The following is a 227,142-nucleotide window of genomic DNA, read 5'->3' on the forward strand; positions in this document are numbered from 1 at the left end:
GCGGATGGCGCCCACGGTGACGATGGAATCGCCCAGCGGTGACACCGTCACGCGCGGGGGAGTCGCGGTGAAACGGGGGAGCAGCGCCGTGATGCCGGGAAGCAGGGCCCCCGCGGACTCGGCGACCGCGCCGCCAAGCACCACCTGCTCGGGGTTGATCAGGCTCGCGATCGAGGCGATAACGCGGGCCATCCGCTCGGAAAGCCGGTCCAGGATCTGCAGCGCCGCAGGATCTCCCGCCGCCGCGTCCTCAAAGACCCGCCGCGCGCTGGCCCTGCCACCGGCGGACGGCCCGCCTGCTGCCGCGGACCACTGCCTGGCCAGGCTCGCGATGCCGTCGCTGGAGCCCACACCCTCGACCATGTCGAGGTAGCCCATTTCACCGGCAGCACCGCCGCGGCCGTGGAGCAGCCGGCCGGACTCCACCACGCCGGCGCCCAGGCGTTCACCAGCCAGGAGCACAACGAGGTCGTCCACGCCGACGCCGGACCCGCGCCAGCGTTCACCGAGCGCGGCAAGGTTGGCGTCATTTTCCAGCAGCACGGTCCAGCCGTGCAGGTCCCGGAGCGCGGAACGGAGCCCGACGTCGAACAGGCTCCAGAAGTGCTGGGCCACGAGGACATTGCCGTCGCGGTCCACGGGGGCTGCGATGCCGGCACCTACGGCGAGCACTTTGCCCGCGTGCGTCCCGGCGGCGGCCAGTGCGTGGCGGCACGCCCGGTCCACGACGCCGATCCGTTCTTCCGCGGGGATGTCCCGCGCGCGGAAGCTTTCGCTGGCGCGTCCGACGACGGTGCCGCGGAGGTCCGCCACGGCCGCCGTTGTGGTGGCCGCGCCGATGTCGATGCCCAGTACGACGCCAGCATCCCGGTTGAGCTCGAAACGGCGTGCCGGGCGGCCCTTCCTCGGGCTCGTGCCGCTGCCGGTGCCGCCGGCGGCGGGGCCGGGGCCGGTGCCGCCGGGACCCTGCGGCTCCCCGCGGGGGCTGTCCAGTTCACGGATCCAGCCGCGCCGCATCAGGTCCTCGCACACGGCTATTACGGACGCCCGTGTCAGTCCCGTCCGGGCCATCAGTTCCGTGCCGGTTGCGACGTCAGTGCTGCGGATATGGCCCAGCACTGCCTGGGCGTTGACCCGGCGCAACAGCTGGGGGGTTGCGGTGGCGGCCTGCGGCATCACGTCTTGACCTCGTTCCGGCTCCGGACACATAATTGTTCAAAGCAATATATTTAGCTTGTATCTAAAATACCAGAGATCCAGTCCCGAGCCCCGAAGGATTCCACCTTGTCCAACACCGCCACGCTGGCAACCCTGTCCGGTTCCGACCTCGCCGCCGACCCCAACTGGTGGCGCCAGGCGTCGGTTTACCAGATCTACCCGCGCAGCTTTTCCGACTCCAACGGTGACGGCCTCGGCGACATTAAGGGCATCACCGCCAAGGTCCCGTACTTGAAGGAACTTGGGATCGACGCCGTTTGGCTCAGCCCGTTCTACCCCTCGGCGCTGGCAGACGGGGGCTACGACGTCGACGACTACCGCGATGTCGACCCCAAGCTCGGCACCCTTGAGGACTTCGACGAAATGTCCGCCGCGCTGCACGCCGCCGGCATCAAGCTGATTGCGGACATCGTCCCGAACCACTCCTCCAACCGGCACGTCTGGTTCCAGGAAGCCCTGGCATCCCCCCGGGGCTCCGCGGCACGCGAGCGCTACATCTTCCGCGACGGCCTGGGCGAGAACGGCGAGATTCCGCCGTCCGACTGGGAGTCCGTCTTCGGCGGACCGGCCTGGGAACGCATCACCGAGCCTGACGGCACCCCCGGCCAGTGGTACATGCACATCTTCGCCAAGGAACAGCCCGACCTGAACTGGTCCAACCGCGAAATCCGCGACGATTTCCTCAGAACGCTCCGCTTCTGGTCCGACCGCGGCGTGGACGGCTTCCGCGTCGACGTCGCCCATGCCCTGACCAAGGACCTCACCGAGCCGCTGCTGTCCAAGCTGGAACTGACTGAGGCGAACACCGGCACGGACGGCTTCGCCGACGGCTCCCACCCGTTCTGGGACCGCGACGAAGTCCACGAGGTGTACGCCGAATGGCGCGAAGTGTTCAACGAATACAACCCGCCGCGCACCGCGGTCGCCGAAGCCTGGGTGCACGCGTCCCGCCGCGCCCGCTACGCCAGCCCGCAGGGCCTGGGCCAGGCCTTCAACTTCGACCTCCTGCAGGCCGATTTCGACGCCGACGAGTTCCGCGAAATCATCACCCGGAACCTCGCCGAGGCCACGGAATCCGGCGCGTCCTCCACCTGGGTCTTCTCCAACCACGACGTCGTCCGCCACGCCACGCGCTACGGCCTGCCCAAGGGCGGCGGCAAGCATGCCAAGGGCCAGGACGGGAAGGGCTGGCTGCTGGCCGGCGCCCCGGCCGAGGAACTGGATGCCGAACTGGGCCTGCGCCGGGCCCGCGCGGCCAGCCTGCTCATGCTCGCCCTGCCGGGCTCCGCGTACCTGTACCAGGGCGAAGAGCTGGGACTGCAGGAAGTCGCGGAGATCCCGGACGCCGAGCGCCAGGACCCCACCTTCTTCCGCAACAAGGGCGTCGAGATCGGCCGTGACGGCTGCCGCGTGCCCCTGCCCTGGACCGCGGAAGGCAGCTCCTTCGGCTTCGGCGACGGCGGCGCCCACCTGCCGCAGCCGGCCTGGTTCAGCCGCTACGCCGTGGAGGCGGAGGACGGCGTCGAGGGATCCACCCTGGAGCTGTACCGCAAAGCGCTGAAGCTGCGCCGCGAACTGCAGGGCCCGGAAGGGCTCGAATGGCACACCACGGAGAGCCCCGACGTGCTGCACTTCAGCCGACCGGGCGGCTGGCAGTCCGTGACCAACTTCGGTTCCGGGCCCGTCGAGCTCCCCGCGGGCGAAGTGCTCGTTAGCAGCGGCCCGCTGGACGGCGGCCTGCTGCCGGCCGACACCACCGTCTGGCTGCGGTGAGTCCGGTCCAGGAGCTCCTCCCTGTCCAGGAACTGATTTACGGCTGCATGGGCCTGGGCGGCAGCTGGTCGGAGGAACCGTACTCGTCCGCCCACGTGGACGAGGCGGCCGCCGCCATCGCCGCCGCCCTGGCGGCGGGCATCACGCTGTTCGACCACGCCGACATCTACCGCAGCGGCAAGGCCGAATCCGTGTTCGGCGAGGTGCTGGCGCAGACTCCCGGCCTGCGGGAGAAGATCCGGCTGCAGACCAAGTGCGGCATCCGGCTCAACGAACAGGGGCTGGAGGGCTACTACGACCTGAGCGGGGACGCCATCCTGGAGCGGGTGAATGAAAGCCTGGCACGCCTCCGCACGGACTACGTGGACGTGCTGATGCTGCACCGCCCTGATCCGCTGATGGACCCTGCCGAGGTGGCGTCCGCCGTCGGACAGCTCATGGCCGAAGGCAAGGTGCGGGCCTTGGGCGTGTCCAACATGTCCGGGCCGCAGATCGAGGCGCTGCAGGACCGCCTGGAGACCCCCGTGATCGCCAACCAGCTTGAAATGAGCCTGCTGAAGCGGGCCTGGCTGGAAAGCACCGTGCTGGTCAACCACGCCGACGGCACGGACCACAGCTTCCCGCACGGGACCGTGGAGCACTGCGTCCGGCAGGGGATTACGGTCCAGGCCTACGGCTCGCTGGCCCGCGGGCTGTACACGGGCGCACCTGCGGCCGAACCCACGCCTGCTGAGACCGCCACGGCGGCGCTCGTGGCGGCCATGGCAGAAGAGAAGGACACAACAGGGGAGGCGATTTTGCTCGGCTGGCTGATGAAGCATCCGGCCGGAATCGCCCCCGTGATCGGCACTGCCAACCCGGACCGCATCCGGGCCTGTGCCGGCGCCGCCGACGTCGCTGCAGCCATGACACGGCCGGAGTGGTATCGGCTCTGGGTTACGGCGCGGGGAAGCAACATCCCGTAGCCGCGGCCTGTTTCCCTGGGGCCGGACGTGATTTTGGTCGTATTGGTCGGCCCGGACGGCGGCAATACTTCGCTGGAGGCACCCCTGTGCCGATAGCGTAGATGCATGACGTCTACCACCACCGCCGGATCCGTCCGGCCCCAGCGCAACATCCCGGCCGAAATCGCCCGCTCATGGCTGCTGGTCAACGCAATGAAGCCCGAACTCTTCGACCAGTCAGCCGTGTCCCGCGCGGATGCCATCATCCTGGATATCGAGGACGCGGTGGACCCTTCCCAGAAGGACGCCGCACGCGAGAACGTCGTGAACTGGCTGACCGCCGGCGGCACCGCCTGGGTCCGGATCAACGACGCGACCAGCCCCTTCTGGGCCGACGACCTCTCGGGCCTCCGCGGCACCCCGGGCCTTCTGGGCGTCATGCTCGCGAAGACCGAATCCGCCGACCAGGTCACCGAAAGCTACCACCGCATGGACGGCAAGACGCCGGTCATCGCCCTTGTGGAGTCCGCCGTCGGCATCGAGGAAGCCAACAACATCGCCAGGGCCCAGGGCGCGTTCCGGCTGGCCTTCGGCTCCGGCGACTTCCGCCGCGATACCGGCATGGCCGCCACCCCCGAGGCAATGGCCTACCCGCGCGCCAAGCTGGTCGTCGCGAGCCGCGTCGGCAACCTGCCGGGCCCCATCGACGGACCCACCGTGGGAACGAACCACCCCATCCTGCGCGAACAGACCGGCATCACCGTCATGATGGGCATGACCGGCAAGCTCTGCCTCGCCATCGACCAGACCCACGTGATCAACGAGGTCATCAGCCCCACTCCGTCGGACGTCGCCTGGGCCACGGACTTCATGGCCGACTTCGAGGCCAGCGGCCGTGTGATCCGTGATGGCTCGGACCTGCCGCGCCTGGGCCGCGCCGAGAAGATCATGAAGCTCGCGGTCGCCTTCGGGGTGCAGCCGGCGCTGTAACCTGCGTTCCTTCCCGGTTGCCTGGCGGGCGGGCGGCTCCACGACCGGCAGAATCCCTGAATCCCGCGGCCGGCACGGGGGTGACCAGGGGCGGGTACGGATGCAACCGGGAAGGAACGCCGGCTGACGGCGGAAAACGCTGTCCTGACGCCGGAATTGCCCCGCGACGCGCAAAATACCCTACGCCCCCGGATTCCCGCGTCGTCAGGTATTTTGAGCGTCGCCAGGAATTTTGCGTCTCACGGCGTTGCCGGCACGCCCCGGTAGACTGGCCCAATGCTGACTGACTTCTGGGCCTCCGCGCCAACAGCCTACAAAGCGCTCGTTTTCAGCGCCATGGGCCTGATCGCCGTCGGCCTCATCCTCTCCGTGGTCGGCAACACGTCGCAGAACCAGGGCCTCGCCGTGGCGTCCCTGCCGGTGATCGGGCTGGGACTGATCCTGCACCTCGTCGGGATCGTTGTCCGCGGCCAGTCGATCCGGAAGAAGCTCAAGCGATAGCAGCCGCGTTCCGCCGGACATGGCTGCGGGCGTGCTCCACCGCGGCGGGCAGGGTCGTGAAGAGGTGCTTGTGATGGCGCAATGAACGGATCACCCCGACGTTCGTCACCAGCTCCAGATGCTGCGGTTGGACCCCTTTCAGCAGGACCGTGACGCCGCGCAGTTCCAGCGCCGAGATGACCTCCACCAGCGTATGGGCGCCCGTGGCGTCAAGCATCCGGACCTGGGACAGCCGGATGATGGCCACCTCGATGTTTTTGACCTGGCTGATCTCCTGCAGGACCCTCTCCGCGGCGCCGAAGAACATCGCCCCGTCCAGCCGGAAGATGGCAATGTGCTCATCGCCTTCCTCCGGCACCCCCGGAAGCGCCTCGCGCCGAACCCCGCTGAGTGAGGCGAACTTCCGCAGCGTGAACACCGCAGCGGCCGCGAGCCCGATCTGGATGGCCACGATGAGGTCGAAGGCCACCGTAATGAGGGCCGTCAGAACGAAGACGGCGGCATCAGCACGGGTGGAGCGCAGAACGGCAGTCACTGTGTGCCGGGAGACCATGCGCGTCGCGGTGACCATGAGGATACCGCCTAGCACTGCCAGCGGGATCCTGCCCACCAGCCCGGCCGCGAGGTAGATGATCGCCAGCAGGACCAGCGCATGCACGATCGCGGACAGCCTGGTCCGGGCACCGGAGCGGACGTTGACGGCGGTCCGCGCGATGGCGCCGGTCGCAGGCATGCCGCCGAAGAGCCCGGCCGCGATGGACGCCAGCCCCTGCCCGGTCAGCTCGCGGTCCGGGCTGTAGGCCCCGCTCGGCCTGCCGTCCGGCCCGATCATTCCGGCGGCCACCCGGGCCGAGAGCAGGGATTCGATCGCGGCGAGCGTCGCGATGGACACCGCGGGCATCAGCAACCCGCCCAGGCCGGCAGGATCAAGGGAAGGCAGCGACGGCGCGCGCAGGGAATGCGGCAGCTCCCCGATCCGGGGGATGTCCAGCCGGAGCAGTTCGGCGGCCACCGTGGCGAGCAGCACCGCGATCAGGCTCGCCGGAAGGGCCTTGTTCACTTTGGGGAGCAGGAGCATCACGGCGGCCACGCCCGCCACGACGGCGAGCGTCTGCAGCACGGTGGGAAAAGCCGCGCCGGAGGCGCTCTCAACGGCCGCCAGCACCGTGTTGTGGCCCGGGATTCCCTCGGTGCCCGTGGCCATGGGAACCTGCTGGAGGAAGATGATCGCGGCGATGCCAAGGGTGAACCCTTCCACCACCGGCCACGGGATGAAGGCCACGGCCCGGCCCAGCCCGCTGATGCCGAGTGCGCAGACCAGCAGGCCGGCCATGAGGGAAACCAGGGCGATGCTGCCGGCGCCGTGGGCCGCCACCACGGGGGCCAGGACCACCACCATGGCTCCGGTGGGGCCGGAGACCTGGACGTGTGAGCCGCCCATGACGGCGGCAACCATGCCGGCCACCACGGCCGTGACCAGGCCCGCCTCGGCGCCCACTCCGGAGCTGACGCCAAAGGCGAGGGCCAGCGGCAGCGCCACGATTCCCACCGTCATGCCGGAGAGCAGGTCCGTCTTCCAGGACGAGCGCAGTCCGTCGAAGTCGCGGCGGGAGGGCAGGAACCGGCCGAGGCGCCCCCGGAAGGCCCTCACGATTCGGACCCCGCAAGCTGCCCGCCCTCAAGGTGTTCGGCCGGAAGGTCCTGCGCCAGCCGCAACTGTTCGTTGGAACCGGCGAGGCTGTCCAGGAGGAAGATCCGGGCAATGGACAGCAGCTCCGAAATCTTTGGATGGGCCAGCCTGTACGTCACCGCGTTCGCTGACCGGACGGAGGTCACCACGCCGTGCCGGCGCAGTGTCGCCAGATGCTGGGAGAGGTGCGAAGCCTCAAGGCCCGTCTCGGCCAGGAGGTAGCTGACCGGTGCGGCGTTGTCCGGGGCCGCGGCCAGGAGCTCAAGCACCCGGATGCGGGCCGGGTGGGCGAGGGCCTTAAAGAGGTTTGCCTTGATCTCGTATAAGGGGGTCTGTGCCGCTGAAATCATGGGCCCGTGCTTTCTCGTCTCGGGAGCCGGGCCGTTGCCGCGACTTGATGAAATGATGTTTTCATCATACCGCTTGGAGTCAAGCACTGATGTCAAGCGCCGATGTCACGCGCGGCTGCGCTGTCATGAAGAAAGCGGTCCCGGGGCGTGGCGATAGGCTGGAAGCATGACTATCAATCCGGATCTGCAGGGCCGCAGCTACCCTGCCGCAGAGGTGTACGACGTCGGCCGCGAGAAGATCCGCGAGTTCGCCCGCGCCGTCAAAGCCACCCACCCCGCCCACTTCGAGGTGGACGCCGCCCAGGCGCTGGGCCACCGCGACCTCGTGGCACCGCCGACCTTCGCGATCATCGTCGCCCAGCGCGCCGACGCGCAGCTGATCGAGGATCCGGACTCCGGCATCGACTTCTCCCGCGTGGTCCACGCCGACCAGCGCTTCATCCACCACCGTCCCATCATTGCCGGAGACCGCCTGGCCGCCGAACTGCACGTCGACGGCGTCCGGGCAATGGGCGGCGGGGCCATGATCACCACCCGCTCGGAAATCTTCGCCCTCACGGCAGACGAATCCCGTGAGGCCGTCGCCACCACCACCTCGTCCATCCTGGTCCGCGGAGAGGGACAGTAGCCATGAGCATCACCATCGCAGAACTCACGATCGGCCAGGGCATCGGCAGCCGCAGCATCGCCGTCACCCGCACCGACCTCGTCAAGTACGCCGGCGCCTCCGGCGACTTCAACCCCATCCACTGGAACGAGGCCTTCGCCACGGGCGTCGGCCTGCCGGGAGTGATCGCGCACGGCATGTTCACCATGGGCGCCGCCGTCCAGCTGGTGACCGACTGGGCCGGCGACCCTGCCGCCGTCGTTGATTTCCAGACCCGGTTCACCAAGCCGGTGCCCGTCGCTGACACTACGGGAACGCCGGAGGCCGGCGCAGTGGTCGAGGTCAGCGGCGCCATCGGAGCGCTCGACGCCGAAGCCGGCACCGCCCGCGTGGACCTCACGGTTGTCTCCGCCGGACAGAAGGTGCTGGTGAAGGCCCAGGCCGTCGTCAGGCTGGCGTAACCCATGATGCTGCTGTGACCAGGGGTGTCTTCGTCCCGGCCGCCGAGATCACGCACTGGCGGAACGCGGTGGTGGTCGCCTACGCGGCCAGCGGCGTCGCGTTTTCCACATGGGTGTCCCGGCTGCCGGCCATCCGTGACGGCCTGGATCTGACTCCCGGCACCGTCGGGCTGCTCCTGCTCTGCATGACGGCGGGGTCGTTCCTGTCCGTGTCCGCCTCGGGCCTGATTGTCCTTCGGCTCGGCTCCAGGCGCACCATCCGGATCGGCAGCATCATGGTCGGGTTCGGGCTCATGCTCGCGGGCTTCGGTACCACCGTGCTCGCCAGCCCGGGCGCCGTCGCCGCGGGACTGGTCATCATCGGGCTGGGCACCCCCAGCTGGAACACCGCGTCCAATGTCGAAGGCGCGGCGGTGGAACGCGCCGTCCGGCGGCACATCATGCCCCGGCTGCACGGCTCCTTCAGCCTGGGCACGGTGGCCGGAGCCGGGCTGGGTGCCTGGGCTGCCGGTGCCGGGATCCCCGTCTTCTGGCACCTCGCCGCGGCGGGCGTGCTGGTGGCCGGCTCGGTGACCACCGCCGCGGCGTGGTTCCGCGCCGACTTCACGCCGCTGCAGGGGGAGGAGAGCTTCAATCCCCCCAGAACCGATAACTTCGAGGACCCGTCCACCGGCCCGATTCCTGTCGTCCGGATCGGCGCAGGCGCCGCGGAGGAGCCGCTGGACAACAAGCGCCAGATCGCCCAGGCCTGGCGGGACCGGCGCACGCTGCTGCTCGGCTTCCTGGTGCTGGGCCTGGCCCTGGCCGAAGGAGCGGCGGGCGACTGGGTGGCCCTGGCCCTCGCCGACGGCCATGGCCAATCCGATGCCGCCGGGGCCGCCGGCTATGGACTCTTTGTCACCTTCATGACCGTGGGCCGCTTCGCCGGAACGTTCGTGCTGGACCGCTTCGGCCGCGTCCCGGTCATGCGCTGGTGCGCCGCGATGGCGGTCCTGGGTCTGGGCTTGTTCGTCTTCGCCCCGGTGCCGTGGCTGGCGTACGTGGCCCTGGCGATCTGGGGCCTCGGCGCCTCCCTGGGCTTCCCGGTCGGCATGTCCGCCGCCGCCGACGACCCCCGCAAGGCGGCCGCACGGGTGTCCGTGGTCTCCACGATCGGCTACGGCGCGTTCCTCTGCGGGCCGCCGCTGCTCGGGCTGCTCGCGGAGCACGTGGGGATCCTCCACTCGCTGCTGGCCGTCATGGTGATGCTGGCGGCAAGCTTCCTGCTCTCCCCGGTGGCCCGGAAGATCACCGTGACTGGGCCGTCCGCTAAGGGGACAGTGTGATCCCGGCTAGGCTGGTCAGGTGACCCAGATTCTGCTTTCCGCCCTGACCACGGCCGCCGTCGGCGGGCCCGCCGGCACCTACGTCGAAGCGCGGGACGAGGCCGAAATCATCGATGCCGTCCGCTCCGCCGACGCCGCGGGGGAGCCGCTGCTGATCATCGGCGGCGGCTCCAACCTGCTGGTGTCCGACGACGGGTTCCCTGGCGCGGTGCTGAAGATCGCCTCGGAAGGGTTCACGGTCAATGCCGAGGACTCGTGCGGCGGGGTGTCCGTCGTGGTTCAGGCCGGCCACAACTGGGATGCCCTCGTAGAACACGCGGTACGGCACGCCTGGTCCGGCATCGAAGCGCTGTCCGGCATTCCGGGTGCCACCGGGGCCACCCCGGTGCAGAACGTGGGAGCCTACGGTGCCGACGTCTCCCAAACCATTGCCGCGGTGCGCACGTGGGACCGGGAACGCAATGCGGTGCAGACGTTTACCAACGCGGAGCTGAAGTTCGGTTACCGCGATTCCGTACTTAAACGGGCCACCGTCAACGGATCCCCGCGCTATGTGGTGCTCACCGTGGAATTCCAGCTTCCGCTGGGCCGCATGAGCGCGCCCGTCCGGTACGCCGAGCTGGCCCGGTCGCTGGGGGTCGAGCCGGGGCAGCGGGCCTACTCCAACGACGTCCGCCGCGAGGTGCTCCGGCTGCGGGCGTCCAAGGGCATGGTCCTGGACCCGGCAGACAGGGACACTTACTCCACCGGATCCTTCTTCACGAACCCGATCGTCCCCGCGGACGTGGCCGGCAGACTCCCCGACGAGGCTCCGCGATACCCCGGCGGGTCGGACGGGCTGGTCAAGCTCTCGGCGGCGTGGCTGATCGACCAGGCAGGCTTCGGAAAGGGCTTCGGGCTCGCCCCTGACAGCATCTCCGGCGGACGGGCCTCGCTGTCCACCAAGCACACGCTTGCCATCAGCAACCGGGGCGCCGCGAGCGCCGCGGACATGCTGGCGGTTGCGCGGGAGGTGCGCCGCGGCGTCGTCGAACGCTTCGGCATTGAGCTGCACCCGGAGCCCCTGCTCATCGGCATCGAACTCTAGGGAGATCGAGCGCCCGCGGGCTCAGCTGCTCCCGCGCGGCGGCGACACCTTGGTGAACAGCATGAAGGTGAAGCCGGACGCCGCCGCTCCGAGCAGGAAGACCTGGCAAAATGCGACGGACTGGGGGCTGGGCCCGCTCTGGAGCACCAGTCCGGCACAGGCGAAGGCGACGGCCCCGGCGAGCAGCGCCACCGAGCCCAGGAGGAAACTCTGCACGGTGGCCGGGAACTCGCCGCCTGTCTCGACCTGGAGGTCACGGCTCCGCGGCTCGGTGTCGTGCCGCGCATGGGCGCGGGGCTGGAGCGTGGCGGCGGTGACGAAGCTGCCGACGGACAGCACCATGCACACGCCGGCGACCAGCTGCAGAGTGCTCATCATGGGGGAGAGCCGTGTGCCGCTGGCGATGGCGACGGCGAGCCCGGCAGCCATGCCGGCGGCGCTGGAGGCCCAGCCCAGCAGGGCCAGCTTCCTGCACAGGGGCCGCAGCCGCGGCCACATCTCACTCATGGTCATGCAACAAGGGTAGAGAGGTCCGCTGGACGGCGGCTGGGAACACCCGGTGCGGCAGCCGGTGCGGACGGTGGCCGCGTCCGTGGCGAGTGTCGGTCCCCGGTCCTACGATGGGTGCATGGCAGCAGTGGTGCGCTCCCGGCTCAGCCGCGGAATCATGGGCAGGCTCCGTCTGGCCTCGCAGGGGTTGCTGGGGCCGGGCCTGGGCACCGCGCAGGACGCAGTGCGGTGGATGATGTCGATGCAGGCGCAGGATCTCCCGTCCGCCCTGTGGGCGGTCGGCCAGCGGGTCCCGGGCGCCCGCCTCGAGGACGTCCGCGCTGCCTTGGACCGGGGCGAGATCGTCCGCTCCTGGCCGATGCGGGGGACCCTGCACCTGATCGCTCCGGAAGACCTGCGGTGGGTCCTGGGCATTACCTCCGGGCGCATGGTCCGGGGCATGGCCGGACGCCACCGCGAGCTCGGCATCGCTGCTGAGGACATCCAGACAGCCCGGAAGGCGGCAGTGCAGTTGGTCTGCGGCGGGGGAGCCGCCACGCGGGACGAGCTGTTCCGGGCTTTTGAGGAGGCGGGACAGTCGACGGCGGGCCAGCGGGGCATCCACCTGCTGGGGGTCCTGTGCCAGCGGGCATGGCTTGTGCAGGGACCACTTGCGGGCAACCAGCAGCGCGTTGTCGCCTTCGATGAGTGGATCAGTTCGTCGCGGACGCTGGACCGGGCGGAAGGCATCGCGGAACTGCTGCTGCGATACATGCGCAGCCACGGCCCCGCCACGGAGCGCGACTTTGTCTGGTGGTCGGGCATACCGCTGACCGAGGTCCGACCGGCCCTGGCCGCCGTGCGCGACCGCCTGGTGGAGCTCGTGTTCGAGGACACGGGCTACTGGCTCTCGCCGGAGACTGCGGCGCTGCTCGAGGACGGCGTCCCCGGCCAGCGGTCCGTACTGGCACTCCCGGGGTTTGATGAGTTCCTGCTGGGGTATACAGACAGATCCCTTGTGCTGCCGTCCCGACACGCCGAGAAGATCGTTCCGGGCGGCAACGGCATTTTCAGGAAGACCATCGTGGCCGGCGGCGAAGTGGTCGGCACCTGGGGGAAGTCCGGGAACGGCCCCAGCACCGGCGTCGTACCCGAACCATTTGACGCGGTTAACGGACTGCGGCCTGCCGCCCGGAAGTCGTTCGGGGTGCAGGCCGCGAAGTACCGCAGGTTCCTTGGTGCGGGAACGCCCTAGAGGTTCCCGGTGGCGATGTTGAGCATGCGGCGCAACGGTTCGGCCGCGCCCCACAGGAGCTGGTCGCCTACCGTGAAGGCGCTGATGTAGCGCGGGCCCATCTCCATCTTGCGGATGCGGCCCACGGGGATGTCCAGGGTGCCGGACGCGGCCACCGGGGTCAGCCGGGCCATGGAGTCTTCCTTGGTGTTGGGAACCACGGTGGCCCACTCGTTGTCCGCGTCCAGGAGCTTCTCGATCTCGGCCACGGGGAGGTCCTCGCGGAGTTTGAGCGTCAGCGCCTGGGAGTGCGAGCGCATGGCTCCGATCCGGATGCACAGCCCGTCCATGACGATGTGCTCCTTGCCGGAGGTGCCCAGGATCTTGTTGGTCTCCACACCGGCCTTCCACTCTTCCTTGGACTGGCCGTTGCCAAGATCCGCGTCGATCCAGGGGATCAGCGAGCCGGCCAGCGGGACACCGAACTGGCTGGCGTCGATGTTGGTGCGCTGGTGGGCGAGGACCTTGCGGTCGATCTCCAGGATGGCCGACGCCGGATCGTCCAGTTCCGTGCTGACCTCGGCATTGAGGGTGCCGAACTGGCTCAGCAGTTCGCGCATGTGCCGGGCGCCGCCGCCTGATGCGGCCTGGTACGTCATCGAGGTGCCCCATTCGACGAGGCCGTTCTTGAACAGCCCGCCCAGGCCCATGAGCATGCAGGAGACGGTGCAGTTGCCGCCGATGTAGTCCTTCACGCCGCCGGAGAGGCCGGCGTCGATGACGTCCCGGTTGATCGGGTCCAGGACGATGATCGAGTCGTCGTTCATCCGCAGGGTGGAGGCGGCGTCGATCCAGAGACCGTCCCAGCCCCGGCTGCGCAGTTCGCCGTGGACCTGCTTGGTGTAGTCACCGCCCTGGGCGGTGACGATGATCGGCAGCTTCGCCAGGGTATCGACGTCGAACGCGTCCTCGAGCTTGCCGGCGGCGCCCGCCGCAGCACCCGCAACGGCCGGGGCGGCACCTCCGGCGTTCGAGGTGGAGAAAAAGACCGGGTTGATGGTGGCGAAGTCGCCCTCGTCCTGCATGCGCTGCATCAGGACGGAACCGACCATGCCGCGCCAGCCGACCAGGCCGACGGACGGAGTAGCTGCTGTAGTCATTGGGCCAGTTTAGACTTTGCGGCCGGCGCGGCGCAGTCGGTTACGTCACTGCTCCGTCCGCGTCCGCGGCGGCCCCACCCCGGACGGGCTTGTTCCCCGGCGCCTGCAAGAGTCCGTCATCGTCCAGAGGAGCCGTGGCTGGACCGGCATCATCACCCAGGGCGGTCGGGCAACACGTCCGCAGCCTGACCCCTCCATCCGGGCGGGCCGGGGACGGCATCGAGTTTGTCCCCGCGCCACAGCGCGGCGATGTCATCGCCGAATGCCCGGTCCAGTCCTGGACTGTTGAACAGCGGCGGCGCACGCCCCTAGTCGCCGCGCGGCTCTTCCAGCAGGGCCGCCTTGCGGCGACGCAGCGCAAAGACAGCGCCAAAGGTGAAGACCTGGGTCACCACAACCAGCACGACCGCGCCGAGGATCTTGTTGCCGCCCAGGATCATGGTCAGTCCCACGATCGCGGAGAGCAACGCCAGGAGGGGGAGGAGCATGTAGCCCAGGACGAACAGGGTTTCGGGTTTCTTCAGCATTCCTAGCCCTTGGTCCGGCGCCACTGGGTCATGCGGTAGCGGGTTCCGCCGGCGGACGTCAGCCACCCGTTGGCTGGCAGGCTGGCCCCGGTGGTCCAGTCGTAGCCGAGCTCCGGGGCGAAGGTGTCGCCCTCGGTGGCCGTGTCGATCGTAGTGATCACGGCGACGTCGGCGAGGTCCATCGACTGGGCGAAGATATCCCCGCCGCCGACGATCCAGACCATGTCGTGCCCGGGCGCGAACTGGGACTCCAGCAGGGCGTCATCCAGGGACCTCACAGCGGTGGCGCCCTCGGCCGCGGGCGTAGCACCCCAGCCTTCCTGACGGGTGATGACGATGTTGGTCCGGCCAGGGAGGGGCCGGTATTTGTCGGGGAAGGATTCCCACGTCTTGCGGCCCATGATGACCGGGTGTCCGGTGGTGAGCCGGGCGAAGTGCCTCATGTCCTCGGGCAGGTGCCACGGCATTCCGCCGTCCTTGCCGATGACACCCGTGTTGGTCTGTGCCCAGATCACGCCCAGGCCGGTGAGGGAAGCAGCCAGGTCCTCGGTGAAGGGCGTGGTCTGGGCGCCCTGCTGCGGGTTTTCGTTGTTGCTCATACGGCTATCGGCGCCTTAATCGTCGGGTGGTGCTGGTATCCGACCACTTCGAAGTCCTCGAAGGTGTAGTCGAAAATGGACTCCGGCTTGCGGGTGATCTTGAGCTGCGGGTAGTCGTAAGGTTCGCGGGCCAGCTGCTTGAGGACCTGGTCCATGTGGTTGTCGTAGATGTGGACGTCCCCGCCGGTCCAGACGAATTCGCCCGGTTCCAGGCCGGACTGCTGGGCCAGCATGCACGTCAGCAGCGCGTAGGACGCGATATTGAAGGGGACACCCAGGAAGGTGTCCGCCGAGCGCTGGTACAGCTGGCAGGAAAGCTTGCCGCCGGCGACGTAGAACTGGAAGAAGGCATGGCAGGGCGGGAGCGCCATGTTCTTGAGTTCGGCGACGTTCCAGGCCGAGACGATGTGCCGGCGCGAGTCCGGGTTGGTTTTGAGGTTCTCGACGAGTTCGGCGATCTGGTCGATATGGCCGCCGTCGGGGGTGGGCCAGCTGCGCCACTGCACGCCGTAGACGGGACCGAGTTCGCCGTCAGCGTCCGCCCATTCGTTCCAGATGGTGACGCCCTGGTCCTGCATCCACTTCACGTTGCTGTCCCCCCGCAGGAACCACAGGAGCTCCACGGCCACGGACTTGAAATGCACGCGCTTGGTGGTGATCAGCGGGAAGCTCTTGCCCAGGTCAAAGCGCAGCTGGCGGCCGAATACGCTGAGGGTACCCGTCCCGGTACGGTCCGATTTGTGCGTGCCGTGTTCCAGGACATCGCGCAGCAGGTCTTCATAGGGCGTTGGAATGCTCACGGTCCCAGTCTACTGAGGTCTCCAAAAGCGGAGTCCCTCTGTGACTGACGCCGGTCATCACCGGCCTCAGTCGTCGAACGGCCGGAACCTCTCCACGGCAACAACTTTGTTTTTGCTGCCGTGCGCCACATGGCACACGATCATCTCGCCCGGCGCCAGGAAAGGGTCCGAGGACGGCAGCAGGGCGCGCAGCCGGGAGCTCATGTGTTTGCCGAGTTGCGCGAAGACGGTCGGCAGGGCAGGGCGGTGGGTGCACAGGGCCACGGGACGCTGTTTGTCGAAGAGTGCCTCGACGACGGCGGCCGTCTTGTGCGGGCTGCGGGCGTGCCGGTGCTCGGTCAGGGAGTCATGGAGCTTCACCTTGGCGTCCGCGGCCTTGGCGTAGGGCGCGATCGTTGCGACGCACCGCAGCCACGGGCTCGTCACGACCCGCGCAGGCTGCCACGTGCGCAGGAGCCGCCCGACGGCTTGCGCCTGCCGCGTCCCTGTTGCCGCGAGCGGGCGGTCGCCCTCGGCCTTGGTCCAGGAGGAGCGCGGCTTGGCCTTGGCATGGCGGACGATCAGCAGCGGCCAGGTCTCCAGTTCCCCGCGGCTGTGCGCCGCGACGAGGTGCTCGAGCGGACCGACGTCACTGGGGTTGCTCAGCAGGCCGGCAGCCTTCTCCGGCGAACACCACAGGACGCTGTCCACTTCCTTGCCGTCGGGCAGCAGCGCTGCGCCGTCGACGTCGACGGCCCAGTAATGGACGACCTTAAGCCCGGCCGCCACGTGGTAGTGGATGGGCGGAAGCGGGATGCCCAGGGGGGCCTGGAGCCCGATTTCCTCCTGCACCTCCCGGATGGCGCACTCGGGGATGGTCTCGCCGGGGTCGATCTTGCCCTTGGGCCAGGACCAGTCGTCGTACCGCGGACGGTGGATCAGCAGGACCTCAAGCTCGTCCTTGTTGATCCGCCACGGTACGGCCCCCGCCGCCACGACGGCTATGGCTTCGCCGGTGTGGTCGCTCTGGTCGGCGACCAGCGAATCGCTCGTCAAATCGTAAGACACTGCCAGAGCCCCTAACGCAGGCTCGTCGAGCGTTGCCGCGAGCGTGAAGCGAGCAGCCAGGACTGGACGTCGTCGAGGTTCCGGCCGTCCTCCGCCAGGTGATGGCGGATCCAGTCCCCGGAGCTATCCAGATGCCAGCTGGCCGTCCCCGGGTCCATGTACCGGCGCAGCATGTCCAGGACATAGGTCGTGTCATCGCCGCTTGTGAGCTGAACGAGGGCCTCGACCCGGCGGTCCAGGTTACGGTGCATCATGTCGGCCGAACCGATGTAGACGACCGGGTCGCCCCCGTTGGCGAAGGCAAAGACGCGGGAGTGCTCCAGGAACCGGCCCAGGACGGAACGGACCGTGATGTTCTCGCTAAGGCCCGGGACCCCGGGGCGCAGGGAGCAGATGCCGCGGACGATCACGTCCACCGGCACCCCGGCCTGGGATGCGCGGTACAGGGAATCGATGATGGCTTCGTCCACCATCGAGTTGACCTTGATCTGGACGCGGGCGGCGATGCCGGCCCTGGCGTTCCGGATTTCGGTTTCAATCCGGTCGATCAGCCCGGACCGGACGGAGCGCGGCGCCACGAGCAGTCTCTTGAAGGTGGACTTCGGCGCATAGCCGGAAAGCTGGTTGAAGAGCTTCGAGAGGTCTTCGCCTACCTGCTCGTTGGCCGTCAGCAGGCCCAGGTCTTCGTAGTACCGGGCCGTGCGCGGGTGGTAGTTGCCGGTGCCGATGTGGCAGTAGCGGCGCAACCCGTCCACTTCCTGGCGTACGACGAGGGAGAGCTTGCAGTGGGTCTTGAGGCCCACGATGCCGTAGACCACGTGCACGCCGGCCTGCTCCAGTTTCCGGGCCCAGGAGATGTTGGCCTGCTCGTCAAAGCGGGCCTTGATCTCCACGAGCGCCAGGACCTGCTTGCCGGCCTCGGCGGCGTCGATCAGCGCATCGACGATCGGGGAGTCGCCGGAGGTGCGGTACAGGGTCTGCTTGATGGCCTGGACCTTCGGGTCCGCGGCGGCCTGTTCGAGGAAGGCCTGGACAGACGTGGAGAACGAATCGTACGGGTGGTGCAGGAGGATGTCCCGCCGCCGCATGGCGGCGAAGACGTTGGCGGCCTTGGACGTCTCGGACTCGTTGAGGTAGCGCGAGGTGTGCGGGACGTGCTTGGGGTAGTGCAGGTCCGCCCGGTCGATGCCGGCAATCACCGACAGCCCGCGCAGGTCCAGCGGGGCCGGGACGGAGTAGACCTCGGATTCCTCGACGCCGAGTTCGCGGATGAGCAGGGCCCTGATGTTCGGGTTGATGTCGTTGGTGACCTCGAGCCGGACGGGAGGGCCGAAGCGGCGGCGCAGCAGTTCCTTTTCCAGGGCCTGCAGCAGGTTCTCGGCGTCGTCCTCTTCCACTTCGACGTCCTCGTTGCGGGTGACGCGGAACGTATGGTGCTCCAGGACCTCCATGCCGGCGAAGAGCTGGTCCAGGTGGACGGCGATGACTTCCTCAAGGGCGATGAACCGCGCCACGCGCCCGGGGACGGAACCGGCACGGGGTCCGTCGATCGAAATCAGGCGCGGCAGCTGGTCCGGGACCTTGACGCGGGCGAAGAGCTCCTTGTCGCTGACCGGATTGCGGACCACCACGGCCAGGTTCAGGGACAGCCCGGAAATGTACGGGAAGGGGTGGGCCGGATCCACGGCGAGCGGCGTGAGGATCGGGAAGACCTTCTCGGCAAACATGGCGCTGAGCTGGTCTTTGGCCTGGGAGTCGAGCTCTTCCCAGTGCATGAGGTGGATGTGTTCGTAGGCCAGGGCGGGACGGATCTGTTCCGCGTAGACCCGGGCGTGGCGCTGCTGCAGTCGGTGGGCAGCCTCGCCGATCTGCTCGAGGACCTGCATGGGGCTCAGTCCGGCCGGGGAGGGCACGGCGAGGCCTGTGGCGATCCGGCGCTTGAGCCCGGCGACGCGGACCATGAAGAACTCGTCAAGGTTGGACGCGAAGATGGACAGGAAGCTGACCCGCTCCAGCAAGTAGAGGTTGGGGTCTTCGGCCAGCTCCAGGACCCGGGAATTGAACGCCAGCCAGCTCAGCTCCCGGTCCAGGAACCGGTCGGGGCTGATGTCGCCTTCCGGCTCCAGGTTGGGGGCGAACTCGGGGATGTCGATCCGGTCCTGGGTGGCACGTGAGGCCGGCACTTCGGAGGAGCCGAAACGGGCACGCACTGGACGCACCTTGTTGTTAGACGTGGCTGTCCGGGCAGATTCCCGTTGCATGGTCTCTCCTCATTGCTGGCGCGATTAGCTTCAACCTTACAAGCAATCGCCGCGGAGCGAGCCCAGATTTCGACCGCGTCGAAGGGCCCGCGCGCCGGGCGGATTACGGTCCGGCCAGGGGCGCATACATGACGTCGACATCCCAGCGGGTGAAGCCCAGGCGGCGGTACAGCGCTACCGCCGGGACATTGTCCGCGTCCACGTAGAGCATGACCGCGTGGAGTCCGAGGTCCTGCAGGTACTTGATGCCGGCAATTGTCAGGGCTTTGCCCAGTCCGGAGCCCTGTGCCGCGGGGGCAACGCCCACAACGTAGACCTCGCCCATCGCGGGGTGGTCGCCGTGGCGCTGGTGCACCTTCGTCCAGTGGAACCCCAGGATCCGGTCCGAGGAGTCCACTGCCAGCAGGAAGCCCGCAGGATCAAACCACGGCTCGGCCATCCGGGCCTCGAGGTCCGCACGCGTCATGCTGCCCTGCTCCGGGTGATGGGCGAAGGCTGCCTTGTTCGCGGCCAGCCAGGCGTCCTCATCCTGGCCAGGGACGAAGGCCCGGAGCCTCACGCCGTCGGGCACGGCCGCGCCGGGCAGTTGCGCCGCCGCAGTGGTGAGCCGCATCTTCCACAGTTCGCGGACAGGGCCGTAGCCGTAACGCGCGGCGAGGTCTGCCGCGGCTTCATGGTTTCCGTGGGACCACGCCTTCAGGCCGGCGAAGCCCCGGGTGTTCTTGAGTTCGCCAACCAGCCGGTCTGCCACGCCCTGGTTTCGGTAGCTCGGGTGGACGGCGATTTCCAGGACCCCGGTACCGTCAGGTTCGTCGACCACAACGGCGAAGCCGGCCAGGTCCCGCGCCGTTGCAGGATCGGATTTGTCGTCAGGGGAGTACAGCGCCAGTGTCAGCACCGAATGCGCACCCGCGTCGGCGGCGCGCAGCGTCACGAGGGTCTGCTCGGAGAGCGGAGGATTCCCGTCGGATTCCGCCGCGGCGCTCACAAGGGCGCGGACGTCGCTCAGCAGTTGTTCATCCGCGCTTCCCTTGACGGCAAGGACGGGCCAGTTTTCCGGGTGCGCAGGACTCATGACGCAAGGCTATCAGCGCCCGATTTGATCGTTCCCGGCAGGGGACGTATAGTCGATAACTCATCCGGCGTTGAGCCGGATGTGAGGGGGATCCACCACTGGGGTGGCCTCGATACGTTCGACCCGTATGTCCTCCACTGACAGCATGAACAGAAGGCCCCGGACTCTTGAGTCCGGGGCCTTCTGTTCAATGGATGGCAATCAGTGGATGGCGTTCAATAGCCGGTGATCATCAGGCGGTGTCCCCGGATTGGGTCCCCGGTCAGGCCTCCGTCAGTTCGTCTTCGGGCTGGCGGACGAGGGTCAGGCGGTAGCCGACGTTGCGGACCGTGCTGATCAGGTTCTCGTGGTCGGCGCCGAGCTTGGCCCGGAGCCGCCGGACGTGGACGTCCACGGTCCGGGTGCCGCCGTAGTAGTCGTAACCCCACACTTCGGTCAGGAGTTGCTGGCGGGTGAAGACACGGCCGGGGTGCTGGGCCAGGTACTTCAGCAGTTCGAATTCCTTGAAGGTCAGGTTCAGCGGCGCGCCGTTGACCCGCGCGGTGTAGCTGGCCTCGTCGATCACGACGCCGGCGGCGCGGATCTCTGACGGGGCGTCGTCCTGCTCGGGAACGGCACGGGCGACGCCGAGGCGGATCCGGGCTTCCACCTCTGCCGGGCCGGCAGACTCCAGCAGGATGTCATCCACGGCCCAGGCGGAGGACACAGCGGCCATGCCGCCCTCGGTCAGGATCAGCATCAACGGGGCGCTCAGGCCGGTGGCCTTGAGCAGTTGGGTCAGGGACCGCGCGCCGACGAGGTCCTTGCGGGCATCCAGCAGGACGATGTCGCAGGGATCGGTCTCGAGCAGGGCCGTGGGTTCGGCCGGAAGGATGTGCACGCGGTGGTTCAGCAGTTCCAAAGCAGGCAGGACGTCCACCGATGATCCGGTGCTGTTCGTCAGTAGCAGGATGTGCGACATGGTTCCTCCAAGGGGTGTCCGCGCATCGTTGGGCGTCTCTGAACCGGGCTTTCACCGGCCGGTACCGGCTCCCCGCCACGGTCCCGGGCACTGCAAGATACCTTGCAATACGGTGCCGCAGCGTGAAGCCTGGCTAAGTTATGAGTATACCCAAATGCCCCTTCCCGGCCATGGTCCCGTCACCTGCGGCCGGTCCTTTTGCGACATATATCGGTCACATAGGGCAGGATTGATCCGTCGGGGCCCGCCGCCCCGACAAAGTTGCGCCGAGTCGAATTGGGGTCTGCAGTGAGCGAAGGTACGGCCATGACGGATACGTCGACGGCGGGCGGACAGTGAAGTCCTGGAGCATGGCCGTCATCGGCCTTGCCGGACTCGCCGCCATCGTCGCCGGTGCCTATTCCTCGCCGGGCGTCCTGCTGGCCGTAGCGGCGCTCGCCGCCGTCGGGGTCGGCGTCGGCTGGCCCCACTTCCTCGGCATTCCCGCCAAGAAGACCCTGGCCGCCCTGATCGGCCTGCCCGGAGTCGGGTCCGCCGTGGCCGCCACCTACCTCCCGGCTCCCGGATTCCTTGACTGGACGCCGGCGTTCATGGCCGCCGGTGTCATGGCCGTCTTCGTCATGCAGTTGCTCCGCGGTACCGGGCAGGCCCAGCGCCTCGAATCCACCCTCGGCTCCTGTGCGGGCGTCATGCTGTCCTGCCTGGGGGCGGGCTGGATCGCCTGCGCACGGTTCAATGGCGGCCTGGAGATGTTCCTGGTGGCCGCTATCAGCGCCGCGGTGGCCTTGCTGTCGGGCCTCATTCGCTGGCCGGACCGCGTGGTGGCGCCACTGGGAATCATCGCAGCAGGGCTGGCGGGGCCGTTGGCAGGCCTCGTATTCTCTGACATCGCCGTCCTTCCGGCCGCCGTGGTCGGTGCAGTGGTGGGTGCCGTGCTCGTCAGTTTCCGCCGCCTGCTCATCCTCCGCGGCGACGAATTGAACTTCCTGGCCGTCCTCGGCATGGGATTGGGACCGGTGTCCGCAGTCGGTTCCCTGGCGTACTTCATAGACAAACTACTCATCTACTAAAGCGTTAGGATGGCATCATGTCCGTACTTGCATTTGAAATCTTCTTCCTTGTTCTTCTCGGCGTTGCCAGCCTTTCCATGGCCTGGTTTGCCGGTTTTGTGGTCTATCGCCTTTTCAAGGGCCAGAAGTAAACGCCTGAAGTTACATACCTGTCCAGACCCCGTAGTTTCCAGAGGTAGTTGCCGTGCCGATTGAAATTCCTACTGATCTGACGCCCGAAATCGTTCCGCTGTCCTGGCTCATTGGTGAGTGGGAGGGCAGCGGCCGGCTTGGGGCGGGGGAAGAGGACTCGGAGCACTTCCTGCAGAGGGTCTCCTTCACCCACAACGGCCTGCCGTACCTTCAGTACCGAGCCGAGAGCTGGCTGGCCGACGACGACGGCACGAAACTGCGTCCGCTGACGGTCGAGACCGGCTTCTGGGCCCTCGAACGCAAACAGCGCGACGAGGACGGCGGCCCGGGCCTGATCCCGGCGGACATCGTTCCGGTCCTGAAGAGCGCCGACGAAGTCGAAGCCCTGCGCAACAAGGACGGCGGCTTCGACATCTCAGTGTCGATCTCCCATCCGGGCGGAATCTCCGAGCTCTACTACGGCCAGATCAAGGGACCGCAGATCCAGCTCAGCACCGACATGGTGATGCGCGGCAGCCACTCCAAGGAGTACGCGGCAGCCACCCGGATCTTCGGACTCGTGGACGGGAACCTGCTGTGGCGCTGGGACGTGGCAGCCGGCAAGGGGTCGACGCCGGGCGGCGGCCTGGAGGCGCATGCCTCCGCCATCCTCAAGAAAGTAAGCTGAAGTCCGGTCTCACTGATTTTCCGTTGTCCCAGCGAGCAGGGAGAAACCCAGTGAATGACACAGCGAATGCCACGGCGAATACTGCCGGATACAGCGACCTCACGGCCGTGTATTTCAACGGCACACTCAAGAAGTCCCCGGAGAGATCCCACACCCAGGGCTTGATCGACGTGAGCCGCCGGATCATGGAGAGGCAGGGCGTCACCACCCGCGTGATCCGGACCGTGGACCACGACATCGCCAGCGGCGTATACCCGGACATGCGCGAGCACGGCTGGGCCAGCGATGAGTGGCCGGAGCTATACCCGGCCGTCCAGGCGGCGGATATCGTGATCGTCGCCGGACCGATCTGGCTGGGCGACAACTCCTCACAGACCAAGAAGCTGATCGAGCGCCTCTACGCCCACTCCGGGCAACTGAACTCCAAAGGGCAGTGGGCGTTCTACCCGAAGGTCGGCGGCTGCCTGATCACCGGCAACGAGGACGGCATCAAGCACTGCGCCATGAACGTCCTCTACAGCCTCCAGCACATCGGCTTCACCATACCGCCGCAGGCGGACGCCGGCTGGATCGGCGCCGTCGGGCCGGGTCCGAGCTACCTCGACGAAGGCTCCGGAGGTCCGGAAAGCGACTTCACGAACCGCAACACAACCTTCATGACCTGGAACCTGCTGCACCTGGCCCGGATACTCAAGGACGCCGGGGGGATCCCCGCCTACGGAAACCTCCCGGAGGCCTGGAAGTCCGGAACCCGGTTCGACTTCGACAACCCGGAATACCGCTGAGCCCGCCCGTCGGACGAAGCGCCGGTGCCCGGGCATGTCGGGACCGGAATACCCGCCGACCCAAGGACGTTCCCCCAGTATGACTACCAAGAGCCCCCTGTTGTCGCGCCCGGGCGCCGTCGAAGCCGCTGGCGCCGATGCCGGCGTCGCCTCCCACTACGGCGAACCGCTGCGGGAACAGCGCGCGCTGGCTGCCGGCTCCGCCGTCGTCGACCTCTCCTGCCGCGGCGTGGTGACGGTCAGCGGTCCGGACCGCCTCAGCTGGCTCAACACCCTTTCCTCCCAGCAGCTGACCAACCTGGCCCCGGGCCAGTCCACCGAACTGCTGCTGCTCAGCGTCCAGGGCCGGATCGAGTTCGACGCCCGGGTGGTCGACGACGGCGCAGCCACCTGGCTGATCGTCGAGGGAGCCGAGGCCGGCCCCCTCGCCGAATGGCTGAACAAGATGAAATTCATGCTCCGGGTCGAGATCGCCGATGTCTCGGCGGACTGGGCCGTGCTCGGCTCCACCCGGCGCATCCCGGAGTGGTCTGCGCTGCAGGTCTGGGTGGACCCGTGGCCGCATGTCGGCGTAGGCGGCTACTCCTACGCGGTCGTGGGCGAGGACTCCCACCCCGGCCTGGAGCGGCCGTGGTTCGAGTACCTGGTGCCGGCCGCGGAGCTGGACACCACGGTCGGTGACCGGCCGCTGGCCGGAGCGTTGGCAGCGGAGGCGCTGCGGATCGCGGCCTGGCGTCCCCGGTGGGGTGCGGAAACCGACGACAAGACCATTCCGCACGAACTTGATCTCCTGCGCACGGCCGTGCACCTGGCGAAGGGCTGCTACAAGGGACAGGAAACCGTCGCCCGCGTCCACAACCTGGGCCACCCGCCGCGCCGGCTGGTGTTCCTGCAGCTCGACGGCTCGCAGCACACGCTGCCGGCCGTCGGCAGCGAGGTCCGCGCGGGCGAACGGAAGGTCGGTACCGTGACCTCCGTCGCGCAGCATTACGAAATGGGACCGGTGGCCTTCGCTGTCATCAAACGGTCCGTGGCCCCGGAGGAGGTGCTGACCGTCCTCGACGGCGACGAGCCCTACACTGCGGCGCAGGAGCTCATCGTGGCGCCCGACGCCGGCCAGGTTGTGGGGCGCCAGACCGGATTTCTGAGGGGGACCCGGTGACCGCGGACAACGCTGCGGACGGCGCGCCCGATGACGAGACGCTGGCCCTGGCGCACGCACTCTTCCAGGCTGCGCGCGAGGGCAACACGGAACTGTTGGGCAGCTACCTGGCCGCGGGCGCCCCGGCGACCCTGACCAACGCCGCCGGCGACTCCCTGGTGATGCTGGCCGCCTACCATGGCCACCCGGACACGGTCCGGGTGATCCTGGACCACGGCGGCGACCCTAACGCGGCCAACGACAGGGGCCAGACGCCCCTGGCCGGGGCCGTCTTCAAGGGATACACCGACGTCGCCCGGGAGCTTCTCGATGCGGGCGCCGACCCCGACGGCGGCACTCCCTCCGCACGGGCAGCCGCGCATATGTTTGCCCGGACGGACATCCTCGCGCTCCTGGGCTGAGCGCCGACGGCCGGGCGTCCCGCCGGCCGGCCACGGACCCTCTGCTCCGGCTTGCAGCGCAATACTCCATGTGGAATAGTCGTGGTGGAGTAATCGATGCGAAGTACCGACCTTGAAATACACGCCCACGAAGGACACTGGACCATGGCCCGGGCCACATCCCTGACGCCGCTCGGCGTCGCCGCGCTCTCACTGCTGGTGGAAGAACCAATGCATCCCTACGAGATGTACCAGCTCCTCATGGCCAGGCATGAGGACCGCTTGGTCAAGGTGCGCCCCGGAACCCTGTACCACGCCGTCGGCCGCCTTGAAGAGCACGGCCTGGTCGACGCCACCGGAACGGACCGGGAAGGCAACCGCCCGGAACGCACCACGTACACCATCTCGGCCGCCGGCCGGGAAGCGCTCACGCAGCGGCTGCAGGACATGCTCGCCAATCCCGCGAACGAGTACCCATCCTTCCCGCTCGCCGTCGCCGAAGCCTATAACCTCCCGGCCGACGTCGTCGTCGAACTCCTGGACCGGCGGCTCCAGAGCCTGCAGGAACAGCTCGACTTCCTGGCCTCGGCGGAGGAGCTGGTCCGCGGGAAAGGCGTGGAACGGAAGTACTGGATCGACGTCCAGTACCAGCAGGCCATGCTGCGTTGCGAGATCGGCTGGATCCGCAGCCTCCAGGACCAGCTCGGGTCGGGCGAACTGCCGTGGTAGCCGCCGTTGAGCCGCAGGCAATGACAACGCCACCATCCCCTTGCACCCCATCAAGCACCCCATCAGCACCCTAAGGAACCCCATGGAAAACGTAGCCCGGCCGTGGCCGGCCCTCTGGTCCCTGGTGATCGGCTTCTTTATGATCCTGATCGACACCACCATCGTATCGGTGGCCAACCCGCGCATTATGGAAGGCCTGCACGCTGACATCAACTCGGTGATCTGGGTAACCAGCGCCTACCTTCTGGCCTACGCCGTCCCGCTGCTGATCACCGGCAGGCTCGGCGACCGCTTCGGCCCGAAGAAGCTCTACCTGTCCGGCCTGGTGGTCTTCACCGCGGCCTCGCTCTGGTGCGGGCTCTCCGGGGACGTCCAGACCCTCATCGAGGCCCGCGTGCTGCAGGGCCTCGGCGCGGCCATGATGACTCCGCAGACCATGGCTGTCATCACGCGCATCTTCCCGCCGGACCGCCGCGGAGCGGCCATGGGCATCTGGGGCGCCACGGCCGGCGTCGCCACGCTGGTGGGCCCGATCCTGGGCGGTGTCCTCGTGGACGGGCTCGGCTGGGAATGGATCTTCTTCATCAACATTCCCGTCGGCATCGCAGGCTTCATCCTGGCCCTGCGTTTCGTTCCGGCCCTGAGCACCCACCCGCACAAGTTCGACATCCCGGGGGTGCTGCTCAGCGCCGTCGGGCTGTTCCTCGTGGTGTTCGGCATCCAGGAGGGCGAAACGTACAACTGGGGGACCATCACCGGCCCCATCACGGTGTGGGGACTCATCATCGCCGGCATCGTGGTCCTGGTTGCGTTCGTCGTATGGCAGCGGGTCAACAAGGGCGAACCGCTCCTGCCGCTCTCGCTCTTCAAGGACCGCAACTTCTCCCTGGCCAACATCGGCATCACCACGGTCGGCTTCACGGTGACAGCCTTCAGCCTGCCGCTGATCTTCTACTACCAGATTGTCCGCGGCCTGACCCCCACCCAGTCAGCGCTCATGATGGTCCCGATGGCGTTGATCTCAGGAGGCCTGGCTCCGGTTGTCGGACGGATCATTGACCGGGTCAACCCGAAGTACATCACGGCGGCCGGCCTGGTCCTGATGTCGGTGGCGCTGTTCTGGAACTCCTCCCTCATGCACCCGGACACCCCGATCTGGCTGTTCCTCCTGCCCAGTGCCGTGCTGGGGTTCGCGAACGCAGGCATCTGGGCCCCGCTGAGCTCCACGGCCACCCGCAACCTGCCGCCGCGGCAGGCGGGCGCCGGCTCGGGTGTCTACAACACCACGCGGCAGATCGGCGCGGTCCTCGGCAGCGCGGCCATTGCCGTCCTCATCCAGTCGCGGCTCGCGGCGGAGCTTCCGGCGGCGCCGGGCGGGTCCGGCAAGGCCAGCCCCATGGCCTTCGGCGGCACACTGCCCGAGGCGCTGCACGAGGGGTTCTCGACGGCGATGGGCCAGTCCATCATGCTGCCCGCGGCGGTGATCCTGCTTGGCGCAGCCGTGGCGCTGTTCTTCGCCAAACCCAAGGCCCTTCAGGGCTGGGGAACCCCGGGCACGGTTCCGGCGGCTGCGGAACCCTCAAGCGCCGAGCGGGCCGCGGCAGAACCCAGCTAGAGGCCGGCCCCGGCCGGCATCCGGATCAGCCGAGCAGCACGCTGGTCTGGATGCCGCCGGCGGTGAAGCCCAGACTCCGGGCCAGGGCCAGCGATCCTTTGTTGCTGACGTCGGAGCGCCACTGCAGCGTCAGGCCCGAGGCCAGGGCCTCGTGGGCCGCTATGGAAGCCGCCAGCGTGCCGATGCCGAGGCGCCGCCACTCAGGAGCCACCAGTACCCCGAGCTGCGCCAGGATGCCCTCCCACTCGGTGTAGGCGCCGCAGGCCACCGGCGTCCGGCGCCCGTCTTCGATGTGCATGATGGTGAAGCGGTGCTCGAGGTCCGCGAGGCCGACCTCGTTGACATCGTCCGGCGGGCACAGCGCTTCGAGTTCGATCGCTTCCGGGTTGCCGTGCGAGACAGTCAGCTCCTCCGAGGGCTGCTGCAAGGGCAGCTCGTCGGCGAAGAACAGCGCGGCGGCGCCCAGCCCGTGGCCGCCGTGCCCGCGGGTGATAGTCAGCAGCGTGACGTGCTGCGCCAGCTCTTCGTCCGAGTACCCGGCGGCGCCGTCGATGGCCCACTGCGGCCCGACCAGGGCGGAGCTGCCAAACAGGCGGACGAACTGCAGGGAGCGGGCTGCTTCATCGGCCCGGGTGAGGCGGCGGCCCGCGGCGGCCGCGAAAGCGCCGTCGTCGAGTCCCAGCCGGCGTGCCCACGCGAGCTGGATGATTTCAGCGGAACCGGGCGCAAGAGTCATGCCTCAACCCTACCCAGCCGCGGCCGGTGGATGCCCAGCCGCCGGGGGACGCCTAGCCGAAGAGGACCGCGGCCTCGTCGTAGCGGCCCTGCGGCACGGACTTGATGTTCCCCAGTGCGGCGTCGAAGCCGACGTGGACGATGTCGGTGCCGTTCAGGGACACCATGGTGCCCCAGCGCTGTTCCACCACGGAATCGATTGCGGCCATGCCGAGGCGGGTGGCCAGGACCCTGTCGAAGGCCGTGGGCACACCGCCGCGCTGGATGTGCCCCAGCACCGTGGCCCGGGTCTCGATGCCGGTCCGGGCCTCGAGTTCGGGGGCCAGCAGTTCGGCGATGCCGCCCAGGCGCGGCCGGCCGAAAGTGTCCAGGCCGCGCTCGGAGTGCGGAGACTCCTGGCCTTCGGGGACGAAACCCTCCGCGACGACGACCAGAGGCGCGCGGCCGCGGTCACGGGCCGAGACGACCCACTCTGTGATCTGTTCCATCGAGGCTTTCTGCTCGGGGATCAGGATGGCGTGGGCGCCGGAGGCCATGCCGGCGTGCAGCGCGATCCAGCCGACGTGGCGGCCCATCACTTCGGCGATCATGGTCCGGTGGTGGGATTCCCCGGTGGTGCGCAGACGGTCGATTGCCTCGGTGGCGATCTCCACGGCGGTATCGAAGCCGAACGTGTAGTCGGTGGCGTCGAGGTCGTTGTCGACGGTCTTGGGGACGCCCACGATCTTCAGGCCGGCATCGGTCAGGCGCTTCGCGGCGGCGAGGGTGCCTTCGCCGCCGATGGCGATGATGGCGTCGATGCCGAGCCGGTCCATGTTTGCCTTGATGACCTCGGGGCCGCCGTTGTTCTCGAACGGGTTGGTCCGGGAGGTGCCGAGGATGGTCCCGCCCTGCTTAGCGATGCCGCGGACCAGGGCGCGCGGGATGTCGATGATGTCGCCCTCGACCACGCCGCGCCAGCCGTCCAGGAACCCCACGAATTCGTGGCCGTGCACGGCGATGCCCTTCAGGACGGCGCCGCGGATCACGGCGTTCAGTCCGGGGCAGTCTCCGCCGCTGGTGAGGATTCCAATTTTCATGTCTCGGCTCAAATCCTGGTTCGAAGGTATACAGGCAGAGCGCCACGCTGAGCTCACCTAGAGTCTAGTGGCGCATGTGGGCCGGGACACAAACGGTTACAGCGAAGGGGTGTCCCTGCCTGGACGGCAGGGACACCCCTTCACTTGGCGCCCGGCTCCTGTGGGGCCGCCCCGCACGGGGCGGCGTCAGGGTCGGCTGGAGCGCCTCTGGAGGAAGTTCTCGAGGACGATGGCGTTCCGCTGGTCCGGGAGGATCAGCCACGCCGCGAGATAGAAGACGAAAGCCGGGCCGGGAAGCAGGCTCAGGAGCAGGTAGGCGATGCGGACGTACGCCACGTCCACACTCAGTTTGGCGGCGATGCCGCCGCAGACGCCGCCCAGCCAGCGCTGCGGACCGCGTTTCAGGCCTAGGCCCCGGACGATGCTGAAGAACTTATCCATGGTTCAAGACTTCCCTGTGGTTGGTTTTTTGTCACGTCCGCGCGCTGACAGCAGCCCGCCGATCACGAGGGCGGCCCCGGCGCCGATCATCAGGCCGATGAGCACGTACGTGCCGTTAAGGGCGACGATGCCGAGCCGGGAAATGATGATCAGCGCGGCCAGGGCCAGCACGATCAGTCCCCAGACGACCGTGCCAACGCGGGCGCCGGGCCGTGGTCCGTCCGGCGCCTGGCGCTCCTGGACTTCAGGGTCATAGCTGGACATTTCAGTTGCCTTCCTTGATGGTCACGTTGCTGACGGTCCCGGAGATCCTGAGGACCAGCCGGGCCCCCGGCTTGGCCGTGTTGTAGTCGCTCTGCTGGTTCGTCATGCCGCCATGGTCCTGGCTGCCTTCGTGGAGGTTCCCCATGGTCATGTCCGCCTGGACCTGCACCGGGACGGTGTCGGGGATCACCACGGTTAGGTTGCTGGCCGTCGCGTCGATGGGAACGACGACGTCGGCGCCCAGCGGCGGGTTCAGCGCCAGCTTTGTCAGGTCGACAGTCCCCGTCCCGCCCGTGATATCGAAGCCGCTCCGGGCCTGTTCAATGCTGGCGGGTGTCCAGTCTGCGTTCTGGAGCCGGAACCGGTCCCCGTTCGGCACCACGTTGAAGATCCCGCCGATGATCAGTGCGACGACGGCGAAGAAGCCCAGGATGCCCGCGGTGCGGCCCCTTAGCCCGGCGGCCAGGATGCCGAGGCCAAGGACGGCCGCTCCGGCCGCCCAGACCAGGGCGTTGCCGGAGGTGCCAAGATCGATCACGTTGGCGGCGTTGAGGGCTTTGAGGCCGCCGCCCACGAGCAGGGCCGCGCCGACCGTCATGGCGACGGCGGGGGTGCCGGGTCCCGGATTGCGGCGCCTGGCCTGCGGTCCCGGAGTTCCGCCGGGCATCGGGCCGTAGCCGCCGGAAGGAGGAACGGGGCCGTAGGGCGGGACGGTACCGGACGGCGGGACGGGTCCGTAGGGCGGAGGCGGACCCCAGGCCGGACCGGGAGCCGGCACGCTGGACGCGCCCGGGAAGGGGGCTGCATCGCCGGTGTTTGCCGGGTTGAGCGGGGTTGCGGGGACGCCGGGCAGGTCGCTCGATGCCATGGAGGGGTTCCCGTGCCGGGCCTTGTTCCGCTGCGTCAGGTAGTAGACGAGGTAGGCGGCGGCGCCCACCCACACGGCGGTCCAGACAAAGGCGCCGAAGCCGTAACGGTCCCAGCCCCAGACGCCGTTGCCCAGGCTGGGGAAGCCGATGATCGTGGTGATCAGCGACCCGGTCATGCCCGCGGTCCACCGGCCTGCCGCGGCCTCCTGGACGTGGATGCGGCCATCGGGTTCCGGCAGGAAGGCCCAGGCGAGGCCGTAGAGGAGCACGCCGACGCCCGCGAAAATGGTCAGGACAATCAGGACGCCGCGGACGATCAGGGGATCGACGCCGAGCCGCTGGGCTACGCCGCTGGCGACGCCGCCGATCCACCGCTCCCTTCCGCGCGAGATTCCCTGGCTGCGGATCCAGTCGAAGAAGTGCTGCGGCTGGGCGCCTTCCTGCGGCGGCGTCGAGCCGTAGCCGTAGTAGGGCGGCGGAGGGGTGCCCGGGGTGCCTGGCGTGCCCGGGCCACCGGGCGGATTGAGCGGCGGGGGCTCCGGGGCGGACCCGCCGCCATCCGGCGCGCTCGCCGGTTCCGCCGAGGGGGAGGGGGATGGGGAGGTGGGGACCGACGCCGGGAAGGACGAGCCGTCCGGACGGCCGGGGACGCCGTTTGCGGAGCCTTGGCCTTCAGCTGGGTACGGGGTGGAATCGTTCATACCTCGATCCTTCCGTTTCCGGCTCTGCCGCTCTACTGGGGAACACCCTGACTCATCCCTGAACGGCCCCCGGTTGAGCCCGGAAACGCCGCCCGGGAACCCCGATCCGTGCTTGGATTGATGCATGACAACTGCCGCTGCCCGCCCGCCGCTGACCCGTGGCGGCGGCCGTGTGATTGCAGGCGTCTGTGCCGGCCTCGCCGACCACCTTCGCTGGCCGGTCAGCATGGTCAGGATCGGCATGGTGCTGGCCGCGCTTGCCGGCGGCGCCGGAGTGGCGTTCTACGCCTGGCTCTGGATCATGGTTCCCACGGCGGACGAAAGCGCGAAGAGAACCGGCCCGCGGCCGGCGTCGCCAATAGCCCCGGCGGTGAGCGTCCCCGGGGCACCCCCCTCAGGATTCATGTGGAGCCGGGGGCCGGCGGTCCCGTTCGGCAAGGAGATCCTGCTGGGCGCAGGACTCCTCCTGGCGGCCGGAATCCTCATCGCCCGGCTCCTGGGCTTTGACGTTCCGTTGGGCACCCTGATCCCGGCCGCAGCCATCCTGGGCGGCGCGGCGATCGCCTGGATGCAGCTGGACGAGACCCGCAGGGCCGGCCTCGTGGACAAGACCAAAGCCGACCAGGCAGGCGGCTGGGTCCGCCTCGCCGCGGGGCTGGCACTGGTGGTGGCTGGCGTGCTGCTGATGGTCTCAGGCTCCGGTTCCTGGGAACAGACCTGGCTGGCACTGCTCTCCTCGGTGGCCGTCCTCGGGGGCGTGGCCCTCGTGTTGCTTCCCTGGGGACTGAAGTTCTGGCGCGATCTTGAAACCGAGCGCGCCGGCCGGGTCCGTGCCACGGAGCGCGCCGAGATTGCCGCCCACCTCCACGATTCCGTGCTCCAGACGCTGGCCCTGATCCAGCGGCGGGCCGGCAACGAGCACGACGTCGTGCGGCTGGCCCGCGCGCAGGAGCGTGAGCTGCGGGGCTGGCTCTACCGGGACCCCGGCAAGGAAGCCGGCCAGCTGTCCGCCGGCATTAAGGCCGCAGCCGCTGAGGTCGAGGACGCCCAGGGGCAGGCTGTGGAAGTGGTCAGCGTCGGCGACTGCGCCATGACCGAACGCCACGAGGCGCTCGTCCAGGCGGCCCGTGAGGCCATGTTGAACGCTGCCCGGCACGGAGGCGGCGCCGTCTCCGTGTACCTGGAAGTAACCGACGGCGCCGCTGAGGTCTTCGTCAAGGACCGCGGCCCCGGCTTCGACCCGGAGACGGTCCCCGGCGACCGGCTCGGCGTGCGGGAATCGATTGCGGGGCGGATGAACCGCCACGGCGGCACCGCCACCATCAGCAGCAGCACGGACGGCACCGAAGTGCGGCTGCGGCTGCCCGCCTCCGCGGGACCGGCCGCAGCGGAGAACGGAGAGGGCAAAGCATGAACACCGCAGAAGCAACGCATCCAGCCGCAGGGATCCGCGTGGTCATCGTGGATGACCATGCCATCTTTCGGTCCGGGCTGAAAGCGGACCTGGATCCCGGCATCGTCGTCGCGGGCGAGGCCGGAACCGTCGAGGAGGCCATTGCCGTCATCGCTGCCGCGCGTCCCGACGTCGTGCTGCTGGACGTCCATCTGCCCGGCGGCCTCGGGGGAGGAGGACGCGAAGTGCTGGCAGGTTCGGCGCCGCTGCTGGGCGGCATCCGGTTCCTCGCGCTGAGTGTCTCCGACGCCGCGGAGGACGTGGTCTCGGTCATCCGGGCCGGCGCACGCGGGTACGTGACCAAGACAATTTCCGGCCCGGAGATCAGCGATGCCGTCCGCCGGGTCGCGGGCGGCGACGCCGTCTTCTCGCCCCGCCTTGCCGGCTTCGTCCTCGACGCCTTCGGCACAGCCCCCGCGGAGATCGCCGACGGGGAACTGGACCGGCTTTCCGCCAGGGAGCTGGAGGTGATGCGCCTGATCGCCCGCGGATACAGCTATAAGGAAGTGGCCAAGGAGTTGTTCATCTCGATCAAGACCGTCGAAACCCACGTCTCGGCTGTGTTGCGCAAGCTCCAGCTCTCCAACCGGCACGAACTGACCCGGTGGGCCGCCGAGCGACGACTCCTCTGAGCGTCAGCCCCGTGGCCCCTCGGGACATGCTCATTCTTTAACACCACCAGTGGGCAGAGTGGCATGCTGTGCACTGGTGGTCATTGGGGCTGGACATGTCCCGTGGTGCGTGGTGCGGGGGGGCTGGACATGTCCCGTGGCACGGTAGCTCCTCTGGGCATGCTCATTCTTTAACACAACGAGTGGGCAGAGTGGCATGCTGTCCACTGGTGGTCATTGGGGCTGGACATGTCCTGCGGTGCGTGGTGCGGGGGCTGGACATGTCCCGTGGCACGGTAGCTCCTCTGGACATGCTCATTCTTAAACACCACCAGTGGGCAGAGTGGCATTCTGTCCACTGGTGGTCATTGGGGCTGGACATGTCCTGCGGTGCGTGGTGCGGGGGCTGGACATGTCCCGTGGCACGGTAGCTCCTCTGGACATGCTCATTCTTAAACACAACGAGTGGGCAGAGTGGCATGCTGTCCACTGGTGGTCATTGGGGCTGGACATGTCCCGCGCGAAGGTCCTATTTGGCCTTGCCGAGGAAGTCCTGCAGCCGGGCGACGCCAGTGGCCAGATCGTCGTCGCCCAGGGCGTAGGAGAGGCGGAGGTAGCCGGAGGGTCCGAACGCTTCGCCGGGAACGACGGCAACCTCGACTTCGTCCAGGATAAGGGCCGCGAGTTCCGCCGACGTCGAGGGCCGGACCGGGCCGTTCGCCGACGGGAACTCCTTGCCCAGCAGTGCGCGGACGTCCGCGTAGACGTAGAAGGCGCCCTTCGGCGTCGGGCAGTCAACGCCCTCGATGGCGTTCAGGCCCGCCACGATCGCCTTGCGGCGGCGGTCAAAGGCGACTTTCATCGCGTCGACGGCGGTCAGCGGACCGGACACCGCGGCGAGGGCGGCAACCTGGGGGATGTTGGAGACGTTGGAGGTGGCGTGCGACTGCAGGTTGGTGGCGGCCTTGATGACGTCGGCCGGCCCGATCATCCAGCCCACGCGCCAGCCCGTCATGGCATAGGTCTTCGCGACTCCGTTGAGGATGACGACTTTGTCGCCGAGCTCGGGGACTGCGGTGGCAATGGAGGTGAACGGGACGCCGTCGTACGTCAGGTGCTCGTAGATCTCGTCGGTGACAACCCACAGGCCACTGGACGCTGCCCACTGGCCGATCTCCTTGACCTGTTCCGGCGAGTAGACAGCGCCGGTGGGATTGGACGGGGAAACGAAGAGCAGGATCTTGGTGCGGTCGGTGAGGGCTGCTTCCAGCTGCTCGACCGTGACCAGGTATCCCTGCTCGGGCCCGGCGAAAACCTCCACCGGGACGCCGCCGCCGAGCCGGATGGCCTCCGGGTAGGTGGTCCAGAACGGGGTGGGCACAATGACCTCGTCGCCCGGATCCAGCAGGGTCGCGAAGGTGTTGTAGACGGCCTGCTTGCCGCCGTTGGTTACGAGCACCTGGGACGCGTCGGCCTTGTAGCCGGAGTCCCGGAACGTCTTGTCCGCGATGGCCTGCTTCAGCTCGGGCAGCCCGCCGGCGGGGGAGTAGCGGTGGTACTTGGGCTGGCTGGCGGCCTCGATAGCGGCCTGCACGATGTAATCGGGCGTCGGGAAATCGGGCTCGCCGGCGCCAAAGCCGATGACCGGCCGGCCGGCTGCCTTCAACGCCTTCGCCTTGGCATCGACAGCCAGCGTGGCGGATTCGGCTATGGCGGAAATGCGCTGGGAAATGCGGGCGGCAGACATGGCAGGTCCATTCTTCGCTTACAGCTGGGTGGCTGAATGTGGGATTCGACGGAATCTACTCTATGCTGATCACCGGATCCTCCGGGGTGCCGGCCCGGAAATGTGACTGAAAGCTTTCAGTTGATTTCCGGCGGACACGCCGGGGTCCGCGGACAGCCGGTTCGACGTAGACGCAGTTGTTGCGTAGACTGGTTCTCCGGTGTTGAAAACACGATGATGGTCTGCGCCTCAGGGAAATCTGGGGGAAACGCCGGCTGGAACGGTTTTTCGCTCCATAGGGTAGTGGCGCAATTGGTAGCGCAGCGGTCTCCAAAACCGCAGGTTGCAGGTTCGAGTCCTGTCTGCCCTGCGCATGCTGTTCCGGAAAACGGAACCAGCGCAGCAACCATGGTTCAGTTCAGAACCGGGTATCCGACATTGCGAGGATGAGTGAGGACCAGGTGACCGAAACAGCTGCAAGCAGCTCCAAAGGCCGCCCCGCCAAGAACGCCGCCAAGGCTGGCTTCTTCGCTCGCATAGCACTCTTCGTCCGCCAGGTAATCGGCGAACTGAAGAAGGTCGTTGCACCGACCCGCAAGGAATTGATCAACTACACGCTCGTGGTGCTGGTGTTCGTGGTCATCATGATGCTCATCGTCACCCTGCTGGACCTGGCCTTCGGAACCGGAGTGAGCTGGGTCTTCGGCAGCCAGGGCGCCACGGACCGCTAAGGCGACCGGTCCGCAGACCGCGTGGATGCCCCGGGAAACCGGAGGTTCCGCGGGGTGTGCGGAATTGAGTCATTTAAATAGGCATGTTAGGCAATGAGGAAGCAGGAGACCAAGTGTCTGAGCAGGAGCTCGAGGTAACTGAGACTGAGCTGGATAAGAGCCAGGACGCCGCGGTGGATGCCGCGGAAGAGTCCGAGGCTGTGTCTGCTGCGCCCGAATCCGACGTCACTGACGAGGCCGCAGCGCTTGAAGCAGCGGACGAGGCAACCGAATCCGTAGATACTGCAGCCGAGTCCGACGAAGCTGCAGTTGGGTCCGAGGACGCGCTGGCGGCAGCTGCTGCCGCCGCCGAAGTTGACCCGGCAGATGAATTCAAGGCCAAGCTGCGCCGCCAGGAGGGTGACTGGTTCGTCATCCACTCCTACGCAGGCTATGAGAACCGCGTCAAGGCAAACCTTGAGACCCGCATCCAGACCCTGGACATGGAAGATTACATCTTCGAAATCCAGGTTCCGATGGAAGAAGTCGTTGAGATCAAGAACGCTCAGCGCAAGGTCATCAACCGCGTCCGGATCCCCGGCTATGTCCTGGTCCGCATGGACCTGACGGACGCCTCCTGGGGCGCCGTCCGCCACACCCCCGGTGTCACCGGCTTCGTGGGCAACGCCCACAACCCCGTGCCGCTGCGCCTGGATGAGGTCTTCTCCATGCTCGCCCCGGTCTTCGAAGAAGAACAGGCCGAGAAAGGCAAGCCGGTCAAGCACGCTGCCGCGCACGTCGACGTCGACTTCGAGGTCGGCGAATCGGTCATCGTCAAGGAAGGTCCGTTCGAGACGCTTCCGGCCACGATCTCCGAGATCAAGGTCGATTCCCAGACGCTTGTGGTGCTCGTCTCCATCTTTGAGCGCGAGACTCCCGTCACCCTGTCGTTCAACCAGGTCAGCAAGATCTAGCTTTCCCACAGAATTCGCCCCGGACTGCCCGCTTAGCAGCCACGGGGCGGCCGGCCGCCTCGCCATGGCGGCCACCAACCTGAGGCACGCTCCTGTGTCCCAGGACGTATTTGAGAGAAGGACCTACATTGGCTCCCAAGAAGAAGGTCACCGGCCTCATCAAGCTGCAGATCCAGGCAGGTGCCGCTAACCCGGCCCCGCCGATCGGTCCTGCGCTTGGCCAGCACGGTGTCAACATCATGGAATTCTGCAAGGCGTACAACGCTGCGACGGAAGCCCAGCGCGGCAACGTTATCCCGGTGGAAATCACGGTCTACGAGGACCGTTCATTCACGTTCATCACCAAGACCCCTCCGGCTGCGGAACTGATCAAGAAGGCTGCCGGCGTTGCCAAGGGTTCACCGACCCCGCACACCGTCAAGGTTGCCAAGCTGACCCAGGCCCAGGTCAACGAGATCGCCACTACCAAGATGGAAGACCTCAACGCCACAAGCCTTGAAGGCGCAGCGAAGATCATCGCCGGCACCGCCCGTTCCATGGGCATCACCGTCGAAGGTTAATTCCCCCACCGCTGATGCGGTGTCGGGTTCGGAATACCGACCGCGACGCCGGACAGCACCGCCGGGCGACCGGCACCACCTAATCATTGAAAAATCGGACTTCCGAAACGGATTAACCAGCCGGAATTCCGACTGTGGCAGGGCCCAGCGCGGTCCGCAGACCACAACTGCACAAGGAGAATAAGCAGCATGGCAAAGCGCAGCAAAGCATATGAGGCAGCCGCAGCCAAGATCGACGCGGAGAAGTTCTACGCGCCGTTCGAGGCAGTGACGCTGGCCAAGGACACCAACCCGTCCAAGTTCGACGCAACCGTTGAGGTCGCTTTCCGCTTGGGCGTTGACCCTCGCAAGGCCGACCAGATGGTCCGTGGCACCGTCAACCTGCCGCACGGCACCGGCAAGGTCGCCCGCGTCCTCGTCTTCGCAACGGGCGACAAGGCTGAAGCAGCAATCGCTGCCGGCGCCGACTTCGTTGGTTCCGATGACCTGATCGAAAAGATCGCTGCCGGCTGGACCGATTTCGACGCCGCCGTCGCCACCCCCGACCTCATGGGCAAGGTTGGCCGCCTCGGTAAGGTCCTGGGTCCGCGTAACCTGATGCCGAACCCGAAGACGGGCACCGTGACCGCTGACGTCGCCAAGGCCGTCAACGACATCAAGGGCGGCAAGATCGACTTCCGCGTCGACAAGCACTCGAACCTGCACTTCATCATCGGCAAGGTTTCCTTCGACGCCATCAAGCTGGCCGAGAACTACGCCGCCGCTCTGGAAGAGGTCCTCCGCCTCAAGCCGTCCGCTTCCAAGGGCCGCTACATCCAGAAGGCCACCGTCGCCACGACGTTCGGCCCGGGCATCTCGGTTGACCCCAACGTCACCAAGGTCCTGACCGAGGTCTAAGCCTCACCAGTACGAGCTGAGAGACCGTCCCGCAGTTGCGGGGCGGTCTTTCTGCTTTCCCGGGCGGTGGCCCGCCGGAGCATTCCGTGGCACGGAAACTCCTTGGAAGTGCCGGGGCCGCCGGTTAAGCTGACCCGGTGACGACAGCGCTGTACCTCATAGAACCCCTTAATCTCCCGGCAGCCCTCCACGCCCCGGACAACGGGGACTTCCTGGAGTTCACGAAACTCTGCGACGCCGTGGTGCTGCAGACCTGGGGCAGCCTGGACCGCGGCGCTTCCCCGGCGGCCCGGCTCCAGTACTGGCAGGACACCCCCTACACCCGGCTGCGGCAGTTCTTCGTGCGCCAGGACGGCCGCATGGTTGCCAGATCGTTCGTCCGGTTCTGGCTGCAGGAGAACCTGTGCGTCGCCCTCGTAAGGGTCGAGGTCCTCGATGGCTTCGCGGGCCGCGGGATCGGCACGGCCCTCCTCCGCCACATCGAGGAGCTGGCCACCTCGGAAGGCCGCACGATTCTTCAGGGCTACACGGAGCATCCCGCAGCCTTCGACCCCGATGAGCCCGGCGCGGGCGCCGCCCTGGTCAAGCCCGCGACCGGCTCGGGAGCACTGCCCGCCGGGGCGCCCGGAGTGCGCTTCGCGCTGACGGCAGGGTACCGGCTGGAGCAGGTGGAACGATTCAGCAGCCTTGAGCTGCCCGCGGCCGCGGCAGTCCTGGACGAACTGGAGGAGGACGCGCGGCGCAAAGCGGCGGAGTACGAGCTGCTGCACTGGACGGATGAGTGCCCTGACGAGTACCTCGACCAGCTCGCACTGCTGATGTCGCGCATGAGCACGGACGCGCCGAGCGGCGGTCTCAGCTATGAAGCAGAGACCTGGGATGCTGCCCGTGTCCGGCACGTCCAGGACACGTGGCGGCTGGCAGGGCTGACCTCCCTCGTGGCTGCGGCGCGCCACCGGACCACCGGGGAGCTGGCGGCGTACTCCGTCCTCCAGCTCACGGACGCCAAGCCGTGGCTTGCCAGCCAGGACGACACCCTTGTCGCCGGCGCCCACCGCGGCCACCGGCTCGGCATGATGGTGAAGATTCGCAATCTGCGCGTGCTCCTCGCCGGCTACCCGGCGGTGAGGCGTGTCACCACTTTCAACGCCGCCGAGAACGACCACATGCTGGCCATCAACATTGCGCTCGGGTTCCGGCCGGCAGGCTACGACGGCGAGTGGCAGCGCACCGCCGCCACGGAGGGTGCCGCCGCCCGTGAATGACCCCGGCGCGTCGGCCGACGGCGTCAGCCCGACGCCCGGCAGGGAGGAGCCCGAGGTCACCCATGGAATGCCGGAGTAAACCGGCATATGCTGACGGTTGAAAGCCCGGCCTGTGCCGGGCCTCCGGCACCGATGGTGGGCGGCAGAACGGCTGGGATGATGCCCTCAATGGCAAACGACGTACGGATTGAACAGCTCTGGATACCCGATTCCCTCGACGGGCCGGACGCCGCCGACTTTCTTGCCGCCGTCGAAGTCGGCCGCAAGGTGCGCATGCAGACCTGGGGCAGCGACGACCTCGCCTATGCCCCGCAGGAGAAGCTGCTTGAGATGGCGGACCCCTACGAGCGCCAGGTGATCCTCGTGGCAAAGATCCGGGGAGACATCGTCGGAACCGCGGACATCGCCCTGCCCCTCGTAGACAACCTTGATCTGGCCGAATTCACCCTCGACATCCTTCCGGAGTTCCGGCACCAAGGGGTGGGCCGGCAGCTGCTTGAAGCGGCGGAGCACTTTGCCCGCGATGAGGGGCGGCACACGATCCTGATCGACACCAACCATCCGGGCGCTTCGCTGACCGACGGCGACGCCGAGCAGCTGGTCCCCGGCAGCGGGCTCGGCTTCGTTCCGCTGGGCAGCCGCGAGGTCGAATTTGCCAGGCTCACCGGCTACACCCTGCAGCACATCGAGCAGTTCAGCTCCCGCGCCCTTCCACTGGACAGCAAGCTTGTCGCCGAGTTGGAGGCCGAGGCCAACGAAGCCAACGGCGGCCGCTACCGCCTGCACCACTGGACGGACAGGTGCCCGGACCAGTGGCTGGAGGCCGTCGCGGCCCTCGAAAACAGGGCCGGCGAGGACGGGGTCCCGGGCGTGGAGCCGGAAGACATGGTGTTCGACGGCGGCATCCTCCGAGAGGCGGAAGAGGTCGCCATCGCGCAGGGGCGCCGGACGGTGGTCACCGCCGTCGAGCACATTGCCAGCGCAACGCTTGTGGGCCTGACCACGATCAGCGTGCTGGCTCTCCGCCCGGATGTGGTGTTCCAGGACGACACGGTGGTGCTCCAAGAGCACCGGGGCAACAAGCTGGGCCTGCTGATCAAGGTCGCCAACATGGAACGGCTCACCGAACAGTTCCCGGACGCCCGGGTCCTCTACACCTGGAACGCGCCGGAGAACCGCTACCTGCTCAAGGTCAACCAGCAGCTCGGATTCACCACTGCGGGCGTGACCGGCATCTGGCAGAAGGAACTGCCGGACTTTGGCCCCACCGTCAGCTGAGTCGGGACGGCCATGCCCGATTTGGAGCAGACGCAACGTGTCCCGTAAGCTGGGAAAACCAAAGACCGTCGGTTGTTGGAAATCCACTCTCCCAAGCAAGGCTCACTTCTGCAGTCGCGCCGGGGAGGTGCAGTGGATCTCCAGACGAAGGACCCTGAACGTAGGGCGGCCGGCGCAGGTGAACGAAGCAAAGCTCCGCAGTCATTGACCGCGTCGAGACAAGCCCCGTGCATCTGCGCGGGGCGTTTTTTAGTTTTAGCTCATCTGAGCGGGGACCCGGAATCACCGGCACTATCCCCGGAAGGAGGGTTATGGCAACGCCTAGCAAGGTTTCAGCAGTAGCTGAGATCACTAACGATTTCAAGGAATCGAACGCCGCTGTCCTGACCGAATACCGTGGGCTCACCGTTGCACAGCTCAAGCAGCTGCGTGTTTCTCTCGGCCAGGAAACCAAATTCTCGGTCGTCAAGAACACCCTGACCGCAATTGCAGCCAAGGAAGCTGGTGTCGAAGCATTCGACGGCCAGCTCGCCGGCCCCACTGCAATCGCGTTCATCAAGGGTGACGCAGTTGCCGCTGCCAAGAGCCTGACGGATTTTGCCAAGGCCAACAAGCAGCTGGTCATCAAGACCGGTTACTTCGAGGGCAAGGCACTGAACGCCAGCGAAGTTGCTGCCCTGGCAGCACTCGAGTCCCGCGAGCTGCAGCTCGCCAAGGTTGCAGGCATCCTCAAGGCTCCTGCTGCCGCTGCTGTACGCATCATCGACGCGCTGCGCCTCAAGCTTGAAGAAGAGAACGGTGCTCCGGCTGAAGCCGAGGCGCCCGCCGCTGAAGAAGCTCCGGCCGAAGCCACCGCAGATGCAGCAGTAGAGGCTGAAGCTCCGGCTGAAGCCGCAGCCCCCGAAGAGAACTAACTCTCTTCTCACCAAGACTCCGGTGTGAAGGCAAGGCCCAGGCCGCCGATCACCACTATAGGAAGGACGCCACACCATGGCGAAGCTCACCAACGAAGAGCTCATTGAAGCTTTCAAGGAACTGACCATCATCGAGCTCTCTGAGTTCGTCAAGCTCTTCGAAGAGACCTTCGAAGTTACGGCCGCTGCCGTTGCTGTTGCTGGCCCCGCTGCCGGCGCTGCTGCAGAAGAAGAAGAGCAGACCGCATTCGACGTCATCCTCGAGCACCCGGGCGACAAGAAGATTGCAGTCATCAAGGAAGTTCGTGCAATCACGTCCCTGGGCCTCAAGGAAGCCAAGGACGTTGTCGACAGCGCCCCGAAGGCCATCCTCGAAGGTGTCACCAAGGAAGCTGCCGAGAAGGCTGTTGCTCAGCTCGAAGAGGCTGGCGCACGCGTTACCCTCAAGTAACTCGATCGGTCCGGGAACCCCGATCCGTTCGGGTTGCCGCTCTGCTCCGGGAAACCCCGTCCACCCAGGTGGGCGGGGTTTCCTGCGTTCGGGGCCGGATCGGGCCGGGCCGGAGCGGACGGAACCGAAAGCATTGCCAAAGAGATTGTGAACTCTCTGTTCTAGTGGGTGTGGGCGACCCTAGACTGTGGCTTTGTGCCGACCGGCCACCAACATTGAGGAGTTCACACACAATGACGGACCCGAACATTCCACTGTCCCGCCGCGCCATGCTCACCGCAGCCCTCGTGGGCGGGAGCGCCGCGGCCGCCACCCTGGCCGGCGCCGCCGCCGCCCACGCCGGACCCGCCGCCGGGTCCGACACCCGGGCCGGCGGCGGGAAGCAGTTCACGCTGACGGTGCTCGGCACCACCGATCTGCATAACAACGTCTTCAACTGGGACTACTTCAAGAACGTCCCCTACTCCGACTCCGCCAGCAACCGGATCGGGATCGCCCAGGCCGCCACGCTCATCAAAGCCATGCGGGCAGAGCGGGGCGCGGCCAACACCCTGACGATCGATGCCGGGGACACCATCCAGGGCACGCCACTGGCCTACTATTTCGCCAAGATCAACCCGATCTCCGCGACGGTCAAGCACCCCATGGCCCTGGCCATGAATTCGGTGGGCTACGACGCCGTCTGCCTGGGCAACCACGAGTTTAACTACGGCATACCGCTGCTGCGCACGTGGGAGGGGCAGCTGGACTTCCCCCTGCTCGGCGCCAACGTCCGCGACGCCGCGACGGGCAGCCGGGCGTTCACCCCGTATGTCCTCAAGCGCGTCAAGACCGGCAATGGCTGGGTGACCGTGGGGCTGGTCGGCTTCGTGACCCCCGGCTGTGCGCTGTGGGACCGCGACAACGTCCAAGGCCGGCTGGACTTCAACGGGATCGTGGAGGAGGCCAGGAAGGTCATCCCGGAAATGAAGGCCGCGGGTGCCGATGTGGTGATTGTCTCCAGCCATTCGGGCGCGACGCCGGGATCCTCGTACGGCGATGCCCTGCCGTTCCCCGAGAACGCCTCCACCCAGCTGGCCGAGGAGGTCCCCGGAATCGACGCGATCCTGGTGGGCCATGCCCACCTTGAGATTCCGGAGCGCTTCGTCACCAACAAGGACACCGGCAGGCAGGTGCTCCTGGCAGAGCCCCTGAAGTGGGGCATGCGCGTTTCCGTCATGGACCTTGAGCTGGCCAGGGAGAAGGGCCAGTGGACCGTGATCTCCGCGCACTCACACCTCCTGGACGCCAAGACGGTGGACGCGGATCCTGCTGTGGTCCGTGCCGTCCAGGCGGGGCATGACGCCACGGTGAAGTACGTGAACGCGGTGATCGGAACGTCCACTGCGCCCCTGAGCACGGCCACCGCCTGCTGGCAGGACTCGGCCGCGATTGACGCCATCAACTACGTCCAGGCCAGCACCATCAAGGCCGAACTCGCCGGCGGCCCGAACGCCGGACTCCCGGTCCTGTCCATTGCCGCCGCGTTCTCCCGCGAGGTGGACGTCAAAGCCGGTCCGCTGACGATCCGCGACGTGGCAGGGCTCTACATCTTTGACAACACGCTTCTGTCCATTAAGGTCACCGGGGCCCAGGTCAAGGCGTACCTGGAGTGGTCCGCGCAGTATTTCAGGCCTGTCAGCACTACCACGGCACGCGCTGCGGATGTGACGAACGCCGTGACGGCCACAGCCCCGAACGGCACTCCGGACTACAACTACGACGTCGTCTACGGCCTGGATGCCCCGCTGGACTACGAGATCGACCTCGCCCGGCCCGCGGGGGACCGCATTGTCGGGCTGGCCTACGGCGGCAAGGCGCTGGCCCCGGAGCAGGAATTCGCCATGGCCATCAACAACTACCGCCAGAGCGGCGGCGGCAATTTCCCGGGCGTGAAAACGGCCCCGGTGCTCTCCAACAGCCAGCAGGAAATCCGGCAGCGCATCATTGACTACGTCGTGGACCGCGGTACCCTGGACGTCGCCGTGTTCAGCCGGGACAACTGGCGCCTGACCGTGAACGGGCGGCCGCTCACCGTCACGCCCCAGACGTGACCCCGCGTCGGTCTTAACCCGCCTGGGCTAGTTGGGTTCGGTGATGTCCGCGACGACAGCGTCCAGGGCCGCCGTCAGGGCATCGGCGTCGACGAAGGCGCTGTAGCCGTGCTCCCCGGCACCCATGGAGATCCGGCGTCCGGTGAGGGTCAGGTCTGCGTAGACGGGCCAGGGCGAAGTGCTGCCGAGCGGTGTGATGGTGCCGCGCTCGTACCCGGTGGCCTCGAAGGCGGTCTCGGCCGTAGGGAGCGAGAGTTTGTTGACGCCGACCAGCTTGCGGAGCTTGGGCCAGGAAATCTGCCGGTCGCCCGGGACCAGGGCGAACAGGAAGCTGCCGTCCTTGTGTTTGACCACGAGGGATTTGACGATATCCGCGGGCTGGATGCCCAGGATCCGTGCCGCCTCATCAAGGCTGCTGGCCGCCAGCCGCTCCACGACCTGCACTTCCAAGCCCCGGGCCGCGGCGTCGGCCAGGAACCGGTCCCGGCCGGCGCCGCCCCGCATCTTCCCTGTCATCGGCCCGCCCGGTTCCGGAAGATCAGTCGCGGAAGAGCAGGAGGGCTTCGCCCTGGCCGCCGCCGCCGCAGAGGGACACGGCGGCCTTGCCCGCGCCGCGCCGCTTCAGTTCATGGGCCGCGTGCAGCGCCAGCCGGGCGCCCGACGCGCCGATCGGGTGTCCGAGGGCGATTGCACCGCCGTGGATGTTGCACTTCTCCAGCGGGTAGGCGAGGTCCTTCAGCGACTGCACCGCAACTGAGCCGAAGGCCTCGTTGATTTCGATGAAGTCGAGGTCCGCGGCAGACCATCCGGCCTTGTCGAGGGCGCTCTTGATGGCGTTGGACGGCTGCGAGTGCAGCGAGTTGTCCGGCCCGGCAACCTGGCCCGGTTTGCCGACCACGGCGAGATACTCCAGGCCGTTGTCCTCCGCGAACCTGCGGGACGTCAGTACGAGGGCGGCGGCGCCGTCGGACAGGGGAGAGGAGTTGCCTGCCGTGATGGTGCCGTCGGTGACGAACGCAGCGCGCAGGCCTGCCAGCGACTCGACCGTGGTGTCCGGCCGGATGCCCTCGTCCGACGTCAGGACGATCGGATCGCCCTTGCGCTGCTTGACGCTGACCGGCGCGATCTCGACGTCGAACACGCCGTCCTTGGCGGCCCGGGCAGCCCGCTGGTGCGACGCCGCGGCGACCGCGTCCTGGGAGGTCCGGTCGATGCCGAGGGTGAGGTTCTTGGTCTCCGTGGACAGGCCCATGGACTGCCCGTCGAACGCATCGGTCAGACCATCGTGGGCAGCGACGTCGAGCGCCTGCACAGTGCCGTACATCCAGCCCTGCCGGGAGCCCGGCAGGATGTGCGGGGCCCGGGTCATGGACTCCTGGCCGCCGGCGACGACGACGGTCGCGTCGCCGCTGCGGATCATCCGGGCGGCGTCAATCACGGCGGTGAGACCGGACAGGCAGACCTTGTTGATAGTGACCGTGGGCACATTCCAGCCGATGCCGGCTGCGATGGCACTCTGGCGGGCGGGGTTCTGGCCCGCGCCTGCCTGCAGGACCTGGCCCATGATGACGGCGTCCACCCGCTCGGCTTTCACTCCGCTGGCCGTGAGGGCAGCCCGGATGGCATGGGCGCCGAGTTCGACGGCCGTGAAGCTTGCCAGCTGCCCGTTGAGGCGGCCCTGGGGCGTGCGGGCGGCGGCGAGGATGACAACATCGTTGTTGTCCGCGGAGTTGCTCATGGTTTATCTCTTCCGATCATTGAGGGCTTACGCCTAGGTTATCGTGAGCCCCATCACCTAGCCATTCGACTGCGCGGGCCGCCTGCACGTGAGGCCGTGTCGCCGGCTGCGGCAGCCAGCTGGCGCCGGCCGCGTCCGGCCAGCCGGCGCCGCAAGTCGCGGCGGGTGACGTCGGAAGTCCCGGCGGCGGGTGACGCCGGGGTGGTGCTTGCAATCGGACCGGAAGTGGGGTAGACAAGTAGGTTGCTTTGCCGTATCGTAGATATTTGCGTCTTCCCTGTTTACCTTCAGCCTTCATATAGCGGTGGGCTTAGCCTGACAGCTGCTCCATCAATGTGCCGTCTACAACGTGCACCAGCATGGGCAGCACGGGTCCCGGGTCATATAGCGGAACCGGACTGGTAGCACTGCGGAGTCATTCTGCAGGTTGCATAACGGGGGAGATCTGAAAACGCCTGAAGGTCTGTGGAAGGATCCCTCTTGGTCGCCTCGAGCACCTCTAATGTAAACAACGCTGCAACCGCTATCAATGCCGACAGCACCGATGGTGCAACCCGCCGGCTCTCATTCGCAAAGATTCACGAACCTCTCGATGTTCCGAATCTGCTCGCCCTGCAAACGGACAGCTTCGACTGGCTGGTCGGAAACGAACGCTGGCAGGCCCGCGTGGCGAAGGCCGTCGAAGAAGGCGACCTCAGTGTCGCCACCTCCTCCGGCCTGTCCGACATCTTCGAAGAGATCTCCCCGATCGAGGATTTCCAGGGCACCATGTCCCTGAGCTTCTCCGAGCCGGAGTTCGCTGACCCGAAGTACACCATGGCCGAGTGCAAGGACCGGGACGCAACGTACTCGGCTCCGCTGTACGTCAAGGCCGAATTCATGAACAACAACACGGGCGAAATCAAGCAGCAGACCGTGTTCATGGGTGACTTCCCGCTGATGACCGAGAAGGGCACCTTCGTCGTCAACGGCACTGAGCGTGTCGTCGTCTCCCAGCTGGTCCGTTCCCCGGGTGCTTACTTCGAGCGCACCGCGGACAAGACCAGCGACAAGGACATCTTCACCGCGAAGATCATCCCGTCCCGCGGCGCCTGGTTCGAACTCGAAATCGACAAGCGCGACCAGGTCGGCGTTCGCCTCGACCGCAAGCGCAAGCAGTCCGTCACGGTGCTGCTCAAGGCGCTCGGCTGGACCGAGGGCCAGATCCTCGAGGAATTCGGCCAGTACGACTCCATGCGCGCGACGCTGGAGAAGGACGCCACCGAAACCCGCGAAGACGCCTTGCTGGACATCTACCGGAAGCTGCGGCCGGGCGAGCCGCCCACGGTCGAGGCTGCCCAGTCCCTGCTGGACAACCTGTACTTCAACTCCAAGCGCTACGATCTGGCCAAGGTTGGCCGTTACAAGATCAACCGCAAGCTTGGCATCGACCGCTCCCTTGGTGACAAGGAAGCCTCTGTCCTGCACGTTGAGGACATCGTCGCCATGATCAAGTTCCTCGTTGCACTGCACGCCGGTGAGAAGACCCTCATGGGCAAGCGCGACGGCCAGGAACACGAACTCCGCGTCGAGATCGATGACATCGACCACTTCGGCAACCGCCGCATCCGCGCCGTCGGCGAGCTCATCGAGAACCAGGTCCGCACCGGCCTGTCCCGCATGGAGCGCGTTGTCCGCGAGCGTATGACGACCCAGGACGTCGAGGCCATCACGCCGCAGACGCTGATCAACATCCGCCCCGTCGTGGCAGCCATCAAGGAGTTCTTCGGAACGTCCCAGCTCTCACAGTTCATGGACCAGAACAACCCGCTGTCGGGTCTGACCCACAAGCGACGCCTGTCCGCGCTGGGCCCCGGCGGTCTGTCCCGTGACCGTGCCGGCATGGAAGTCCGAGACGTCCACCCGTCCCACTACGGACGTATGTGCCCCATCGAAACCCCTGAAGGCCCGAACATCGGCCTGATCGGTTCGCTGGCTTCCTACGGGCGGATCAACCCGTTCGGCTTCATCGAGACCCCTTACCGTCTCGTGTCCGAGGGCGTTGTCTCCGATGAGGTCGAGTACCTCACGGCCGACGACGAAGCCGAGGTCCTGATTGCACAGGCCAACGCTCCGCTCGACGAGAACAAGAAGTTCGCCGAAGAGACTGTCCTGGTCCGTGCCCGCGGTGGTGGAGGCGAGCCCGTGCTGGTTCCCGCCGCCGACGTCGAGTTCATGGATGTCTCCCCGCGCCAGATGGTGTCCGTGGCGACCGCCCTGATCCCCTTCCTTGAGCATGACGACGCCAACCGCGCACTCATGGGTGCCAACATGCAGCGCCAGGCCGTGCCGCTGGTCCGTTCCGAGGCGCCGTTCGTCGGTACCGGCATGGAGCGCGCCGCTGCCGTCGACGCCGGTGACGTCACCATCGCGAAGAAGGCAGGTGTGGTTACCGAGGTCTCCGCTGAGCTGGTCATCATGCTCAACGACGACGGTACGGAAACCAACTACCGGATCAACAAGTTCGCCCGTTCCAACCAGGGCAACTGCTACAACAACCGTGTCCTGGTGAACGAAGGCCAGCGCCTGGAGGTCGGCGGCATCATCGCTGACGGCCCGGCAACGGACCAGGGCGAACTGGCCCTCGGTAAGAACCTGCTCGTGGCATTCATGTCATGGGAAGGCCACAACTTCGAGGATGCCATCATCCTGTCCCAGCGCATCGTGGCCGAGGACGTTCTCTCCTCCATCCACATCGAGGAGCACGAGATCGATGCCCGCGACACCAAGCTTGGTGCCGAGGAAATCACCCGTGACATCCCCAACGTGTCCGAGGAAGTCCTTGCAGGCCTGGACGAGCGTGGCATCATCCACATCGGTGCCGAGGTTGAAGCCGGCGACATCCTGGTCGGAAAGGTCACGCCCAAGGGCGAGACCGAGCTGACCCCGGAAGAGCGCCTGCTGCGCGCCATCTTCGGCGAGAAGTCCCGCGAAGTGCGCGACACCTCCCTGAAGGTTCCGCACGGCGAGTCCGGCACCGTCATCGGTGTCCGCGTCTTCGACCGCGACAACGACGACGAGCTGCCCCCGGGCGTCAACCAGCTGGTGCGCGTGTACGTGGCCGCCAAGCGCAAGATCACCGACGGCGACAAGCTCGCCGGCCGTCACGGCAACAAGGGTGTTATCTCCAAGATCCTCCCGATCGAGGACATGCCCTTCCTTGCCGACGGCACCCCCGTTGATATCGTCCTGAACCCGCTGGGTGTTCCGGGCCGTATGAACGTCGGCCAGGTGCTGGAAACGCACCTCGGCTGGGTTGCCAAGACCGGCTGGAAGATCGAAGGCGAGCCCGAGTGGGTCAAGCAGCTGCCGAACCTGCCGCGCGAGAGTGGCTCGACCACTGTTGCAACGCCGGTCTTCGACGGTGCGCGTGAAGAGGAAATTACTGGTCTCCTCGACTCCACCAACGTCACCCGCGACGGTGTCCGCCTGATCAACTCCTCAGGCAAGACCCGCCTGTTCGACGGCCGCTCCGGCGAGCCGTTCCCGGATCCGATCTCGGTCGGCTACATGTACATCCTGAAGCTCCACCACCTGGTGGACGACAAGATCCACGCCCGCTCCACCGGCCCGTACTCCATGATCACGCAGCAGCCGCTGGGTGGTAAGGCACAGTTCGGTGGCCAGCGCTTCGGTGAAATGGAAGTGTGGGCGCTCGAAGCTTACGGCGCCGCTTACACGCTCCAGGAACTCCTCACGATCAAGTCCGATGATATCCACGGTCGTGTGAAGGTCTACGAAGCCATCGTCAAGGGCGAGAACATCCCCGAGCCGGGCGTTCCTGAGTCCTTCAAGGTCTTGATCAAGGAAATGCAGTCGCTGTGCCTGAACGTGGAAGTGCTTTCCACGGACGGAACCACAATTGAAATGCGTGACTCTGATGACGCAGTCTTCACGGCTGCGGAAGAACTGGGCATCGATCTGTCTCGTGCAGAGCCCAGTTCCGTAGAAGAGGTTTAGCAGGTGACGTCCGGGGAAAAGCAAGCGGCCCCGCCGCGCTGCCTTTTCCCCGGGCATCACCTCCCTCTTCCCGTAACCCAAGACTTCAGAATTTAGAGAACAAGAGAGAACAGGGACCATATGTCCAGCGAATCCTCCTTCGGCCTCATGCAGATCGGCCTCGCCACCGCGGAAGACATCCGTGGCTGGTCTTACGGCGAGGTTAAGAAGCCGGAAACCATCAACTACCGCACGCTCAAGCCTGAGAAGGACGGCCTCTTCTGCGAGAAGATCTTCGGCCCGTCCCGCGACTGGGAGTGCTACTGCGGTAAGTACAAGCGCGTGCGCTTCAAGGGCATCATCTGCGAGCGGTGTGGCGTTGAGGTCACCCGTGCAAAGGTGCGCCGTGAGCGCATGGGCCACATCGAGCTGGCCGCCCCCGTCACGCACATCTGGTACTTCAAGGGTGTTCCGTCCCGCCTGGGCTACCTCCTTGACCTGGCGCCGAAGGACCTCGAAAAGGTCATCTACTTCGCTGCCTACATGATCACGAGCGTCGACGCCGACAGCCGCCACGAAGAACTGCCCAACCTCCAGGTTGAGCACGACATCGAGAAGAAGCAGCTGATCGACAACCGCGACTCCGACATCGCCACGATCGCCCGCGACCTTGAGAACGAGCTTGCCCGTCTCGAAGGCGAAGGCGCCAAGGCTGCCGACAAGAAGAAGGCTCGCGACTCCGCTGATCGCCAGATGGCGAACGTCCGCAAGCGTGCCGATGCTGAAATCGAGCGCCTCGAGCAGGTCTGGGACCGCTTCAAGAACCTCAAGGTCGCTGACCTTGAAGGTGACGAAGGCCTGTACCGCGAACTGCGCGACCGCTACGGCATGTACTTCGAAGGCTCCATGGGTGCCGAGGCCATCAAGAAGCGTCTTGAGAACTTCGACATGCAGGCCGAGTCGGACATGCTGCGCGACATCATTGCCAACGGCAAGGGCCAGCGCAAGACCCGCGCCCTGAAGCGGCTCAAGGTGGTCAACGCGTTCCTGACGACCAACAACAGCCCGCTCGGCATGGTGCTGGACGCCGTCCCGGTGATCCCGCCGGAACTGCGCCCGATGGTCCAGCTGGACGGCGGCCGCTTCGCGACCTCCGACCTCAACGACCTCTACCGCCGCGTGATCAACCGCAACAACCGCCTCAAGCGCCTGCTTGACCTCGGTGCCCCGGAGATCATCGTCAACAACGAGAAGCGCATGCTTCAGGAAGCTGTTGACAGCCTCTTCGACAACGGCCGCCGCGGCCGTCCGGTCACCGGACCGGGCAACCGTCCGCTGAAGTCCCTGAGCGACATGCTCAAGGGCAAGCAGGGCCGTTTCCGCCAGAACCTCCTCGGCAAGCGCGTTGACTACTCGGGCCGTTCGGTCATCGTCGTCGGCCCGCAGCTGAAGCTGCACCAGTGTGGCCTGCCGAAGCAGATGGCCCTGGAGCTCTTCAAGCCGTTCGTGATGAAGCGCCTGGTTGACCTCAACCACGCACAGAACATCAAGTCGGCCAAGCGGATGGTCGAGCGTTACCGCCCGCAGGTCTGGGATGTCCTCGAAGAGATCATCACCGAGCACCCCGTGCTGCTGAACCGTGCACCCACCCTGCACCGTCTCGGCATCCAGGCGTTCGAACCGCAGCTTGTTGAAGGTAAGGCAATCCAGCTTCACCCGCTGGTTTGTGGCGCCTTCAACGCTGACTTCGACGGCGACCAGATGGCAGTCCACCTGCCGCTGAGCCCCGAAGCGCAGGCTGAGGCACGCATCCTGATGCTGTCCTCGAACAACATCCTGAAGCCCTCTGACGGCCGTCCGGTGACCCTGCCGTCGCAGGATATGATCATCGGCCTCTACCACCTGACCACCAAGCGTGTCGGTTCAGCTGGCGAGGGCCGGATCTTCTCCTCGGTGTCGGAAGCCATCATGGCGTACGACCTGCACGAGCTGCACCTGAACTCCCAGGTCAAGATCCGGCTGAAGGGCTTTGTCCCTTACGCCGGCTGGGAAGCCCCGGAAGGCTACGAGCCGGGTCAGACCGTGCTCGTCCAGACCTCCCTGGGCCAGGTCCTCTTCAACGAGACCCTGCCCGCGGACTACCCCTGGGTTGAGAACGTTGCGGACAAGGGCGAACTGTCGACGATCGTCAACGACCTCGCCGAGCGCTACCCCAAGGTGATCACGGCGGCAACGCTGGACAACCTGAAGGATGCCGGTTTCTACTGGGCCACCCGGTCCGGCGTTACCGTCGCCATCTCGGACATCGAGGTGCCCAAGGACAAGCCGCGGATCCTCGCCGGCTACGAGACCATGGCCGCTAAGATCCAGGGCCAGTACGACAAGGGCCTGATCGACGACGACGAGCGTCGCCAGGAACTCATCGAGATCTGGAACAAGGCAACGAACGAGATCGCCCAGGCGATGCGTGACAGCCTGTCCCCGATGAACACGATCAACCGCATGGTGTCCTCCGGTGCCCGTGGTAACTGGATGCAGGTCCGTCAGATCGCGGGTATCCGTGGCCTGGTGGCCAACCCTAAGGGCGAGATCATCCCGCGTCCGATCAAGTCCTCTTACCGCGAGGGCCTGTCGGTGCTGGAATACTTCATCGCCACGCACGGTGCCCGTAAGGGTCTGGCCGACACTGCGCTGCGTACCGCCAACTCGGGTTACCTGACCCGTCGCCTGGTGGACGTGTCGCAGGACGTCATCGTCCGTGAAGAGGACTGCGGCACCGAGCGCGGCCTCATGACGGCGATCGCTGTGGCTGATGCTAACGGCGAGCTGGTCCTGGACGAGAACGTCGAGAACAGCGCGTACGCCCGTACCCTGGCCGTGGATGTCGTTGACTCCAAGGGCAAGGTCCTGGCAGCAGCCGGCACTGACTGCGGCGACGTTGTCATTGCCGAACTGTTCGCAGCGGGCATCACCGAGGTCAAGGTCCGCTCCGTACTCACCTGTGAGTCCAGCGTCGGCACCTGCGCCCTGTGCTATGGCCGTTCACTGGCCACGGGTAAGACCGTCGACATCGGAGAGGCCGTGGGCATCATCGCCGCACAGTCCATCGGTGAGCCGGGTACCCAGCTGACCATGCGTACGTTCCACACCGGTGGTGCTGTTTCCTCCAGCGGCGGCGACGACATCACCCAGGGTCTGCCCCGTATCCAGGAGCTCTTCGAAGCCCGTACTCCGAAGGGTGTTGCGCCGATTGCTGAAGCAGCCGGCCGCATCGCCATCGAAGAGTCCGAGCGCCAGATGCGCCTGGTCATCACCCCGGACGACGGATCCGAAGAGATCGCCTACCCGGTGCTGCGTCGTTCACGTCTCCTCATCGAAGACGGCGATCACGTCAGCGTCGGACAGAAGCTCATCAACGGTCCGGTCGACCCCAAGCAGGTTCTGCGCATCATGGGCCCCCGTGCCGCGCAGAAGTTCCTGGTGGACGAAGTCCAGGGCGTTTACCGCAGCCAGGGCATCGGTATCCACGACAAGCACGTCGAGGTTATCGTCCGCCAGATGCTGCGCCGCGTCACGGTCATCGAGTCCGGCGAATCGGATCTGCTGCCCGGCGAGCTCGCCGAGCGCAGCCGCTTCGAGGATGCCAACCGCCGTGTTGTATCCGAGGGCAAGACGCCGGCTTCCGGCCGTCCTGAGCTCATGGGTATCACCAAGGCGTCCCTGGCGACCGAGTCCTGGCTGTCCGCAGCTTCCTTCCAGGAGACGACCCGCGTCCTGACGCAGGCGGCCATGGAAGGCAAGAGCGATCCGCTGCTCGGCCTCAAGGAAAACGTCATCATCGGTAAGCTCATCCCGGCCGGCACGGGTCTCCCGCGCTACACCGAGGTCACCGTGGAGCCCACTGAGGAAGCAAAGGCCAACCTGTTCACCGGCCCCAGCGCATTCAGTGACTTCTCCTACGACAGCCTGGGCGGCGACGGGGCTCCCGAGTTCCACGCCATCCCGCTGGATGACTACGACCTGGGCAGCGACTTCCGCTAACGGGCAGGGCGGGTCCTTACGTGTGGCGTTCCGCGCCACGTAGGGACCCGGCCGCTCTGCCCTGGCAGTCACAGGCGCCGAAGGGATGGTCCCGCACCGCAAGGTGGGGGACCGTCCCCGTTTAACGCGTCGATTGCTCCCCGCCGGCCCCTCGCCTCGCAAGCTCGACCTGGGAACCCGTCGATTGCTCCGTTGTCGCCCTTTTGAGTCCCCACAACGGCGACAACGGAGCAACCGATGGGGGAGGAGAGCCCGATTAAGGGCTGGGGGCTGCCCGTGTTAGACTAGAGACTAATTGTTATTGTGGCAGTGGATGAGTGCGCCGGTGGAAGCTGAAAGGCTGAACCAGGACGACGTTTCCGGTTTGCAGGGTTCTTGTGCAACGTATGCCACATTTTCGCATGCCTAAGGGCAATTCGGGACGCAGGTCCTTGAGGACCTGGTGTGCGGCCCGACTATTAAGGCTTCGCCTCAGCTGCTCTGGAGAGATCTTCAAAGCTCGAGCGGCGGGGCGCAGCGACAAGAGAGCGGCTGCCAACGGCCGCTCCGGATAAAACGGAGAACACGAGAGTGCCTACGATTAACCAGCTGGTCCGCAAGGGCCGCACGCCTAAGGTCAAAAAGACCAAGGCTCCCGCGCTTAACGGCAGCCCGATGCGCCGCGGTGTTTGCACCCGCGTCTACACGACCACCCCGAAGAAGCCGAACTCGGCCCTGCGTAAGGTTGCACGTGTGCGCCTCAACGGCGGCGTTGAAGTCACCGCTTACATCCCCGGTGTAGGCCACAACCTTCAGGAGCACTCCATTGTGCTCGTACGTGGCGGCCGCGTGAAGGACCTTCCGGGTGTCCGTTACAAGATCGTCCGTGGCGCCCTCGATACCCAGGGTGTCAAGAACCGTAAGCAGGCCCGCAGCCGCTACGGCGCAAAGATGGAGAAGAAGTAATATGCCTCGCAAGGGTCCGGCCCCCAAGCGGCCGCTAGTTCTAGATCCCGTTTACGGCTCCCCGCTGGTCACCCAGCTGATCAACAAGGTGCTGGTTGACGGCAAGAAGTCCACCGCAGAGCGCATCGTTTACGGTGCCCTCGAAGGTGCTCGCGCCAAGTCCGGCGGCGACCCGGTTGCAGCCCTCAAGAAGGCCATGGAGAACGTCAAGCCTTCACTCGAGGTCCGCTCCCGCCGCGTCGGCGGCGCCACCTACCAGGTCCCGGTTGAGGTCAAGCCGGGCCGCTCCACGGCACTCGCCCTCCGCTGGCTGGTCGGCTACTCCAAGGCCCGCCGCGAGAAGACCATGACCGAACGCCTCCAGAACGAAATCCTGGATGCCTCGAACGGTCTCGGTGCCGCTGTGAAGCGTCGCGAAGACACCCACAAGATGGCCGAGTCCAACAAGGCCTTCGCACACTACCGCTGGTAAAACTTCCCGGACGCCGCCGGCTCTACCGAGCCGGCGGCGAACGTGCAGTCCATCCGAAAGGGAGACACCGTGGCACAGGACGTGCTTACCGACCTTAGCAAGGTCCGCAATATCGGCATCATGGCCCACATCGACGCCGGCAAGACCACTACTACCGAGCGCATCCTGTTCTACACAGGTGTGAACCACAAGATCGGCGAAACGCACGACGGCGCTTCGACGACTGACTGGATGGAACAGGAAAAGGAACGCGGCATCACCATCACGTCTGCCGCCGTGACCTGCTTCTGGGAAAACAACCAGATCAACATCATCGACACCCCCGGCCACGTTGACTTCACGGTTGAGGTTGAGCGCTCCCTGCGCGTCCTCGACGGTGCAGTTGCCGTGTTCGATGGCAAGGAAGGCGTGGAGCCGCAGTCCGAGACTGTCTGGCGCCAGGCTGACAAGTACAACGTCCCGCGCATCTGCTTCGTCAACAAGATGGACAAGCTCGGCGCTGACTTCTACTTCACCGTCGACACCATCATCAGCCGCCTCGGTGCCAAGCCGCTCGTCATGCAGCTGCCGATCGGCGCCGAGAACGACTTTATCGGCGTCGTCGACCTGCTTTACATGCGCGCACTGGTCTGGCCCGGCGACTCCAAGGGTGACGTCACCATGGGTGCCAAGTACGAGATCCAGGAGATCCCGGCTGACCTCAAGGAAAAGGCTGAAGAGTACCGCGCAACGCTCGTTGAGACCGTTGCTGAGTCCTCCGAAGAGCTCATGGAGAAGTACCTCGAAGGTGAAGAAATCACCACCGACGAGCTCAAGGCCGGCATCCGCAAGATGACGATCAACTCCGAGCTCTACCCGGTCTTCTGCGGCTCCGCATTCAAGAACCGCGGCGTCCAGCCGATGCTTGACGCTGTCGTGGACTACCTGCCGAACCCGCTCGACGTCCCGCCGATGATCGGTCACGATCCCCGCGACGAAGAAAAGGAACTGACGCGCAAGCCCTCCGCCGATGAGCCGTTCTCGGCTCTGGCGTTCAAGATTGCCACGCACCCGTTCTTCGGTCAGCTCACCTTCATCCGAGTGTACTCCGGTCACGTGGAAGCAGGCTCCCAGGTGGTCAACTCCACCAAGGGCAAGAAGGAGCGCATCGGCAAGCTGTTCCAGATGCACGCCAACAAGGAAATGCCCGTTGACGGCGCTACCGCCGGCCACATCTACGCAGCGATCGGTCTGAAGGACACCACCACGGGCGACACCCTGTGTGATCCGAGCAACCAGATCGTCCTCGAGTCCATGAGCTTCCCGGAGCCCGTGATCTCTGTTGCGATCGAGCCGAACACCAAGGGTGACCAGGAGAAGCTCTCCACGGCCATCCAGAAGCTCTCCGCTGAGGACCCGACCTTCCAGGTCTCCCTCAACGAGGACACCGGTCAGACCATCATCGCCGGCATGGGCGAGCTCCACCTGGACATCCTGGTGGACCGCATGCGCCGCGAATTCAAGGTCGAGGCAAACGTGGGCAAGCCCCAGGTTGCCTACCGCGAAACCATCAAGCGTGCTGTAGAGCGTCACGACTACACGCACAAGAAGCAGACCGGTGGGTCCGGCCAGTTCGCAAAGATCCAGATCGCGATCGAGCCGCTGGACACGTCCGAGGGCGAGCTGTACGAGTTCTCGAACAAGGTCACCGGTGGGCGTATACCGCGGGAATACATCCCCTCGGTTGACGCCGGTATCCAGGATGCGCTGAACGACGGCGTCCTCGCCGGCTACCCGGTTGTCGGCATCAAGGCCACGCTGATTGACGGCGCCTACCACGATGTCGACTCTTCGGAAATGGCGTTCAAGATCGCCGGGCGTATGGCTTTCAAGGAAGCCGCACGCAAGGCGAACCCCATCCTGCTCGAACCGCTGATGGATGTCGAGGTCCGCACCCCTGAGGAATACATGGGTGAAGTAATCGGTGACCTCAACTCCCGCCGTGGCCAGATGCAGTCCATGGAAGATGCCCAGGGCGTCAAGGTCATCCGCGCGCACGTCCCGCTGTCCGGCATGTTCGGCTACATCGGTGACCTGCGCTCGAAGACCCAGGGCCGCGCTGTGTACTCCATGACGTTCCACAGCTACGCCGAGGTCCCGAAGGCATTTGCCGACGAGATCATCCAGAAGAACCGCGGCGAGTAGTCCCTAGGGCTATCGCAGCAACAAACTCGGGTGCGTTTCCGATCCCGGAGATTCACCTGGTGTAGATGGCCGGCTTCCGGCCTGACCGAAATCCGGCCATCTGCGCGAACAGGCTCGAGGGACTAGTATTAGTTCCTGAATCTGCAATTTCACCAATCCAAAGCCCCCCAAGTAGACTTACTGAAGTTTCTGCCGCGACAAGCGCGGCCGGAGGGTAAGTCATTTGAAAACGTTCTAGGAGGAACCTGTGGCAAAGGCAAAGTTCGAGCGGACTAAGCCGCACGTTAACATCGGCACCATTGGTCACGTTGACCACGGTAAGACGACGTTGACGGCCGCGATTTCCAAGGTGCTGTACGACAAGTACCCGACACTCAACGAGCAGCGCGACTTCGCGTCCATTGACTCTGCTCCCGAAGAGCGTCAGCGCGGCATTACCATCAACATCTCCCACGTTGAGTACCAGACCGAGAAGCGCCACTACGCACACGTAGACGCCCCCGGTCACGCTGACTACATCAAGAACATGATCACCGGTGCTGCACAGATGGACGGTGCAATCCTCGTGGTTGCCGCCACTGACGGCCCGATGGCTCAGACCCGTGAGCACGTTCTGCTCGCCCGCCAGGTTGGTGTTCCCTACCTGCTGGTCGCACTGAACAAGTCGGACATGGTTGACGACGAAGAGCTCCTCGACCTCGTCGAAATGGAAGTCCGCGAGCTGCTTTCGGCTCAGGGCTTCGACGGCGACAACGCTCCGGTTGTGCGCGTTTCCGGTCTGAAGGCTCTCGAAGGCGACCCGGTTTGGGTCAAGTCCGTCGAGGACCTCATGGAAGCTGTCGACGAGTCTGTTCCGGACCCCGTACGTGACCGTGACAAGCCGTTCCTGATGCCGATCGAAGACGTCTTCACGATCACCGGCCGTGGCACCGTTGTAACGGGCCGCGCCGAGCGTGGAACCCTCGCCATCAACTCTGAGGTCGAGATCGTCGGCATCCGCCCGGTCCAGAAGACCACGGTTACCGGTATCGAGATGTTCCACAAGCAGCTCGACGAAGCATGGGCCGGCGAGAACTGTGGCCTCCTGCTCCGCGGTCTGAAGCGTGACGATGTTGAGCGTGGCCAGGTTGTCGTCAAGCCGGGTTCCATTACCCCGCACACCGACTTCGAAGCCAACGTCTACATCCTCTCCAAGGACGAAGGCGGACGTCACAACCCGTTCTACTCCAACTACCGCCCGCAGTTCTACTTCCGCACCACGGACGTAACCGGCGTTATCACCCTGCCGGAAGGCACGGAAATGGTTATGCCTGGCGACAACACTGAGATGACCGTTGCGCTCATCCAGCCGATCGCTATGGAAGAGGGCCTCGGCTTCGCTATCCGCGAAGGCGGCCGCACCGTTGGTTCGGGACGCGTTACCAAGATCCTCAAGTAATACTTGCTGATCTGTGTTTAGCTCTCTGACCGGGCCGGCCGTCTGACGGCCACCGTGAAGATTGGAACAGCCCCGCTGCACTGGCAGCGGGGCTGTTCGCTTTAACTTCCTGCTACCGTTACAGGCAACGAAGGGAGCTCACGATGGGCTGGTTGATTTTTCTGCTGGTGGCCGCCGTTGTGGTCGCCGGCGTGTTGTGGGCGAAGAAGCACTTCCGCCATGAGATCGAGCGTGCCAAACGCATCAACCGCGCGAACAGGAACCAGTAGCCTCCGGGATCTGCGGCCTCGAACCCTGCGGTGCCGAACCCTGTCTGGCCGCCTCTGCCCTGGCCGCGGCGGTCCTGCGCGTCAAGCCCTCCGCGCTCGGGCGAGCGCCTGGTACCAGTAGTAGGACTCCTTGGGCGTGCGCTTGAGGGTCTTGAAGTCCACGTGCACGAGGCCGAAGCGCTGCGAATAGCCGGCGGCCCACTCGAAGTTGTCCATGAGGGTCCAGACGTAATAGCCCAGGAGATCGACGTCCTCGGCTATGCCCCCGGGCGCGGTGGCCTCCAGTGCATGATGGAGGTGGGCCGCCAGGTAGCTGATCCGCTCCGCGTCCGGGATCGGCCCGGTCACGTGCTCGGGTTCCGGGAAGCTGGCACCGCTCTCGGTGATGTACAGCGGCGGCAACGACCCGGCATAGCGGTCCTTCAGCTCGCGGAGCAGGACACCGAGGTGGTCCGGCGCGACCGGCCAGCCGAATCCGGTGGTCCCGTACTCGGGGAAATCTGCCAGATGGAACGGCATCTTCAGCATGGCATCCGCGTTGCCGGCCGGGCTGGCGCCGGTGCCGCGCCCGGTGGCGACCTTCACGGGGTAGTAGTAGTTCACGCCGTAGAAGTCGAGCGGCTGGTGGATATCCACCAGGTCCGCATCGGAGATCCTGCCGAGTGAACGGAACCACGGCCTGGCGACGAGCGGGGGCTTCGGATAGCGTCCCAGGAGGATCGGGTCGGCGTAGATCCTGTTCAGCATGAGGTCGAAGACCCTTGCGAGGAGCCGGTCGGTGATGGACCGGGAAGCCGGCCGGACCGGCGCGTGCAGGTTCGTCACCCCCACGGTCCCCGTGACGCCCGCGGCGCGCAGCGCCTGCACGGCCAGGCCATGGCCCAGGAGCTGGTGGTGGACTGAGGGCAGCGCGTCGAACAAGAGGCCGTGGCCGGGTGCATGGACGCCCAGGGCGTAGCCGTTGAGGGTCACGGAGACCGGTTCGTTCAGGGTCACCCACTGCGCCACGCGGTCCCCGAAGCGTTTGCCGGCGGCCGCACAGTACTCGGCAAAGCGTTCCGCGGTGGAACGGTTCATCCAGCCGCCGCGGTGCTCGAGGGGGAGCGGTGTGTCCCAGTGGTACAAAGTGGCCATGGGGGAGATGCCGGCTTCGAGCAGTTGGTCGATCAGCCGGTCGTAGAAGTCCAGGCCCTCCTCGTTGAAGGGGCCCGTGCCGTCGGGCTGGATCCGCGGCCAGGAGAGGGAGAACCGGTAGGAGTCAACGCCGAGGGTCCGCATGAGTTCGATGTCTTCCGGAGCCCGGTTGTAGTGGTCGCAGGCCACGGCGGGGGAGTGCCCGTCCAGGATGCTGCCGGGTTTCTCGGAAAAAGCGTCCCAGCCGGACGGCCCGCGCCCACCCGCCGAGAGGGCCCCTTCAATCTGGAAAGCCGCCGAGGCCACGCCGAGGGTGAAGTTGGGGCTCAGGCGTGCGGCGAGGGCCTGAACTGCTACAGAATCCTGCACAGTCATGTCCCCATCATCCATTCGGGTGTTGCTCAGTGCAATGACCACAGGGCCCGCTGCCGTTGCTGATTCGCTTCTGCCCGTAAATTCCGGCATACTAGATGAGTTGTTCAAGCGCTCTTTCGCGTCCCGATCCGGATAATGCCGGATGTCAGGGTCCAAGTAAGAGACCAAACATAACCCACTCCCCATGGAACTGCGGACGAGTACGCGTGAAAAGCGCGACACGCCCGACCGCGGGGGTCGGTTACGCCGGCAGGTTGAGGAACCCGGATTCATCCGGATTCAGCTTGTGCGGCGGGTGGTAGTCACGACTTCAAATGCTTCGGCAGCCACACAACGTGTAAGTAAACAGGGCAGCCCCAAACAGGGGAAGCACAGACTGAAAGAGAGTCAGGCGACATGGCGGGACAAAAAATCCGCATCCGGCTGAAGTCATATGACCACGAGGTCATTGACTCTTCAGCACGGAAGATCGTTGAGACGGTCACGCGCGCAGGCGCCACGGTAGTTGGCCCCGTGCCGCTTCCGACGGAGAAGAACATCTACTGCGTCATCCGCTCTCCGCACAAGTACAAGGACAGCCGTGAGCACTTTGAAATGCGTACTCACAAGCGTCTGATCGACATTATCGACCCCACGCCCAAGGCTGTTGATTCGCTCATGCGTCTCGACCTGCCGGCCGACGTGAACATCGAAATCAAGCTGTAGGGAGGTGCTGAGAGACTATGACCGCAACCCGTAACGTAAAGGGCCTGCTGGGCACGAAGCTCGGCATGACCCAGGTCTGGGACGAGAACAACAAGCTCATCCCCGTCACTGTGGTCCAGGCTGACTCGAACGTCATCACGCAGCTGCGCAACGCAGAAACTGATGGCTATGTCGCCGTTCAGATCGGCTACGGCCAGATCGATTCCCGCAAGGTCACCAAGCCGCTGGCTGGTCACTTTGAAAAGGCAGGCGTCACGCCTCGCCGCCACGTCGTAGAACTGCGCACTGCAGATGCTGACTCTTACGAGCTGGGCCAGGAGCTCTCCGTGGAGCTCTTCGAAGCCGGCCAGAAGATCGACGTCGTTGGCACCACCAAGGGTAAGGGCTTCGCCGGTGTTATGAAGCGTCACGGCTTCCACGGCGTTGGAGCTTCCCACGGTGCACACAAGAACCACCGTAAGCCCGGTTCAATCGGTGGCGCATCCACCCCGAGCCGCGTCTTCAAGGGCATGAAAATGGCCGGCCGCATGGGCGCCGTTCGTCACACCACGCTGAACCTTACGGTCCACGCGGTTGACGTCGAGAAGTCGCTGCTCCTGATCAAGGGCGCCGTCCCCGGCGCCCGCGGCCAGGTCGTACTCGTACGCACCGCCGTGAAGGGAGCCTAGTTCAATGACTAGCACTGTCAAGGTTGACCTGCCTGCAGAGATCTTCGACGTACAGACCAACGTGCCGCTGCTGCACCAGGTCGTCGTTGCCCAGCTCGCTGCTGCTCGCCAGGGTACCCACAAGACCAAGACCCGCGCCGAAGTTTCCGGTGCTGGCCGCAAGCCGTTCAAGCAGAAGGGCACCGGCCGCGCCCGTCAGGGTTCAATCCGTGCTCCTCACATGACCGGTGGTGGCGTTGTCCACGGCCCCACGCCGCGTGACTACAGCCAGCGCACCCCCAAGAAGATGATTGCTGCTGCACTGCGCGGCGCTCTCTCTGACCGCGCCCGTAACGGACGCATCCACGTTGTTGCTGACCTGGTTGCCGGCTCCAAGCCGTCCTCCAAGGAAGCCCTGGCAACGCTGCGCGGAATCTCCGAGCGCAAGAACCTGCTCGTCGTCATTGACCGCGCCAACGATGTTGCAGCACTGTCCGTGCGCAACCTCGAGGATGTTCACGTTCTGTACGCAGACCAGCTGAACACCTACGACGTTCTCGTTTCCGACGACGTAGTCTTCACCAAGGCTGCCTACGAAGCATTCGTTGCTGACAAGGCTGCAAAGACCGAGGAGGATGCCAAGTGAGCGCAGCCACCATCAAAGACCCGCGCGACGTCGTGCTTGCACCCGTCGTCTCGGAAAAGAGCTACGGCCTGATCGACGAGGGCAAGTACACCTTCCTGGTGGACCCCCGCTCGAACAAGACCGAGATCAAGCTGGCCGTGGAGAAGATTTTCTCCGTCAAGGTCGAATCGATCAACACCATCAACCGTGCCGGTAAGCGCAAGCGCACCAAATTCGGATGGGGTACCCGCAAGAACACCAAGCGTGCAATTGTGAGCCTCAAAGAAGGCACTATCGACATCTTCGGCGGTCCGCTCTCGTAGCGGAGACCACTTTAACGAGGAAATAAATTATGGGAATCCGTAAATATAAGCCGACTACACCGGGCCGTCGCGGCTCGAGCGTAGCGGACTTCACTGAAATCACGCGGTCGACGCCGGAAAAGTCGTTGGTACGTCCGCTGCCCAAAAAGGGCGGCCGTAACAACTCCGGTAAGATCACGACCCGTCACAAGGGTGGTGGCCACAAGCGCCAGTACCGTCTGATCGACTTCCGTCGCCACGACAAGGACGGCGTCAACGCCCGCGTAGCCGAAATCGAGTACGACCCGAACCGTACGGCTCGCATCGCTCTCCTGCACTACGTTGATGGCACCAAGCGTTACATCATCGCCCCGAACAAGCTGTCCCAGGGCGACTTCGTAGAAGCCGGCGCCGACGCTGACATCAAGCCCGGCAATAACCTGCCGCTGCGAAACATCCCCGTCGGTACCGTAATCCACGCAGTCGAACTGCGTCCGGGTGGCGGCGCCAAGATGGGCCGCTCCGCAGGCGCCTCGATCCAGCTCGTTGCAAAGGAAGGCCGTTTCGCCCAGCTGCGACTGCCTTCCGGCGAAATCCGCAACGTCGACGTGCGCTGCCGTGCATCCATCGGCGAGGTCGGCAATGCCGAGCAGTCGAACATCAACTGGGGCAAGGCCGGCCGTATGCGGTGGAAGGGCGTTCGCCCGACCGTCCGTGGTGTAGCCATGAACCCGGTTGACCACCCGCACGGTGGTGGCGAGGGTAAGACGTCCGGTGGACGTCACCCCGTCAACCCGAACGGTAAGCGCGAAGGCCGCACCCGCCGTCCCAACAAAGAGAGCGACAAGCTTATTGTTCGTCGCCGTCGTACTGGCAAGAACAAGCGATAGGAGCCTGGACACATGCCACGCAGCCTGAAAAAAGGTCCTTTCGTTGACCAGCACCTCTTTGTAAAGGTAGCCAGGGAAAACGAAAAGGGCACCAAGAACGTCATCAAGACCTGGTCCCGCCGTTCGATGATCGTCCCCGACATGCTCGGACACACGATCGCCGTGCACGACGGACGCAAGCACATCCCGGTGTTTGTCACTGAGTCGATGGTCGGGCACAAGCTCGGCGAATTCGCTCCCACGCGGACATTCCGCGGCCATGTCAAGGACGACCGTAAGGGCAAGCGCCGCTAGGCGCCTGCACTTACGTCAAAGACGAGAGAAGGAAAGCAATGGAAGCCAAGGCAATTGCGCGTCACATCCGCGTAACGCCTATGAAGGCCCGGCGCGTCGTCAACCTTGTTCGTGGTAAGCAAGCGAATGAGGCTCTGGCAATTCTGAAGTTTGCCCCGCAGGCAGCTTCAGAGCCGGTATTCAAGGTAGTTCAGTCGGCAATCTCCAACGCCCGGGTCCTCGCGGACCGCGACGGCGTGGCGTTTGACGAAGGTGACCTCATCATCAGCGAAGCGTTTGTTGATGAAGGCCCGACCATGAAGCGGTTCCAGCCGCGTGCCCAGGGTCGTGCATTTCAGATCAAGAAGCGCACGAGCCACATCACCGTGGTAGTCGCTACCCCGGAGAAAGAGGAGGCTCGCTAAGTGGGACAGAAAGTTAACCCGCACGGGTTCCGACTCGGTATCACCACCGATCACGTTTCGCACTGGTTCGCCGACAGCACCAAGGCCGGCCAGCGGTACAAGGACTTCGTCCGCGAAGACATCCGTATCCGTCAGCTCATGTCCACAGGCATGGAGCGCGCCGGTATCGCCAAGGTCGAAATCGAGCGCACCCGTGACCGCGTCCGTGTGGATATCCACACGGCACGTCCGGGCATCGTCATCGGCCGCCGCGGTGCAGAAGCAGACCGCATCCGCGGCGAGCTCGAAAAGCTCACCGGCAAGCAGGTCCAGCTGAACATCCTCGAGGTCAAGAACCCCGAGATGGAAGCACAGCTTGTTGCCCAGGGCGTTGCAGAGCAGCTGACTTCCCGCGTGGCGTTCCGCCGTGCGATGAAGAAGGCCATGCAGTCCGCACAGCGTGCAGGTGCCAAGGGCATCCGTATCGCTTGCTCGGGTCGACTGGGCGGCGCAGAAATGTCCCGCTCGGAGTTCTACCGCGAAGGCCGTGTGCCCCTGCACACCCTGCGTGCGAACATCGACTACGGCTTCTACGAGGCCAAGACCACCTTCGGCCGCATCGGCGTGAAGGTCTGGATCTACAAGGGTGACGTCACCGCCAAGGAACTGGCTCAGCAGGCAGCTGCTGCTCCGTCCCGTGGCCGTGGTGCCAGCGACCGTCCGGGCCGCCCGGGCGGCGCTGACCGTGGTGACCGCCGTCGTCGTACTGACCGTCCGGCCGCCGAAGCAGCTCCTGCTGCAGAGGCTCCGGCCGCTGAAGCTGCTGCTCCTGCAGTAGAAGGAGGACAGGCTTAAATGCTTATCCCACGTCGAGTCAAGCACCGCAAGCAGCACCACCCGGGTCGTTCCGGCGCTGCTACGGGCGGCACCAAGGTCTCGTTCGGTGAGTGGGGTATCCAGGCTCTGAGCCCGGCATACGTCACGAACCGTCAGATCGAATCTGCCCGTATCGCGATGACCCGCCACATCAAGCGTGGCGGCAAGGTCTGGATCAACATCTACCCGGACCGTCCGCTGACGAAGAAGCCTGCCGAAACCCGCATGGGTTCCGGTAAGGGTTCTCCGGAATGGTGGGTCTCTAACGTCAAGCCGGGCCGGGTTCTCTTTGAGATCTCCGGTGTCGAAGAATCGGTTGCTCGCGAGGCACTGCGCCTGGCAATCCACAAGCTCCCGTTGAAAGCACGCATTCTGCGTCGCGAAGGTGGTGAATAGAAATGGCAGTAGGATCCAAGGAACTTGCATCCGCACAGCTGGACGGTTTCGACAACGAGCGACTCGTTGAAGAACTCCGTAAGGCCAAGGAAGAGCTGTTCAACCTGCGTTTCCAGTCCGCCACCGGTCAGCTGGAGAACCACGGTCGTCTGCGCGCGGTAAAGAAGGACATCGCCCGCATCTACACCGTTCTCCGTGAGCGCGAGCTGGGCATTCGTGCCGAGGTTGCCGCACCGGTTGTGGAAGCCAAGGAAGAAAAGAAGTCCAAGAAGTCTGCAGCGAAGAAGGCTGAAAAGCCGGTCGAGGCTGAGACTGAGGAGGACGCCAAGTGAGTGAAAAGGACGAGAACGTGACGGAAACTGTTTCCGGCGCAGCCAAGGCTGACGAGCGCGGTTACCGTAAGACGAAGCGCGGCTATGTCGTCTCGGACAAGATGGAAAAGACCATCGTTGTCCAGGTCGAAGACCGCGTGAAGCACGCCCTCTACGGCAAGGTCATCCGCCGCAACACGAAGATCAAGGCTCACGACGAAGAGAACAGCGCCGGCATCGGCGACCTCGTTCTCCTCGCCGAGACCCGCCCGCTGTCCGCTACCAAGCGGTGGCGCCTGGTGGAGATCCTCGAGAAGGCCAAGTAACACCTGCAGCGCCCCCGTTACGGGAGCTGTGCTGAAACCCCCGTTCCCCTTGTGGGAGCGGGGGTTTCCGCGTTCCGGAGTGTATCGGGCGACCGGTGCAGGCCCCCGCTCCAGACTTCCAGGCCGCTGACGACGGCGGCCGGCCGGGCTGGCGGGGGAGGGCGCCCGGCGGCGGCCCCGAACGGCTGCCGTGCGCGACGCCGTCGTCGGTGGTGGCCGCCGTGCGTGAGGCCGCTGTCTGTGGTACGGCCGATTCGTCCCTGAAGGCCCGGGCGTGCTAAGATTTTGAGTTTGTATGGCGCCTTTTGTGCGCCGTCGTCAACCTCGTAAACAATCGTGCCACGGCATAGTGCCCCCACGCGCCCCGATCCGTCGGAAACCGACTGGGAAGCAAATGTTTTTGGCACGGGCGTTTAGGCCTGGTCTGGCAAAATCCAGGCAGGTCAAGAGACACCCCGATCAACCGTTCCGCAAGGCTCATTCCGTAGGAAGATTTTCGGTCTGAGAACCAGCGCGACGCAAGGAGTAAATAGTGATTCAGCAGGAGTCGCGACTCAAGGTCGCCGACAACACGGGTGCTAAGGAAATCCTTACCATTCGCGTTCTCGGTGGATCTGGCCGTCGCTACGCAGGCATTGGCGACGTCATCGTCGCTACCGTCAAGGACGCAATTCCGGGCGGCAACGTAAAGAAGGGCGATGTCGTCAAGGCCGTCATCGTCCGTACCAAGAAGGAACGCCGCCGTGCGGATGGTTCCTATATCAAGTTTGACGAGAACGCAGCCGTCATCCTGAAGAACGACGGTGACCCCCGCGGTACCCGCATCTTCGGACCGGTTGGTCGTGAACTTCGCGACAAGAAGTTCATGAAGATCGTTTCTCTGGCTCCGGAGGTGCTCTAGTCCATGGCTAAGATCAAAAAGGGTGACCTCGTTCAGGTCATCACTGGCGCCAAGGCTGAGCGCGGCGGCGACAAAGGCAAGCAGGGCAAGGTTCTGCGCGTATTCCCGGACACCAACCGCGTGTTGGTTGAAGGCATTAACCGCGTAACCAAGCACACCAAGGTCGGTCAGTCGCAGCGCGGCACCAAGACCGGTGGCATCGAGGTCGTCGAGGCCACGATCCACATCTCCAACGTGGCTCTGGTTGACCCGTCCACCAAGAAGCCCACCCGCGTCGGTTTCCGCACCGAGACCGTTGAGCGCGATGGCGTGAAGCGTGAAGTGCGCGTCCGCGTGGCCAAGAGCTCAGGGAAGGACATCTAATGACTGAGACTCTCGAGACTCCGGCAAGCAAGATGGTTCCTCGTCTGAAGACCAAGTATGCCGATTCCATCAAGAACACGCTGACTGAGGAATTCAAGTACCAGAACGTCAACCAGGTTCCCCGCCTGGTCAAGGTCGTTGTGAACATGGGTGTTGGAGATGCCGCCAAGGACTCCAAGCTTATCGACGGCGCTGTCCGCGATCTGACCCTGATCACCGGCCAGAAGCCGCAGGTAACCAAGGCCCGCAAGTCGATCGCACAGTTCAAGCTGCGCGAAGGCATGCCGATCGGTGCACACGCAACTCTGCGTGGGGACCGCATGTGGGAATTCCTGGACCGTCTGGTCACGCTGGCACTGCCGCGTATCCGTGACTTCCGTGGCCTCAGCGGCAAGCAGTTCGATGGCAACGGCAACTACACCTTCGGTCTGACCGAGCAGGTTATGTTCCACGAGATCGACCAGGATTCCATCGACCGCGTTCGCGGCATGGACATCACCGTCGTGACCACTGCCAAGACCGACGACGAAGGCCGCGCGCTGCTCAAGGCGCTTGGCTTCCCGTTCAAGACCGAAGATTAATCTAGCTACGTAAAAGGTCCGTCCGCGCTGTTTGACGAATTCTGTTCGGAAAAACCAGCACGGCGGAAACCGTTATGAGGAAGGGCAAGAGCCCACATGACAATGACAGATCCCGTCGCAGACATGCTTACGCGTCTGCGCAACGCTAACTCGGCATACCACGACTCCGTGACCATGCCGTACAGCAAGCTCAAGGCACGCGTTGCCGACATCCTGAAGGCTGAAGGTTACATCGCCTCCTGGAAAGAAGAAGACGCGGAGGTTGGCAAGAAGCTGACCCTCGAGCTCAAGTTCGGTCCGAACCGCGAGCGTTCAATCGCTGGCGTTCGTCGTATTTCCAAGCCGGGACTGCGCGTTTACGCAAAGTCCACCAACCTGCCGCACGTGCTCGGTGGCCTGGGTGTCGCAATCCTGTCCACCTCTTCCGGCCTCTTGACTGACAAGCAGGCCGGCAAGAAGGGCGTGGGCGGCGAAGTCCTCGCTTACGTCTGGTAACGGGAAAGGAAGAGAATAATGTCACGTATTGGACGTCTCCCCATCACCGTTCCTGCCGGCGTTGAGGTCAAGGTTGACGGCTCTGTCGTCAGCGTCAAGGGTTCCAAAGGCGAGCTGAGCCACACTGTGCCCAGCCCGATCGAGGTTTCCCTGGAAGAAGGCACCCTGACTGTCGCCCGCCCGAACGACGAGCGCGCCTCACGTTCGCTGCACGGCCTGACCCGCACCCTGATCGCCAACATGATCCAGGGTGTTACCGCAGGCTACGAGAAGAAGCTTGAGATTGTCGGTACCGGTTACCGCGTCCAGGCCAAGGGAACTGATCTGGAGTTCGCTCTGGGCTACAGCCACCCGGTCAACGTCTCGGCACCGAACGGCATCACCTTTGCAGTAGAGACCCCGACCAAGCTCTCTGTTTCAGGTATCTCCAAGCAGCAGGTCGGCGAGGTTGCTGCCAACATTCGCAAGCTGCGGAAGCCGGACCCCTACAAGGGCAAGGGCATCCGTTACGCAGGCGAAGTCATCCGCCGCAAGGTCGGAAAGGCTGGTAAGTAACCATGGCGATCGCAATTAACAAGAAGCGTACGAACAAGAGCAAGTCTGCCCAGCGCAGCCGCCGCCAGCTTCGTATCCGCAAGCGCATCTCCGGAACGGCTGTACGTCCTCGTCTGGTCGTCAACCGCTCCGCACGCCACGTATTCGTCCAGGTTGTCGATGACACCAAGGGCCTGACCGTAGCGAGCGCCTCCACATTGGAAGCCGACCTTCGTGCATTCGATGGTGACAAGACCGCCAAGGCCAAGCGCGTTGGCGAACTGGTCGCCGAGCGCGCCAAGGCTGCCGGTATCGAAGCTGTTGTCTTCGACCGCGGTGGTAACAAGTACCACGGCCGGATCGCCGCCGTTGCTGACGGCGCCCGTGAAGGTGGGCTGTCACTGTGACCGAAAATAACGAAAAGGACATTCAGGTGACTGAAGCTGTAGCTGCTCCGGCAACTGAGACCGCTGCGCCTGCTACCACCGACGGCGCCCGTGGTGGCGCTGCTCGTCGTGGCGAGCGTGGCGACCGCGGCCAGGGCCGTGGCGACCGTGGTGGCCGTGGTGGCCGCGATGGTGGCCGCGAAGCCGAAAAGAGCCAGTTCGTAGAGCGCGTCGTAACCATCAACCGTGTTTCCAAGGTCGTCAAGGGTGGTCGTCGCTTCAGCTTCACCGCCCTCGTCGTCGTCGGTGACGGCAACGGTATGGTCGGCGTCGGCTACGGCAAGGCTAAGGAAGTTCCTGCCGCAATCGCGAAGGGCGTCGAAGAGGCCAAGAAGTCTTTCTTCCGCGTTCCCCGCATCGGCAGCACCATCCCGCACCGTGTTCAGGGTGAAGCCGCCGCAGGCGTCGTCATGCTGCGTCCGGCTTCTGCCGGTACCGGTGTTATCGCCGGCGGTCCGGTCCGTGCAGTACTGGAGTGCGTGGGCATCCACGACATCCTCTCCAAGTCGCTCGGTTCCTCGAACGCCATCAACATCGTTCACGCGACCGTTGACGCGCTGAAGCGCCTCGAAGAGCCGGCAGCAGTGGCAGCACGCCGCGGCCTCCCGCTCGACGAGATCGCCCCGCCGGCAATGGTGAAGGCGCTTTTGAACCAGAAGGCAGGTGTCTGAGTCATGGCTAAGAACGTGCTTGTCTCCGACGCTAAGTTGGAGATCACTCAGATCAAGTCCGCCATTGGCGGCAAGCAGAACCAGCGCGACACCCTTCGGTCCCTCGGCCTGAAGCGGATCGGACACACTGTTGTCCGCACCGCCGACGCCGTGACCGTCGGAATGCTCAACACGGTTCCGCACCTGGTAAAGGTAGAGGAGGCGAAGTAAATGGCAGAGAAGAACACCGCCGAAAAGGCACAGGGCGCCGCTGCTGAGAAGCAGAACGCACTGAAGGTTCACCACCTGCGTCCCGCCCCGGGTGCCAAGACCGCCAAGACCCGTGTTGGTCGTGGTGAAGGTTCCAAGGGTAAGACCGCCGGTCGCGGTACCAAGGGTACGAAGGCCCGCTACCAGATCAAGGCTGGCTTTGCCGGCGGCCAGCTGCCGCTGCACATGCGCCTGCCGAAGCTGCGCGGCTTCAAGAACCCGTTCCGGGTTGAGTACCAGGTCGTAAACCTGGACAAGCTCAACGAGCTGTTCCCGGAAGGTGGCGCAGTCACCGTGGAGAACCTGGTCGAAAAGGGTGCCGTTCGCAAGAACCAGCCCGTCAAGGTGCTTGGCACCGGCGACATCACCGTCAAGGTTGACGTCACTGTCCACGCATTTTCGGCCAGCGCCGCAGAAAAGATCGCCGCAGCAGGCGGCAGCACCACCGCCCTCTAACGAGGCGGCGGGGCGATTGCCCGCAGCTGTTACTCCCGGTACCAGGGGCCCACGGCCTCCGGTACCGGGAGTTTTTTCATTTTCCGGCCCTTCCGATTGTTCGCAGGGCGCATCCACCCGTTAGACTCGGTTGTTGGGTTTATTTGACCTGTCTCACACGACTATACTTATTACTCAGGAGGACGCTTGCTTAGCGCATTTGGCCGGGCCTTTCGCACGCCTGATCTGCGACGCAAGTTGTTGTTCACGCTGGGAATCATCACAATCTTCCGCTTGGGTGCCTTCATCCCCTCGCCCGGTGTGAGCTACCAGAATGTCCAGCAATGCTTGCAGAACGGTCAGACCTCGGGCGGGATCTACCAGCTCGTCAACCTGTTCAGCGGCGGTGCCTTGCTGCAGGTCTCCATCTTTGCCCTCGGCATCATGCCGTACATCACGGCCAGCATCATCGTCCAGCTCCTCCGGGTGGTCATTCCCCGTTTCCAGGAGCTCTACGATGAAGGCGCCTCGGGCCAGTCGAAGCTGACGCAGTACACCCGCTACCTCACGATCGCCCTCGGCCTGCTGAACGCCACGACGCTCGTGTCCCTGGCCCGGTCCGGCCAGCTGCTGCCGAACTGCCAGCTGCCGATCATCCCGGACGCCAGCATCATCACCACGATCCTGATTGTCATCACCTTGACGGCCGGCACCGGCCTGATCATGTGGATGGGCGAGCTCGTGACGGAAAAGGGCGTCGGCAACGGCATGTCCCTGCTCATCTTCACGTCCATCGCGGCAGGCTTCCCGGGCTCCCTTGGCGCCATCTGGAAGGCCCAGGGACCGGGCACCTTCTTCATGGTCCTGGTCATCGGCCTCCTCACAGTTGCCCTTGTGGTCTTCGTGGAGCAGTCCCAGCGCCGCATCCCGGTGCAGTACGCCAAGCGCATGATCGGACGCCGCACGGTCGGCGGCACCAGCACCTACATCCCCATCAAGGTGAACATGGCCGGCGTCGTGCCCGTCATCTTCGCTTCGTCCATGCTGTACCTGCCCGGGCTGATCGCGCAGTTCAACCAGCCCAAGGCCGGCGAGCAGATGCAGCCGTGGGTCGAGTGGATCAACAACAACATGACCAAGGGTGACCACCCGATCTATATGGCGCTGTATTTCGCCATGATTGTGTTCTTCACCTACTTCTATGTTGCGATTACCTTCAACCCCGAAGAGGTCTCGGACAACATGAAGAAGTACGGGGGCTTCATTCCGGGCATCCGCGCCGGCAAGCCGACCGCGGATTATCTTCAGTACGTCCTATCCCGGATCACCCTGCCCGGCGCCTTCTACTTGGGCTTCGTGGCACTGATCCCGCTGGTTGCACTGGTCCTGATCAACGCCAACCAGAACTTCCCGTTCGGCGGCACCTCGATCCTGATCATGGTGGGCGTCGGCCTGGAGACCGTGAAGCAGATTGATGCGCAGCTACAGCAACGTCACTACGAAGGGCTTTTGCGATGACGAGAATGTTGATTATCGGACCTCCCGGTTCAGGCAAGGGAACGCAGGCGGAACGCATTTCGGAGCGCCTCGGCGTCGTTGCGATCTCCACCGGTGACATCTTCCGTGCCAACGTCAAGGGTGAGACGCCCTTGGGCATCGAAGCCAAGAAGTACATGGACGCGGGCGACTTCGTTCCGGACAGCGTGACCAACAAGATGGTCCGCGACCGCCTCAGCGAGAACGACGTCGAAGCCGGCTTCCTTCTGGACGGATACCCGCGCACCACCGCGCAGGTGGACTACCTCGACGACATCCTTGCCGGCGGCAACCAGAAGCTCGACGTCGTCCTGCAGCTCACGGCCGATGACGAGGAACTCGTCGCCCGGCTGTTGGGCCGCGCCAAGGACACCGGACGCAGCGACGACAACGAGGCCGTCATCCGCCACCGGCTTGACCTGTACCACGGCCAGACGGAAGCGGTAGTGGCCAAGTACGCCGACCGTGGCATCCTGACCCGCGTTGATGGCATCGGCGCCATCGACGAGGTCACCGACCGCGTCATGCAGGCCATCAAAGAGGCCCAGGCCGCCTGATCCCGGCCCCCGACATTTGAGGCCCCTCCCGGACCACCGGGAGGGGCCTCAGCCATTTCGGCCGCGTACCTTCCCCCCGGGCAGGCGGCCCCACCGAAAGGAATCTGCAGATGGCATTCGGCCAGCCGCGCATCGAATACAAGACCAACGCCCAGATGCACACCATGCACGAGGCCGGGCTGGTCCTCAGCCGCGCCCTCGACGCCGCAGTCGCGGCGGCCGCACCCGGCAAGACCACCCGCGACCTCGACGCGGTGTTCGCCGCCGTGCTCAAGGAAGCGGGCGCCACGTCCAACTTCCTCGGCTACCACGACTTCCCGGCAACGATCTGCACCTCGGTCAATGAAGAAGTTGTGCACGGCATTCCCGGCGACCGCGTGCTGAAGGACGGCGACATCATTTCAATCGACGGCGGTGCGATCCTTGACGGCTGGCACTCCGATTCCGCACGCACCGTGATCGTGGGCACCGCCGATCCCGAAGACCAGCGGCTCTCCGAGGTAACCGAGGCGGCCATGTGGCACGGCATCGCAGCCCTCGCCACGGGCAAGTTCGTCGGTGATATCGGCAACGCGGTTGACGACTACGTCTCCTCCGTTCCCGGCAAGCCGCTCGGGATCCTGGAGGACTACGTGGGGCACGGCATTGGTTCGCAGATGCACATGGCGCCTGACGTCCTGAACTACCGCACCAGCCACCGCGGGCCGAAGATCCGTCCGGGACTGTGCCTGGCGATCGAACCCATGCTGGTGCGCGGAAGCATCGAGACGGCCGTCCTGGCGGACGACTGGACCGTGGTCACCACCGACGGCCAGCGGTCCTGCCAGTGGGAGCACTCCGTGGCGGTCCATGAGAAGGGCATCTGGGTGCTCTCAGCGCCCGACGGCGGCGCCGCCAAACTGGCTCCGCTCGGCGTCGTGCCGGTCCCGATTCCCTGACGCGGCACGGCGGCGATGCCCAGATCCGCCTCCGACGCAGAAAATCCCTGGCGCCACCGAATTCCGGTGTCGCCAGGGATTTTCCGTGTCCCCAGGATGCGGGTGGCGCGTCAGCTCTTGAGCTTCGGCTTCACGTCCTTGTTGTAGATGCCCTCAAGGGTCGCCTTGAGATCCGTCATGGTGGCCTTGACGTCGCCCTGCTGGGTGAGGATCTTGGCCGCAGCCTTCGCCATCTCCTGGTCCGCCCCGGGCAGGAACACGCGCGCGTTGTCCTGGACGTGGGTCACGGGAAGCTGGTCCATCGCCGTCTTGATCTGCGGGGTCTTCGCCAGCACCGCGCTCATGTCCGCCGACATACGGGTGGGCATGTAGCCGGTGGCCGCGGAAAACGCAGCCGTGTTTTCCGGTTCGGTCATGAACTTCAGGAACGTGGCAGCCGCGAGCTGCACTTCCTTGCTCACGCCGCTGGGAATGCCCAGCCCGGCGCCGCCGGTGGGGCAGACGTTGGTTTCCTGCTTCGGGCCGCCGGGCAGGAAGCCAACGCCCACATTAAACTTGGCTGACTTCAGGACGCCAAGCAGGGAACCCGTCGAAGAGATGGTCGTGGAGGTGATGCCGGCGGAGAAGTCGTCGGCCGCTTCCTTGGAGGAGACACCTGCCCAGCCGTCCTTGTAGATCGAGTCCTGGGCCCACTGCAGGGCCGCGACAGACTCGGCGGAGTCGCAGTTGATGGTCCACTCATTGGACCAGCTGCCACCCCAGCCCCATAGGTTGTTCTGCAGGGTCCAGCCGGCGTAGCCGGCCAGGGCCGGGTAGATGTACGCGTACTTGGCGCCGGAGCTGGCCTTGAGCTTCGGGGCCCACTCGCCAAACTCCTGCCAGGTCTTGGGGGCACGGTCCGGCAGCCCGGCGGCCTTGAAATGGTCCTTGTTGTAGTAGAACAGCGGGGTGGAACGGCCATAGGGGAGGGCCCACTGCTTGCCGGCGTACTGGTAGTCCGCAACGAGGGACTTCTGGAAGTCGTCCATCTTGACGTCGAGCTGCTTGATCAGGCCGTCAAGGGGGATGATGTTGCCGTTGGTGTAGTAGCGGAACCACCACACGTCGGAGAGCACCACGAGGCCCGGCAGGGCGGACTTCGCTGCCTGGGAGGTCTGGAACTTCTGGGCGATTTCCTCGTAGTTGGCGCCGGCGGTCACGAGGTTGACCTTGATGTCCGGGAACTTCGCCTGGAACTTGTCGATGATGGCCTTTTCGACGTCCTGGGACTGTCCCGGGTGGCTGGTCCAGAAGTCGATTGAGGCGGCCGGTTTGACGCCGGTGAAATCAATATCCGCGGCCTTCGTAGCGTCCGCGGAACCCCCGGTGGAGGGGCCGCCGCATGCCGCCAGGGCTGCCGCGCCCGCGGTGAGGCCGGCCATTCCCAGGAAATGCCTGCGGTCCAGATTCATAGCCATGTGGATCCTCTCAAGATGCTGACTCGTTTAATATCGGTGGAGATAAAACAGGGGGCTGGTCGTGCCGGACACGGCCGGCGGGACCGTCATCCGGTGACGCTGCCCTGGGTCAGGCCCGCCACGATATAGCGCTGCAGGGCGGCGAACACCAGGAGGATGGGGACGATCACGAGCATGGCGCCGGCCATGAGGATGCCCCAGCCGGACCCGTTGCCTTCCGAGTTCTGCAGCAGGGTAAGGCCCACCGGCAGCGTCATGGTCTCGGGGCGGTCTGTGATGATGAGCGGCCAGATGTAGTCGTTCCACTCACTCACTACGGTGACCAGGGCAACCGTCGCGATCGAGGGCACGGATACCGGTGCCACAACCTGCCAGAGACGCCGCCAATGCCCGGCGCCGTCAATCTCGGCAGCCTCAAGGATGGAGCCGGGCAGCGTCATGAAGTGCTGGCGCAGCAGGAAGGTGCCGAACGCGGTGCCCAACCCGGGCAGGATGATCCCCCACAGGGTGTTCTTCCCGCCCATGCCAGCGATCAGGATGTAGTTGGGCAGGATGGATACCTGCGGGGGCACCATGAGGGCCACAAGGATGACGACGAAGATGACGTTCTTGAACGGGAACCGCACGAACACCAGCGCGTAGGCCGTGAGGATGGCCAGGATTACCTTCACGGTGGCACCCACAGTGGTTACGATCAGGCTGTTGAGGAAGAACCTGGCGAACGGCACCGTGGTCATGGCGACGTGGTAGTTCTCCAGGTTCAGGCTTCCGGGCAGGATCTTCAGGTCCGTCGTGACGATCTCTCCGGGCTGCTTGAAAGAGCTCAGGAGCATCCACAGCAAGGGCAGGAAGACCACCAGCGTCGCCAGGATCAGGGGAATGTAGCCGCCGGCGATCGTCTGGACCAGGTTGGCGCGGGAGAACGGGCCGGTGCGCCGCGGCGCGCCGGGCCCGGCGTCGGGAGCGGAAGCCGGTCCGGCATTGGCAGCGGGATCCGGGCTGACCGGGGATAGCGTGCTCAAGAGTAGTGCACCTTCCGTTCGACGAACCGCAACTGGAGCACGGTGATGATGAGCAGGATGGCGAAGAGCACCACGGAGATGGACGCCGAGTAACCGGCACGGTTGAATGCGCCGAAGGCCTGGAGATAGGCCTCATAGATCAGCGTGCTGGTGCCGTTGCCCAGCGGGGTCATGATCCGGATCAGGTCGAAGGCCTGCAGGGAACTGATCATGGTGGTGATGAGCAGGAAGAATGTGGTGGGCGACAACAGCGGGACGGCCATGTTGACAAACCGGCGGAAGCCGCTGGCACCGTCGAGGGAAGCCGCTTCCATGACGTCCTGCGGCAGCGACTGCAGGCCGGCCAGGTACACGACCGCGCAGTAGCCCAGGTTCTTCCATACGTAGACGATGATCACCATGGCCAGCGACAGCTGGGGATCGTTGATCCACTGCGGACTTTGCTGTCCGATGCCGCGCAGCAGCCACGAGAGCACACCGTAGCCGGGGTCGAAGATGAAGAGCCAGACGAGGCCGACGCCGACGCCGCTGAGCACATACGGTGCAAAGACGGCTGACCGGGCAAAGGTGGTGCCGCGGACCTTGGAGTTCAGCGCCAGGGCAACCAGGAGGCCGAGCACCATCGAGCCGCCGACCGTGACTACCGTAAAGACCGCCGTCGTCCCGAGAACCTCGGGCGCATCGGAGCTCGTGAAGAACGTGATGTAGTTCTCGAATCCGACCACGGTGGCCGACGCGGAGCCCAGGGTCCAGTCCAGGGTGGAGTAGTAGATGTTGTTGATGAGCGGGAGGTAGGTGAAGACCGCTATCAGCGCAAGATTTGGCAGTGCCAGGGCCAGGAAGACGAAGAAGTCCCGGCGGGTCCTGACGGACCAGCGTGCCCGGCGCCGGATGGCCGCGGCAGCGTCCACCGTGGCCGGCGGACTGTCTGTAAGTTGTCGAGTCATTCGGGTCTCTAACGGGATCCGGGCCTGCCAGTGGCAGGCGGATGGGCGGGGGATCTACTTCACTTCACCACACACTCAGTGGGCGGAACCCCGCACAAGACCCGGTCGGGGCTTTGTTTTGTCAGGCTTCCCTGCCCGTTAACCAATTGTTCGTTGCAGTATTACACAACGTTTGCCTTTGATGTGGCTTTGGTGCTAGGGGCCGCACGCAATTCGCGCCGGAGGCATCTGCAACACCGGAAATGCAGGCATCAGCCGGGTCCGCGGCGCCGGCGGGCGCACAATGGAGCCATGACTGCGATTACGGATGTAGCCGGCCTTCGCGTGGGGCACGTTCACAAGTCCGACGGCGGGTGGCTGACCGGCGTGACCGTGGTGCTTCCGCCGCCGGGCACGATTGGCTCCGTCGACGTCCGGGGAGGCGGCCCGGGCACCCACGAGACCGATGCGCTGGATCCGACCACGCTGACTTCTGCCGTGGACGCCGTGGTCCTCACCGGCGGGAGCGCCTTCGGCCTGGCCGCGGCACACGGTGCCCAGCGCTGGTGCGAGGAGAACGGCCGGGGATTCGCCGTTCCCGGCGGCGTCGTTCCGATCGTTCCGGCCGCCGCGATCTTTGACCTGGGCCGCGGGGGCGATTTTTCCGCCCGCCCGGATGCGGCCATGGGCTATGCGGCCACGGCCGCGGCCGCCGCCCAGGCAGAAGGGCACGATGTCGGGCGCGGCAACGTCGGCGCCGGCACCGGAGCGGCGATCGGCCGGGGCCGGTTCAAGGGAGGAGTGGGCACAGCCTCCATTACATTAGACAACGGGGTGGTGGTCGGTGCCATCGCCGTGGTGAATGCGCTTGGATTGCCTTTTGGCACATCGCCGCAGCGGCCGGAACCCGGCAGCGTGCGTCTAAGCGAGGAACGAGCGAGCGCGCAGAGGGTTGCGGTTGTTGAGGCGAAAGCCGGGAACGGCGGCGTTAGCTCGACAGAGCCACCGGCACTGAACACCACCCTCGTCGTCGTCGCCACGAACGCGGTCCTGGACAAGGCCGAGTGCAAGCGGACGGCGTCGGCGGCCCATGCCGGACTGGCCCGGGCGCTTGATCCGAGCCATACCCTGGCGGACGGGGACACCGTCTTCACCCTGGCGACCTGCACCGTCGCGCTGGACCGCAGCACCGAAGCCGCGCGGCAACTGAGCCTGATCACCCTGCAAAGCGCGGCAGCCGACGTAGTCCGCCTGGCCATCCTGGACGGAATCGCCAGCGCCGAGGCCGTGGTCACGCCGGCGCTGGCCTTAGATGCGTACGGGGGCTGAGTGCGCTACGATTGCTGGATTTAACAATCGCGCCTGAATGGCGTAATGTTGTCTGTTGGTTGTCTGCCCTGTTGTGCCCTTTTGTGGCCGGGAGGCATCAGCCAATCAATCAAAAACGTCCGCAGTCATGACCGGTGCAAACCGGGAGGCGGCGGCAACAACAGTTAGCGGAGGGTATGGCCAAGAAGGACGGGGTCATTGAGATCGAGGGCGTTGTGACTGAGGCGCTGCCTAATGCGATGTTTCGCGTTGAGCTCACCAACAAGCACATCGTTCTGGCACACATCTCTGGAAAGATGCGCCAGCACTACATCAGGATTCTCCCTGAGGACCGGGTAGTGGTGGAGCTGAGCCCGTACGACCTGACACGTGGTCGTATCGTCTACCGCTACAAGTAAACACTGGGCGGCCAGAGCAACAGCCGAAGGCCGGTCCAGCTGACCAACTGCAACACGCAAAGGAACGCCATGAAGGTCAAGCCGAGCGTCAAGCAGATCTGCGAAAAGTGCAAAGTGATCCGCCGTAATGGCCGGGTCATGGTGATCTGCGAGAACCCGCGCCACAAGCAGCGCCAGGGCTAATTTCCCCTTCGGGAAATCCTGGGTTGCTAACCCACGCAAGTAAATAAAAGGCAGCACAAGCTGATTTGGGACACTGAGCTAGAACGAGTCCGGACAGCTAACCCCCGGTCGGAGGCTGGGGCCGCACGCAACGTGCGGGTGTACTGCCTACGACCTCCGGTTTATTCAAGGAGCACTGCCTCTATGGCTCGTCTCGCTGGCGTAGACATTCCCCGCGAAAAGCGGTTGGAAATTGCGCTTACTTACATCTACGGCGTGGGCAAGACCCGTGCACACGAAACCCTGGCTGCCACCGGCATCAGCGCGGACGTTCGGGTCAAGGACCTGACGGACGCACAGCTGGTTGAGCTGCGTGACTACATTGAAGGCAACTACAAGGTTGAGGGTGACCTTCGCCGCGAGGTAGCCGCTGACATCCGCCGCAAGGTTGAGATCGGCAGCTACGAAGGTATTCGCCACCGCAAGGGCCTGCCAGTGCGCGGACAGCGTACGAAGACGAACGCGCGTACCCGCAAGGGCCCGAAGCGCACCGTCGCAGGCAAGAAGAAGGCCCGTTAATCCCTGAGGGATTAACTCGGCCTACCCCCGATAACTTTCTGTAGGAGAAAAAATGCCCCCGAAGACTCGTGGCGCGGTTCGCAAGCCGCGTAAGAAGGACAAGAAGAATATCGCGCTGGGCCAGGCGCACATCAAGAGCACCTTTAACAACACCATCGTTTCCATCACGGATCCGAACGGTGCTGTCATCTCCTGGGCTTCGTCCGGCGAGGTTGGCTTCAAGGGCTCGCGCAAGTCCACCCCGTTCGCTGCCCAGATGGCTGCCGAGGCCGCCGCGAAGCGTGCACAGGAGCACGGCATGCGCAAGGTTGACGTGTTCGTCAAGGGACCGGGTTCCGGACGCGAGACCGCAATCCGCTCACTGCAGGCCGCTGGCCTCGAGGTTGGATCCATCCAGGATGTAACCCCCAGCGCCCACAACGGCTGCCGTCCGCCCAAGCGCCGCCGCGTCTAAGGCTTTCCAGCGCTCAGGAGCTTGCCCGGACCCTCACGGGTCCGGGCAGGCCCGGCCGCGTTAAGACTTTAGACCGATCTTTCCACCACCTGTGTTGCGTCATATAGCGGATGCTCGCCGAAAGGAAACCTAAGTGCTCATTGCACAGCGCCCCACCCTCTCCGAAGAGGTCGTCTCCGAAAACCGCTCCCGGTTCATCATTGAACCGCTTGAGCCGGGCTTCGGGTACACCCTCGGAAACTCCCTCCGCCGTACCCTGCTCTCCTCCATCCCCGGTGCCTCTGTAACGAGCATCCGGATCGATGGCGTGCTGCACGAGTTCACCACGGTCCCGGGTGTCAAGGAAGATGTCACTGAGATCATCCTGAACATCAAGAACCTGTCGGTTTCCTCCGAGCACGACGAGCCGGTTGTTGCGTACCTGCGCAAGCAGGGCCCGGGAGTCGTCACCGCCGCGGACATCGCTCCGCCGGCCGGCGTCGAATTCCACAACCCGGATCTGCACATTGCCACGCTGAACTCGAAGGGCAAGTTCGAACTCGAACTGACCATCGAGCGAGGCCGCGGCTACGTTTCGGCAGCTCAGAACAAGTCCGGCGACTCCGAGATCGGCCGCATCCCGGTCGACTCGATCTACTCGCCGGTCCTGAAGGTTACTTTCCGCGTGGAAGCTACCCGTGTTGAGCAGCGCACTGACTTCGACAAGCTGATTGTCGACGTCGAGACCAAGCAGGCCATCGCCCCGCGCGATGCTGTTGCTTCGGCAGGTACCACCCTGGTGGAACTGTTCGGTCTGGCTCGCGAGCTGAACACCGCAGCTGAAGGTATCGAGATTGGCCCGTCGCCGACGGACGCTGCCCTGGCAGCCGACATGGCACTGCCGATCGAGGATCTGGACCTCACCGTCCGTTCCTACAACTGCCTCAAGCGTGAGGGCATCCACACCGTGGGTGAACTCGTTGCCCGCTCCGAGGCTGACCTCATGGATATCCGTAACTTCGGTGCGAAGTCCATTGACGAGGTCAAGGCGAAGCTGGTGGAACTGGGACTGTCCCTCAAGGACTCTCCTCCCGGATTCGACCTCGCAGCACGTGCCGCAGCCATCGAAGAGGACGACGCCGCTTTCAGCGACGACGAGCTCTAACAAACAGATCTTGGCCGGCGGGCCCGATGCACCCTGGCGTGCGCAACCCACCGGCTTCCACATGAGGAGAAACTATTATGCCTACACCCGCTAAGGGTCCGCGCCTCGGAGGCGGAGCGGCTCACGAGCGTCTTATGCTCGCGAACCTGTCCGCCGCGCTCTTCGAGCACAAGCGGATCACCACCACGGTGACCAAGGCCAAGCGACTGAAGCCTTACGCTGAGCGCCTGGTGACCTTCGCCAAGCGTGGCGACCTGGCTTCCCGCCGTCGTGTACTCGGCCTGATCAGCGACAAGGGCATCGTCCACGAGCTGTTCACCGACATTGCACAGGCAGTGGAGAACCGCAACGGCGGTTACACCCGCATCACCAAGATCGGCAACCGCAAGGGCGACAACGCTCCCATGGCTGTCATCGAACTGGTTCTCGAGCCGGTTTCCGCCAAGCAGGCCGTGGTAGCCGAGGCTACTTCCGCTGCACAGCGGGACGCTGAGAAGAAGGACGCCGAGAAGGCCGAGGCAGCTCCGGTTGCCGAGACCGAAGAGGCTCCTGAGGCTGAGGTCGTTGAGACTGAAGCTGCAGCTACCGAAGAGGCTCCGGTTGCCGAGGAAGCAGCCGCCGCCTCGGAGAAGGACGCGAAGTAATTCGCTGATTTCTTCGCATAGACTTAAGTCTATGAACGAGCCAAAACCCGCTGCCCCCGTCATGGGGGGCGGCGGGTTTTTGCGTATCCGGTTGGATCTGGGCTACGACGGCGGCCCCTTCAGCGGGTGGGCCGTCCAGCCCGGCCTGCGCACTGTCCAGGGCACGCTGGAGCAGGCCCTTGAGCTGCTTATCCGGCGCCCGGTCCGGGTCACGGTGGCTGGCCGGACAGATGCGGGCGTACACGCCCGCGGCCAGGTGGTGCATCTGAACCTCACGCAGGCCGAGTGGCTGGGCCTGAACCGCGGCGCCGAGCTGGATCCCGCCGTCGCCTTGCTCCGCCGCGTGCGCGGCGCCCTGAGCCGCGGGCTGGGGCAACTCAGCGGAGCGATCGAAGTCCACCACGTCACTGTGGCTCCGGAGGGCTTCGACGCGCGTTTTTCCGCGCTCTGGCGCCGCTACTCCTACCGGATCGCGGACGGCCCCGCGCTCTGGGACCCGCTGGGCCGCTACTCGACGCTCTGGCACAACGCCCCGCTGGACGTCGGGCTGCTCAACGAGGGCGCCTCGCAGCTGCTGGGGCTGCAGGATTTCCGCTCCTACTGCAAGCCGCGGGAGGGAGCGACCACCATCAGGGAGCTGCAGCGCTTCGAATTCGCCCGCGGCACCGACGGCGTCATTGTCGCCACGGTGCAGGCTGACGCGTTCTGCCACAACATGGTGCGTTCCCTCGTGGGCTCGGCGCTCTTCGTGGGGGAGGGCCTGGAATCCCCGGAATGGATGCTGGAACGGCTGCTTGCCCGGCAGCGGGACGCCAAGTCGGTGCTGGCTGCCCCGCATCCGCTGGTGCTTGAGGAAGTGGCCTACCCGTCGGAAAGCGGAATGCTGGCCCGGGCAGAGCTGACAAGGGCTATGCGCGCGTAAGACCGACGGCATCCAGAATTTTCGTGCAGGTCGCCGCGGAACTTCCCCACCTTCGACGGCGCGAAACCGCTAGTCGACGGCGGTTCGGCCCAACACGCCTGCCGGGACCTCCAAAGGCTGGGAATCCCCGGCGCATTAGAAGGCCGCCGGGGGACCCTCGGCGGGAAGCTCGACGGTGAACGTGCTGCCGCGGCCTGGAAGCGTGGTGCAGGAGATCGTCCCCCCGTGGCGTTCCACGATTGCCTTGGTGATCGACAATCCGAGTCCTGCCCCGGGGATTGCCCCTTCCCGGACCACGGGACTCCGGAAGAACCGGGTGAATACCCGCTCTGCGTCTGCGGCGGTCATGCCCATGCCCGTGTCCTGGACGTGAAGCCGTATCCGGCCGTCCTCAGTGCTCGCCGAGACCCGGACAGAACCGCCGTCCGGCGAGTACTTGATGGCGTTGGAAACGAGGTTGTCCAGTGCCTGGCCGATGCGGAGCGGATCAACGTGGGCCCACAGGGGCGCGGGGATTTCCGCCGACAGCGAGACCAGCGACGACTGGGCATGTGCCTGCGCGGAACTCAGGGTGGCCTCCACCAGGCCGGCGAGGTCGGTGCGGCGGGGATGAAGATGGACGGCGGAGGTCGCGGACATCAGGAGGTCGGAGACCAGGGCGAGCAGCCGCTCGGCATTGCGCTGCGCGACCTCGATGCGGCGGACTGCCGGGGCTGGGAGGTCCTCCATGTCGGCAAGGACCAGGTCCAGGTTGCCGATGATTGAAGTCAGCGGCGTGCGGAACTCATGTGAGACCGTGGACACCACGTCATCCTTGGCAGCCAGGGCATCGGCCATGCCCGTGACCTCGTTGAACACCACCACCGAGCCCCGGAACGCGCCGTCGTCGTTCTTCAGCGCCCGGGCGGCGGTGGACACCACCCGGCTGCCCGGAGCCCCCCCGAAGCAGACCAGATAGTCGGCAAACGATTCGCCGGCGAGTGCACGCCGGAGAGGATGCCGGTCGAGCGGTAGCGGAGTCGTCTTGTCCTGGCCCGTCAACGCAAGTTGCCCCTCCTCCGGCACCCGGAGACCGCTGTGAGGTGCCGCGGATGCCTCCAGGACGGCCTGCCAGCTGTTCGTCAGCAGGCGGCGGCCATCAGCGTCCACCGCCACGATGCCGACGTCGACGGTGTCCAGAATGGCGCCGAGGAGCTGTCCACGCTCCCTGCTGTCCGCGAGCAGGGCGTGCAGCTCAGCTTCCTTGGATTCGATCCTGCGAATCATGAGGGTCAGCAGGGCCGCATAGATGCCCAGCCCTGCGAGGCCGAGGACGCTTCCGAGGACGCCGGGCCGCCAGCCTCCGGGCGCCCCAATGACCGCAGCCGCCACCACGAGAGCCAGCGGGAGCTGGCACGCCAGAAGCCGGGCGCGCGGGCCCAAATCCTTGACGAACCGGCCCGCACCCCGGACCCGCAATTCTTCACCCACTGAAGCCGCGCCCCTTTCTTGCTGCTCCAGTTTTACACCCGGTGTCACATAACCGTGACACAAATCCAAGTTTTGTGGCGTCTGTTGCTGCGCCGCAGCGTTTTTTGCCTTCGTCCGTGGGTATTCTGACAGTGCCGGTTGGGGGCCGACGAGATCAACGCTGCCTGCGCATCCGCGGTAGGCCGCGGAGCTTGCCAGATGTGAGGGGGGCCATGACTGACATGGGAGTCGCCGTCGTCGTTGAAGACGACGAAGATGTTCGGAACCTAGTCGAAGCCGTGTTGAGCCAGGCCGGGTTCGAAGTCCACTCCGCCGCGGGAGGGCGGGAAGGGGTGGACGTCGTCCGGCGCGAGGCGGCCAGCGTCGTCACCCTGGATGTGGGTCTTCCGGACATTGACGGGTTCGAGGTGCTCCGACGCATTCGGCAGTTCAGCGACGCGTACGTCGTCATGCTGACGGCTCGAACCGACGAGCTCGATACGCTCACGGCATTCCATACCGGGGCGGATGACTTCCTGGCCAAGCCGTTCAGGCCGCGCGAACTGCGTGCCCGGGTCGGAGCGATGATGCGGCGGCCGCGCCAGGATGTCTTGTCAGCCCTGTCCGCCCCGGTTCCTGAAACCGCCATGATGCCGGCGTCCACCGCGCCCGAAGACTCTGCGTTCCGCCACAACGGCCTGGAGCTGAACCCGGAGACCCGCTCCGTGGCGGTTGACGGCGTCCCCGTAAGCCTGACCCGCAGCGAGTTCGATCTCCTGCACGCGCTGCTCAAGGCTGCAGGCGCGGTCCGGTCAAAGACCGACCTTGTCCGGGTGGTGCGCGGTGAGTACTACCGGGCAGACGCGTACATCAGCGAATCCGATGAGCGCGCAGTCGAAGTGCACATCGGAAACCTCCGGCGGAAGCTGCGCGAGGACCCGTTGCAGCCGCGCTGGCTCCAGACCGTCCGCGGCGTGGGATACCGGCTGGCGCCGGCACGGTAGCGGCCGGGGACCGTGCCCTTGAAGGTGGCCGGCCAAGCTCGGGGCCGGTCAGCCCCCGGCGTCAGCTGTCCCGGACGACGTAGCTGAATTGAAGCTCGTCCATGGTTTCGCCGCCGCGCTCGGCCACGTCCGCAAGGAGCGAGCGTGCATGCTCCAAGTCGCCGGCACGGATGGCCGTTTCCAGCTCTCCGGCGAGCTGGGCAAGACGGAGGCCGCCGACCATCTGAGACGATGTCCGGACGCTCAGCACGGCGTCCAGCGAGGCCGCTTCGTCACGGCGCTCAAGGGCCGACGCCAGCGAACGGTACCTCTGGTCCCACATTTTGGCGTAGTCCCGGGCGAATCCCTTGGCTACGGCCGGACTTTGCAGCTGGACGCTGAGGTCCTGCAGCGCAGCGGGGTCCACGAGCGGCGCGACGCCCAGAGCGGCAGCCGGGGCCGAGTCGGGCACGGGCTGCCCGGCGCCGCACGCAGCGTTACAGGGGGCCAATGCCGTGCCCGCGTTGCCGTCGTCGGGGGCTGCGGCTAGTAAAGACATGTGACCACGCTACTTCCTGTCAGGGGCCCCTGCCGTGCACTCCGGGCATTCCTGCGGAAACCCTGTGGCTTTCCGGGCGGGAGCCGTTGGCGGCCCCGGAAAGGCGTACCGCAAGCCGTCAGCCGGGAATCCGGATCAGGCGGGAGTTCGAGCTGATCGCATTGATCGCCGAGACAAAGATCGGACCGAGGTCCGCTCCGTTTGACGCGCAGAAGAAGTAATCTCCGTCGGAGTTCTCCGCGGCCGCCAGCGCCGGCGTCGAACAATCATTGCTGGCGGTGCTTGGGACTGCCGGGGACTTTTCGGAGGCGGCAGCAGCGAGAACGTCGCGCACAAACGCAGGGCTACCTCCGCATCGGGCGGAAGTCGCTGCGTTGTAAGCGACAGTGACGACCAGGATTCCTCTCGCCTTTGCGTCCGCCGCGACCGCCTTCAAATTGTTGCAGGCGACCGCCCCGTCTGAGCTCTGGACGTCGCCGGCGACGTCCACCGAGGTGGATCCTCCGGTGCCGGTCTCGTTCGGTTGTCCATCCGTCTCCAGGACAATGGCCTTACGGGGGGTTCCTGCGCGCGCCGGCAGGCTCACCAAGTTGTTGGGATCCAGGCCAAGCAAATACCGCGCCGCGGCCTTCATGGGTGACGCCAGGTACGTGCCAATCCCCGAGTGGGTCAGGCACTGCACACCCTGGACGAGCGCGCTGCCGTTGTTCAGAGCCGGCGGCGCGCCTGACGTGGTGTAATCGTTGGAGAACGGGACAGGAATCCATGGGCCACTCGTTGCCGAGCCCGACGGGGCGGTGATACAGCCGGATGTGGTATCGCTGCGGCCGATGGTGCCAAGTGCTACGTATTGCTGGTCGTTGGTCATCGTCTTGAGCGTGGTTTGAATTGCGGCTTTCATGCTGGCGAGGTCGGCGTTACTCATGCTGCCGGTGCGGTCCGCGACCAGGGCGACATCCATGGGGTTCGGGGTCTGGGTGCCGCAGGAGCCTTTGCAGGCATCCGAGGCCAGCGAGCCGGTGTTACCGCTATTAATCCCGATCACGGGAGCGAACCGGAACGCGACGTCTTTGTCGTCGCTTACTGTGATCGAATTACAGGAGGTTCCGGCCCCAGGGATGCAGGGGATGGCGCAGATAGTCTCGCTGCACCTGGCCCCGGTAATCGCTCCGGGGTTGCAAACGCTCGGGATCTGGCTGCTGAGGACGGTCCGGCCCGCGCCTGTTGAAGCCACCACGCACCAGAAGGTGACCGTAGGGGACGCTGCGGGGTCGTTGGCCCGGGCGAATGACATCGCGGCGTTGCGGGCGGCCACCGGATCACCAGGGAGCGACGCTGCGCCGGCTAGCGCTGCGGCGTCCAGCGCGTTGCTCAGGTGCTGGCGCTCGTACACCAGCGAGCCGACATCGAGGGCCATCGCAAGGGCTCCGAAGAGCACCGGAATCGTCAGGGCGAAGATGACTGCAGCCGCTCCACGCTCCCGGGATGCCTTGCCGGGCTTGTTCTTTTCCTTCACGTGCTCCCGGTTACTGCGATCGCGGCGAAGCCGCTTCACGAACTGTCCTGGTGTCAAGGCGTGCATGATCCTCCGGTCCAACGCTGTGCACCGGAGGGCACAGCCGCCGGGCTTTCCATTTTCATAACGGCTTTGGCCTCGAAGACGCCACCGAGTACCCACGAATAAAAACCGGTCAGGGAGGACTCGGGGTAGCGCAGGCAAACGACCATGACTCCCGGCGCCCCTGCTGACGTGTCGACGGAGAACCGGACCTGGAGTTGGCTGCTGTCCAGCGAACCCGCTGCATGGTTGGCGGACGCAATGACGTCACCTTGCGTCACCCCCTGCCTCGCACTTTCGCGGGCGGCTCCCTGCAGGCTGACGCTTTGACCTAAGGCCATTCCAAAGTCGATCACGCCAAGGAGCATGGACAGGAGCAAGGGCAGGATCAAGGCAAATTCCACTGCCGTCGCACCGCGCTGCCGGTCATCCCGAACCCCTCGATGTCCTGTTTTGGACCCAAGCATCTGTTGCTCCTTTCAATCCGAAAGTGATTCCTGAACGGCGTGCCGGTTGGATACGTTCATCAACGGCCCGAAAATGTGGCGATGGTGTTAATGACGGCGGGGCCAAGGATGACGATAAACAGCGGCGGGAAGATAAAGAGGAGCAGCGGAAATACCACCGCGACTGGAAGTTTCATGGCTTTTTCTTCTGCCCGAAGACGTCGCCTGATTCGCATCTGGTCCGCCTGGGGTTTCAATACCCGCGCCACGGAAAGCCCCTGTACATCAGCCTGGATGATTGCGCTCACGAAGCTCTTCAACTCCGGAACCGAGGACCGCGCGGCCATGGCTTTGTAGGCGTCACGGCGGGTACTCCCGGCCTGGATGTCCTGCAGCGTCCGCACCATCTCTTCCGCGACGGGACCCGAACCGTTCGTCCCCACCCGGGCCATGGCGACCTCAAACCCCAGGCCTGCCTCGACCGAGATCAGCAGTTGGTCCATGACATTGGGCAGATCCAGCCGCAATCTCGCCTGGCGCTTCGTGCCGCTGTTGTAAACGAGAAGGTCGGGAAGGGCGTAGCAGGCCGCTGTGAGACCCACAGACATCAGGCCTCCCTGCGGGCTTTTTGCCCCACCGACAAGAACGGCGAGCAGGGCACCGCCAAGGGCCGCCAGCGGTTTCAGCGTCAGGAGGCGGTCCAGCGGCATTGACGCCGGCCGTCCTGCCTTCCCGAGCATCTGGTCCAGGTGGTGCACGTAGGCCGTCGGTGTCAGCTTGCGGGCCAGGAGGACCAGCCCGTGGGGACCGGCCTCGGTATCACCGGGCCGCGGGGTCGAAGCAGCTGCGAGCCTGGATTGGATCAAACGGCCGGTGGCCCTGTCGACGCCAATCAGTGACCAGGCAAAGTAGGTCAAGGGAAGGATGATGCTTGCGATCAGCAGCCAGACTGTGGTGGTCAATGTGCTCAGCTCCTTAGAATGCGATCTTGACCATGCGGCTGATCCAGAAGGATCCGATGGCCATCATGACCACGCTGGCTGTGATGAGGACCCAGCCCAGTACAGTCGAGGTCAGGACGGACATGTATCCCGGATTGACGATGTTGATGAAGAGTGCGACGAAGAACGGCAACGCAATCAGGATGTATGCCGAGAACTTTCCTTCCGCCGCCAATGCACGGATTTGGCCCTTGATCTGTGCCCGTTCTCGAACGGTGTCTGCAACGTGGTCGAGGACCCCGGCCAAGTCGCCGCCAACTTCCCGGTTGATCTCGATTGCCTGGCTGAGCCACTGGAAGTCCTCGCACTGAAACTTCTGGCCTACCTCGGCCATGGACTCTGAAAGCGGACGGCCGACCCTGTCCTCGTTGACGATCCGGGCGAGTTCCTCACCCATCGGAGCCGACATCTCGACGCTGGCGCTGCGCATGCTCTGGGCGATGCTGTGGCCGGCGCGCAGGCTGCCGGAGAGGGACATGAGCATGTCGCTGAGCTGGGCCTCGAAGGCGGCGCGGCGGCGGCCGGTTCTGAACGAGATAAGCGCCCTGGCGGCCACCGGACAGATGCCGGCGAACACGACGGCCAGAAGCCAGCCCTGAAGCACGAAGCCCGCCAGGCCCAGAATGAACGCGGCAACCAGGATCAGGACGGCGAATTCGGCGGGCTGGAGTTTCAGGCCTGCCCCGCCGAGCGCATCGCGACCAAAAGGGCCGTTGCTCTTGTGCCCGACGCGACGCTCCATGGCCGCGACCGTGACGCCGCTCAACCTCGAAATCATCGAGGAGTTGGACTCCGCCGGCGGCCTTCTTCGGTCGACGTGGATGTCGGTGTACCGGGGCCGGAACGCTACAAAAAGGGCGAGGGCCACGGCGAGCAGAATGAGCACGGCACCTGCAAGCACAACAGATTCCTGGGGCACGGGTCTCACCGTCCCGACTTGTGGGGCGCGGGGAAGAAGATGTCGCTGGGAACGCTGATTCCAAGGTCGGCGAATCGTTCCACGAAGCGCGGGCGGACACCTGTGGGAATGGGTTTGCCGATGAACCGGCCATCCTGGTCAATGCCGGCCGCGTAGTCGAAGACGAAAGCGTCCTGCAACGTCACGACGTCCCCCTCCATGCCCAGGACTTCGGTGATGTGGGTGACCCTTCGCGTCCCGTCTTTCAGCCTGCTCAACTGAACGATCAGGTGGACTGCGCTGGCGATTTGTTCGCGGATGGCCCGCAGTGGAAGATCCATCCCAGCCATGAGAACGAGGGTCTCCAGGCGGGCTATTGCATCCCGGGGCGAGTTTGAGTGCACTGTGGAGATGGAACCGTCATGGCCGGTGTTCATGGCCTGGAGCATGTCCAGGGCTTCTCCGCCGCGGACTTCGCCAACCACGATCCTGTCCGGCCGCATGCGCAGGGAATTCCGCACGAGTTCACGGATGCCCACGGCGCCCCGGCCTTCAACGTTTTCCGGCCGGCTTTCCAGACGGACCACGTGCTCCTGCTGCAGTTGAAGCTCCACAGCGTCTTCAATGGTGACGATGCGTTCGTCGTCAGGAATGAACGAGGAGAGAACGTTGAGCAGTGTGGTCTTTCCCGTGCCGGTACCGCCGGAGACGATGATGTTCAGGCGTGCCTGGACACATGCGTGGAGCAACTGTGCCATGGCCGGTGAAATGGAGTCGAACCTGATCAGGTCCTCGACGGTCAGTGGTACGGCGGAGAACTTTCGAATCGTCAACGATGGACCGTCCACGGCGAGGGGCGGGATCACGGCATTGACCCGTGAGCCGTCCTGCAGCCGGGCATCAACCAGCGGCGAGGACTCGTCAATTCGACGCCCAACCCTTGAAACAATCCTCTCGATGACCCTGCGCAGGTGGGCATCGGAGGTGAACGATGTCCCGGTCAAGTGCAGCCGGCCGCCGCGTTCGACGTAGATCCGTTCAGCGCCGTTGACCATGATTTCCGTGACGAGCGGATCGTCCAGAAGCCGCTGGAGCGGCCCGAGACCCAGGATTTCGTCAACGATCTCGCGGACCAGGCGCCGTCGTTCCTCGGGTGTCAGGGGAACCTGTTCGTCATCGATGAACGCTCCAAGTGCCTCGCGGACCATGCGCCGTACGTCACCTTCATCGAGGCTGCTGTCGGTGATCCGGCTGCCCAGGCGGGCCGTCAGTTCTTCGGCCGCGCGCTTCTTGATCCCGGCGAGGGCGTCCGACGTGGCAGTCTGGGGTGCTTTGGCCAGGGTTCCCAAGAGCTGGCCGCTGGCGGGTTCCGCTGCCGGGGGAACGGAAACCGGGGCGGCACCGGCCGGATTGACCGCCTCCGCCGGGCTCGCCGTGGTCATTCGGGCGGCTTGAAGTCGATCAACGAGACTCATGGCTTTTCGTCCCTTCGGTGCGCGTTCTTGCTGGCGGGTGTTGACGAATTCGGGCCGAAAAGCGATATCAGGTTCCTCAACCCTTTCAGGGCAGGATCCCGCCGGTTGTCCTGGAGCAGCGGTACACCGGCGTTGGTTGAAAACGGCAATGTGCGGGACCACGGCAGGATGATGTCGACCGGCAGCCCAACTGTGGCTTCGATGTCCTGGACGGTTAGTCCGCTGCGCTTGTCGGCGAAGTTGAGGACAATCGTGTTGGACGGGGGCATCAGATCAAGTTGCCGCAGCACCTCCAGTCCGTGGTTGAGGCCACGGATGCTGGGAATGTCCATCCCGCAAACCCAGACGCCGTCCGTGGCCAGTTCCAGGACCGCCAGGACCTCTTCCCCGAGACCCGGCGCCGTATCCAAAATGACGTAAGGGAATTCCAGCGAGAGCTGGTTGATCAGGGTCGTAACGTGCGCGGGCTTGATGAGGTCCGCTTCCGCCGGCCGCCGTGGCGCACACATGGCATAGGCCCCCGACGGATGCCGGCTAAGGAAGGCCTTGAGCACCATGGCGTCACTCGACGCTGCACCCGTCACTGCGTCATTGATGGTGTACTGGGGCTCCAGGCCCAGCCCCGAGGCTACGTCGCCGAATTGAAGGTCGAGATCGACAATGACCGCCCCCATCGGGGCCAGTTTGGCCAGTCCAATGGCCAGGTTGGTGGCAACGGTGGTCTTCCCCACTCCTCCCTTCGGGGACATCACTGAGATGACCCGCCCGCGGACGCCTTTCTGGCCCCTCTCGTCGAAGGCAAGCTGCTTGCGGCTCCTGGACGTTTCGGCAGCGCGTTCCAACGCTGCACGCAGCCGTCCTGCCTCCGTGTCCGGCGGCAGGACATCGCGGATGCCGGACCGCATGGCGGCGAGCATGAGCTCCGGTGCCGCATTTGCCACCAGCACGAGCACCATGTCCGGGAACGCGTGCTCGAGGCCTGCCGCCATGACCAGCATCTGTTCTGTACTGATGTCGGGGCCAAAAACCATCACATCGACGGCCCCGCCCAGGTTTCGGGCCAGCAAGTGGTCCGGGCTGCCCCCCGCGGCTTCAGATGCAAGGACCTGAACCTCGTGCGCGTTTCCCAGGGCCGTGGCGAGGTGGCGCTCGAACTCCGCTGATGAGGTCAGGACAAGGAAGCGGCTCATTGGAAGATCCCGTTGGTAGTGACGGCCGTGCGTACGCTGGCCGGAGTTTTCACTGTCTGCTTGGTCAACCAGATATTGCCGACGCGGGCACTGAGAATGATTTTTGCCGAGTCGGTCGAATTGCGGGCCAGGGTGACGAACGACGAGCCGCTTGGGACGGCTGAGGTCCCTTTGTCTCCGCTTCCACCACTGGGCGCGGCCTGCTGGACCGCAGTAACGAGTACTTTGTCGAAAACCAGTTGGGTGCTGGCCTGCTGGGGCGACGCCGGGTCTGTTTGAGTGACGTACAGCCCCACCAGGTCTCCTGCACGGAGGGTGCCGCCGACTACGCTTTCCGGCGGCAGGAGGATCGTGACTTCCTGCATTCCATCAGGAACTTCAACGGCTCCCGGAGTGGTTTGTTGTGACGGGTCGACCAGGCGGCTCGCAAGCACCTGTTCCCCGGGTTCCAGCGCAACGGACGTGACCTGCCCGCCGGAACCGTCAAGCGATGTCAGGGCGCCGTCGGCTTTCGCCGCTCCCGGGACGGACCGGACCCGAACATGGGATGCCAGGTCTTCCACCCTGGTTCCGGCCGGAACCGGCGTATCGACGACGACAACGTCAACAGGATCGAGTGATTCCTGTGCGCGGCGGTCGGCATTTGACACGTAGTTCACCAGCATCAACGTGCCGGCGATTGCCAGTACGAGCGCAGCTAGCCCTGCGAATAAACGCGATTTCATGATTGTTTCCTCACCTCTTCGTACAGCTCAACAATGCGCGGACGCACGTTGTGGCGTCAGGCTGGATGTGGTTCCCGGGCCGGGAACGACTCTGCCGGCTGTCCCTCATATGACGGACAGCCGGCAGGGCAGCGGGCGGTGAGGCTGCTTATCGGACCGTGTTGAGCTGGGTCGTGATGTTGGTGAAGACAGTGCGGAGGCTGGTGCCGAAGAGGGCGACCGAGGCAATGATGACGACCGCGATCAGCGCCACCATGATTCCGTATTCAACGGCGGTGGCGCCCTTCTCTTCACCAGTGAGCTTGTCCTTTACGCCGGCGACGAAAGCAATCATTGAGACCATGAGACCAGTCATTTCAATTTCCTTTTCCAGAGTTAGCGAATAAAGAACGAATTTCCAGCAAATCCCCTTTGCTTATTCGCTGGAGTTCCGTTGGGACAACATTTGCACGGCCGTTATCAGCGGCGCAACGAAGGGGGATACTCGACTTTTTGGAAGGGAAATGAGGCACCACCTGCCCCCAAATAAGAGGTGTACTCAGTTTCCAAGTAGGAGGAGGGCTCGACTACTTGGTTTCGTAAGCCGTCTTACTGAATTCGCACCCGCGAATGGCGCAGGCCCACCTAGGGCAGCAGCAGGACGACGGCCAATCCCGCAGCCAGCATCGACGGCCCGTAGGGCACTTCCTTCGGCTTGTTTCCGCGGTTTTTGAGGATGAGGAGCAGGGAAGCGACGCCACCTGCGACGAACCCCAAGGCTCCGCCGTAAAACAAGTGCGTCCAGCCTAGGTACCCCAAGTACAGGCCAAGTGGCGCTGCAAGCTTGACATCGCCCATTCCAAGGCCGTTTCGGCTGGTCAGCGCCATAAAGAGATACAAAACGAACAAAATTGACGCGCCGGCCGCCCCCCGCAGCAGGTTTCCGGCCTCCCCTGACACCCCCGCGGCTGCCCCCAGCAGAACCAGCCCGGCCCCGAGTAGGGGCACGACTATGCGGTTAGGCAGCAGGTGGTGGAGCAGGTCGATCCGCGCCAGCTGGACGCCGGCCACAGCCAGCGCGAGATATGCGGGAAGCTCGGGCGACGGACCGAAGCGCCAGGCAAGGAGGGAGGAGAGCGCTAAGGTGCCAGCCGCCGTCGTGGTCCTGGTGCGTACCGTCAAAGCTCCGTCGATGCGGGGGACCGCGCGCCGTATGAGAAGTTCGGCCATCAGGGACAGGCATGCGCCCAGGAAGCCCACGCCGGCTATGAAGAAAGCCCCGGGAAGAGTTCCGGCCGGCGCGGCGAACAGCAGTGAGACGGTGCCGGCGGCGGCGGGATCGGACACGGGTCCTCCTTAGGATGGGACGGGCCGGCACGGGTGGGCGTGCGAAACAGCGAGCACGCTGGATGCATCCGGACACCCCATTTTGACCCAGGCGCCCGCAGTCCGCTATTCTTGGTAGTCGTTGTGCGTGTCCTTCTCGATGATGCGTGCCCGCTTGAGAATCCGGTTGCAGGATGACTACTCAACGTGCACATTCGGGACAACAGGATTACTGGTTACATAGAGCCCTCACCTCTGTTCCGGTAGCGCATAGATAGTAGGTGCACCTTCGTGTGGCACCTAAAACAAGAACGCCAGAACAAGAACGAGGCAAACACCGTGCGTACGTACACCCCGAAGCCCGGCGATATCAACCGCCAGTGGCACGTCATTGACGCCACAGACGTTGTCCTTGGTCGTCTCGCCAGCCAGACCGCAATCCTGCTGCGCGGCAAGCACAAGGCCACCTTTGCGTCCCACATGGACATGGGCGACTTCGTCATCATCATCAACGCTGAAAAGGTTGCCCTCACCGGCGCCAAGCTGGAGCAGAAGCGCGCTTACCGCCACTCCGGTTACCCGGGCGGCCTGACCTCCGTCAACTACGCGGAGCTGCTGGAATCCAACCCGGTCCGCGCCGTGGAGAAGGCCATCAAGGGCATGCTCCCCAAGAACTCCCTCGCTGCACAGCAGCTGGGCAAGCTGAAGGTGTACCGCGGTGCAGAGCACCCCCACGCCGCACAGCAGCCCAAGACTTTCGAAATCACCCAGGTCGCCCAGTAGTCCTGGCCACCAACCAACTTTTAATCAAGGAGAATCGTGGCTCAGAACGAAGAACTGACCACCGAGGCCGTTGCGGCTGAGGAAAACCTGACCAGCTACACCTCGGAAAGCGGTCCTGCGGAAGCAGAAGCGCCGAAGAAGGAACGCCCGGCACTCACCGTCGCCGGCGCAGCAGTTGGCCGTCGCAAGGAAGCCGTCGCACGCGTTCGCATCGTGCCCGGCACCGGCAAGTGGACCATCAACGGCCGCGAGCTGGCCAACTACTTCCCGAACAAGCTGCACCAGCAGGACGTCAACGAGCCCTTCAAGATCCTCGATCTTGATGGCGCCTACGACGTCATTGCCCGCATCCACGGTGGTGGCATTTCCGGCCAGGCCGGTGCCCTGCGCCTCGGCATCGCCCGTTCACTGAACGAGATCGACACCGAGAACAACCGCGCCACCCTGAAGAAGGCCGGTTACCTGCGCCGCGACGCCCGCGTCATCGAGCGCAAGAAGGCCGGGCTCAAGAAGGCCCGCAAGGCTCAGCAGTACTCCAAGCGCTAAGTCGCTTCCAAGCGTTCAGCGCTTGCACGAAAGCCCGTTCCGCCCTTTGTGGCGGGGCGGGTTTTCGGCGTCTAACCTTCGAAGTCTGGCGAGGTCAAACCCGGATTACGGCCTGCATTCCGGCCCGACACCGGGCCTGCCGGCACGAGGAGGCCCGGCTTTGGCCGCCCATCGACTAAACTTGACCCGATGTCTAGATTATTTGGAACAGATGGAGTCCGGGGCCTGGCGAACGGCCTGCTGACGGCCGAGCTGGCGTTGCAGCTGGCGCAGGCTGCCGCCGTCGTGCTTGGCCATGACCGCAACACCAACGGGACCCGGCCGCGCGCCGTGGTTGCCAGAGACCCGCGCGCCAGCGGAGAGTTCCTCGCGGCCGCCGTGGAAGCCGGCCTGTCCAGCTCCGGGATCGACGTCTACGACGCCGGCGTGCTGCCCACCCCGGCCGCCGCGTACCTCGTTGCCGACCTCGACGCTGACTTCGGCGTCATGATCTCCGCGTCCCACAACCCCGCGCCGGACAACGGCATCAAATTCTTTGCCCGCGGCGGGCAGAAACTCCCCGACGACGTCGAGGACTCCATTGAGGAGCAGCTCGGCAAGGAACCGCACCGGCCCGTCGGCGGCGAGGTCGGACGGATCCAGCGATTCTCCGACGCCGAGGACCGTTACATCGTGCACTTGCTCGGGACGCTTCCGCACCGCCTGGACGGTCTGAAAGTAGTCCTCGACTGTGCCCACGGCGCAGCCAGCGGGTGCTCCCCGCAGGTGTTCAAGGACGCCGGCGCCGACGTCATCGTGATCGGCGCCGAACCGGACGGACTGAACATTAACGAGGGCGTGGGCTCAACGCACCTTGGCCCGCTCAAGCGCGCCGTCCTGGAACAGGGCGCGGACCTTGGCATTGCCCACGACGGCGACGCCGACCGCTGCCTGGCCGTGGACCACGAGGGCAACGAGGTCGACGGCGACGAGATCATGGCCATCCTCGCTGTGGCCCTCAAGGCAGCCGGCAAACTTAAAGACGATGTCCTGGTGGCCACCGTGATGAGCAACCTTGGACTAAAGATTGCCCTCCGCGAGGCCGGAATCAGCCTGCGCGAAACGGGCGTGGGCGATCGCTATGTGCTGGAGGAAATGCGCGACGGCGGCTTTAACCTCGGCGGCGAACAGTCCGGGCACGTGATCTTTGCCGACCACGCCACGACCGGCGACGGCGTCCTGACAGGACTGCAGCTTGCTGCCCAGGTCGCACTCACCGGCCGGCCCCTGAAGGAACTCGCGAAAGTCATGACCAAGCTTCCCCAGGTGCTCATTAACGTCAAAGGCGTGGACCGCACCCGGGTCAAGGGCGACGAGGCCGTGGCGGAGGCTGTGGCCATCGCCGAAACCGAACTCGGTGATACGGGCCGCGTGCTGCTTCGCCCCTCCGGGACCGAACCCGTGGTGCGGGTGATGGTCGAAGCCGGAGACCACGACACTGCCCAGGATGTGGCGGAACGCCTCGCCCAGGTGGTCCGGACCGAGCTCGCGCTGGCGCTCGTTTCCGACTAGCGTTCCGCGCGGACCCCCAGGCCCAGGCAGCAGGAAAAGCGGCCCGCCTCCATCGGAGGCGGGCCGCTTTTCCCTTAGTCTTTCCTGTCCGTAAAGTCGCGGCTCAGGGACGGGACTGTTGGAGCGAGTCACGGATTTCGGTCAGCAGGGCGATTTGCGGATCCTCTGCGGCTTCTTCCTTGACGTCCTGGTTGATGCCGAGGCGGCGGTTGCGCCGTTCAATCAAGTGGTTCATTGGTATCACGACCACGAAATAGATGGCGGCTGCGATCAGGAGGAAGTTGACGATCGCCGTCAACAAGACGCCAAACTTAATATCGTTTCCATTGAGGGTTACGACGGCAAAGCGGTCGAAGTTGGGCGAACCAACCAGGCCGGCGATGAACGGCATGAGGACGCTCTGGACTAGTGCCGTTACGACGGCACCGAAAGCGGCGCCGATAACGACTGCGACGGCAAGGTCTACGACGTTGCCCTTGAGGATGAAGTTCTTGAACCCGGTCAGCATGCGGCCCAATGTATCCCACCTGTGCGCAGAGCCATGTGACGGCAGCGTTAATTTTTCGTATTGCGACGGAAGAGCCAGGGCACACCGGTCGTCCGCGAGGCCGCCCAGTTTCCCCACATATCCCCGGTCCGGCCGGGGTGTCGGCGATTACGAAGGCGTGTCCCGTCGCCCTGGTGGCAAAAGTGGGGAAAGTCCGCGCGGACCTGCGCTACAGGTAGGCTGGCGCGGCTTCCAGGCCGAAGTACTCCTCCAAAGTCCCGATTCCGCGGTTTTTCATATCCGTCGCCGCCTCGGTGCCGATGTAACGCAGATGCCAGGGCTCGTAGTAGTAGCCGGTGATCCCGTGGAGGTTCCACGGGTAGCGGACCACGAACCCGAAGCGGTGGGCATTCGCCTTGGCCCATACCGCCGCCGGCTGCTCCGCGAAGCAGGGCTGGAAACTGCATGCCCCGCCGCCGTCGCCGATGTCGAAGGACCACCCCGTCTGGTGCTCCGAATAGCCCGGTCGGGCGGAAGCGGTGTCGGCCTCGGCCTGCCCCCGGGTGTTCACGTAGTTGCCGTACGTGCTGGTCTGCGTCGCGTAGGAACGGTACCCGCTGGCCAGGGTCAGGCTCACGCCGTCCGCGGCTGCGGCCGCGAACATCTTCTCCGCCGCTGCCGCCGTGGTGCTGTTCAGCAGCGACGCTTCGCCGGACGTTGCCAGCCGGATGGCCGGGCGGACGAGGTCCGGCGGCACGAAGTCAGCGGGGGAAAGCGCACGGTGCTTGTTGACCACCACCCACGGGCTGGTGGGGTCGGTATGTGAATGCTGTGGCCCGGGGGCGGTCGCCGACGGCGCCGCTCCCGACGGGGCGCTGGCAGGCGCCGGTCCAGGCGTCGCCCCCGCGGTCGCCGCCGGCGTCGTGCCCGGTACCGGGGACGCGGATGCGGACGATGACGGGGCGGCGGTGGAGGGTGAGGACGCGGCCGGGCCAGAGGCGGACGACGGCGGCGGGGGAGTCGCGGGCGTGCACGCTGTAAGGGCGGCCAGGCCGGCCCCGGCTGCGAGGAAACGGCTGAAGGTCCGCCGGCTGGGGGCCTCTGGCGGGGCCGTCCGCCGTTCCGCCTGCCCTGAAGGTCCTTCCGCCTGCCGCCTGCCGGCACCGTCGTGGCACATGTGTGCTAAACCTTCCTCAGCAGCATCCGCCGGATGGAGTGATCCGCATCCTTGGTCAGGACCAGCTGTGCGCGGCCCCTGGTCGGGAGGACGTTCTCCTCCAGGTTGGGTTCGTTGATGCGCTTCCAGATGTCGCGGGCGGTCTGTTCTGCCTCGGCATCGGAGAGGGTGGCGTAGCGGTGGAAGTAGGATTCCGGCTGCGCAAAGGCCGTGGTCCGCAGCTTGCGGAAACGGTCGACGTACCACTCCTCGATATAGGAGGTCTTGGCATCAACGTAGATCGAGAAGTCGAAGAAATCGCTCAGTGCCAGGCCTTGCCGGCCGTCCGGGCGCGGCCGCGCGGGGGCCAGGACGTTCAACCCCTCAACAATGAGCACGTCCGGGCGGCGGACTACCACTTCCCTCCCCGGCACGATGTCATACGTCACGTGGGAGTACCAGGGTGCCCGGACTTCCTCCGCGCCGCCTTTGATTTCGCTCACAAACCGCAGCAGGGCGCGGCGGTCGTAGGACTCCGGAAAACCCTTGCGTTCGAGCAGTTGCCGGCGTTTGAGTTCAGCCAGCGGATAGAGGAAGCCGTCCGTGGTAATGAGTTCCACATTCGGCGTGCCCGGCCAGCGCCGGAGCATCTCCCGGAGCACACGCGCGATTGTTGACTTGCCCACGGCCACCGAACCGGCGACGCCGATCACGAACGGTGTGCGCTGGGTCTGCTCGCCGAGGAAGGTAGTGGTTGCCGCATGAAGCTGGCCGGCGGCCTCTACATACAGGTGCAGGAGCCGGGACAGGGGAAGGTAGACCTCGCGCACTTCCTTCATGTCGAGGGGATCGCCCAGGCCCCGCAGGCGGACCACGTCCTCTTCATTGAGGGGCTGCTCCATCTGGGCAGCGAGCCGGGACCATGTCTGCCGGTCCAGCTCTACGAACGGGGAGACGCCGTCGCCGTTCGCTTCATTGCGTTGCAAAGTCACCCTAGAGATTCTGCCCTTCGCACCGCTGAGAGCGAAATGGACAGGCCGGGGGCAGTCCTGCCGGGATGGGGGCGCGGCGCGCCCCGGAGCGGGCCGCGGCGCGTCAAACCGGGCTGGTTCGACGCCCTCCGTCCGGGAAACCCGCTAGGCTTAGAACCATGTGTGGAATCGTTGGATATGTGGGCCACTCAGCTGGCCGGGTAAATACTGGACACAATGCCTTGGATGTCGTCCTTGAAGGATTGCGGCGCCTGGAGTACCGCGGCTACGACTCCGCCGGGATCGCGGTCGTCGCTGACGGGACGATTTCGTCCCGCAAGAAGTCCGGCAAACTCAGCAACCTGATCGCGGAGCTGGAGGTCAACCCCCTGCCCGCGTCCCTTACCGGCATCGGCCACACCCGCTGGGCCACCCACGGCGGCCCGACCGACCAGAACGCGCACCCGCACCTGTCCGACGACGGCAAGCTGGCGCTGATCCACAACGGCATCATTGAAAACTTTGCAGAACTCAAGCTCGAGCTGCTGCGCAAGGGCGTAACGTTCCGCTCCGAGACGGACACCGAAGTGGCGGCCGCGCTGCTGGGAGACATCTACCGGAACCAGCTGGGCGGGGACAGCTCCAAGGGCGGCCTGACCAAGGCCATGCAGCTTGCCTGCCAGCGGCTCGAGGGCGCCTTCACGCTGCTCGCCGTGCACGCCGACCAGCCGGACGTCGTGGTGGCAGCCCGCCGCAACTCCCCGCTCGTTGTCGGCCTGGGCGAGGGCGAGAACTTCCTCGGCTCCGACGTCTCGGGCTTCATTGACTACACCCGCCGGGCGGTGGAGCTGGGCCAGGACCAGATCGTCACCATCACGGCAGACTCTGTGGAGATCACGGACTTCTACGGTGCCCCGGCCGAAGGCAAGGAATACCACGTCAACTGGGATCCGGCCTCCGCGGAGAAGGGCGGCTTCCCGTCCTTCATGGAGAAGGAAATCCACGACCAGCCCGATGCCGTGCTCCAGACCCTCCTGGGCCGGTCCGACATCCACGGCAAACTGACGCTTGATGAGCTCCGGATCGACCCCGAGCTGCTCAAGAGCGTCGACAAGATCATCGTCCTGGCCTGCGGAACGTCTGCCTACGCCGGCCAGGTGGCGAAGTACGCCATCGAGCACTGGTGCCGGATCCCCACGGAGGTCGAGCTCTCGCACGAATTCCGCTACCGCGACCCGATCGTCGACGCGAACACCTTGATCGTGTCCATCTCCCAGTCCGGTGAGACCATGGACACCCTCATGGCCGTCCGGTACGCCAAGGAGCAGGGCGCCAAGACGGTCTCGATCTGCAACACCAACGGCTCCACCATCCCGCGCGAATCCGATGCCGTGCTCTACACGCACGCCGGACCCGAGATCGCGGTCGCCTCCACTAAGGCGTTCCTGGCACAGATCACGGCCGCCTACCTCCTGGGCCTGTATTTGGCACAGCTGCGCGGAAACAAGTTCCAGGGCGAGATCAAGGACATCCTGGCGGACCTGGGCAAGATTCCGGCCAAGATCCAGCAGATCCTCGACAACGAGGACCAGATCAAAGAACTCGGCACGGCTATGGCCAACGCCAAGTCCGTGCTGTTCCTGGGCCGCCATGTCGGCTTCCCGGTGGCGATGGAAGGCGCGCTCAAACTCAAGGAACTCGCCTACATCCACGCCGAAGGCTTCGCGGCCGGTGAACTCAAGCACGGCCCGATCGCGCTGATCGAAGAAGGACAGCCCGTCTTCGTCGTCGTCCCCTCACCCCGGGGCCGCGACTCGCTGCATGCCAAGGTCGTCTCGAACATCCAGGAAGTCCGGGCGCGCGGCGCCAACACCATCGTGATCGCTGAAGAGGGCGACGAGGCCGTCAAGGCCTACGCCGAGCACGTCTTCTACATTCCGGAGACGCCCACGCTGCTGGCACCGTTGCTCAGCACGGTCCCGCTGCAGATCTTCGCCCTCGCACTTGCCTCCGCCAAGGGTTACGACGTGGATCAGCCTCGTAACCTGGCCAAGAGCGTGACCGTAGAATAACGCCATGATCGTTGGCATTGGCGTAGACGTCGTAGACATTGAACGGTTCGGCCGGCAGCTGGAGCGCACCCCCGGGCTGCGGGACAGGCTGTTCGTCCCTGCAGAGCGCGAACTGAACACGCGGTCCTTGGCCGCCCGCTTCGCGGCAAAGGAAGCCGTAGCCAAGGTGCTGGGGGCCCCGGCCGGCATGAACTGGCAGGACTGCTGGATCGGCCTGGACCAGAACGGCCCCACCGTCCAGGTCAAGGGCACCGTGCTGGCTGTGGCGGAATCGAAGGGCGTCAAGCGCTGGCACCTTTCAATGAGCCACGACGGCGGCATCGCCACCGCGACCGTCCTCGCCGAAGGCTGAACAGGGCGCAGCCTGGCGGAACCCGCCCTGAAGAGCACCGGATTTTCCGCAGCGACTGCACCGCGAATGGACTGAAACCATGATCAGCGCCTACACCGGAACCCAGATACGGCAAGTCGAGAAGCCATTTCTCGACGACGCCCTCGGTTCCGGTGCGGGCGTTGTTCTCATGCAGCGGGCCGCCTACGGCCTCGCCAACACCGTGATCGGCGAGCTGCGCCGCCGCGGCCGGCGCGTCTACGGCTCCAGCGTCGCAGTGCTGGCGGGCAAGGGCAACAACGGCGGCGACGGACTCTTCGCGGCTGCGCTGCTGGCCGGGCGCGGCATGCGGGCCACAGCGGTGCTGACTGCAGATGTCGCGCACGACGCCGGGCTCGCCGCGTTCCGGAGGTCCGGCGGGCACGCCGTTGCCCTGGCGGCGGACAATGTCGCGGAGCTGGCGGCGGTTGCCGCAGGCGCCGACGTCGTGATTGACGCGATCCTTGGAACAGGAGCCCAGGGCGGGCTGCGCGGGCCGGCCGCCGCGTTGGTTGAGGCTCTGGCGGGCACCAGGCCGGCTCTGGTGGTCGCCTGCGACATTCCAAGCGGGGTCGACGCGGACACGGGGGAGGCGCACGCGCCCGTGCTGGCCGCCGACGTGACCGTGACCTTCGGCGCCGCAAAGGCAGGCCTCCTCGCCGACCCCGGCGCTGACTTCGCCGGCAGCGTGCGGGTCATCCCGATCGGGATCGAGGCCGCACTGCCGGAGCCCGCGCTGCGCCGGCTCGAGGCGGAGGACCTCTCCCGGCTCCTGCCGCACCCCGCCCGGCGTTCCCACAAATACTCCCGCGGCGTCCTCGGCGTGGTCGCAGGCTCGCAGCGGTACCCCGGTGCGGCGGTGCTGGCCTGCAAAGGCGCCCTGGCCGCCGGCGTCGGTATGGTGCGCTACCTCGGCCCGCCGGCCGTCGCGGACCTGGTCCGGCAGTCCTGCCCCGAAGTGGTCTGCGGCCCGGAAGGCGCCGCGGACACCCACGTCCAGGCCTGGCTCCTGGGTCCCGGCATCGATGAGGGCGCCCACGATCAGCTCCAGCGCGTCCGCGACGCCGCGGACGCCGGGCTTCCCACGGTGGCCGACGCCGGCGCGCTGGCCGCCCTGCCGCAAGTCCTGGCCCCCCACGTTGTCCTGACGCCGCACGCCGGCGAACTCGCCGCCCTTCTGGCGAGGTACGGTGCCGTGCCGGGACGGGACGCGGTGGAGGATGCCACGCTCGCCGCGGCCCGGCAGGGAGCCGCGCTGACCGGGGCCACGGTCCTGCTCAAAGGCGCCACGACCCTCGTCGCGGCCCCGTCCGGGGCCGTCTTTAGCCAGGCTGACGCCACGCCGTGGATGGCCGCGGCCGGCAGCGGGGACGTCCTCGCCGGCATCCTGGGGGCGCTGCTGGCCCAGCTTTCCGGAAACGACGAGATTTTCCGTGACCACGGAATTGCCCCGAAGGAGCGGTGGGCAGGAATCGCAGCCATGGCCGCTAGCCTGCACGGCCGCGCCGGCAGCCGGGCCTCCGGCGGGGGGCCGCTGACGGCCACCGCCATTGCCCATGCCGTTCCCGGGGTGATGCGGGAAGTGTAACGAAGAGCCCCGGAACCGCCCCGAGAGGGATGCTAACCCTACTTACAAGTAGTCTGTCTAGAGATTGTCCGCACGCACGAGGAGTACACATGGAAGTCTGGCCCGGATCGGCTTACCCGCTGGGAGCCACTTTTGACGGCACTGGCACCAACTTTGCCCTGTTCAGCGAACTCGCAGACAGGGTGGAACTTTGTCTCCTGGCAGACGATCTCACCGAAACCCGGATCGAGCTGACCGAGGTGGACGGCTACGTGTGGCACTGCTACCTGCCGCAGATCCAGCCCGGGCAGAAGTACGGTTACCGCGTCCACGGCCCGTACGAACCGGACCACGGAAACCGGTTCAACCCCAACAAGCTGCTGATGGACCCGTATGCCAAGGCCATCCAGGGCCAGATCGACTGGGATCCGGCGCTGTTCTCCTACAACTTCGGGGATCCCGCGTCCCGCAATGACGCCGACTCGGCACCGCACACCATGCACGGCGTCGTCATCAACCCGTTCTTCGACTGGGACGGCGACCGCCAGCTGCGCATCCCGTACCACGAGTCCGTCATCTACGAGGCCCACGTCAAGGGCCTGACCGAGCTGCACCCGGACGTCCCGGACGAGCAGCGCGGCACCTACGCGGGCGTGTCCCACCCCGCCGTGATCGAGCACCTCAAGAAGCTCGGGATCACGGCGATCGAGCTCATGCCCGTCCACCAGTTCGTCAACGACGGAACCCTCGTGGAGAAGGGCCTCAATAACTACTGGGGCTACAACACGATCGGCTTCTTCGCGCCGCAGAACACGTACAGCTCCTCGGGCGATGTCGGGCACCAGGTCCAGGAGTTCAAGGCGATGGTGCGCGAGCTGCACAAGGCCGGCATCGAAGTGATCCTTGACGTGGTGTACAACCACACCGCCGAGGGCAACCACCTCGGCCCGACCCTGTCCTTCAAGGGCATCGACAACCAGGCGTACTACCGGCTGGTCGACGGCGACCTGAAGCACTACATGGACTACACCGGCACCGGCAACTCGCTCAACGTCCGGCACCCGCACTCCCTGCAGCTGCTCATGGACTCCCTGCGGTACTGGGTGACGGAGATGCACGTGGACGGGTTCCGCTTTGACCTGGCCTCCACCCTGGCCCGCGAGTTCTACGATGTGGACAAGCTCTCCACCTTCTTCGAGCTCATCCAGCAGGACCCGATCGTCTCCCAGGTGAAGCTGATCGCCGAGCCGTGGGACGTGGGCCCCGGCGGCTACCAGGTGGGCAACTTCCCGCCGCAGTGGACCGAGTGGAACGGCAAGTACCGCGACACGGTCCGCGACTTCTGGCGCGGGGAACCGTCCACCCTGGGCGAGTTCGCCTCCCGGCTGACCGGCTCGGCCGACCTGTACGAGAGCTCTGCGCGCCGTCCAGTGGCTTCCATCAACTTCGTGACCGCGCACGACGGCTTCACCATGCGTGACCTCGTGTCCTACAACGAGAAGCACAACGACGCCAACGGCGAGGGCAACAACGACGGCGAATCGCACAACCGGTCCTGGAACTGCGGCGCGGAAGGCGACACCGACGACGACGCCGTCCTGACCCTGCGTGCGCGCCAGCAGCGCAACTTCATCGCGACCCTGCTGCTCTCGCAGGGTGTCCCGATGCTCCTGCACGGCGACGAGCTGGGCCGCACCCAGCAGGGCAACAACAACACCTACTGCCAGGACTCCGAGCTGAGCTGGATCCACTGGGAGGCCATGGACCAGCCGCTGGTGGAGTTCACGGCCGTCGTCAACAAGATCCGCCGCGACCACCCCATCTTCCGGCGCAGCCGCTTCTTTGACGGCCGACCGGTCCGCCGCGGCGAGGGCGAGAAGCTTCCGGACATCGTCTGGCTGAACACCGACGGCAAGGAAATGCTGCCCGAGGACTGGGGCAGCGGATTCGGCCGGACCATCGGCGTGTTCTACAACGGCCATGGCATCCAGGAACAGGATTCGCGCGGACGCCGGATCACCGACGACAGCTTCCTGCTCGCCTTCAACGCCCATGACGACAACGTCGACTTCCTGCTGCCGGCAGAGGAGTTCACACCGTTCTGGGAAATCCTGGTGGACACCGCCGACCAGGCTGAAACGGACGAGCCGCTCAAGGCCGGATCCGTCCTGAAGCTGGCGGCCAAGTCCCTCGTGGTCCTGCGCGCCTACTCCGGCCCGGAGGTGGAGGTGGACTACTCTGCCGCCGCGTCGCTGGCCGCGATGGCCGAGACCGCCGAGGACGAGACCCCCGCGGCGGCGAAAGCCGCAGAGCCTGCTCCGGTGGAAGAATCTCCCGCCGAGCCGGCGCCGGCGAAAGCCGCCGAGCCTGCGCAGGAAGTCTCCGGCCCGGCAAAGACCGGCACGGCCAAGGGCTCCGCAAAGGGCGCCAAGGCTGGCCCGGGCAAGAAGCCGAGGACCAAGAAGGGACCCGCTTCATGAGGACACCCGTCTCCACGTACCGTTTGCAGATCCGTCCGGGCTTCACGCTCCAGGACGCCGCCGCGACCGTGCCGTACCTGAAATCGCTCGGCGTGGACTGGATCTACCTCTCGCCGATCCTCACCGCCGAGCAGGGCTCGGACCACGGCTATGACGTCACGGACCCCGCCACCGTCGATCCGGACCGGGGCGGACCCGAGGGGCTGCTTGCCGCGTCCAAAGCTGCACGGGACGCCGGCATGGGGGTGCTCGTCGACATCGTGCCCAACCACGTCGGCGTCGCCACCCCGGCCCAGAACCCGTGGTGGTGGTCCCTCCTGAAAGAGGGCCGGGACTCCCGCTACGCCCAGGCGTTCGACGTCGACTGGGACTTCGGCGGGGGCCGGATCCGGATCCCCGTGCTCGGCGACGATTCCGGTCTGGACGAGCTCGAAATCCGGGACGGGGAACTGCGGTACTACGACCACCGTTTCCCGCTCGCGGCCGGCAGCTACGCCGAGGGCGATGATCCCCGGCAGGTCCACGACCGGCAGCACTACGAGCTGATCGGCTGGCGGCGCGCCGACAACGAACTGAACTACCGCCGGTTCTTCGCCGTCAACACGCTGGCCGGGATCAGGGTGGAAATCCCGGCAGTCTTCGACGAGGCCCACGAGGAGGTTGTCCGCTGGTTCTACGAGGGACTGGTGGACGGCCTGCGGATCGACCACCCGGACGGGCTCGCCGATCCGGAAGGCTACCTCCGCCGGCTGCGGGAGGTCACGGACGGCAGCTACCTGCTGATCGAGAAGATCCTGGAACCGGGGGAGGTGCTCCCCGCCAGCTTCGAGTGCGAAGGAACCACCGGCTACGACGCCCTCGCGGACGTTGACCGGGTGTTTGTCGACGCCGGCGGCCAGGAGGCGCTGGATGCGCTGGACACCGAACTGCGCGGCGGCCAGGCCGCCGACTACGAGGACATGATCCGCGGGACCAAGCGCAGGATCACCGACGGGATCCTGCACTCCGAAATGCTCCGCCTGGCCCGGCTCGTGCCGGCCGGGACCGGGCTGGCCGTCGAGGAGTCGGCCGACGCACTCTCGGAAATCATTGCCGCCTTCCCCGTCTACCGCAGTTACCTTCCGGAGGGGGCAGACGTCCTCCGGGAGGCCTGCGAACTCGCCGTCCGCCGCCGGCCCGGGCTAGAGCACGCCGTCGGGCTGCTGCTGCCCCGCCTGCTCGATGCCGGACCCGGGGCCGAAGCGGAGCTGGGGCGCCGGTTCCAGCAGACCTCCGGCATGGTCATGGCCAAGGGCGTGGAGGACACCGCGTTCTTCCGTTACACCCGTCTTGGCACGCTGACCGAGGTCGGCGCCGACCCCACCGAATTCGCTGTCACACCCGAGGAATTCCACGCCAGGATGGCACGCCGACAGGCTGAACTTCCACTGTCCATGACGACACTCAGCACCCACGACACGAAGCGCAGCGAAGACACCCGGGCGCGGATCTCCGTTCTCGCGGAGCTCGCCCCGGAGTGGAAAGAGACCCTGGAGCGGCTGCAGAAGCTCGCGCCCCTGCCGGACGGGCCGCTGGCCAACCTGCTGTGGCAGGCCATTGCCGGAGCGTGGCCAGCGGACCGGGAGCGCCTGCAGTCCTATGCCCAAAAGGCCGCCCGCGAGGCCGGAGACTCGACCGACTGGTTGGACCCGGACGAGGCCTTCGAGGCGAAGCTGACCGCAGCCGTCGACGCCGCCTTCGACAACGCCGACGTGCGCGCCGAACTGGATTCCCTTGTGGCACGGCTGGAGCCTTACGGCGCCTCCAACTCGCTGGGCGCCAAACTCGTCCAGCTCACCATGCCCGGAGTCCCGGACGTCTACCAGGGCACCGAATTCTGGGACCGCTCCCTGACGGACCCTGACAACCGCCGGCCGTTCGACTTCGACGAGCGCCGCAAGGCCCTGGCAGCGCTCGACGCCGGCGACCGTCCGGCGTCGTACCTGGACGACGCTGCAAAACTCCTCGTCACCTCCCGGGCGCTGCGGCTGCGGCGTGACCGCCAGGAGCTGTTCACCGGGTATACGCCCGTCACCGCTGTGGGCGCGGCGGCCGGGCACCTGCTCGCCTTCGACCGGGGCATCGCGGCCGAACCCGGCGCCGTCACGCTGGCAACCCGCCTTCCGCGCGGGCTGGAACAGCGCGGCGGCTGGCAGGACACCGCGATCGAGCTCGACACCGCCATGGCGGACGAACTGACCGGCAACACCTTCGGTCCGGGCGCGGTGGAGGTGGGCCAGATCCTTGGCACCTACCCGGTCGCCCTCCTGGTGCCGGCCGAGAAGCACTGAATCGAACCATTGATAAGGAACGGAAAGCTGTCATGACTGTGCCTGCAAACGGAAGCGAACGCTTTGATCTCTGGGCGCCGGAAGCGGGCACGGTCACGCTGCTCGCCGGCGGCCAGGAGCACCCGATGGACCGCCGCGCCGGGGCCGGCGCGGCGGGATGGGACGGCTGGTGGACGGCCGCCGGCGCTCCGGCGTCCGGCGACGTGGACTACGGCTACCTCCTCGACGGGGACACGACGCCGCTGCCTGACCCGCGGTCCCGGCGTCAGCCGGAAGGCGTCCACTCGCTGTCCCGGACCTTCGACGCCGGAAGCCACGAGTGGGCCGACGGCGCGTGGGCGGGACGGGAGCTGGAGGGCTCCGTGATCTACGAGCTGCACCTGGGGACGTTCACGCCCGAAGGAACCCTTGACGCGGCGGCCGGCAAGCTGGACTACCTGGCGGAACTCGGCGTCGACTTTGTCGAACTCCTGCCCGTCAATGGCTTCAACGGGACCCACAACTGGGGCTACGACGGCGTCCTCTGGTACGCCGTCCACGAAGGCTACGGCGGTCCCGCGGCTTACCAGCGCTTCGTGGACGCCGCCCACGCGGCAGGCCTGGGCATCATCCAGGACGTCGTCTACAACCACCTCGGCCCCAGCGGCAACTACCTGCCGCGCTTCGGACCGTATCTGAAGTCGGGGGAGGGCAACACGTGGGGTGACTCCGTCAACCTGGACGGCCCCGGCTCCGACGTCGTGCGCCGGTACATCCTGGACAACGCCGCCATGTGGCTGCGGGACTACCACGTGGACGGGCTCCGGCTCGACGCCGTCCACGCCTTCAAGGACGAGCGGGCCGTCCACCTCCTGGAGGAATTCGGGGCCCTCGCGGACGCCGTCTCGGCCGAAACGGGCCGCCCGGCGACCATGATCGCCGAGTCCGACCTGAACAACCCGCGCCTGTTCTACCCGCGCGGGGTGAACGGCTACGGCCTGGCCGGGCAGTGGAGCGACGACTTCCACCACGCCGTCCACGTCAACGTCAGCGGCGAGACCACCGGCTACTACGAGGACTTCAACTCGCTGGGCGCCCTGGCCAAGGTCCTGTCCAAGGGCTTCTTCCACGACGGCAGCTACTCAAGCTTCCGCGGACGGCATCACGGCCGGCCCATCGACGAGTCCCTGGTCCGTCCGGCCGCCCTCGTGGTCTGCAACCAGAACCACGACCAGATCGGCAACCGCGCCACCGGTGACCGGCTGTCCCAGACGCTGGGGTACGGGCCCCTCGCGCTCGCAGCCGTCGCCACCCTGACATCCCCGTTCACGCCCATGCTGTTCATGGGCGAGGAGTACGGCGCCACCACCCCCTGGCAGTTCTTCACGTCCCACCCGGAACCGGAGCTGGGCAAAGCCACCGCCGAGGGCCGGATCAGGGAATTCGAACGCATGGGGTGGGACCCCGCCGTCGTTCCCGACCCGCAGGACCCGGCGACCTTCACGCGCTCCAAACTCAACTGGTCCGAAGCTGCCGAGGCGGACCACGCCCGCCTTCTGGAGCTTTACCGCGCGCTCATCGCCCTGCGCCGCTCGACGCCGGAGCTCACGGGCCTCGGCTTCGAGGGCACCGAGGTGGACTTCAGCGAAGAGGACCGCTGGCTCCTGCTCCGGCGCGGCCGCACCCAGGTGGCCATGAACTTCTCACCCCAACCCCTGTTGCTCGGCGTCCGGGGCGGCACGATCGCCCTGGCCACCGACGACGCCGTCCGGCTCGACTCTTCCGCAGGAGACGGCGGACAGCTCGAGCTTCCAGGCCATAGCGCCGCCATTCTCACCAATGAGGCAGGATAGAACGTATGACTTATTTGGCAGCTGACACCCGCTACGATTCCATGCCCTACCGCCGCGTGGGACGCAGCGGACTGAAACTCCCCGCCATCTCGCTGGGCCTGTGGCACAACTTCGGCGACGACAAGCCGTTCGAGACCCAGCGAGCCATCCTCCGGCGCGCCTTCGACCTCGGCGTCAACCACTTCGACCTCGCCAACAACTACGGGCCGCTCGCCGGTTCGGCCGAAACCAACTTCGGCCGGCACCTGAAGGATGACTTCGCGCCCTACCGCGACGAACTCATCATCTCAACGAAGGCCGGCTACAACATGTGGCCGGGCCCCTTCGGCGAATGGGGATCCCGCAAATACCTCCTCGCCAGCCTGGACCAGTCGCTGAACCGCATGGGCCTGGACTACGTCGACATCTTCTACAGCCACCGCCCGGACCCGGAAACCCCGATGGAAGAGACCATGGGCGCGCTGGACCAGGCCGTGCGCTCCGGTAAGGCCCTGTACGCCGGCATCTCCTCCTACACCCCGGAGCAGACCCTCGAGGCGGCCCGGATCCTGAAGGACCTCGGCACGCCGCTGCTGATCCACCAGCCCAGCTACTCCATGCTGAACCGCTGGACCGAGAACGGCACCCCGAACCTCTACGAGGCGCTGGAGCAGGTCGGCGCAGGCTCCATTGCGTTCTCCCCCCTGGCGCAGGGCATGCTCACCGACCGGTACCTCAACGGCATTCCGGCCGACTCGCGCGCCGCGCAGGAGAAGTCCCTCGCCGAGTCCACGATCACCGAGGACAAGCTCAACCGGGTGCGGGGCCTGCAGCGGATCGCCGAAGGGCGCGGCCAGTCGCTCGCGCAGATGGCCATCGCCTGGATCCTCCGCGAACAGGGCAAGGGCTCCTCCGTGACCTCCGCCCTCGTCGGCGCCTCCAGCGTCCGCCAGCTCGAGGACACGCTGTCCGCCATCAACAACCTCGGATTCTCGGCCGGGGAGCTCGACGCGATCGACGAGTTCGCCGTCGAGTCCGACATCAACCTGTGGGCGCAGAAGTAGCTCCCTGATCCGCCGCTGTGGCGGGGGCGCCGGTGCCGTTGGGAACAACCACGGCCCCGGCGCCGTTGACTAGAATGCTAAGGGCGCCGTATGGCGCCGTGCCCGCCTGCCGCCGTCGCGCATCAGAGTGCGTCCGCGCCGGGCACGTGAAGTTTGTCCTCAAAGGAGTTTCGTGTCTTCAAATCCGATTCGTGTTGCAATCGTTGGCGTAGGTAACTGTGCCGCTTCGCTGGTCCAGGGCGTCCAGTACTACAAGGATGCTGATCCCCAGGCCACGATCCCGGGTCTGATGCACGTGGAGTTCGGCAAGTACCACGTCAACGACGTCGAGTTCGTCGCAGCGTTCGACGTCGACGCCAAGAAGGTCGGCCAGGATCTGGCGGACGCCATCCTTGCCAGCGAAAACAACACCATCAAGATCGCCGATGTCCCGCCGACCGGCGTCACCGTCCAGCGCGGGCCCACTCTCGACGGCCTCGGCAAGTACTACCTCGAGACCATCGAACAGTCCACCGCGGAGCCGGTCGACGTCGTCCAGGCCCTCAAGGACGCCAAGGTAGACGTTCTGGTCTGCTACCTGCCGGTTGGGTCCCAGGAAGCCGCCGAGTTCTACGCCCAGTCCGCAATCGACGCCGGCGTGGCGTTCGTCAATGCGCTGCCGGTCTTCATCGCCGGGACCAAGGCGTGGGCAGAGAAGTTCACCGCTGCCGGCGTGCCGATCGTGGGGGATGACATCAAGAGCCAGATCGGTGCCACCATCACGCACCGCGTCATGGCCAAGCTGTTCGAAGACCGCGGCGTCACCCTGGACCGCACCTACCAGCTGAACGTCGGCGGCAACATGGACTTCAAGAACATGCTGGAGCGCGACCGCCTCGAGTCCAAGAAGATCTCCAAAACCCAGGCCGTCACGTCCAACGTGGAAGCCGACATCGCGCCCCGCGACGTCCACATCGGCCCGTCGGACTACGTCCAGTGGCTCGATGACCGCAAGTGGGCCTTCGTGCGCCTTGAGGGCCGGAACTTCGGCGACGCTCCCGTGTCGCTGGAATACAAGCTCGAGGTCTGGGACTCACCCAACTCCGCCGGGGTCATCATTGACGCCATCCGTGCCGCCAAGATCGGCCTGGACCGCGGTATTGGCGGGCCGCTGCTCTCCGCGTCGAGCTACTTCATGAAGTCCCCGCCGGAGCAGTTCAACGACGACCTCGCCCGTGAAAAGGTCGAGGCCTTCATCCGCGGCGACCTGGAGCGCTAAACCCCGTTCCTCCTCCCTTCCCTCCCCGACGCTCCCGCACTTCTGGCGGGTCCGCCGCCGACGCTCCCTCACTTAGGTGGGGGAGCGTCGTGGTTTCCGGAGTCCGCCGCCGACGCTCCCTCATTTCCGGTCGGCCCGGACCCGATCCTCCCTCACGTCGGGTCGGCCCGGACCCGATCCTCCCTCACGTCGGGTCGGCCCGGACCCGATTCTCCCTCACGTCGGGTCGGCCCGGACCCGATTCTCCCTCACGTCGGGTCGGCCCGGACCCGATCCTCCCTCACGTTGTGCAGGTGTCGGCGGTTCGCTCCCTCAGCCGGGCCGGAAAAGCCTGCGGCGATCGACGGGCTGACGTACCCGGTGCGGAGAATCCGTTTGATCCTGGCGGTCGCGCCCGCGAAGCCGTCCGCAAGATCACCTTTTGTCAGGAGGAGCACAGTCCAGCCCGCTGTCTCGAAGGCCTTGTCCCGGCGGCGGTCGCTGAAGATCTGGGCGGGGAGCAGGTGGTGTCCGCCGTCGTACTGGATGGCAAGCCGCCGACGGCGATACCCAAGGTCCGCAGTCGGGGAACCCGGGGTCCCCGGGCGCAGCAGGAGCTGCAGCTCAGGTTCCGGGAGACCGGCGTCGCACATCGCCAGGCGTAGCAGTGTTTCCGGGCCTGAATCTGATCCCACTCGCATCAAGCCGAGGGCCGCCCGGGCGCGAACGATTCCCTGCAGATTCGGATGCCGGTTCACCATCGATCGCAGTCCATCGATGGTTGCGTATGGCTCGCTCCGTCCCTCCAAACCGAACCGGGGAATCCGAACAAGTTCATCGCCCATGCATACCAGTTCGGACAAGCCCAACCGCCGGGCGAGGTCCAGCCAAGTCCGGGGACGCGTGCTGATCCGGATGCCGTCCGCAGTTTCGACCTCGTCATCTAAAGCCAGAACCGTGTGCCCGACGATGCCTTTGCGCCGGACCTCGGGCAGCGCCCTCGGCTTGCTCAGGTGCAGCTCCTCAGAGTCCGAGAGCCAAGGAGGCAAGAGCTGACATCGCAGCCTGGCGGCCGTGACGTGCGAGATCCAAGCCCCTGGAGACGCGGCGGACAGCGCGCGAGCCGCCGTCTCCAGCTCGAAGCTCCAGTCCGCAGGCCGATAAAGACCCCGGCTGATGTGGCAGATGTCGGACTGTCGGAGTCTGGCTCTCGGCACTCCCAAAGACCGGGCAGCCGCGATGGTGAAGGGTGCTGCGCTGAGTGAACCAGGCAGCTGCGCTCGCGTTGTCATGCTGGCATTGTGAACGCAATTGTTGAGCCGTGCTGGAGTTATCCACAGTCTCCCTTATCGACTCGGGGCGGCAGGCCCGGGTTTCGGCGATTCCGTCACGAGCACAGGTCCGGAGGTGGGGGAGCGACGCCGGGAGGGACGCCGGATGTGGGGGAGCGACGCCGGGAGGGACGCCGGAGGTGGGGGAGCGACGCCGGGAGGGACGCCGGATGTGGGGGAGCGACGCCGGGAGGGACGCCGGATGTGAGGGAGGGTCGGGTTAGAAGAGGCCGACGGGGTTGCCTTCCGCGTCGACGTCCATCCGCATCGCCGCCGGGACCTTGGGCAGGCCCGGCATGGTCATGACGGCGCCGGTGAGGGCCACGATGAATCCCGCCCCGGTCTTGGGGATGAGGTCCCGCACATGGACCGTGAACCCCTTCGGCGCACCGAGCCGTGTGGCGTCGTCGCTGAAGGAGTACTGGGTTTTCGCCATGCAGACAGGCATCCCGGACCAGCCGTTCTTCTCGATCTCGGCCAGCCGTTTGAGCGCGGGCAGGGAGAAGTCCACACCGTCGGCGCCGTAGATTTCCTGCACGATGGTCCGGATCTTGTCCTCCACCGGCATCTCGAGCGGGTACAGGTGCCGGAAGCCGTGCGGGGTGTCGATCGCCGCGGCCACTTCCGCCGCCAGCTTGTCCCCGCCGTCGCCGCCACCGCCGTGCCCCCAGACGTCGGCCACGGCCGCGTGGACGCCCTCGGCCGCGCACCACTCCAGCAGCCAGTCCAGTTCCTCCGGGGTGTCTGTGACGAACTTGTTGACCGCCACGACAGGAACAATGCCGAACTTCTCGACATTGCGGATATGGCGCTGAAGATTGACGACGCCGGCAGCCAGCGCCTCCACGTTGGGCACCTTGAGCTCGTCCTTCGCGACGCCGCCATGCATCTTGAGGGCCCGGACGGTGGCCACGAGCACGACGGCGGACGGCGCGACGTCTCCGACCCGGGCCTTGATGTCCATGTACTTCTCGGCGCCGAGGTCGGCACCGAAGCCTGCCTCCGTGACCACGATGTCCGCCAGGCTGCGGGCCGTCTGGGTGGCAATGAGGGAGTTACAGCCGTGGGCGATGTTGGCGAAGGGGCCGCCGTGCACCAGGGCCGGAGTGCCGGCGATGGTCTGCACCAGGTTGGGTTTGATGGCGTCCTTGAGCAGCATGGTCAGTGCGCCCTGGACGCCCAGGTCGGCGACCGTGACCGGCTCCCGTGCGTATGTGTAGCCGAACGTGATCCGGCCCAGCCGCTCCCGGAGATCCCCGAGGTCCGTGGCGAGGCAGAACACAGCCATGATTTCGGAGGCCACGGTGATGTCGAATCCGTCCTGCCGCGGAATGCCCTGGGTCGGGCCGCCCAGTCCGATCACGACCTCCCGGAGCGACCGGTCGTTCATGTCCAGCACACGCTTGAAGGTCATGCGCCGGGGATCGATGTTGAGCTCATTGCCCTGGAAGATGTGGTTGTCCACGAGCGCCATCAGGGCATTGTTTGCGGACGTGATGGCGTGGAAGTCGCCGGTGAAGTGGAGGTTGATCTCGTCCATGGGCAGCACCTGGGAGTAACCGCCGCCCGCGGCTCCGCCCTTCATGCCCAGGATCGGGCCCAGCGAGGGTTCGCGCAGCGCGATCATGACTTTGTGCCCCGCACGGGCCAGGGAGTCCGCCAGTCCCACGGTGATGGTGGACTTGCCCTCACCCGCGGGCGTGGGGGACATCGCCGAGACCAGGACCACCTTGCCGGGGGCGCGCCGGGCGCCGGACGCGGCGAGTTTCGCGGGATCGATCTTTGCCTTGTAGCGGCCGTAAAGCTCCAGGGCCTCGGCGTTGATGCCGGCCGCGGCCGCGACCTCCTCGATCGGCTTCATGACGGCCCGCTGGGCAATCTCGAGATCGCTCGGAACGGTGTTCCCTGGCACGGTGGTTTCAGACATCGTTGTCCTTCGGCTTGCGGCGTCGCTGGGTCCGGCCTAGGGCGTGTGGCCCACCGGGATGTTCATGCTTCCAACGTACTGTGCCACAGCGGCGTGGTAGCTCTCTAGCGTAAGTGCGGCCGTGCGCTGCCAGCCGAACCCCTGGGCGTGCACTGCGGCCGCACGGCCCATGTCCGCCCGCGTGTCGGGGTCGTCATAGAGGGCTTCCAGGGCGTCCGCCCAGTCGGCGGCCTTGTGCCCCTCCACGAGCATCCCCGTGCGCCCGTCGAAGACGGCGCGGGACAGGCCGCCCACTTTGGTGGCGACGACCGGCGTCCCGCAGGCCTGGGCCTCCAACGCCACGAGGCCGAAGGATTCACTGTAGGACGGCATCACCACGACGTCGGCCGAGCGGTACCAGCCGGCCAGCTCCGGTGCGTTGACCGGCGGGTGGTGGGTGGCGACGTCGTCCATTCCCGCGGCGCTGATCAGTGACGTGAGGTCGAAGTCCTTCGCCCCGCTTACGGCTCCCAGGATGGTCAGCTGCAGATCGATGTCCGGGCGGCGGGAGCGTAGCAGTGCGGCAGCCTTGATCAGGACCTGCGGGCCCTTGAGCCGTTGGATCCGTCCGGCGAACAACAGATGGAACCTGCCCGCCGGGACACCGTGTTCGGTCCGGGCCCGGGTCCTGAACGCCGGACTGAACACTGCCAGATCCACGCCGGGCGGAGCCACATCAATGCGGTCGATGTCGGCGTTGTAGTGCGAGACGAGCTCGGCCGCTTCCGTGCCCGTGTTCGCGATCAGCCGGGCGGCCCCGTCGACAATCCGCTGCTCGCCGTCCTCGCGCCGTCGCGGCTCCGGCAACTCCCCGGATTCCAGCAGCAGGTTCTTGACCTTCGCCATGGTGTGCATCGTGTGCACCAGGGGCACGTCCCACAGCTGAGACAGCTCAAGCCCGGCGACCCCGGACACCCAATAGTGCGAATGGACGACGTCATAGCGCCCGTGCGGCTGGAGCTGCCGGATCCGGTCGATTTCGGCCACCATGCTGTGCAGGAGTTCGGGAAGCTCCTCCTTGGGCAGCTTCCGCGGCGGGCCGGCCAGGACGTTATGGACGCAGACGCCCGGGGAGGGATGTTCGACGGCGGGCTGCCCGGCTGCCGTGGACCTCGTGAAGATCTCCACCTCGACGCCGGTCTCCGCGAGGGCCGCTGCCAGCGCCCGGACGTAGACGTTCATTCCGCCGGCGTCGCCCGAGCCGGGCTGCTCCATCGGCGAGGTGTGCAGGGAAAGGAACGCCACGCGGCGGATCAGCGGCATTGTTTCCCTTCCCTCGACTTCGTGGCCATGTGAACGGCGCCTGAACTTGGATTCGATAAAACACTACTCCTGAAGTGGCAGGGGGTTCACAGGACCGGCGACAGGGCCGGGAGAGCTGCTAACGTGGCCGCTGTGAGCGCAACCACAGAACCAGGATCCACGGTGGCCGGCTGGGAAATCCGCGAGGCCACCGCACAGGACTGGCCGGGCATCTGGTCGATCCTGGAGCCCGTCATCCGGGCCGGGGAGACCTTCACCTGGGACCGGGACACCACCGGGGACGAAGCCCGTGGCCGGTGGTTCAAGCAGGCGCCCGGACAGACGTTCGTCGCCGTCGGGAAACGCGCCGGTGGCGGCGCCGGTGCAGTGCTCGGGACAGGGGAACTCCACGCCAACCAGGGCGGCGGCGGCAGCCACGTCGCCAACGCCGGCTACATGGTCCACCCGGACCACGCAGGCAGGGGGTTGGCCCGCGCCCTCTGTGCCTACTCGCTCGACGCCGCCCGCGCCGCCGGCTTCCGGGCCATGCAGTTCAATGCCGTGGTCGAGAGCAACGTCCGGGCCGTCGCCGCGTGGAAGTCGATGGGATTCGAGGTCCTCGCCACCATCCCCGAAGCGTTCGACCACCCGCGGCTGGGCTACGTGGGCCTGCATGTGATGTACCGCAAGCTCTAGCTCCAGGTGCCGCGCCCGAACGTCCCGCTGCCGCGCCCGGCGCCCGGCGCCGCTGCCGCCTGCGCTCCCGCGTCAGTCCCGGCCGCGCCAGAGCTGCGCGAGCTCCGGGAACGCGGCCTCGTACCCGGTGAGCAACTTCCCGGCGAGGGCGTCCGAATCCACGAGCGGGTGCCGGGCGAAGGCGGCGAGGGCCGCATCCCGGCTGCCGGTCGTGGCCGCCAGCACCACAAGGCGCTCGACGTCCTTGACGCGCCGCATGAGAGCCAGCTGCGCGGGGGCCGGGCGCTCCTGCGGCAGCGGGACCACGCCGTCGGGCGCCACCCGGCAGGGGACCTCGACGACGGCGTCCGCCGGCAGCCCCGGCACGGCCGGTGCAGCCCCCGGTCCCGGGAGCGTGTTGACAGTATTCAGGATCAGCTCCGTCTCGCCGCGCTGCGGGGAAGCACCTGGCTGAGTGCCGGGGAGGGCCCCAGGGGAGAGGGCCCGCATGGCGGCAAGGGCGACGCGTTCGTAGCCGCCACCGGCGAGGTCGGACTCGTCCCGACGCTCGCCCGCCTGCCGGGCCTCCGCCAGGTACCCCTCTTCGCGGGACCGGCGCGCGGCATCCCAGAGCGGATACGCGGCCGGACCGGCGTCCCGCAGCCGGGGATAAAGCTCCGCCTGCTGCCGCTCGATGCTCTCCCCGCGCGTGCGGTCCAGGGCGCGGATTCCGGCCACGGCGCGGGCGGTCTCGTAGTAGTAGTAGAGGTACTCGTTGGGCAGGCAGCCCAGGCCGGCGAGGAACTCCTGGCCGAACAGGCGGCCTTCCTCGAAGCCGGCCAGGGCCGGGGAGTCCGCCAGCAGGTCCGGGAGGACGTCCCGGCCGGCAGACTCGAGCCGGTACAGCCAGCCCAGATGGTTCAGACCGGCGTAGCCCACGCCGTCGAGCCTTCCCGCCGGGAGCGCGACGCCGGCGGCGTTCGCCGCACGGTACACGAGGCCGCCGGCGGAGTCGCAGATGCCGATCACGCGGCTGCCGACCACGGGGACGAGGGCCTCCGTGACCATGCCTGCCGGGTTGGTGAAGTTGAGCAGCCATGCCCCGGGGCAGAGACGCCGCATTTCGGCCGCCAGCTTCAGCATCGGCGGGATGGACCGCAGGGCGTAGGCGATGCCGCCGGCGCCGGTTGTCTCCTGGCCCAGGAGTCCCAGGTCCAGGGCGACGCGCTCGTCGGCGGTCCGCCCTTTGGTGCCGCCGGGCCGGATCGCGGCAAACACGACGTCGGCGCCGTCGAGGGCCGCTGGCAGGGATGAGGTGGTGCGGACCGCAGGAAAGCGGCCCGGGGCGGACTGTGCGAAGGAGGCCAGGACCGCCTCGATCGCGGCCAGCCGGCCGGCGTCGACGTCGTAAAGTACCAGCTCCCTGACCAGCCCCTCAAAGGGGCCGGACGAGAGCGCCCGGTAGATCAGCGGGACCCGGAACCCGCCCCCGCCGGCAATCGTGAGCCGCATGCGGGCAGTCTACTCGCAGCCTCTCCGCCACGTCCCGCGCCTTGCCTTTCCACTGGTAGAACGACGGCGTAGTGTGCCATACATGGACGCGAACCCAAGGCGGCGCTTTGACCCGCTCGCAGCGGTCCGCACCCCGGTGGCGGAGGGGTTCGATCTGCTCCTGACCGGCACCGTGTTCCAGGACATCATTTTCACCGGGCTGCCGCACGCCCCCCGGGCCGGGACGGAAATCTGGAGCGACGGGATGGGCAGCTGCCCGGGCGGGGTGGCCAACCAGGCGATTGCTGCGGCGCGGCTCGGGTTGCGAACGGGGCTGGCGGCCGCGTTCGGGGACGACGGTTACGGGGACTACAACTGGAAGATCCTGGCTGCCCAGGAACATGTGGACCTGTCCCTGTCCCGCCGTGTGCCGGGCTGGCATTCGCCGGTTACAGTGTCCTTGAGTGTGGAGAAGGACCGGTCCATGGTGACGCACGGGCACCCGGCGCCGGTGACTTCCACGGAGCTGATCGGTTGTCCGCCGCCGGCGCTGGCCGCCGTTGCCGAGCTGGGTGAGGAACTCGAGCCGTGGGCCCTTGATGCGCGCAAGGCAGGCGTCCGGCTGTTCGGCGACGTCGGCTGGGACCCCACCGGCGCTTGGTCTGCGGCCCGGCTGGACAACTTGCAGTACTTCCACGCCTTCATGCCGAACCAGCGCGAAGCCATGGCGTTTACCGGCCGCGACGACCCCTGGTCCGCGCTGTATTCGCTGGCAGACAAAGTGCCCGTGGCAGTCGTGACGCTTGGCGCGCAGGGGTCCATGGCGGTGGACTCCGAAACGGGCGAGGAAGAGTGGGTGCCGTCCCTGCCCGTCGCGGCCTACGATCCGACCGGCGCCGGGGACTGCTTCGGCGCCGCCTTCATTGTGGGCTGCCTGGCGGGCTGGCCGCTCGGGGACAGGCTCCGTTTTGCCAACCTGTGCGCCGCGCTCGCCGTGCAGGAAGTGGGCGGTTCCCTCGCTGCGCCCGGCTGGGGCGACATCGCCGACTGGTGGCAACGGGCCAACGCCCGCAAGGAACGCCAGAACAGCCAGTGGCTGCGCCGGTACTGCTTCCTGGAGGAGATTGTCCGCGACGTGCCGCCGGAGGCGCAGCGGCGTGCGACAGCGACCATCGCGCACCTTTCCGACGCCTAGGCGTATTCTCCCGCTCCGCCACGGTTGGACATGCTCCGCGTTCGGGCGCGGGGGTGGGCATGCTCCGCGTTCGGGCGCGGGGGTGGCATGAGGGTGTTTTGTGCCCAGTGCTGGGTGCCAGGACTGGGCATGTCCTCCGGGGGGGACGCTCCCGGGCCTGGTCACGGTTGGGCATGCTCCGCGTTCGGGCGCGGGGGTGGGCATGAGGGTGTTGTGCCCAGTGCTGGGTGCCAGGACTGGGCATGTCCTCCGGGGGGACGCTCCCGGGCCTGGTCACGGTTGGACATGCTCCCCGCCCGGGCCTGGTCACGGTTGGACATGCTCTCCCGGCGGCCCGAATTATCCGGCCCGCTGCGCCACCCCTAGAATCGTTAAGTGACTTACCCAGCAGCAACAGGCGATCTCCGGCCCGATGCGGCGGCAGCGCCCGTCCACCCGGAGGAACGCTCGGCCGTAATCGACCTCGAAGCCATCCGCCACAACGTCCGGCGCCTGGCAGCCGTGGCCTCGCCCGCGAAGATCATGGCGGTGGTCAAAGCTGACGCCTACGGCCACGGCGCCGTTCCCGTGGCCCGGGCGGCCCTCGCCGCCGGCGCCAGTTGGCTGGGAGTGGCCCATATCTCCGAGGCGCTGGGCCTGCGCGCTGCCGGCATCGAGGCGCCCATGCTGGCCTGGCTGCACACCCCCGAAAGCAACTTCGCCGCCGCCGTGGCCGCCGGAATCGACATCGGCTGCTCCGGCTGGGAGCTGGACCGGATCGTGGCCGCCGCACGCGAGCAGGAGCGGCCGGCCCGCATCCACTTGAAGATCGACACCGGGCTTGGGCGCAACGGCGCCACCCTCGACGCCTGGGACAGCCTCGTGGGCGAGGCCATGGAATACCAGGACCAGGGCCTGCTGCGGGTTGTGGGGATCTTCTCCCACCTGGCCGTAGCGGACGAACCCGAACGGCCCGAAACCGATGAGCAGCTCGCCGCATTCCGCCAGGCCCTCGCCATCGCCCAGGACGCCGGCGTGGATCCCGAGGTCCGACACCTGGCCAACACGCCGGCCACCCTTTCGCGCCCGGACACGCATTTTGACCTGGTCCGCGTCGGGCTGGGCCTCTACGGACTGTCGCCTTTCGAGGGGCAAAGCTCCGAGGAACTCGGCCTGCGCCCCGCCATGACGGTCCGCACAGTCGTTTCGCACTGCAAAGACGTGCCCGCCGGACAAGGTGTCTCCTATGGCCTGAACTACCGCACCGGCGGCTCCAGCACGCTGGGGCTCATTCCCCTTGGCTACGCCGACGGCGTTCCGCGCGTCGCCACCGGCGGTCCCGTCCGCGTTGAGGGCACGAACTATCCGGTGGTGGGACGCATCGCGATGGACCAGATGGTGATCGACCTGGGACCGCGCAAGGTGGCGGCCGGCGGCCCGAGCGTCCTCGGCGCCGAGGCCGTGCTGTTCGGCAATGGCGCCGACGGCGGACCCACCGCCGAGGATTGGGCCCGGGCCGCCGGAACCAACAACTATGAGATCGTCACGCGGATCAGCCCCCGGGTGCCGCGCCGCTACATTAACGAAGAGCCCTCTACCCCGGGATTACGGCCGTGACCGGACCGGCGTGGGAACGGACGCTTAAGGTCCGGACAGCGGATCAGACGCACGCGCTCGCGGCGGCCCTCGGCGCCGTGCTGGAGCGGGGGGACCTGCTGGTCCTGACCGGCGAGCTGGGCGCGGGGAAGACCACGTTCACGCAGGGACTTGGCGAAGGCCTGGGCGTCCGTGCGGGCATTATTTCGCCCACTTTCGTGCTGGTCCGCATCCACCCCAACCTGACCGAAGGAACCCGGCCGGGCGGCCCGGACCTTGTGCACGTGGACGCCTACCGGCTGGGGTCCGCCGCCGAAATTGATGACATCGATCTGGAGAACACCATGGACTCGGCCGTGACCGTCGTCGAGTGGGGCCGCGACCGGGTGGAACACCTGAGCGACAGCCGGCTCGAGGTGGAACTGCACCGCACGCTCGGCGGTGCGCCAACTACTGGAACCGCCCCTTCGGGAACCGCGGCCCCCGGCGTCCCGGGCGGCGCCACTCCCGGACACGCGCCGGCCCCCGGCGTCCTGGATTTTGACACGGACGACGACGACGAGCCCCGCACCGTCGTGATCCGCGGCTTCGGTCCGCGCTGGACGGAACCCCCTGTCCTGCCCGGGTTCGGGCCCCTGCCGGAGGCCACTGCCCTTGCCGGCAACCCCGCGGACCCGGAACGGAAGCCCTCATGCTGATTCTCGCCATCGACACCTCGGCCGTGGCCAGCGCCGCGCTCATCTCCGATGACGCGCCGGAGTCCGTGGTGGCCAGTTTCTCCACCGAAGACACCCGCACCCACGCGGAAGTCCTGGCCCCGGGGATCGAGAAGCTCCTGGCCGGCGCGGGCCTTTCCGGTGACGACGTCGACGCGATCGTCACCGGTGTGGGTCCCGGTCCCTTCACGGGCCTGCGCTCGGGCATAGTCACCGCCCGCACCCTCGCCTTTGTGTGGGACAAGCCGCTGTACGGCGTCATGAGCCTGGACGCGATCGCCCTCGAAGTGGCTGAATCCACCGAGGCGGCCGCAGAGTTCATCGTGGCCACCGACGCGCGCCGCAAGGAAGTGTACTGGGCCCGCTATACGCTCGCCGGCGGCCAGTTGCCCCAGCTGCTGGACGGACCGCACGTGGGATTTGCCGCGGATCTCCCGGACCTCCCCGTCTACGGTGCCGGTGCCGGGATCTACGCAGGCGTGCTCAAGGCTGTCCCCGAATTCAGCGCCCGGCAGCCCGAGGCGCTCTCGCTGGGCCAGTTCGCCCTGGCACGGCTTACGGCCGGCGAGCGGCTCCTGGATTCCACCCCCCTGTACCTGCGGGAGTCCGACGCGCAGGTGCCCGGACCCCGGAAGCGTGCGCTGTGAGCCCGGCGGATGCCAGGCCCTCTGCGCTGCCGCCCGGCGTGACGCTGCGGGACATGACGGCGGCGGACGTCCCTGCCGTCCATGAGCTGGAGCGCAGGCTGTTCCCGGTGGACGCGTGGCCGTTACAGATGTTCCATGACGAACTGGCGCAGGCCGACACCCGCCGCTACCTCATCGCGGAGCTCCACGGCGGGATCGTCGGTTACGCCGGGCTCATGTGCATCGAGCCGATCTCGGACGTCCAGACCATCGCGGTCGTGCCCGAGCACGAGGGCAAGGGCATCGGCTCGGCCCTGCTCACCGAGCTCATCCGCGAAAGCCGCCGGCGCCGCGCAGAGGACGTTCTGCTGGAAGTCCGGGCGGACAACCCCCGGGCCCAGCAGCTCTACCGCCGCTTCGGGTTCGAACAGATCCATGTCCGTCCCCGCTACTACCGCGACGGCGTCGACGCCCTCATCATGCGGCTCCAGCTGCCCACCGAACCACTCAGCCACCAGTCCAGGGAAGCAGGCCACCCGTGAACCGCACCCAGCCGCTCGTGCTCGGCATCGAGTCCTCCTGTGACGAGACCGGCGTCGGGATCGTCCGCGGGACCGCGCTGCTGACCAACACGGTGTCCTCCTCCATGGCGGAACATGTCCGCTTCGGCGGCGTGATCCCCGAGATCGCCTCCCGCGCCCACCTCGACGCGTTCGTGCCCACGCTCCGGGCGGCACTGGCCGAGGCCGGGGTGACGCTGGCGGAGATCGACGCGATCGCCGTCACCTCCGGCCCGGGACTGGCCGGGGCGTTGATGGTGGGGGTCTGCGCGGCCAAGGCGCTCGCCGTCGCCACGGGAAAGCCGCTCTACGCCATCAACCACCTCGTCGCGCATGTCGGCGTCGGGCTCCTCCAGCCGGTGCCCGGCAGCACGCAACCGCCCACCGGGAAGCTGCCGGAATCCCTGCCGGAGAACATGGGCGCGCTCCTGGTCTCCGGCGGGCACACCGAAATCCTGCGGATCCGCAACATCACGGACGATGTGGAGCTCCTGGGGTCCACGATCGATGACGCCGCAGGCGAGGCGTACGACAAGGTGGCCCGCCTCCTGGGCCTCGGGTACCCGGGCGGTCCCGCCATCGACAAGCTCGCGCGCACGGGCAATGCCAAGGCGATCCGGTTCCCGCGCGGACTGACGCAGCCCAAGTACATGGGAACCGCCGAGGAACCCGGCCCGCACCGCTACGACTGGTCCTTCAGCGGACTCAAGACCGCCGTCGCCCGGTGCGTGGAGCAGTTCGAGGCCCGCGGCGACCAGGTGCCGGTGGCGGACATCGCCGCGGCGTTCCAGGACGCCGTGGTGGACGTGATCACGTCCAAGGCGGTGCTGGCCTGCCGCGAAAACGGGATCACCGAAGTGTTGCTGGGCGGGGGTGTGGCGGCCAATTCACGGCTCCGGCAGCTCACCGAACAGCGGTGCAGCGCCGCCGGGATTCGGCTGACCGTGCCGCCGCTGGACTTGTGCACGGACAACGGTGCCATGGTGGCCGCCCTCGGCGCCCAGCTCGTGATGGCCGGGGTGGAACCGAGCGGCACCGGGTTCGCCCCGGATTCCTCCATGCCAGTCACCACCGTGTCCGCCTGAGCGGCGCGACCGCCGGCGGCGCTGCCCCGGGCTGGGGCTAGGCTTCGGGGCCCTTGCGCATCTGCTTGACCAGGTCCAGGACGACGGCGCGGAGGTCGCCGCCGTTTTCGGCCGCCACCCGGCGCTGCCGCTGATAGCCGGCACCGCGCTGGATGATCTTTTCGACGTCGGCCAGCTCGGCGGCGCAGCCGAGCCTCGCCGCGACGGGCTCGAGCCGCTTAAGCGTCTCGCGGAGGTGCTCGGTGACGAGCTGTTCATTGCCCTCGGCGTCCAGGATGATGATCGCCTCCAGGCCGTACCGGGCAGCACGCCACTTGTTTTCCTGGACGTGCCACGGAGGCATGGTGGGAATGGTGCCGCCGTTCTCCAGCGTCGTGGAGAACTCGTCGACGAGGCACTGCGTCAGGGCCGCGATGGCGCCGACCTCTTCGAGGGTCGCCAGCCCGTCGCAGATGCGCATCTCGATGGTGCCAAGGTTGGGCACAGGCCGGATGTCCCAGCGGATTTCGGAGAGGGTGTCAATGACGCCGGTGGTGAACATGTCCTTGACGTAGGCCTCGTAGTCCTCCCAGCTGGAGAACTGGAACGGCAGGCCGGCCGTGGGCAGCTGCTGGAACATGAGGGCGCGGTGGGACGCATAGCCGGTATCCTCGCCGCCCCAGAACGGGCTGGAGGCGGAGAGCGCCTGGAAGTGCGGAAAGTAGTTCACGAGCCCGTCCAGGACAGGGAGGACCTTGTCGCGGCTGTCGAGCCCGACATGCACATGGACGCCGTAGATGACCATCTGGCGGCCCCACCACTGGGTCCGGTCAATGAGCTTGGCGTAGCGCGCCTTGTCAGTCACTGGCTGCAGCTGGGGCGGGCTAAAGGGGTGGCTTCCGGCGCAGAAAACCTCGACGCCCATGGGATCGGTGACCTCACGGACCGCCGCGAGCGAGCTGCTCAGGTCCGCTTTGGCTTCCGCCACCGTGGTGCAGATTCCGGTGACCAGCTCCACCGTGTTCAGCAGCAGTTCCTGCTTGATGTGCGGGTGCTCGTCGTCCTCATTGAGCTCGGGATGCCGGGCGGCCACACCCCGGAGGACCTCGTTGGCGACCGAAGCCAGCTCGCCGGTCTCCGCGTCGACGAGGGCAAGTTCCCATTCCACACCAAGAGTTGATTGCCTGGATGAAGCGAAATCAATCTTCATGTGGTCCCTTCAGTGTTCTTCTGTCCGCAGCCGGCGTCCGATCTGGACATGCCGCTGGCGGTGCCGCCGGTAGGGCGGCTGGCAGGGCAACGGTGGTCCAAGTCTAGTGCAGGGGTAGCATCGGACTGGTGTCAAAGTTACAGCTGGTGCGTGAGTGTATTCACAAGCAGGCGCGGTCCGCGGCCGTGCTGACTGCGGTGGCGGGGCTTGTCCTCGGTGCCGGAGCGTGCAGCGCACCGCCGAACGGGCCAGCGGCCACGCCGACGCCGGCGTCCCCCGCGCAGTCCGCCCAAGACCCGCTCGGCTGGGGACCCGATCAGCGGGACGCGGACGCTGCGGGCCAGGCTGTGGCCGCCATGAGCCTCGAGCAGAAAGCCGGACAGGTCCTGCTTCCGTTCTACGCCGGGCTCGACCACGAGGGGCAGGCCGCGACAATCGAGCGGCTGCACCTCGCCGGATCCATCATCATGGGCGACAACGTCCCGGGAACACCGGACGGGCAGGTGGACACCGCGGCAATGGGCGCTGTCACCCGGCGGCTGGCGAAGGCGGCGCATGCCGATGGCCGCAGCTGGCCCGGCCTGATCGGCGTCGACCAGGAGGGCGGGGTGGTGGCCCGGCTGCGCGCACCGCTGACCGAGTGGCCGGCACCGATGAGCTACGGAGCGGCCCGGAGCGCCCCGCTCGCCACTTCCGCCGGCCGCGCCATGGCCGCAGAACTGGCGGGGCTGGGATTCGACACCGACTTTGCCCCGGACTCCGATGTCACCATGGGCCCCGCAGACCCGGCCATCGGTTCGCGGTCCATGTCGGGCAGTGCGGACGCCGCCGCCGACTTCGGCACGGACTTCTCCCAGGGGATGCTGGCCGCGGGGGTGCTGCCGACCGTCAAGCACTTCCCCGGCCACGGTTCCGTGACAGTTGATTCCCATGAAGGACTCCCGGTCCAGAACGAATCCATGGACCAGCTCCGCGCCAAAGATCTGGTACCTTTCCAGGCGGCAATCAAGGCCGGACTGCCGATGGTCATGACCGGGCACATTGCCGTTACGGCCCTGGAACCGGGGGTCCCCGCGTCGGTCTCCAAGGCCAGCTACACTGCGTTGCGGGGGATGGGGTTCCACGGGGTGGCCGTGACCGATGCCCTGAACATGGGAGCGATCCAGGGCAAGTATCCCAACGATTCCGCCGCTCCCCTGGCACTGGCCGCCGGGGCCGACCTGTTGCTGATGCCAAAGGATGTCGCCGCCGCCCACGCCGCCATCGTGAACGCCGTCAGGAACGGCACCCTGCCGCCGGAACGGCTCGCGGACGCCGCACAGCGGGTCGTCACCATGATGATGTGGCGCGGCCGCACTGGCGCCCCGGCGGGAAGCGCGCCAGGAAGCGGCAAGGAACTCTCACGGAAGGTGTCGCGGGAAGCCATTACCGTGCTCGCCGGACCCTGCCACGGTCCCATCGTGCCCGCCAGCGTGCGGGTGACCGGCGGCTCGGACCAGGACCGGGCACGGTTCGCGGCGGCAGCACGGGACGCCGGCATCAGCATCGGCACCGGCCCGCTCGTTACCCTGATCGGCTTCGGCGGCGAGCCGGCGGCGGCTGATGTCGCCGTCGCCCTCGATGCGCCATGGCCGCTGGCGGACTCCGCCGCGCCCGCCAAGATTGCGCTTTACGGGCGCAGCCAGGGGGCCTTTGACGCCCTGGCAGCGGTGCTCGCCGGCAAGGCGACGGCGCCCGGGAAGCTGCCGGTCGCCGTCGGGCCGCAGGCTGCAGGCTCAGGCTGCGGCTGAGGCCGGGGCCGCCAGCGGTTTTTCAAGGGGTTTAATGGAGCTGTGCCCATACTGAACAAAGACATGACCCTGTGCATCTCGCTTTCGGCCCGGCCGAGCAACAACGGGACCCGTTTCCACAACCACCTATATGAACAGCTTGGCCTGAACTGGATCTACAAGGCCTTCGCGCCCACTGACCTGGCCCAGGCAATCGCCGGCGTCCGGGGCCTCGGGATCCGCGGCTGCGCGGTGTCAATGCCCTACAAGGAAGACGTCATTGCCCTGGTGGACGTCATGGACCCCTCCGCGAAAGCCATCGATTCGGTCAATACGATCGTCAACGACGGCGGCCGCCTGACCGCCTACAACACCGACTACACGGCAATCGAGCAGCTGCTGAAGTCCAACGCCGTGCCCGCGTCCTATACCGTGTGGGTCCTCGGCTCCGGGGGCATGGCCAAGGCCACCGTCGCGGCGCTGCGGGATGCCGGGTTCAGGGACGTCACTGTGATTGCCCGCAACGAGTCCTCCGGACGGGCGCTCGCAGGGCACTACGGGTTCGCGTGGCGCGCCGACCTTCCCGGAACCGTCACGCCCGGAACTGAGGCTGCCGGCACCGCCGACATGCTCATCAACGTCACGCCCGTCGGGATGGCCGGCGGCCCGGACGCAGGCTCGCTGTCCTTCCCGCAGGAGGCGGTGGATGCCGCGAAGGTGGTGTTCGACGTCGTCGCCCTCCCGGCGGAGACCCCGCTGGTCAAGGCCGCCCGCGCGGCGGGCAAGACCGTGATCACCGGAGCCGAAGTGGCCACCATTCAGGCCCTGGAACAGTTCGTGCTGTACACCGGCATCCGGCCCACCGACGAACAAGTCAAGACCGCAGAAGAGTTCATGCGGGCGCAGTAGTTTCACCCGGGCGCCGGAGTTTTACCCGGGCGCAGGCCTGCACGGCAGGCCTGCAGGGCCCCTACTGGACGGGTTCCACCGAAATGGCCACCCGGTCCTCGCCGATCCTGGTGAGAACCAGGGTGGCTGAATTCTTGCCTTTGTTTTTCGTCGCTGTGTTCTTTCCGGATGTGTTTTTCCCGCCGGGGAGAAGCTGCTTGCGGAGCTCCTCCGGGGTGACCGCCGTGCCGCGTTTCTTGATGTCGAGTATGCCGATGCCGTGGTCCTTGACCCAGGCCTTGAGCGCTTTGACGTTGTAGGGCATGACTTCCAGGACCTTGTAGGCACGGGCAAACGGAGTGTCGCGCAGTTCCGGGGCGCAGATATAGGCGATGTGCTCGTCCACGAGGTGCCCCTCGAGTTGGAGTGCGACGTCGGCCACGAGGCCGGCGCGGATGACGGCGCCGTCAGGCTCGTACAGATACCCCTCGACGGGGCCGACGGGCGCCACCGGGCCGCCGTCGAATCCGTCGCCGCTGGTCAATTCGGCGGCGCCCTGCGGGCCGAGCACGAGGGCTGCACGGCGGACGCCGGGCCTCCGCACGGCGTTGAACCACAGTGCCACCTCGGTGACGTCGCCGCCCACCGAGACCCACTGGGCTTCACAATCCGCCGGCACGGAGTCGTGCGGCATGCCCGGGCCCATCTTCACGCCCACGGCGAGCCCCGAACCGGCCAGGGACTCCACGAAGGACAAGGGCGGGGAGAAGTCCTCCGGATCCCACAGCCGCTTGGTCCCGGAGCTCGACGTGGTGCGGCGGGCCGGATCCAGCCAGACGCCGTCGATTCCCTCAAGCGGCACGGACATGGCATCTGCATGGACGACCGTGGCGTTCCGGAACGGAATCAGGTTCATCGTGGCGCAGGCGGCTGTCGTCTCGTCCATTTCCACGGCGGTCACCTTGATGTCCATGGAGGCCAGGGCCATGGCGTCAGCGCCGAGCCCGCAGCCGAGATCCGCCACGTGGCCGATGCCGGCCTCGACGAACCGTTGCGCGTGCCGCGCCGCGACAGTGAGCCGGGTTGCCTGCTCCAGGCCGGCCCGGGTGAAGATCATCTGCCGGGCGAACTCGCCGAACTTGGCCTCGGCCTTGGTCCGGAGCCTCGACTGGGTGAGCGCCGCCGACACGAGTTCGGGGGAGTGGCCGGCCTTCCGCAGCGCTGCGTTGAGCCGGATGGCGTCGTCCTCGCGGTAGGGGCCCAGCGACGCCAGCAGCTCCCAGCCCTCGGGGTTGAGGAGCGGGGCGATCTGTTCCTGCGGTGCGTCAGCCATGCCATCTAGCGTAGTTCAGCCGCCGTTCACCCGATGCGCCGGGCCAGGACGACTAGGCTTGACGGCATGGAAGACAGCGGAGCGGACGAGCGCGGCATTGACGTCACCACAGGGCAGTACGACGCCGATGAGGACCACCGGAACCATCAGGGGCTTGCCCGTTACGCCCGCCCGGCGCTGATAGCGGGCGGCATCATCGCGGTCGTCTGCATCGCCTTGCTGGTGATCATCTTTTTCCTGGATTCCTTCAACGCCACCATCTATTCCGTTGGCGGCAAGGACGTCAAGGACGCCACGGACGAGGCGCGTGCCATCCGCGACACCTATGCCGCGGCCCGGCTCGGCGGCGTCATCTTCCTCGTCGTCGGCCTCCTGCTCGCCGCCGCGGGCGGCCTGCTGCTGTACCGGCACCGGAACGATCAGGGGCGCATCATCGAGGAAGAAGACGGCGAAGACGTGGACTTCGAGGACCTCGCGGGGGAGTAGTCAGACGCCGGCAGCGCCTGGCGGACATGCTCATTCTTGGTATTCGACGAGGGGCATGTCCCTCCGGGCAGCGCGGACTTGTTGGACATGCCCTTCGTGCAGCGCCTGGAGTGGGCATGTCCTTCGTTCAGCGCCCGGAATGAGCATGTCCGCCGCACTTGTTGGGCATGTCCACCGCTCGGCGCGGGCAGCGAGCATGATGCCCGCGTGTCCACCGGCCGCAACGAACAATGGGCATGTCCCTCTGATCAGCTTGGGTCCGTCGCACAACCCTTTGTTCAGCCCGCATTCGTTGGGCATGTCTTTCGTTTGGCGCCTGGAATGAGCATGTCCCCCGGATTTGTTGGGCATGTCCATCGCTCGGCGCGGGCAGCGAGCATGATGCCCGCGTGTCCACCGGCCGCAACGAACAATGGGCATGTCCCGCTGGGGGAAGTGTTCACCGGGGACGAATTTCTGGCACTCGCCTTGACCGAGTGCTAACTACTTACATAGAGTCGTCATTAGCACTCTCCCTGGGAGGGTGCTAATACATGAAGCGCCACTTGCCCGGCGCGCTGCCGGCACCGCGACGACGGTCTGCACGCCAGGGCACCACCGCTTCATAGTCCACAAATTTGCTGACGAAAAGGAGAGGTCCGAGTGTCGGTCTCTATTAAGCCTCTTGAGGATCGTATTGTTGTCCGCCCGCTCGAAGCCGAGCAGACCACGGCTTCCGGCCTGGTTATCCCGGACTCCGCGCAGGAGAAGCCGCAGGAAGGCGAAGTTGTTGCAGTAGGCCCCGGCCGCTTTGACGACAACGGCAACCGCGTTCCCATTGACGTGGCCGTTGGCGACGTCGTCATTTACTCCAAGTACGGTGGAACCGAAGTCAAGACCGGCGGCACCGAGTACCTCGTGCTCTCCGCCCGCGACGTTCTGGCGATCGTCGTAAAGTAACTCTCTTGGACCCCGCGCCGCCGATCCCTCGTTTGACGGGTCAGTTGCGCGGGGTTCTGTCTTGAAAGGACAAAACCATGGCAAAGCAGCTCGCGTTTAACGACGCTGCCCGCCGGTCGCTTGAAGCCGGCATCGATAAGCTCGCCAACACGGTCAAGGTGACGCTGGGCCCGCGCGGCCGCAACGTCGTGCTGGACAAGAAGTGGGGTGCCCCCACGATCACCAACGATGGTGTGACCATCGCCCGTGAAATCGAACTGGACGACCCGTACGAGAACCTTGGCGCACAGCTGGCCAAGGAGGTCGCCACCAAGACCAACGATGTTGCCGGCGACGGCACCACCACCGCCACGGTGCTGGCTCAGGCACTGGTCAAGGAAGGCCTGCGCAACGTTGCGGCTGGCGCCGCCCCGGGCGAGATCAAGCGTGGCATCGAGGTCTCCGTCGAGGCCGTCGCCGCCCGACTGCTCGAAAACGCCCGCCCGGTTGAAGGCACGCAGGTTGCCAACGTGGCCTCCATCTCCGCGCAGAGCGACGAGGTCGGCGAGCTCCTGGCCGAAGCCTTCGGCAAGGTAGGCAAGGATGGTGTGATCACCATCGAGGAGTCCTCCACCACGCAGACCGAACTGGTTCTCACCGAGGGCATGCAGTTCGACAAGGGCTACCTGTCCCCGTACTTCGTCACCGACGCGGAACGCCAGGAAGCAGTACTCGAAGACGCCCTGATCCTGATCAACCAGGGCAAGATCTCCTCTGTGCAGGATTTCCTGCCGCTGCTGGAGAAGGCGCTGCAGAGCTCCAAGCCGCTCTTCATCATTGCCGAGGACGTCGAGGGCGAGGCCCTGTCCACACTGATCGTCAACCGCATCCGCGGCACCCTGAACGTCGTTGCCGTCAAGGCGCCGGGCTTCGGTGACCGCCGCAAGGCAATGCTGCAGGACATCGCCACCCTCACCGGTGCGCAGGTTGTCTCTCCGGAACTGGGCCTGAGCCTGGACACGGTCGGCCTTGAGGTGCTGGGTACCGCCCGGCGCATCACCGTCACGAAGGACAACACCACCATCGTCGACGGCGCCGGTTCTGCCGAGGACGTCGCAGCCCGGGTTGCGCAGCTGCGCGCCGAGCTGACCCGCACCGACTCGGACTGGGACAAGGAAAAGCTGCAGGAACGCCTGGCCAAGCTGGCCGGCGGCATCGGCGTGATCAAGGTCGGCGCTGCCACCGAGGTCGAGCTCAAGGAAAAGAAGCACCGCATCGAGGACGCCGTGTCCTCAACCCGTGCGGCCCTCGAAGAAGGCATCGTGGCCGGCGGCGGTTCCGCCCTCATCCACGCTCTGAAGGCCCTCGACGAGGATCCGGCCGTTCAGGCCCTCGAAGGTGACGCGGCTGCTGCCGTCGGCATCGTCCGCCGTGCGTTGACCCAGCCGCTGCGCTGGATCGCCCAGAACGCCGGTTTCGACGGCTACGTCGTCGTTGCCAAGGTCGCCGAGTCCGCCGTGAACCAGGGCTTCAACGCCAAGTCCGGCGTCTACGAGGACCTCATCGCGGCCGGCGTGATCGACCCCGTGAAGGTGACGCGTGCGGCCCTCCGCAACGCTGCCTCCATCGCGGCACTGGTTCTCACCACGGAAACGCTCGTGGTGGAGAAGCCGGCTGACGAGGACGAGCACGCGGGCCACAAGCACTAAGTTCGGCCCAGCGCAGGGGACGTCCCGGCATCTGAATTGCTCCAACCTTCGGGAAGCAGTTCTTCTCGCCGGGGCGTCCCTTTCGTGTGAAGCGCGTGTGCCGCGGGCGTCCCTTTCGTGCGCCGCGCGTGCGCCGCGATTCTGCCGGCGGGGGATCCCTCTGCGCGCCGCACTCCCCGGAAACTCAAAGCTTTGCGTGGCTCAATAGGTGAGCTGTGGCCCCCGCGACGGGCTGGCCATAAACGTTCGGGGTTGGGGCCAGTGCCGGCCGCTACCGGCCGGGCCGGGGTCAGCGCCGCGTGCGTGCAGCCTTCTGCCGCAGCCGCAAGGCGGCGTCCCGGGGTAGGCGTTTCGTGACGAGCCGGTAGAAGAGCAGCACCGCAACAGCGGACACCACGATTCCCAGCAGGTTCAGGAACAGCTGGAGTGCCGAGCCCGCGGCCTTTTGGTACTCGCCCAGGACCAGCGCCACGGCCACGTATCCGGCCGCCGGGACGGTGGTCACCGAGATGAAGACCCCGATCAGCGCCGCGGAGCGCCGGCCGATCACCGACAGCATTCCCGCAGTCCCGGCCAGGACCGCCACAATCAGGGAGTAGGGGCCGGGGTGGTAGATGAATTCGACCGCCGAACCCCGCTCCAGCGCGTCGGCAGGGAACAGCCCAAGCGGGACCGACAACCACGCGGTCAGGGCCGCGGCCAGCATCGCGACGGGAAAGCCGACGCCGAGGGCCAGTGCTGCTTCGCGTCCGAGCTTCGCCTGGCGCCTGACCAGCGCAACGGCCAGGGCCGCCAGCGGACCGAACTCGGGGCCAACTGCCATGGCTCCAACGATGGCGATGGTCGAGTCCGTGACGATGCCGATGGCTGCCAGCTGCGTGGCCAGGACCAGGAAGGCCAGGTAGCTCCACGTCAAGCGTGAGTCCTCGCCGCTCTGCCGCGACACCTCGTCCCAGATCACGGCGTCTGCGCCTTCCCCCGGGGCGGCAGCCTCAGCCCGGTCCGCCCGGTCCGAGAGCACCAGCTCCGGCATATTGACCGCAATCGATCCCCGCTCCTGGACGTTGAGGACGTGCAGCTTCTCCACCAGCCGCTCCACCGATTCCCGCGCAAGCAGGACCAGGATCACGTCGCCGGGCGGCATCACCGAGGCGCCCGCGTGAAGGGCCACTTCCGCGACTCCCAGCTCCCCGGAACAACTCTCAACGACCACGCCGGACAGGTCATCCGGGACACAAATACGCAGCTGCACGATCACGATGGGGCCTCCTCCGATTCATATCAGACTATCCGCACGGCCCAAGGCCGACGGCGGCACCCCGCCCTCGGTTCCGCCCCCGACAAGGCCGACGGCGGCACCCGTTGCCGGCGTCCGTAGCGGCCGTTCGACTGGCAAAGCAAATTACGGTTCGGTAACATTGACGTTTTGGAAACCGGCCCGAAGGATTTTCTGTGTCGAACGAGCGAACCGTAGCCGCGCTGCCCGCAGCGGACCACGGTTCCCGGGCGAGCCGAAAAGCCACCTACCGCCCCGAGGTGCAGGGTCTCCGCGCCCTCGCCGTCCTCATGGTGGTCACCTACCACGTGTGGCTTGGCCGGGTCTCCGGCGGCGTGGACATCTTCCTGCTGATCTCGGCCTTCCTGATGACCCTCAGCTTCACCCGCAAGGTCGAAAGCGGCAAGCCGCTGCGGCTGTTGGGCCACTGGCTGCACCTGCTCAAGCGACTCCTGCCCGCCGTCGTTGTGGTGGTCCTCGGCGTCCTCGTCGGCACGTGGGCCATCCTTCCGCAAAGCCGCTGGCCCGATGTCCTCGACCAGGCCTGGGCCTCCCTGCTGTACCGGCAGAACTGGCTCCTGGCCGACAGCGCCGTCGACTACTACGCGCAGGACCATTCCGGCGCCAGCCCCCTCCAGCACTTCTGGTCCCTGTCCATCCAGGGGCAGGTCTTCGTGCTGTGGCCGCTCGTGTTTGCCGGCGCCGCGTTGCTGCGCCGACTGCTCCGGCGCTGGACGAATCTGGACTACCGGGCCTTGCTGGCCGTGACCTTCGGCGCCATCTTCGTCGCGTCGCTGGTGTACTCAATCGACCAGACGGCCAGCAACCAGGCGGTCGCCTACTTCGACACCCGTGCCCGGCTCTGGGAATTCGCCCTTGGCTCCCTGCTGGCCCTGGCACTGCCCTACCTGAGGCCCGGCAGGACCTTGCGGGTGCTGCTGGGATGGGCGGGGCTGGCTGCCATGCTCTCTTGCGGGTTGCTGCTGACGGTGGACCGCTCCTTCCCCGGGTTCGTTGCGTTGTGGCCCACGCTGGCAGCGGCGGCAATCATCGTCGCGGGACACACCGGCAGCCGTTTCGGCGTCGACCGCTTCCTGACGTGGAAGCCGCTCGTGGCCCTGGGGGACAACTCGTACGCGCTCTACCTCTGGCACTGGCCGCTGCTGGTCCTGGCCCTCGCCGGAGCAGGCATCACGTCGCCGAACCTGGCGCAGGGTCTGGCCATCGTGGCCGCGTCCATCGTGCTGGCCGTGCTCACCACCCGCTACGTGGAGAAGCCGCTGCGCGAATGGCACTGGCCGGAAGGCCGCAGCTGGCGCACCGCCGTCGTGATCGTTGCATGCGGCGCCCTGCTGGCAGGTCCTGTCGCCCTGTGGCAAAGCCGGATCGTTGCCGATGAGGCCGCAGCCGCGTCGCAGCCCAAGGAGCTGACCCCGGGAGCCGCGGCCCTGGCGCCGGAGAATGCCGGGAAGCCCACGCCGGAGGCGAAGATCATTCCTGCCCCCGCCGCGATGAAGAACGAATGGGCGGACATCGACGGGCTGTGCACCGGGGACAACGTCCCGAGCGACCCGTTGCTGCAGGGCTGCCTGCAGAACAGCAGGCCGGACACCGTCACGAAACGGATCGTGGTGGTGGGCGACTCGCACGCCCAGCAGTACATGGCGGCGCTCGGCCCCATCGCCAGGAGCCACGGCTGGGAAGTTGTCACGCTCCTGAAGGGCAATTGCCGCTTCGGCGGGGCGTCGCCCGAACGTGACGCGGACTGCAACGCATTCAACAAGGCCAGCGCCCGGTACGTCCTGGACCACCACCCGGACGCTGTATTCACCGTGGCCTCCCTGACACATAAGGACGCACCTTACGAAACCGAAGTGCCCCAGTACCTCGAGGGCATCAAGGCCTTCACCGACGCCGGCATGGAAGTGGTCGGCATCCGCGACAACCCGCGCTTCAGCATCAACATGCCCGAATGCGTCCAGAAGAACGGCCCGGCCGCACCGCAGTGCAACGTGCCGCTCCAGGACTCGCTGGCCGGATCCTCCCCGCTGGATGCCTACCGGGACAAGGTGCCCGGGCTGCACCTGATGGACATGAGCGATTTCATCTGCGCCGGGGGAACATGCCCCGCCGTCGTCGGCAACGTGTACGTCTACAAGGATGACAACCACCTGACCAAGACGTACGTCCAGACCATGATTCCGATGTTTGAGCAGCGGCTGCTCGCGTCCACCGGCTGGAAATGACCCCCACTGGACGCCATCTTCCATGCGATAGCTCACAATACCGGAGCGGAATATGGCGATCGCCGCCAAGGTTCTAGTATTTACTCAACCCTTCTGCACGAAAGTGCACGAATAACCTGCACGGACCAGACCCGTAATGACTGGCTGGTCATCTGCTGCAACCCCTACCCGTGAAACCCCGTAACCCAAGGTAAGAGGCGCACTCATGACCCAGCCCGAACACGATCCCTTCGGCTTCATCGGCCTGACGTACGACGACGTCCTGCTCCTGCCGGGGCACACCGACGTCATCCCCTCCGAGGCTGACACCTCCTCCCGGATTTCCAAGCGCATCACGGTGAACACGCCGCTGCTGTCCGCCGCCATGGACACTGTGACCGAGTCCCGGATGGCGATTGCCATGGCCCGCCAGGGCGGCCTCGGCGTCGTGCACCGCAACCTCTCCATCGCCGACCAGGCCGATCAGGTCGACCGGGTCAAGCGCAGCGAATCGGGCATGATCACGAACCCGCTGACCATCGGCCCGGAGGCGACGCTGGCGGAGCTCGACGAGATCTGCTCGCACTACCGCGTGTCCGGCCTGCCGGTCGTGGACGAAGGCATGCGGCTGCTGGGCATCGTCACCAACCGCGACACCCGCTTCGTGCCGGAGGCTGACTTCCCCCTGCGCCTGGTCAGCGACGTCATGACCAAGATGCCGCTCGTCACGGGCCACGTCGGCATCAGCCGCGAGGAAGCCTCCCACAAGCTCGCGACCAACAAGATCGAGAAGCTCCCGCTCGTTGACGAGCAGGGCCGGCTCAAGGGCCTCATCACCACCAAGGACTTCACCAAGGCCGAGCAGTACCCGCTCGCCACCAAGGACGACGCGGGCCGGCTGCGCGTCGGCGCGGCCATCGGCTTCTTCGGCGACGGCTGGGAGCGCGCCATGGCATTGATCGACGCCGGCGTGGATGCCCTCTTCGTCGACACCGCCAACGGCCACTCCCAAGGGGTCCTGGACATGATCCGCCGGCTCAAGTCCGATCCCGTCGCCGCCCACGTGGACATCATCGGCGGCCAGGCCGCCACCCGCGAAGGCGCCCAGGCCCTGATCGACGCCGGCGCCGACGGCATCAAGGTCGGCGTCGGTCCCGGCTCGATCTGCACCACCCGCGTCGTTGCCGGCGTCGGCGTCCCGCAGATCACGGCGATCTACGAGTCCGCCAAAGCGGCCATCCCGGCAGGCGTGCCGCTGATCGCCGACGGCGGCCTGCAGTACTCGGGCGACATCGGCAAGGCGCTCGTTGCCGGCGCCGACACCGTGATGCTCGGTTCCCTGCTGGCGGGCTGCGACGAGTCCCCGGGCGACCTGATCTTCGTCAACGGCAAGCAGTTCAAGCTCTACCGCGGCATGGGTTCCCTCGGTGCGATGCAGACGCGCGGCAAGAACACCTCCTACTCCAAGGACCGCTACTTCCAGGCCGACGTCTCGGGCGATGACAAGCTCATCCCGGAAGGCATCGAAGGCCGGGTGGCCTACCGTGGTCCGCTGGCCTCGGTGGCGTACCAGCTGGTCGGCGGCCTCCGCCAAACCATGTTCTACACGGGGGCCCCGACAATTCCGGAGCTCAAGGCCCGCGGCAAGTTCGTCCGCATCACCCCTGCGGGGCTCAAGGAATCACACCCGCATGACATCCAGATGACGGTGGAGGCACCGAACTACGGTTCGCGCTAAACCGCACAGTGCGGTTCACCCAAGTAACTCGCAGCAGGGGCCGTTTTGGACCCCCATAACGGCTCCTGCTGCGAGTCAGTCGGGCAGGCCGGTGTCCTAGGCTGGAAGCATGTCCGAACTCCTGCCCGCACGTGAGCCGAAGCGCAAGCTTGCGCTGAGGCCCTACGCCCGGGCCGTGGCGCAAGTGCTGCGAGTCAGCTTCCGGGCCTCACCCGCCGCCGTCGCCATGAAGGTTGCGGGTTCGCTGATTTCGGCGCTGCTGCCTCTGGTCACCACCTACTACGCGTCCCTGACCACGACGTCGCTCGCAGCGGCGTACTCAGGCAACGCCACAGCGGGCCAGCAGGCGATCATCTACGTGGTCGTCACCGCCGCGCTGGGGCTGTTCTGGGGCGCCTTCAGCAGCGTGGACCGCTACATCCAGCAGCTCATGAGCTTCCGGGTCGGCGCGATCGTGGGCGACCTCATGTACGAGCGCTTCCTGGCCCTCGAGTTCTGGCGCTACGACGACAAGGAAACGATCGACCTCTACGACCGTGCCAAGCGGTTCTCGGACTCGTATGCCCGTGTCCTGGACCGCATTGCGGCGATCTTCACGCAGCTGGTCTCGGTGCTCCTCGCCATCGGGGCGCTGCTGCTGGTCAGCTGGTGGATCGCGGTGATCGTCCTGGTCGCGATCGTGCCCAGCGTGTACCTGCAGTTCAGACTCTCCCGCGAGCAGATCGCGCACTGGAACACCCAGGTGGATTCCCGCCGGCAGCGGCGCATGATCGAGACCAACCTGCTGCGCCCCCAGCACATCGCCGAGATGCGGCTCTACGGGATCGTCGCGTACCTGATGGGATTGCGGTCCCGGCTCCGGGACGCGGACGAAAAGCGCCGGCTGGACTTCCAGAAACGCTATATCCCCAAGCAACTCGCGGCCGATGCCCTGCAGTACGGCGCGGAAGTGGTGTCGCTGATCTGGGTGGTCGGGCAGATCATCGCACGGGCCCAGCCGGTGGGGCAGTTCCTTTACGTCCAGCAGATCGTCAGCCGCGCGCTGTCCACCGCCAACAACCTGGTCTCCTCCCTCAGCTCCATCGACGAGGACCTGGCCAACCTCAAAGACTATGAACTGTTCATGGCGTTGCCGGTCCATGCAGAGCACGCGCCGCCGCTGCTGCAGTCGCCCCGGACCGTGGAACTGCGGGACATCCGCTTCACCTACACGGGCAGCGAGCTGGAAGTCATCAGGGGCATCTCCATGACCATCCACGAAGGCCAGCACATCGCCATCGTGGGGGAGAACGGCGCCGGCAAGTCCACCCTCATCCGGATCCTCGCCGGGCTCTACCGGCCGGACTCAGGGCAGGTGCTGCTCGACGGCGTCGACCTCGCCGCCGTCGACGTCACGTCCTGGCACCGCCATCTGGCGGTGCTCAGCCAGGAGTTCCTCAAGTACGAGTTCGCCACCGCCGCCGAGAACATCATCTTCGGCGACGTCGACGCGCCGCACGACGACGCCAGGATCCGTCGCGCCGCTGCTGACGCCGAAGCCCTCGAGTTCATCAACAAGCTGCCCAATGGCCTGGACAACCACGTCAGCAACTGGATGGAGGATCCGCGCGGACGGAAGGGGAGCGGGCTCTCCGGCGGCCAGTGGCAGCGGCTCGCGATGGCCCGCAACTTCTACCGGAACGCCTCGTTCATGGTCATGGACGAGCCCACCTCCGCCATCGACGCCCTCGCCGAGCACCGGATCTTCACCCGGCTCTTCGCCGACCGCAGCAGCACCCTCATCGCCATCAGCCACCGGCTGGCCACGATCGAGAAGGCGGACATTGTCTACATGCTGGAAGGCGGACGGATCGTGGAACAGGGCACCCACAAGGAACTCGTGGCCCTGCGCGGCCGCTACTTCCGGATGTTCGAGTCCCAGCTCGCCGTGGACGAGGCCGAAGGGATTTGAGGAGGCCGGTTATGCCGGAGCCGGCCCGCCGGCAGCCTGCTCAACCACGGTCGTGCGTACCCGCGACAGGGTGGGCTCCTGCGGCACACTGCTGAAGCCGAACCCGACGGCGGGCCGAACGGCGGCCAGGGGCCCGGCGTCGGCGCCGTCCCAACTGACCCTGGCAGCGGTAATGCGGTGCAGGTCGGTCACACCGTAATATTCCTGCCGGCCGCCCTTGGCGGTGCCGGCTGTTCGCGCCCCGGGGCTGAGGAGCGCAGCGATCGGGCTGATGGCCCGCAGCCACTGCGGATGCACGGCCACCGGCCGGGGGACCAGCCGCACTATGTTGCCCAGCCGGGTCCGCACGCCGACGTCGGCCCGGATCCGGAGCGGGCCGGCGTCCACCCTGAGCTCGTTCGCGTTGCGTGACGCCGCGACGTCCACGACCCGGGCCTCGTCAAAGGTGTAGACGTCCGCGATGAACCCGGCGATTTCAGCCGTCGGGGCGAGCAGGATCCGGTGGCCGGAGGGCAGCTGCAGCATGGCGTCAGCGAATGGCCCGAACGGGGAAAGCTGCCAGAGGCCCACCACTGCGCGCAGGCCGGATTCGGTCCCGATCCCGGCGATGTGGCCGTCGAAGATCCATCGTTGGTCCATGCCGCCACTCTACTGATGACCGCCGCGCCGGTCCGCCGCGCCGGTCCGCCGCGGCGGTGCCGGCGGCGGCCCACCCCCGGCAGGTCCGTCAGCTGGGATAACCTAGAGCAGTGACTTACGAGATTGAGATTGGCCGTGGCAAGCGTGGGCGTCGTGCCTACTCCCTGGATGACATTGCGATCGTCCCCAACCGACGCACACGTGACCCCAAGGACGTATCCGTCTCCTGGCAGATCGACGCCTACAAGTTCGACATGCCCGTCATCGCGGCACCGATGGATTCGGCCATGTCGCCGGAGACCGTCATCGCCCTGGGCCGCCTCGGCGGACTCGGCGTGCTCGACCTCGAAGGTCTCTGGACCCGCTACGAGGACCCGCAGTCCGTGCTCGATGAGATCGCGGCCCTGGCCGACGAGACCAACAGCCCCGCCGTGACCCGCCGGATGCAGGAGCTGTACCAGGCGCCTATCCTGCCGGAGCTGATCACCTCCCGCCTGGCCGAGATCCGCGCCGCCGGCGTCACCGTCGCCGGCTCCCTGACCCCGCAGCGGACCCAGGAGCACTACAAGACCGTGGTGGCGGCCGGCGTCGATATCTTCGTGATCCGCGGAACCACGGTCTCGGCCGAGCACGTCTCCAAGGACCATGAGCCGCTGAACCTCAAGCAGTTCATCTACGAACTCGATGTCCCCGTGATTGTCGGCGGCGCCGCCGGCTACACCCCGGCACTGCACCTGATGCGCACCGGCGCGGCCGGCGTCCTGGTCGGCTTCGGCGGCGGCGCCACCACCACCACGCGCCGTGCCCTCGGCATCCACTCGCCGATGGCCTCCGCCATTTCCGACGTGGCCGCGGCCCGGCGTGACTACATGGACGAGTCCGGCGGCCGGTACGTGCACGTAATCGCCGACGGCGGGATGGGATCCTCCGGCGACATCGTCAAGGCCATCGCCATGGGCGCCGACGCCGTCATGCTGGGCAGCGCCCTTGCCCGTGCCGAGGAAGCGCCCGGCAAGGGCTGGCACTGGGGCCAGGAAGCGCACCACCTCGAACTTCCCCGCGGCGACCGGGCCAACGTCGGCACGGTCGGCCCACTGGAGGAGGTTCTGTTCGGCCCGGGCCACCACACCAACGGCACCTCCAACCTGATCGGTGCGCTGCGCCGTTCGATGGCCACCACCGGCTACTCGGATCTGAAGGAATTCCAGCGGGTCGACGTCGTCGTCTCTCCCTACGCCGGCAACTGATACACCCCTGCCCATCCGGGGGACTTGGAAGTAGTCTGGTGCCCTACGAGGTTTGATCCGGATGGAGGCGTGACATGAACAGTTTTCCCGGCGGTTCTCCCGTGGCCAGTGGTGCCCTGGGGCCCGCGGAGCGCGAAGCTTCAATCGCTGTTCTGAAAGGCACCACGGACCCGGGCAAGGAACTCGACATCCTGATCGTGGGCGGAGGCATCGTCGGTACGGGCGCCGCCCTGGACGCCATCACGCGCGGGTTGAGCGTGGGCATCGTCGAGGCAAACGACTGGGCCGCCGGAACGTCGTCGCGGTCCTCCAAACTCATTCACGGCGGCCTCCGTTACCTTGAGATGCTTGACTTCGCCCTCGTCAAGGAGGCCCTGCACGAGCGCGGACTCATTCTGTCGGTGCTTGCCCCGCACCTTGCCCGGCCGGTCCCGTTCCTGTACCCGCTGACTAAACCCTTCCTGGAGCGGCCGTACGTCGGCGCCGGGATCGCCTTGTATGACGCTATGTCCATCACCGGCGGGCACAGCCGCGGCGTGCCGTTCCACAAGCACCTGAGCCGGCGGGGGACCCTGCGCGCCGCGCCGAGCCTGAAGGACGATGCCTTCGTGGGGTCGATCAGGTACTACGACGGCCAGGTCGACGACGCCAAGTACGTGGCGAACCTCGTCCGCACCGCGGCGTTCTACGGCGCCCACGCCGTGAACCAGATGTCAGTCGTTGCCTTCCTCCGGGAAGGCGAACGCGTCGTCGGGGCCAAGGTGGTCAACCACGAGGACGGCTCCAGCTTCAGCATCCGGGCCAAGCAGGTCATCAACGCCACGGGGGTCTGGACCGACGAGACCCAGGCCATGGTGACCGATCGCGGCCAGCTTAAGGTGCGCGCGTCCAAGGGCATCCACCTGGTGGTGCCCCGTGACCGCGTCCAGTCGACCGTCGGGCTGATCCTGCGGACAGAGAAGTCCGTGCTGTTCGTGATCCCATGGGGCCGGCACTGGATCATCGGGACTACGGATACCGACTGGCACCTCGACAAGGCCCATCCCGCCGCGTCCAGCAAGGACATCGACTACATCCTCGAACACGTCAACCACGTCCTCAAGCGCCCGCTCACCCGCGAAGACGTCGAAGGCGTCTATGCCGGGCTGCGTCCGCTCCTCGCCGGGGAAAGCGATTCGACTGCCAAGCTCTCCCGCGAGCACGTGGTGGCCCACCCCGTACCCGGGCTCGTGGTGGTGGCCGGCGGCAAATGGACGACCTACCGGGTCATGGCCAAGGACGCTGTGGACGAGGCCACCCGCAGCATGGATGAGCGCGTCCCGCCCAGCTGCACCGAATCCATTCCGCTGCTGGGGGCCAGCGGCTTCAAGGCCGCCTGGAACAAGCGGAACCGGATGGCGGAAGAGACCGGCGTCCACGTGGCCCGGATCGAGCACCTGCTCAACCGCTACGGCGCCATGGCCCCCGAGGTGCTGGCGCTCATTGCCGGCAGCCCGGAACTCGCGGAGCCGTTGCCGGGGGCCGATGACTACCTGGCGGCCGAGGCCGTGTACGCGGCCACACATGAAGGCGCCCGCCATGTGCAGGACGTGCTGACCCGCCGAACCCGGATCTCGATCGAGGCGTGGGACCGTGGTGTGTCGGCCGCTCCCGTAGTCGCTAAACTAATGGGGGATGTTCTCGGCTGGAGCGATGCGCAGCGCGAGAGCGAAATCAAGCACTACCTGGCCCGGGTCGACGCCGAGCGCCTAAGCCAGCAGCAGCCGGACGATGAGTCCGCCGACGCAGCACGGCTGGGCGTGGAGGACATCGTCCCCTTGCGCTGACCGTCAGCGCCGGCCGGCAGTGCTGAACATAGACGCTAGTCACTGGACTGCCGGACGGCGTGCACTGACGCCACTTCGAAGGGACACCTCTTGGCGGAACCACTGGACCGCTATGACGCCGAGCTCACCACTCCCGAGATGGTGATCCTCGAACTGGATGCCACCGACAAGCTGGACGCCACGTCACAGCTCGCGGAGCGGATGTACGCTGCCGGCCGCATTTCCGACCTCGAGGGCTTTCTCAAGCAGGTCAACGCCCGCGAGCACCAACTGGCCACAGGCCTGCCCGGCGGCGTTGGCCTGCCCCACGCCCGCAGCGAGCTTGTCTCGCAGACAACCATCGCGGTGGGCATCACAAAGTACGGCAGGGCACTGGACTTCGGCGCGACGGACGGCCCGGCAACCGTGATCCTGCTCATCGCGACGCCGGCGAGCTCTTTCTCCGACCACCTCGAGGTGCTGGCCACGCTGGCGCGTTCGCTGTCGAAGGAATCGTTCCGCGAGTCGCTGCGCCGTGCCTACGACCCCGAAGTGATCGCTGAACTCATCAATTCGTCCCTGGTGTTCTTCGACCACTAGAGATTGGGGCAGGCCCTTTCGTGTCGACTTCGTCGCCACGCAGGGACCCGGCTGCCCCACTCTGGGGCAGGCCCTTTCGTGTCGACTTCGTCGCCACGCAGGGACCCGGCTGCCCCACTGGGGGTGCTGGCGCCCCGGGCCCGTTTCGCGGTTCTACACGGTGACGAAGTACGGTTAAGACGTGCTGAAAACTGCCCTCAAACCCCGCTGGATCGCAGGCCTTGTGTTTGCGATCGCCCTTTCAGGGGTCTTTGTGCTGCTGAGCCAGTGGCAGTTCGGCCGCTCGACGCAGCCGGAGGCGCCGGTCAGCACCACGACCGAGGAGCTTAGGGCGCTCACGGCAGTCCTGCAGCCGGGGGACTTCTTCCACGGCTCGGTAGCGGACCAAATGGTCTCCGCCACCGGCAGCTACGATCCGCAGAAGCAGGTGCTTATCCCGGGCCGTCTCGAAGACGGCGCGAAAGGCTATTGGATCGTCTCCGCCTTCGCCGTCAAGGGCGCTCCCGTCCTGACCGGATCCGGAGCCACGCCCCAGACCTGGATCCCCGTGGCCCGCGGCTGGGTGGCGGATCCAGCGGACGCCGCTGCGCCGCCGTCGGGCACCATTGAACTCACCGGACGGCTCCTGCCGTCCGAATCCCCGCTGCCGAACACCGACGCCGGCCCCGGCCGCGCAAGTGCTGTCTCCGTGGCGGAACTCATCAACGTCTGGGACGTCAGCAGCTACCCCGGCTTTGTCGCGGCGAAAACCGAGGTGTCCGGCGGAACCGACGTCGGGGCGGAAGCATCGGGCGGCCCCATCAAGCCACTTCGGATCGGCCCCCAGCCGGCTGCCCAGCAGATCAACTGGCTGAACCTCTTCTATTCCGTGGAATGGGTGGTCTTCGCCGGCTTCGCGCTGTTCATCTGGTGGCGCCTCGTGAAAGACGACTACCGCCGCGGCCTGGAGGACGCGCTGGACGAAGAGCAGGCCAGGCAGACGGCCGCCGGCGGCTCCCCGCCGCCACGCGGACCGGATCCAAGCCAACCGCACGCCACGCAAACGCATCCCACCGACCCGAGAGTGCAATCATGATCGAGCCCCAGCCAGCCGTCCAGCCGCAGTCCCCCAATGGAACCGGAACGGCCGCCGGCAAGAAGCGCCGCTTCGGCGGCACCGAGGCCCAAATCCGCTCCGCCCTAAAGTTCTACAAGGTCCTCGCCTACCTGACCGGCTCGATGCTGCTCCTGCTGTGCACCGAACTGATCGTCCGGTACGGCTTCGGCCAGTATCTCTTCGCTGGCGGCACCAACGCCGTGACAGGGCAGCCTTTCGGTTTCGGATTCGCCGACGCCGATCCTGCAGGGGTCATCGGCGGAATGAACCTGTCCGTCACGATCCTGATTGTGCACGGCTGGATGTATGTCGTGTACCTCGTCTCGAACTTCCGTTTGTGGTCCCTTATGCGCTGGCCGTTCAGCAAGCTCGTCGTCCTGGCACTGGGTGGCGTTGTGCCGTTCCTGTCGTTCTTCGTGGAGAAGAAGTTCCACGCCGAGGTCGAGGCTGAGCTGGCGTCCAACCCGCAGGCGCCCCAGCGCTACTGAACGGCGGACGACGGCGGCCCGCCGCCGTCGTCCGCCCTTTCCGCGGACTGCGGGCAGATCAGGGCGGATACGCGCCGCCGAGCCGCCCTGATCTACCCCCCATGGCGACGCCGCGGCCAACCCGAGGCGGTGTGAGTTCCCTTACCCGGCGCTTGATTCCGGGCCCGGGCCGGCTTCTCAATGTGCGGCCGGGTCGCGGCGCAAAGTAGGCTGGTAGGGTGACTACTCCCTCTGCATCCCAGACGTCCCACAAGCCGGTGCTGGTTGTTGACTACGGTGCCCAGTACGCGCAGCTGATTGCCCGCCGCGTCCGGGAAGCGAACGTGTACTCGGAAGTGGTTCCGCACACGTACACCACCGAGCAGCTGCTGGCCAAGAACCCGGCCGCCATCATTCTCTCCGGCGGCCCCGCCAGCGTATACGCCGACGGCGCCCCGAGCGTGGGTGCCGATCTCTTCGAAGCAGGCATCCCGGTCTTTGGAATCTGCTACGGCTTCCAGGCCATGGCCAACGCCCTTGGCGGCAAGGTGGCCCAGACCGGGCTCCGCGAGTACGGCGCCACCGAGACCACCACGATCGGCGAGGGCCGCTCCATCCTCGCAGGAATGCCCCAGCACCAGAGCACCTGGATGAGCCACGGCGACTCCGTCCATGAAGCCCCCGCCGGCTTTGAGGTGCTCGCGACGACGGCAGGCGCCGAGGTGGCAGCTTTCGCCAACGAGGAGAAGTGCCTCTACGGCGTGCAGTGGCACCCCGAGGTGAAGCACTCGGCCTACGGCCAGCAGGTCCTGGAGAACTTCTTGTTCAAGGGCGCCAAGCTCGAACCGAACTGGACTGCAGGGAACATCCTCGAGGAGCAGGTTGACCGGATCCGCGAACAGATCGGCGACGCGCGGGTGATCTGCGGCCTGTCCGGCGGCGTCGACTCCGCCGTCGCCGCCGCCCTGGTCCAGCGCGCAGTCGGCGACCAGCTGACCTGTGTCTTCGTGGACCATGGACTGTTGCGTGAAGGCGAAGCCGAGCAGGTGGAGCGCGACTTCGTGGCGGCCACCGGCGTCAAGCTCTACGTCGCCAACGAGCAGGAGCGCTTCCAGAGCGCACTGGCCGGCGTCAGCGACCCCGAGACCAAGCGCAAGATCATCGGCCGGGAGTTCATCCGCGCCTTCGAGGAAGCTGAGCTGGCGATCATCGCCGAGGCCGCCGCGCATGGCGAGAAGATCAAGTTCCTGGTCCAGGGCACCCTGTACCCCGACGTCGTCGAATCCGGCGGCGGCGAGGGAGCTGCAAACATCAAGAGCCACCACAACGTGGGCGGCCTGCCGGAAGACCTGCAGTTCGAACTCGTCGAACCGCTGCGCGCCCTGTTCAAGGACGAGGTCCGCGCCGTGGGCGCCCAGCTCGGGCTGCCCCAGGAAATTGTCGGCCGGCAGCCCTTCCCGGGCCCGGGTCTTGGCATCCGGATCGTCGGCGAAGTCACGAAGGAGCGGCTGGACCTGCTCCGCAAGGCAGACGCCATCGCCCGCGCGGAGCTGACCGCGGCAGGCCTCGACAACGAGGTCTGGCAGATGCCCGTCGTGCTGCTGGCGGACGTGCGTAGCGTCGGCGTCCAGGGCGACGGCCGCACCTACGGCCACCCGATCGTGCTGCGTCCGGTCTCGTCCGAGGACGCCATGACCGCCGACTGGTCACGGCTGCCGTACGATCTGCTGGCCCGGATCTCCAACCGGATCACCAACGAGGTGGACGGCGTCAACCGCGTGGTGCTGGACGTGACCAGCAAGCCGCCGGGAACCATCGAATGGGAATAGCGCTGTGAATGGCCGGCCTCCTTGCGAGGCCGGCCATTTCATTTCGCTCCTGGCAATTCGGGTTGAATTTCGGCCGCGCCAGTGTTGCGGCCCGTCACGGGCGGCGGATTCGGGCTACCCTCGAAAGCATGCCGGTATGGTCCAAGGCGTCCCGCGCGAGCAAAGAAAGCGCGCGCAAAGAAACCGCGAGCACAGAAAAGAAGGCAGCAGTGTCAGTTGGTCAAGGCCACCCCGAGGGCTCCGAGGAGCTCAGGAAATGGCTGTCGGGGCTTAAGCCCGTCACTGGAGCAGATACGATGCTGCGCTTCACCAAGACGCCTGAAGGTTCCATTGACCTGACCCACGCGCATCCGTCCGGTCTCGCCCAGCTGATGGCAGGCCGGCGCACCCGTCTGTCCACCCTCATCCGTGACCGCCAGCAGTATGTCGTGGCGGCCCGGGCCTCGCGCAACCTGCGCTCCAAGATCTTCGAGCTCGCAAACGACCGCGGAATTGACGCAGGGTACTTCTCGGCCGGCACTGTCGTCTGGACGTCCGCCGTCGGGGGCAAGCCGCAGCGGGTCTCGGCCCCGGTCATGCTTACCGCCATCTCCCTCACAGTCCGCCCCGGCGAGGACGACTACGAACTGCAACTGACCGAACAGGCACAGATCAACCCGGCCCTGATACGGCACCTGAAGTCCGTCCATGGGATTGTTTTCGACGTCAACGCCGTGACGCGGATGGCGTACAGCACCGCCCGCTACGACCCCCAGCCGGTCCTGGACCGCCTCAGCACGCTGGTCCAGCCGATCCACGGCGCCGAGGTCGAACACAATCTCCTCGTGTCGACCTTCGCGGACCTGTCCGGCAATCTCGACGATCCGTGGATCAACCAGAACAATGCCGTCGTGATGGCGCTCGGCCGCGCCGCGTCCGGGGAGCCCGTCGAAGTCCCCGAGCTGAAGGCCGGCCGCTTCCCCAGCACCGATGAGCGGGACCCGGCGGATGAGCTGTTGCTGCTCGACGCTGACACAGACCAGCAGTACGTCGTGGACGCCGTCCGGGCCGGGGACTCGCTCGTCGTCAGCAGCCCGCCGGGGACGGGCCAGACACAGACTGCCATCAACACCATCGGTGCCCTCGTGGATGAGGGCAGGACCGTGCTGGTCGTGGGCGACCGGCGCGCCAGCCTCGGCGAGATCTCCTCCCAGCTGGATGTCCTCGGACTCGACTCCGTCCTGTTCCAGCTCATGGGCAGCGCGAGTCCGCTGCAGCTGAAGGGACAGCTGGTCCGCGCAATCGTGCGCAACGAAAAGTCGCTGCAGCCCCAGCTGGAGAACCTGCACAGCACCCTGACCGGGCACCGCCACGCGCTAATGGACCACGTCGCATCGCTGCATAACGTCCGGCAGCGCTGGGGATGCTCCCCGTACGAGGCCATGCAGTCGCTCGCCGAACTGACCTCCATCCAGCCTGCGCCGGCCACAACGGTCCGGCTCAAGCGCAGCGTCCTGGACAGTATCCGGGACCGCGAGGAACTGGCCGGCAGGCTCCGCCGGGCAGCCGAACTGGGCAGTTTCAGCCGGGCCTCCACAACCAGCCCGTGGCACGGGGCAAGGCTGCTGACCCGGAAAGAAACGCAGGAGGCCCAGCAGGTGGCCCGGTCCGTGGCCGAGAAGCTGCCGCTGCTGCGCGAGCGCATGGACGGTGTCGCCGACCACGCCGAAATCCGCCTCGGTGACACCTTTGCCGAGTGGGGCGACCAGATCGAACTCCTCGTCGCGGTCCGCGAAAGCCTCGACAAGTTCACCCCCGACATTTTTGACCGGCCGGTCCACGACCTCATCTCCGCCACGGCGTCCTCCGCCTGGCGGCGCGAGCGGAACATCGAAATGCCGTCCATGCAGCGCTCCCGGCTGCGCCGCGTGGCCAAGGAATACGTCCGGCCCGGCGTCCACATCGCCGATCTTCACAGTTCGCTCGTCCTCGTCCAGGAGCAGCGGGCCACCTGGTCCGGCTACGCGACGACCCAGCGACACCCCGCTGTGCCCTCTGGCCTGGCCGAAATCACCGCGCTCTACCGCGAGCTGCAGTCCGAACTGGCGGAGCTGGGGCAGGCCGTCAAGTACACCGCCGACGGCGGTGACCTCCACGGGACGCCCTATGAAGAGCTGATGGCCCGCCTGGAACGCCTGGTTGCCGACACGGCGACCCTCGAAACCCTGCCGGAGCGGACCCTGCTCGTCGAGAACATGCGCGAGCACGGCCTCGGCGAGCTGCTCGCGGACCTCGCCGAGCGCGAAGTGCCGGCCGGGTCCGTGGCGGCCGAACTGGACCTGGCCTGGTGGCAGTCGGCGCTGGAAGCCATGATCAGCGGGGACGATTACCTCGCCATGTCCGACGGCGATGCCCTGCGCCAGCTCGAAGCGGAGTACCGCCTCGCGGACAACGCCCACATTGCCAGCGGTGCTGCGCGCCTGCGCTGGCACCTCGCCGAACGCTGGCGCGCGGCCATCAAGGAGCACCCGCGCCAGGCCGACCTGCTGCGAAGCCTCTTGAAGGACGGCCGGGTGACCTTATCCGCATTGACAGCCCAAGCGCCCGAACTCCTGCCGATGCTGGTACCCGTGTGGTCGGTCAGTCCGTACCTCATGACGGGTCTCTTGCCGGTCGAACAGAAATTCGACGCCGTCGTGATCCTGGATGCCGAGGCGACGTCGCTGCAGGCTGTCCTGCCGGCAATCGCCCGCGCGAAACAGGTCATTGCCTTCGGCGATGACAGGATTGCCAGCCCCCGGACATTCACGGTCGGTGTCGAGCGGCTCGCAGCGGGGGAGACCTCCTCCCAGAGCGTCGAGAGCGCCTATCGGTCCCTCTCAGCCGTGCTCCCCGTATGGAGCCTGCGGACCGTCTACCGCGCCGTCGACGAGGATCTCGTCCGCCAGCTCAGCAAGGGCTTCTACGACGGCGGGCTCCGCCGCCTGCCCGAAGGCCAGTCGGCCACCGGCCTTGAGCGTGCCCTCACGGTGGAATATTTGCCCGACGGCACCGGGCTGCCCAGCGCGGACCAGGACGGCGTTGAGTCTGTTGTCGCCGAAGTGAACCGCGCCGTTGAGCTCGTCTTCGAACACGCAAGGCTCCGGCCCCGGACATCCCTAGCCGTCGTCACCGGCAGCCTCCGCCATGCTGCCCGCATCGGCGAGTCCATCCGGTTGCAGTTGCCCAACTACCCCCTGCTGGCCAGCTTCTTCACGGCTGGAAATGAGTCCTTCCGCGTGGTGGACCTGGAACGCGCGCAGGGCCTCGTCCGCGATCACGTCATTTTCTCTCCGGGATACGGCCGCACTCCGCACGGTCGCGCGCTTCACAGCCTGGGTCCGCTGTCCGTCGACGGCGGGCGCGCCAAATTCGCCCTCGCCATGACGCGCGCCCGCCGGTCACTGCACGTGCTCAGTTGCTTCCGTCCGGAGGATCTGGACGTCACGCGACTGAGCCATGGTGCAGTGGATTTCTACGAGCTGCTGGATCGTGAAATCGCCGGCAACTCGGATCTGGGCAGCCCCGCGTCGCGGGCCGCGGCCAGTGAGCAGGAACTCGGGGCCGACCCGCTCGTGGCCGATCTGGGGGACCGGCTCCGCGCCCGCGGCGCGCGGGTCTGGCACCAGTACGACGGTGTCCTGAACATGGTGGCAGCGGCAGATCCGCTCAGTACCATCGGCCAGGACGATGCTGAGATCCCGAGGCCTGTGGCCATCGAGTCCGATGGCACGGAGCAGTACCGGCGGATGTCTGTCCGGGAGCGCAGCCGGCTCCGGCCGCAACTGCTGGAGCGACTCGGCTGGCGCTACATGCCACTATGGACCATAGAGGTATTCACCGATCCCTCGGCCTGCGCCGACCGAATCGGCGGATACCTGGGGCTGGAGAAGCCCGCCGCGGCCAGCCATCGGACCCCGCCAGGGTCCTTCGATGACGACGTCGAAAACCTTGCGGTCAACGATGTGCAGGCCTCGGCCGCTCCCGCAGCCCCGGCACCGGAAGCACAGCGGCAGCCAGCGGCCGGCTGGCCGGACAGCGCGCACCAGCAGGAATCAGTAACAGGCAGTGAGGAGACCGGCGGCATGCGTGCGGACGGCGACATCCAGGACAACAGCAATCACGACGGCGACAATCACGACGGCGGGTACGCCGGCGACGAGAATTCGGGCCCCGGGCAGGAAGGGCACGCGCGGGAGACCCGCCTCACCGAGGTGCACGCCTCAACGTCCGGCGGGGTTCTCCCGAACAAGGCTGCCGAGGATGACCCCCGGCGCTGGGGCGACCAGCCGGGCAGCTACGACCACGACGCGTGGCTGCAGGAACAGAAGCCACCGCACTGGGGCTGAACAGGGCCGCACCGGCGGCTGGGACCGGCGGCCCGCAGCGGGGCTGAACAGGGCCGCCCCGGCGGCTGGGACCGGCGGCCCGCAGCGGGGCTGAACAGGGCCGCCCCGGCGGCTGGGACCGGCGGCCCGCAGCGGGGCTGAACAGGGCCGCAGAGCGCCGCCGCTCTGGGGCAGAGCGCCGCCACATCGTCGGCCCGCCGCGGGTCAGCTCGGACGGCATCGGGCGCGATGTTGCCTTGCCTGAGGCGCCTGCTGACTGCGCCTGCTGACAACGCCCGCACGGGCGTCCGCGGCTAGCCGGGGGCAGATCCAACCATTACGAAGAACAGCTTTCCTTGGGTGGACGAGCCGGCGAGCCGTCGGGCCTGGTCAGCGTCGGCTGCCACGACGATGAGTCCGTCAGCGTCACTGGAAGCCAGCCACTGGGCGCCCTTGCCGCCCTGTGCCGACGTCCACAGCACGGGGACGGCTGCAGCCAGGACCTGGGACTGTGAGGGTTGTTCGAAGCCGTTGCCGCCGGTCAACACCACATTAATGAGCTGTCCGGGAGAGACCAGCTGGATCGAGGCCGGATCTGCCATTCGGAGAGGCACGGCGGCCGACCCGGGCCGGGTGCCCGCCAGCAGCCCGGCACCGATGAGTTGGGAGTCGGTAAGAAGCTGGCCCTTTCGGAGCGCGACGGCCAACTGCCTCCCTAGGACTTCTGTTTCGCTCCTCAGGCTGCCCCCGGGAACGAGGCCAGGCGGCACGCTGACGCTGGAGACATCACCCGGTTCCAGCGTCTTACCCGCCGGAATATCCTCCGCCGCGGCGAAGACCGCAACTGTCTCGGCGGGGACTGGAGTGAACTGCTGCACCGTCACACCCGCGGCGACGCACAGGAGGAGCAGGACCGCCAGCCGCCGGTTCCGGTTCAGCCACCCTGCGAGACGCCGGTGCGGGGGACGGCCGCGAAGCGTCCTGGAACTTCGGGGACTCTTGGAGCGAAGCGGGGCCCCGGAGTGAGGCCGGCCGGACATGGAGCGACCGCCAGGTGGACGTGCAGCGGTGCGAAAGGCCACGTGCAGGAAGCGCCCGGGGAGAGGGCTCCCAAGGATTAAGTGCCCTTCGGGAGAGCTCATTACGGCAGAGTGCCCTCCGGGAGGGCGGCCGACGACGGGGCCCACGGGAAGCGGCGCGAGGCACGGGAACGGTTTCATGCCTCGACGCTACGCGCGAGCCGCGTGAAGGGTCAGACGCCGGCACGCCTATGTGGAAAAGCAGCCCGCGCACGGTGCCGGAAGGCAACACGCCGGCGGGGCGGAGTGGCGCTAAGCGGGGGAGCCTGGCAGGTCAAACCCCGATGCGGGCAGAAGACTAGCTGGCGGCGGCGGGGGCAGGTGCCGCCGCGGGAGCAGGCGCGGAAGCCGGCGATACGGTGCTGCCTTTGGCATCACGGGAATCGGTCCGGTAGAAGCCCGATCCCTTGAAGACGACGCCCACGCTGTTGAACTTTTTGCGCAGGGTTCCCTGGCACTCGGGGCAGGACGTCAGGGTGCTGTCGGTGAACGACTGCACGATCTCGAAGGCGTGGCTGCAGTCCTTGCAGGCGTATGCATACGTGGGCACTGGAAATCCTCCTCTGGGACAAACGAGCAGGTCCCGTGGTGCCAAGTCGGAGAGTCCGTTGCCGGAACCCGTCCTTTAGCAGTCGCAGGGCCTGAGTGCCAATTCTATCACCCCGCCCGCGGACCCCGCCCGCGGACCCCGCCCGCGCACCCCGCCCGCGGACCCCGCCCGCGCACCCCGCCCGCGCACCCCTCCCATCGGCCCCGCCGACGGCCCGATGGCCACGCCCCGGTGGAATCAAGCCCAGCCGGATCAGCCCAGCCGGATCAGCCCAGCCGGATTAGGGATGCCGGGGTCAGGGCAAAAGAAACCTTCCGGTCGAAGGACTCGGCGGGGATGCTGCCGGCGGGCAGCACCTCCGACTCGTACACGACCGCGGCGGTCGGCAGCGGACCGCCGTCGGGCGAGTTGGCAGTCCGCGGAAGCATGCCCTCCAAGGCGGCCAGGAACTTGTCGTAGTAGCCGCCGCCCTGGCCGATCCTGTTGCCGGAGAGGTCGACGGCGGTGGCCGGCACGAACACGCCCGTGGCATGGCGCATGACCTCGGTCCCGTGGCGTTCCCCGGCCGGCTCCTGGATGGGCGCGTAGCGGCTGCGCCCAAACACTGACTCCGGGGTCCAGTACACCCAGGCCAGTTCGAGTCCGGGCTCGCAGACCGGAAGCAGCACGCTGTGACCGGCATCGTGCAGGGCCGTCAGGAGGGGCCGGGTCGGCGGCTCGGAACCTACGCCGAGGTACACCGCGAACGTTCCCGCGTGGCCGCTTGTCAACCCGGTTGCCCACTCCAGACCGCGGCGGGCTATGCCCGTGGCGGCCGATTCGAGCGCTGCTGGCGGCAGGGCGGCGCGTTGGACCCTATGGCTGGACCGAATGTCTACTTTTGACGCCATAACGGCTCGTCCCTCCGCCTGCTGCCGGCGGCCCCGGGCCCGGGACGGCAGCTTGAATGATTACCGAATGATTGGTACCTCCGATAGATTAGTCGAGTGACTACATCCAACGCTTCCGTCCGCAAGGCCGTCATCCCCGCCGCGGGCCTCGGTACCAGATTCCTGCCGGCCACCAAGGCCATGCCCAAGGAAATGCTTCCCGTCGTTGACAAGCCGGCTATCCAGTACGTCGTCGAGGAAGCCGTCAACGTCGGTCTCAACGACATCCTGATGATCACGGGCCGCAACAAGCGCGCGCTGGAGGACCACTTCGACCGCGTCCCCACCCTGGAAGCCACCCTGGAAGCCAAAGGTGACACCGCCAAGCTGGAGTCGATCCAGGCCGCCAGCAACCTCGGCGACATCCACTACGTTCGCCAGGGCGATCCCCTGGGCCTGGGCCACGCGGTCCTTCGTGCAAAGCAGCACGTAGGCTACGAGCCCTTTGCGGTCCTGCTGGGCGATGACCTTATCGATGCCCGCGATGAACTGCTGAGCACCATGATCGAGGTGCAGGCCAAGACCGGCGGCTCGGTTGTGGCGCTGATTGAAGTGGACCCGTCCCAGATCAGCTCCTACGGCTGCGCCGACGTCGAAGCTGTCGGCGGCGAAGAGTACGTGCGCATCAACCACCTCGTGGAGAAGCCCGACGTCGAGGACGCCCCCTCAAACCTGGCCGTCATCGGCCGCTATGTGCTGCACCCGGCCGTCTTCGACGTGCTGGAACGCACCGAGCCCGGCCGCGGCGGAGAAATCCAGCTTACGGACGCACTCCAGGAACTCTCGTCCGGGACCGGCGAAGGCTACGGCGTCTACGGCGTAATCTTCCGGGGCCGCCGTTACGACACCGGCGACAAGCTCAGCTACCTCAAGGCCTGTGTCCAGCTCGCCTGCGACAGCGAGGACCTCGGCCCGGGCCTGCGCGAATGGCTTCCCGGCTTTGCCGCCAGCCTTGACCCCAGCCTGACCGCCAGCCTCGCCAAGTAACTTCCGTGGGGGGCAGCTTCAACTGGCCGGTGACGCTGGAGAGCGGCGACATCGTGTTGCGGCCGATCCGCTACCGGGACCGCAAGGAGTGGACCGAGCTCCGCTCCCGCAACAGCGAGTGGCTGGCGCCGTGGGAGGCGTCCAACCCCGTCCCCGGCGGAGGCCTGCCCGACTACCGCCAGATGGTCCGGTCCCTGAAAGTCCAGGCCACGCAGGCCACGGCGCTGCCCTTCGTCATCACCGCGTGGACCCCCGGGTTCCAGGCGCCCGTCATCGTCGGCCAGCTCACGGTGTCATCGATCGTGTGGGGTTCGGCCATGATGGCAACGCTTGGCTACTGGGTGGACAAGGAGCGGGCCGGCCAGGGAATTGCGCCCACCGCAGTGGCCATGGCAACGGACTACTGCTTCGGCACCCTGGGCCTGCACCGCATGGAGATCAACATCAGGCCCGAAAACGGGCCCAGCCTGCGGGTTGTGGAGAAACTCGGCTTCCGGGACGAGGGCTACCGGCCCCGGTTTCTGCACATCAACGGGCAATGGGCGGATCACCGCACCTTTGCGCTGACGTCCGAGGAAGTGCCCGAAGGTCTGCTCGCCAGGTGGCTGCGGTCCCGCACGGCGTGAGTGCCTGAACCGTCCCTGACCAGCGATTTCGTCATAATCCCGGCCTATTGCCGGTTGCTGCGCGACACACCGGCACGAATGCGGCCCCATGTCCATTGCACCTCATACGGTTTTGATTGTGGACTTCCCTCTTAGCAGCTCTGTGATCCTTGTCATTGCTGTTGCGCTCTGGATCGTGTGGGTGGCCCCCTACGTCCTCCGGAACGGGCGCCACCAGCTGCAGCCTGCGGGCGAATACCTGGCGGATGTCATAGACATAGAACCAGCAGACCACCAAGCCGTGACAGTCATGAAAATGGCGGCCCAGCAGGAGAACCCCATGACCAGCACGCCGCGCACCGTCCCTGCCACGAGCACCACGGACCGCTATGCAGCCCGGACGGCCGCAACTGCCGCCCCGGCATTCAGGATCCGCTACGGACGGCTGGCACTTGCGCTGGCCGGTGTGCTGTCGTTGCTCACCGGCGTCGTGTCCGCGGTGCTGCGGATTTTCGGGGTGGGTTCAGGTTGGCTGCCGGTGGTGACGCTACTGGGCGCGGCCGGAGCGGTCATGCTGCTCCGCCGGCTTGCCGTCCGTGACCGCCGTCGCAAGGTCAATGCCGCCTTCCGGGCAGCCATGACCGCACCGGCGCGGCAGGCTTCGGTCCGGGAGGGGGCGGGGCACGACGCATCGGACCAGGCTGGCCCGGTGCGGAAATCCGCGGACCGTGTGACCCGCGCTGAGAGCCCGCTCTTTGACGCTCAAGCGGGCCCTTCCGAGCCAAAACCCGCGCCCAAGCAGCTCACCGCCCAGGAACTGCGCCGGGCCGCCTTGGCCGAAGCCGCGGCCTCTGGCGACATTTCGACACTCGCTGCGACAGCGCCGATCTCCGTCGAAGGCTCCAGCTGGGAGCCTGTGGAGGTTCCGAAGCCCACCTACGTTGAAGCCGCCAAGGCCGAACGCGCAGCTCCCCAGCCCCTCGATCTCCCGGAAGCCCCGAAGGCCGTTGGCAAGCCGACGCTCAAGCAGGCCTCGGCGAAACCTGCCGCTTCGGAGCCGCGGACCGCGGAAGACGCCGACGCGAAGCCCCTTGGCAAGGCGCAGAGCGCGCTGAGCAACCTCGACGACGTCCTGCAGCGCCGCCGCGCCTGATGCTTGCCTTTCCAGCCCCGGACAGCCAGCAACGGCTGCCCGGGGCTTTCTGCTGCGGTGACCTGTCTACAGCGGCCATCAACCGGTAGCCTCGGGGAATGACTAGAATCTGCGTCGCTGGGGGAACCGGCCAAGTGGGCCGCGAGGTGGTGCGCGGTGCCCTCGACGCCGGGCACGAGGTCGCCGTGCTCAGCCGCCACCCGCCTTCGGCCGGCGCGCCCGGAAAGCTCGAGGGGGCCGAGTACTTCCGCGCGGACACGACGACGGGAGAGGGCCTTGCGGCGGCACTGGCTGGTGCCGGCGTCGTGATCGACTGCCTGGAGGGCAAATCGGGGAAGGCCCTGAAAGGCTTCGCCGACGGCGGCGCGCGGCTTCTCGCCGCCGCCCAGGACGCCGGGGTGGCCAAGGCGGTCATGCTCTCCATCATCAACTGCGACCGGAGCAGCGTCGGTTTCTACCGGTCAAAGGCGGCCAAGGAGCATGTTTACGAGCACTCCGGACTGGAGACGGTGGTAGTCCGGTCCACGCAGTTCCACTCGCTGCTGGGCACGGTATTCGCCGCCGGTTCGAAGGTCCGGATCATCCCGGTTGTCCGGGGAGCCCGTTTCCAGCCGATCTCGCCCGCGGACGTCGCCACGGCGCTGCTGGAAGCGGCGCTGGAAGTCCCGTCCGGTGTGGGGCACCGCGTCCGAAGCATCGGCGGACCGGAGGTCAGCGACATGGCCGAGTTGGCCTGGGCCTGGAAGCGTGCCACCGGTTCGCGGGGGCGGCTGGTCCGCCTGCCGTTGCCGGGCGGAATGGGGAAATACCTGCGGAAAGGGCTCAATCTGGCGCCCGCGGAACGACACGGCACGGAGACATTCGAGCGCTGGCTGGAAATGCACGCAGATAGTTTGTAGCCTAGGGACACCGGCAACGCCGTTCCTTCGGGACCGGCGTTGCTTCGGGGCTATAGCTCAGTTGGTAGAGCGCTTCGTTCGCATCGAAGAGGTCAGGAGTTCGAATCTCCTTAGCTCCACAGCAAAAGCCTTCTGACCTGCGGAAACGTTCGGTTGGAGGGCTTTTCTCTTGCCCGTTACTGGATCAGCGGACGCATACCCGACGTTTTGGACTGAAAGCTGCGGAAGACTATGGCGATCGGTCAGGGTCGCCGGAGTGAGACAGTTCCCACAGACCGTGCGACTTGGGACCGTTGCACGCTGATGTTCTGCGCCTTGCGATGTAGGCAAGCCTCGGCGTCCTTGCCCGGAAATTCAGCCGGCCTCAGGCGGTTTGGCGTATGGCTGCGGCGTTCGTACACCCATCACCACCCACACTCCGGGATCGACTTCCACACCCCGGCGAACGTCCACTGCGGTTACGCCGCAGGCGCGGCCGAACAGGCTCGGCGACACTCGCTGCAGCCCGTGCGAAACACCCCGAACGGTTCGCCACCTCCACCGATCCCAATATTGTTAGGGCTGAGCGGTCCATCCCGGAGATAGTCAAAGCCACGGCCATGACCGGCGCCAGACTCGACAATCGACTGCCACCCCGACCACCCAGAGACGCTGGCCGCGGAGAACCAGCAGGCGACTAAGAGAACGGCTCCCAGCGCAAGCGGCGGTTCGTGCACGCAACTTCGAAGAGCACCCACGGACCGGTCCAGCTCAGGCCCAAGCGCTGCACCGCGGTCTGCACCTGGGTCCGATTAGCGAGTAGATTGTTCACATCCGATGGCCTCTGAGGTTCCCGCGGATCAGCGAAATGAGCGCGTGGACAAGGATCGGATGGGCCGGCCGTACCGCATCGACACTCACCAGCACATCGTTCCGCCGGGGTATGCGCGCTGGATGCATGAAAAGGGCATCCGCCCCGGCGGCATTGGCCTGCCGTCGTGGTCCGAGCGCTCCGCGTTAAAGTTCATGGACAGGCACGACGTGCAGACCGGCATCCTGTCCCTGTCGACGCCCGGTGTGTACTTCGGGGATGCGGTGGAGGCGCGGCGGCGGGCGCGGGAGGTCAACGAGTACAGTGCAGAAGTGGTGGCGGCTCGGCCGGAGCGGTTCGGGTTCTTCGCGACGCTCACACTGCCGGACGTGGAAGGTGCCCTGGCGGAGGCCCGGTACGCCTTGGACACCCTGTTCGCGGACGGGGTCGTGTTGCTGGCCAACAACGACGGCCGCTATCTGGGCGATCCCGGTTTTGAGCCGCTGCTGGAGTTCCTGCACCGCCGCCGGGCCGTAGTGTTCATCCACCCCGGTGAACTGCCGGCTCCGGCGGTGCCGGGCATACCCACCTTTGCCGCGGATTTCCTGCTCGACACCACCCGCACTGCCATCAGCCTGGTCCTGTCCGGTGCGATGGAGAAGTTCTCGGGAATCAAGTTCATCCTGGCCCATGCGGGTGGCTTCGTGCCTTACATTGCGTACAGGATCCTGCTGACGATGCTCAACGATAAGGTCCTTGCGCTCAGCGCGCTGGCGGCGCTGGGAGACAAGAAGCAGTCCATCTTGCGGCGGTTTTACTACGACGTCGCCCTGTCCGCCAGCCCCGCGGCCCTGCCCAGCCTGCTCGAGGTAGCTGACCCCGGCCGCATCACGTACGGCACTGACTTCCCCTTCGCCCCCTCTGCGGGGATCGATTTCCTGCAGATGGAGTATGAGAATTACCCGCTGGATCCCTCCCTGCGCGCGGCGATAGACCGCGGCAATTCCGAGGCGCTGTTTCCCCGCCTGAGGCCTGATCAGGATTAGGTCAGTGTGCGTCTGGGCCCCCTTGTCAGGCACATGCGGGTACAACGATCCTCCATCGGATTCCGTTGTTGCCGCCAACCGGTGACGGTCATCCCGCCGGGAGCTACGGACCCTCCGGTCGCGACCCTGCGGGGACCGCACCAACGGTAAAATGGCTGATCGTTGGCGGCATGCTCGTCCGGGCCGCGGCGCTGGCCATGCTTGCCTCCGGCACCGTCGCTCCTCCGAGCCAGTCGCGGGGCGTCCCGACCGGCAGCGAGTACGCAGCCTTCGCTTCCTCTGGGACGCCACTCGCCTGCGTCCCATCACCGGCACCATCGAGGCTGACCGTCGGCGGCATGGTCTCTCTGCCGCCAACCCAATCGCGAGCCTGGTGGGTGAACGGCCCGCAAAAGTTGGACTAACAGGTCGCCAACCCCGCGTGGAACGGGCGGAAACCGCCTGCGGCGCTGTCTACGGTGGATGGATGAAAGCCTCCCCCCAACACCGCAACGCCCTGACTTGCGGCCTGGTTCTGGCCGTCTGTGCGGCGCTCCTCAGCCCAGCGGGCCCCAGCCATGCCGACGGCAGTGAGAAGAACGGCCCCGGCACAGATACGGGCGCCCACCTTGACCTGGGTGCCGCGGATCTTCCGGAGAAACGAACCGTGAGCACACTCGCGCCGGGCGTCACCTTGACGAAGATCAGCCATGGCGGACCAGACGCCTCGCTCTTCTGGACCGCCGAGGTGGCCATCCCCTCCGATTCACCGGATCCGGACGCGCCCGCCTCAGCACTCTCAAGCCAAGCCAGCGCGCAGCACACCGTCGACAAACTCAAAGCCGCCGGCGTGGGGGCCCGCGTCGAGCATGTCCAGTCCCCGCAACTGGCCGATGCCGGCGGCGACCTGGGGTACCGGGTCCGCGCCGGCCAGTTCGCCGCCCAGGCCGACGGCGATTCCATCGTCGCGAAGATCAAGGCGGCCGGGCTTGCCGCCTCGGTGATCTACACCGGCTGGGACGGCGACACCGGTGCCAAGACCCGCGGGCCGTGGAACCTTGAAGTCATCACGATCGACCCCAAGACCTACCAGGGCCAGCTTGCCGCCTCATTCGGCCCGGACCTGGAGAAACGGGAGACGACCAGCCAGTTGTCCTCCGACGCCCACGCCATCGCCGCGGTCAACGCAGGCTTCTTCGTGTTCGACCCGAAAGCCGGAGCCGAAGGTGACCCCGCCGGGGTCGGGGTCTACGGCGGCAAAACCCTCAGCGAACCCGTCGCGGACCGCCCGGCCCTCGTCATTGACGGGAAGAAGAATGCCAGCAGCATGCAACGACTCACCTGGGCAGGAACCCTTTCCGGCGTCTCCGGCGAGGCGGCCTTGGACGGCATTGACCGGGTCCCGGGCCTGATCCGCAACTGCGGCGGCGCCAACGACCTGCCGTCCCAGCTCGCCCTCCAGGACGTCACCTGCACGAACGCCAACGAGCTCGTCACCTTCACACCGGAGTTCGGACCCTCCACACCCGTCGGTCCGGGACTAGAGGTAGCTGTGGACAGCCGCGACACGGTCACGTCAGTCGCGGAGACGCGCGGCGCAACCGTCCCCGCCGGCGGCCACACCGTCCAGGCAACGGGAACTGATGTCCCACGGCTCCGCGCGCTGGCTCCCGTAGGCGCCAAATTGAAAATCGGGACCGCCCTGCTCGGCCAGGACGGTAAGGCCCTCCACACCGACAAGGCCACAAGCGTCGTCAGCGGCGGTCCTGTGCTGGTCAAGGACGGCCAGGAAGACGTCACCGTCAAGCAAGATGGAATGGTCCACCCCAACGACGGCAACAGCTTCTACTACGGCTGGGTCCATAAACGGAACCCTCGGACATTTGCCGGCACCGATGCCCAAGGGAAAACCCTGCTGGTCACCGCCGACGGACGCTCGACCGCGTCGCTGGGCCTGAGCCTGAAGGAAGAAGCCGACGTCGCCAAGTCACTGGGCATGGAACAGGCAATGAACCTTGACGGCGGCGGCTCGACCACGGCCGTGGCCGGAGGAACCGTCTTGAACAGCCCCTCGGGCGGCGCAGAACGTCCCGTCGGGGACGCCCTTCTCGTCCTTCCCCAGCGCAAGGACAAGCAGGAAGACGCAGGCAAGTAGGGGGAGCACCGCGCCAGTTGATCGCCGCCCGGCCGTCGTCTAGTCCCGGGGATTCCGCTTCCGGGCCCTGCGTGCGGCCCGGACGGCCAGGACGATGAAGGCCGCGAAGAACGCCGCGGGCAGGAGAACCAGCGGGTTCCAGCCATCCAGTGTCATAAGTCATCCCTCAATCCGGTAATGATGCGTTGCGCAGACTCTACGCCGGCCCGCCGAGAACACTCAAAGGACCTGGAGCAGCACTCTCCGGCTCGCCCACGTAGCGCGCGCAGTGGTCCACATATTGGCGGACGACGTCGGGAGATTGGTTCTGAAGAAACCGCCTGACGGGTCACGGCACCGTCACTGGCTTGAACCGGAAAGGCCCGCCGCATGCGGGACCGTCCGGGTGCTCCCCGGTAGGTTCCGTTTCGATCGGCAGCACGCGCTCAGCAAGGGCACCTGAAGAGTCCACCGCGTCGACATGGACAGAGCTGACACTGGCCGGCGGCACCAGATAGGGCGCGGACTGCGGCACCAGCCACCTGCCGTCCGGGCTACTCGTTACCGGAGATGGAGTACAGCCCTCCCCGAAGCAGGCTGCAACCGACCTCGGCCCGTGGGCGAAGACCAGTTCCACATCGCCCGTGTACGCGTACCCGGTTGCCGGGCAGACAGTGCTGCCGGATCCGCGGCTCACCAAGGTCACGGCCAGCACAACGATCAGCATCCCCAGGATGACCAGAAATATCCCCCGTCGCTTCATAGCGGGAGCCTAGCCCGGCAGCCCGGGCCGCTGACAGGGGCACCGGACTATCGGCGGCCCCGGTGTGGTGACGCGCCGGGACGTGTGCCGGGTCGTTAGTGCGAACTGGCGGAAGGCACGGCATCAGCGCAACTCCGCTGGCAGGCCCAGCGATCTCGTCGGCTCCGGCCACGGACCCGCAGCTGTCAGGGACCACCGGCCGTCTCAAGAAGCCGGGCAGCTGACCCCCGGTTGTCCCGGTTAGGACGTCGACTGCGGGCCTTCGGCGTGTCACACCGGCATCAGCGCGTAGCCTCGAAGCACGGGTTCCTCCCGCTCAACGCAATCTCCTGGGGGAAGCATGTTCCTGGAATTCGATGGTTACTTCATCAACCTGGCCAAGATCAATAACATCAAAGCCTCGACTGAATCGTGGCAAACTGACGTCTGGGACCTGTCCATTGACATGGGGAGCGACGACGGCGAAACGATCTGGCTCCTCAAGGGGTTCGACGGGTTGGCGCACGCGGAGGAGTTCAGGCGTGCTGTCATCCGCCATGCATGTACCACGGGTCTATGCACAGGCGAAGACATGGACCAGATCTTTCTGTCGACAAGGCCGGGCCCGCCGCACTAGTCCCGCCGCACCGGGCCCGCCGCACTAGTCCGGCCGCACTTGTCCGCCCGCCGAACGAGTTCGACCGGCGGAATTTCCTGTCCCGCGAAGCCGTCCTGACCGACGAGGCGGGGACGCATCCTTCCCGTGTGGCTGGAGTCGTTGGCTTGATGGCGGACACTGGAAGGAGCAAGTGTCCGAGAACAGGGGAGCCCTGTTTGATCCGTGCACATGACCGGTGCACATGATCGGAGCGTCCCTCACAGGGGCGCGAACGAAAAACGAGGAACATCACCATGACTCTGAAAGACCGGCTGCACGCAGATGTCGTCAGCCACATGAAGGACCGCAACAAGGTCGCGCTCACCACGGTGCGCAATGTTCTGGGGGAAATCGAAACGCGCGAAAAGTCCGGCAAGACTCCGGTTGCGCTCGACGACGCGCAGGTGACGTCCCTGCTGCAGAAGGAAGCCGCGAAGCGGCGCGACACCGCCCGCATCTACACGGAGGCCGGGGAGCCCGACCGTGCCGCAGCGGAAATCACCGAAGCCGAAATCATCGAGGCGTACCTGCCGAAAGCGCTCTCCTCCGCTGAGGTGGAAGCCATCGTGGACGAGGCCATTGCCACCCTGAAGGCCGACGGCGTGGAGCTGACCATCCGGCAGCTGGGCGCCGTGATGAAACCTGTCACCGCCAAGGTCGCCGGACGCTTCGACGGCAAGGCCGTCAGCGAGATAGTGCGTAAACGCATCACGCAGTAGCAACACGCGCAACAGGACACCGCGCAGCAGTACCCCCGCGCCAAGACAGCGGGCACGCCGGCGGCGAAAACCTCGCCGCGCCCCAAAAACCCCTTGAAGGGACAGCAATGAGCCTTATCCGGCTGCACGACGTCAACGTACGTTTCGACAATACGCAGATCCTGCGTGAGGCGTTTTTTCGCCTTGAGCCGGGGGACAGGGTCGGCCTGATCGGCAAGAACGGCTCCGGGAAGACGACCATCCTGAAGTTGGCCCTCGACCAGGTGGAGCCGGACACCGGAACCGTGACCGTGGACCCCGGGACCAAGGTGGGGTATTTCTCCCAGTTCTCCGAGTTGAACGGCCAGACGAGCATCCTCGAGGTGCTCGACGGGTTGTTCGTCGAGATCAAGGCCATCGAGGCCGAACTGGCTGCCATCGACGGCTCCATCGCCGAAGACCCTGCCGGCGCGGAACTGGACCGGTTGATTAGCCGCCAGGCGGAGCTGTTCGAGGCCATGGACCGCCTCGACGGCTGGGACTATGGCCGGCGCATCGACACCGTCCTGACCACGCTGGGATTCAATGAAGCCCACCGAGTCTGCGCAATCGATGAGCTCTCCGGCGGCTGGCGCAACCGCGCTGCCCTGGCCAAGATCCTGCTGGAGGGCCCCGAGGTGCTGCTGCTCGATGAACCCACCAACTATCTCGACGTGGCCGGCGTCGAGTGGCTCGAGGGCTGGTTCCGGGACTTCCGCGGGGCGGCGATCATCGTTTCGCACGACCGGAAGTTCCTCGACGCCGTCGTCACGCGGATCATTGAGGTGGAAAACTTCCATCTGCACGAGTACCCCGGCAATTTTGCCGAATACGTGGTGCAGAAGCAGTTCCGCCTCAAGACGCTTGAGGCCCAGTTCGTGCACGAGTCGGAGCTGCTGGCGTTCGAGGCTGAGGGCATCGCGGACCGCCGCGAAGCTGCGAAGGCCGCCAGCCGCGGACTGGGGAACCAGCTGGCCAAGATCAAGAAGTCCCGCACGCCCCGGCCCGTGGACCAGATCGTCACGGAGATCTACGGTGGCCTGCATGTGAAGGATGTCCTCTGCCGGGTCGAAGGGTTGGGCAAGTCCTACGGCGACCACGTGTTGTTCGAGGACCTGAGCTTTGAGATCCGCCGCGGCAACAGGATCGTGGTTCTGGGCTCCAACGGCAGCGGCAAGTCCACGCTGCTGAAAGTCCTGACCGGCGAGGAGCAGGCGGATTCCGGTGAGGTGGTCTGGGCCAAGGGGCCCGGCTTTGTCTCGTACAACCAGATGCTTGAGGACCTCGACGACGCCGACACCGTGTCCCACGCAGTCAACGCGCTGCCGGACAGCCTGGCCTTCAGCGCCACGAAGAAGTCCGTCAACAGGTTCCTCGCGATGTTCCAGTTCTCCGAGGCTGACCTCAAACAGAAGATCGGGAACCTCTCTGGCGGCCAGAAGGCGCGCGTCGCCATGGCGCAGTGCCTGCTCTCGGGCGCCTCCGTGCTGCTTCTGGACGAGCCGACCAACCACCTGGACATGTCCAGCACCCAGGTGATGGAACGGGCGCTGCTGCATTTCCCGGGAGCCGTGGTGGTGGTCAGCCACGACCGTTTCTTCACCGAGAAGATCGCCAACCGGCATCTCGTGTTCGGCAGTGACGGCGCCCAGCCCGGCGAAATCGATGTGCGCGCCGCTTAGGCCAGGCCCTTGAAGTGCCGGCCGCCGTGGCGTAGAAGAGACTAAGGCGCGCAACGGAGCCGCCGTGCCAAGCTCGCAAACCCCGGGGGAGAACCGCCATGGTCCAGACAGTCCAGTCCGCTGACGGAAGCACGATTGCCTACGAGCGAGCGGGGACCGGCCCGGTGCTCATCCTGGTGGGCGGGGCGCTGAACAACCGGCACTCGGCCGCCAATCTGGTGCCCCTGCTGGCGGAATCGTTCACGGTCGTGAGCTACGATCGTCGCGGGCGAGGGGACAGCACCAGCACCCCGCCTTACGCCGTCGACCGGGAAATCGACGACCTTCGCGCGCTCGCTGCCGCAGCCGACGGACCCGTCCATCTGTACGGGCACTCCTCGGGAGGGATTCTGTCCCTCGAGGCGGCTGCGGCAGGTGTCCCGGTCGGGAAGATCGCCGTTTACGAACCGCCTTACCTCACCGGCGGCGGCGATGATTGGCAGGTTTTCGTGGAGAAAGTAGGTGCCCTGGCGGACGGGGGCAACGGGGGCAAGGCTGTCGAGGAGTTCATCCGGCACACTGGCTCCGACTTTGACCCCGGGATGGCCCAGGCGCCCTGGTGGCCGGCATTGGTGGCACTGGCGCCCACGCTGCCCTACGACCTGACGCTCGCGGCCGACGGCGCGGTGCCCGCGGACCGGTTTGCAGGTATCTCCGCTCCCGTCCTCGCCCTGTATGGCGGCGCCAGCGCCGCGTGGGCGGCCGCCTCAGCCACCGCGGTGGCTGCTGCCGTCCAGGACGGACGGAAGGGCGTCGTTGCAGGCCAGGATCACGCCGTGGCGCCCGACGCCGTCGCCCCGGTTCTGCTGGACTTCTTCCGCTGACCCCTCTCGAAGTCCGCGAACAAGGCAGGCGTCCCGCCGGCTGCGCTTCGCCGGGGACCGGCGTCGCAGGCGGCGTCCGGGACCGCGGACGAGGCGCGGGCGGCGGATTCGCGGGATAATGAAGCATGACAGAACAGGATCAGGACCGGGATCCCTGGGAGGAGTTCGACAGGCTCAAGCCGGCCGGACCGGACCGCGTCGCCGGATTCCCGGGCGGGGAGCCCCAGGGCTTCGGCTTCCGCACGGGTGTGCGCAGCGCGCGGGTAGCCTTTGGGTTCGCCGTCTATGCCCTCGTCCTCGGGACCGTTCTGGTACTGGTCGGGGCCGTTGCCTTCATCGGCAACGGCCAGTGGGTGTGGCTCGGACTCATGGTACTGATCGAGGCAGTCTTTGTCCTGGCGTTCACCCGGCTGGTGTCCCTGGCGCGCAACAGGCGGTCCTCCCGCTGATTCGACGCCCGACTGACGGCCAAACCGGCAACCACTCCCCGCCGGTCCTGCGGGATCAGCTGCGCCCGCCCGGCTACCTCCCGTGCCGCGACGTCACGGCCAGGTATGCTCCGAGCGCCCCCACCCCGCCGATCCCCGCCGTGAACAGGGCCTTGGGCCAGTTCCGCCACCGGTCCGGTTGCACGGAGACGAGCTCCCCGATCGCGTTGATCAAGGCGGCCGTAATGAGTCCTGCCACGATCCTGTTCCCGGCCTTCTCGGCTTTGGCCATGAGCCGGTCCAGCTCGTCGGCCCGGAAGTGGACGTCGAATCCGCCGCGCTCCAGAACGTCCAGCACGCGGCGAAGCACGTCGGGTGCGTCCGTCCCGAACCTCAGGGCCTCCCAGCCCAGCTTCTTCAGCCTGTCCGCCAGGGCCTCGGGGGAGAGGAAACCGATGATGAGCCTGCGCGTGAACGGTGCCAGCTGCGCCGTGAGCTCGAACCCGGGGTCCAGCTGCTTGCCCAGGCCATCCGCCATGACCAGCATCTTGACCATCAGGGCCGTCTCGCGCGGCAGCCGGAGCCGGTGGGAACGCAGCAGGGCTGCCACCTCGGCGATGACGGGGACGATCGGCACCTCGGTCAGCGGCCGGCCGGCGTAGCGTTCCACCAGCCGCCCCAGCCCTGCCTGCAGACCGGCGGAGTCCGCGGCCGCCGTCGAGCCGCACATCTGCACCATGGCCGCAGCGAGCCTGCCGGCGTCCTGTTCCACGACGGCCATAAGCACACGGACCAGCTGCCCGCGCAGCACGTCGCTGATGCGGCCGACCATGCCGAAGTCGATGATGCCCAGCCGGCCGTCCGCTTCCACGAAGAAATTCCCCGGGTGGGGGTCGGCATGGAAGAAGCCGTCCTCGAAGACCATCTTCAACAGGACATCGCAGGCTTCCACGGCCAGTTCGCCGGCGTCGATCCCGGCCCGCCGGAGGGCTTCGACATCGTTGATCTTGGCGCCCCGGATACGTTCGAGGGTGAGGACCCGGGACGTGGTGGTGTCCCAGAAAACCCGGGGAATGTGGACACGGACGTCGCCGGCGAAGTTCGCGGCGAAGCGTTCCGCGTTGCGGGCCTCCTGCAGGTAGTCCAGTTCCGCGCGCATCGTCTGTGAGAACTCGTCCACCAGGGCGACGGCGTGCAGGCCGGCCACCGTTGCCGAAGCCTGCTCCGCCCGCTTGGCGAGCTCCGCCATGATCTCCAGGTCCTCATTGACCTGCGCGACGACTCCGGGACGGCGGACTTTGACCACGACGTCCGATGGCCCGCCGGCGCCGGGATCCAGCCGCCCGGCGTGGACCTGGCCGATGGAGCCGGTGGCGAGCGGGGCGTCGTCGAGGGCGGCCAGCAAACGGGACGCCGCGGTGCCGAGCTCCTCGCTGATGACCGCCCGGATTTCGGCCACGGACACCGGCGGTGACCCATCCTGGAGCTTAGCCAACTCGGTGGCGTACCCCGGCGGGAGGACATCCGTGCGCGTGGACACGATCTGTCCGAACTTGACGTAGACGGCGCCGAGATCCTCCAAGGCCATCCGGACGCGCACCGGCAGCGCCGCGCCGCGGGGCGCCGACGGCCCGCCCTCGGCGCCCATGAGCCGGTCCAGCCCCAGATACCCGAGCGCGAAGCCCAGCCCGTGCCGTGTCAGGGTCTCCACGATGTCCCGGAACCGGTCCCGTCTCGCACTCATGACGCCAGACTACACGGACGGATTTGCGGATTTGTGGCTCCCTGTACGGGCCGGCGGTACGGGCAGCCGACAGGGCAGACGACGGGGGCCGGCGGCACCGGCCGCGCCGCTAGAGCCAGCCCTTCTTCTTGAAAATGCCGTACATCAGCGCCGCCGTGGCCGCCATGATGCCGATTGCCATCGGGTAGCCGAATGACCAGTGCAGCTCGGGCATCCGGTCAAAATTCATGCCGTAGACGCCGGCAACGAACGAGGGCGCAAAAAAGATGGCGGCCCAGGAAGAGATCTTCTTGACCTGCTCGTTCTGTTCCGCACTGGCCTCATTCTGGCGGTTGGCCGTCAGCGTCCCGTCCAGTGTGAGGGCGTTCTGCAGGAGCGCGCGGAACGAATCGGCGCGCGAGATCAGCCGCTCCACGTGGTCTTCGACGTCACGGAGATTGTGCTGCAGTTCCGTGTCAACATCGTATTTCTCGAAGCCCGACCGGAGCCGCTGCATCATGGCCGGGAGCGGGTGGATGGCGCGCTGGAACTGGATGACCTCCCTGGCGAGCTCATAGATCCGCCGCGAGACCTTCGGGTCGCCGCTGAAGAGCTGGTCCTCGATCTCGTCGATGTCATTCTCCAGCCCGGCGACCACGGGGCCGTAGTCATCCACGACCTGGTCCATGAGCGCGTACAGGACCGCCTCCGGGCCGTGGCACAGGAGGTCCGGGCGGCGTTCGAGCCGACGCCGCACCTGGCCGACGACGGCCGTCTCGGCGTGGCGGACGGTCACCACGAAGTTCCTGCCCGTGAAGACGTGCAGTTCGCCGAACTCCACCGTCTCCGACTCGTCCAGGTACCTGGCGGGCCGCAGCACGGTGAACAGGTTGTCGTCGTACCGTTCCAGCTTGGGGCGCTGGTGCGCCGAGATCGCGTCTTCGACGGCAAGTCCATGCAGGCCGAATTCCGCCGCGACGGCGGCCATTTCGGGTTCCGTGGGCCGGTAGAGCCCGATCCAGGCCATCCCGCCGTGCTTGGTGAGGGTTTCGAATGTCTGCTCGAGGCTTTGCGGTTCGGCGCTGCGGATGCCGTCAACGTAGACGGCGTTGTCGATGATAGTCACCGGGCAATTATCCCGTCCCCGCAAGCGGTTCGGCGCAAGCGGGGCCGGGACCTGCCGGGAGGGCTGTGCCGGACACCGCCCGGCGTGAGCGGCGACGGGCCCTCACCGCGACCGGCCGGGGGTCAGGGCGCTGCCCTGGGCAAGGCGGCCGATAAGTGGCTCCGTGCGGTACTGGATATGCGTATGGAGGGCCAGGACGGTCTCCGTGCGGATCACGCCCTTGATCCGGAGAATGGACCGCAGGGCCGCCTGGAGGTTGTGCGTGTCCGTCGCCACCACGCGGCACCAGACATCGCCGCGTCCGGAAATCTCGTGCACCTCCAGGACCTGGGCGATCAGGCGCAGGGCGCCCACGACCCCGTCGAGTTCCCGGTGGTTCACCTCGATCGTCACGAACGCGACGACGTCGTAGCCCACCGCCTCGAGATCGATTTCCCGCCCGCCGTCGTGCAGCAGGCCCGAACGCAGCATGCGCCGGACCCGCGACTGCGCGGTGTTCCGCGCGATGCCAAGGGCGTCGCTCAGCTCGCCGATCTGGATCCGGGGATCCCGGATCAGTTCCAGCAGAATCTTCAGGTCTGTGGGGTCCAGACTGTTCAAATCGTCACTCCGGTTCACATCGACAGTCTGAGATTGACTGTTTTGACCAATTTTCGCACAAAATTTCGCCCCACAGATCAGTTCTGTTCCATTCTGTAGGTATCAATATATTCGACCGGGCCGTCCGTTCCCCCACCACCGGGAACATGTGCGGCCCGATTTCATGCAAGGGCACGGCAATGACTGTCTTCAGCGAGCTTCGCATGCGCCCGGCCACAGCTGAACGCTGGGGCTGGGATGCATCCACCACCGCGCGCCTGGTCATGGCCGGCGTCGTGATCTTCACGCTGCTGGTCGGCGCCAACCTCGCGACGCCGCTATACCCGCTGCTGCAGGCCAAACTCGGTATCACGCCGCTGGATGTCACGGTCGCGTTCTCGGCGTATGTCCTCGCGCTCGTGGCCACCCTTGTCCTGGCCGGACACTGGTCGGACCACATCGGACGCCGGGCGGCACTTGTCCTGGCAGTACTGGTGGGGCTGGCGGGCGGCTTCGTCTTCGCAACTGCGGACAGCCTGCTGGCGCTCTCGACCGGCCGGGCCCTGCAGGGGATCGCCGTGGCGCTCGCAACCGGGGCAAGCTCTGCTGCGTTGCGTGAACTCCTGCCGAGCCGGCCGGAATGGGCCTCGCGGTTCACGCTCCTCGCCTCGGCCGGCGGGGTGGCTGCCGGACCCGCCATCGGAGGAGTGCTGTCGCTCCTGCCGGGCCCCACGTCCACGCCGTACTACCTGCACTCCTTCGTCCTCGCCGCTGTGCTCGTGCCGCTCTACGTGCTCAAGGCCCGGCCCGCCATCAGCCTGCACGCCGGTCCGCAGCCGCTGCGGGTCCTGGCGCCGCGCCGGCCGTCGATTTCGCGTGAGGCGCGGGGTGCCTTTTGGCTGGCCTCGGCGGTGGGGTTCCTGAGCTTCACCGTCTTCGGCTTCTGCCTGTCCCTGGCGCCCGGCTATTTCGCCCAGATCGTTCATGCCGATTCGCGGCCGCTGATCGGCCTGCTTGCCGGGTTGACGCTGGGGTCCTCGGCGCTGAGCCAGTTGCTCGCCGTGCGGGGACACTTCGTGGTGCCGGCCGGGCTGGCCGTGCTGGGCGTGTCCGTGCTGCTCATCGCCGCGGCCGCCGCCTGGAGCAGCCCGTGGCTGCTGATCCTGGCCAGTATCGCCGCAGGTGTGGGGCAGGGCGTGTCCTTCCGGACCGTCTTCAACGACGTTGCTGGAAAGGTCGAAGCCGCACGCCATGCCCAGATCATTAGCACCGTCTACGTCATCACGTACCTCGGCAGCGCGTTGCCGGTGATCGGCCTCGGGTTCGCGACGGGGATCTTGGGCCTGCAAACGGCGGTGGCCGGCTTCGTCGTGCTGTGCGCTGCCGCGGCGCTCACGCTCGCCGGCGTGACACTCCGCTCGGCCCTGCGGAACCGGGCCTGACGCAAGGCGGACGCTGCCAGTTGGCGGCGCTGCCGCCCGGCCGGGGCGGCCTTAGTCCGGCAGCGGGCCCTGGTTACCCTGGATGTGGTCGAACACGAGCGTCGTTTCCGTGTGGCCCACCACGGGGTCGGTGGCCAGGTTGTCAAGCACCCAGTCGCGCAGGTCCTCGGTCGTGGCCACGGCGATGTGCAGCAGGTAATCCACGGAGCCGGAGGTATGGAAGGTTGACAGCACCGCAGGGAGATTCGGGACCCTGGAGGTGAAGCGGTCGATCTGCTCGCGGTCGTGGGCGCGGAGCCGGACGGCGATGAGGGCCTGGACCGAGCGTCCGATGGCGGACAGGCTGAGCTTGGCTTCGAAACCCTGGATGATTCCCCGCTCCGAGAGCGCCCGGGTGCGCATCAGGGCCGTTGACGGGGCGATCCCCACGAGTTCTGCCAGTTGCTTGTTGGAGATCCGGGCATCCGCCACGAGGGCCGCCAGCAGTCGCTCGTCGATCGCGTCCAGCGGCTCGCCGGCACCCGCTACCGGCCGAATATTCTTCGCACTGCTGCTCACGGTTCCTCCTCGAAGTGTTCTCTATTCATCATAAGCGCCAAATTCCGGCGGTTCCATTCATAAGCCCTGTAAAACTCCGAATTATTGCCAGATACTGGCGGCATTCAATGGCGAATAATTCATAAGGAGCAAGGTGCTTTCTCAAGACTCGCTGGCCGTCCACGCCGGCCGGAACGGCCTCACCGAACTGGGCGTGCACGCCGTGCCCATCGATCTCTCCACCACGGCGCCCCTTCCCTCGGTGCACGACGGCGGTCTCGCCTACGAGCACATGGCCACCGGCGGTACCCATATGGAGGGCCAGAGCACGGTCTACCAGCGCCTGTGGAACCCCACCGTCGCCCGCTTTGAGGAGGGCGTCGCAGTCCTCGAAGGCACTCCCGAGGCCGTTGCGTTTGCCACCGGGATGGCGGCGCTGAGCGCGGTCCTGCTCGCCGTCGTGGCTGCCGGCAAGAAACACGTCGTGGCGGTGCGACCGCTCTACGGCGGCAGCGACTACCTCCTCGCCTCGGGGGTCCTGGGCAATGAGGTGACCTACACGACGCCGGAAGGGGTCCGCGCCGCCCTCCGGCCGGACACCGGACTGGTGATCCTGGAGACCCCGGCCAACCCCAGCCTGGAGCTCGTGGATATCTCGCGGGTGGTGGCCGCGGCGGACGGCGTGCCGCTCCTGGTGGACAACACCTTTGCCAGCCCGGTGTTGCAGCAGCCCTTCAGGCACGGCGCGGCCATGGTGATGCACAGCGCCACGAAGTTCCTCGGCGGGCACGGGGACGCCATGGGGGGTGTCGTGGCTGCGGCTCCCGAGTGGACCACCCGGCTGCGCCAGATCCGCGCAGTTACCGGAGGGATCCTGACCCCTTGGCCGGCCTACCTCCTGCACCGCGGCCTCGCAACGCTGCCGGTGCGGATGCGTGCCCAGCAGGCAAGCGCCGAGAAGGTCGCGGCGGCCCTGGCGGAGCACGGGCTGGTGAAGCGCGTCTACTACCCGGGCCTGCCGGAGTGCGATCCGCAGGGCCTCATCGGCACGCAGATGTCCGGACCCGGCTCCCTCATGGCGTTCGATCTCGCCACTGCCGAGCACGCGGAGCGGGTTCCGTCCGCGGTCCGCATGATCACGCATGCGGTCTCCCTCGGCGGGATCGACACCCTCATCCAGCATCCGGCCGGTCTCACCCACCGCCCTGTTGCCGCCGAGGCCAAGCCGCACGCCAGTCTGCTGCGTGTCTCGGTGGGCCTGGAGGATGTGGCCGACATCGTGGCTGATATCCTCCAGGCGATCGAGGCCACCGGCTAGCGACCCAGCTGCCTACGTGCGGGCGTCCCCGGACCCGCCGCGCCGGGATGCACGACGGCGGTGATCACCGCCGTCGTGCAGGCCAGCCCAATGACCGTCAGGGCAAGGGCTGACCAGCCGAGCGACTGGAAGACGAGTCCGCCCGCCCAGCCGATGACGCTTGAGCCCAGGTAATAGGCAAGGTTGTAGAGCGAGGCCGCCTGGGCCCGGCCGCTCGTGGCGATCACCGCGGTCCAGCCCGAGCCGATGCTGTGCGCGGCAAAGAAGCCCCCGGTGAACAGCAGCAGGCCCAGCAGGATCAGCGCCAGCAGCTGCGTCAGCGTCAGCGCGAGCCCCGCTACCATGAGCACCGTTCCGGCGACCAGAACGGCGCGCCGGCCGAACCGGAGGGTCAGTCCCGCGGCCCAGCGGGCCGAGACGGTTCCGGAGAGGTAGGCCAGGAAGATCAGGCTGATGGCGGTGGCGGGGAGGCTGAAGGGTTCCCCGGACAGCCGGAAGCCGAGGTAGTTGTAGACGGCCACAAAGCCGCCCATCAGCAGAAACGCCTGGACGTAAAGGGCCAGGAGACGGGGGTTTCGCGTGTGCCCCGCCAGCGTCCGGAGCGCACCGCGGAGTCCGCCGGCTGCCGCTACCGTGAACCCCTGTGCCCGCGGCACGAGGCTCAGGAACAGGACCGCGGCGGCGGTGGCCAGGACGGAGACGGCGAGGGCCGCCGCCCGCCAGCCCCACAATTCGCCGACGGGACCGGCCACGAGGCGCCCGGCGAGGCCGCCCAGGGTGGTGCCTGCGACGTAGCTTCCGGCGGCGAGAGCGGCATGGGCTTTGTTGACCTCCTCGTTGAGGTACGCGATCGCGATGGCCGGGATACCGCCCAGCGCCATCCCCTCGAGCATCCGAAGGCCCAGAAGCACCGGGAAGCTGGCGGCCAGCGGGACGGCCAGCCCCAGGACCGTGGCCGCGGAGATGCCCCACATCATGGCGCGGACCCGGCCAATGCGGTCCGCCAGGAAGGACCAGGGCAGCACCGTCAGCGCCAGGCCCACGGTGGCCAGGGAGATGGTCAGCGCCGCCTCGGCCGCCGTGACCTGCAGGTCAGCGGCCAGTATGGGCAGCACCGCCTGGGTGGAGTAGAGCTGGGCGAAGGTTGCGACGCCGGCGAACGCCAGGCCGGCGAGGATCCTGCGGTACGCCTGTGACCCCTTGGCATGCCCCGCCCAGGCCTCAGGGGTGGCCTTGAAGGTGGGGTTGGCGGCGTGCGGCATGGAAAAGCGTGGCATCACATCAGGGTAGATCGTTGGCGAGGTATGCATCCAATGCATGATTCCCATGGCACCGATGTAAAATGTGGAACAGTAAGATTCGGAACCCTGTATTCCGTACTCCGGGCTCCGGAGCCTGGACTCCGGAACCTTGGACGCCATCAGAACGGACGGTGCCGCAGCCATGGACGTGGAGCACAAACAACTGGTTCAGCTTCTGCCGCTCCTGCCCGTCCTTGCCGAACTCGGCCGCACCCGGCACGTCACCGGAACCGCCGAGGTTCTGGGCCTGCCGCAGTCCACGGTCAGCCGTGCAATTGCGCGTGCCAGCGCAATCGTTGGCACGGAACTGCTCATCCGTGATGGCCGCGGGGTGCGGCTGACTCCCGCGGCGGACGCGCTCCTGCCCCATATTGATGCCGCCCTCGCTGGCTTCCAGGCCGGCCTGGACCTCGTCCGCCACGAGTCCGAAGTGGTGCGCGGCAGGATCGCCGTGTCCTTCCAGCACACATTCGGGGAGGCGACGCTGCCCCTGCTGATCAGCGCCTTCCGGAGCCGGCATCCGCAGACGGCGTTTGATCTCAGCCAGGGCGCCCGGGACGGCTGCCTTGCCGAGCTGGCGGCCGGCGCGGCGGATCTGGCCCTGACGGCACCTGTCGCGGCGCCGAGCCGGACCATCGGCTCGGCTGCCCTGTACAGGGAGCCGCTGCGGCTCGTGGTGCATCACACGCACCCGTTGGCCGGCCGGAAAAGCGCACGCCTGGCGGACATCCGGCAGGACCCGTTCGTGGCCATGGGATCCGGCTACGGCATGCGCTCCCTGACAGATGCGCTGTTCCGGGAATCGGGGTTCCGGCCCCGCATCGCCTTCGAAAGCCAGGACGCGCACACCGTCCGAGGACTCGTCTCGGCGGGGCTGGGGGTCAGCATCCTCCCGCCCGGGGGCCCGGCTCCCGGGCGCGGCCAGCCGGCGCACTCCGCCGCGCAACAGGGCGGGCTGGGCTGGGCTGAAGTGGCACTGGAGTCCGGACTCGCCTTCCGCGAGATCGGCCTCGCCTGGCGCGAACGCCGCGGGGCTGCCGACGCCGAACCAGACGCGGTGCGGCTGTTCCGTGAACTTGTGCTCAGCGAGGGCCCGGCCCTCCTTGCCGGGTCCGTGCGGCAGCGCTCGGGGAACTGAGGGGGCGGGGCCATAAGCCGAGTTCGCCGGAAACCCGCGATTTCGCCGGAGCGTTCCGGCGAAATCGCACGATTCCGGCGAACTCGGCGAACTCGGCGAACTCGGCGAACTCGGCGCGCGAGTGGGCGGTGCGAGTGGGGGAGTGGGGCGCGGCGAGGACGTCAGCCCTCGACGAGGAGCCCGGCCAGGATGTCCGCGACCGGGCCGGAACGCGCCCGCTGCCAGCCCGTTCCCGCCCAGAGGTTCAGCCGCTCCGCATCCCCGGCCGCAGCAGCCGCGGCCCTCAGGGGCGCGGTCAGGTGGTGTACGGCCGGGTAGGCGTCCGGAGCGTCGGGGTGGTCCCGGACGAATTCGTTCTCCAGTGCCCGCGCCTGCCGGCCCGTGAAGGCGCGGGTCAGCCGGGTCCTGGTGAAGTGCGGGCTGGCCAGGGAGTCCTTGTGCAGTTGCCGGGCGCCGCTTTCATCGGCGCGGAGAAACGCCGTGCCCAGCTGGGCGGCCTGGGCGCGGGCCGCCAGCACGGCTTCCATCCCGGCGGCATCCATGATCCCGCCCGCGGCCACAAGAGGGAGCTTGACGGCGGACCGCACCTGCGCGAGCAGCTCCGCCGTCGTGAGGGACTGCGGAGAGCAGTCCGGCGGGCCCGGTTGGAACGCGGCGCTGTGGCCGCCGGCACTTGAGTGCTGGACCACCAGGGCGTCCGCACCCTGTGCGGCGGCCTGCAGGGCTTCTGCCGGGCTGGTAACGGTGGCCAGCACAGACGAGCCAGCACGCTTCAGCGCCCGCACCACGTCCGTGCCCGGGAGGCCGAACGTGAAACTGACCAGTTCCACCGGATCCTCAAGGAGGGCATCGATCTTTCCCTGCCACTCGTCGTCGTCGTCGAACCGCAGTGCCGGAAGTGTCACACCGTACCGCTCGGCGTCAGCGCGCAACTCCGAGCAGTAGGCCTCCAGCCGGGCCCTCACAGCCGGGGACGGCGCCCGCTGTGCCGGGTCCGGGACGAACACGTTCATGCCGAACCGCACCCCGAGGTCCCGGGCGCTGCGGATGTCCGCCTGCATGGCCGGCACGCCCTTGTAACCGGCGGCCAGGAAGCCCAGGCCCCCGGCGGCGTGCACTGCCGCGACGAACCCCGGTGTGGAGGTTCCGCCGGCCATGGGTGCCGCGATGACGCGGGTGCCGAAGAGGGAATGCGACATGGCTCACTCCTAGGTGCGATTCAGTAGGCTTGCCTGGTGACTAATTCTGACATCCCGCCGGCGGCGGAATCCGTTTCCCTTTCCCCACAGCTGGCCGGAGGTACGCCCGGGTCGGTGATCGGCCTCGATATCGGCGGCACCAAGACCCGCGGGGTCCGGTTCGAAGGCGGCATAGCCGTGGCCGATGAATCGGTCGGCAGCTCGAACGTCCAGAACGTCAGCCGGGAGGAAGCGGCACGCAACCTCGCTGAGCTGTTCGCCAGGATCGGCGGCGGCGATGTGGCCCAGGTGTACGCGGGAGCCGGCGGAATCGATACCGACGAGGACGCCGCCGCGCTCGCAGCGCTGATCGCACCGCACGTGCCCGGCGCCAGGATCACTGTGGTCCACGACTCCCGCCTCCTGCTGGCAGCCGGCGGTGCCAGCACCGGCGTCGCCGTGATCGGCGGCACGGGCTCGGCCGCCTGGGGCCGGAACAGCCGCGGCGAAGAGGCCCGCGCCGGCGGCTGGGGCTACCTCCTGGGCGACGAAGGCAGCGGGTACTGGCTGGGCCGGGAGGCGGTCCGCCACAGCCTGCGCCGGATGAACCAGGGGCTGGAACCGGACGAACTCACGACGGCGCTGATGGCCTCGTGCGGGGTGGATGACCCCAACAAGCTGATCGCGCTCTTCCACTCAGCCGACACCGGGAGGCGCTATTGGGCCGAGCGGGCCCGTCTCGTGGTCGATGCCGCCAACGCCGGCCACGCGGCGAGCAGGGTCCTCGTGGACCAGGCCGGCCAGGATCTCGCAGCCCTGGCAGTGCAAGCGGTCCGAAAGCTCGGGATCGACGGCCCGGTGATCCTGGGCGGCGGACTGGGCATGAACGTTCCCCGCCTGCAGGAATCCTTCCGCTCCGGCCTGGCCGCGGCGGGGATCACCGACGTCCGCGTCCTGGAACAGGACCCTGTTTTCGGTGTGCTCCAGCTCGTGGCCGAGCAGGGCTGAGCACGCCCCTCGCCTGCGGGCCGCCCGGCCCCCGCTGGCCCGCGGACCGGGGTTGAACCAGTCAGTACCGGCTCAGTACCGGCGGCGCGGTTTCAGCGGGACGCCGGGCAGGGGCGGGGCCGGGATGCGGCCGGCCTCGGCGCCTGCGTCCGGGCCGTGCCCGGGGACGAGACCGAACCGCGACCGGGAAGCCGCGGCGTCGGACAGCGCCGCCTGGGCCTCCCAGTCCAGGCGGGACTGCTCCACCTCGGCGTGCGTGCGGCCCACGAAGTTCCACCACATGAGCAGTTCTTCCTCGAAGGGCTCGCCGCCCAGCAGGACGAACCGGGTGCCTGGCGCGGCCGCCAGGTCCAGCGTGGCCCGGCCGGAGCCGAGGTAGCCCAAGGGGCCCGGCGGAACCGCCTGGCCGTCCAGGGTCAGGCCGCCGTCGAGGACCAGCACGGCGTGCTCGAAGCCGGGGTTCAACGGCAGCGTGACGTCGCCGCTGCAGCTGACGTCGGCCCCGACGATGGGGGAGTACGTTGTCGCCGGCGAGCTGGTCCCGCCGAGACTGCCCACCATCACGGTGGCCGTGAATCCTGGCCCGCTGAGCTGTGGGAGGTCCCGGTGCTGTTCGAAGGCCGGAGCCCGGTGCCGCTCCGCGTCCGGCAGCGCCACCCACAACTGGAGCCCGCGCTGCAGGGGAAGGTCCGGGGCGGACGCCGGTCCGCCGCCGGACTGTCCGGGAAGCACCGCGAATTCCGAGTGGGAGACCCCGCGGCCGGCGGTCATGATGTTCAGCTCTCCGGGGCGGACAATGACGTCGCTTCCCACACTGTCGCGGTGCCGAACAGTGCCCAGAAGCGGCCACGTGACGGTCTGCAGGCCGGTGTGGGGATGCGGCAGGACCGACATGGCCACGCGGTCGGGACCGAAGCTGTCGAGGAAGCACCAGGCGCCCACGGTGGGCAGTCCGCGCTGCGGCAGCGTCCGGGACACGGTCATGGCCCGGACGCCGCCGAGGGGCACCTCCCGGGCGGGCCACAACTGCAGGCACGGGCCGGCCCCTTCGGCGGGGGAGGGCGGGCAGACTTCTTCCATCGGGCGGACTTCGAGGTTGGTCACAGTGAAACTCTAAGACGGAACGGTGCGCTTCGGGAGTGCGGGGTCCACGAGGGGATTCCGGGGCCGGACGCGCACTGGTCCCGCGCCGCCGCTTTCACGCCGCTACGCTGGACCGATGAGCTTGAACTTCGATACCCGCCCGGCTGCCTACGCCGTCATCATCCGTGAGGGGAACATCCTCCTCGCGTACTGGAAGCAGGGCGGCCGCGAAGGCTGGACCCTGCCCGGCGGAGGCCTGGACCTGGCCGAGCACCCCGTGGACGGCTGCCGCCGCGAGATCTACGAGGAGACCGGCTACCACGCGGAGATCGGCGCCCTGCTGGGGATCGACGTCGGGCACTGGCCCGCGGAGATCCGGATCGACGGCGGGGAACGTGACTTCCAGTCGCTGCGACTTGTCTATGAGGCGCGGATCACCGGCGGGGAGCTGCGCCACGAGGTAAACGGCAGCACCACCCACGCGGCCTGGATCCCCCTGGACGAGGTGGCGCAGCTGAACTGTGTATCGCTTGTGGCCGCGGGCCTCCGGCTCTACCGCGAACGGCCGGTGGACGGAAAACTTTCCTGAACCAGCCACGCGACCGCCGCCGCGCGCGCCGCGGCCATGACGCCGCCATGGGGCGGGCCCATGACCGCGAAAGGCGCCAGTTCGTGCGGTGGCGGGTTCTTCCGGTGCGGCACCCATCCAAAATCGTTGTGCTTCCGAAGCCTTACGGTAGCCGCGGTGCCGCTGACATTCTCCGGGGTGCTGGCTACGCTGGGTTCTACCTGCTTTACAGCCAAAAATCAACGCGCATATGATCAGTTGGCTGGACCGCCCGATGTTGCCCCAACAGTTAGGTAAGACCGGAAATGGCCGAAGCCATGATCGAGTTCCAGAACGTCACCAAGCAGTACCAGGGCGGGCAGCCTGCCGTTGACAGCCTGAGCATGTCCATCGACAAAGGTGCCATCACGGTCTTCGTCGGACCGTCGGGCTGCGGAAAGACCACCTCTTTGCGGATGATCAACCGCATGGTCGAGCCGACGTCCGGGACCATAACCGTCGACGGAGCGGACGTCACGTCCGTGCCGGCGGCGAAATTGCGACGGTCCATGGGATACGTCATGCAGTCCTCCGGGCTGATGCCGCACCGTTCCGTGCTCGACAACATCGCCACCGTGCCGCGGCTCAACGGTGTCTCCAAAACCGACGCCCGGCGGCGTGCGCAGGAGCTGCTCGACGTCGTCGGACTGGCCTCCTCACTTGGCAAGCGGTACCCGTCCCAGCTCTCCGGCGGCCAGCAGCAGCGCGTTGGCGTGGCGCGGGCGCTCGCCGCAGATCCGCCAGTGCTCCTCATGGACGAGCCCTTCAGCGCCGTGGATCCGGTGGTCCGCGACGAACTCCAGAAGGAGCTCCTCCGCCTCCAGCGTGATCTGGCCAAGACCATCGTCTTCGTCACCCATGACATCGACGAGGCGACCGTCCTCGGCGACAAGGTGGCCGTCTTCGGTGCCGGCGGGAACCTGGCGCAGTACGCCGCGCCGGAGGAGATACTGCGCGCCCCGGCGAACGACTTCGTGGCATCCTTCGTGGGCCGGGACCGCGGGTTCCGGCACCTGGCTTTCAGCCCCTCCGACGGCGTCACCATCCACCCGGTCCACACCCTCACCAGCGACGAACTCCGCCAAGACGCCGGCTCCTCCGACGACTGGCGGCTGGTGGTCGACGGCGGGCTGCGCCCCCTCGGCTGGGCCGGCCCCGGCAAGGACTCCTCGATGGTTCCGGGAGGCTCCTTGTTCCGCAAGGGCGAGACGCTCCGCAGGGCCCTGGACGCGGCGCTGTCCTCCCCGTCGGGCCTGGGCGTCGCCGTCGACGCGGACGATAGGGTGGCCGGCGTCATCACAGCCGCCGAAGTGCTGGCCGTCATCGAGTCGGACCGCCGCATCCGGCAAGGCGCGCTCTGATGGAGTGGTTCCTGGCCAACAGCGGGCAGGTCTTCACGCTTGCCGGCCAGCACCTCGTCCTGGCCATCGTCCCGATGGTCCTGGGGCTGCTGATCGCCATCCCGCTGGCGCAGTTCGCGCGGCAGAACCGGGCCCTGCGTTCGGTCGTGCTGACGGCCTCATCGCTGCTCTACACGATCCCTTCCCTGGCGCTCTTCATCATCCTGCCCACGATCATCGGAACCCGGATCCTGGACCCTGCCAACGTGGTGGTGGCGCTCACCATCTACGCGGTCGCACTGCTGGTCCGGGCGGCCCTGGACGCCTTTGATTCCGTCGACGAGGACCTCCGCCAGGCCGCCGTCGCCATGGGATTCAAGCCCGTGGCACGCTTCCTGCAGATCGACCTTCCGCTGTGCCTGCCGGTGATGTTTGCCGGGCTGCGGGTGGTCTCGGTCAGCAACATCTCGCTCGTGAGCGTCGCGGCGCTGCTCGGAATCGGAAACCTCGGGATGCTGTTCACCTCCGGCCTCCAACGCGACTTCGTCACCGAAGTCGTGGTCGGCATCATCGCCATCCTGGTCCTCGCCCTCCTGATGGACGCGGTCCTGGTGCTGGTGGAGCGCGTGCTGACGCCCTGGACCCGGGCGGCGGCACCCACGGCCGCACACCCGGCCGCTCCCGCGCAGACGACCGGTCCTGGCGGGGCGCCCCACCGTCTCCCGGAGACGGCCGGAACCCGAGGGGACGCATTATGAGCAACGTCGTTACGGACACGTTCGACTGGCTCGCCAACCCGGTCCACTGGTCCGGCATCACCGGGATCCCGGTACGGCTGGCCGAGCACCTGCAGTACACCGGCCTCGTCATGCTGATCGCCACCGCCATCGCCGTTCCGATCGGCCTGTACGTCGGCCACACCGGGCGCGGACGGGTGGCCGTCGTGGCCCTCGCCGGCGCCCTCCGTGCCCTGCCCACCCTCGGCCTGCTCACCCTATTCGTCCTGCTGGCAGGCATCGGGCTGATGCCCCCGGTGTGGGCCCTCGTGATCCTCACCGTGCCGCCCCTGCTGGCAGGCACCTACGCCGGCATTTCCAGCGTGGACCGCAACGTGGTGGACGCCGCCCGGGCCATGGGCATGACGGAGCTGCAGGTGCTCTTCCGGGCCGAATTTCCGAACGCGCTGCCGGTGATGTTCGGGGGATTCCGGACCGGAGTGCTCCAGGTGATCGCCACCGTCTCCGTCGTGGCGTACATCAACCTGGGCGGCCTGGGCCGCTACTTGTTCGACGGCCTCGTCCTCTCGGACTTCCCCCAGATGCTGGGAGGATCGATCCTCATCGCTGGGCTCGCCATCGCCGTCGACCTCGTCCTTGCCCTTTTCCAGAGGCTGTTCCTCTCACGGGGAGCATCTTCCCAGCCAAACCGGAGCCAGCAGGCTGCGGTTGATCTCACAGACCCCGTTACCGCGGGGGCTGTTGTTCAAGGAGGTACGTCATGAAGGAACCCCGCCAACGAGTCCTCGGCAGGCGCGCATTCGGCGGCCTGGCCGCCGGAGTAGGCCTGGCCGTGGCCCTGTCCGCCTGCGGAGGCTCGTCCAATCCGCTGAGTTCCGCCCCCGCGTCCGGCGGGTCTACCGCGGGCTCGGGCGGCGCGCTCGTGATCGGGTCCGCCGACTTCCCCGAGAGCCAGATCATGGCCGAGGTCTACGCCGGCGCCCTGAATGCCGCCGGCGTCACCGCAACCACCAAGCCGAACATCGGGTCGCGCGAGGTCTATTTCAAGGCCGTGCAGGACGGGTCCGTCGACGTCGTCCCCGACTACAGCGGCAACCTGCTGCTCTACGTAAACAAGGACGCCACGGAGGTCGCGGCCGATGACATCGTCAAGGCACTCCCCGGCAAGCTTCCCGACGGGCTGGCCGTGCTGGATGCGTCCAAGGCCGAGGACAAGGACGCGATGGTCGTCACCAAGGCCACCGCTGAGAAGTACAAGCTGAAGTCCATCGAGGACATGGCCAAGGTCTGCGGCGATCTGGTGGTCGGCGCCCCGGCAACCTTCGGCGAGCGGGCCTACGGACTGCCCGGCCTGAAAAAGAACTACAACTGCGAGCCCAAGAAACTTGAGCCGTTCAGCGACGGCGGCGGCGCCGTCACGCTCAAGGCCCTCCTTTCGGACCAGGTCCAGGTGGCGGATATCTACACCACCACGCCGTCCATCCCGGACAACGACCTCGTGGTGCTGGAGGATCCGAAGAACAACTTCATCGCCCAGCAGGTCCTGCCGCTGTACAACAAGGCCAAGATGACGGACGCGGCGAAGGGAGCCATCAATGCCGTGTCCAACATCCTGACCACCGACGACCTCATCAACCTGAACCGGGCCGTCAGCGGAAGCCAGAAGCAGAACCCGAAGGACGCCGCGGCCGCGTGGCTCAAGGACAAGGGACTGGTTAAGTAGGACCTCCCTGACGGGCTCTCCTTGACAACGACGGCCTGACAACGACGGCTTAACCACGACGGCGGCTGCCGGACTCCTTCTGTATGCAGGGGGAGCGCCGGCAGCCGCCGTTGCTGTCTCCGCAGGCGCTGTTCCCGCGCGTGACAGCCGAAACGCCTGTGAGTCATGTCTCAGCGGAAGTACATCCTCCATATGGCATATTTGATGAATGGCAGAATACAAGCAGTCCACCAAGCTTCATAATGTCCTTTACGACATCCGTGGACCGATTCTTCAGGCCGCCCAGCAGATGGAGGCGGAGGGTCACCGGATCCTTAAACTGAACATCGGAAACCCGGCCCCGTTCGGGTTTGAAGCACCGGACGCGATCCTGGTGGATATGATCCGCCACCTGCCGCACGCCCAGGGCTACAGCGACTCGCGCGGCATTTTCTCCGCCCGCACCGCCGTTTCGCAGTACTACCAGACCCGCGGTATCCAGAACATCCACGTGGACGACATCTATCTCGGCAACGGCGTCAGCGAACTGATCACGATGTCGCTCATGGCGCTGCTCGACGACGGCGATGAGGTCCTCATCCCCACGCCGGACTATCCCTTGTGGACAGCCTCGGTCGCTTTGGCCAGCGGCAAGCCCGTGCACTACCTCTGCGACGAGGAGTCCGGCTGGCAGCCGGATCTCGAGGACATGGAAGCCAAGATCACCCCGCGCACCAAGGGGATTGTGGTGATCAATCCCAACAACCCCACGGGCGCGGTGTATCCGGAGGCAACGCTCAAGAAGATCGTCGCCCTGGCCGAGAAGCACGGCCTGGTGCTCTTCGCCGACGAGATCTACGAAAAGATCCTCTACGAGGACGCGGTCCACGTGAACATGGCCTCCCTCACCGGTGACGACGTGCTGTGCCTGACCTTCAGCGGGCTGTCCAAGGCGTACCGCGTGTGCGGTTACCGGGCGGGCTGGATGGCCATTTCGGGTCCGAAAAAGGACGCCGCGGACTACCTCGAGGGCATCAACCTGCTCGCGAACATGCGCCTGTGCGCCAACGTGCCGGCGCAGCACGCCATCCAGACGGCACTCGGCGGCTACCAGAGCATCAACGACCTGATCCTCCCGGGCGGACGCCTGCTCGAACAGCGCAACAAGGCCTACGACATGCTCAACGCCATTCCGGGCGTAAGCACGCAGCAGGCCAGGGGCGCCATGTACCTCTTCCCGAAGCTTGACCCCGAGGTCTACCACATCCGCGACGACGAGAAATTCGTGCTTGATCTGCTGCGCGAGCAGAAGATCCTGGTCTCGCATGGCCGCGCCTTCAACTGGGTCCGGCCGGACCATTTCCGGATGGTCACCCTGCCGCTCGTGAAGGACCTTGAAGAGGCGATTAACCGCATGGCGGACTTCCTGAGCCGGTACAAGGGGAACTAGCCTGAGGGCAGCAGCGCAGCACGGGCGAATGTCCCCGGCAGAGGCTGCCCGAACGGGAAAGAGGCCCTCCATGGCAGACGCTGTGAACTTCGACAAGCACCCCTCCGAAACCCTCCTGGCCGGAAAGGGATTCAAGCTCAAGGACTGCGATCCGGATTCCACCCCCGGCTACCCCGGGGACAAGCAGGACGGCGAGATGCTGCTGGAAGAACTGGACGGCAAGCTCGCCCAGCTCCAGGAGCAGCTTTTCGCGGAGTCCCGGTTCGGCGGCACCAAGCGTATCCTGCTGGTCCTGCAGGCCATGGACACCGCCGGCAAGGGCGGCATCGTCACGCACGTCATGGGTGCCATGAATCCGCACGGTGTCCAGCTGAAGTCCTTCAAAGCGCCCACTGCCGAGGAAAAGTCCTACGACTTCCTTTGGCGGATCGAAAAGGAAGTGCCCGCGGCCGGTATGGTCGGGGTCTTTGACCGTTCCCACTATGAGGACGTCCTGATCCACCGGGTGCACCGCTGGGCCAATCCCGAAGAGCTTGAGCGCCGCTACCGGGCCATTAACGAATTTGAAGCCCGGCAGAGCTCCGCCGGTACCAAGATCGTCAAAGTCATGCTCCATATCAGCCGCGACGAGCAGAAGGAACGGCTCCTGGCCCGGCTGGATGACCCGGCCAAAATCTGGAAGTACAGCAGCACGGATCTGAAGGAGCGGGCCTTCTGGAGCGACTACATGGACGCGTACCAGAAGGCGTTCGAGAAGACGGGCACCGAGGTCGCCCCGTGGCACGTAGTGCCGGCCAACAAGAAGTGGTTCGCCCGGATCGCCGTCCAGCAGCTGCTGCTGGACGCGCTGGAGGGGCTCAAGCTGCAGTGGCCCGTTCCGGAGCTCGACGTCGGCTTGGAACGGGACCTGGTCGACCGCTCCTGACCGGCTGCCGCTAGTTTTCTTGTGCGGCCTGGTCGCGGGCGGCAGCGAGGCGCTTGCGGGCGCCTTCGAGCCATTGTTCGCAGCGCTTGGCCAGCGCCTCACCGCGCTCCCACAGGGCAAGCGATTCCTCAAGGCTCGCTCCGCCGGCCTCGAGTTTGCCGACCACGCCGATGAGTTGCTCGCGGGCGTCCTCGTAGCTCAGTCCGTCGATGTCGGCGTTCGGATGTGTCTCTGCAGGCATGTGGTGCTCCTTGGCTGTGTCCCGGAGGACCTGGGGTCCTTCGGTGGTGATCTGTGGTGGTGATCTCTGGCGGGGTCCGGCCGTGTTCGGGGGTCAGTCCCCGGAGAGCTCCTGGCCGCCGGTGGACTGAGCGGTGAACCTGCCGCCGGCCACCCGGACCGTCAGGTCCGTCCCCGACGGCGCCTGGGCGGGATGCCGCACAACCTCCCGGCCGGCGCCGGGCATGTCCCCGCCGTCGGCAAGCTGGACGACGGCGTAGCCGCGGTCCAGCGTCTTCTGCGGTGAGAGCGCGCGCACCTGCGCTTTGAGGTGGACCAGCTGGTCCGCGGCCCGAACCACGGCGGTGCTGACGGCCGAGTGCGACCGGACTTTGAGCCGCTCGAGGTCGTCGTGGCGCTGGCTGATCATGACATCCGGGGACAAGAGCACCGGGCGGGACCGCAGCGACGCGAGCCTGTCGGTTTCCCGCTCCACGAGCCGGGTCACTCCGCGCCGGAGCTGGTCCCGCGCCTGGCGGACCCGGGCGAGTTCCTCGACCACATCGGGGACGATCCTCTTCGCGGCGTCGGTGGGGGTCGAAGCCCTGAGGTCCGCCACGTCGTCGAGGATGGGCCGGTCCGCCTCATGGCCAATGGCGCTCACGACGGGCGTCACGGCGTCGGCGACGGCCCGGATGAGTTCCTCGTTGCTGAACGGAAGCAGGTCCTCGAGGGCGCCGCCGCCGCGGGCAATGACAATGACATCGACGTCGGGATGGGCGTCCAGCTCCCGGAGGGCCCTGATGACCTGCGCGACCGCGGTGTTGCCCTGGACGGCGACTTCGCGGATCTCGAATTCGACGGCAGGCCAGCGGAGGGCCGCGTTGCGCAGCACGTCCTTCTTGGCATCGGAATCGCGGCCGGTGATCAAGCCGATCCGGTGCGGGAGCAGAGGGAGGCGTTTCTTGCGGGAGTCGGCAAACAAGCCTTCCGCCGCCAGCGCGTGGCGCAGCCGTTCGATCCTGGCCAGCAGATCACCGAGACCCACAGGCCGGATGTCTTTCACCGACATGCTCAGCCGGCCCGTCTTCAGCCAGAATTCTGCCTTGAGCAGTGCCACGACACGGGAGCCGCGTTCCAGCGGCGTCTCCTGGCGGTCCAGGACGTTGGTCCAGACGGACGCCGGGAGGGAGATCTCGGCGTCGATGTCCCGCAACGTCAGATAGGCGTTGCTGCCGCGCCGGTTAAGCTCGATGACCTGGCCTTCGACCCAGGCGGAGGGCGCACGGTCGATGTGCATCTTGAGCTTTTGGGACAACAGCTGCAACGGCCAGGGGTTGTCCGGGCTCGTTTCCGCCGCGGTGGCCGGGACCGTGGTGGCTGCCGTCACGTCGTCAGACATGCCTGGGCCGCATGGCGGAGAGTGCCTGATGCATCTTTGTGGGTGTCCTTTGCCGGGGCCGGGCCGCCGGACGGCACCATCCCAGTGGGAGGACCGGCCGGCAGCTGGATCTTGTCTGCTTCAACTCTATCCATAGCTCTACCACCGGGCCCCGACTTTCCAGGTCGCGGGGGCGCCCCCGTAGGATGGCCGTATCCCAACAACCACCTAGGACTCTCTCTTGCGCACCTTTGTCTCGGCCGCCGCTGTACTTATCGGGCTCCTGATGGCGGCGGTGGCCGTTCCCGCCGTGTGGGTGGACCGCAACATCGTCCAGGAGGACGGTTTCGTCGCCCTGACCAGCCCGCTGGGCAAGGACCCTTCCTTTCAGCAGAGGCTGGCCGCAGCCGCGGTCGGCAGCCTCGGTTCCGGCGACCAGATTCCGGAAGCCCTGACGGAACTTGTCCGGCCGGTCTTGGAGAAGGCCGCGCAGTCCCTGACCGGCCTGCCCGGCTATCCCGATGCCTGGGCGGAAACCCTGCGCAAGAGCCACCGCTTGAGCTTCGCCGGTCCCGGCAGCCTTCCGCCGGCCGACGGCGCCACCTCGCTCACCCTGGACGTGGCGCCCTTGGTGGGACTCGTGGCGCAGCAAATCTCTGACGCAACCACGGTGCCGCTCCAGGCACCGGACCAGGTGCTGATCCACATAGGCCAGTCCAACCAGCGCCAGCTCATCGACCGGGTCGCGGCCTACGCGCCGATGGGCTCCGCTGTGGCGCTAGGGGCTGGCATCGCGTTCGTGCTGGCCTTCGTTGCCGCCCGTCGGAGGTGGACGGTCCTTGCCGGGACGGGTGCGGGCGCGCTGGTCCTGGCCGGTGCGTGGAAGCTGGCCGGTGATGCCGTAGGCCGTGCCGTGGCCGGGACGTCGAGCGGCAATGAGGTGGCGGAGATCTTCAAACGCGAGTTCGTCGCAGCATCGACGGCCAGTTTCGACCAATGGACGCTGGCCGCCGCGGTGGCCGGCGGTGCCCTGCTCGTCACCGGGATTGTCGTGCGCGCCGTCAGCGGCCGCCGACGCCGATAGCCGCCGGCATTTCGAACACCGGTAGCATGGGGACATGACCACGACCGCTGTTTCCGTTCCCATGCCATCCGTCCCGCGCCGGCGGCGTTCGCCGGAGGACGTGCTGGCGGCGGCGCCCGTTGCCGGACCCAAGAAGGTGCTCCTGGCGGCACCTCGTGGCTACTGTGCCGGCGTGGACCGCGCCGTCATCGCGGTCGAAAAGGCCCTGGAGCATTATGGTCCCCCCGTCTACGTCCGCAAGCAGATCGTGCACAACGTCCACGTGGTGTCCTCGCTTGAGGAAAAGGGCGCGATCTTCGTCGATGAGACCGACGAGGTCCCTGAGGGCGCCCTGGTGATCTTCTCGGCGCACGGTGTCTCGCCGGCCGTTGTCCAGTCCGCCGAGGACCGCGGCCTGCGCACCATCGACGCCACGTGCCCGCTCGTGACCAAGGTGCACCGTGAGGCCGTCCGCTTCGCCAAGGACGACTACGACATCTTGCTGATCGGCCACGACGGCCACGAGGAAGTCGAAGGCACAGCCGGGGAGGCCCCCGAACACATCCAGATCATCAACGGCCCGCATGAGGTCGACAAGGTCACGGTCCGGGACCCGGAAAAGGTCATCTGGCTCTCCCAGACCACCCTGAGCGTGGACGAAACCATGGAAACGGTGCGGCTCCTCAAGCAGCGGTTCCCCACCCTGCAGGATCCGCCCAGCGATGACATCTGCTATGCAACGACCAACCGCCAGGTGGCGATCAAGAAGATCTCGCCCCAGGCAGACCTCGTAATCGTGGTCGGGTCCGCGAATTCCTCGAACTCCGTGCGGCTCGTGGAGGTGGCGCTGGAGTACGGGGCGAAGGCCTCCTACCGAGTGGACTTCGCCAACGAGGTGGACGAGTCCTGGTTTGAGGGTGTCGCCACCGTCGGCGTGACCTCGGGTGCCTCTGTCCCGGAAGTCCTCGTCAAGGACGTGCTGCGGCTCCTCGCCGACTACGGGTACGGCTCGGTCGAGGAAGTCGTCACAGCCGAGGAAGATCTGCTCTTCTCGCTGCCGAAGGAGCTGCGCGCCACGCTGAAGCAGGCCGGCGACGTGACCCGCGCCCTTGGCGGCCGCGGCACCCGCCCGGAGCACTCCTAGCCCTCCCGCCGCCGCAGCCGGGCGACCCCGTCACACGTACGGGCGTCCCCGCCGTGGTGCGGCTGGCGCGTCAGGCTGCCGACTCTTCGGGGCGGTCCGCGGACCCGTCCCCGCCCCGGACCACGGATTGCGGTTCCCCGGGCTGCAGTTCCGGTGCCGCCACCGAACGCGGTGTCACTTCGACGGCGGCGGGCGTTGCCAGTCCGGCAGCGTCGAGGGCGTTGAGCTTCCTGGCGGTGGGCAGCACCCGTGCCTCGAGCGTGCCGACCATGGAGTTGTAGCGGTCCACCGAGGTCTTCAGCGAGGCTCCCAGCTTGGTGACGTTTTCGCCCAGCGTGCCCATCCGGTCATAGAGCTGCCGGGCCAGTTCGAAGAGTTCCCGGGCGCTGTCCGTCAGCACGTCCTGCCGCCACGTGAAGGCGACCGATTTCAGCACCGCCAGCAGGGTTCCCGGCGAGGCGAGGACCACGTTTTTGGACAGCGCGTAGTCCAGCAGCGCCGGGTCCGCCGTGAGGGCAGCCGCCAGGATCGACTCCGCGGGCAGGAAGCAGACGACGAGCTCGGGGGAGTTCCCGGGGATGTCCCAGTACTTCTTGTTGCCCAGTGCATCAACGTGGGCCTTCAGCGCCTTGGCATGCGCGGTGAGATGCGCCTGCTGGCCGGTGGACGCCTGGCCGAGCTGCAGGCTGCCCGACGACGTGCCCAGCTCCTGCGCGGCGAGGTAGGAAGCCAGCGGGACCTTGGCGTCGACGACGAGCTGCTTGTCTCCGGGCAGCAGTACTACGAGGTCGGGGCGGAGGCTGTTGTCGGCGGCGGCGCTGTGCAGCTGCTCATGGAAGTCGACGTGCCGCAGCATCCCGGCTGCCTCGACCACGCGCCGCAGCTGGACTTCGCCCCACTGGCCGCGGGCGCTGTTCGACCGCAGGGCGGACTCCAGAGCGTGCGTTGACCGCAGCAGCTGCTCATCGGAAAGCCGGGCCTCCTGGAGCTGTTGGGCAAGCTGCCCGTACTGCTCCAAGCGGTCGCGCTCGAGCAGCGATACCTGCTGCTGCACTGCGGTGAGCTTCTCTGCCACGGGAGCGAGCGCGCGCAGCACGCTGCCGTCCTGTGTCCGAGCCTCGCCCAGTTCCCGGTTCTGTGCCCCGAGGAGGCGCCGTTCGGCGTCGGCAGCGGCGAACTGCGCGCTGACCTCGGAGAGGCGGGCCGAGACGGCGTCGAAGTCATGTTCCACGGCCAGATAGCGACGGCGGAGCACGAGATAGGCGGCGGCGGCGCCGGCAACGGCACCCACCACCAGCATGAGCAGGGCAAGAATCAATGCAAAAGCGTCCATGGCTTCACTCTGGCACGCCGCTGTGACAATTTTGACGCCGACGCTCTCCGGGGCCGGCGCCGTCCAGCCTCCCGCTCACCGGCGCCGGGCCGTACGCGCTGGACAAGGGGCCGCGGAGATCCCCGGCCGCAGCGGGTAGAATAAGTAGCCGTGGCTCTTACTATTGGCATCGTCGGACTGCCCAACGTCGGCAAATCAACTCTTTTCAACGCACTGACCCGCAACCAGGTGCTCGCAGCGAACTACCCGTTCGCCACGATCGAGCCCAATGTCGGCGTCGTGAACCTGCCGGACCCGCGGCTCGAGAAGCTGGCCGGCATCTTCGGCTCCCAGCGCCTGCTGCCCGCCCCGGTGTCCTTCGTGGACATTGCCGGGATCGTGAAGGGCGCGTCGGAAGGCGAAGGCCTGGGCAACAAGTTCCTCGCCAACATCCGCGAGGCCGAGGCGATCGCCCAGGTCGTCCGCGTGTTCGATGATCCCGACGTCATCCACGTAGACGGCAAGGTCGATCCCCGCTCGGATATGGAGACCATTAACACCGAGCTGATCCTGGCCGACCTCCAGACGATCGAAAATGCCATTCCCCGGATCGAAAAGGAAGTCAAGATCAAGAAGCGGGAAGCCGCCGAGCTTGCCGCCATCAAGGCAGCCCAGGCGGTGCTGGAACGCGGCGACACGATCTTCGCTTCGGTCAAGAGCGACAAGCTCGAGATGGAGCACCTCAAGGAGCTCAGCCTCCTGACCGCCAAGCCGTTCATTTACGTCTTCAACGCGGACGACGGCATCCTGGGCAGCCCGGAGAAGCAGGAGGAGCTGCGGGCCATGGTTGCCCCGGCGGACGCCATCTTCCTGGACGCCAAGCTCGAGTCCGACCTCGTCGAACTGGACGAGGAGGAGGCCCGCGAAATGCTGGAGATGAACGGCCAGGACGAATCCGGGCTCGACCAGCTGGCGCGCGTGGGCTTCCACACCCTCGGGCTGCAGACCTACCTGACGGCCGGACCGAAGGAAACCCGCGCCTGGACGATCCACCAGGGGGATACCGCCCCGCAGGCCGCCGGTGTCATCCACTCGGATTTCCAGCGCGGCTTCATCAAAGCCGAAGTCGTCTCCTTCGACGACCTGCTCGAAGCCGGCTCCATGGCCGAGGCCAAAGCCCGTGGCAAGGTCCGCATTGAAGGCAAGGAATATGTCATGGCCGACGGCGACGTGGTTGAATTTAGATTTAATGTGTAATTTTTGATCCCAAAGCCCTTTTGCGATAGCCGCTAAGAACACGTTCTTGGCGGCAATTGGCTTTTGCGATTCTTCGCTCAGGCGGCGTTGCCGACGGCATGTTGCCGAGCATGGGATGGCTGGTCAGTATTCGAGGGCCAGAGCCATTCTTATAATGGCTCAAACCCATCCGACTTCGAGGACGACTGTTCCGTCCGGCCATCCTTCATCGGGCATGGGAGTCTCTGGAGAGGCGCGCGGCGGCGGCGATGAGCGCGGCGGTCCGGGTGGCGGCCGCCATCGCATAGGTCATGGCGGTGTAGGTACCGAGCCAGGCTGCGATTACCGGGCCGACTGCCGGCGCGAGGGCGGTAACAGCTGTCAGCGGGGCCGCGAAGATGCCTTGCAGGGTGCCCAAATTCTGGCTTCCCCACCGCTCTCCTACGATCGTGGCCGGCAAAAGGGTCTGGCCCCCGCGGACCGCCCCGGCGAGCATTCCTGCCGAGATCAGCAGCGGGACCGGGCCACGCAGGATCGCCAGTACAAGGACGGCGCAGGCTGCGGTTCCGGCGATGACCGGCAGCCGGGCGGGATGGCGCCGAACAGCAGGCGGCCGCCGACCTGTCCGGCGCCCACGAGGCCGGGCCCGACCGCGGCCGCGGTGTAGTCGGAACCTTTTTCCATCAGCACTGGAATGATGTTCAGCGTCACGGTGTAAAGCCCGAGACAGAGCAGGACCATGAGCGCCTGCAGGCCGAGGAATTCCGGGCTTCGCCGCACGGCCCGCACCATGAGCCGGTGGTCCGTCGCGGGGCTGCCGGGGGGGGGGGGGGGCCAGGGCCCAGGTCCGGTTCAGGTATCGGGCGTGCAGGGACACGGTGATGAGTCCTATTATCCCGGCGAGGATGAGGAAGGCGCCTCGCCAGCCGAACGCGGATGTCAGGGCTGCGGTGAGTGGGGCGAAGATGGTGGATGCGAACCCGGCGACGAGGGTCAGTACGGTCAGGGGCCGGATGCTGCGGGTCCGTACCAGCGGTTGATCACCGTGAAGGCCGGTTGGTCAGCACGGCGGCCTGCGCGGTGCCGGCGACCAGCCAGGCCGCAAAGAAAACTGGCAGGTTTGGTGCCGTCGCCACCATGACCAGGGCCAGTATTCCGACGAGGGATCCGCCGATCATCAGCGTGCGCGGGCCGGTTCTGTCGAGAATCCTGCCGACGAGGATCCCGGCTGCCGCGGAGACGAGCAGGCCGGCCGAAAAGGCCCCGGTGACGAGGGCAGGGTCCCAGCCGGTGTCTTCGCTGATGGGCCGGACCGCCGCGATCAAGGCGTAGTAGAGCACGCCCCACCCGGTCGTCTGGGTGATGCACAGCGCGGCGAGGCCGCCGCGCGGTGCACCTTCCGCGACCAGTGTCCGGGATAGCGCCGGGCTAGGCACGGTCTAGTTCCCGGTGAGCTCCGCATACAGCTTCTGGACCCGGGACTTGATGTCATCCCGGACCAGGCGCATGCGTTCCATGCCTTCGATGCCGCGTTCGGAGGGCTCGTCCGTATCCCAGACCACGATCCGCTTGCCCTCGGGGGCTTCGACTTTTGCCTCGTTGCCCAGGACGATCACGACGTCGACCGCGTTCAGCACTTCGTCGGTAACGGGTTTGGGGTGTTCGCCGGTGATGTCGATGCCAAGTTCTGCCAGGGAGTCCACGGCCTGGGGGTTCAGGGACTTCCCGGGTTTGGTTCCGGCGGAGTAGACGGTGACGGCCCCGTGTGCGAGCTGGTTCATCAGTCCGGCGGCGAGCTGGGATTTTCCGCCGTTCTTGCTGCAGACGAACAGGACGCTGGGTGTTTTCGTGGTCTCGGTCATGCGTTGGATTCTTCCTTGTCTGAGCTGGGGTCGTGGAGCAGTGATGCGGCGAGTGCCTTGACCCGGTCGTGGATCTCGGCGCGGATGATCCGCACGGCCGCCACGGGAAGGCCGGCGGGGTCTGCCAGTTCCCAGTCTTCGTAGCGTTTGCCGGGGTAGATCGGGCAGGAGTCCTCGCACCCCATCGTGATCACCACGTCCGAGGCGCGCACGACGTCGTCGGTGAGGGGTTTGGGGTAGCCCCGGGTCAGGTCCAGACCCATTTCGGACATCGCCGCGACGGCGGCGGGGTCGAGTTCGGCGGCGGGGAGGGACCGGGCGGACCGGACGCGGATCCTGCCCTTGGCCTCGACATTCAGGAGTGCTGCGGCCATCTGGGACCGGCCGGTGTTCTGCACGCAGACGAACAGCACCTCCGGGACGTCGTTGGTGACGGCGGCCTTTGATTTGGCCAGGGCGTTGAGTCGGTCGTTGGCGAAGTGCTCGGTGGTGGAGGGCAGGTGCGTTTTGATCTTCGCGGTCCGGGCCAGGGCGGTGTAGGACTCGAAGACGTAGCGTTCGACCGTCTCTGCGGCGAAAATGCCGGCGAACCGGTCGGCCAGCCGCTCGCTGATCCGGTGCAGGAGCTCGATGTTGTCCTGCAGGCCCAGGCCGTGTTCAGGGTGGTCAGTCATGTCGGCACTCCAATGTGGTCGGGTGACGAGGCCAGGTGAACGTGGTCAGTTTTCGCCGGAGCGGCCGTGGGCCAGTCCGGTGGGGAAGCCGACGAGTACCGGTTCGGGGGCTCCGCAGCAGCCGCCGGAGGTTTCCGCAACAAACCCTGCCGGCGCGGCCGCGGGGACGTCGCAGCTGGTGCCGATGTCCGAGGAGCAGACGCCGGTTTCGGGGAGTTCGAGCTGGACGGCGTCGGCCGCTTCCCGGTCGCCGGCCAGGGCGGCTGCGACGGAGCGGACCTGCTCGTAGCCGCTGGCGAGCAGGAAGGTCGGGGCCCGGCCGTAGGACTTCATGCCGACGATGTAGAAGTCCTGCTCCGGGTGGGCGAGCATCCTGGCTCCGTGCGGCTCGACGGTGCCGCAGGAGTGGAATTCTGGGTCGATCAGCGGGCCGAGGGCACGCGGGGCCTCGACGCCGGGGTCCAGTTCCAGCCGGAGTTCCCGAAGCATGTCCAGGTTCGGCCGGAAGCCGGTGGCCGGGACCACGACGTCGGCCTCGAGCGTACGGCCGTCGGTTGCGGTCAGAGTGACGGAGTCGCCGTCTGCGGTCAGGCCGGCGATCCCGAAGCCGGTCTGGAGGTCCACGGTGCCGGATTCGACCAGTGCGCGCAGCCGGCTGCCGAGCTGGCCGCGGGCGGCGAGCCCGTCGGCGTCGCCGCCGCCGTAGACCTTGGCCGCGGAAGCGCCGCGGATTGCCCACACGATCGTCGTCCCGGGCACCTGGGCTGCGAGTTCGGCGAGGTTGATCAGGGTGTTGGCAGCTGAATGGCCCGCACCGACCACGACGGCGGTCCGGCCGGCAAACGCTGCACGGTCGCGTCCCAGCACGTCCGGCAGCGGAGAGGAGATGTGGGCAGCGGCGGCCGTTTCGCCGACAGCGGGCAGGCCCGAGGTTCCGAGCGGGTTGCGGGTGGACCAGGTGCCGGAGGCGTCAATGACGGCTGCGGCCTGGTAGTCGCGGACTTCGCCGTTGGCGTGTTCGACCCGGACGACGAACGGGGTGGTGTCGCGGTTTCGGCTGTGGGTCTTGTCCATTCCCTGACGGGTTACCGCGACGACGCGGGCGCCGGTGTGCAGGCGGGACGCGATCGCGGGCAGTGCAGCCAGCGGGGTGAGGTAGCCGTCGATGAGGTCCCAACCGGTGGGCAGCGCCGTCGGCTCAGGCGACACCCAGCCGGTCGCGGCGAGCAGGCGGGCGGCGGCGGCGTCGGTGTTGTACTGCCACGGGGAAAATAGCCGGATGTGGCGCCACTGCTCGATGGACGCGGCCGGGGTCGGCCCGGCTTCGAGGATCAGCGGTTCGATGCCGCGTTCGATCAGGTGGGCCGCGGCGGCCAGGCCCACGGGGCCGGCGCCGATCACCGCAACGGGAAGGTTCTTCGCTGAATCCATGGTGTCCTCTGTTTCATCCGTAGGTGTGGCGGTTCTGTAGGGAGGTGCCTGCCGATCCCTTGTGGGCCCGGCAGGCGGGAGGGTGTTAGCAGCAGACCTGCATGTCATCAGGGCAGTCGTCGCAGCAACCGGAGTCACTGCAGCATCCTGTCGTCATTCAGCTCACCCCCTCTCCGTTCGGGGTCAGGCGTGGGTGGGTTCTTCCACCAGGGCCGTGGCGATGCTGTCGGCGTCCTCTAACGCGGCGAGGTAGCGCTCGGCGTCGAGGGCGGCGGCGCAGCCGGTGCCGGCGGCGGTGATGGCCTGGCGGTAGCGGTGGTCCACGGCGTCCCCGCAGGCGAAGACACCGGTCAGGTTGGTGACCGTGGTGGGCGCGTCGACCTTGATGTAGCCCTCGGCGTCGAGGTCCACCTGGCCGCCGAGCAGTTCGGTCCGCGGGAGGTGGCCGATCGCGACGAAGATCCCGGTGGCCGCCTGTTCACGGGTTTCGCCGGTGCGGGTGTCGGTCAGGGTGACGCCGGTGACCTTTCCGTTGCCGTGGATCTTGGTGATGGCGGAGTTCCACGCGAAGCTGATCTTGGGGTTGTCCTTGGCGCGCTGGGCCATGATCCGGGAGGCGCGGAGTTCGCCCTTGCGGACGACCACCGTGACGGTCTTCCCGAAGCGCGTCAGGAACGTGGCTTCCTCCATGGCCGAGTCGCCTCCGCCCACCACGATGATGTCCTGGTCGCGGAAGAAGAAGCCGTCGCAGGTGGCGCACCAGGAGAGTCCGTGGCCGCTGAACTTCTTCTCCTCCGGCAGGCCGAGTTCCTTGTAGGCGGAGCCCGTGGCGAGGATGACCGCTTTAGCCTCGAACGTCTCCCTGCTGGCGGTTGTCATTCGCTTGATGTGGCCGGCAAGGTCGACCTCGGTGACATCGTCAAAGATAATCTCCGCACCGAAGCGTTCGGCCTGCTGCTGGAGCCCGTCCATGAGTTCGGGGCCCTGGATACCGCCGGGGAAGCCTGGGAAGTTCTCCACCTCGGTGGTGTTCATCAGGGCGCCTCCCGCGGTGACGGCTCCGGCGATGACCAGCGGCTTGAGGCCGGCGCGGGCGGCGTAGATGGCCGCGGTGTAGCCGGCGGGGCCGGACCCGATAATAACGAGCTGCTTAGGCATGGCTGTCTCCTACTTTCCGACGGGAAGGAGTTCAGAAATCAGGGATTCGATGCGCGTCTTGATGTCGTCGCGGATGGGCCGGACGGCGGCGACGCCCTGACCGGCGGGGTCTTCGAGTTCCCAGTCCTCGTAGCGCTTGCCCGGGAAGATCGGGCAGGTGTCCCCGCAGCCCATGGTGATCACGACGTCGGATTCCTTGACGGCTTCGGTGGTGAGGACCTTGGGGATCTCGGCGGACATGTCGATGCCAAGTTCCGCCATGGCCTCGACGGCAGCAGGGTTGACCTTGTCCGCCGGCGCGGAACCGGCCGAGCGGACCTCGATGGCGCCCTGGGACAGGGTGGTGAGGAAGGCAGCGGCCATTTGGGAGCGGCCGGCGTTGTGGACGCAGACGAACAGGACGGAGGGCTTCTTGGCGGTTTCGGTGCTCACGGGGTTTCTCCTGGTATCAGTTGGGTGTGGATCGGTTTTTGATGAGGTCGTGTCCCGCACCCGTTTACTGACTAGACATTGATGTTTGTCGATGCATGAAGTATCGAACAATAGATTGATACTTGTCAATATTGGCGGGATTGGGTTTTAGGCGGCGTGCAGGCGGGGTGCGAGGTCGCTGATGCGGCGGGCGATGTCGGCGAAGGCGCCCTCGAAGGCGTCCTCGGTGTTCAGCCGGAGCGGATCCGGGACGGACCAGTGGATCCCGCCCAGGTTGGGGATTTCCTCGTGGGCGTTATCGCACACCGTCACGACGAAATCTTCATGGTCCGCCACTTCATCCAGCCGGCGCGGGGGAAGGTCTGCCAGAGCGACGCCGTGGCGGCGGGCGACCTCGATGGCGCCTGAGGCGATGCGGTCCGCGGGGTGCGTACCTGCCGAGGTCGAGGGGATTTCGCTGACCTGCTGCCAGAGCGCGACGGCCAGCTGGGACCGGGCGCTGTTCCGCGTGCAGACGAACAGGACGCGGCGGGCTCCGTGTTCAGCCCCGGGCACCAGGCCTTCCAGGGCGCCTGCGGCGAGCCGGATGTAGCTGCGGCGCTTATCCGCCTCCGAGCGGAGGCGGATGGCCAGGCCCGCGCCTTCCAGCGTGCGCAGGTGGTGGGAAAGCAGGTTTGACGGCATTCCGAGTTCGGCCTGCAGTTCCGTGGGGGAAAGGTCTCCCAGGGTCAGCAGGTCCACGATCCGCAGCCGCGCAGGATCCGCGAGGGCTGCGTGCTTGGCGACCCGCGCCCGAAAGACTTCAACTGGGTCAGTAGTCATTGGTTCAATTTTGACTGAGTAAATATCTTGAGTCAAGCTGTTGGCATGACTTCTCAACAACCGCCGCTGTGGCGCCGCACCGTCGCCGAGCTGCTCGGCACCAGTTTGCTCGTGATGATCGTTGTCGGCTCCGGGATCGCTGCCCAGCAGCTTTCCCCCAACGACGTCGGCCTGCAGCTGCTCCAGAACGGCACCGCCACGGTGCTGGGTCTGACGGTCCTGATCCTGGTGTTCGGTCCCGTGAGCGGCGCGCATTTCAACCCCGTGGTCTCCGTCGCCGACTGGATCCTGGGCCGGGGTAGCGGCGCCGGACTGACCCTGCCGGAACTTGGCACGTACATCGTTGCGCAGACGGTCGGTGCGATCAGCGGCAGCGTCGTGGCGAACGCCATGTTTGACGTTGGCACCTCCATTTCGGTCAAGGACCGGGCGACCACCGGGCATCTCCTCGGCGAGATCGTCGCCACCGCAGGTCTCGTTCTGCTGATCTTTGCCCTGGCCGCCACCAACCGGGGCGTCCTCGCAGCTCCCGCAGTGGGCGCTTACATCGGTGCCGCGTACTGGTTCACGTCCTCGACGTCGTTCGCGAACCCGGCCGTGACGGTGGGCCGCATCTTCAGCGACACGTTCGCGGGCATCGCCCCGGGCTCCGTTCCCGGCTTCGTGGCAGCGCAGCTGGTCGGCGCGGCGGTAGGCGTGGGCATCCTCCTCGTCTTGTTTCCCTCCGCGGCCCGCACCGCGGACGACGTCGTGATCCCACACAGCTCCGAACCGGCCAACTCGTAGCATCAGCCAGCGGGTGGAGGAGTGACCATCTGCGCCCGCACCCGAACAAGGCCCGGTGCGGTTTTATATTGATGACTGTCAATATCGGGGCATAATGGGTATATGAACCCGCTGTCTATCCTCGAACCGGCCACGGATGAAGCCTGCTGCGCCCCGGCGGGAACGCCTGCCTTGGGCGCTGAAGAGGCGAAGCAGAAGGCCCTGATTTTTAAGGCGCTGGCCGATCCGAACCGGCTGCGCCTGCTCTCCATCGTCAAAGCCGAAGCCTCCGGCGAATCCTGCGTGTGCGACCTGACCGAGCCGCTGGATCTGGGCCAGCCCACCGTGTCCCATCACTTGAAGATCCTGGTTGATGCGGGCCTGCTGCATCGCGAGAAGCGCGGCACCTGGGCCTACTACTCCCTGGTCCCGGGGGCGTTGGAGCAGACGGCCGACCTGCTGGCGTCTCTGTGAATCAGGGTTCGGCGCCTGACGTCATTGTCCGGCCGTTGCGGGAATCCGATTGGCCCGAGGTCCGGCGGATCTACGTTGAGGGAATCGCGACGGGTCAGGCCACGTTCGAGGTTGAGGCACCGGATTGGCGCCGTTTTGACGATTCGCGGCTTGCTTCCCACCGCCTTGTAGCGGAGGCGTCCACCGGCGGGATTCTTGGCTGGGCGGCTGTTTCCGCCGTTTCCGGCCGCCTGGCGTACTCCGGTGTCGTGGAACACTCCATCTACGTTGCCGAGGCAGCCCGTGGCGGGCGGATAGGAGCACTCCTGCTTCAGGCGTTGGTCGACTCGACGGAAGACGACGGCATCTGGACGATCCAGGCGAGCGTTTTTCCGGAGAACGAGCCGAGCATGAGACTCCACGTTGTCCACGGCTTCAGGGTGGTGGGACGGCGGGAAAAGATTGCCCGGATGGTCCACGGCCCTGCTGCCGGTCAATGGATGGACACCGTGCTGATCGAACGGCGCACACGGGTCCTTTAGTTCTTGTGCTGCCAGCGCGGCGGCAGCACAGGTAGCCCCTGGAAGCCAACGACGCGACCGCAACCAAGGAGGAAACATCATGAATGCCGAGACTCCCACCACCGAGGCGCGGTTGCGCGCGATGCTGGAGAACATCAGGACGGCAGCCGCCAACACGCGTCAGGCGATGGACTCACCGGGCGACGAGGACTGGGTGCAGGACGGCGAGTCGGATGCCGAGTACCTGCGGTCGATCCAACGCGACACGATCGCCAGACTGGACGCCGCTGTCCGGGACATCGAAGCCCAGCTGGCTCAGCGCCTGGACGGCTAGCCGAACGCGTCGCAGCCCCCGCCAGACGTCGGCGGGGGCTGGACCCGCCTCAGGCGGGCTGGGAGCTGAATGCGGTCAGGTCCGACAACTTCTCTTCACCGGTGGGTTCCTCAGGCAGCAGCGGTATGAGGGCCACCCGGTCCGTCAGGGTGTGCACCTTCGTGATCTGCTCCATTTCGCTCGCGGCGCGGGCCTGCAGGAACGGCGTCTGCGGGTGCGCGGCGGCGATCGAGTTGTTGATGACCCAGGCCCACGGATGGATTCCGGCCCTTTCCAGGTCACCCTGCAGTTCTTCGGCTTCGAGCACGGGCGTCGTTTCGGCCAGCGTGACGAGAACGACCTTGGTCTGTGCCGGATCCTGAAGCCGCATCAGGGGCGTCACGAACCCCATAGTGTCGCCGACCTGGCGGGCGATCTCCCGGTGGTACGAACCGGTGGCGTCCAGGAGCAGCAGCGTGTGCCCGGTCGGTGCCGTGTCGATCACCACGAAGTGCCGGCGGGACTCCTGGACCACCTTGGAGAACTGCCGGAACACAGCCACCTCGTCGGTGCACGGTGACAGCAGGTCCTCAGCGAGGGCCGCACGCCCGTCATCGTCCAAATTCCGGCCCTTGGTCTCCATCACGTGGCTTCGATATTCCTCGATGGCCGCTTCAGGATCGATGCGGGAGACCGTCAGGCCCGGGATGGAACTATGGAGTGTTTCGGTCAGGTGCGCGGCCGGATCCGTCGTGGTCAGGTGCACCGCATGCCCGCGTTTGGCCAGGGCGACCGCAATGGCGGCAGCGACGGTGGTCTTCCCGACCCCGCCCTTGCCCATACACATCACCAGGCCATGGCCGTCGAGCTCCACTTCGTTCACCAGGGCCGCAAGCGGGGCGTCCTCAACCTCGGGGACCGGCGCAGCGGCATCAGTGATGTCGGCGCCGGAGGTGGCCGTGAACAGGGACTCGAGTGCCGGAATGCCGACCATATTGCCCGGCTTCAGATCCAGCACATCCCGTGGCAAAGCGGCGACCGCCTCCGGAATGGCGGCGATGGCGGCATCCTCCCGCGCCCGTAGCGCCTGCGCCAGAGCTTCGTCCCCGGCCGCGTCCGGCAGGACGCCGTTGACGACGACGTAACCGCCGCCGATCCCGATCTGGTTGAGTTCAAGATAGGTCCGCTCAATTTCGCTCATTGACGAGGTCTGCGCGCGGCTGACCAGGACAAGCCGGGTCCTCGCAGGGTCAGTGAGGGCCTGGACTGCTTTGGCGTAGACCTGCTTGTGCTTCTCCAGCCCGGACAACGGGCCCAGGCAAGAGGGGTCTCCCTTGCCGGCGGCCAGGAAGTCGGTCCACGAACCGGGCAGCTGAAGAAGCCGGATGGTGTGACCCGTCGGGGCGGTATCGAAGACGATGTGGTCATACTCCCCATAGGAACTGTCATCGGCGAGCAGGTTGGTGAACTCATCGAACGAGGCGATCTCCGTGGTGCAGGAGCCCGAGAGGCTCTCAGCGATGCCGACCAGCTCAGACTCGGGCAGGAGGCCCCGGACGGGCGCGATGATCCGCTCCCGGTATGCCTCGGCAGCCTGCTCCGGGTCAATCTCCAAGGCTGAAAGGCCGGGCGCGTCCTGGATGGGCGTGACGGTGTTCCCGATGGTCACGCCAAAGACCTGCCCGACATTGGATGCGGGGTCGGTGCTGACCAGCAGGACTTTCTTGCCGGACTTGGCGAGGGTGAGCGCTGTCGCGCACGCCACGGACGTCTTGCCCACACCCCCCTTGCCGGTGAAGAACAGGAACCGGGGCGCGTTCTGAAGAAACTTCACGCCGGGGCCTAGCCGCAGCTCGCTGAGCCGCGGCAGCAGCCGCCGGACTTTTCACTCAGGCCAAGTTCCGGGCGGGACTGCGGTTCAACAGCGGCTTCGTCCAGTCCGGCGAACGTCAGTAGCTGCCCCCTGCTGGGGTAGGTTCCGGTGGCGACCGTCACGCCGTCGACGATAGTGAGCGGAAGGCCCTTGGATCCGACCAGGTGCATGAATCTACGGACCGTTTCGTCCTCCGCGAAAGCAGAAGGTTCGCTAGCGAGGTTGTGGCGGGCAATGTCTGCACCGAGGCCCTGGAGGTGTCGCACATCCGCGGTCACATCCACCAGGGACTGGTCCACGTCAGGGCCGCAGACCCCGGTGTCACAGCAGAGAGCGGATTCGTAGATTCGGATAGCAGGCATGTTGTTCTCCTCGGCTTTCGGGGTGGTTCGATTCGATACCGAAACACGGAGCCCCACTCATTCGGGTGGACATCCGGCATGGATGTCACCACCGTGTGCTTGCGACTCTTTTCTCAGTATATCGACAATCGTCGATGCACAAAAGAGGCGCAGGAAGTGGCATGCATGACACCTTGCCGCTGCTCCCGGATCTGCTTCGCACTCTCCGGCGGTAGGCTCGACATCCCGCGGCCTGCACATCAAACTGGTCCTGTGGCTGGATACCTGGCCTCCCACTGGACCTCGCCCCGGACTTCCTGCCGCTCATCGGCTACGCCGATGATATGGTCATCAGCGCCCTGATGCTTCGCTCCAGGCTGGCCCCTTGCGGGTTCACTGGCCAGGAATCCCTGCCGGACTCGCTGTCATCAATCGCCTCGCCGACCAGCAGTCATCAGCCACCGAAAAACCGCAACAAGGAGAACGCCGATGATGCATGAAATCCTGCAGAATCCGGACATAGCCCGATTGAGACGCCGCGGATTCATCCTCGAAGGCATCACGCTGGGCTGGAACGTCATCGGAGTGGGCGTCCTCGCAGTCGCGTCCATCACCGCCGGCTCGGTGGCGCTGGCAGGGTTCGGCCTGGACAGCCTGATCGAGATCGGTGCCAGCACCGTGGTGATCTGGGAACTCTCCGGAACGGGCGAACGGCGTCAACAGTTCGCGTTGAGGCTGATTGCGGGGGCCTTCCTTGCCTTGGCCCTTTACCTGCTCATCCAGTCAGGGATTGCCCTGGCGTTCGGGCACCACGCGCAGCCGAGCCCCGCCGGGATTGTCTGGACGGCCGTCACCGCCGTCGTCATGTTCGCCCTCGCAGCCGGCAAAGCGGCCACAGGCAGGGCCTTGGGCAACCCGGTCCTGATTGCCGAGGGCAGGGTGACGTTTATCGACGGGCTTCTGGCTGCCGCGGTCCTGGTCGGGATTCTGCTGGACACCCTTGCCGGGTGGTGGTGGGCCGACCCCTTGGCCGGCCTAGTCATCGTCTACTACGCCGTCCGCGAAGCCCTGGCCATCTTCCGCCACCCTCATTGATCGCTCCGTCCCTGCAAGGGCTTCTGGCCTCGATGCAGGTCTTTCAGCTGCCTGCGGGATGAGGCTGTGGGAGTGACGGTAGGTGCGTTTGTCCAGCGGCTCGTCATACAACACTGACCGACGGTGGAACCCAAGTGTCCGGCGGGAACCCTGCGATGACCGCGGCGGGGTCCATGAGCCGGCGCCGCGCAGGGCTGACAGTCTGAGTGCGGAGTCACCAGCAAACCGGAGACCGGAACTGCTGCGCATTCTGCTCCTACGACAGCACCAGGTGGCCGTCACTGCCGGCCCCTAATCGCGTCCTAGGAGACAGACCCGCGGGGAGCGAACATGATCACGACCACGCCCGCAACACAGATCAGCGAGCCGATGACGTCCCAGCGGTCGGGGCGGAACCCGTCAAAGACCATCCCCCAAGCCAGGGAGCCCGCGACGAAAACCCCGCCATACGCGGCCAGGATCCTCCCGAAGTGCGCATCGGGCTGCAAGGTCGCAACGAAACCGTACAGACCCAAGGCAATAACCCCGGTCCCGGCCCACCACCAAGCCCGCCCCTCCCGCACGGCCTGCCACACCATCCAAGCGCCGCCTATCTCCGCGACAGCAGCCAGGATGAACAGCAGCACCGACTTTGCAATGGTCATGATCCTCATCATGCCGCACGTTTGTGTGGCCCCATGACTCTGTGACCTTTGTTCATTAGGCTCCATCGCTGCCCTCCACCGTCGGAAAGGTCTTGATGGAAGCAACCGTGAGGCGGGCTCGACTGAAACTGCGATTCATCAAGCGGCGAGCCGCCAAGCGGGCCCAACTCAGACTGCAAAATCGTCCCCACGGAATCTGCCATCATCGAAGAACCTTTCACCTGCCATTGAGGTGATTCATAGGCTTGCTTTGCCGTCATCAGGGTCCGCTGCCGACGGGCTGGAGGGTGGTCCAACTGGCGGCTGTCCGGAATCTCGGCGAACGTTGCCAGAGGTTATTCGGTGACGGAACGTGGTGGAGTTCCGCTTCAACGTGTAGTCCCCTTACTCGTCCTGCTCAGACGCCGCCCGGTACTTTCGAGTGCCGGGCGGCGTTTTGGGATCATCTGGCCAGGCTGACTTGGAGCGCCTAAGTTGTCGGCATCAAAGATATTCCTGGCCGCGGGGACGAGGAGCATGCACGTTACTAGCCAGCCCAAAACGTTGGTCTTTGGCCTCAAGTTATCCACACACGGCAGGATTCTGGCCTGCGCAGTATGCGGCCCGTTCAGAATCGTCGCATGGGAATCAGATACTACGCATACGCGTTTGACAGCGATCAGACCGGGAAAGCACTTGCTGACCCACTCACGGTGATCGGTTCGGACCCGCTCGCGGACGCATACGGTCTCGAACCTGGCTTCCGGCAGGGCGTCACAGACTTCCGGCAATCCCTGCCGGAGCGGGACCTCCTCTACCTCGACAAGGCATGGCTGTACCTGGAGCGGCTCACTGCTCCGCGCTCTTCCGGTGCTGCAGCCAGAGCGGCCTACCGGATGTTCGAAGGGCAGGTGACTTACGCCGAAGATGGATTTACATGGCACCCGTGGGTGCGCGCACTCCCGCCTCAGGACGTCGCATCGATCGCCCGGGACCTTGAGGCGGTCAACGACCACGACATCAAAGCCGGCCTGAGCGGGATCTGCTCGTCTGGTCAGGTGCTGGGGTCCGAGTTGGCCTACGCCACCGCGTTTCTTAATAAAGCCAGAAGCTTTGTCTACGCGGCGGCCTCAGATGGGCGGGGATTCGCCTACTTGATCGGTTGACGGGGGGCAGAAGCAACCTGCCCACGTCGGATGTGATCGTGACGGGTTTCGGTGCACCGGGGCGAACACTAAGACGTTGTTCGGCTGCGGAACGTGGTGGAATTTAGATTCAATGTGTAGTTGAGTTCCGCTTCAACGTGTAGTTCCCGAGGTTTCAAGACTTTTGCGACGGCCGCTAAGAACACGTGTTCTTGGCGGCCTTTGCTTTTGCGCACTGGTGCCGTGAATGTCGCGGGCATTTCGCAGTAGAAAAACCTAAGAAGCCACGAGCCGCGCGATCGATGCGGTCTAGGCGTCTTCACCGGGCAAGTTTGCGGTGAACCGAGGCTACGCCACCGTGTATGAATTCAGTGGCCGTCCGGTGCCGCCATACGTGAGATCCAGCGCCAGGAGGCCCTTGCGTTCCAGAGTGCTCAAATAGCGCTGCGCCGTTGGCCTGCTGACACCGAGCTGCTCGGCAATTTCTGCAGCGTTTACAGGCCTTGCCGCGGCCCGGACGGCGTCGAACACTTTCTGCATGGTTGGCTGCAGACGCGGGGCCGGGGCGGATGCCTTGATCCCGGCCAGCCGTGTTTTGTACAGGTTGTCGATGGTTGACTGGTTCGCCATCGACACCGATTCCAGCTCTTTCCGCCACTTCCTGTAAGCCTCAAGCTGGGCGCGGAGCCGGTCAAAGCCAAAGGGCTTTACGAGGTAATACACCGCGCCGCTGGTCATGGCGGCCTTCACAGTGGCCAGGTCCTGGGCGGCGGTGATGACGATGCAGTCAATTTGCGTTCCGGCCGCCTGCAAAGTTCGCAGGAGCGAAAGTCCGTCTTCGTCCGGCAGATGGATATCCAATAGGAGCAGGTCGGGATGGAGCCGGCCAATGGCTTCACGCGCGGCGGCCGCGCTGTACACCTGGCCGACGCACTCGAACCCTTCAACCCGGGCCACCCGGGACGCATGAATGCCTGCAACCCGGAAATCGTCGTCCACTACCAGCGTCTTAATCAACGCCCGCACTCCTATCTTCAACTGCTACCTGCGTCGTTGCCGGCAGCCATACCTCAAAGTTACCGCCGGGGCCCGGGAACACATCCAACGTTCCGCCTGCCCTGCGCACGATCCTGCTCACCAGCGCAAGCCCGATGCCGCGCCGCATTCCCGGCCGAGGGTCTTTCGTTGAGTACCCATCCACCATGACCTGGTCGATTCTGTCCGCCGGAACGCCGGGCCCGTTGTCGCGGACGGCAATGAAGACGCCGTCCGCGTCGTCGAACTGTACCGTGACCATGCGCGGCCGGGGCGTATTGGCGAGCGCGTCAACCGCGTTGTCCAGGAGGTTGCCGACGATGGTCACCAGCTCTGTGGGGTCAACCTCCGGATGTTCCAGGCGGGAGTCGACAGTGACCTCCATCTGCACGTCCTGTTCAGCGGCGACAGCAACTTTGGCCAGCAGTAAGGCGGCAAGTTCCGGCGGGGCAATGGTGGCGCGAAGCCGTTCGCCCAGGGACTTGGGCATGCTCGACACCTGCGAGACATACCTCTTGGCCTGGTCCAGGTCCCCCATCTCCAGCAAGCCGTCAACAATGTGAAGCCGGTTGGCGTATTCGTGTTCCAACGCTCGCATGGCCTCCATTAGGCCCTGGATGGAATGGAGGTCCCGCACCAGGCCCTCGATTTCGGTGCGGTCCCGAAGGGTGACCACGGAACCGATGCTGCGGCCGGCAGTGGACACCGGCATCCGGTTGACAACCAGCAAGGCGTCCTCGGTCAGCGCCACCTGGTCGGCTCCGGGGAGCCGGCCGGCCAGCAAGTCCCGCAGCCGGCCCCGCGGCAGCAGGTCCGCGATCGGCTTCCCCAAGGCGTCCCCCTCCAGGTGAAGCAGTCGCCGGGCTTCCTCGTTAATGACCGTCACCTTGCCGTGGTCATCAAGTCCGACGACGGCCTCGCGGATTCCGTGCAGCAGGGCTTCACGTTCCTGCAGGAGGGAGGCGATCTCGGCTGGCTCCAAGTCGAAGGTGACACGCTTGATCCGGCGGGAAAGCAGCAGCGAACCCGCAACACCCAAGGCGAGGACCAGGGCCGAGAATCCTGTGATCAGCCAGATGTTCTGCATCTGGTTGCTCAGGACCTGGGCGTCTTCAATTCCCACCGACACCTGCCCTATCACCGAGCCGTCGGCACCAAAGACGGGGGCCTTGGCGTTGGCCGACCGGCCCAGGCTTCCGGGGTCGAAGCCTACGTGGGTTTGGCCGTCCAGAACGGCGACCGGCTCCTCCAGCCGGAGGCCGATCAGCGCCGAATCGGGGTGCGAAAACCGTTTTCCCTCCCTGTCGCTGACCACGACGTAATCGGGCTGGGAGGCGGTCATCACCTGCTGTGCGATTCCGTTGATGACGTGGTCAGGATCCCCTGCTGCCAATGCGGAACGGATGTCCGCCATCTGGGCGGTGGTGGTCGCAATGCCCAGGGCGCGCAGCTGGTACTGCTGGTCAAGGGTCTGGTTGCTGATTATCGAAAAAAGAAACCCGCCCAAGGCCACCGTAAGGATCAGCAACGACAGCGAGGCCAGGAGGATCTGGGCGGTCAGCGTGGAAAAGCGCCGGCTTGCCCAGATCCGCCGCGCCACGAGCCCACGGCTCACCGGGGCCCCGGAGACACGATTTTTACGCGGTTGCAGAAAATGCACGAAACGTGCACTTTTGCGGCTAAAGCACACATCTTACTGAAGTCTTTCTGGCAGGAATGCTCACTCCCTAAGCTTCACATAGTTCCAGTGATCCACGTCACGAACCCGAACTACCTGAGCAGAAGACAGCGAGGTCTTGCAATGAACAACACCCCCACACCCAGGCCGCCCGGCCCGCCACAGAGTGCCGCCGAGGGGGCGCGGATCGAGGTTACCGGCCTGACCAAGCGCTACCTCACGCCCAAGGGCGAGACCTTCACGGCCATCAGGGACGTCACGGTGACTGTCGAACCCGGACAGTTCTGCTCCATCGTCGGCCCCACAGGTTGCGGCAAATCCACAACGCTGGCCCAAGTCTCCGGGCTGGAGCATCCGAGTGCCGGCTCGGTCAGGGTGGGCGGCAACCTCGTGGAAGGCATCACCAACGGCGTGAGCTACATGTTCCAGGCGGACGCCCTTTTCCCATGGAAGAGCGTGCTCGGCAACGTCATGATGGGACCCATCCTGCTCGGAATGCCAAAGCGCCAAGCGACGGATCTTGCCCGGGATTGGCTTCGCCGGGTTGGCCTGGCCGGATTCGAGGATCGTTACCCGCACCAACTCTCGGGCGGTATGCGCAAGCGCGTGGCGATGGCGGCGGCCCTCATCAACAATCCGCGAATCCTCCTCATGGATGAGCCGTTCGGAGCCCTCGATGTGCAGACCAAGGCCATCATGCAGAACGAACTGCTCAAGCTCTGGGAGGAACTGCGCCCCTCAGTCCTGTTCATCACCCATGACCTGGACGAGGCCGTGGCGCTGTCGGACCGGGTAGTCATCATGACCAGCAGCCCCGGTTCGGTCAAGGACGTCTTTGACATCGACCTTCCCCGGCCCCGCGGCAACGTCCAGGAAATCCGTCATGAGGAGCGGTTCCTGGAACTCCAGGGCCGGATCTGGGAATCCCTTAAAGACGAGGTCACCCGCGCCTACGCCATGTCGGCAGGTGCGGCATGACAACCCTCACTCACAGTGGAAGCCGTAAAAGCGAGAAGCCAGTGGAAACAGAATCAGCAGCGAAGAATGAGGGCAGGGCCAAGGCCCGGCGCCGCTCCGTGTCCATCTGGATCGGCCGGGTGGTCCTGGCTGTCGCGGTTGTCGGCGGCTGGCAATGGTTCACCACTGCGGGGTGGGTGGATAAATTCTTTTTCGGCCAGCCCTCTGAAATCTGGGACAGCCTGGTCAAGCTCTTCACCGAAGGTACTGCGTTCGGGACCATCTGGGAGAACCTGGGTGTCACGGCGCAGGAAGCCTTCTTCGGCTTCCTCCTCGGAACGCTCGTGGGCGTGGTCCTCGGCATTCTCCTGGGCTCCAACAAGTACCTGTCGGCCGTCGTCGGACCCTACATCAGAATCGTGAATTCGATTCCCCGTATTGTGCTTGGCTCGATCTTCATCGTGGCATTCGGGCTGGGTGTCTTCCCGAAAATCCTGCTCGCGGCGGTGCTCGTCTTCTTCGTGGTGTTCTTCAACGCGTTCCAAGGCGTCCGCGAGGTGGACCAGAACCTGGTGGCAAACGTACGGGTCCTTGGAGCTTCGCCGTATCAGGTGGCGTTGCACGTGACAATTCCGTCAGCCATGACCTGGATCATTGCGAGCCTTCACACCGCGTTCGGCTTCGCGATCATCGGCGCCCTCGTTGCCGAGGTGCTGGGCGCCCAGCAGGGAATCGGCCTGATTATCAGCCAGGCGCAAGGAACGTTCGACCCGAACACGGTCTTCGCCTGCATGGTGATCATCGCCGTCGTCACACTCTTTGCCGAATCCCTGATCAACCTGCTTGAGCACAGAATCCTCAAGTGGCGCCCGCCCAACCGTTCCGAGGCGCAGGCCATCTGATCCCTGATGCAGTTTTTCACCCAGCAACACCCCTAACAAAACCCAGGTCCCGTTTGGGACAAACAAAAGGATGCGTAAAACAATGATGATGAAGCGCCCTATCTTTGCCGCCGCAGCAGCCGGGGCCGTTGCCCTTAGCCTTGCGGCCTGCGGCAACAGCTCGAGCCCCGCAGCCAGCGGCGGTTCGCCAAGCGGCAGTGCTGCCGCGGACAGCAGCTCGATGCCCACCGTGAAGATGATGGTGGGAGGCATCGACAAGCAGATCTACCTCCCGTACCAGCTGGCCCAGCAGCTCGGCTATTACCAGAAGTACGGGGTCAAGATGGAACTCTCCACTGAGCAGCAGGGCGGCGTAGGCGCTGAAGAGGCCATGGCTTCCGGACAGGTGGACATGGCCGGAGCGTGGTACATCCACACCGTGGACTTCCAGGCCAAGGGCAAGAAGGTCACCAACCTCGTCCAGCTTTCAGGAGCCCCAGGCGAACGCATCATGTGCAACGCCAACGCCAACGTCCACTCCGGCGCCGACCTCAAGGGCAAGACCGTTGGTGTCACGGACCTGGGCTCCGGCACGGATGAACTCACTCAGTTCATCGCCTCCAAGGCCGGCCTGTCCAAGAACGATTACCACACCATCGCCGTGGGCGCCGGGGCGACGGCCATCGCCGCCATCCAGCGCAGCTCCGCTGACTGCGTCATGACAACGCAGCCAACAGTCGGCGCTCTGGAAAGTAAGAACCTCGCGGTTCCCGCCATTGACCTCGCCACGGCGGAGGGTTCCAAGGCTGCCCTGGGCAGTTCGCTGCCGTCCGCCGGCCTGCTGGCCCAAACGGATTGGGTCAATAGCCACCAGGATGAAGTTCAGAAAGTGGTGAACGCATTGGTGGACACCATGCACTGGATCAACACCCACTCCGCGCAGGAGATCGCCGACAAGCTGCCCCCGACCTTCGTCCAGAACAGCACCATCAGCAAGGACGACTACGTCAAGGCCCTGGACCAGGACAAAGGCCAGTTCCTCCCGGATGGCATTATGCCGGCGGGCGGCCCCAAGACGGTCTTCGACGAGGAGAAGTCCATTGGGGTTGACACATCCAAAGTCAACATGGCCGACACGTTCGACCAGAAGTACGCCCAGGCGGCTCTCAAGCTCGAGGGCTACACGGCGGCTACCACTCCCGCCGGTGCTGACGGCTAACTGATTGAAAGGAGAGCTCCCCGGAATCCATTTCCGGGGAGCTCTCCTGCGCCTGAGTCGGCCGGCCATTGATCGATGACGTCTATCTCCAGGAGGGCATGACGCCACAGGTTGGGCCACGACGGAAGGTGGTTGAATTTAGATTCAATGTGTAGGTCCTGGTCTCCCTGAAACCCTTTGCGATAGCCGCTAAGAACACGTGTTCTTGGCGGCTATGTGCTTTCTGGGACCGGTTGCCAAGTCAAAATGATGCCGCCCGCATTTTGCTGCCTAACGAACGAGTGATCAAACTTGTGGCCGCAGTCAAAGTCGGTCAAAAGGCTTGAGGCACCGTTCTTGCCTGGCGTTGGATCCGCTCTGCGGGCGTGCCCGCCGAGGACGACTCAACGTCACACTGCCCGGCGAAGCCCGTAGCCGTAATTCGACTAGAACAGCGGCCACGGCACCGCCGACATCTCACCGTTCGGAGCCGGAAACTGCCCTGCCAAGCGCAACCGGGCGCAGCGCGCGGCGAGCGATGCGATTTCTTCGGCGCTGAGCAAGTCCGTCAGGTTTCGGCCCAGCCCACCGTGCAGTCCTTCGCGGACACGATCGATGCCGTCGCGTTCCTCCGCGGTCAGGGCGTCTCCCAGCCATCCCCACAGCACCGTGCGCAACTTGTGGTCATGGTGAAAGGTGAGCCCATGGTCCACGCCGTGCCGGTGTCCGTCCGGCATGGCAAGAATGTGGTCGCCTTTCCGGTCGGCGTTGTTGACGATGATGTCGAACACCGCCATGCGTCTGAGCGCTGGCGTGTCTTCGTGAACGAGAGCCACCTTCCGTCCGTTCTCATCTCGTCCCTCGAGCACGTGTTTCCAGCCCGTCTCCGGCACATGGTCCGTCGCGACCAGGTTCACAGCGTTTTGGGCGGGGTCTTGCTCCTGCCAGAGCTGCACCATTCCTTCGCCCATCGGACCATCGCGCAGCCACGTGTGCGGCACGACGTCCCAGCCGAAGGCCTGCGAGACCAGGTAGGCGGCCACCTCACGGTGGGCCAGGGTGCCGTGGGGGAAATCCCACAGCGGACTTTCGCCTGCTATCGGCTTATAGACGACGATCACGTCGCCGATGCTGCCCAGAAATGTGGCGTTTGACGCCGTCGTGATGCGGCCGGTGAGCGTCAGCTCGGCGGTCACCAGGTCCGGCGCTGGCATCAGACCGCGGGAAGGGTGCAGACGTGCCCGCCGGCGTCTATGGGGTAACCGCAGAGCGGGCACGCCGGACGCCCTGCGCCCACGATCTCCCGGGTCCGCTTGGCGAATGCGCGGGCGGTGCCGACCGGCATTCGCACCAGCAGCATTTCGGGCTCGTTAGCGCCGTCCTCATCAAGCGGGTCGTCGGTGTCATTAGCATCGGCATCGGTGATGGGGTAGGCCTCAATGACGACCTGGGCCGTGGTTGGGTCCCACCCTAAGCTCATGGCGCCGGTGCGAAACTGCTCCTGAACGGCCTCGAGCTGGTCATTGTCGACAAGTTCAATGGGAGTATTCGTGGGAACGCTGAAGGGGTTGCCCTCGACGGTGATGAGCTGGTCGAGAATTTCGTCGATCTTCTCCGCGAGCAGAGCCGACTGCTGCTTCTCCAGGGCAATACTCACGATCTGAGTCCCTGCGCGCACCTGCAGGTAGAACGTGCGCGCCCCCGGAAGGCCAATGGTGCCAACGACGACCCGATCAGGCCAGGCAAACTCGTGAACACGTGTAGGCATGTCTGTATTTTAGTCACATGTGGTTCATGGCGCCTTCTGCCCTGCACCGCCACCCACCGGCGCATCGCCGGAGTGGATGCCGTGCGACAGCCACGACAGATCACCCGCGTCGGTGTTGGTCGCGTAGACGCTCGGCCGACTAGCGCCGTAGCGCACGATCGATACGGAGGCCGGGCCCACGTTAATCCGCTGGAACAGGTCAAAGTGCATGCCGAGCGCGTCGGCGAGGATTGACTTGATGATGTCACCGTGACTCACCGCCACCCACACGGCCCCTGGCCCGTACTCAGCTTCGAAGGCTGCATCGTGGCGTCGAATCGCTGCCACCGACCGAGCCTGCATCGCGGCCATGGATTCACCGCCGGGAAAGACGACGGCGGACGGTTGCGACTGCACAACCGGCCACAAATCCTCGGTCGCGAGATCACTGAGCGTGCGGCCCTGCCACTGGCCGTAATCACACTCGGTGAGATCGAGATCGACCGGCGCGTGCGGCGTGCCCGCCTGGCGGTCGAGAATGAGCCGGGCGGTCTGCTGGCAACGCTCAAGAGGGCTCGACACCACCCCGACTAAGGGCACTGGTGCGAGCCGGTATCCGGTCAGGGCCGCCTGGTCGCGCCCGATCTGGTCCAGGCTGACGCCGACGGCGCGGCCGGCCAGCAGTCCAGTGGCATTGGCTGTGGTGCGGCCGTGCCGCACGAGAATAACTGTCGCCATCCACCCAGCCTAACCACCCGCTCGATGGCGGTGTGAAGCGTGCCGGGTCGCGCGTCGAACCGGCAGACAAAGCACCGGCAGAACCCTTCAAGCATTCTGACGCGCGCAAGCCGCCCGGACGGACTCGGCACGCATTGACCAGCTCATGGCCGACCCAGCAAAACCGGAAGAACCAGCACAGCAAGAACCCCCGACCGAAGTCGACCCCCGCATGGAGGACAGGCGGTCGAGGGTGGTCGCGACACGGGTGTCCCCGTTTCGGCAGGCGGCCGGCGCTTCCCGGTGTCCCGGCCGTGCCCGGTTGGCGCCGGTGGGGCCCTGGTCCGCGAATGTCTTGTCCAGTGCCACTCCCAGAGCGAGAAGGGCATTTTTCTGGGCGGTTAGGTCTTCGTCGTTGGTGGATACGCGGGCTTATCCGATCAGCAGCCCGGTCATGGTGTTGAATGTACCGTTTATCCCCCAGAAACCGCCCCCGCGTCACCGGGCATTTTTTGATAGGTGCCGCCGCGCTGGCCCTGATAGCCAGACGGGCAGCCGTTCGAAAGCCGCCGAGGATCCGGCAACTTCACAGACGTCGGCAGAGGATTTCGAAGGAATTCAAGTCATCTCGGGTCAAAGGCAGGGCTGAGCGTCCATTTCGGTGGTCAAGCACGTCGAGGTCTTGTCCACTGCGGATGCCGGTAGATCGATCTGCGCCGGCGGCCTGAGAGGCCAACGATTTCGAGTACGGGGCCAGCCAGAAGGCGCCACCGATGAACGTCTGCACGACCCGAGCGATCGTAAACGATCATCAGATCGGTACGTTCGAAGTAGATGTACCCGGCAATAACACTGCCGTCACCCGAAGCGAGGGGATCGCCTACGATGATCTCGACTCGGTCGTCGGCCTCGATAAATTGAAGCAGGGCGGCACGGGCCTCCGGCTGCCACGCTTTCGGCCACGAGATTGACTCCATGGCAAGATCGTTCCTTATGCCGAGCAACTGGCGGCGTCACGACACGTAGGCCAGCGTCCGCGACATCGCCCCAAGGGCCATTCCGCATTGTCCGGGTCCATTTCCGCGCGGTAAATGACCGCTGGTTAGGAAACCACATTTGAGACCGGACTAACATCCGCCGACGTGCGGTCCCCGCCCGCGGACTGACTTGTGTTCCTGCATGCTCGTCCGTCATGGACTACGTGGCAGAGATGGGTGACCGGCACGCTTCTCGGCGCCGTCGGCGTGAAACTCGCCATCGACGCGCCTGCCTCGGCAACCCCCTAGCCACGGACCGGTAAAGGATCCCCTGCGGGAGTCGCGAACGTGGAAGTTGCGCTGGCTAGCAAGTAATGAGCGATTAACTCGACAAGCCCCGATTCTTGAATCGGGGCTTTTCTGTGTGCCGCGCCTTTATCGTTTCGATCGCTGGCCGTCAATGATTCTGTGGAATTTAGGCTGGAGTGAGCTCTCAAATGTTGCAGCTCGGTAACGAACTTTACAGGCGGTCAACTTTCGTCCCCGACTGCGGCATTTCGGGTTTACGCTTCATGCCATGTGAGACGGGCCACACTGCCGCTGGGGGAGTGTGGACGTCTGTCTGGCGCCAACGGTGCCGGTCTCATCCACACCACAGAAACAAGGAGGCGGAATGCGCTTGGGTCGTATTTCCAAAGCAGTGGGCTTGGCAGCAGTAGCTGCCATCGCCCTCAGCGCCTGCGCGGGCAGCAGCGGCGGGACATCCCCGGCCACTGCGGCAGCAGCAAGCAAGCAAGGCGGATCGGCAACGGTAGTTGAGGTCAACGCATTCAATACGTTCAACCCCAACACGGCCGACGGCAATACTGATATCAACTCCAAGATCAGCTATGCGACTCACTCCGGCTTCTACTACATCGACAACAAGCTGAACGTCGTGCACAACGACAAGTTCGGCAAGATGGAGAAGACCTCCGACGATCCGCTGACGGTCAAGTACACCATCAACGACGGCGTGAAGTGGTCAGACGGCACGCCCGTGACCACGGCGGACCTTCTGCTGCAGTGGGCCGCCTTCTCCGGCTACTACGACGATGCCGATCCGGCGGCCAAGACGGGAACCTCCTACTTCTCCTACGCCGGCGACACAACCGGCCTGGCCCTGACCGACTTTCCGGAGCTCAGCGCCGACGGCAAGTCCATGACCCTGAAGTACTCGAAGCCTTTCGCTGACTGGGAAATCGCGCTCGGCGGCCCCGGCATCGACGTCCCGGCGCACGTCCTGGCCAAAAAGGCGGGCCTGGCGGACACGAAGGCGTTCGTCGACCTCCTCAAGAGCATGCCCCGCGGCGATGCCAAGGCTCCCAAGCCGGCTGACGCCAAGATGCGGGCCATGGCGGATCTGTGGAACACCGGCTTTGACACCAAGACGCTTCCGGCCGACCCGAGCCTGTACCTCTCCAACGGCCCGTTCATCGTCAAGAGCGTGAACCAGGACCAGTCCCTGACCATGGTCAAGAACAAGGACTACAACTGGGGCCCGGCAGCCAACCTGGACGAGATCACCGTGCGCTACATCGGTGACTCTGCCGCCCAGGTGCAGGCGCTGAAGAACGGTGAGGCCGACATCATCGCGCCGCAGGCATCCGCCGACACCGTCGATCAGCTCAAGGCACTGTCGAGCCAGGGCGTCACGGTCGACCAGGGCGCGCAGCTGGCCTACGACCACATCGACCTTAACTACAGCGGCCCGCTGGCCGACAAGAACGTGCGCCAAGCGTTCATGAAGACGGTTCCGCGCCAGGACATCGTCGACAAGATCGTGAAGAAGATGGATCCGAACGCCAAGCCGCTCGACTCCCAGATCTTCGTCCCGGCCCAGGCTGCCTACGCGGACTCCGTCAAGAACAACGGATCCTCCGACTACCAGGCCGTGGACATCGACGGTGCCAAGAAGCTCCTGAACGGTGCCACCCCCGAGGTGCGCATCATGTACAACAAGGACAACCCCAACCGCGTTGACGCGTACTCGCTGATCCGCGAATCCGCCACGAAGGCCGGCTTCAAGATCGTCGACGGCGGCCTGGGCAAGTCTGACTGGGGCAAGGCCCTCGGCAAGGGCGGCTACGACGCCACCATCTTCGGCTGGACCAACCCGGGGGTCGGCGTGTCCGGCGTCCCGCAGATCTTCAAGTCGGATAACGATTCCAACTTCAACAAGTTCAGCGACCCCGAGGCCGACAAGCTGATGGACCAGCTGATTGTCACCACCGACCACAGCAAGCAGGACGACCTCACCAAGCAGATCGACAAGAAGATCTGGGACTCCGGCTACGGTCTTCCGCTCTTCCAGTCGGTCGGTGTCGACGCGTACAGCGACCGCCTCACCGGCGTGAAGTACATGCCGAACCAGACCGGTGTCTGGTGGAACTTCTGGGAGTGGGCACAGAAGTAGGCCGACGACCGCAAGCGACACCCGCCAGCTGAGGCGCCGGGACCCAAGCACCACGGTCCCGGCGCCTTCTGGCGGAACTCCAGCCGACGCGGCACGGCGCCGCGTGATCCGCGGCACCCGGCCCAACACTGCGACCGGCCCGGGCACAACCCGGGCCCGAATCCCGAGGTTCAATTTCCATGGTGACCTACATTGTCCGGCGGCTCATCACCGCTGCACTCATTCTTCTTGGCGCGTCCTACCTGGTGTATCTCCTGACAGCGGCGTCCGGAGATCCCCTCTTGGAGTACCGCGCCAGCAGCGCACCCAACAGGCAGCAGCTGATGGATGCCAGGACCGCGCTCCTGCAGCTCGACACCCCCGCACCGCTGCGCTACTTCAAATGGCTGGGCGGAGCGGCGCAATGCCTCGTTCCCTTCGCCAACTCCTGCGATCTCGGCAAGAACATCGCCGGCCAGCCCATCACCGACGCCCTGGGCCACGCACTGATCCAGACCCTCACGCTGGTCACGGGTGCGACGGTCCTCGCCATCCTGGTCGGCATCACCCTCGGTATTGTGACGGCCCTGCGCCAGTACAGCACGCTGGATTACGGCGTGACCTTCATGGCGTTCCTCTTCTTCTCCCTGCCCATCTTCTGGGTCGCCGTCCTCCTCAAGGAATTCGGCGCCATCGGATTCAACAACTTCCTCAGGGATCCCGACATCCCCTTCCCGACAGCGCTGGCGATCGGTGCCGCCCTCGGTGTGGTGGCCGCCGTCGCGGCCGGCGGGGAGCTCAAGCGCAGGGTACTTACCGGCGGTGTGGTCTTCGCGTTCGTCGCCGCCGTGCTCGTCTACTTCTCTGCCACAGGGTGGTTCAAAGCACCGGGACTCGGACCGGTAGTCATCGCCATCGCCGGCGTGGGCATTGCCTTCGCCGTTACCCTGCTCTCAGCCGGGCTGAAAAACCGGAAAGCACTTCAGTCCGCATTGATCGCCGTCGGGGTAGGCGTGGTCCTGTACTTTGTCCTCCAGCCGCTGCTGAACGAAGCCACGTTCCTCATGATCGTGCTGCTGGCCGTGGCCGCCGTCCTCGTCGGCATGGGCATCGGCTTCCTCATGGGAGGCTACGACCGCGGGCAGTCCATGCGCGCGGCAGCGCTCACATCGTTCCTGGTGGGGTTCCTCATCATGCTGGACCGGTACATGCAGGCATGGCCCACTTACTTCAACAACAGCCGCGTCCGCGGCCGGCCCATTGCCACGATCGGCGCGAGCACACCGAATATCGAAGGCGACTACTGGGTCCTGAGCCTCGACTCGTTCACGCACCTGATCCTGCCCACGATGGCCCTGATCCTCATTTCGCTGGCAGGGTACACCCGTTTCACGCGCGCTTCCATGCTGGAAATCATGAACATGGACTACATCCGGACTGCCCGTGCCAAAGGCCTTTCCGAAAGGACCGTCGTGATGCGCCACGCCTTCCGTAACGCGCTGATCCCCATCGCCACCATTGTGGCGTTCGACATCGGCGGCCTGATCGGCGGGGCGGTCATCACCGAGTCGGTGTTCTCCGTCCGGGGGATGGGCTTCCTGTTCCTCGACGGCATCCAGCACATCGACCCTAACCCGGTCATGGGCGTCTTCGTCTGTGTGGCCATCACGGCCATGGGATTCAACCTCATTGCGGACCTCGCGTACTCCGCACTTGATCCACGCGTAAGGGTAAAAGCATGAGCCAGCCAAGCCAGCAGGATGAAATCATGGCCGAAGAGGCCAGCCTGGGGCGGTCGGATGCCGCCGGAATCGAACCGGTCCTTCAGGCCAAGGGCCTCAGCCAGGGGCAGATCGTCAGGAAGCGGTTCCTCGGCCACACGGGTGCCATTATCGGCCTCGTCGTCTTCGCCATCATCTTCATCATGGCCTTCACCTCGGTGGGCTACGCCGGCATCCCCGGCTGGTGGAAGTACAGCCACGAGGACGTGGCGCCCCTGGTCAACGACGGCGTACCCACCGCCTCGCTCTGGCTGCCGGCCTGGGGCGAACACCCGTTCGGTCAGGACCGGATCGGGCGCGACCTCTTTGCCATGACGATGCGCGGCGCCCAGCAGTCGATCACCATCATGGTCGTGATCGGCGTTATTGCCGGGCTCGTCGGAGTGGTGGTCGGCGCCCTCTCCGGCTACTTCCGCGGCTGGCTGGAAGCGGTGCTGATGCGCATCACGGACGTCATCATCATTGTTCCTGCCCTGCTCCTGGCGGCCGTGATGGCGCAACTGGCGGGCCGGCGCGACGAGGGAAGCTGGTTTGCCTCATTTGCCAGCAACAACGGCGTGCTCGCGATCGGCATCTTCCTGGGCCTCATCAGCTGGGTGGGACTTGCACGCCTCATGCGCGGGGAGTTCCTCACCCTGCGTGAGCGCGAATTCGTGGACGCGGCCCGGATCTCGGGGGCCAGCAACGCACGGATCATCTTCAAGCACATCCTGCCCAACGCGGTCGGCGTGCTGATCGTGAACGTGACGCTGACCATGTCCGCAGCCATCCTCACCGAAACTGCGCTGAGCTACCTCGGCGTCGGCGTTCAGGCACCGGACACCTCGCTCGGCCTGCTCATCTCGCAGAACCAGGCCGCATTCGCCACGCGCCCCTGGCTCTTCTGGTTCCCGGGCCTGTTCATCGTGCTGATCTGCCTGAGCATCAACTTTATCGGCGACGGCCTCCGGGATGCTTTCGATCCGCGCCAGAAGAAGTTCAACGCCAAGAAGGCAGAGGGCGCCGGGAAAGCTGACCACACCGTGCTGCCTTCGTTCGAAAAGACCCCCGTCTCCGCCTTTGACGGACCTGCTGTCGATGGAACCAAGGGCGAATAGATGCCGGCCCCGTGCAGGCTTGCCTTATGCGGCTGTGACAGCCACGTAGCTGGCCGCCAGAAGAAGTACGACGGCGCCCGCCGCCACCCAGCGGAAGGTCACCTTGACCGCTGTGGTGGCGGCGTCGCCGGCGGCGAGCTCACCGCTTTCGACCAGTGCATGCCACCGGGCCCTCACCAGCATGGCTGCCTGGCCGGAATCGGTGGTCTTCAGGTCCCCGGGACGGACGGACTTCCCCGGACCGTACGTGGTTGCCGGCAGCCCCTGAAGGTCTTCGGCGCGGGCGTTGCGGCCACCCCAGATGCCGGGAGCGGGCGCGGCCCAGGAGACGTAGCTCTTGTGCGCCGTGACGAGCGTGAGCGCGAACCGGGTATCAACATGCACCAGCGCCGCCCATGGCACCACGATGGACCGGAACGGGTTCTCCAGTGTGACGCCGTCCTCGTGCACCACGACGGCCGGCATCCAGAAGAGCAGCCAGCCGAGAAAAGCGACGAGCACCAGCGGAGCCGCACCCGCGAGTGCGCCGGGTCCTGCCATCACAACCGTCACCACGATACCGAAGGCGGCCACCGCCCAGGACAGCCACGCGAACCATTTATTCGTTCGTGCTTTAAAGATTTCAACGTTTCCGGCATGCGGCGAAGAGCTCATGCCCCCAATAATTCAGTATTCCGAGCCGCAGCACTAATCCCCGGTGCTTCGACGGCTCGGGTGGAAGGAAAGACCCATCATGACTGACTTCGTCACGCTCGATCCGCCGGCGGCAACCGAACCCGGCAAAGGTGAAACCGTCCTGAAGGTCCGTGACCTTAGCGTCGACTTCGGCGTGGACAAGAAATGGGTCCCGGCCGCGATAGGCCTGAATTACGAGGTGCGCGCCGGCGAGGTGCTCGCGATAGTGGGGGAGTCCGGGTCCGGCAAGAGCGCCAGTTCGATGGCGCTCCTGGGCCTGCTGCCCAGCAACAGCCGTGTGAGCGGCAGCGTCAAGCTCGCCGGCCGGGAACTGCTGGGGGCCAATGAGGCAAATATCCGGGCGGTCCGCGGCAAGGACGTGGCCGTGATCTTCCAGGAGCCCATGACTGCCCTGAACCCCGTCTACACCGTGGGCGCGCAGATTGTCGAGACGGTCCGCCTCCACAATGAAGTCTCCCCCGACGAAGCACGGCTGCGTGCCCTGCACATGCTGGAGCTCGTGGAACTGCCGGATCCCGAGAAGGCGTTCCGGTCCTATCCCCACCAGCTCTCGGGCGGACAGCGCCAGCGCGCCATGATCGCGCAGTCACTTTCCTGCGACCCCAAGCTGTTGATAGCGGATGAGCCGACCACGGCTCTCGACGTGACCGTGCAGGCGGAGATCCTGGATCTCATGCGGAACCTCAGGAACAAGCTGGACAGCGCGATTGTGCTGATCACCCATGACATGGGCGTCGTGGCCGACCTTGCCGACAGGATTGCCGTCATGCGCAAGGGCCTGATCGTGGAGACGGGCACGGCCGCGCAGATCTTCCACAACCCGCAGCACGAATACACCCAGGCGCTCCTGGCCGCCGTTCCCCACCTCGGCCAGGGCGCCGGTTCCGCGGACGGCGTCGATGTGACGGCCGCCCTCGCCGCGGCCACGAACGTCGAAATCCTCGCGATCCCGGCCGAGGAGCTGCTGCGGCGCGAGCGCGAGAACGCCGCGGCCCTTGCCTCGGCCGAAGCCACCCGGCCCAAGGGTGAGCCCGTGCTCGAGCTCTCGGACGTCGCCATCGAATACCCCAAGCAGGGCCGGGTGCCGGCCTTCCGCGCCGTGGAGGGAGCCAACCTGGTGATCTATCCGGGACAGGTTGTCGGTCTGGTGGGGGAGTCCGGCTCCGGAAAGACCACCATCGGGAGGGCTGCCGTCGGGCTCCTGCCCGTGGCAGCCGGAACCATGCGGGTGGTCGGCCAGGACATTTCCGCCGCCAAGAGGAACGGCCGCCAGCTCCATGACATGCGGCGGCACGTCGGCATGGTCTTCCAGGACCCGTCGTCGTCCCTGAACCCCAGGCTCCCGATCGGCGAGAGCATCGGCGAACCGATGTTCCTCGCCGGGGTGGCAAAGGGCGCCGACCTGCAAAAGCGGATCGAGGCACTCCTGGACCAGGTCGAGCTCCCGCGGGATTACCGCAACCGGTACCCCCACGAGCTCTCCGGCGGGCAGAAGCAGCGCGTGGGCATTGCCCGCGCTCTCTCGCTCAAGCCGAAACTGATGGTCGCTGACGAGCCCACCTCGGCCCTGGACGTCTCGGTGCAGGCAAAGGTGCTCGATCTGTTCCAGAACCTGCAGAAGGAACTCGGTTTCGCCTGCCTCTTTGTCACGCATGACCTTGCCGTCGTGGATGTGCTCGCGGACCGGATCTGCGTGATGCAGCGCGGCCGGATCGTCGAGCAGGGCACCCGGGAACAGATCCTGCGGAACCCGCAGGAACCGTACACGCAGCGTCTCCTGGCCGCCGTTCCGTTGCCGGATCCGGACAAGCAGCGGGAACGCCGCGAGTTGCGCGCGCAGCTGCTGGCAGCAGGCGCCAGTTAACCGCGCGTAACAGGAATCGTCGTCGGGGCGAATACTACCAGCCAGTATCGTGTGACTTGAAATACGTTGCGGTTGACGCCAACGGTCACATTATTGTCGGGTCACGGTTTGGCAACAGAGTTCCATCATTCGGACATTTTGGCGCTAGGCTACTTCCATATGTAGGCCACGTCACAGGGGATACCCCTGTGCCTGCCTGCGGGGAAGCATAAGTTTTTCCCTGACGAACTCCCACAACTCATAGGAGGCGGAATGCGTTTTTCGCGCACTTCCAAAGCACTGGGCATGGTGGCTATCGCCGCCCTCGCCCTGACCGGCTGCGGTGCCGGTGGCGGCACCGCAAGCGGTAGCGGCAGCACCGGTGGCGACACCAGCAAAGTAATCATTGCCGACGGTTCGGAGCCCCAGCGCCCCCTGATGCCGGCCGACACCAACGAAGTCGGCGGCGGCAAAGTCATTCAGATGATGTTCGCGGGGCTGGTCAGCTACGACCCCAGCGGCAAGGCAGTCAACGAACTTGCAGACTCCATTGAGGGCAAGGACGGCCAGCACTTCACCATCAAGATCAAGAAGGACCAGAAGTTTACCAACGGAGAGGCCATCACGGCCAAGACCTTCGTTGACTCCTGGAACTTCGGAGCAGCGGCCAAGAATGCGCAGCTCAGCGGCAGCTTCTTCGAAAGCATCAAGGGCTACGACGAAGCCAGCGCGGAAGGCTCGACCGTCGACACCATGTCCGGCCTGAAGGTCGTTGACGACCAGACGTTCACCGTAGAGCTGAAGCAGCCGGAATCCGACTGGCCGCTGCGCCTGGGCTACACCGCCTTCGTCCCGGTCCCCGCGGCCGCGCTCAAGGACCCGAAGGCGTACGGCGAAAAGCCGGTCGGCAACGGCCCGTACAAGATGGCCGACGGCGGCTGGCAGCACAACGTGCAGATCCAGCTCGTCCCGAACCCGGACTACAACGGCCCCCGCAAGCCCAAGAACGCCGGCGTGACGTTCAAGATGTACCAGAACGACGACGCCGCGTACCAGGACCTGCTGTCCAACAACCTGGACATCCTGCAGACCATCCCCACCAGCGCGCTGAAGAACTACCAGTCTGACCTCGGCGACCGCACCATCAACAAGCCGTACGCCGGCAACCAGACCATCGCCATCCCGGAATACCTGCCGGAGTGGAGCGGTGACGCGGGCAAGCTGCGCCGCCAGGCCATCTCGATGGCGATCAACCGCGACGAGATCACCAAGGTAATCTTCAACGGCGCCCGCCAGCCGGCCAAGGATTTCACGGCGCCCGTGCTTGACGGCTACAGCGACTCAATCCCCGGTTCCGAGAACCTGAAGTTCGATGCCGCGAAAGCCAAGGACGCGTGGGCCAAGGCCGACGCTATCCAGAAGTGGGATCCGAACGAGACGTTCACCATTGCCTACAACGCCGACAAGGGCGGACACAAGGCATGGGTCGAAGCTGTTGTAAACCAGCTCAAGAACACCCTCGGCATCAAGGTTGAAGGCAAGCCGTACGCGACCTTCAAGGAAGCACGCAACGACGCAACCGCCAAGACCCTGACCGGTGCCATCCGTGCGGGCTGGCAGGCTGACTACCCGTCGCTGTACAACTTCCTCGGCCCGATCTACAAGACCGGTGCCGGCTCCAACGACGCCAAGTACGCCAACCCGGCGTTCGACAAGGCCGTCACCGACGGCCTGAATGCCCCGTCCGTCGCCGACGGCAACAAGGCCATGAACAAGGCCCAGGAGATCCTCCTCCAGGACCTTCCGGCCATCCCCTTGTGGTACCAGGTTGCCCAGGGCGGCTGGAGCGACAAGGTCACCAACGTTGACTACGGCTGGGACGGCGTTCCGCTGTACTACAACATCTCCGGCAAGTAATCACAGGACGACGGCGGGGGCTGCCCAGACTGGGGCCTCCGCCGTCGTCGTGTTTCCCCCTCATTTCCTGATGGCCCGGCCCCACGGGTGTTCTTCGCAGTCCGCACGCCGTGAGTGAACCGGCGCCGGCCTGCACCCAAAGTGAAA

At 66.2% G+C, this 227,142-nt stretch carries 218 protein-coding genes, 2 tRNA genes and 2 pseudogenes (1 of these 222 cut by a window edge); 143 read left to right on the forward strand and 79 right to left on the reverse strand.

Translation table 11 applies throughout. The annotated features are described in order from the left end of the window. Positions 1-1,176: the 5' portion of an ROK family protein gene (locus AC1DES_RS01845; RefSeq protein WP_476894216.1), read on the reverse strand. It extends 60 nt beyond the left edge of the window; 1,176 of the gene's 1,236 nt are visible here — the first part of the coding sequence; it begins with the start codon at positions 1,174-1,176; its stop codon lies off the left edge, out of view. Between the two features lie 108 nt (positions 1,177-1,284). On the opposite strand from AC1DES_RS01845, the gene AC1DES_RS01850 reads away from it, so the two are divergent. From AC1DES_RS01850 to AC1DES_RS01865, 4 genes are all read left to right on the forward strand, one after another. Next, the gene (locus AC1DES_RS01850; protein WP_476893980.1) at positions 1,285-2,991 is read left to right on the forward strand and encodes a glycoside hydrolase family 13 protein; all 1,707 of its coding nucleotides are present in this window, start codon (positions 1,285-1,287) and stop codon (positions 2,989-2,991) included. Beyond that, positions 2,988-3,956: an aldo/keto reductase gene (locus AC1DES_RS01855; RefSeq protein WP_476893981.1), complete on the forward strand. Its 969-nt coding sequence runs from the start codon at positions 2,988-2,990 to the stop codon at positions 3,954-3,956. Before AC1DES_RS01850 ends, AC1DES_RS01855 begins: the two co-directional genes overlap by 4 nt. Positions 3,957-4,061: 105 nt before the next feature. Next, positions 4,062-4,925: an HpcH/HpaI aldolase/citrate lyase family protein gene (locus AC1DES_RS01860; RefSeq protein ID WP_476893982.1), complete on the forward strand. Its 864-nt coding sequence runs from the start codon at positions 4,062-4,064 to the stop codon at positions 4,923-4,925. Between the two features lie 276 nt (positions 4,926-5,201). Continuing rightward, positions 5,202-5,426 carry a DUF3188 domain-containing protein gene (locus tag AC1DES_RS01865; protein ID WP_476893983.1) on the forward strand — a complete coding sequence of 75 codons (225 nt, stop codon included), beginning with the start codon at positions 5,202-5,204 and terminating at the stop codon, positions 5,424-5,426. Here the strand turns inward: AC1DES_RS01865 and AC1DES_RS01870 are convergent. Together AC1DES_RS01870 and AC1DES_RS01875 are read right to left on the reverse strand one after the other, a co-directional pair. Beyond that, on the reverse strand, positions 5,416-7,077 hold the full coding sequence (locus AC1DES_RS01870; RefSeq protein WP_476893984.1) for a SulP family inorganic anion transporter: 1,662 nt from the start codon (positions 7,075-7,077) through the stop codon (positions 5,416-5,418). The two genes, AC1DES_RS01865 and AC1DES_RS01870, sit on opposite strands and share 11 nt — an antisense overlap. Continuing rightward, entirely contained in the window at positions 7,074-7,466 is a 393-nt protein-coding gene (locus tag AC1DES_RS01875) for an ArsR/SmtB family transcription factor (RefSeq protein WP_476893985.1), read from the reverse strand. The genes AC1DES_RS01870 and AC1DES_RS01875 overlap by 4 nt, the downstream gene beginning before the upstream one ends. 166 nt (positions 7,467-7,632) lie before the next feature. Here AC1DES_RS01875 and AC1DES_RS01880 point away from each other — a divergent pair, with 166 nt between their 5' ends. Genes AC1DES_RS01880 through AC1DES_RS01895 form a run of 4 tightly spaced genes read left to right on the forward strand, consistent with a single transcriptional unit; the run spans position 7,633 to position 10,946 of the window. After that, the gene (locus AC1DES_RS01880; RefSeq protein WP_476893986.1) at positions 7,633-8,094 is read left to right on the forward strand and encodes an FAS1-like dehydratase domain-containing protein; all 462 of its coding nucleotides are present in this window, start codon (positions 7,633-7,635) and stop codon (positions 8,092-8,094) included. A 2-nt stretch (positions 8,095-8,096) separates the two neighbouring features. After that, the gene (locus AC1DES_RS01885) at positions 8,097-8,534 is read left to right on the forward strand and encodes a MaoC family dehydratase (protein WP_476893987.1); all 438 of its coding nucleotides are present in this window, start codon (positions 8,097-8,099) and stop codon (positions 8,532-8,534) included. Positions 8,535-8,548: 14 nt separating this feature from the next. Continuing rightward, on the forward strand, positions 8,549-9,859 hold the full coding sequence (locus AC1DES_RS01890) for an MFS transporter (protein WP_476893988.1): 1,311 nt from the start codon (positions 8,549-8,551) through the stop codon (positions 9,857-9,859). A gap of 19 nt (positions 9,860-9,878) precedes the next feature. Further along, positions 9,879-10,946 carry a UDP-N-acetylmuramate dehydrogenase gene (locus tag AC1DES_RS01895; protein ID WP_476893989.1) on the forward strand — a complete coding sequence of 356 codons (1,068 nt, stop codon included), beginning with the start codon at positions 9,879-9,881 and terminating at the stop codon, positions 10,944-10,946. Positions 10,947-10,967: 21 nt separating this feature from the next. Here AC1DES_RS01895 and AC1DES_RS01900 read toward each other — a convergent pair whose 3' ends face one another. Continuing rightward, on the reverse strand, positions 10,968-11,459 hold the full coding sequence (locus AC1DES_RS01900; RefSeq protein ID WP_476893990.1) for a hypothetical protein: 492 nt from the start codon (positions 11,457-11,459) through the stop codon (positions 10,968-10,970). 115 nt (positions 11,460-11,574) lie between these two features. On the opposite strand from AC1DES_RS01900, the gene AC1DES_RS01905 reads away from it, so the two are divergent. After that, positions 11,575-12,690, forward strand: coding sequence for a winged helix DNA-binding domain-containing protein (locus tag AC1DES_RS01905; protein WP_476893991.1), 1,116 nt, complete (start codon positions 11,575-11,577; stop codon positions 12,688-12,690). Here AC1DES_RS01905 and asd read toward each other — a convergent pair. The 8 genes from asd to AC1DES_RS01945 form a co-directional block, all read right to left on the reverse strand. Beyond that, positions 12,687-13,829: an aspartate-semialdehyde dehydrogenase gene (asd, locus tag AC1DES_RS01910; RefSeq protein WP_476893992.1), complete on the reverse strand. Its 1,143-nt coding sequence runs from the start codon at positions 13,827-13,829 to the stop codon at positions 12,687-12,689. The two genes, AC1DES_RS01905 and asd, sit on opposite strands and share 4 nt — an antisense overlap. Before the next feature lie 308 nt (positions 13,830-14,137). Continuing rightward, positions 14,138-14,356 carry an NF038396 family protein gene (locus tag AC1DES_RS01915; RefSeq protein ID WP_476893993.1) on the reverse strand — a complete coding sequence of 73 codons (219 nt, stop codon included), beginning with the start codon at positions 14,354-14,356 and terminating at the stop codon, positions 14,138-14,140. Between the two features lie 2 nt (positions 14,357-14,358). Beyond that, positions 14,359-14,955, reverse strand: coding sequence for a dihydrofolate reductase (locus AC1DES_RS01920; RefSeq protein WP_476893994.1), 597 nt, complete (start codon positions 14,953-14,955; stop codon positions 14,359-14,361). Continuing rightward, entirely contained in the window at positions 14,952-15,755 is an 804-nt protein-coding gene (locus AC1DES_RS01925) for a thymidylate synthase (protein WP_476893995.1), read from the reverse strand. The genes AC1DES_RS01920 and AC1DES_RS01925 overlap by 4 nt, the downstream gene beginning before the upstream one ends. Positions 15,756-15,821: 66 nt before the next feature. Then, a complete protein-coding gene (locus AC1DES_RS01930) occupies positions 15,822-16,790 on the reverse strand; it encodes an NUDIX hydrolase (protein ID WP_476894217.1) in 969 nt (322 codons plus the stop codon). 23 nt (positions 16,791-16,813) lie between these two features. Further along, positions 16,814-19,063, reverse strand: coding sequence for an RNA degradosome polyphosphate kinase (locus AC1DES_RS01935; RefSeq protein ID WP_476893996.1), 2,250 nt, complete (start codon positions 19,061-19,063; stop codon positions 16,814-16,816). A gap of 103 nt (positions 19,064-19,166) precedes the next feature. Beyond that, positions 19,167-20,138: a mycothiol synthase gene (gene mshD, locus AC1DES_RS01940; protein WP_476893997.1), complete on the reverse strand. Its 972-nt coding sequence runs from the start codon at positions 20,136-20,138 to the stop codon at positions 19,167-19,169. A gap of 262 nt (positions 20,139-20,400) precedes the next feature. Beyond that, positions 20,401-21,099 (reverse strand): winged helix-turn-helix transcriptional regulator, encoded by a 699-nt coding sequence (locus AC1DES_RS01945; RefSeq protein ID WP_476893998.1) that lies wholly within the window; start codon positions 21,097-21,099, stop codon positions 20,401-20,403. Positions 21,100-21,434: 335 nt separating this feature from the next. Here AC1DES_RS01945 and AC1DES_RS01950 point away from each other — a divergent pair, with 335 nt between their 5' ends. From AC1DES_RS01950 to AC1DES_RS01980, 7 genes are all read left to right on the forward strand, one after another. Then, positions 21,435-22,169: a permease gene (locus AC1DES_RS01950; RefSeq protein WP_476893999.1), complete on the forward strand. Its 735-nt coding sequence runs from the start codon at positions 21,435-21,437 to the stop codon at positions 22,167-22,169. A 184-nt stretch (positions 22,170-22,353) separates the two neighbouring features. Further along, positions 22,354-22,968, forward strand: coding sequence for a nitrobindin family protein (locus tag AC1DES_RS01955; RefSeq protein ID WP_476894000.1), 615 nt, complete (start codon positions 22,354-22,356; stop codon positions 22,966-22,968). A 50-nt stretch (positions 22,969-23,018) separates the two neighbouring features. Further along, complete coding sequence (locus tag AC1DES_RS01960) at positions 23,019-23,753, forward strand: flavodoxin family protein (RefSeq protein ID WP_476894001.1); 735 nt, start codon at positions 23,019-23,021, stop codon at positions 23,751-23,753. Between the two features lie 79 nt (positions 23,754-23,832). Further along, entirely contained in the window at positions 23,833-24,915 is a 1,083-nt protein-coding gene (gene ygfZ, locus AC1DES_RS01965; RefSeq protein WP_476894002.1) for a CAF17-like 4Fe-4S cluster assembly/insertion protein YgfZ, read from the forward strand. Continuing rightward, positions 24,912-25,316 (forward strand): ankyrin repeat domain-containing protein, encoded by a 405-nt coding sequence (locus AC1DES_RS01970; protein ID WP_476894003.1) that lies wholly within the window; start codon positions 24,912-24,914, stop codon positions 25,314-25,316. The genes ygfZ and AC1DES_RS01970 overlap by 4 nt, the downstream gene beginning before the upstream one ends. Before the next feature lie 144 nt (positions 25,317-25,460). After that, a complete protein-coding gene (locus AC1DES_RS01975; protein ID WP_476894218.1) occupies positions 25,461-26,024 on the forward strand; it encodes a PadR family transcriptional regulator in 564 nt (187 codons plus the stop codon). Positions 26,025-26,106: 82 nt separating this feature from the next. After that, positions 26,107-27,639, forward strand: coding sequence for a DHA2 family efflux MFS transporter permease subunit (locus tag AC1DES_RS01980; RefSeq protein WP_476894004.1), 1,533 nt, complete (start codon positions 26,107-26,109; stop codon positions 27,637-27,639). 25 nt (positions 27,640-27,664) lie between these two features. Here the strand turns inward: AC1DES_RS01980 and AC1DES_RS01985 are convergent, their stop codons facing one another. The 5 genes from AC1DES_RS01985 to AC1DES_RS02005 form a co-directional block, all read right to left on the reverse strand. Then, on the reverse strand, positions 27,665-28,375 hold the full coding sequence (locus tag AC1DES_RS01985; protein WP_476894005.1) for a GNAT family N-acetyltransferase: 711 nt from the start codon (positions 28,373-28,375) through the stop codon (positions 27,665-27,667). 52 nt (positions 28,376-28,427) lie between these two features. Next, entirely contained in the window at positions 28,428-29,453 is a 1,026-nt protein-coding gene (locus tag AC1DES_RS01990; RefSeq protein ID WP_476894006.1) for a 6-phosphofructokinase, read from the reverse strand. A 186-nt stretch (positions 29,454-29,639) separates the two neighbouring features. Then, complete coding sequence (locus tag AC1DES_RS01995; RefSeq protein ID WP_476894007.1) at positions 29,640-29,894, reverse strand: PspC domain-containing protein; 255 nt, start codon at positions 29,892-29,894, stop codon at positions 29,640-29,642. 3 nt (positions 29,895-29,897) lie between these two features. Further along, positions 29,898-30,158, reverse strand: a complete 261-nt coding sequence (locus AC1DES_RS02000) for a hypothetical protein (protein WP_476894008.1) — start codon at positions 30,156-30,158, stop codon at positions 29,898-29,900. Between the two features lies 1 nt (position 30,159). Beyond that, positions 30,160-31,728 carry a PspC domain-containing protein gene (locus AC1DES_RS02005; protein ID WP_476894009.1) on the reverse strand — a complete coding sequence of 523 codons (1,569 nt, stop codon included), beginning with the start codon at positions 31,726-31,728 and terminating at the stop codon, positions 30,160-30,162. 124 nt (positions 31,729-31,852) lie between these two features. Between AC1DES_RS02005 and AC1DES_RS02010 the strand changes: the two genes are divergently transcribed. Continuing rightward, positions 31,853-33,142: an ATP-binding protein gene (locus tag AC1DES_RS02010; protein ID WP_476894010.1), complete on the forward strand. Its 1,290-nt coding sequence runs from the start codon at positions 31,853-31,855 to the stop codon at positions 33,140-33,142. Further along, the gene (locus AC1DES_RS02015) at positions 33,139-33,813 is read left to right on the forward strand and encodes a LuxR C-terminal-related transcriptional regulator (protein WP_476894011.1); all 675 of its coding nucleotides are present in this window, start codon (positions 33,139-33,141) and stop codon (positions 33,811-33,813) included. The genes AC1DES_RS02010 and AC1DES_RS02015 overlap by 4 nt, the downstream gene beginning before the upstream one ends. 508 nt (positions 33,814-34,321) lie before the next feature. Here the strand turns inward: AC1DES_RS02015 and AC1DES_RS02020 are convergent. Further along, a complete protein-coding gene (locus AC1DES_RS02020) occupies positions 34,322-35,539 on the reverse strand; it encodes a pyridoxal phosphate-dependent aminotransferase (RefSeq protein ID WP_476894012.1) in 1,218 nt (405 codons plus the stop codon). A 276-nt stretch (positions 35,540-35,815) separates the two neighbouring features. Between AC1DES_RS02020 and AC1DES_RS02025 the strand changes: the two genes are divergently transcribed. From AC1DES_RS02025 to AC1DES_RS02070, 10 genes are all read left to right on the forward strand, one after another. Then, positions 35,816-35,888, forward strand: a tRNA-Trp gene (locus tag AC1DES_RS02025). A gap of 76 nt (positions 35,889-35,964) precedes the next feature. After that, a complete protein-coding gene (gene secE, locus AC1DES_RS02030; protein WP_476894013.1) occupies positions 35,965-36,249 on the forward strand; it encodes a preprotein translocase subunit SecE in 285 nt (94 codons plus the stop codon). 113 nt (positions 36,250-36,362) lie between these two features. Continuing rightward, positions 36,363-37,202, forward strand: coding sequence for a transcription termination/antitermination protein NusG (nusG, locus tag AC1DES_RS02035; protein ID WP_476894014.1), 840 nt, complete (start codon positions 36,363-36,365; stop codon positions 37,200-37,202). Positions 37,203-37,330: 128 nt separating this feature from the next. Beyond that, on the forward strand, positions 37,331-37,762 hold the full coding sequence (gene rplK, locus AC1DES_RS02040; RefSeq protein ID WP_024365990.1) for a 50S ribosomal protein L11: 432 nt from the start codon (positions 37,331-37,333) through the stop codon (positions 37,760-37,762). 189 nt (positions 37,763-37,951) lie between these two features. Beyond that, positions 37,952-38,659 carry a 50S ribosomal protein L1 gene (rplA, locus tag AC1DES_RS02045; RefSeq protein ID WP_091251962.1) on the forward strand — a complete coding sequence of 236 codons (708 nt, stop codon included), beginning with the start codon at positions 37,952-37,954 and terminating at the stop codon, positions 38,657-38,659. A 137-nt stretch (positions 38,660-38,796) separates the two neighbouring features. Beyond that, positions 38,797-39,924, forward strand: coding sequence for a GNAT family N-acetyltransferase (locus AC1DES_RS02050; RefSeq protein WP_476894015.1), 1,128 nt, complete (start codon positions 38,797-38,799; stop codon positions 39,922-39,924). A 168-nt stretch (positions 39,925-40,092) separates the two neighbouring features. Further along, the gene (locus AC1DES_RS02055; RefSeq protein WP_476894016.1) at positions 40,093-41,202 is read left to right on the forward strand and encodes a GNAT family N-acetyltransferase; all 1,110 of its coding nucleotides are present in this window, start codon (positions 40,093-40,095) and stop codon (positions 41,200-41,202) included. Positions 41,203-41,513: 311 nt separating this feature from the next. Then, entirely contained in the window at positions 41,514-42,116 is a 603-nt protein-coding gene (gene rplJ / locus AC1DES_RS02060) for a 50S ribosomal protein L10 (protein ID WP_476894017.1), read from the forward strand. 76 nt (positions 42,117-42,192) lie between these two features. Continuing rightward, positions 42,193-42,567 (forward strand): 50S ribosomal protein L7/L12, encoded by a 375-nt coding sequence (gene rplL, locus AC1DES_RS02065; protein WP_476894018.1) that lies wholly within the window; start codon positions 42,193-42,195, stop codon positions 42,565-42,567. Between the two features lie 233 nt (positions 42,568-42,800). Continuing rightward, the gene (locus AC1DES_RS02070) at positions 42,801-44,660 is read left to right on the forward strand and encodes a bifunctional metallophosphatase/5'-nucleotidase (RefSeq protein ID WP_476894019.1); all 1,860 of its coding nucleotides are present in this window, start codon (positions 42,801-42,803) and stop codon (positions 44,658-44,660) included. A gap of 27 nt (positions 44,661-44,687) precedes the next feature. On the opposite strand, the gene AC1DES_RS02075 is transcribed toward AC1DES_RS02070, so the two are convergent. Then, positions 44,688-45,176 (reverse strand): aminoacyl-tRNA deacylase, encoded by a 489-nt coding sequence (locus tag AC1DES_RS02075; RefSeq protein ID WP_476894020.1) that lies wholly within the window; start codon positions 45,174-45,176, stop codon positions 44,688-44,690. Positions 45,177-45,198: 22 nt separating this feature from the next. Further along, entirely contained in the window at positions 45,199-46,398 is a 1,200-nt protein-coding gene (locus tag AC1DES_RS02080; protein WP_476894021.1) for an acetyl-CoA C-acetyltransferase, read from the reverse strand. A 480-nt stretch (positions 46,399-46,878) separates the two neighbouring features. Here AC1DES_RS02080 and rpoB point away from each other — a divergent pair, with 480 nt between their 5' ends. The 7 genes from rpoB to AC1DES_RS02115 all read left to right on the forward strand — a co-directional run bounded on the left by rpoB (position 46,879) and on the right by AC1DES_RS02115 (position 59,725). Then, the gene (rpoB, locus tag AC1DES_RS02085; protein ID WP_476894022.1) at positions 46,879-50,397 is read left to right on the forward strand and encodes a DNA-directed RNA polymerase subunit beta; all 3,519 of its coding nucleotides are present in this window, start codon (positions 46,879-46,881) and stop codon (positions 50,395-50,397) included. A gap of 120 nt (positions 50,398-50,517) precedes the next feature. Continuing rightward, a complete protein-coding gene (locus AC1DES_RS02090; protein ID WP_476894023.1) occupies positions 50,518-54,417 on the forward strand; it encodes a DNA-directed RNA polymerase subunit beta' in 3,900 nt (1,299 codons plus the stop codon). A 570-nt stretch (positions 54,418-54,987) separates the two neighbouring features. Further along, positions 54,988-55,362, forward strand: coding sequence for a 30S ribosomal protein S12 (gene rpsL / locus AC1DES_RS02095; RefSeq protein WP_011692814.1), 375 nt, complete (start codon positions 54,988-54,990; stop codon positions 55,360-55,362). A gap of 1 nt (position 55,363) precedes the next feature. Further along, positions 55,364-55,834, forward strand: coding sequence for a 30S ribosomal protein S7 (gene rpsG / locus AC1DES_RS02100; RefSeq protein ID WP_011692813.1), 471 nt, complete (start codon positions 55,364-55,366; stop codon positions 55,832-55,834). A 69-nt stretch (positions 55,835-55,903) separates the two neighbouring features. Further along, positions 55,904-58,018 carry an elongation factor G gene (gene fusA / locus AC1DES_RS02105; RefSeq protein ID WP_476894024.1) on the forward strand — a complete coding sequence of 705 codons (2,115 nt, stop codon included), beginning with the start codon at positions 55,904-55,906 and terminating at the stop codon, positions 58,016-58,018. Positions 58,019-58,265: 247 nt separating this feature from the next. Next, positions 58,266-59,456: an elongation factor Tu gene (gene tuf / locus AC1DES_RS02110; protein WP_024366002.1), complete on the forward strand. Its 1,191-nt coding sequence runs from the start codon at positions 58,266-58,268 to the stop codon at positions 59,454-59,456. 143 nt (positions 59,457-59,599) lie between these two features. Then, positions 59,600-59,725, forward strand: coding sequence for a hypothetical protein (locus AC1DES_RS02115; RefSeq protein ID WP_476894025.1), 126 nt, complete (start codon positions 59,600-59,602; stop codon positions 59,723-59,725). A gap of 81 nt (positions 59,726-59,806) precedes the next feature. On the opposite strand, the gene AC1DES_RS02120 is transcribed toward AC1DES_RS02115, so the two are convergent. Next, complete coding sequence (locus AC1DES_RS02120; protein ID WP_476894026.1) at positions 59,807-61,234, reverse strand: GH1 family beta-glucosidase; 1,428 nt, start codon at positions 61,232-61,234, stop codon at positions 59,807-59,809. A gap of 396 nt (positions 61,235-61,630) precedes the next feature. On the opposite strand from AC1DES_RS02120, the gene rpsJ reads away from it, so the two are divergent. The 23 genes from rpsJ to map all read left to right on the forward strand — a co-directional run bounded on the left by rpsJ (position 61,631) and on the right by map (position 74,695). After that, a complete protein-coding gene (gene rpsJ / locus AC1DES_RS02125) occupies positions 61,631-61,939 on the forward strand; it encodes a 30S ribosomal protein S10 (protein WP_024366135.1) in 309 nt (102 codons plus the stop codon). Between the two features lie 17 nt (positions 61,940-61,956). Next, on the forward strand, positions 61,957-62,607 hold the full coding sequence (rplC, locus tag AC1DES_RS02130; protein ID WP_264354707.1) for a 50S ribosomal protein L3: 651 nt from the start codon (positions 61,957-61,959) through the stop codon (positions 62,605-62,607). 4 nt (positions 62,608-62,611) lie between these two features. Next, positions 62,612-63,232 (forward strand): 50S ribosomal protein L4, encoded by a 621-nt coding sequence (gene rplD / locus AC1DES_RS02135; protein WP_476894027.1) that lies wholly within the window; start codon positions 62,612-62,614, stop codon positions 63,230-63,232. Then, entirely contained in the window at positions 63,229-63,534 is a 306-nt protein-coding gene (gene rplW / locus AC1DES_RS02140; protein WP_018773664.1) for a 50S ribosomal protein L23, read from the forward strand. The genes rplD and rplW overlap by 4 nt, the downstream gene beginning before the upstream one ends. A 29-nt stretch (positions 63,535-63,563) precedes the next feature. After that, positions 63,564-64,403 carry a 50S ribosomal protein L2 gene (rplB, locus tag AC1DES_RS02145; RefSeq protein WP_476894028.1) on the forward strand — a complete coding sequence of 280 codons (840 nt, stop codon included), beginning with the start codon at positions 63,564-63,566 and terminating at the stop codon, positions 64,401-64,403. A gap of 12 nt (positions 64,404-64,415) precedes the next feature. Then, entirely contained in the window at positions 64,416-64,697 is a 282-nt protein-coding gene (rpsS, locus tag AC1DES_RS02150) for a 30S ribosomal protein S19 (RefSeq protein ID WP_018773666.1), read from the forward strand. A 38-nt stretch (positions 64,698-64,735) separates the two neighbouring features. Next, complete coding sequence (gene rplV / locus AC1DES_RS02155) at positions 64,736-65,101, forward strand: 50S ribosomal protein L22 (protein WP_003803798.1); 366 nt, start codon at positions 64,736-64,738, stop codon at positions 65,099-65,101. Then, positions 65,102-65,935, forward strand: a complete 834-nt coding sequence (rpsC, locus tag AC1DES_RS02160; protein WP_354169337.1) for a 30S ribosomal protein S3 — start codon at positions 65,102-65,104, stop codon at positions 65,933-65,935. Beyond that, complete coding sequence (rplP, locus tag AC1DES_RS02165) at positions 65,936-66,352, forward strand: 50S ribosomal protein L16 (protein ID WP_123257072.1); 417 nt, start codon at positions 65,936-65,938, stop codon at positions 66,350-66,352. It begins immediately after the preceding gene. A 2-nt stretch (positions 66,353-66,354) separates the two neighbouring features. Then, complete coding sequence (gene rpmC / locus AC1DES_RS02170; protein WP_476894029.1) at positions 66,355-66,684, forward strand: 50S ribosomal protein L29; 330 nt, start codon at positions 66,355-66,357, stop codon at positions 66,682-66,684. Continuing rightward, the gene (gene rpsQ / locus AC1DES_RS02175) at positions 66,681-66,989 is read left to right on the forward strand and encodes a 30S ribosomal protein S17 (protein ID WP_476894030.1); all 309 of its coding nucleotides are present in this window, start codon (positions 66,681-66,683) and stop codon (positions 66,987-66,989) included. The genes rpmC and rpsQ overlap by 4 nt, the downstream gene beginning before the upstream one ends. Before the next feature lie 532 nt (positions 66,990-67,521). Continuing rightward, positions 67,522-67,890 (forward strand): 50S ribosomal protein L14, encoded by a 369-nt coding sequence (gene rplN / locus AC1DES_RS02180; RefSeq protein ID WP_003803789.1) that lies wholly within the window; start codon positions 67,522-67,524, stop codon positions 67,888-67,890. 3 nt (positions 67,891-67,893) lie between these two features. Beyond that, on the forward strand, positions 67,894-68,253 hold the full coding sequence (gene rplX / locus AC1DES_RS02185; RefSeq protein ID WP_476894031.1) for a 50S ribosomal protein L24: 360 nt from the start codon (positions 67,894-67,896) through the stop codon (positions 68,251-68,253). Beyond that, the gene (rplE, locus tag AC1DES_RS02190; RefSeq protein WP_476894032.1) at positions 68,253-68,834 is read left to right on the forward strand and encodes a 50S ribosomal protein L5; all 582 of its coding nucleotides are present in this window, start codon (positions 68,253-68,255) and stop codon (positions 68,832-68,834) included. The genes rplX and rplE overlap by 1 nt, the downstream gene beginning before the upstream one ends. 96 nt (positions 68,835-68,930) lie before the next feature. Further along, complete coding sequence (rpsH, locus tag AC1DES_RS02195; RefSeq protein ID WP_018773673.1) at positions 68,931-69,329, forward strand: 30S ribosomal protein S8; 399 nt, start codon at positions 68,931-68,933, stop codon at positions 69,327-69,329. Between the two features lie 18 nt (positions 69,330-69,347). Next, a complete protein-coding gene (rplF, locus tag AC1DES_RS02200; protein ID WP_476894033.1) occupies positions 69,348-69,884 on the forward strand; it encodes a 50S ribosomal protein L6 in 537 nt (178 codons plus the stop codon). Positions 69,885-69,886: 2 nt separating this feature from the next. After that, positions 69,887-70,270: a 50S ribosomal protein L18 gene (gene rplR / locus AC1DES_RS02205; protein ID WP_091251989.1), complete on the forward strand. Its 384-nt coding sequence runs from the start codon at positions 69,887-69,889 to the stop codon at positions 70,268-70,270. 26 nt (positions 70,271-70,296) lie between these two features. Further along, the gene (gene rpsE / locus AC1DES_RS02210) at positions 70,297-70,980 is read left to right on the forward strand and encodes a 30S ribosomal protein S5 (protein WP_301226746.1); all 684 of its coding nucleotides are present in this window, start codon (positions 70,297-70,299) and stop codon (positions 70,978-70,980) included. Positions 70,981-70,983: 3 nt separating this feature from the next. Then, positions 70,984-71,190 (forward strand): 50S ribosomal protein L30, encoded by a 207-nt coding sequence (gene rpmD / locus AC1DES_RS02215; RefSeq protein WP_018773676.1) that lies wholly within the window; start codon positions 70,984-70,986, stop codon positions 71,188-71,190. Next, on the forward strand, positions 71,191-71,685 hold the full coding sequence (gene rplO / locus AC1DES_RS02220; RefSeq protein WP_011692793.1) for a 50S ribosomal protein L15: 495 nt from the start codon (positions 71,191-71,193) through the stop codon (positions 71,683-71,685). A 186-nt stretch (positions 71,686-71,871) separates the two neighbouring features. Further along, the gene (gene secY, locus AC1DES_RS02225; RefSeq protein ID WP_476894034.1) at positions 71,872-73,182 is read left to right on the forward strand and encodes a preprotein translocase subunit SecY; all 1,311 of its coding nucleotides are present in this window, start codon (positions 71,872-71,874) and stop codon (positions 73,180-73,182) included. Positions 73,183-73,187: 5 nt separating this feature from the next. Beyond that, a complete protein-coding gene (locus tag AC1DES_RS02230) occupies positions 73,188-73,757 on the forward strand; it encodes an adenylate kinase (protein WP_476894219.1) in 570 nt (189 codons plus the stop codon). 110 nt (positions 73,758-73,867) lie between these two features. Beyond that, positions 73,868-74,695 carry a type I methionyl aminopeptidase gene (gene map, locus AC1DES_RS02235; RefSeq protein WP_476894035.1) on the forward strand — a complete coding sequence of 276 codons (828 nt, stop codon included), beginning with the start codon at positions 73,868-73,870 and terminating at the stop codon, positions 74,693-74,695. 110 nt (positions 74,696-74,805) lie between these two features. Here map and AC1DES_RS02240 read toward each other — a convergent pair whose 3' ends face one another. The 3 genes from AC1DES_RS02240 to AC1DES_RS02250 all read right to left on the reverse strand — a co-directional run bounded on the left by AC1DES_RS02240 (position 74,806) and on the right by AC1DES_RS02250 (position 78,121). Continuing rightward, entirely contained in the window at positions 74,806-76,152 is a 1,347-nt protein-coding gene (locus AC1DES_RS02240) for an ABC transporter substrate-binding protein (RefSeq protein WP_476894036.1), read from the reverse strand. 86 nt (positions 76,153-76,238) lie between these two features. Further along, positions 76,239-77,174, reverse strand: a complete 936-nt coding sequence (locus AC1DES_RS02245) for a carbohydrate ABC transporter permease (RefSeq protein ID WP_476894037.1) — start codon at positions 77,172-77,174, stop codon at positions 76,239-76,241. After that, complete coding sequence (locus AC1DES_RS02250; RefSeq protein WP_476894038.1) at positions 77,171-78,121, reverse strand: carbohydrate ABC transporter permease; 951 nt, start codon at positions 78,119-78,121, stop codon at positions 77,171-77,173. Before AC1DES_RS02250 ends, AC1DES_RS02245 begins: the two co-directional genes overlap by 4 nt. A 291-nt stretch (positions 78,122-78,412) precedes the next feature. Between AC1DES_RS02250 and AC1DES_RS02255 the strand changes: the two genes are divergently transcribed. The 8 genes from AC1DES_RS02255 (at position 78,413) to truA (ending at position 83,732) form a co-directional block, all read left to right on the forward strand. Beyond that, positions 78,413-79,429, forward strand: a complete 1,017-nt coding sequence (locus AC1DES_RS02255; protein WP_476894039.1) for a P1 family peptidase — start codon at positions 78,413-78,415, stop codon at positions 79,427-79,429. Between the two features lie 176 nt (positions 79,430-79,605). Further along, a complete protein-coding gene (gene infA / locus AC1DES_RS02260; RefSeq protein WP_009358723.1) occupies positions 79,606-79,827 on the forward strand; it encodes a translation initiation factor IF-1 in 222 nt (73 codons plus the stop codon). A gap of 69 nt (positions 79,828-79,896) precedes the next feature. Then, positions 79,897-80,010, forward strand: coding sequence for a 50S ribosomal protein L36 (rpmJ, locus tag AC1DES_RS02265; RefSeq protein ID WP_009358722.1), 114 nt, complete (start codon positions 79,897-79,899; stop codon positions 80,008-80,010). Positions 80,011-80,193: 183 nt separating this feature from the next. Beyond that, positions 80,194-80,568, forward strand: a complete 375-nt coding sequence (rpsM, locus tag AC1DES_RS02270; protein WP_028275004.1) for a 30S ribosomal protein S13 — start codon at positions 80,194-80,196, stop codon at positions 80,566-80,568. Between the two features lie 52 nt (positions 80,569-80,620). After that, a complete protein-coding gene (rpsK, locus tag AC1DES_RS02275; protein WP_018773682.1) occupies positions 80,621-81,022 on the forward strand; it encodes a 30S ribosomal protein S11 in 402 nt (133 codons plus the stop codon). Positions 81,023-81,155: 133 nt separating this feature from the next. Continuing rightward, complete coding sequence (locus AC1DES_RS02280) at positions 81,156-82,166, forward strand: DNA-directed RNA polymerase subunit alpha (RefSeq protein ID WP_018773683.1); 1,011 nt, start codon at positions 81,156-81,158, stop codon at positions 82,164-82,166. A gap of 77 nt (positions 82,167-82,243) precedes the next feature. Next, entirely contained in the window at positions 82,244-82,810 is a 567-nt protein-coding gene (gene rplQ / locus AC1DES_RS02285; protein WP_476894040.1) for a 50S ribosomal protein L17, read from the forward strand. A 31-nt stretch (positions 82,811-82,841) separates the two neighbouring features. Continuing rightward, a complete protein-coding gene (gene truA / locus AC1DES_RS02290) occupies positions 82,842-83,732 on the forward strand; it encodes a tRNA pseudouridine(38-40) synthase TruA (protein WP_476894041.1) in 891 nt (296 codons plus the stop codon). Between the two features lie 135 nt (positions 83,733-83,867). Here the strand turns inward: truA and AC1DES_RS02295 are convergent, their stop codons facing one another. Then, positions 83,868-85,202 carry a sensor histidine kinase gene (locus tag AC1DES_RS02295; protein WP_476894042.1) on the reverse strand — a complete coding sequence of 445 codons (1,335 nt, stop codon included), beginning with the start codon at positions 85,200-85,202 and terminating at the stop codon, positions 83,868-83,870. 212 nt (positions 85,203-85,414) lie between these two features. Here AC1DES_RS02295 and AC1DES_RS02300 point away from each other — a divergent pair, with 212 nt between their 5' ends. After that, on the forward strand, positions 85,415-86,185 hold the full coding sequence (locus AC1DES_RS02300; protein ID WP_476894043.1) for a response regulator transcription factor: 771 nt from the start codon (positions 85,415-85,417) through the stop codon (positions 86,183-86,185). Between the two features lie 61 nt (positions 86,186-86,246). On the opposite strand, the gene AC1DES_RS02305 is transcribed toward AC1DES_RS02300, so the two are convergent. From AC1DES_RS02305 to AC1DES_RS02350, 10 genes are all read right to left on the reverse strand, one after another. Beyond that, entirely contained in the window at positions 86,247-86,723 is a 477-nt protein-coding gene (locus AC1DES_RS02305; protein ID WP_476894044.1) for an Hpt domain-containing protein, read from the reverse strand. A gap of 118 nt (positions 86,724-86,841) precedes the next feature. Beyond that, positions 86,842-88,305: a pilus assembly protein TadG-related protein gene (locus AC1DES_RS02310; RefSeq protein ID WP_476894045.1), complete on the reverse strand. Its 1,464-nt coding sequence runs from the start codon at positions 88,303-88,305 to the stop codon at positions 86,842-86,844. Next, on the reverse strand, positions 88,293-88,748 hold the full coding sequence (locus tag AC1DES_RS02315) for a TadE/TadG family type IV pilus assembly protein (protein WP_476894046.1): 456 nt from the start codon (positions 88,746-88,748) through the stop codon (positions 88,293-88,295). Before AC1DES_RS02315 ends, AC1DES_RS02310 begins: the two co-directional genes overlap by 13 nt. A gap of 59 nt (positions 88,749-88,807) precedes the next feature. After that, on the reverse strand, positions 88,808-89,689 hold the full coding sequence (locus tag AC1DES_RS02320) for a type II secretion system F family protein (protein WP_476894047.1): 882 nt from the start codon (positions 89,687-89,689) through the stop codon (positions 88,808-88,810). A 13-nt stretch (positions 89,690-89,702) separates the two neighbouring features. Then, positions 89,703-90,647: a type II secretion system F family protein gene (locus AC1DES_RS02325; RefSeq protein ID WP_476894048.1), complete on the reverse strand. Its 945-nt coding sequence runs from the start codon at positions 90,645-90,647 to the stop codon at positions 89,703-89,705. A 5-nt stretch (positions 90,648-90,652) separates the two neighbouring features. Continuing rightward, on the reverse strand, positions 90,653-92,101 hold the full coding sequence (locus AC1DES_RS02330) for a CpaF family protein (protein WP_476894049.1): 1,449 nt from the start codon (positions 92,099-92,101) through the stop codon (positions 90,653-90,655). Then, the gene (locus AC1DES_RS02335; protein WP_476894050.1) at positions 92,098-93,291 is read right to left on the reverse strand and encodes a CpaE/TadZ family protein; all 1,194 of its coding nucleotides are present in this window, start codon (positions 93,289-93,291) and stop codon (positions 92,098-92,100) included. Before AC1DES_RS02335 ends, AC1DES_RS02330 begins: the two co-directional genes overlap by 4 nt. Beyond that, positions 93,288-94,016, reverse strand: coding sequence for a Flp pilus assembly protein CpaB (cpaB, locus tag AC1DES_RS02340; protein ID WP_476894051.1), 729 nt, complete (start codon positions 94,014-94,016; stop codon positions 93,288-93,290). The genes AC1DES_RS02335 and cpaB (AC1DES_RS02340) overlap by 4 nt, the downstream gene beginning before the upstream one ends. A 148-nt stretch (positions 94,017-94,164) precedes the next feature. Continuing rightward, the gene (locus AC1DES_RS02345; RefSeq protein ID WP_476894052.1) at positions 94,165-94,371 is read right to left on the reverse strand and encodes a Flp family type IVb pilin; all 207 of its coding nucleotides are present in this window, start codon (positions 94,369-94,371) and stop codon (positions 94,165-94,167) included. Between the two features lie 269 nt (positions 94,372-94,640). After that, positions 94,641-95,342 carry a prepilin peptidase gene (locus AC1DES_RS02350; RefSeq protein WP_476894053.1) on the reverse strand — a complete coding sequence of 234 codons (702 nt, stop codon included), beginning with the start codon at positions 95,340-95,342 and terminating at the stop codon, positions 94,641-94,643. A gap of 318 nt (positions 95,343-95,660) precedes the next feature. On the opposite strand from AC1DES_RS02350, the gene rplM reads away from it, so the two are divergent. From rplM to glmM, 3 genes are all read left to right on the forward strand, one after another. Next, positions 95,661-96,104: a 50S ribosomal protein L13 gene (gene rplM / locus AC1DES_RS02355; RefSeq protein ID WP_015937805.1), complete on the forward strand. Its 444-nt coding sequence runs from the start codon at positions 95,661-95,663 to the stop codon at positions 96,102-96,104. Positions 96,105-96,140: 36 nt separating this feature from the next. Then, entirely contained in the window at positions 96,141-96,650 is a 510-nt protein-coding gene (rpsI, locus tag AC1DES_RS02360; RefSeq protein ID WP_476894054.1) for a 30S ribosomal protein S9, read from the forward strand. 189 nt (positions 96,651-96,839) lie between these two features. Beyond that, positions 96,840-98,201 carry a phosphoglucosamine mutase gene (glmM, locus tag AC1DES_RS02365; RefSeq protein WP_476894055.1) on the forward strand — a complete coding sequence of 454 codons (1,362 nt, stop codon included), beginning with the start codon at positions 96,840-96,842 and terminating at the stop codon, positions 98,199-98,201. Positions 98,202-98,304: 103 nt separating this feature from the next. Here glmM and mscL read toward each other — a convergent pair whose 3' ends face one another. The 3 genes from mscL to coaA all read right to left on the reverse strand — a co-directional run bounded on the left by mscL (position 98,305) and on the right by coaA (position 100,836). After that, positions 98,305-98,709, reverse strand: a complete 405-nt coding sequence (mscL, locus tag AC1DES_RS02370; protein ID WP_476894056.1) for a large conductance mechanosensitive channel protein MscL — start codon at positions 98,707-98,709, stop codon at positions 98,305-98,307. Between the two features lie 208 nt (positions 98,710-98,917). Beyond that, positions 98,918-99,865, reverse strand: a complete 948-nt coding sequence (locus AC1DES_RS02375) for a M15 family metallopeptidase (RefSeq protein ID WP_476894057.1) — start codon at positions 99,863-99,865, stop codon at positions 98,918-98,920. Between the two features lie 5 nt (positions 99,866-99,870). Then, the gene (coaA, locus tag AC1DES_RS02380; RefSeq protein ID WP_476894058.1) at positions 99,871-100,836 is read right to left on the reverse strand and encodes a type I pantothenate kinase; all 966 of its coding nucleotides are present in this window, start codon (positions 100,834-100,836) and stop codon (positions 99,871-99,873) included. 158 nt (positions 100,837-100,994) lie between these two features. On the opposite strand from coaA, the gene glmS reads away from it, so the two are divergent. The 8 genes from glmS to AC1DES_RS02420 all read left to right on the forward strand — a co-directional run bounded on the left by glmS (position 100,995) and on the right by AC1DES_RS02420 (position 113,767). Beyond that, complete coding sequence (gene glmS, locus AC1DES_RS02385) at positions 100,995-102,887, forward strand: glutamine--fructose-6-phosphate transaminase (isomerizing) (RefSeq protein ID WP_476894059.1); 1,893 nt, start codon at positions 100,995-100,997, stop codon at positions 102,885-102,887. A gap of 4 nt (positions 102,888-102,891) precedes the next feature. After that, entirely contained in the window at positions 102,892-103,239 is a 348-nt protein-coding gene (locus tag AC1DES_RS02390; RefSeq protein WP_043482943.1) for a holo-ACP synthase, read from the forward strand. Between the two features lie 79 nt (positions 103,240-103,318). Then, entirely contained in the window at positions 103,319-104,845 is a 1,527-nt protein-coding gene (locus AC1DES_RS02395) for an NAD(P)H-hydrate epimerase (RefSeq protein WP_476894060.1), read from the forward strand. Between the two features lie 89 nt (positions 104,846-104,934). Beyond that, entirely contained in the window at positions 104,935-107,304 is a 2,370-nt protein-coding gene (gene glgX / locus AC1DES_RS02400; RefSeq protein ID WP_476894061.1) for a glycogen debranching protein GlgX, read from the forward strand. Continuing rightward, a complete protein-coding gene (gene treY / locus AC1DES_RS02405; protein ID WP_476894062.1) occupies positions 107,301-109,634 on the forward strand; it encodes a malto-oligosyltrehalose synthase in 2,334 nt (777 codons plus the stop codon). The genes glgX and treY overlap by 4 nt, the downstream gene beginning before the upstream one ends. Before the next feature lie 32 nt (positions 109,635-109,666). Continuing rightward, positions 109,667-111,466, forward strand: a complete 1,800-nt coding sequence (gene treZ / locus AC1DES_RS02410) for a malto-oligosyltrehalose trehalohydrolase (RefSeq protein WP_476894063.1) — start codon at positions 109,667-109,669, stop codon at positions 111,464-111,466. A gap of 5 nt (positions 111,467-111,471) precedes the next feature. Next, on the forward strand, positions 111,472-112,509 hold the full coding sequence (mgrA, locus tag AC1DES_RS02415) for an L-glyceraldehyde 3-phosphate reductase (RefSeq protein ID WP_476894064.1): 1,038 nt from the start codon (positions 111,472-111,474) through the stop codon (positions 112,507-112,509). A gap of 172 nt (positions 112,510-112,681) precedes the next feature. Next, positions 112,682-113,767, forward strand: a complete 1,086-nt coding sequence (locus AC1DES_RS02420; RefSeq protein WP_476894065.1) for an inositol-3-phosphate synthase — start codon at positions 112,682-112,684, stop codon at positions 113,765-113,767. Positions 113,768-114,015: 248 nt separating this feature from the next. On the opposite strand, the gene AC1DES_RS02425 is transcribed toward AC1DES_RS02420, so the two are convergent. The 3 genes from AC1DES_RS02425 to mshA form a co-directional block, all read right to left on the reverse strand. Beyond that, positions 114,016-115,038: a hypothetical protein gene (locus tag AC1DES_RS02425; protein ID WP_476894066.1), complete on the reverse strand. Its 1,023-nt coding sequence runs from the start codon at positions 115,036-115,038 to the stop codon at positions 114,016-114,018. Positions 115,039-115,297: 259 nt separating this feature from the next. Continuing rightward, positions 115,298-117,004 (reverse strand): formate--tetrahydrofolate ligase, encoded by a 1,707-nt coding sequence (locus AC1DES_RS02430; protein ID WP_476894067.1) that lies wholly within the window; start codon positions 117,002-117,004, stop codon positions 115,298-115,300. A gap of 36 nt (positions 117,005-117,040) precedes the next feature. After that, the gene (mshA, locus tag AC1DES_RS02435) at positions 117,041-118,306 is read right to left on the reverse strand and encodes a D-inositol-3-phosphate glycosyltransferase (protein WP_476894068.1); all 1,266 of its coding nucleotides are present in this window, start codon (positions 118,304-118,306) and stop codon (positions 117,041-117,043) included. Between the two features lie 132 nt (positions 118,307-118,438). Here mshA and AC1DES_RS02440 point away from each other — a divergent pair, with 132 nt between their 5' ends. Further along, positions 118,439-118,981: an N-acetyltransferase family protein gene (locus AC1DES_RS02440; RefSeq protein ID WP_476894069.1), complete on the forward strand. Its 543-nt coding sequence runs from the start codon at positions 118,439-118,441 to the stop codon at positions 118,979-118,981. Between the two features lie 72 nt (positions 118,982-119,053). On the opposite strand, the gene AC1DES_RS02445 is transcribed toward AC1DES_RS02440, so the two are convergent. Further along, on the reverse strand, positions 119,054-120,472 hold the full coding sequence (locus AC1DES_RS02445) for a family 4 glycosyl hydrolase (RefSeq protein WP_476894070.1): 1,419 nt from the start codon (positions 120,470-120,472) through the stop codon (positions 119,054-119,056). Positions 120,473-120,554: 82 nt separating this feature from the next. On the opposite strand from AC1DES_RS02445, the gene AC1DES_RS02450 reads away from it, so the two are divergent. From AC1DES_RS02450 to tsaD, 6 genes are all read left to right on the forward strand, one after another. After that, positions 120,555-121,646, forward strand: coding sequence for a carbohydrate kinase family protein (locus tag AC1DES_RS02450; RefSeq protein WP_476894071.1), 1,092 nt, complete (start codon positions 120,555-120,557; stop codon positions 121,644-121,646). Positions 121,647-122,021: 375 nt separating this feature from the next. Beyond that, positions 122,022-123,242 (forward strand): alanine racemase, encoded by a 1,221-nt coding sequence (gene alr, locus AC1DES_RS02455; protein WP_476894072.1) that lies wholly within the window; start codon positions 122,022-122,024, stop codon positions 123,240-123,242. Continuing rightward, entirely contained in the window at positions 123,239-123,919 is a 681-nt protein-coding gene (gene tsaE / locus AC1DES_RS02460) for a tRNA (adenosine(37)-N6)-threonylcarbamoyltransferase complex ATPase subunit type 1 TsaE (RefSeq protein ID WP_476894073.1), read from the forward strand. The genes alr and tsaE overlap by 4 nt, the downstream gene beginning before the upstream one ends. Beyond that, positions 123,913-124,584, forward strand: coding sequence for a tRNA (adenosine(37)-N6)-threonylcarbamoyltransferase complex dimerization subunit type 1 TsaB (gene tsaB, locus AC1DES_RS02465; RefSeq protein WP_476894074.1), 672 nt, complete (start codon positions 123,913-123,915; stop codon positions 124,582-124,584). Before tsaE ends, tsaB begins: the two co-directional genes overlap by 7 nt. Before the next feature lie 53 nt (positions 124,585-124,637). After that, complete coding sequence (gene rimI / locus AC1DES_RS02470; RefSeq protein WP_476894220.1) at positions 124,638-125,105, forward strand: ribosomal protein S18-alanine N-acetyltransferase; 468 nt, start codon at positions 124,638-124,640, stop codon at positions 125,103-125,105. After that, positions 125,102-126,208 (forward strand): tRNA (adenosine(37)-N6)-threonylcarbamoyltransferase complex transferase subunit TsaD, encoded by a 1,107-nt coding sequence (tsaD, locus tag AC1DES_RS02475; RefSeq protein ID WP_476894075.1) that lies wholly within the window; start codon positions 125,102-125,104, stop codon positions 126,206-126,208. Before rimI ends, tsaD begins: the two co-directional genes overlap by 4 nt. A gap of 37 nt (positions 126,209-126,245) precedes the next feature. Here tsaD and AC1DES_RS02480 read toward each other — a convergent pair whose 3' ends face one another. Then, positions 126,246-127,397: a glutamate--cysteine ligase gene (locus tag AC1DES_RS02480; protein WP_476894076.1), complete on the reverse strand. Its 1,152-nt coding sequence runs from the start codon at positions 127,395-127,397 to the stop codon at positions 126,246-126,248. Between the two features lie 128 nt (positions 127,398-127,525). On the opposite strand from AC1DES_RS02480, the gene AC1DES_RS02485 reads away from it, so the two are divergent. Both AC1DES_RS02485 and AC1DES_RS02490 read left to right on the forward strand, forming a co-directional pair. After that, complete coding sequence (locus tag AC1DES_RS02485) at positions 127,526-129,187, forward strand: glycoside hydrolase family 3 N-terminal domain-containing protein (RefSeq protein WP_476894077.1); 1,662 nt, start codon at positions 127,526-127,528, stop codon at positions 129,185-129,187. Positions 129,188-129,229: 42 nt separating this feature from the next. Next, positions 129,230-130,075 (forward strand): shikimate 5-dehydrogenase, encoded by an 846-nt coding sequence (locus tag AC1DES_RS02490; RefSeq protein WP_476894078.1) that lies wholly within the window; start codon positions 129,230-129,232, stop codon positions 130,073-130,075. 61 nt (positions 130,076-130,136) lie between these two features. Here the strand turns inward: AC1DES_RS02490 and AC1DES_RS02495 are convergent, their stop codons facing one another. After that, entirely contained in the window at positions 130,137-131,387 is a 1,251-nt protein-coding gene (locus AC1DES_RS02495) for a class I SAM-dependent methyltransferase (RefSeq protein WP_476894079.1), read from the reverse strand. Between the two features lie 66 nt (positions 131,388-131,453). Here AC1DES_RS02495 and AC1DES_RS02500 point away from each other — a divergent pair, with 66 nt between their 5' ends. The 3 genes from AC1DES_RS02500 to groL all read left to right on the forward strand — a co-directional run bounded on the left by AC1DES_RS02500 (position 131,454) and on the right by groL (position 134,500). Then, positions 131,454-131,873: a hypothetical protein gene (locus tag AC1DES_RS02500; RefSeq protein WP_476894080.1), complete on the forward strand. Its 420-nt coding sequence runs from the start codon at positions 131,454-131,456 to the stop codon at positions 131,871-131,873. Positions 131,874-132,515: 642 nt separating this feature from the next. Continuing rightward, positions 132,516-132,812 (forward strand): co-chaperone GroES, encoded by a 297-nt coding sequence (gene groES, locus AC1DES_RS02505; protein WP_018773735.1) that lies wholly within the window; start codon positions 132,516-132,518, stop codon positions 132,810-132,812. Between the two features lie 77 nt (positions 132,813-132,889). Then, the gene (gene groL, locus AC1DES_RS02510; RefSeq protein ID WP_476894081.1) at positions 132,890-134,500 is read left to right on the forward strand and encodes a chaperonin GroEL; all 1,611 of its coding nucleotides are present in this window, start codon (positions 132,890-132,892) and stop codon (positions 134,498-134,500) included. Between the two features lie 289 nt (positions 134,501-134,789). On the opposite strand, the gene AC1DES_RS02515 is transcribed toward groL, so the two are convergent. After that, positions 134,790-135,758: a DUF389 domain-containing protein gene (locus AC1DES_RS02515; RefSeq protein ID WP_476894082.1), complete on the reverse strand. Its 969-nt coding sequence runs from the start codon at positions 135,756-135,758 to the stop codon at positions 134,790-134,792. Between the two features lie 194 nt (positions 135,759-135,952). On the opposite strand from AC1DES_RS02515, the gene AC1DES_RS02520 reads away from it, so the two are divergent. The 3 genes from AC1DES_RS02520 to AC1DES_RS02530 all read left to right on the forward strand — a co-directional run bounded on the left by AC1DES_RS02520 (position 135,953) and on the right by AC1DES_RS02530 (position 141,690). Next, on the forward strand, positions 135,953-138,022 hold the full coding sequence (locus AC1DES_RS02520) for an acyltransferase family protein (RefSeq protein WP_476894083.1): 2,070 nt from the start codon (positions 135,953-135,955) through the stop codon (positions 138,020-138,022). Positions 138,023-138,227: 205 nt separating this feature from the next. Further along, the gene (guaB, locus tag AC1DES_RS02525; protein WP_476894084.1) at positions 138,228-139,739 is read left to right on the forward strand and encodes an IMP dehydrogenase; all 1,512 of its coding nucleotides are present in this window, start codon (positions 138,228-138,230) and stop codon (positions 139,737-139,739) included. Positions 139,740-139,848: 109 nt separating this feature from the next. Continuing rightward, on the forward strand, positions 139,849-141,690 hold the full coding sequence (locus AC1DES_RS02530; RefSeq protein ID WP_476894085.1) for an ABC transporter ATP-binding protein: 1,842 nt from the start codon (positions 139,849-139,851) through the stop codon (positions 141,688-141,690). 9 nt (positions 141,691-141,699) lie between these two features. On the opposite strand, the gene AC1DES_RS02535 is transcribed toward AC1DES_RS02530, so the two are convergent. After that, positions 141,700-142,329 (reverse strand): hypothetical protein, encoded by a 630-nt coding sequence (locus tag AC1DES_RS02535; RefSeq protein ID WP_476894086.1) that lies wholly within the window; start codon positions 142,327-142,329, stop codon positions 141,700-141,702. Between the two features lie 110 nt (positions 142,330-142,439). Between AC1DES_RS02535 and AC1DES_RS02540 the strand changes: the two genes are divergently transcribed. The 7 genes from AC1DES_RS02540 to AC1DES_RS02570 all read left to right on the forward strand — a co-directional run bounded on the left by AC1DES_RS02540 (position 142,440) and on the right by AC1DES_RS02570 (position 153,740). After that, entirely contained in the window at positions 142,440-143,576 is a 1,137-nt protein-coding gene (locus AC1DES_RS02540; protein WP_476894087.1) for a GuaB3 family IMP dehydrogenase-related protein, read from the forward strand. 74 nt (positions 143,577-143,650) lie between these two features. Next, positions 143,651-145,402 (forward strand): glycerol-3-phosphate dehydrogenase/oxidase, encoded by a 1,752-nt coding sequence (locus AC1DES_RS02545; protein WP_476894088.1) that lies wholly within the window; start codon positions 143,651-143,653, stop codon positions 145,400-145,402. A gap of 90 nt (positions 145,403-145,492) precedes the next feature. Beyond that, the gene (locus tag AC1DES_RS02550) at positions 145,493-145,981 is read left to right on the forward strand and encodes a PTS sugar transporter subunit IIA (protein WP_476894089.1); all 489 of its coding nucleotides are present in this window, start codon (positions 145,493-145,495) and stop codon (positions 145,979-145,981) included. 181 nt (positions 145,982-146,162) lie between these two features. Beyond that, positions 146,163-147,056 carry an SURF1 family protein gene (locus AC1DES_RS02555; protein ID WP_476894090.1) on the forward strand — a complete coding sequence of 298 codons (894 nt, stop codon included), beginning with the start codon at positions 146,163-146,165 and terminating at the stop codon, positions 147,054-147,056. Then, a complete protein-coding gene (locus AC1DES_RS02560; RefSeq protein ID WP_476894091.1) occupies positions 147,053-147,565 on the forward strand; it encodes a DUF3817 domain-containing protein in 513 nt (170 codons plus the stop codon). Before AC1DES_RS02555 ends, AC1DES_RS02560 begins: the two co-directional genes overlap by 4 nt. A gap of 218 nt (positions 147,566-147,783) precedes the next feature. Continuing rightward, entirely contained in the window at positions 147,784-149,373 is a 1,590-nt protein-coding gene (guaA, locus tag AC1DES_RS02565; protein ID WP_476894092.1) for a glutamine-hydrolyzing GMP synthase, read from the forward strand. Positions 149,374-149,582: 209 nt separating this feature from the next. Continuing rightward, positions 149,583-153,740 carry an AAA family ATPase gene (locus AC1DES_RS02570; protein WP_476894093.1) on the forward strand — a complete coding sequence of 1,386 codons (4,158 nt, stop codon included), beginning with the start codon at positions 149,583-149,585 and terminating at the stop codon, positions 153,738-153,740. Between the two features lie 293 nt (positions 153,741-154,033). Here the strand turns inward: AC1DES_RS02570 and cpaB (AC1DES_RS02575) are convergent, their stop codons facing one another. The 3 genes from cpaB (AC1DES_RS02575) to AC1DES_RS02585 form a co-directional block, all read right to left on the reverse strand. Next, positions 154,034-154,939, reverse strand: a complete 906-nt coding sequence (gene cpaB, locus AC1DES_RS02575) for a Flp pilus assembly protein CpaB (protein ID WP_476894094.1) — start codon at positions 154,937-154,939, stop codon at positions 154,034-154,036. Between the two features lie 157 nt (positions 154,940-155,096). Then, a complete protein-coding gene (locus AC1DES_RS02580) occupies positions 155,097-155,348 on the reverse strand; it encodes an FmdB family zinc ribbon protein (protein ID WP_476894095.1) in 252 nt (83 codons plus the stop codon). Between the two features lie 266 nt (positions 155,349-155,614). Then, positions 155,615-156,238 (reverse strand): 5-formyltetrahydrofolate cyclo-ligase, encoded by a 624-nt coding sequence (locus tag AC1DES_RS02585; RefSeq protein WP_476894096.1) that lies wholly within the window; start codon positions 156,236-156,238, stop codon positions 155,615-155,617. Between the two features lie 96 nt (positions 156,239-156,334). Here AC1DES_RS02585 and galU point away from each other — a divergent pair, with 96 nt between their 5' ends. The 8 genes and pseudogenes from galU (at position 156,335) to AC1DES_RS02625 (ending at position 163,891) form a co-directional block, all read left to right on the forward strand. Next, positions 156,335-157,264 (forward strand): UTP--glucose-1-phosphate uridylyltransferase GalU, encoded by a 930-nt coding sequence (gene galU / locus AC1DES_RS02590; protein ID WP_476894097.1) that lies wholly within the window; start codon positions 156,335-156,337, stop codon positions 157,262-157,264. Positions 157,265-157,269: 5 nt separating this feature from the next. After that, positions 157,270-157,890 carry a GNAT family N-acetyltransferase gene (locus AC1DES_RS02595; RefSeq protein ID WP_476894098.1) on the forward strand — a complete coding sequence of 207 codons (621 nt, stop codon included), beginning with the start codon at positions 157,270-157,272 and terminating at the stop codon, positions 157,888-157,890. A gap of 118 nt (positions 157,891-158,008) precedes the next feature. Continuing rightward, positions 158,009-159,022, forward strand: a complete 1,014-nt coding sequence (locus tag AC1DES_RS02600) for a hypothetical protein (protein WP_476894099.1) — start codon at positions 158,009-158,011, stop codon at positions 159,020-159,022. A gap of 98 nt (positions 159,023-159,120) precedes the next feature. Next, positions 159,121-159,921, forward strand: coding sequence for an SDR family oxidoreductase (locus tag AC1DES_RS02605; RefSeq protein WP_476894100.1), 801 nt, complete (start codon positions 159,121-159,123; stop codon positions 159,919-159,921). Between the two features lie 46 nt (positions 159,922-159,967). Then, positions 159,968-160,040, forward strand: a tRNA-Ala gene (locus AC1DES_RS02610). A gap of 277 nt (positions 160,041-160,317) precedes the next feature. Continuing rightward, positions 160,318-160,478, forward strand: a pseudogene (locus AC1DES_RS02615) (IS3-like element ISAar46 family transposase); the annotation flags it as partial. 298 nt (positions 160,479-160,776) lie between these two features. After that, entirely contained in the window at positions 160,777-161,757 is a 981-nt protein-coding gene (locus AC1DES_RS02620; RefSeq protein WP_476894101.1) for an amidohydrolase family protein, read from the forward strand. A gap of 466 nt (positions 161,758-162,223) precedes the next feature. Further along, positions 162,224-163,891, forward strand: a complete 1,668-nt coding sequence (locus AC1DES_RS02625) for a phosphodiester glycosidase family protein (protein WP_476894102.1) — start codon at positions 162,224-162,226, stop codon at positions 163,889-163,891. A gap of 328 nt (positions 163,892-164,219) precedes the next feature. On the opposite strand, the gene AC1DES_RS02630 is transcribed toward AC1DES_RS02625, so the two are convergent. Beyond that, a complete protein-coding gene (locus AC1DES_RS02630; RefSeq protein WP_476894103.1) occupies positions 164,220-164,633 on the reverse strand; it encodes a hypothetical protein in 414 nt (137 codons plus the stop codon). A gap of 340 nt (positions 164,634-164,973) precedes the next feature. Here AC1DES_RS02630 and AC1DES_RS02635 point away from each other — a divergent pair, with 340 nt between their 5' ends. The 5 genes from AC1DES_RS02635 (at position 164,974) to AC1DES_RS02655 (ending at position 169,001) form a co-directional block, all read left to right on the forward strand. Continuing rightward, entirely contained in the window at positions 164,974-165,249 is a 276-nt protein-coding gene (locus AC1DES_RS02635) for a hypothetical protein (RefSeq protein WP_476894104.1), read from the forward strand. Between the two features lie 275 nt (positions 165,250-165,524). After that, a complete protein-coding gene (locus AC1DES_RS02640; RefSeq protein ID WP_476894105.1) occupies positions 165,525-165,989 on the forward strand; it encodes a GatB/YqeY domain-containing protein in 465 nt (154 codons plus the stop codon). A gap of 107 nt (positions 165,990-166,096) precedes the next feature. Then, a complete protein-coding gene (locus AC1DES_RS02645) occupies positions 166,097-167,689 on the forward strand; it encodes an ABC-F family ATP-binding cassette domain-containing protein (protein ID WP_476894106.1) in 1,593 nt (530 codons plus the stop codon). Positions 167,690-167,787: 98 nt separating this feature from the next. Then, a complete protein-coding gene (locus tag AC1DES_RS02650; RefSeq protein ID WP_476894107.1) occupies positions 167,788-168,552 on the forward strand; it encodes an alpha/beta fold hydrolase in 765 nt (254 codons plus the stop codon). Positions 168,553-168,677: 125 nt separating this feature from the next. After that, on the forward strand, positions 168,678-169,001 hold the full coding sequence (locus AC1DES_RS02655; RefSeq protein ID WP_476894108.1) for a hypothetical protein: 324 nt from the start codon (positions 168,678-168,680) through the stop codon (positions 168,999-169,001). 73 nt (positions 169,002-169,074) lie between these two features. Here AC1DES_RS02655 and AC1DES_RS02660 read toward each other — a convergent pair whose 3' ends face one another. The 3 genes from AC1DES_RS02660 to AC1DES_RS02670 all read right to left on the reverse strand — a co-directional run bounded on the left by AC1DES_RS02660 (position 169,075) and on the right by AC1DES_RS02670 (position 172,429). Beyond that, positions 169,075-170,724 carry an ABC1 kinase family protein gene (locus AC1DES_RS02660; RefSeq protein WP_476894109.1) on the reverse strand — a complete coding sequence of 550 codons (1,650 nt, stop codon included), beginning with the start codon at positions 170,722-170,724 and terminating at the stop codon, positions 169,075-169,077. Between the two features lie 109 nt (positions 170,725-170,833). Then, complete coding sequence (gene corA, locus AC1DES_RS02665; protein ID WP_476894110.1) at positions 170,834-171,829, reverse strand: magnesium/cobalt transporter CorA; 996 nt, start codon at positions 171,827-171,829, stop codon at positions 170,834-170,836. A 102-nt stretch (positions 171,830-171,931) separates the two neighbouring features. Then, positions 171,932-172,429 carry an Lrp/AsnC family transcriptional regulator gene (locus AC1DES_RS02670; protein ID WP_476894221.1) on the reverse strand — a complete coding sequence of 166 codons (498 nt, stop codon included), beginning with the start codon at positions 172,427-172,429 and terminating at the stop codon, positions 171,932-171,934. A 179-nt stretch (positions 172,430-172,608) separates the two neighbouring features. Between AC1DES_RS02670 and AC1DES_RS02675 the strand changes: the two genes are divergently transcribed. Further along, positions 172,609-173,850, forward strand: a complete 1,242-nt coding sequence (locus tag AC1DES_RS02675) for an MFS transporter (RefSeq protein WP_476894111.1) — start codon at positions 172,609-172,611, stop codon at positions 173,848-173,850. A 51-nt stretch (positions 173,851-173,901) separates the two neighbouring features. On the opposite strand, the gene AC1DES_RS02680 is transcribed toward AC1DES_RS02675, so the two are convergent. Continuing rightward, entirely contained in the window at positions 173,902-174,408 is a 507-nt protein-coding gene (locus AC1DES_RS02680; RefSeq protein ID WP_476894112.1) for an Lrp/AsnC family transcriptional regulator, read from the reverse strand. 133 nt (positions 174,409-174,541) lie between these two features. On the opposite strand from AC1DES_RS02680, the gene AC1DES_RS02685 reads away from it, so the two are divergent. After that, positions 174,542-175,705: a trans-sulfuration enzyme family protein gene (locus AC1DES_RS02685; protein ID WP_476894113.1), complete on the forward strand. Its 1,164-nt coding sequence runs from the start codon at positions 174,542-174,544 to the stop codon at positions 175,703-175,705. Here AC1DES_RS02685 and AC1DES_RS02690 read toward each other — a convergent pair. Continuing rightward, positions 175,702-176,982, reverse strand: coding sequence for an MFS transporter (locus tag AC1DES_RS02690; RefSeq protein ID WP_476894222.1), 1,281 nt, complete (start codon positions 176,980-176,982; stop codon positions 175,702-175,704). The genes AC1DES_RS02685 and AC1DES_RS02690 overlap by 4 nt on opposite strands. Before the next feature lie 166 nt (positions 176,983-177,148). Between AC1DES_RS02690 and AC1DES_RS02695 the strand changes: the two genes are divergently transcribed. Beyond that, on the forward strand, positions 177,149-178,144 hold the full coding sequence (locus AC1DES_RS02695; protein WP_476894223.1) for a LysR family transcriptional regulator: 996 nt from the start codon (positions 177,149-177,151) through the stop codon (positions 178,142-178,144). A gap of 161 nt (positions 178,145-178,305) precedes the next feature. Here AC1DES_RS02695 and AC1DES_RS02700 read toward each other — a convergent pair whose 3' ends face one another. Further along, complete coding sequence (locus tag AC1DES_RS02700) at positions 178,306-179,343, reverse strand: nitronate monooxygenase (protein ID WP_476894114.1); 1,038 nt, start codon at positions 179,341-179,343, stop codon at positions 178,306-178,308. 90 nt (positions 179,344-179,433) lie between these two features. Between AC1DES_RS02700 and AC1DES_RS02705 the strand changes: the two genes are divergently transcribed. Then, positions 179,434-180,330 carry an N-acetylglucosamine kinase gene (locus AC1DES_RS02705; protein ID WP_476894224.1) on the forward strand — a complete coding sequence of 299 codons (897 nt, stop codon included), beginning with the start codon at positions 179,434-179,436 and terminating at the stop codon, positions 180,328-180,330. 72 nt (positions 180,331-180,402) lie between these two features. Here AC1DES_RS02705 and AC1DES_RS02710 read toward each other — a convergent pair whose 3' ends face one another. Then, complete coding sequence (locus AC1DES_RS02710; protein WP_476894115.1) at positions 180,403-181,434, reverse strand: pirin family protein; 1,032 nt, start codon at positions 181,432-181,434, stop codon at positions 180,403-180,405. A 115-nt stretch (positions 181,435-181,549) separates the two neighbouring features. Here AC1DES_RS02710 and AC1DES_RS02715 point away from each other — a divergent pair, with 115 nt between their 5' ends. The 7 genes from AC1DES_RS02715 to AC1DES_RS02745 all read left to right on the forward strand — a co-directional run bounded on the left by AC1DES_RS02715 (position 181,550) and on the right by AC1DES_RS02745 (position 188,174). Next, on the forward strand, positions 181,550-182,002 hold the full coding sequence (locus AC1DES_RS02715; protein WP_476894116.1) for an NUDIX hydrolase: 453 nt from the start codon (positions 181,550-181,552) through the stop codon (positions 182,000-182,002). Between the two features lie 284 nt (positions 182,003-182,286). Beyond that, positions 182,287-183,381: an ABC transporter ATP-binding protein gene (locus AC1DES_RS02720; RefSeq protein WP_476894117.1), complete on the forward strand. Its 1,095-nt coding sequence runs from the start codon at positions 182,287-182,289 to the stop codon at positions 183,379-183,381. Next, positions 183,381-184,118: an ABC transporter permease gene (locus AC1DES_RS02725; protein ID WP_476894118.1), complete on the forward strand. Its 738-nt coding sequence runs from the start codon at positions 183,381-183,383 to the stop codon at positions 184,116-184,118. Before AC1DES_RS02720 ends, AC1DES_RS02725 begins: the two co-directional genes overlap by 1 nt. After that, entirely contained in the window at positions 184,115-184,861 is a 747-nt protein-coding gene (locus AC1DES_RS02730) for an ABC transporter permease (protein WP_476894119.1), read from the forward strand. Before AC1DES_RS02725 ends, AC1DES_RS02730 begins: the two co-directional genes overlap by 4 nt. After that, positions 184,858-185,820, forward strand: coding sequence for an ABC transporter substrate-binding protein (locus AC1DES_RS02735; protein ID WP_476894120.1), 963 nt, complete (start codon positions 184,858-184,860; stop codon positions 185,818-185,820). The genes AC1DES_RS02730 and AC1DES_RS02735 overlap by 4 nt, the downstream gene beginning before the upstream one ends. A 208-nt stretch (positions 185,821-186,028) precedes the next feature. Next, complete coding sequence (locus AC1DES_RS02740) at positions 186,029-187,249, forward strand: pyridoxal phosphate-dependent aminotransferase (RefSeq protein WP_476894121.1); 1,221 nt, start codon at positions 186,029-186,031, stop codon at positions 187,247-187,249. 70 nt (positions 187,250-187,319) lie between these two features. Beyond that, positions 187,320-188,174: a polyphosphate kinase 2 family protein gene (locus AC1DES_RS02745; protein WP_476894122.1), complete on the forward strand. Its 855-nt coding sequence runs from the start codon at positions 187,320-187,322 to the stop codon at positions 188,172-188,174. A 10-nt stretch (positions 188,175-188,184) separates the two neighbouring features. Here AC1DES_RS02745 and AC1DES_RS02750 read toward each other — a convergent pair whose 3' ends face one another. Beyond that, positions 188,185-188,415 carry an exodeoxyribonuclease VII small subunit gene (locus AC1DES_RS02750; RefSeq protein ID WP_476894123.1) on the reverse strand — a complete coding sequence of 77 codons (231 nt, stop codon included), beginning with the start codon at positions 188,413-188,415 and terminating at the stop codon, positions 188,185-188,187. Between the two features lie 93 nt (positions 188,416-188,508). After that, complete coding sequence (gene xseA, locus AC1DES_RS02755) at positions 188,509-189,795, reverse strand: exodeoxyribonuclease VII large subunit (protein WP_476894124.1); 1,287 nt, start codon at positions 189,793-189,795, stop codon at positions 188,509-188,511. A 220-nt stretch (positions 189,796-190,015) separates the two neighbouring features. Between xseA and AC1DES_RS02760 the strand changes: the two genes are divergently transcribed. Next, positions 190,016-190,858: a hypothetical protein gene (locus AC1DES_RS02760; RefSeq protein WP_476894125.1), complete on the forward strand. Its 843-nt coding sequence runs from the start codon at positions 190,016-190,018 to the stop codon at positions 190,856-190,858. A 34-nt stretch (positions 190,859-190,892) separates the two neighbouring features. Next, on the forward strand, positions 190,893-191,981 hold the full coding sequence (locus AC1DES_RS02765; RefSeq protein WP_476894126.1) for a 4-hydroxy-3-methylbut-2-enyl diphosphate reductase: 1,089 nt from the start codon (positions 190,893-190,895) through the stop codon (positions 191,979-191,981). 70 nt (positions 191,982-192,051) lie between these two features. Here the strand turns inward: AC1DES_RS02765 and AC1DES_RS02770 are convergent, their stop codons facing one another. Further along, a complete protein-coding gene (locus tag AC1DES_RS02770) occupies positions 192,052-193,314 on the reverse strand; it encodes a DNA recombination protein RmuC (protein ID WP_476894127.1) in 1,263 nt (420 codons plus the stop codon). A 150-nt stretch (positions 193,315-193,464) separates the two neighbouring features. Here AC1DES_RS02770 and ychF point away from each other — a divergent pair, with 150 nt between their 5' ends. After that, positions 193,465-194,550 (forward strand): redox-regulated ATPase YchF, encoded by a 1,086-nt coding sequence (ychF, locus tag AC1DES_RS02775; protein WP_476894128.1) that lies wholly within the window; start codon positions 193,465-193,467, stop codon positions 194,548-194,550. Between the two features lie 205 nt (positions 194,551-194,755). On the opposite strand, the gene AC1DES_RS02780 is transcribed toward ychF, so the two are convergent. The 9 genes from AC1DES_RS02780 to AC1DES_RS02820 all read right to left on the reverse strand — a co-directional run bounded on the left by AC1DES_RS02780 (position 194,756) and on the right by AC1DES_RS02820 (position 200,908). Beyond that, positions 194,756-194,947: a hypothetical protein gene (locus tag AC1DES_RS02780; protein ID WP_476894129.1), complete on the reverse strand. Its 192-nt coding sequence runs from the start codon at positions 194,945-194,947 to the stop codon at positions 194,756-194,758. 89 nt (positions 194,948-195,036) lie between these two features. After that, entirely contained in the window at positions 195,037-195,309 is a 273-nt protein-coding gene (locus tag AC1DES_RS02785) for a hypothetical protein (protein WP_476894130.1), read from the reverse strand. Positions 195,310-195,569: 260 nt separating this feature from the next. Continuing rightward, on the reverse strand, positions 195,570-195,965 hold the full coding sequence (locus tag AC1DES_RS02790; RefSeq protein WP_476894131.1) for an MFS transporter: 396 nt from the start codon (positions 195,963-195,965) through the stop codon (positions 195,570-195,572). 3 nt (positions 195,966-195,968) lie between these two features. Beyond that, positions 195,969-196,391 (reverse strand): arsenate-mycothiol transferase ArsC, encoded by a 423-nt coding sequence (locus AC1DES_RS02795; RefSeq protein ID WP_476894132.1) that lies wholly within the window; start codon positions 196,389-196,391, stop codon positions 195,969-195,971. After that, positions 196,388-197,065, reverse strand: coding sequence for an arsenate reductase ArsC (locus tag AC1DES_RS02800; RefSeq protein WP_476894133.1), 678 nt, complete (start codon positions 197,063-197,065; stop codon positions 196,388-196,390). The genes AC1DES_RS02795 and AC1DES_RS02800 overlap by 4 nt, the downstream gene beginning before the upstream one ends. A gap of 45 nt (positions 197,066-197,110) precedes the next feature. Next, positions 197,111-198,496: an FAD-dependent oxidoreductase gene (locus AC1DES_RS02805; protein WP_476894134.1), complete on the reverse strand. Its 1,386-nt coding sequence runs from the start codon at positions 198,494-198,496 to the stop codon at positions 197,111-197,113. A 183-nt stretch (positions 198,497-198,679) separates the two neighbouring features. After that, the gene (trxB, locus tag AC1DES_RS02810) at positions 198,680-199,654 is read right to left on the reverse strand and encodes a thioredoxin-disulfide reductase (protein WP_476894135.1); all 975 of its coding nucleotides are present in this window, start codon (positions 199,652-199,654) and stop codon (positions 198,680-198,682) included. Positions 199,655-199,663: 9 nt separating this feature from the next. Further along, on the reverse strand, positions 199,664-200,086 hold the full coding sequence (locus tag AC1DES_RS02815; RefSeq protein ID WP_476894136.1) for an arsenate reductase ArsC: 423 nt from the start codon (positions 200,084-200,086) through the stop codon (positions 199,664-199,666). 147 nt (positions 200,087-200,233) lie between these two features. After that, complete coding sequence (locus AC1DES_RS02820; protein WP_476894137.1) at positions 200,234-200,908, reverse strand: arsenate reductase/protein-tyrosine-phosphatase family protein; 675 nt, start codon at positions 200,906-200,908, stop codon at positions 200,234-200,236. A gap of 45 nt (positions 200,909-200,953) precedes the next feature. Between AC1DES_RS02820 and AC1DES_RS02825 the strand changes: the two genes are divergently transcribed. From AC1DES_RS02825 to AC1DES_RS02840, 4 genes are all read left to right on the forward strand, one after another. Beyond that, positions 200,954-201,694, forward strand: coding sequence for an aquaporin (locus AC1DES_RS02825; protein ID WP_476894138.1), 741 nt, complete (start codon positions 200,954-200,956; stop codon positions 201,692-201,694). A gap of 102 nt (positions 201,695-201,796) precedes the next feature. After that, complete coding sequence (locus tag AC1DES_RS02830) at positions 201,797-202,147, forward strand: ArsR/SmtB family transcription factor (RefSeq protein ID WP_476894139.1); 351 nt, start codon at positions 201,797-201,799, stop codon at positions 202,145-202,147. Beyond that, positions 202,144-202,668 (forward strand): N-acetyltransferase family protein, encoded by a 525-nt coding sequence (locus AC1DES_RS02835; RefSeq protein WP_476894140.1) that lies wholly within the window; start codon positions 202,144-202,146, stop codon positions 202,666-202,668. Before AC1DES_RS02830 ends, AC1DES_RS02835 begins: the two co-directional genes overlap by 4 nt. Before the next feature lie 79 nt (positions 202,669-202,747). Then, a complete protein-coding gene (locus tag AC1DES_RS02840; RefSeq protein ID WP_476894141.1) occupies positions 202,748-202,981 on the forward strand; it encodes a hypothetical protein in 234 nt (77 codons plus the stop codon). Positions 202,982-203,030: 49 nt separating this feature from the next. On the opposite strand, the gene arsA is transcribed toward AC1DES_RS02840, so the two are convergent. Then, a complete protein-coding gene (arsA, locus tag AC1DES_RS02845; protein ID WP_476894142.1) occupies positions 203,031-204,794 on the reverse strand; it encodes an arsenical pump-driving ATPase in 1,764 nt (587 codons plus the stop codon). A gap of 8 nt (positions 204,795-204,802) precedes the next feature. Continuing rightward, complete coding sequence (gene arsD / locus AC1DES_RS02850) at positions 204,803-205,195, reverse strand: arsenite efflux transporter metallochaperone ArsD (RefSeq protein ID WP_476894143.1); 393 nt, start codon at positions 205,193-205,195, stop codon at positions 204,803-204,805. 260 nt (positions 205,196-205,455) lie between these two features. Between arsD and AC1DES_RS02855 the strand changes: the two genes are divergently transcribed. Together AC1DES_RS02855 and AC1DES_RS02860 are read left to right on the forward strand one after the other, a co-directional pair. Continuing rightward, positions 205,456-205,674, forward strand: coding sequence for a DUF1232 domain-containing protein (locus AC1DES_RS02855; protein WP_476894225.1), 219 nt, complete (start codon positions 205,456-205,458; stop codon positions 205,672-205,674). Continuing rightward, entirely contained in the window at positions 205,664-206,269 is a 606-nt protein-coding gene (locus AC1DES_RS02860) for a cation efflux transmembrane domain-containing protein (protein ID WP_476894144.1), read from the forward strand. Before AC1DES_RS02855 ends, AC1DES_RS02860 begins: the two co-directional genes overlap by 11 nt. Positions 206,270-206,571: 302 nt before the next feature. Here the strand turns inward: AC1DES_RS02860 and AC1DES_RS02865 are convergent, their stop codons facing one another. After that, the gene (locus tag AC1DES_RS02865; protein WP_476894145.1) at positions 206,572-206,913 is read right to left on the reverse strand and encodes a YnfA family protein; all 342 of its coding nucleotides are present in this window, start codon (positions 206,911-206,913) and stop codon (positions 206,572-206,574) included. Positions 206,914-207,533: 620 nt separating this feature from the next. Here AC1DES_RS02865 and AC1DES_RS02870 point away from each other — a divergent pair. After that, on the forward strand, positions 207,534-208,058 hold the full coding sequence (locus tag AC1DES_RS02870) for a hypothetical protein (RefSeq protein WP_476894146.1): 525 nt from the start codon (positions 207,534-207,536) through the stop codon (positions 208,056-208,058). 327 nt (positions 208,059-208,385) lie between these two features. On the opposite strand, the gene AC1DES_RS02875 is transcribed toward AC1DES_RS02870, so the two are convergent. Both AC1DES_RS02875 and AC1DES_RS02880 read right to left on the reverse strand, forming a co-directional pair. Next, complete coding sequence (locus tag AC1DES_RS02875) at positions 208,386-209,036, reverse strand: response regulator (protein WP_476894147.1); 651 nt, start codon at positions 209,034-209,036, stop codon at positions 208,386-208,388. Positions 209,037-209,046: 10 nt separating this feature from the next. Further along, positions 209,047-210,687 carry an ATP-binding protein gene (locus tag AC1DES_RS02880; RefSeq protein WP_476894148.1) on the reverse strand — a complete coding sequence of 547 codons (1,641 nt, stop codon included), beginning with the start codon at positions 210,685-210,687 and terminating at the stop codon, positions 209,047-209,049. A 186-nt stretch (positions 210,688-210,873) separates the two neighbouring features. Between AC1DES_RS02880 and AC1DES_RS02885 the strand changes: the two genes are divergently transcribed. The 3 genes from AC1DES_RS02885 to AC1DES_RS02895 all read left to right on the forward strand — a co-directional run bounded on the left by AC1DES_RS02885 (position 210,874) and on the right by AC1DES_RS02895 (position 213,807). Then, entirely contained in the window at positions 210,874-211,728 is an 855-nt protein-coding gene (locus AC1DES_RS02885; RefSeq protein WP_476894149.1) for an ABC transporter ATP-binding protein, read from the forward strand. Between the two features lie 41 nt (positions 211,729-211,769). Then, complete coding sequence (locus AC1DES_RS02890) at positions 211,770-212,609, forward strand: ABC transporter permease (RefSeq protein WP_476894150.1); 840 nt, start codon at positions 211,770-211,772, stop codon at positions 212,607-212,609. Positions 212,610-212,691: 82 nt separating this feature from the next. Continuing rightward, positions 212,692-213,807: an ABC transporter substrate-binding protein gene (locus tag AC1DES_RS02895; RefSeq protein ID WP_476894151.1), complete on the forward strand. Its 1,116-nt coding sequence runs from the start codon at positions 212,692-212,694 to the stop codon at positions 213,805-213,807. Positions 213,808-214,232: 425 nt separating this feature from the next. On the opposite strand, the gene AC1DES_RS02900 is transcribed toward AC1DES_RS02895, so the two are convergent. From AC1DES_RS02900 to AC1DES_RS02915, 4 genes and pseudogenes are all read right to left on the reverse strand, one after another. Beyond that, a complete protein-coding gene (locus AC1DES_RS02900) occupies positions 214,233-215,000 on the reverse strand; it encodes an SCO1664 family protein (protein ID WP_476894152.1) in 768 nt (255 codons plus the stop codon). Next, complete coding sequence (locus tag AC1DES_RS02905) at positions 215,000-215,554, reverse strand: DUF3090 domain-containing protein (protein WP_476894153.1); 555 nt, start codon at positions 215,552-215,554, stop codon at positions 215,000-215,002. Before AC1DES_RS02905 ends, AC1DES_RS02900 begins: the two co-directional genes overlap by 1 nt. A gap of 24 nt (positions 215,555-215,578) precedes the next feature. Continuing rightward, complete coding sequence (locus AC1DES_RS02910; RefSeq protein WP_476894154.1) at positions 215,579-216,271, reverse strand: histidine phosphatase family protein; 693 nt, start codon at positions 216,269-216,271, stop codon at positions 215,579-215,581. Between the two features lie 87 nt (positions 216,272-216,358). Continuing rightward, positions 216,359-216,670 (reverse strand): annotated as a pseudogene (locus AC1DES_RS02915) (recombinase family protein); the annotation flags it as partial. 353 nt (positions 216,671-217,023) lie between these two features. On the opposite strand from AC1DES_RS02915, the gene AC1DES_RS02920 reads away from it, so the two are divergent. The 4 genes from AC1DES_RS02920 (at position 217,024) to AC1DES_RS02935 (ending at position 222,539) form a co-directional block, all read left to right on the forward strand. Then, positions 217,024-217,221, forward strand: coding sequence for a hypothetical protein (locus tag AC1DES_RS02920; RefSeq protein WP_476894155.1), 198 nt, complete (start codon positions 217,024-217,026; stop codon positions 217,219-217,221). A gap of 679 nt (positions 217,222-217,900) precedes the next feature. Next, positions 217,901-219,682, forward strand: a complete 1,782-nt coding sequence (locus AC1DES_RS02925; RefSeq protein WP_476894156.1) for an ABC transporter family substrate-binding protein — start codon at positions 217,901-217,903, stop codon at positions 219,680-219,682. A 179-nt stretch (positions 219,683-219,861) separates the two neighbouring features. Continuing rightward, positions 219,862-221,403 (forward strand): ABC transporter permease, encoded by a 1,542-nt coding sequence (locus AC1DES_RS02930; RefSeq protein ID WP_476894157.1) that lies wholly within the window; start codon positions 219,862-219,864, stop codon positions 221,401-221,403. After that, entirely contained in the window at positions 221,400-222,539 is a 1,140-nt protein-coding gene (locus AC1DES_RS02935; RefSeq protein ID WP_476894158.1) for an ABC transporter permease, read from the forward strand. Before AC1DES_RS02930 ends, AC1DES_RS02935 begins: the two co-directional genes overlap by 4 nt. Positions 222,540-222,563: 24 nt before the next feature. Here AC1DES_RS02935 and AC1DES_RS02940 read toward each other — a convergent pair whose 3' ends face one another. Continuing rightward, positions 222,564-223,193 (reverse strand): PH domain-containing protein, encoded by a 630-nt coding sequence (locus AC1DES_RS02940; protein WP_476894159.1) that lies wholly within the window; start codon positions 223,191-223,193, stop codon positions 222,564-222,566. Positions 223,194-223,272: 79 nt separating this feature from the next. On the opposite strand from AC1DES_RS02940, the gene AC1DES_RS02945 reads away from it, so the two are divergent. Both AC1DES_RS02945 and AC1DES_RS02950 read left to right on the forward strand, forming a co-directional pair. Beyond that, positions 223,273-225,099, forward strand: coding sequence for an ABC transporter ATP-binding protein (locus AC1DES_RS02945; RefSeq protein ID WP_476894160.1), 1,827 nt, complete (start codon positions 223,273-223,275; stop codon positions 225,097-225,099). A gap of 252 nt (positions 225,100-225,351) precedes the next feature. Further along, positions 225,352-226,995 carry a peptide ABC transporter substrate-binding protein gene (locus tag AC1DES_RS02950; protein ID WP_476894161.1) on the forward strand — a complete coding sequence of 548 codons (1,644 nt, stop codon included), beginning with the start codon at positions 225,352-225,354 and terminating at the stop codon, positions 226,993-226,995. Positions 226,996-227,142: the final 147 nt, after the last annotated feature.

Source organism: Arthrobacter sp. 05T442 (assembly GCF_056395945.1).

Excerpts from the sequence above, each read along its gene's own strand:
- rpsJ (WP_024366135.1), top strand. The coding sequence starts at position 61,631 with ATGGCGGGACAAAAAATCCGCATCCGGCTGAAGTCATATGACCACGAG.
- AC1DES_RS02000 (WP_476894008.1), bottom strand. The coding sequence starts at position 30,158 with ATGTCCAGCTATGACCCTGAAGTCCAGGAGCGCCAGGCGCCGGACGGA.
- AC1DES_RS02860 (WP_476894144.1), top strand. The coding sequence starts at position 205,664 with ATGATGCATGAAATCCTGCAGAATCCGGACATAGCCCGATTGAGACGC.
- AC1DES_RS02480 (WP_476894076.1), bottom strand. The coding sequence starts at position 127,397 with ATGAAGATTGATTTCGCTTCATCCAGGCAATCAACTCTTGGTGTGGAA.
- AC1DES_RS01875 (WP_476893985.1), bottom strand. The coding sequence starts at position 7,466 with ATGATTTCAGCGGCACAGACCCCCTTATACGAGATCAAGGCAAACCTC.
- AC1DES_RS02635 (WP_476894104.1), top strand. The coding sequence starts at position 164,974 with ATGTTCCTGGAATTCGATGGTTACTTCATCAACCTGGCCAAGATCAAT.
- glgX (WP_476894061.1), top strand. The coding sequence starts at position 104,935 with ATGGAAGTCTGGCCCGGATCGGCTTACCCGCTGGGAGCCACTTTTGAC.
- AC1DES_RS02255 (WP_476894039.1), top strand. The coding sequence starts at position 78,413 with ATGACTGCGATTACGGATGTAGCCGGCCTTCGCGTGGGGCACGTTCAC.
- AC1DES_RS02315 (WP_476894046.1), bottom strand. The coding sequence starts at position 88,748 with ATGCTTGGGTCCAAAACAGGACATCGAGGGGTTCGGGATGACCGGCAG.
- AC1DES_RS02430 (WP_476894067.1), bottom strand. The coding sequence starts at position 117,004 with ATGTCTGAAACCACCGTGCCAGGGAACACCGTTCCGAGCGATCTCGAG.
- AC1DES_RS02725 (WP_476894118.1), top strand. The coding sequence starts at position 183,381 with ATGGAGTGGTTCCTGGCCAACAGCGGGCAGGTCTTCACGCTTGCCGGC.
- AC1DES_RS01935 (WP_476893996.1), bottom strand. The coding sequence starts at position 19,063 with ATGCAACGGGAATCTGCCCGGACAGCCACGTCTAACAACAAGGTGCGT.
- AC1DES_RS02450 (WP_476894071.1), top strand. The coding sequence starts at position 120,555 with ATGGACGCGAACCCAAGGCGGCGCTTTGACCCGCTCGCAGCGGTCCGC.
- AC1DES_RS02075 (WP_476894020.1), bottom strand. The coding sequence starts at position 45,176 with ATGACAGGGAAGATGCGGGGCGGCGCCGGCCGGGACCGGTTCCTGGCC.
- AC1DES_RS02795 (WP_476894132.1), bottom strand. The coding sequence starts at position 196,391 with ATGACCGAGACCACGAAAACACCCAGCGTCCTGTTCGTCTGCAGCAAG.
- AC1DES_RS01945 (WP_476893998.1), bottom strand. The coding sequence starts at position 21,099 with ATGTCGCACATCCTGCTACTGACGAACAGCACCGGATCATCGGTGGAC.
- AC1DES_RS02010 (WP_476894010.1), top strand. The coding sequence starts at position 31,853 with ATGACAACTGCCGCTGCCCGCCCGCCGCTGACCCGTGGCGGCGGCCGT.
- AC1DES_RS01880 (WP_476893986.1), top strand. The coding sequence starts at position 7,633 with ATGACTATCAATCCGGATCTGCAGGGCCGCAGCTACCCTGCCGCAGAG.
- truA (WP_476894041.1), top strand. The coding sequence starts at position 82,842 with ATGAACGAGCCAAAACCCGCTGCCCCCGTCATGGGGGGCGGCGGGTTT.
- AC1DES_RS02055 (WP_476894016.1), top strand. The coding sequence starts at position 40,093 with ATGGCAAACGACGTACGGATTGAACAGCTCTGGATACCCGATTCCCTC.
- rpsM (WP_028275004.1), top strand. The coding sequence starts at position 80,194 with ATGGCTCGTCTCGCTGGCGTAGACATTCCCCGCGAAAAGCGGTTGGAA.
- AC1DES_RS02395 (WP_476894060.1), top strand. The coding sequence starts at position 103,319 with ATGATCAGCGCCTACACCGGAACCCAGATACGGCAAGTCGAGAAGCCA.
- AC1DES_RS02865 (WP_476894145.1), bottom strand. The coding sequence starts at position 206,913 with ATGACCATTGCAAAGTCGGTGCTGCTGTTCATCCTGGCTGCTGTCGCG.
- AC1DES_RS02500 (WP_476894080.1), top strand. The coding sequence starts at position 131,454 with ATGGAAGACAGCGGAGCGGACGAGCGCGGCATTGACGTCACCACAGGG.
- rplC (WP_264354707.1), top strand. The coding sequence starts at position 61,957 with ATGACCGCAACCCGTAACGTAAAGGGCCTGCTGGGCACGAAGCTCGGC.
- cpaB (WP_476894094.1), bottom strand. The coding sequence starts at position 154,939 with ATGAAACCGTTCCCGTGCCTCGCGCCGCTTCCCGTGGGCCCCGTCGTC.
- AC1DES_RS02935 (WP_476894158.1), top strand. The coding sequence starts at position 221,400 with ATGAGCCAGCCAAGCCAGCAGGATGAAATCATGGCCGAAGAGGCCAGC.
- AC1DES_RS02870 (WP_476894146.1), top strand. The coding sequence starts at position 207,534 with ATGGGAATCAGATACTACGCATACGCGTTTGACAGCGATCAGACCGGG.
- AC1DES_RS02805 (WP_476894134.1), bottom strand. The coding sequence starts at position 198,496 with ATGGATTCAGCGAAGAACCTTCCCGTTGCGGTGATCGGCGCCGGCCCC.
- AC1DES_RS01980 (WP_476894004.1), top strand. The coding sequence starts at position 26,107 with ATGGAAAACGTAGCCCGGCCGTGGCCGGCCCTCTGGTCCCTGGTGATC.
- AC1DES_RS02720 (WP_476894117.1), top strand. The coding sequence starts at position 182,287 with ATGGCCGAAGCCATGATCGAGTTCCAGAACGTCACCAAGCAGTACCAG.
- AC1DES_RS02820 (WP_476894137.1), bottom strand. The coding sequence starts at position 200,908 with ATGACTACTGACCCAGTTGAAGTCTTTCGGGCGCGGGTCGCCAAGCAC.
- asd (WP_476893992.1), bottom strand. The coding sequence starts at position 13,829 with ATGACTACAGCAGCTACTCCGTCCGTCGGCCTGGTCGGCTGGCGCGGC.
- AC1DES_RS02495 (WP_476894079.1), bottom strand. The coding sequence starts at position 131,387 with ATGGCTGACGCACCGCAGGAACAGATCGCCCCGCTCCTCAACCCCGAG.
- rplJ (WP_476894017.1), top strand. The coding sequence starts at position 41,514 with ATGGCAACGCCTAGCAAGGTTTCAGCAGTAGCTGAGATCACTAACGAT.
- mscL (WP_476894056.1), bottom strand. The coding sequence starts at position 98,709 with ATGCTGACCGGGTTCAAGAACTTCATCCTCAAGGGCAACGTCGTAGAC.
- rplD (WP_476894027.1), top strand. The coding sequence starts at position 62,612 with ATGACTAGCACTGTCAAGGTTGACCTGCCTGCAGAGATCTTCGACGTA.
- AC1DES_RS02545 (WP_476894088.1), top strand. The coding sequence starts at position 143,651 with ATGAACAGTTTTCCCGGCGGTTCTCCCGTGGCCAGTGGTGCCCTGGGG.
- AC1DES_RS02940 (WP_476894159.1), bottom strand. The coding sequence starts at position 223,193 with ATGAGCTCTTCGCCGCATGCCGGAAACGTTGAAATCTTTAAAGCACGA.
- AC1DES_RS02690 (WP_476894222.1), bottom strand. The coding sequence starts at position 176,982 with ATGCCACGCTTTTCCATGCCGCACGCCGCCAACCCCACCTTCAAGGCC.
- AC1DES_RS02335 (WP_476894050.1), bottom strand. The coding sequence starts at position 93,291 with ATGAGCCGCTTCCTTGTCCTGACCTCATCAGCGGAGTTCGAGCGCCAC.
- AC1DES_RS02910 (WP_476894154.1), bottom strand. The coding sequence starts at position 216,271 with ATGGCGACAGTTATTCTCGTGCGGCACGGCCGCACCACAGCCAATGCC.
- AC1DES_RS01985 (WP_476894005.1), bottom strand. The coding sequence starts at position 28,375 with ATGACTCTTGCGCCCGGTTCCGCTGAAATCATCCAGCTCGCGTGGGCA.
- mshA (WP_476894068.1), bottom strand. The coding sequence starts at position 118,306 with ATGCCGCTGATCCGCCGCGTGGCGTTCCTTTCCCTGCACACCTCGCCG.
- AC1DES_RS02390 (WP_043482943.1), top strand. The coding sequence starts at position 102,892 with ATGATCGTTGGCATTGGCGTAGACGTCGTAGACATTGAACGGTTCGGC.
- AC1DES_RS02640 (WP_476894105.1), top strand. The coding sequence starts at position 165,525 with ATGACTCTGAAAGACCGGCTGCACGCAGATGTCGTCAGCCACATGAAG.
- AC1DES_RS02695 (WP_476894223.1), top strand. The coding sequence starts at position 177,149 with ATGGACGTGGAGCACAAACAACTGGTTCAGCTTCTGCCGCTCCTGCCC.
- rpmD (WP_018773676.1), top strand. The coding sequence starts at position 70,984 with ATGGCTAAGAACGTGCTTGTCTCCGACGCTAAGTTGGAGATCACTCAG.
- AC1DES_RS01990 (WP_476894006.1), bottom strand. The coding sequence starts at position 29,453 with ATGAAAATTGGAATCCTCACCAGCGGCGGAGACTGCCCCGGACTGAAC.
- AC1DES_RS02800 (WP_476894133.1), bottom strand. The coding sequence starts at position 197,065 with ATGACTGACCACCCTGAACACGGCCTGGGCCTGCAGGACAACATCGAG.
- AC1DES_RS02535 (WP_476894086.1), bottom strand. The coding sequence starts at position 142,329 with ATGGACCAACGATGGATCTTCGACGGCCACATCGCCGGGATCGGGACC.
- AC1DES_RS02240 (WP_476894036.1), bottom strand. The coding sequence starts at position 76,152 with ATGGCTATGAATCTGGACCGCAGGCATTTCCTGGGAATGGCCGGCCTC.
- rplB (WP_476894028.1), top strand. The coding sequence starts at position 63,564 with ATGGGAATCCGTAAATATAAGCCGACTACACCGGGCCGTCGCGGCTCG.
- AC1DES_RS02230 (WP_476894219.1), top strand. The coding sequence starts at position 73,188 with ATGTTGATTATCGGACCTCCCGGTTCAGGCAAGGGAACGCAGGCGGAA.
- AC1DES_RS02005 (WP_476894009.1), bottom strand. The coding sequence starts at position 31,728 with ATGAACGATTCCACCCCGTACCCAGCTGAAGGCCAAGGCTCCGCAAAC.
- rplV (WP_003803798.1), top strand. The coding sequence starts at position 64,736 with ATGGAAGCCAAGGCAATTGCGCGTCACATCCGCGTAACGCCTATGAAG.
- AC1DES_RS02645 (WP_476894106.1), top strand. The coding sequence starts at position 166,097 with ATGAGCCTTATCCGGCTGCACGACGTCAACGTACGTTTCGACAATACG.
- AC1DES_RS02650 (WP_476894107.1), top strand. The coding sequence starts at position 167,788 with ATGGTCCAGACAGTCCAGTCCGCTGACGGAAGCACGATTGCCTACGAG.
- AC1DES_RS02925 (WP_476894156.1), top strand. The coding sequence starts at position 217,901 with ATGCGCTTGGGTCGTATTTCCAAAGCAGTGGGCTTGGCAGCAGTAGCT.
- AC1DES_RS02120 (WP_476894026.1), bottom strand. The coding sequence starts at position 61,234 with ATGACTGTGCAGGATTCTGTAGCAGTTCAGGCCCTCGCCGCACGCCTG.
- AC1DES_RS02905 (WP_476894153.1), bottom strand. The coding sequence starts at position 215,554 with ATGCCTACACGTGTTCACGAGTTTGCCTGGCCTGATCGGGTCGTCGTT.
- arsD (WP_476894143.1), bottom strand. The coding sequence starts at position 205,195 with ATGCCTGCTATCCGAATCTACGAATCCGCTCTCTGCTGTGACACCGGG.
- AC1DES_RS01975 (WP_476894218.1), top strand. The coding sequence starts at position 25,461 with ATGGCCCGGGCCACATCCCTGACGCCGCTCGGCGTCGCCGCGCTCTCA.
- AC1DES_RS02585 (WP_476894096.1), bottom strand. The coding sequence starts at position 156,238 with ATGGCGTCAAAAGTAGACATTCGGTCCAGCCATAGGGTCCAACGCGCC.
- AC1DES_RS02740 (WP_476894121.1), top strand. The coding sequence starts at position 186,029 with ATGGCAGAATACAAGCAGTCCACCAAGCTTCATAATGTCCTTTACGAC.
- rplF (WP_476894033.1), top strand. The coding sequence starts at position 69,348 with ATGTCACGTATTGGACGTCTCCCCATCACCGTTCCTGCCGGCGTTGAG.
- AC1DES_RS01860 (WP_476893982.1), top strand. The coding sequence starts at position 4,062 with ATGACGTCTACCACCACCGCCGGATCCGTCCGGCCCCAGCGCAACATC.
- rplX (WP_476894031.1), top strand. The coding sequence starts at position 67,894 with ATGGCTAAGATCAAAAAGGGTGACCTCGTTCAGGTCATCACTGGCGCC.
- AC1DES_RS02300 (WP_476894043.1), top strand. The coding sequence starts at position 85,415 with ATGACTGACATGGGAGTCGCCGTCGTCGTTGAAGACGACGAAGATGTT.
- AC1DES_RS02090 (WP_476894023.1), top strand. The coding sequence starts at position 50,518 with ATGTCCAGCGAATCCTCCTTCGGCCTCATGCAGATCGGCCTCGCCACC.
- groL (WP_476894081.1), top strand. The coding sequence starts at position 132,890 with ATGGCAAAGCAGCTCGCGTTTAACGACGCTGCCCGCCGGTCGCTTGAA.
- rpmC (WP_476894029.1), top strand. The coding sequence starts at position 66,355 with ATGGCAGTAGGATCCAAGGAACTTGCATCCGCACAGCTGGACGGTTTC.
- AC1DES_RS02530 (WP_476894085.1), top strand. The coding sequence starts at position 139,849 with ATGTCCGAACTCCTGCCCGCACGTGAGCCGAAGCGCAAGCTTGCGCTG.
- AC1DES_RS01885 (WP_476893987.1), top strand. The coding sequence starts at position 8,097 with ATGAGCATCACCATCGCAGAACTCACGATCGGCCAGGGCATCGGCAGC.
- AC1DES_RS02920 (WP_476894155.1), top strand. The coding sequence starts at position 217,024 with ATGAACGTCTGCACGACCCGAGCGATCGTAAACGATCATCAGATCGGT.
- AC1DES_RS02625 (WP_476894102.1), top strand. The coding sequence starts at position 162,224 with ATGAAAGCCTCCCCCCAACACCGCAACGCCCTGACTTGCGGCCTGGTT.
- rpsS (WP_018773666.1), top strand. The coding sequence starts at position 64,416 with ATGCCACGCAGCCTGAAAAAAGGTCCTTTCGTTGACCAGCACCTCTTT.
- rplE (WP_476894032.1), top strand. The coding sequence starts at position 68,253 with ATGACTGAGACTCTCGAGACTCCGGCAAGCAAGATGGTTCCTCGTCTG.
- rpsK (WP_018773682.1), top strand. The coding sequence starts at position 80,621 with ATGCCCCCGAAGACTCGTGGCGCGGTTCGCAAGCCGCGTAAGAAGGAC.
- AC1DES_RS02715 (WP_476894116.1), top strand. The coding sequence starts at position 181,550 with ATGAGCTTGAACTTCGATACCCGCCCGGCTGCCTACGCCGTCATCATC.
- AC1DES_RS02675 (WP_476894111.1), top strand. The coding sequence starts at position 172,609 with ATGACTGTCTTCAGCGAGCTTCGCATGCGCCCGGCCACAGCTGAACGC.
- AC1DES_RS02950 (WP_476894161.1), top strand. The coding sequence starts at position 225,352 with ATGCGTTTTTCGCGCACTTCCAAAGCACTGGGCATGGTGGCTATCGCC.
- rpsG (WP_011692813.1), top strand. The coding sequence starts at position 55,364 with ATGCCTCGCAAGGGTCCGGCCCCCAAGCGGCCGCTAGTTCTAGATCCC.
- AC1DES_RS02660 (WP_476894109.1), bottom strand. The coding sequence starts at position 170,724 with ATGAGTGCGAGACGGGACCGGTTCCGGGACATCGTGGAGACCCTGACA.
- AC1DES_RS02605 (WP_476894100.1), top strand. The coding sequence starts at position 159,121 with ATGACTAGAATCTGCGTCGCTGGGGGAACCGGCCAAGTGGGCCGCGAG.
- trxB (WP_476894135.1), bottom strand. The coding sequence starts at position 199,654 with ATGCCTAAGCAGCTCGTTATTATCGGGTCCGGCCCCGCCGGCTACACC.
- AC1DES_RS02770 (WP_476894127.1), bottom strand. The coding sequence starts at position 193,314 with ATGGACGCTTTTGCATTGATTCTTGCCCTGCTCATGCTGGTGGTGGGT.
- AC1DES_RS01995 (WP_476894007.1), bottom strand. The coding sequence starts at position 29,894 with ATGGATAAGTTCTTCAGCATCGTCCGGGGCCTAGGCCTGAAACGCGGT.
- AC1DES_RS02345 (WP_476894052.1), bottom strand. The coding sequence starts at position 94,371 with ATGACTGGTCTCATGGTCTCAATGATTGCTTTCGTCGCCGGCGTAAAG.
- AC1DES_RS02730 (WP_476894119.1), top strand. The coding sequence starts at position 184,115 with ATGAGCAACGTCGTTACGGACACGTTCGACTGGCTCGCCAACCCGGTC.
- AC1DES_RS02115 (WP_476894025.1), top strand. The coding sequence starts at position 59,600 with ATGGGCTGGTTGATTTTTCTGCTGGTGGCCGCCGTTGTGGTCGCCGGC.
- mgrA (WP_476894064.1), top strand. The coding sequence starts at position 111,472 with ATGACTTATTTGGCAGCTGACACCCGCTACGATTCCATGCCCTACCGC.
- rimI (WP_476894220.1), top strand. The coding sequence starts at position 124,638 with ATGACGGCGGCGGACGTCCCTGCCGTCCATGAGCTGGAGCGCAGGCTG.
- AC1DES_RS02445 (WP_476894070.1), bottom strand. The coding sequence starts at position 120,472 with ATGCGGCTCACGATTGCCGGCGGGGGCGGGTTCCGGGTCCCGCTGATC.
- AC1DES_RS02630 (WP_476894103.1), bottom strand. The coding sequence starts at position 164,633 with ATGAAGCGACGGGGGATATTTCTGGTCATCCTGGGGATGCTGATCGTT.
- AC1DES_RS02655 (WP_476894108.1), top strand. The coding sequence starts at position 168,678 with ATGACAGAACAGGATCAGGACCGGGATCCCTGGGAGGAGTTCGACAGG.
- rplO (WP_011692793.1), top strand. The coding sequence starts at position 71,191 with ATGGCAGAGAAGAACACCGCCGAAAAGGCACAGGGCGCCGCTGCTGAG.
- AC1DES_RS02750 (WP_476894123.1), bottom strand. The coding sequence starts at position 188,415 with ATGCCTGCAGAGACACATCCGAACGCCGACATCGACGGACTGAGCTAC.
- AC1DES_RS02895 (WP_476894151.1), top strand. The coding sequence starts at position 212,692 with ATGATGATGAAGCGCCCTATCTTTGCCGCCGCAGCAGCCGGGGCCGTT.
- AC1DES_RS02080 (WP_476894021.1), bottom strand. The coding sequence starts at position 46,398 with ATGAGCAACTCCGCGGACAACAACGATGTTGTCATCCTCGCCGCCGCC.
- AC1DES_RS02330 (WP_476894049.1), bottom strand. The coding sequence starts at position 92,101 with ATGAGTCTCGTTGATCGACTTCAAGCCGCCCGAATGACCACGGCGAGC.
- AC1DES_RS01920 (WP_476893994.1), bottom strand. The coding sequence starts at position 14,955 with ATGAGCAACAACGAAAACCCGCAGCAGGGCGCCCAGACCACGCCCTTC.
- AC1DES_RS02425 (WP_476894066.1), bottom strand. The coding sequence starts at position 115,038 with ATGACAACGCGAGCGCAGCTGCCTGGTTCACTCAGCGCAGCACCCTTC.
- xseA (WP_476894124.1), bottom strand. The coding sequence starts at position 189,795 with ATGTCTGACGACGTGACGGCAGCCACCACGGTCCCGGCCACCGCGGCG.
- mshD (WP_476893997.1), bottom strand. The coding sequence starts at position 20,138 with ATGAGTCCTGCGCACCCGGAAAACTGGCCCGTCCTTGCCGTCAAGGGA.
- AC1DES_RS02250 (WP_476894038.1), bottom strand. The coding sequence starts at position 78,121 with ATGACTCGACAACTTACAGACAGTCCGCCGGCCACGGTGGACGCTGCC.
- tsaB (WP_476894074.1), top strand. The coding sequence starts at position 123,913 with ATGCTGATTCTCGCCATCGACACCTCGGCCGTGGCCAGCGCCGCGCTC.
- AC1DES_RS02310 (WP_476894045.1), bottom strand. The coding sequence starts at position 88,305 with ATGCACGCCTTGACACCAGGACAGTTCGTGAAGCGGCTTCGCCGCGAT.
- rplQ (WP_476894040.1), top strand. The coding sequence starts at position 82,244 with ATGCCTACACCCGCTAAGGGTCCGCGCCTCGGAGGCGGAGCGGCTCAC.
- AC1DES_RS02885 (WP_476894149.1), top strand. The coding sequence starts at position 210,874 with ATGAACAACACCCCCACACCCAGGCCGCCCGGCCCGCCACAGAGTGCC.
- AC1DES_RS02900 (WP_476894152.1), bottom strand. The coding sequence starts at position 215,000 with ATGCCAGCGCCGGACCTGGTGACCGCCGAGCTGACGCTCACCGGCCGC.
- treZ (WP_476894063.1), top strand. The coding sequence starts at position 109,667 with ATGACTGTGCCTGCAAACGGAAGCGAACGCTTTGATCTCTGGGCGCCG.
- treY (WP_476894062.1), top strand. The coding sequence starts at position 107,301 with ATGAGGACACCCGTCTCCACGTACCGTTTGCAGATCCGTCCGGGCTTC.
- AC1DES_RS02945 (WP_476894160.1), top strand. The coding sequence starts at position 223,273 with ATGACTGACTTCGTCACGCTCGATCCGCCGGCGGCAACCGAACCCGGC.
- infA (WP_009358723.1), top strand. The coding sequence starts at position 79,606 with ATGGCCAAGAAGGACGGGGTCATTGAGATCGAGGGCGTTGTGACTGAG.
- AC1DES_RS02840 (WP_476894141.1), top strand. The coding sequence starts at position 202,748 with ATGAATGCCGAGACTCCCACCACCGAGGCGCGGTTGCGCGCGATGCTG.
- AC1DES_RS02560 (WP_476894091.1), top strand. The coding sequence starts at position 147,053 with ATGATCGAGCCCCAGCCAGCCGTCCAGCCGCAGTCCCCCAATGGAACC.
- AC1DES_RS02735 (WP_476894120.1), top strand. The coding sequence starts at position 184,858 with ATGAAGGAACCCCGCCAACGAGTCCTCGGCAGGCGCGCATTCGGCGGC.
- AC1DES_RS02305 (WP_476894044.1), bottom strand. The coding sequence starts at position 86,723 with ATGTCTTTACTAGCCGCAGCCCCCGACGACGGCAACGCGGGCACGGCA.
- AC1DES_RS02700 (WP_476894114.1), bottom strand. The coding sequence starts at position 179,343 with ATGTCGCATTCCCTCTTCGGCACCCGCGTCATCGCGGCACCCATGGCC.
- rpsH (WP_018773673.1), top strand. The coding sequence starts at position 68,931 with ATGACAATGACAGATCCCGTCGCAGACATGCTTACGCGTCTGCGCAAC.
- cpaB (WP_476894051.1), bottom strand. The coding sequence starts at position 94,016 with ATGAAATCGCGTTTATTCGCAGGGCTAGCTGCGCTCGTACTGGCAATC.
- AC1DES_RS01915 (WP_476893993.1), bottom strand. The coding sequence starts at position 14,356 with ATGCTGAAGAAACCCGAAACCCTGTTCGTCCTGGGCTACATGCTCCTC.
- AC1DES_RS01900 (WP_476893990.1), bottom strand. The coding sequence starts at position 11,459 with ATGACCATGAGTGAGATGTGGCCGCGGCTGCGGCCCCTGTGCAGGAAG.
- AC1DES_RS02015 (WP_476894011.1), top strand. The coding sequence starts at position 33,139 with ATGAACACCGCAGAAGCAACGCATCCAGCCGCAGGGATCCGCGTGGTC.
- secE (WP_476894013.1), top strand. The coding sequence starts at position 35,965 with ATGAGTGAGGACCAGGTGACCGAAACAGCTGCAAGCAGCTCCAAAGGC.
- AC1DES_RS01865 (WP_476893983.1), top strand. The coding sequence starts at position 5,202 with ATGCTGACTGACTTCTGGGCCTCCGCGCCAACAGCCTACAAAGCGCTC.
- rplA (WP_091251962.1), top strand. The coding sequence starts at position 37,952 with ATGGCAAAGCGCAGCAAAGCATATGAGGCAGCCGCAGCCAAGATCGAC.
- ygfZ (WP_476894002.1), top strand. The coding sequence starts at position 23,833 with ATGACTACCAAGAGCCCCCTGTTGTCGCGCCCGGGCGCCGTCGAAGCC.
- AC1DES_RS02070 (WP_476894019.1), top strand. The coding sequence starts at position 42,801 with ATGACGGACCCGAACATTCCACTGTCCCGCCGCGCCATGCTCACCGCA.
- guaB (WP_476894084.1), top strand. The coding sequence starts at position 138,228 with ATGACCCAGCCCGAACACGATCCCTTCGGCTTCATCGGCCTGACGTAC.
- AC1DES_RS02745 (WP_476894122.1), top strand. The coding sequence starts at position 187,320 with ATGGCAGACGCTGTGAACTTCGACAAGCACCCCTCCGAAACCCTCCTG.
- AC1DES_RS02375 (WP_476894057.1), bottom strand. The coding sequence starts at position 99,865 with ATGTGCCACGACGGTGCCGGCAGGCGGCAGGCGGAAGGACCTTCAGGG.
- rplR (WP_091251989.1), top strand. The coding sequence starts at position 69,887 with ATGGCGATCGCAATTAACAAGAAGCGTACGAACAAGAGCAAGTCTGCC.
- AC1DES_RS02020 (WP_476894012.1), bottom strand. The coding sequence starts at position 35,539 with ATGTCTGCCGCCCGCATTTCCCAGCGCATTTCCGCCATAGCCGAATCC.
- rpmJ (WP_009358722.1), top strand. The coding sequence starts at position 79,897 with ATGAAGGTCAAGCCGAGCGTCAAGCAGATCTGCGAAAAGTGCAAAGTG.
- AC1DES_RS02825 (WP_476894138.1), top strand. The coding sequence starts at position 200,954 with ATGACTTCTCAACAACCGCCGCTGTGGCGCCGCACCGTCGCCGAGCTG.
- glmS (WP_476894059.1), top strand. The coding sequence starts at position 100,995 with ATGTGTGGAATCGTTGGATATGTGGGCCACTCAGCTGGCCGGGTAAAT.
- rplL (WP_476894018.1), top strand. The coding sequence starts at position 42,193 with ATGGCGAAGCTCACCAACGAAGAGCTCATTGAAGCTTTCAAGGAACTG.
- rplP (WP_123257072.1), top strand. The coding sequence starts at position 65,936 with ATGCTTATCCCACGTCGAGTCAAGCACCGCAAGCAGCACCACCCGGGT.
- AC1DES_RS02930 (WP_476894157.1), top strand. The coding sequence starts at position 219,862 with ATGGTGACCTACATTGTCCGGCGGCTCATCACCGCTGCACTCATTCTT.
- AC1DES_RS01905 (WP_476893991.1), top strand. The coding sequence starts at position 11,575 with ATGGCAGCAGTGGTGCGCTCCCGGCTCAGCCGCGGAATCATGGGCAGG.
- AC1DES_RS02830 (WP_476894139.1), top strand. The coding sequence starts at position 201,797 with ATGAACCCGCTGTCTATCCTCGAACCGGCCACGGATGAAGCCTGCTGC.
- AC1DES_RS02765 (WP_476894126.1), top strand. The coding sequence starts at position 190,893 with ATGACCACGACCGCTGTTTCCGTTCCCATGCCATCCGTCCCGCGCCGG.
- map (WP_476894035.1), top strand. The coding sequence starts at position 73,868 with ATGGCATTCGGCCAGCCGCGCATCGAATACAAGACCAACGCCCAGATG.
- glmM (WP_476894055.1), top strand. The coding sequence starts at position 96,840 with ATGTCTAGATTATTTGGAACAGATGGAGTCCGGGGCCTGGCGAACGGC.